The following is a 226,189-nucleotide window of genomic DNA, read 5'->3' on the forward strand; positions in this document are numbered from 1 at the left end:
TGCGATGTCGTCGGCGTGGATGCGGTTGAAGACCTGTCCGGGCTTGATGATGCGGCGGGCGGTGCCGGCGCGCAGCGTCATCAGCGCGTTGCGGCTGGGACCGTAGATGCCGGCAAGCCGCAGGATCGCGACATCGCCACGCGCCGTGTCGGTCCATGCCTGCTCCGCTGCGAGCCGGATGCGGGTGCGCTCGAAGACGGCCTGCGGCGGCGTGTTCTCGTCCACCCAGCTGCCTGCGTGATCGCCATACACCCCGATCGTGGACAGGTAGACGATCTTGCGCTGACGGCCCGTCGCCAGCACGTCCGCGAAGGCCGCGATTGCGGGATCGCCGCCGCTGCCGGGCGGGATCGAGATCAGAAGGACATCGGCGGCGCGGACCCGCTCGGCTGTCTCGCGGGCGGGATTGTTGCCGGAAAAGGCGTGCACCTCGATGTCCGCAAGGTCGTCCCGCTGCGCGGGATCCCGCACCGTGCCGGCGATATGCGAGAAGCTGCCGCCGAACTTGCCGACGAAGTGTCGGGCGCTATAGCCAAGGCCAAGGATAAAGAGCCGCATGCGTCTCTCGTGCAGAGTTCCCGTTCGCGCCAGCTGCGCGCCCCTGCTCATAAGAGATTTTTGGGTCCGGCAAAAGATATTGCGATTTTACTCGCCCGCCAGTGCGGGCAATGGTCGACTGTCATGAGGACGTCGATCATGCAGGCAGAAGCGCCCACCATAACGCCTTACGATGCCGCAGAGCTGATCCGCGGCGCCGCCGCGCTGATCTTCGATGTCGATGGCACTCTGGCTGAGACCGAGGAACTGCATCGACAGGCCTTCAACCATGCCTTCGCCCGCCACGGTCTCGACTGGCACTGGGACCGCGCCGTCTACAAGGACCTGCTGCGGGTGACGGGCGGCAAGGAGCGCATGCGCGCTTACCACGCAAGGTTGGGGATCGCGCCGCCCTTGCTGGATGCGGACATCGCTGAGCTTCACCGCGTCAAGACCGCACATTACGCCGGGCTGATCGAAACCGGCTGTTGCCCCTTACGGCCGGGCGTGGCGGAGCTGCTCGCTGCGGCGAAGGCGCGCGGCCAGCGGCTTGCCATCGCGACCACGACCTCGCACGGCAATGTCGACGCGCTGCTGTCGCAGGCGCTGGGAGCGCACTGGGCCGCTGATTTCGATGCGGTCGTTGCCGGCGACGATGTCGGGCGCAAGAAGCCGGCGCCGGATGTCTATCTCGATGTGCTGGCGCGGCTGAAGCTGAAGCCGTTGGCGTGTGTCGCGATCGAGGACTCTGCCAATGGGCTGATCGCCGCGTCGCGGGCGAACATTCCCGTCATCATCACCCGAAGCATGTTCTTCCGGGATGATGACTTCACGGACGCCCGGTTCGTGCTGGACGATTTGTCGGAACTCGGGGCCTCGGAATAAAATTGAAAAAACAACCCCATGCACAGTAGATCACGCCGGCGTGAGGGCCGTCGTCAGTGCACGCGGTGACTCGTTCTATCGTCTTCAGCCTGCTCGACAATCTGCGCGATCGGGCTCGACTGATGGTGCACCAGGCGCCAGTCGTCGCCGACGCGGCGAAAATGGTTGGCGGCAGCCAGAGCGGTGCCGTCCACGATCTCGATGCAGAGCACGCGCGCACTGTCGCCGTCGACGATGGCCTGCGGCTCGGCGCAGACGATCTGCGGCCTTTCAGGATTTTGCAGGATATCGCGCCAGCTTCCGATCACCGTGGCGCGGCCGACGATGGCCGGCCAGCCGGGATGGATGCAGGAAATGGCGTCGTCATCCGCCCACATCCGCTCCATTTCGGCGAAGTCGCCGGTCGAAAAGGCGGTGTAAAAGGCCGCATTCGCGGCGATGACCTTGTTGTCCTTTGCCATGCCTCTCGGGTGGGGCAATGGCGGGCAAAAATCAAGCGCGACTTCCGTTAGATTTGACCGCAGTGCAGCATTGCCCGCTTTATGATCACGCGGAGAAAAGCGTCTCCACCGCCCGCCGCGCGCCGGCCCTGTAGAGGTTGCCGAGCGCTGCGGTCACGGCCTCGCGCAGACGCGGCTCGGCACCCAAGGGCCCGAACACCTTCTGAACGCCCAGCAGTGCGGGCGCCAGCCGTTCGGCCACGGGGCCTGCCTCGCGCGCCAGCGCGGCGAACTCGGCGGCGAGGGGATCGCGCACGTCGATGGCGCGCCCCTGCTCGTCAAGCGCGGTGACGTAGCGCATCCAGCCGGCCACCGCGAGCGCATGCGTTGCGATCGGCAGATTTTTGCGCAAGCGGTCCTGCATCGCGCCGAGCAGGCGCTGCGGCAGCTTTTGCGAGCCGTCCATCGCGATCTGCCAGGTGCGGTGATGCAGCGCCGGGTTGGCGAAGCGCTTGAGCAGCGAGGCGCGATAGGCGGCAAGGTCAGTGCCAGCAGGCATCGTCAGCGTCACCGCGGCCTCTTCCATCACCTGTGCGGCGAGGCGCGCGAAATGCGGATCCTGCATGGTGTCGGCGATGGTCTCGTAGCCGGCGAGATAGCCGAGATAGGCGAGCGCGGAATGGCTGGCGTTGAGCAGCCGCAGCTTCATCAGCTCGAACGGCTTGACGTCGGTGACGAGCTCGACGCCTGCGGCGGCAAGGTCGGGCCGGCCCGCGGTGAAGCGGTCCTCGACCACCCATTGTGTGAACGGCTCGGTCATCACGGGCCAGGCGTCGCGAAAGCCGAGCGCGGATGACACCGCATCGCGGTCGGCATCCGTCGTCTCCGGCACGATGCGGTCGACCATGGTCGAGGGAAAGGCGGCGGTATCGGCGATCCACTTGCCGAGGTCCTTCGAGCGCAGCGCGGCGAACTGCGTCACGATCCGCTGCACGGTGTGGCCGTTGGCGGCAAGGTTGTCGCAGCACAGCACGGTGAAGGGCGCGGCGCCCAGAGCGCGCCGGCGCGCCAGCGCGGCCACGATGAAGCCGGGAGCCGAGCGCGGCGCGTCAAAATTGTTGAGATCGTGCACCACGTCCGGATGCCGCTCGTCGAGATCGCCGGTCTGCGGCGTGTGGCAATAGCCCTTCTCGGTGACGGTGAGCGAGACGATGCGAATGGCGGGGTCGGCCATCCGCTCGACCAGGGCCGCCGGCTTCTCGCGCGCGACGACGCTGTCGAGCAGCGCGCCGATCACGCGGTGCTCGGTGCCTTCGGCGGCGCGCACGGCGACGGTGTAGAGATGATCCTGCGGGGCGAGGGCGTCGCGCGTATCCGGGCTGCGCAGGCTCGCGCCGACGATGCCCCAGGACGAGCTGCCTGCGGCAAGGCAATCGTCGATGACGACGGCCTGGTGCGCGCGATGAAAGGCCCCGAGGCCGAGATGCACGATGCCGGCCGTGACGCGCGAACGGTCATAGGCCGGGCGGCGGATGGCGGGCGGCAGCCGGTCGAGATTGGCGCGGCCAAGGCGCACCGAATTAAGGCGCATGGACGTCTCCCCTTTGCTTTGCCGCTGCTTGACATGGCGCCGGTATCAGGTCAATGCTTCGGTCAATTGGTAAGGCCAATTATCCAAAATTGGCGGGCCGCGGGTCTGGTCGACCCGGCGCGACCCTTTCGGGGAGGACCAGCGTGCCGCTGGAAGCTGTGGAGGCGAGACGGCTCTATCGCCAGGTCGCCGATCAATTGCGAAGCCTGATCGACAGCGGCGAGTACGCGGTCGGCAGCCGCTTGCCGACCGAGCGTGAGCTCGCCGAGCAGCTGAAGATCTCGCGGCCGACCGTGCGCGAAGCCCTGATTGCGCTCGAGGTCGAAGGCCGTGTCCGCATCCGCGTCGGGTCCGGCATCTATGTGATCGACCCCGCGGACGCTGCACCCGCGCCGCCAGCCGCCGGCATCGAAGGTCCGTTCGAGCTCCTGCGCGCCCGCGAATTCCTGGAAAGTGCGATCGCCGAGCAGGCCGCGCGTGTCGCGACGAAGGACGATGTCGCCCGCATCGATGCGTCCCTTCTCGCGATGGAGAATGTCGAGCATCCCGGCGAAGCCTCGATGGTCCACGACCGCGCGTTCCACGTCGCGATCGCCGGAAGCCTCGGCAATGCCGTTCTGGTGCGTGTCGTCGGCGAGCTGTTCGACCAGCGCCTCAATCCCTATTTCGCGCAGCTTGCGCATTATTTCGAAAACCCGGGCACGTGGCGCACCGCGCTGGACGAGCATCGCGCCGTGCGCGACGCGATCGTCGCGCGCGATCCGGACTCCGCGCGCGAGGCGATGGGTAATCACCTGGCCCGCTCGCAGGAGCGCTTTGCGCAGAATTTTGGCGCCGAGACCGCGGCCGGATCGTCCTCGACGCGGTCTGCGGCAACGCCGGCAAAACCGGAACGGGCGCCTAGGACGAAGGCGAAAAGCGGTAGCGCGCGGCGGCGATGAGATTGGGCGGCCCGTATCCGCTCAGGGTTCGGGCGAACAAGAAGCAGACTTGAACGATGGAGGAAAAGTCAGTGTTGAAGAAGATGACGATGATGCTCGCGGTCTCGGCCGCGGCGATGTTCGCGACGACCCAGGCTGGTTTGGCGCAGACCAAGCTCAAATGGGCTCATGTCTACGAGACCTCGGAGCCGTTCCACACCGCTTCGGTCTGGGCTGCGCAGGAGATCGGCAAGCGCACCAACGGGCGCTATACGGTCGACGTCTATCCGGCGTCCCAGCTCGGCAAGGAAGCCGACATCAACCAGGGCCTCTCGCTCGGCTCGGTCGACATCATCATCTCCGGCTCGAGCTTTGCGGCCAAGAGCTTCCCGCCGATCGGCGTGACCTATTATCCCTACACTTTCCGCGATGCCGACCATCTCCTGGCCTACACCAAGAGCGACATCTTCAAGGAGCTCGCCAAGGGCTATGAGGACAAGAGTGGCCACCACATCGTCGCGGTGACCTATTACGGCGTGCGCCAGACCTCGTCGAACAAGCCGATCAAGAGCTGCGCAGACCTCAAGGGCCTGAAGATGCGCGTGCCCGACGTGCCGGCCTATCTGGCGATGCCGCGCGCCTGCGGCGCCAACACTGCGCCGATCGCGTTCGCCGAAGTCTATCTCGCGCTTCAGAACGGCACCGTCGAGGCGCAGGAGAATCCGCTGACCACGATCGAGGCCAAGAAGTTCTACGAAGTGCAGAAGCACATCGTGCTGACCGGCCATATCGTCGATCACCTCAACACCGTGATCGCCGGCGCGCTGTGGAAGAAGCTCTCTGACGAGGACAAGAAGATCTTCACCGACGTGGCCCAGGAAGCCGCCGCCAAGGCCACCGGCGAGATCAAGCAGAACGAGGCCAAGCTGGTCGCCTTCTTCAAGGAGAAGGGCCTGACCGTCACCGAGGTCGACAAGAACGAGTTCCGCGACACCGTGCTGAAGAACGTCGCGTTCGAGACGTTTGGCTATCGCAAGGCCGACTGGGAACGCATCCAGGCGGTGAAGTGACGAGGTCATCGTCATCCCGGGGCGGTCCGCAGGACTGACCCCAAGGTGCGTAATTGCGCACCTGAGATATCGAGTTTCAGGGTCTGGTGCTCGCGCGTGATGGGATCAAGTTTGATTGCTTCAACGGAGGTGCGCTCCCTCTCCCGCTTGCGGGAGAGGGTTGGGGAGAGGGTATCTCCGCAACGGGACAATCCCCTAGAGGACAAAGCCCTCACCCGGCGCTACGCGCCGACCTCTCCCGCAAGCGGGAGAGGTGAGCGAGCCGCGACAATCGGTTCAATCCCGCTCGAGTGCACCATCCCGGAACGACGATTTGGAGAGAGGTAACCCCCATGTCGACCGCCGAAATACACCGGCAGATCACCGCGGACGAGATCGCGCACACCTTCGAGGAAGAGGCGACGCCGAAGGTCGATCTCGGCATCTACGCTTTCGAGGACTGGCTGGCGCTGGCGATCTTCTGGGTGATGGCGCTCGCCGTTTTCCTCCAGTTCTTCACCCGCTACGTCCTCAACGACAGCTATGCCTGGACCGAGGAGATCGCGACCTACTGCCTGATCGGCGTGGTCTTCATCGGCGCGTCCATGTGCGTGCGGCTGTCGCGGCACATCCAGGTCGACCTGATCTACCGCTATCTGCCGCATCTCGTGGCGCGCGCACTGTCGACTGTTATCGACCTGATCCGGATCGTCTTCTTCGGCTACGCGATCAAGCTGGTCTGGATCTACATCCAGATCATCGGCGACGAGCAGATGACCACGATCAATCTTCCCAAGGACTACGTCTATTACGCCGTGCTGCTCGGCTTCGTGCTGATGTTCGCGCGCTCCGTGCAGGTGGCGGCACAGAACTGGCGGCAGGGCTACTCGATCCTCGAACGACCCGGTGCCTACGACGGATCGGAAGGATAAGATCATGTTGCTGCTGCTTGGTGGTTTTCTCATCCTGATGCTGCTCGGTGTTCCCGTGGCGATCGCCATGGCCGCGTCGTCGCTGCTTTACATCCTGGTCAGTGGCGTGACGCCCGACGTCACGCTGGCACAGCGCATGATCGCCGGCGTCGAGAGCTTTCCGCTGCTTGCGGTGCCGTTCTTCATCCTGGCCGGCAACCTCATGAACATCGCCGGCGTCACCGGCCGCATCTACAAGTTCGCAGTCGCTCTGGTCGGCTGGATGCGCGGTGGCCTCGGCCACGTCAACATCATCGGCTCGGTGATCTTTTCCGGCATGTCCGGCACCGCGATCGCGGACGCCGCCGGTCTCGGCACCATCGAGATCAAGGCGATGAAGGACCACGGCTACTCCACCGAGTTCTCGGTCGGCGTCACCGCGGCGTCCGCAACGCTCGGGCCGATCATCCCGCCTTCGCTGCCCTTCGTGATCTACGGCATGATGGCGAATGTCTCGATCGGCGCGCTGTTCCTGGGTGGTGTCATTCCCGGCGTCGTGCTGACGTTGTTCATGATGATCACCGTCACCTATTTCGCGCACAAGAACAAATGGGGCAGCGACACGCCGTTCTCCTGGCCGCAGCTCGGCTCGGCCGGACTCGAGATCGCCATCGTGCTCTCGTTCCCGCTCGCGATCTGGCTGATGGTCGTTGCCGGCATGTCGACCAACATGGCTGTCGTGATCGGCCTCGGTGTTCTGCTCGCGATCGACTGGTATTTCGACTTCTCGGCGGTGATGGCGCTGATGGCGCCGGTGATCCTGATCGGCGGCATGACGCTCGGCTGGTTCACGCCGACGGAAGCCGCAGTCGCCGCCGTGATCTGGTCGCTGTTCCTCGGCCTCGTGCGCTACCGCACCATGACCTTGAAGACCGTGGCAAAGGCGACCTTCGACACCATCGAGACCACGGCCTCGGTGCTGTTCATCGTCACCGCCGCCTCGATCTTCGCCTGGCTGCTGACGGTGTCGCAGGCGGCGCAAATGCTGTCGGACTGGATGCTCAGCATCACCCACAACAAATGGGTGTTCCTGGCGCTCGCCAACGTCCTGATCCTGTTCGTCGGCTGCTTCATCGACACCACGGCGGCGATCACCATCCTGGTGCCGATCCTCCTGCCGATCGTGCTCAAGCTCGGCATCGATCCCATTCATTTCGGCCTGATCATGACGCTGAACCTGATGATCGGCCTGTTGCATCCGCCGCTCGGCATGGTGCTGTTCGTGCTGGCCCGCGTGGCAAAACTCTCGGTCGAGCGCACGACGGTGGCGATCCTGCCCTGGCTGGTGCCGCTGATGCTCGCGCTGATCGCGATCACCTACATTCCCGAACTGACCCTCTGGCTGCCAAAATACATGGGACTTTCCAAATGACCTCGACTGCTCTCGCCGCAACCCTGTTCGGCCCCGAAGATCTGCGCATGGTCGAGCATCCGCTCGACAAGCTCGCATCAGGCATGGTGCGCGTCCGCTTCGGCGCCGGCGGCATTTGCGGCTCGGACATGCACTACTTCCGCCATGCCCGCACCGGCGATTTCGTGGTGAAGTCGCCGCTGGTGCTCGGTCACGAGATTTCGGGCGAGGTCGTGGAAATCTCCGGCTCCGCGGCGAACCTGAAGGTCGGCGACCGTGTCGCCGTCAACCCGTCGCGCTGGTGCGGCCATTGCGTCGCCTGCCGCGAGGGGCGACCGAACCTCTGCGAGAACATCTACTTCATGGGGTCGGCCTCGAAGACGCCGCACATGCAGGGCGGCTTTGCCAACTACTTTGACGCGATCCCCGCGCAATGCGTGAAGATTCCCGACCACGTCTCCTATCAGGCGGCAGCGCTCGCCGAGCCGCTCGCGGTCTGTCTCCACGCGGTCGCGCGCGCCGGCAACATCGAAGGCAAGCGCGGCATCATCTTCGGCGCCGGCCCGATCGGGCTCCTGACCATGCTCGCCGCGCACCGCGCCGGCATGGCCGACGTCACGGTGGCCGACATTGCGCCGGCGCCGCTGGCTTTCGCGAGCAAGCTTGGCGCATCGCATGTCGAGAACGTCTCCGCTGGCGAGGAGGGACTGAAGGCACAGGCGGCGTCGCGTCCCTATGATGTCGCATTTGAGGTCTCCGGCACGGCCGCCGGCCTTGCCAGCGCCATCGGCACCGTCAGGCGCGGCGGCGTTGTGGTGCAGATCGGCAATCTGCCGGGCGGCCAGATTCCGACGCCGTCGAATGCGGTGATGGCCAAGGAGATAGACCTGCGCGGCTCGTTCCGCTTCGGCTTCGAGTTCATGACGGCGGTGGAACTGATCGGTGCCGGCAGCGTCGATGTGTTGTCGCTGGTCACCGCCGAGCGGCCGCTCTCGACCGCGCCGGACGCGCTGCGGCTGGCGCTCGACCGCTCGCAGAGCGTCAAGGTCGTGCTGACCGCGAACTGATTGGAGAGTTTCATGATGCTCGAGGGATGGCGCTGGTACGGGCCGGATGATCCCGTGTCGCTCGACGATGTCAGGCAGGCCGGGGCGAGCGATATCGTCTCGGCGCTGCATCAGGTCCCGATCGGGGAGGCCTGGACACGCAAGGCGGTCGAGGAGCGCAAGAATTTCATCGAGAACGGCCAGCCGGGTCGCTCGCAACTGACCTGGTCGGTGGTGGAATCGATTCCGATCCCCGACGACGTCAAGCGCCTTGGAGGCAAGGCGACGAAATCGATCGAGGCGTGGATTGCCAGCCTCGAGGCGGTCGCCGCGTCCGGCATCAAGATCATCTGCTACAATTTCATGCCGGTGGTGGATTGGTGCCGCACCGATCTCGAATGGGAATTGCCGAATGGCGCCCGCGCCATGCGCTTCGACCAGGATCGCTTCGCCGCCTTCGAGCTGCATATCCTGAAGCGGCCCGCCGCTGCGCAGGAGTATTCGCCGGAGCAGCAGGCGCGCGCCAGGAAGCTGTTCGACCAGATGAGCCAGGCCGACATCGATTATCTCGTCATGGTCATCGCCAGTGCGCTGCCGGGCTCGACCACCGAGCCGATGACGATCCCGCAGTTCCGTGACCGGTTGGAGACCTACCGCGACATCTCGCCAAAGATCCTGCGGCAGCATCTCGCCGAATTCTTGGGACGTGTCGCGCCAGTGGCCGAACAACTCGGGGTCTCGCTGACGCTGCATCCGGATGATCCGCCGCGTCCGCTGTTTGGTCTGCCGCGAATTGCTTCCAGCGCCGACGACTACCAGGCGCTGTTCGACGCCGTGCCGTCGAAGGCCAACGGCATCTGCCTGTGCACGGGCTCGCTCGGCGTTCGCGCTGAGAATAATCTTCCTGCGATGGCCGAGCGCTTCGGGCCGCGCATCGCTTTTGCGCATCTGCGGGCGACCAAGCGCGAGGCCGACGGCCTGTCGTTCTACGAATCCGACCATCTCGACGGCGATGTCGACATGGTCGCGGTGCTGAAGGCGTTGTTGAGGGAGAATGCGCGGCGTTCGCCCGACAAGAGGATTGTGTTCCGTCCCGATCACGGCCACCGCATGCTGGACGATCTCGCCGCCACCAAACGCACCAATCCCGGCTACACTGCGATCGGCCGCCTGCGCGGCCTTGCCGAGCTCCGCGGCGCGATCCGGGCAATCGAGCATCGTTAAGGCGCGACGAGATGCCGATAGATCGTCATCGCGCTTTGAAGCATGACGAAATCGGGTTCGATTGGCAGTGCGCGGTTCACCTCTCCCTACGGGAGAGGTGATTCGAGTTCTGGGCTCGCCTCGCTTCAGCCAAAACCGCTTTAGAGCACCGCGTCGATCAGCTCGACCTCGGCAAGCAGCGCGCGAAGCGGCGCGGAGAGTGTGCGGCCGGCGCGGACCAGGACCTGTGCGCGGCTGTTCTCCAGCACCTTGCTCGCCGTCCGCCGGGCGACGAGCGTGCCATGGGCGAGCTCGCGCGCGATCATGCGCTCGGACAGGAAGGTCACGCCGAGGCCGGCGAGCGCGTAGCGGCGCAGCGTCGCGGCGCGGTCTGCCGTGAAGCTCGCGGAAATCGTCACGCCTTCTCTCACGGCGGCGGCCTGGACCAGCGCATGCAGACCGGCGCCGGGCATGGCAAGCGCGACGGCGTGGCTCGCAAGCGCCGAGAGCCGGACGGGCTCGCGCAGCGCGGCGATCGGGTGGCCGGCCTTGGCGACCAGTCGCAGCGGCCGCGGCCGCTCGCGAAAGATGCGCACCGAAGCGTGCGGCGGGGCCGAAAGCGTGAAGCCGATATGGCAATCGTCGTCGGCAATCGCCCGCACGATGTCCCTGGCGCTGCCGGCCCGCAGCGTCACGACGATACCCGGATAGCGTCGGCAAAACGCCGCGAGCAAACGGTCCATCACCGCCTCGGCGAAGCCGTCGCCGGCCATGACGTGCAGGGTGCCGCGCTTCAGGCCGCGCAATTCGTCAAGCCGGCTGCGTAGCGTGTCGTCGCCGGCTATCCTCTCCCGGCAATAGCCGAGCACGATCTGGGCTGCCTCGGTGGGAACGACGCCGCGTCCACGTCGCTCGAACAGCGCCACGCCGAGATCGGCCGCAAGCCTCGCAATGTGACGACTGACGACGGACGGCTCGACGTTGAGAGCGTCGGCCGCGGCCCGGATCGAGCCGGTCGCCATCACCTCTCGAAAGCAGTCCAGTTGCCGGCTGTCGGGGGCGGGACGCCCGGCGGCGCGTCGATTGTTGCTCATCTAGCAACGGATATCAGCATGTTTCATCATGGCAGGCAACAGAGCGGAGCCCGATAATCCGGGCCGCTATCTGGGAGAAGTGACCTTCGATGCGCGTTTTTTCCGCTGCCCTTGCCACCGAGACCAATACCTTTGCGCCGATGCCGACAGGTGTGTCGGCATTCCACGAGCGTGCCTATTATCCGGCCGGGCAACATCCCGACAGGATGCAGATGCACGGCGGCCCGCTTTGGGCCGCGCGCGAGGTTGGGCCTTCGCGTGGCTGGACGCTGATCGAGGGGCTGGTGGCGGCGGCCGTGCCGAACGGCATCGTGACGCGCGCGGCCTTTGAGCGCCTGCGCGACCAGCTCCTTGCGGACCTCGAGGCCGCTCTTCCCGTCGACATGGTCCTGCTGGGCATGCACGGCGCCATGGTCGCCGACGGCTATGATGATTGCGAAGGCGATCTGCTGGCGCGCGTCCGGCGGATCGTCGGACCAGATACCGTCATCGGCGGCACGCTCGACCCGCATACCCATCTCAGCGACGCGATGGTCGGGAATGCCGATCTTCTGATCTGCTGGAAGGAGTACCCGCACACGGACATTCTGGAGCGGGCGAGGGAACTCGTCGGGTTCTGCACGGCGCTGGCCGAGAAACGGCTCAAGCTCAACGTCGCGGTCGTCGACACCGGAATGATCGCGACGCTGCACACCACGCGCGAGCCGGGAAAGAGTTTTGTGAACCGCGTGCGCGCGCTCGAGGGCAAGGACGGCATCGTCTCCGTCTCGATCGTGCACGGCTTCTCCTGGGGCGACGTGCCTGACATGGGCACCAAGACGCTCGTCTACAGCGACGCCGCGGTGGATCCCGACGGCGCGCGGGGCAAAGAGGTGGCGCAACGCCTCGCGCGCGAGCTGTGCGACCTGCGCGATGCGCTCGTCGAGCCCCTCATCGGCGTCGATGCCGCGTTCGATGCGGCGGTGGCCACGAACGGCACGGTGGTGCTCGGTGACGGCAACGACAATCCCGGCGGCGGCGCGCCGGGCGATTCGACCTATATCCTGCGGCGCCTCATCGACCGCAACGTCGCGGGCGCCTGTCTCGGGCCGCTATGGGATCCGGGTGCGGTGCGGATCGCCTTCGATGCCGGTGTCGGCGCGCGCCTGGGCCTGCGCATCGGTGGCAAGATCGGGCCGCTGTCCGGTGATCCCGTCGATGCCGTCTGGGAGATCCGCGCGCTCAAGCCGGACATGGTCATGACGGGCCTTGCGGGAACGCCGGCGAGGCTTGGCGACTGCGCGCTCGTAGCGTGCAACGGCGTCGAGGTCGCGCTCTCGACCTTCCGCTGCCAGGCCTTCGGGGCCGATCTCTTCACTCAGCTCGGGGTCGATCCCGCGCAGCGCAAGATCGTCGTGGTCAAGTCATCCCAGCATTTCCGCGCCTCCTTCGAGCCGATCGCCGCGAAGGTCATGATGGTCGACGTGCCCGGCGTCGTGGCGCGCGACATCACCTCGTTGCCGTATCGCAAGATCAATCGTCCGAAATGGCCGTTGGATGCGAGCTGACGGCGCGGCTGGGCTTCAATAGCAGGCGGTCATCAACTTCAGCCCCGGATGGAGCTTGTCGATCGCCGCGATCTCGCTCTTCATCTGCGCGATGATCCAGTCGCGGATCTCGGTGGCGATCGGGCGCATCGGCCGGTTGCGCGGGGGGAGGAATTCGCAGATGCGGCGCGTGGTGGTGAGCCTGTCGGAGGCCGGCACCAGCGCGCCGGTCAACAACCAGTGCGAGGCCACCGTCAGCCAGCCGAGCGCGATGCCCTGGCCGAGCAGGGCGGCCTGCATCACGACGGCATAGTCGGTGAAGCTCAGCGCCTTGGCGGCGCCGCGTCGTCCGGTCAGCAGCGATTCATAATCCGCAGCCCAGTCGCCCGGCGTCTCGGCGAGGCGGATGATGGTGTTGCCTTCGGTGGGATCGGTCTCGCCGAGATAGGTGGGGCTGCACATCGGCAGCATCACTTCCTTCATCACCAGCGTGCCGCCCGATGACGGCTCGTCGCGGTCGCGAAAGCGCATGCCGAGATCGACATTGTCCACCGGCCCGCGCAGCGCGCCGGAGATCAGCTGGAAGCGCAGATCGACTTGCGGAAACTGCTTCTGGAGCTTGTCGATGCGCGGCATCAGCCAGTGTGTGGTGAAGGCGGAGGAGACCGACAGCGTCACCGTCTCGGTGCCCTTGCGCCGCCGTTCGATTTCCACGAGTCCGCTCTCGATGCTGCGAAAGCCTTCGAGCACGCGGCGATACAACAGCTCGCCTTCCTCGGTGAGCACCGCGCGCCCCGCCGTGCGATCGAACAGGCGGACGCCGAGATGCTCTTCGAACTGGCCGAGCATGCGGCTCACCGCGGGCTGCGTGACGTTCAATTCGGCGGCGGCAGCCGTGAAGCTGCCGTTGCGCGCCGCTGCGTCGAAGACGAACAGGGCGTTGCTGGACGGCAGCATGCGGCGAAGCTCAGGCATAACGCCATGTTATGAGCGAGGTGAGAATTTGGCAATTGCCGAGTTTTGCCAAGTCTGGTGTCATTGGCATGACAGCCTAAAGACAGGGGCTTCGAGAGAAGAATTTGGTGCGCTGCACGCTTCAGCCGTGAGCGCCCCAAATCCCTGTCTATAAAGCAGGCTTATGGCGCGCAGTGAGGCACGCCGGCTAGGGACATCGCGAGGTCGATCGTTGGACAAGCGAGCGGAAAGCGTCGAGATCAGGTCCGCCAGCAAGGCTTACGGCGCGGTTCGCGCCCTCGACGACGTGTCCCTCAATGTCGGCGCCGGTGAATTCGTCTCGCTGCTCGGCCCCTCCGGTTCCGGCAAGACCACGCTGCTCGGAATCCTCGGCGGCTTCATCCTGCCAACGAGCGGAACGATCCTGTTCGGAGGCCGCGACGTCACCTACATGCCGCCGCACAAGCGCGACATCGGCGTGGTGTTCCAGAACTACGCGCTGTTTCCGCATATGAGCGTCGGCGAGAACGTCGCCTTTCCGCTGCGCGCGCGCCGCCTGCCGAAAGCGGGCTGGCCCGACAAGGTGCGCGCGGCGCTCGCCATGGTCGGCCTTGGCGGCTACGAGGAGCGCGGCATCGCGCAGCTCTCCGGCGGCCAGCGCCAGCGCGTGGCGCTGGCACGCGCCATGATCTTCGAGCCGCGCCTGATCCTGATGGACGAGCCGCTCTCCGCGCTCGACAAGCAGCTGCGCGAATCCATGCAGATCGAGCTGCGCGCGCTGCACAAGCGCATCCAGGCCACCATCATCTACGTCACCCATGACCAGCGCGAGGCGCTGACCATGAGCGACCGCGTCGCCGTGATGAAGGACGGAAGGCTGATCCAGATCGACGAGCCGGCGCGCCTGCACGACCACCCCGCCGATTCCTTCGTTGCAAGCTTCATCGGCGAGGCGACGATGTTGCCGGTGCGCCGCGTCGATGCCTCCAGCGTCGCGCTCGGCAATGCCCTGCTGCGCAGCGCCCGCGCCATCCCCGACGGCGATGCCCTGATGCTCGCGGTGCACAGCGAGAAGCTGCTGATCGACGACGGCGCGCAGGATGCCGCCTGCAACCGGCTCAGCGGCACCGTCACCGACATCGTCTACCAGGGCGAGAGCCTGCGCATTTTCCTGGCACTCGAAGGCGGCATCGCGCTCAGCCTGCGGCAGGCGAGCTACCACCAGGCCTACAGCCGCATCCCGCCGCTCGGCGGCAACCTCACCGTCACCCTCCACCCCGAGGACACCATCGTCGTGCCCAGGGTGGATTGAACTCAAGCCCTATCCAACCGAGAGAAGAAACTGACATGTCGACCCAAGCCGCCTTCAGCAATTTCAAGGTCCTCACCTTCGACGTCGTCGGCACCTTGATCGATTTCGAGACCGGCGTGCTCTCCGCGGTGCGCAGGATCTCGGGCAAGACACCGGCCGAGCTCAGCGACGACAAGATCTTCGAATCCTACAAGCGCGGCCGCGACAAGCACTATGAGCGCTCCAGCGAGGTGATGTTCGACGTTTATCGCTATCTCGCCACCGAGCTCGGGCTGCCGGCTGACGATGCCTCCTGCGACGTGTTTCAGCTCGCCGTGCTGCGCTGGGGGCCGTTCTCCGATTCCGTCGAAGCGCTCAAGCGCCTGCGCACGAAGTTCCGCCTGGTGGCGATGACCAATGCCGACCGCGTCGCGCTGTCCTGCTATGCGCACGCGCTCGGCAATCCCTTCGACGATACGGTGTGTGCCGACGACACCGGCGTTGCCAAGCCGAACCCGGAATTCTTCGCCTACAACAAGGGCCGCCAGTCCGCTTTTGGCTACAAGCAGTCCGACATTCTGCACGTCGCGCAGAGCCAGTATCACGACATCGGAATCGCGCGGAAGCTCGGCTACAAGGTGTGCTGGATCGAGCGCCGCCAGGGCATCGCCGGCTTCGGCGGCACGCCGGCGGTGGAGACGCTGACCAAGCCCGACTTCCATTTCCCGACGCTGAAGGCGCTCGCCGACGCGGCGATCGGCCCTGCGGCGTAATCCGTGAGCGCGGGCATGACACGGGACTGGCGCGCGCTGCCATCGGCCAACTCGCTGTGGGAAGCCACGGCGGAGCCGGCGCGCGACTTTCCCGTGCTGTCCGGCGAGCAACAGGCGGATGTGGTGATCATCGGTGCGGGCTATACCGGCCTGTCCGCTGCGCACCACATCGCCAGGAGCGGCCTCTCGCCGATCGTGCTCGAGGCCAACCGTCCCGGCTGGGGCGCGAGCGGGCGCAATGGCGGCGTGATCACCGCAAAGTTCCGTCTTTCGTTCCGCGAGATCGACGCTGTGCACGGCCGCGCCATGGCGCGGCGCATGTACGGGATCGCGCATGAATCGACCGACATCGTCGAGGAGCTGGTGTCCGAGTTCGGCATCACCAGCGCAAACCTGACCCGTACCGGCCAGGTCAAGGCTGCGCACAACGAGACGACGCTGAAGGCTGCGATCGACGAAGCCAATTGGATGACGCGCGAAATGGGCTCCGCCGAGGTCCGCATTCTCGACAAGCGCGGGGTGCGCGAGGAGACCGGCTCGGACATCTTCGTCGGCGGCGTGCTCAATCCCGGCTCCGGCGGCATTCATCCACTGAACTATCTGCGCGGACTTGCCGATGGCGTGGCACGCCGCGGCGTTCCCGTTTTCCAGGAATCGCCGGTCGTAAAACTCCGGCGCGAGGACGGCGGCATCGTCGCCGAAACGTCGCAAGGCGCGGTGCGGGCCAGGCAGGCCATCATCGCGACCAACAGCTATTCGGACCTGACCGGCGCGACCGCGCATCTGCAGCGCACGCTGATCCCGTTCCGCAGCGCCATCATCGCGACCGACAGGCTGCCGCGCAATCTCGCCGGCAAGCTGATGCCGACCGGGCGCACCTACACCGAGACCAAGCGCATGATGCGCTGGTTCCGCATGGTCGACAATCGCGTGATCTTTGGAGGCCGCGGCGCTTTCGGCAAGCAGGACTCCCAAGCCGCGTTCGATGCCTTGCGCAAGGCGATGGTCGGCATCTTCCCCGATCTGGCTGAGGTGCCGCTTGCCTACAAATGGTCGGGCCTCGTCGCCATGACGATGGACTCGGTGCCGCATATCGGCCGGCTCGACGACCGTACGCTGTTCGCGATGGGCTACAACGGCGCGGGCGTGGCGATGTCGAGCCTGATGGGCCGCTATCTTGCCGCCTTCGTGCGCGGCGAGACGCCGGAGGTCGGGCTGCTCGACGCAAAGCGCATGAAGACCATTCCATTCTATCCGCTGCGCGAGCCTGCCGTGCGCATGGTCGCCGGCTGGTACCAGTTTCTCGATGCGATCGGTCAGTGAGATCACTTTGGCGATGGAGGAGGCGAGGATGAATACGAAACGGACTATTGGACTTGGCTACGCGTTGGTTGGCGCGTTCGCGCTGGGGAGCACCGCGGCTGATGCCGCCGAGCAGATCACCTTCGTCTCACAGGGCGGCGCTTATCAGCAGGCGCAGACGGTGGCGATCCTCGATCCCTCCGCCAAGAAGCTCGGCATCACCATCAACCAGGACTCCATCCCCGACGCATGGCCCGCGATCAAGACGCAGGTCGGCAGCGGCAAGCCGATCTGGGATGTGGTGGACACCCCGACCGGCAACTGCCTGCGCGGCGGCGAGCAGGGGCTGATGGAGAAGCTCGATTTTTCGAAGATTCCAAACGGCGCGGCGATGCCAGAGGCCTATCGCAGTCCGTATTCGGTGTCCTACGAGTTCTATTCCAGCGTGCTGTCCTACAGCCAGAAGACCTTCCCGAAGGACGCGCCGAACAGCTGGGCCGATTTCTGGGACGTCAAGAAATTTCCCGGCCGCCGGGCGCTGCGCAACCACCCGTTCGCGACGCTCGAGGCCGCGCTGATGGCCGACGGCGTCGCGCCCGACAAGCTCTATCCGCTCGACGTCGACCGCGCCTTCAAGAAGCTGGAAGAGATCAAGCCGCACATCACGGTGTGGTGGACCTCAGGCGCGCAGTCGGCGCAGCTGCTCAATGACGGCGAGGTCGACATGGAGATGGCCTGGAACGGCCGCGTCAGCGCGGTTGCGAAGGAGGGCGCCAAGGTCGCCTTCACCTACAACCAGGGTATCCTCCAGAGCACCTCGCTGTGCATCCTCAAGGGCGCGCCGAATCTTGGCACCGCGGTGAAATTCCTCAACGAGGCCGTCGATCCCGTGCATCAGGCCAATCTGCCGCTGCATATCGACTATGGTCCCGGCAATCCCAAGGCGTTCGAGACCAACGTGATCAAGCCGGAGCGCGCCGCGCAATTGCCGAGCGAGCCGGCGAACGCAGCCAAGCAGGCTCTGATGTCCTATGCGTGGTGGTCCTCGCCCGCGGGCGAGGCCGCCGAGAAGCGCTGGGCGTCGTTCATGCAGAAGTAAGCCATGATGAGCGCAAGTCGTGCCAGAGCCGACGCTGCGCTTCCTCCCCCGCTTGCGGGGGAGGGTTGGGGAGAGGGCATCTCCGCGAGAAAGATTCCCCAAGAGGATGAAGCCCTCACCCGGATCGCTTTCGCGATCCGACCTCTTCCGCAAGCGGGAGAGGTGCAGCACCCGAGATGAGCGAGGCAGCGTTGACGACATCAGTGCCAGATCCCTCCCACAAGCATCAGCGCCGTGAGAACGGCCTGATGCTGGCATTGGTGTCGCCGGCGCTGCTGGTGATCCTGGCTCTGATCGTGCTGCCGGTCGGCTGGCTGGCCTGGCAGTCGATCTATCACGACGGCTTCACGCTGGAGAACTATCGCCGGGTCTTCACCGAGGACATCTACTGGCGCAGCTTCGCGCTGACCTTCGAGATCAGCCTCGCGGTCACGGTGATCGCGCTGCTGCTCGGCTATCCCGTGGCCTACCTTGCCAACTCTGTCCCGAAAGGATGGAGCATCCTGATCCTCTCGCTGGTCGTGCTGCCGTTCTGGACCAGCGTGCTGGTCCGCGCCTATGCATGGCTCGCGCTGCTCCAGCGCACCGGCGTGATCAACCAGTTCCTGCGTTATATCGATGTGATCTCCGAGCCGCTGGCGCTGGTCCACAACACGTTCGGCACGGTGGTCGCGACCGTGCACATCCTTCTCCCCTTCATGGTGCTGCCGCTCTATGCGACCATGCAGAAGATTCCCGGTGATCTGATGCAGGCCGGCGCCAGCCTGGGTGCGAGTCCGTCGTTGACGTTCATGCGCGTCTTCCTGCCGCTGTCACTGCCGGGCGTGCTCGCCGGCTGCACCATGGTGTTCGTGCTGTGTCTCGGCTTCTACATCACGCCGGAACTGCTCGGCGGCGGCCGGACCGTGATGGTGTCGATGCTGGTGAGCCGCAATGTCGAGCTCTACAACCAGTTCGGCGCGGCGAGCGCGGTCGCGGTGGTGCTGCTCCTCAGCGTGCTGCTGATCTTCTTCGCCGTCAGCCGCTTCATCTCGCTCGATCGCATCTTGGGGCAGAAATGACGCGATTGTCCCCCGCCAGGATCGTCCTCTATGTGATCAGCGCGCTGGTGCTGGTCTATCTGATCCTGCCGGTGCTGATCATCGCGCCGATCTCCTTCTCCAGCGCGCGCTTCCTGACCTTCCCGCCGCCGTCGTTCTCGGTGCGCTGGTATCAGCAATATTTCGGCAATCCCGCGTGGATGCAGGCGACGCGGGTGACGCTGACGGTCGCGCTTTTCACCGTGGTGATCGCGACGCCGCTCGGGGTCGCCGCCGCCTATGCCATCAGCCAGTCGAAGCTGCGCATCATGCGGCTGATCCACATGATGCTGCTGTTGCCGCTGGTGGTGCCGATCATCATCACCGCGGTCGGCATCTTCTTCGTCTATGCCAAGGTCGGTTTGGTTGCGACCCTTCCGGGCCTCGTGCTCGCCAACGTGATGCTGGGATTGCCCTATGTCGTCATCTCGGTGCTGGCGGGCCTGCAAAGCTTCGACCCCGCGCAGGAGATGGTGGCGCGCAGCCTCGGCATGAACCGCCTGCGCAGCTTCTTTGCGGTGACGCTGCCGCAGATCAAGTCGAGCGTGGTCGCGGGCGGCATCTTCGCCTTCATCTCGGCGATGGACGAGACCATCGTCGCGCTGTTCATCTCCGGCGGCCAGTACCAGCCACTGACCAAGCGCATGTTCACCGCGCTCCGCGACGAGATCGACCCGACGATTGCCGCGATCTCGACGCTGATGACGGCGGCCTCCTTCATGCTGGTGCTCGCAGCGAGCGCGCGGCAGAAGAAGGGCGGGTGAAAGATCTCTCATGGAGACGTGGCGTAGCAAGCGCCAATCCATCCCCGTCACCCTGAGGTGCGCGCTCGGCGGCGCGGTAGCGCTGGCGAGCAAGCCTCGAAGGGCGACGGCCCCGCTGTACCAGCGCGGCCGTGCATCCTTCGAGGCTCCGCATGCGCTGCTTCGCACCGCACGCCCCGCGCCTCAGGCTGACGGAACTGCTACGACGTCATTGCGAGGAGCCCTTGCGACGAAGCAATCCAGAATCTTTCCACGGTGGCATTCTGGATTGCTTCGCTGCGCTCGCAATGACGACGCGGGCGCGATCCTCGCAACCTCACCCCTTCGCCCCCAGCCACGCCAAGATCATCTCCACGATTTGCGTCCGGCTCTTCGTCAGCACCCCGGGTTCGCTGAGGTCGCGGTCGAACAGCGCGCCGAACGTATGGCGGTTGGCGACGCGGAAGAAGCAGTAGGAGCTGATGGCGAGGTGCAGGTCGATGGCGTCGACGTCCTCGCGGAAGACGCCTTCGCTGCGGCCGCGCGCGAGGATGCCGTCGAGCGTTGCGATCACGCTGGCGTTGAGCTGGCGCAACTGCAGGTTCTGCTTCAGGTGCTTGCCGTGATGGATGTTCTCGATTGAGACGAGACGGATGAAGTTCGGGTTGCGCTCGTCATGGTCGAAGGTCGCTTCGATCAGCCGCCGCAAGCCCTCGCGCGCATCGCAGCTTTCGATGTCGAGCTGGTCCTCCAGCGCGCGGATGCTGCGATAGGCCTCCTCCAGCACCGCGAGATAGAGCTGCTCCTTGCCGCCGAAATAGTAGTAGATCATCCGCTTCGACGTGCGCGTCCGCGCCGCGATCGCATCGACGCGGGCGCCGGAATAGCCCTCCGAGGCGAATTCGGCCATCGCCACTTCGAGGATGTCGCGCTTGGTGCGCTCGGGGTCGTTGGTGCGCTTCGATGGGGGCGGCATGCGCTCGAGCATCACTGTTTCTCCCGCCAGTTTCCACGGATCACCTTGAAGGTGAAGGCAAATTTCGTCCCTTCGGGCATCGATCCAACGCGTATTGCATAAACGTACTAGTTCGTACATTATGGCTTCAAACCAAGGTTGCGGCAACAAGAACCAGAAAACGCGCGCGTGGCCACCGCCCGACGCGAGTCGCACCAGACACATGGGGAGGAGAATTCAATGACGTTGACGTCAACTGCACCGCTGCACGCATCAACCAGTGCCGAGGCGACACCGAACAAATTGCCCAAGCGTGCCGCGCTCGTCAGTTTCGTCGGCAGCATGCTCGAATACTACGACTTCTTCATCTACGGCACGGCGGCCGCGCTGATCTTTCCAAAAGTGTTCTTCGCCAATGTCGATCCCGCGACCGGAACGCTGCTCGCGCTCCTGAGCTTCGGCATCGGCTACATCGCGCGTCCCGTCGGCGCCGTCATTCTTGGTCATTTCGGTGACCGCATCGGGCGCAAGACGGTGCTGCTCTTCACGCTGGTCCTGATGGGGGGCTCGACGCTCGCGATCGGCCTGTTGCCCGATGCCAAGGCGATCGGCAATGCCGCGCCCGTCATCCTGACGCTGCTTCGCCTGTTGCAGGGACTGTCGGCCGCCGGCGAGCAGAGCGGGGCGAACTCGCTGACCTTGGAGCATTCCGCCAACTCCAACCGCGCCTTCTTCACGAGCTGGACGCTGAGCGGCACCCAGGCGGGCGCGATCCTGGCGACGCTGGTGTTCATTCCGGTGTCGAGCCTGCCGGAAGACCAGCTTCTGAGCTGGGGCTGGCGCATTCCGTTCCTGCTGTCGTTCTTCGTGCTGATCGTCGCCTATCTGGTGCGGCGGACCATGCCGGAAACGCCCGTGTTCGAAGACATCAAGGACAAGGCGAAAGTGGCGCGCTTCCCCGTGGTGGCGTTGCTGCGCGACTATTGGCCGGACGTGCTGCGCGTGATCGTCTGCGCGCTGATCGCCACCGTGAGCACGATGACCGCCGTGTTCGCGCTCGGCTATGCGACGTCCAAGTTCGGCGTAGCGCGTCCCACCATGCTGTGGGCGGGCGTGCTCGGCAACGTCACGGCGCTGATTACCCAGCCGCTGTGGGCGTTGCTCGCCGACAAGATCGGCCGCAAGCCGGTGTTCATCGGCGGCGTGCTCGGTTGCGCCGTGCTGCTGTTCCCGTACTTCATGCTGGTGACCTCAGGCAACACGATCGCGATCTTCGCTGCCGCGATGATCCTGTCCGGCGTTGTCTATGCCGCGCCGAACGCGATCTGGCCGTCGTTTTATGCCGAAATGTTCGAGGCGCGGGTGCGCTATTCCGGCACCGCGATCGGCACCCAGCTCGGCTTCCTCGCCGCCGGCTTCACGCCGCTGGTGAGTGCAAGCCTGGTCGGCGACGGTCCGAACGGCTGGATTCCCGTTGCGATCTTCGTCGCCAGCTGCTGCGTGATCTCGGCAGCGGCAGCGGCGACCGCACGCGAAACCCACACCGTCGACATCGCCAATCTCGGCAAGCGGCGCGCTTGAGGAAGACAGGATGACGCCCGTATGCTGACAAACGCAGTTCCAACCAAGCGCGGGCCGGTCGTCGGCACCGAGCAGGGCGCGGTACGTGCCTTCAAGGGCGTGCCGTTCGCGATCGCGCAGCGCTTCGCCAGGGCAATGCCGCCTCTGGCATGGACGGAGCCGCGCCGCTGTACGGACTACGGCGCCTATGCGCCGCAGCCCGGCCACCTCGATCATGCGGACGAGACTGCCTGTCTCAGCCTCAACATCTGGACACCGGCAGAGGCCGATCGCCCGCTGCCGGTGCTGCTCTTCATCCATGGCGGCGCCTTCGTCACCGGCGGTGGCGCCGACTATGATGGCGCATTCCTCGCTGCGCACGGGCCTGCCGTCATCGTCACCGTCAACTACCGGCTCGGCCCACTCGGCTTCCTGCAACTGCATCGCCATGGGCTCGGCGAGGCGAACAACCTCGCGATGTCGGATGCACTCGCCGCGCTCGACTGGGTGCGCGCAAACATCGCGAATTTCGGCGGAGATCCAGCCGCGATCACGCTGTCCGGCCAGTCGGCCGGCGCTGCCATGGTGATCGCGCTGGCAACCCTGCCGCAGGCCAGAGGCAAGTTCATTCGCGCGCTCGCGCTGAGCGCGCCCGGGCGGAACATCATGAGCGCCGATCATGCCGACGACGTCGCACGGCGTGTGCTCGACGAGCTCGAGCTGGCGCGCGACCCCGGCGCGATCACCTCCGTGCCGCTGCCAAAACTCTTCGCGGCCGTAGAGCGCGTTGGCCGCAGGCTCGCCGATGAAGCCGAACAGGGCACCGTGTTCGGCCCGGTGCTCGACGGCACCGTGATCCCGCGCGAACCGCGCGACGTCTTCGCCGACGGGACTTTGCGTGACATTCCGCTGTGGCTCGGCTCCTGCCGCGACGAGATGGCGATGTTCCTGAAGAGCACGCCGCCGGCCGCGATGATCCGCACCAGCGAACGGCAAGTGCGCGCCGCCTTCGGCGATGCCGGCTGGGAGCGCCTTCTGGCCTACTACCGCGGGACAGCGCGCCTCGACGAGGATCCCTACGAGGCGCTGCTGTCGGATGCATTCTGGCACCGCCCCATGGCCGATCTCGCGCGGCTTCATGCTGCGGCGGGCGGCGCGGTGTGGCTGAGCCGGTTCGACCATCGCCCGGCACTCGAGCCGTTCCTGTCGCAAGGGCCCACCCATGGCGCCGACAATGCCTGCCTCTGGGCGCATCTGCCAGATTTCATCGATCGCCCGATCCTGCGGCGCAAGGGCGGGCCGATGACGCCCGATGACATCGATGTCGCCGCGCGGCTTCAGGCAGAGGTGTTGCGGTTTGTCACGACGGGCGCGCCCGATATTGCCCAGGCCTGGCCGAGGTTTGGTGCGAGCAAGGAGGCCCTTGCGATTTTCGCTCAGCCGTTCCACGTCTGTCCGCTCAACGAGGGCGCGCGCTTCCGTGTCTGGGCAGAGCTTCTGGCACAAGCAGACGCGACGCAAGGTACGGTCGCAATGCGGAGCGAGAGTGTCCGCGCGTGAGAGCTGACTGCTCTCGACCTCGTCGTTGCGGCGTGCGCCATCAGTTTGGACAGGGTTGCCCGGCGGCGCCCCACATGGCCATGTCCTTGATGTGATCCTCAAACGTGCCGGGCGGCGTCGTACGACCCGCCCCGGGCGCCCATCCGCGCGGGATGAAGCCGTTCAGCGATGCATCGTGCCTGAGATGCTCGAGGAGACCCGCGGCGTCGCGACCGCCGTTGCGCTTGGGATCTTTCAGCTGCGCACAGATCTCGGCGCCGCTCTTGCCGAACCAGATGAACTCGACCGGGGCGAGCTGCCAGTCGATGCCTGCGCGTGGCGGCGATGGTGCCGGCTCGTTGGCCTGGGTCGAGGTCATGTGACAGGTCGAGCAGGCGATCTTCTCGGCGCCGATGCGGCTGTCGCCGCCGTGGATGTTCATGCCATGGATGCGCGGCTTGGTTTCGCCTGCCGGCGTCCAGATCGGAATGGCTCTGGCATCGACGTGGCAGTTGGCGCAGCGCGGATGCGTCACCACCGCTTCGATCCGCTTCCAGGCTTCCAACCCCTCGGCGCGGCTGACGCTGCCCGGCGGCAAAACATCCTTTTTGGCTTCGTCCTTTGCTGCGACAATTCCGGTGAGGGCCGCAATGGCCGAAGCGGCGAGGGCGAGCGCAATCAGGGATCTGTTCATGACCCGCCTCACACGAAATCGATGAACTTGTTGAAGGGCATTTCGCGGATGCGCAGCCCGGTCGCCGCGAAGATCGCATTGGCAAGCGCAGGCGCGGCAGGCGGGACGGGCGGCTCTCCAACGCCTCTTACCTTCGGGTCGTTCTCGAGCCCGCGCACCTCGATGACGGGACATTGGTAGATCCGCATCGCCTCGTGATGATTGTAATTGGTCTGCTGCACCGCGCCTTTGGCGTAAGTGAGCTCGCAATTGATCGCGTGGCCGAGACCCCAGATGACGCCGCCCTGCACCTGGTTCTCGAAATTGACGGGATCGACGACCTTGCCGACATCGACGGCGACCCAGACCTTGTCGATCCTGATACCTCGCTCCGTCTTGGTGATCTCGACGACTTCTGCTGCAGGCGTGCCGAATGATTCCACGAACGCGACGCCGCGGCCTCTGCCGTTGCCGAGCGGTCCCTTCCAGTCCGACATTTCCGCGACTGTTTCGAGCACCTTGCGATAGTGCGGCACGGTGCACATCGCGATGCGGGCCTTCATGGGATCGAGCCCTGCGGCATGGATCAGCTCGTCGATGAAGCTCTCGGTGAAGAAGCCAGATGTCGAGGCGCCGACCGACCGCCACGTGGTGCTCGGCGACAGCCCTTGCGCCTCAAAGCTCGTGGCTCGGAAATTGGGGATGTCGTAATAGACGTTCCACAGACCGGCGGCCAATTGCCCGTCGGGATCCTTCGAGGGGGTGCCCGAGCGCTCGAGCAGCCCCTTGAGCGGGGTCGTCGAGGCCAGTTGCAGGTCGGCTGCGACGATCTTGCTCTTGTCGACGCTGCCGCGGTGCCGGGCGATCGCAATCTGCCGCGGAATGTCCTGGAGGAAATCCTCCTCGCGCGAGAACACCAGCTTGATCGGCGTTCCCTTCATCTGGTTGGCGATCTCGGCGAGAACGCGCACGTTCTCGTATTCGAGACGGTGGCCGAAACTTCCACCAGCCCACTGATTGTGGAAGGTGACCTGTTCCGGCTTGAGGCCGATCGCCGTTGCCGCGACAGATTGCACAAAGCGGGGGCTCTGATGGCTGACCCAGATCTCCATCCCCTTGTCGGTGACGAGGCCGATCCCGTTGAGCGGTTCGAGCGGCTGATGCGCCACATAGGGCGCGCGATACTCGGCCTCGACGAGCTTGCCCGTCTTCAGGCCGGCTTCGATATCGCCGATCTTCCGCCACTCCTTGCCGAGGAATTCAGGTTTGAACGAGGATTCCAGCACCTTCCAGTGGTCGGCCTGCTCGGCGGGATAGGCCGAGGGTGCCCACTCGCACATGATGGCGTCGACCGCCTTCATGGCGTACCAGCTGTTGGTGGCGATCACGGCGACGCCATTCTTGATTTCGAGGATATTCTTGACCCCCGGCATCGCGCGCGCCTTGCTGGCGTCGTATGACTTCAGCGGCTGGCCCTTGCCGGGGTTCAGCTTGACGGCGGCATACAGCATGCCGTCCATTTTCAGGTCGATGCCGAACTTCAGCTCGCCCATCACCTTCTCGCGAATGTCGAGGCGCGTCATCGGCTTGCCCAGCATGCGCCATTTCGACGGATCACGCGGCTTGGCATCGAGCACCGGCGGAATTTTTGCGGCATCCGCGGAAAGATCGACATAGGCGATCTTGGTCCCGTTGGGCAGGATCACATGGCCTGATTGGGTGCGCAGGTCAGCCACGGCGACGCCTGACCGCTTGGCAGCAGCGGCCTTCAGCGTCTCGCGCGCGACCGCACCGGCAACGCGCAGCTTTTCATAAGTGTCCGGCAGCGTGCTCGACCCGCCGGTCATCTGCAGGCCGGACTGTCTGAGCCATTCGAGCGTCTTGGCGCGCGCTTCCTCGGCAGCCGGACTCTGGTCCGCGGCCACGAACGGCGCGAACTCGTCCGCAAAGCCGGTATTGAAATAGGCGGGGCTCGGGCCGGCGAAGCGGATTTCGAATTGGCCGGGATCGAGGTCCATCTCTTCGGCGATCATGATCGGCTGTATCGAGCCGACTCCCTGGCCGATGTCGGCATGCTGCGCGATCAGCGTGATTTTCTCCGGGCTGATCTCGACCCAGGGATTGAAGCTTGCGGAATTCGGTCCGAGTCCGGCGGACAAGGGATTGTCACTGGCAGTCGTGGCTTGCGCAGCGTCGCCGTAGGAGCCGAATGCGATGCCGCCGGCCACCGCGGCGGAGCCGAAAACGAAGGCGCGGCGGGACAGCCTCTGCAACTCGCCCATCTCACTTCTCCGCCATCTTCTTCGCGGCCGCGGCGTGGATCGCCGCCCGAATGCGTGGATAGGTTCCGCAACGGCAGAGATTGCCGGACATCACCTCGTTGATGTCCTCGTCGGTCGGCTGGGAGATCAGATCGAGAAGCGAGATGGCCTGCATGATCTGGCCGGTCTGGCAGTAGCCGCATTGTGGAACCTGATGTTCGATCCAGGCCTGCACAACCGGGTGCTGGTCCCGCTTTTCCAGCCCTTCGAGCGTAACGACCGACTTGCCTGCGATCTCGCCGATATGCGCCTGACATGACCGGACCGCCATTCCGTCGATCCGAACGGTACAGGCGCCGCATTGCGCGACCCCGCAGCCGTATTTGGGACTGGTGATGCCGAGCTCGTCGCGGAGCACCCAGAGCAGGGGCATCTCCGGAACAACATCGACCTGGCGCTTGATCCCGTTGACCGTGAGCTCGATCATGTCGGTGTCCTTTCGCGCGCCCTCGCGGGACGTGGGTCGAACGAGTACGCTCCAACGAGCGTCGTCGAATTGTTGGACTGGCATATGCAGCGTGTCGCTGATGCGGCCATGTTGTCAAACCGTGCCGCCGCGGTACTTGCAAATTCGCACGACGACGACGGTGTGCGATTTTGCCGCGCCCTTCAGGGCGATCGAAATCGATTCAATTGTTCTTGATCGTCCGGAAGGTGATCAGCGCAGGAACGGCACCGGATTGGCCGCGCGGTAGAACAGATTGATCAACGTGTTGATGTCGAACACCGGAAGGCCCGAGATCTCGGCCACGTCCTTCGCGAACGGGCACATGTTGGTGCACTCGAACAGGATCGCGCCGGGATTCTTGCACGACGCCATGAAGGCTTGCGTCATCTCGATCATCTCGGCGCGCAGCACGTCGGTGTCGAGCTCCTCGCGGCCGAGAATGTAGGTTGCGGGAAACTGCGCATCGGGCTTCATGCCCTGGATCTGAACGAGAATGTCGTCCGGCGACCAGCCGACGCCGCGGAAATGCCCCTCGTTCATGTGGTGGCCGCGCTCGGTGAAGATGCCGATCACCTTGCCCGGCGGCAGCATGGCGTGGATCAGCGGCGCCTGGATCAGGCTCGAGGTGAAGACCGGGATGTTCACGGCGGCCGCGAGCTGCTTCTGGAACGGTGCGAGGAAGCCGCAGCTCGTCGTGATCGCCTTGACGCCGTCGGCTTCCAGTTCACGGGCCGCGGCGATGAACGGCTCGAGCAGGGCCGGATCGGGCTGATCGCCCATGATCCTCGTGGCGTGCGCGCCGCGCACGATCTTGTAACGCACCGGAAAGTCGTAGGAGAGCGCGTTGCCGATGTCGCCGCGTGGACGCGGGAAGCGGGTATCGAGCATCAGGATGCCGATCGTCTCGCCGTAATTCGTGAAGCCGCCGCGGAGTTTCATGCGTCCCCCTACCGATTTGGGAAGGTCGTGAGATCCGTCGTCTGGCGCGCCCGCAGCGGCACCGAGGCCCGGCACGGTGCCGTCTTGCGCAAAAGACCGACGATCGGCCCGATCGCGAGGCCCCCGGCGGCCACGGCGATCTAGAACTGCACTTCGCCCGGAATGTCGTCGGCGCTGAGGCCAACGGTTTCATACGCCTTCAGCAGCCATTCGCGGGTCTGGCCCAGCGAACGATTGTAGTCGGCCCAGGCGGTGAGGAAATCCTTGTACCGCCGATCGGGTTCGGCGCGGATGCCGAGATTGGTCGGCAGGGTCAGGATCGGCCGCGGGATCGCGAGTTCGCCGAGCGTCGGATTCTTCTTCAGCGTGAAGATCGACAGCACTGCCAGCGAGACGTTGCAATCGGCGCGCCCGGTCGACACTGCGAGGATCGCCTCGTCGCGCGTCTTGAAGCCGAGGATGGTCGCCTTCGGGCAGTAACGGCGCGCGATGGTCTCGTGGGTCGAGCCGATGTCGACGGCGATCTTGACCTCGGGCTTGTTGAGCTCGGACCAGGTCTGCGGCTTGGCAAAGCCCTTCTTGGTGATGACGGTGAAGGAGTGCACCAGGATCGGGGCCGAGAAGTCGATGACGAGCGAACGTTCCGGCGTCGGATTCACGGCGAAGGCAAGGTCGATCTTGTCGGCCTGCAGATCCAGGATCTGGTTGCCCCAGGTCGATTCCAGCGTCTCGACCTTGGCGCCGAGCTTGCCCGCGATATCGTTCGCCATGTCGATACAGGCGCCCGACCATTGATTGGTGGTGAGGTCCTTGTGGAAGTAGGGATCCTGGCCGGCGATCACGGCGATCCGCAGCACGCCGCTCTTCTTGATCCGTTCGAGCGTCGAGCCCGGCGCGGTGTCGGCCCTGGCCGAACCGGTTGCGGCGATCGCGGCTCCGGCGAGGGCGACAGTGGTGAGTGCGTCCCTGCGATTCATGGCTATTCTCCTGGGCAGTCGCTTCTGGACATTCGAACCCGGCGGCTGGACTATTTCTGTATTCAGTTTAAAATGCAATACGGTATTTTGAACTGAACAGGAAAGACAGGCCCGTGCGCGCTCTCTTCGTCGATGCCAATGACACCCTTGCCGCGGTGACCGAGAAACTGCTGCGCGGGGACAGCCTTCCGATCGGCATCAACCGCAACGCCGCGATCTCGCCCGACGACCTGCCGCGCCTTCTTGACGGCGTGGAGATCATGATCGTCGACCACACCGCGGTGCCGACGGCGATTGCCGCAAAATGTCCTGCCTTGAAGCACGTCGTCTTCCTCGGCACCGGCGCGCGCAGCTACATGAATCCGGAGGAGCTGGCTGAGCGCGGCATCTCCGTTCACACCATCAAGGGCTATGGCGACACGGCGGTGGCCGAATGCGCGATCGCGCTGATGTGGGCGTCCGCCAGGAGCTTTGGCGAGATGGACCGCGGCATGCGCGAGGGCAACTGGCTGCGCCGCGACGCGGTGCAGCTCACCGGCAAGACGCTCGGCCTGATCGGCTTCGGCGGCATCGCGGCGGAAGCCGCGCGCATGGCGGCGGGCTGCGGCATGAAGGTGATCGCCTGGAACAGATCGCCGAAGACGCATGCCGGCGTCGAATTCGTGTCGCTGGAGAAGCTGCTGGCGGACAGCCACGTCGTCTCGCTGCATCTGCTGCTCAACGACGAGACCAAGGGGTTTCTGTCGCGCGAGCGCATCGCGATGATGCGCAAGGGCAGCATCCTGATCAACACCGCGCGCGGTGCCGTGGTCGACGAGGACGCGATGTGTGACGCGCTGCGTTCGGGCCATATCGCCCATGCCGGCCTCGACGTCTTCACCGTCGAGCCGCTGCCTCCGGGCCATCAGCTGACGAAACTGCCGAACGTGACGCTGTCGGCGCATTCGGCGTTCCGCACGCCGGAGGCCAGCGACAACCTGATCGGCGCGGCGCTCGATCATTGCCGCCGCATCATGGCGAATGGGCGGTAGTGCAAACAGCAGGGGCGGGCATGACGCCTGCGCAGGGAGCGAGAAGCCTTTCGATCTTGCACCTCCTGTTGGCCTGTCCTACGCCACTTTCGAACGACATTTTCGCGAGGCGCTCGCGCGCATCGCCAAAGCCTGCAGGGAGCCGTCATGACCATTCGCAACACCCGCACCGGGGGCCAGATCCTGATCGATCAGCTCGTCGCCCAAGGCGTCGATCGCGTCACCTGCGTGCCGGGCGAGAGCTATCTCGCGGCGCTGGACGCGCTGCATGACAGCCCGATCGACGTCATGATCTGCCGTGCCGAGGGCGGCGCCGCGATGATGGCGGAGGCCTATGGCAAGCTCACCGGGCGCCCCGGAATCTGCTTCGTCACCCGCGGCCCCGGCGCGACCAATGCCAGCCATGGTATCCACATCGCGATGCAGGATTCGACGCCGATGATCCTGTTCGTCGGCCAGGTCGATACCGGCATGCTCGAGCGCGAGGCGTTCCAGGAGCTCGACTACAAGGCGGTGTTCGGCACCATGGCGAAATGGGTGGTCGAGATCGATCGTCCCGACCGCATTCCGGAGCTGGTCGCACGCGCCTTCCGCGTCGCGATGCAGGGCCGTCCGGGCCCCGTGGTGATCTCGCTGCCGGAGAACATGCTGACCGAGACCGCCGCTGTCGCCGACGCCATGCGGATCGAGCCGGCCGTGAGCTGGCCGGCGCCATCGGATCTCGAGCGCGTCAGCGCCATGCTGGCCGGCGCCAAGGCGCCGCTCGTCATCCTCGGCGGCTCGCGCTGGACCGATGACGCCACCAAGAGCATCGCGCGCTTTGCCGAACGCTTCGACCTGCCGGTTGCAACCTCGTTCCGCCGGGCCTCGCTGATCGACGCCGACCATTCGCACTATGCCGGCGACCTCGGCATCGGGCCGAGCCCGGGCCTGAAGGCGCGCATCGACAACGCCGATGTCGTTCTTCTCATCGGCGGCCGCATGTCGGAGATGCCGTCCTCGTCCTATACGTTGCTCGACATTCCCACCCCGCGGCAGAAGCTGATCCATGTGCATCCGGGCTCCGAAGAGCTCGGCCGCGTCTATCAGCCTGAGCTCGCGATCCAAGCGACGCCGGCTGCGTTCGCCGCCGCCGTCGAGACGCTGAAGCCTTCAGGCGCGGTCGCCTGGAAGGGCGAGGCGGCCAAGGCACATGCCGATTATCTCGCCTGGACCGAGAAGGCGCGCGAGCTGCCGGGCACGTTCCAGTATGGCCAGGTCATGACCTGGCTGCGCGACCGCCTGCCGAAGGACGCGATCGTCTGCAACGGCGCCGGCAATTATGCCGGCTGGATCCATCGCCATCATCGCTTTCACAGCTTTGCGTCCCAGCTCGCGCCGACCTCGGGCTCGATGGGCTATGGCGTTCCGGCAGCGGTGCTGGCGAAACGGCAGTATCCGGATCGGACCGTCGTTGCGTTTGCCGGCGACGGCTGCTTCCTGATGAACGGCCAGGAATTCGCGACCGCCGTGCAGTATGACGCGCCGCTGGTCGTCATCGTCGTCGACAATTCGCAATACGGCACCATCCGCATGCATCAGGAGCGCGACTATCCCGGCCGCGTCGTCGGCACCCAGCTCAAGAATCCCGATTTCGCGATGTATGCGAAAGCGTTCGGCGGCCACGGCGAGCGCGTCGAGCGGACCGAAGACTTTGCGCCGGCGTTCGAGCGTGCGCTCGCCTCCGGCAAGCCTGCGATCCTCCACTGCATCATCGATCCCCGCGCGATCTCGGTCGGCAAGGATTTTACGCCCGCGGTGAAGGCGTAAGCGATGCCCGAAGGCCGCCACGTCGCCATCATCGGAGCCGGCGCGGTCGGCGTGATCAGCGCCATCGAGGCGCTGCGCGAGGGTCATCGCGTCACGCTGATCGATCCCGGCGAGCCCGGTGGCGAACAGGCGGCGAGCTATGGCAATGCCGGCTGGCTGTCGTCACATTCGGTGATCCCGCCGGCCGAGCCGGGTGTCTGGAAGAAGGTGCCGGGCTATCTGATGGACCCGCTGGGTCCGCTCGCGATCCGCTGGTCTTACTTGCCGAAGGCGCTGCCCTGGCTGATCAAGTATCTGCTCTCGGGCTGGACCGAGGCGCGCGTGGAGAAGACGGCGTTTGCGCTGCGCGATCTCCTGAAGGATGCGCCGTTGCTGCACCGGACGCTGGCGGAAGAAGCGGGCGTCCCTGACCTGGTCGAGCGCAACGGCGTGATGCATGTGTTCCCGTCGCGCGGCAATTTCGACAACGATCTCGGCTGGCGCCTGCGCAGGAAGGTCGGCGTCGAATGGATGGAGCTCAACGCCGACGAGATGCGTCAGCGCGAGCCGGACCTGCATCCGCGCTACACTTTTGGCGTGGTGGTGGAAGAGGCCGGCCGCTGCCGCGATCCCGGCGCTTATGTCGCCGCGCTCGCCAATCATGCACTGGCGAGCGGGGCCGTGCACGTGCGCGCCAAGGCGACGGGGCTGAAGCTTTCCGGTGACAAGCTCGTGGCTGTTCTCACCGAGACCGGCGAGATTGCCTGCGATGCCGTCGTCGTCGCCGCCGGTGCCCGATCGAAACAGCTCACCGCGTCCGTCGGCGATTCCCTGCCGCTCGAGACCGAGCGCGGCTATCACGTCATGATCGAAAATCCCGGGTCGGGGCCGCGCAGCTCGATGATGGCGTCCGACGCCAAGATGGTGGTGAACTGGACCAACAAGGGCCTGCGCGCCGCCGGCACGGTCGAGATCGCGGGCCTCGAGGCTGCGCCGAACTGGAAGCGCGCCGAGATCCTGCGCGACCATCTCTTCAGCATGTTCCCGAAACTGCCGAAGGACATTCCGGCCTCGCGCATCAAGACCTGGTTCGGTCATCGGCCGAGCATGCCGGATGGGCTGCCCTGCATCGGCCATGCGCGCGCCTCGCGCGACATCATCTACGCCTTCGGCCATGGCCATGTCGGCCTGGTCGGCTCGGCCCGCACCGGCCGTCTCGTCGCGCAGCTTTTGAGCGACAAGCCGCCTGAAATTCCGCTCGCGCCGTTTTCGCCCACTCGCTTCCTCTGAGATCGCACCATGACTGCTTCAGCCAACTCGTCCTCTCGCATCGCCCGCGGTGGCAAGGCCATCTATGGCGCGCCGCTCGGCATCCTGATGCTGGAAGCGCGCTTTCCCCGCATCCCCGGCGACATGGGCAACGGCACGACCTGGCCGTTCCCCGTGCTCTATCGCGTGGTGAGCGGCGCCTCGCCGGAGAAGGTGGTGCTGAAGGGCGCGGCGGGCCTGCTGCCTGACTTCATCGATGCGGCGAAGGATCTGGTGCGGCTTGGCGCGGAAGCCATCACCACCAATTGCGGCTTCCTCTCGCTGTTCCAGAAGGAGATCGCTGCGGCCGTCGGCGTGCCGGTCGCGACCTCGTCGCTGATGCAGGTGCCGTGGGTGCAGGCGACCTTGCCGCCGGGCAAGCGCGTCGGCCTCGTCACGGTGTCGGGCTCGACCCTGACGCCGGCGCATCTCGAAGGCGCCGGTGTGCCGCTCGATACACCGCTGGTAGGCACCGAGAACGGCAAGGAATTCTTCCGCGTCCTGATCAAGGCCGAGAAGGACGATATGGATGTAGCGCAGGCCGAGCGCGACGTGGTCGAGGCGGGCAAGCAGCTTGTCGCAAAGAATCCCGACGTCGGGGCGATCGTGCTCGAATGCACCAACATGCCACCTTATGCGGCAGCCTTGCAGGCCGAGGTCGGGCTGCCGGTCTATGATATCTATTCCATGATCACCTGGTTTCATGCTGGACTGCGCCCGCGCGTCTTTGTCTGATTCCAGGTCCCGCAAAGCTCTGAACAAAGGCTGCCAAGCTGTCCTTTGCATTGCAATCATCTGCATAGCCCCAGTATATTGGGCTGTGTTCGGGCATGAATGCACTGATGATGAGCAACGTGGAACTGGCTTCCGATAGTATCGTCGATCGCGTCTATGAACAGCTCAAGGCGATGGCCGTGAGCTACGAGTTCAAGCCGGGCGAACGACTCAACGAAGGCGAGCTGGCAAAACGTCTCGGCGTCAGCCGCACGCCGCTGCGCGAGGCGCTCAACCGTCTCAACACCGAAGGCTTCCTGCGCTTCACGCCGGGCAAGGGTTTCTTCTGCCGCGAGCTCGACGCGCACGAGATCTTCGATCTCTACGAGCTGCGCAAGTCGATCGAGGTCGCCTCGGTACGCCTTGCCATCAAGCGCGCCAAGGATGAAGACATCGACGCGCTGCTGAAATTCCTCGAAGCGACCGGTCCCGATCCCGGCGAGCGCTCCTCGGTGGAGCTGGTCGAGCTCGACGAGACCTTTCACGAGCGGTTGATGGGGATGTCGAACAATGCGGAGATGCTGCGCGTGCTGCGCAACGTCAACGCCCGCATCCGCTTCGTGCGCTGGATCGACATGGACCGCGCCAACCGCTCCAACACCCAGGCCGAGCATCGCGCCGTCGTCGAAGGATTGAAGGCGCGCAATGAGGAGGCCTGCGTCTCCGTGCTGGAGAAGCACATCGACCGCCGCCTCGATCGCATCACGTCTGCGATCAAGGAAGGTTACGCGCAGATCTACATGCCGGCGACGGCGAGGTCGGCGGCGAATTGAGACTCATCTTCCTGCTCCCCTTGTGGGAGAAGGTGGCGCGAAGCGCCGGATGAGGGGGATCTCTCCGCGACAGCAAACTCGTAGGGTGGGCAAAGCGAAGCGTGCCCACCACTTAATCGTGGGTACGGCGCAAGTGCGCGTTTGCCCACCCTGCGATTTCGGACTCGGGGAGAAATACCCCTCACTCAAGCGAGTGCGTATCGACCTTTGGCGATGCCCTCTCCCACAAGGGGAGAGCGCGCAGCAATGCGCATCGCGTTCGCGCTGAATGTATTGGCAGCTATACAATCCCTCGATATCTGGTCGTGCCAGACGGTCTGAGCTTTTGCACGGAATAGTCGCTAGCGTGCCGCTCGAATCTCACGGAGACCGCGCGGTGCACAGCCCTCAACCCAATCCCGAGACGCGCTCAAGCGACGACTGGCCGTCGGAGCTCTATCGCGTCCTCAAGGCCGCCGACGTCCGGCAGATGTCCTACGTCCCGGATGCCGGCCACAGCCAGCTCATCCGCCTGTTTTCGGGCGACCCTGACGTCACCACCAACGTGCTGACGACGGAAGAGGAGGGCATCGCGATTGCCGCGGGCGCCTGGCTCGGCGGCCAGCGCAGCGTGCTACTGATGCAGTCGAGCGGGGTCGGCAATTGCATCAACATGCTCTCGCTCTCGGCGATCGGCCGCTTTCCGCTGTTGATGCTGGTGACGATGCGCGGCGAATGGGCCGAGTTCAATCCCTGGCAGGTGCCGATGAGCCGGGCGACGCAGCCCTCGCTGGAAGCGATCGGCCTGAAGGTGATGCGTGCGGAGACGCCGGCGGATCTGGTTGAAACCGTCGAAGCCGCCGCAGCGCTCGCCTATGACTCCGATCAGCAGATTGCGGTGCTGATCGGGCAGCGCCTGATCGGCAAGAAGAAGTGGTGATGTGGATGTCCAAGATCTCTCAACTCGATCGCCGTGCCGCCGTCGCTGCGCTTCTAAAGAACCGCAAGGACACGCTGGTCGTCTCCGGCCTCGGCTCCCCCACCTATGACCTTCATTCCGTCGGCGACCACGACGGCAATTTCTATCTCTGGGGCGCCATGGGTGGCGCGGCGCTGATCGGGCTGGGATTGGCGCAGGCGCAGCCCGGAAAGCGCATCCTCGCCTTGACCGGTGACGGCGAGCAATTGATGGGGCTTGGCGGCATAGCCACCATCGGCGTCGCCCGTCCGTGCAACCTCGACATCGTCGTGATCGACAACCAGCATTTCGGCGAGACCGGGATGCAGGCGAGCCATACCGGGCGCGGCGTCGATCTTACCGCGATTGCGATGGCCTGCGGCTTTGCCGCCACCGCGACCGTGTGGACGCTCGAGGAAGTGGAGCGCCTTGCCGCGCAAATCGCCGAGCCGGCCGAGGGCCCGCGACTCTTCGTCATCAAGGTTGTGGCGGAAAATCCGCCGCGCTCGCTGCCCTCGCGCGATGCCGTCTTTATCAAGAACCGGTTCCGTGCTCATCTCGGCTTTGCGGCGGCTTGAACGGGAATCCTCTCCGGGATAGCTCGCTGCTCAAGCAGCTATCCTGGAGTGAGACTATGAAACTATCCGGCAAGGTCGCCGCCATCACCGGCGCGGCGCGCGGCATCGGCAAGGCCTGCGCGAAGAGATTCCTGGACGACGGCGTCAAGGTCGTCATCTCGGACGTCGATGCCGAGGGCCTCGCCGCGACGGCCGCCGAGCTTGGGCGGCCGGACGCGCTGCGCACCGTGGTCGGCAATGTCGCCAAGCGCACTGACGTGGATCAGCTTGTCGCAACCGCCGTGAAGGAATTCGGCCGGCTCGACATCATGGTCAACAATGCCGGCGTCGCCCGCAATCGGGACATCCTCGAGATTTCCGAAGCGGAGTTCGACGAAGTCATCGGCATCAATCTGAAAGGCGCGTTCTTCGGCGTGCAGGCGGCAGCCAAGCAGATGATCGCGCAAGGTGGCGGCGGGGTCATCATCAACATGTCGTCGGTGAACGCGCTGCTGGCAATCCCGGCGCTTGCGACCTACGCGATGTCCAAGGGCGGCATGAAGCAGCTGACGTCGGTCGCCGCCGTCGCGCTCGCTCCGCACAGCATCCGCGTCGTCGCGGTTGGGCCTGGCACGATCCTGACCGACATGGTGGCGTCCTCGATCTACACCTCGGAGGATGCCCGCAAGACCGTGATGTCGCGCACGCCAGCGGGCCGCGGCGGCGAACCGAGCGAGGTCGCCTCCGTCGTGGCGTTCCTTGCCAGCGACGATGCGTCCTACATCACGGGACAGACCATCTATCCGGACGGCGGCCGGCTGATCCTGAACTACACGGTGCCGGTGAAGGAGAGGTAGCTGCAGAAAAGGCAAGCTCGCGCCCAACCCTCAGTCGTCATGGCCGGGACAAGCCCGGCCATGACGGCAGAACCGTCCTCACTCCGCCGCGATCGTCATGCCGTAGCCGAGCCGCTTCGAAATGCCGCCGGCGCAGTCGCGCAAGGCGTGCGCGATCGGGCTGTCCCAGCGCGCATCGAACGTGCCTTCCGGTCCCATCGCGGTGATGACCAGCGCGACATGGCCGGAATGATCGAACACCGGTGCCGAGAAAGCATTGACGCCGGGCAGGGGATCGCCGAGCGCGCGGGCGAGGCCGTGCTTGCGGACTTCAGCGAGCATGTCGGCGACCTTCGCGCCTTTCACCGCCCGCTTCGGATTGTAACCGACGCCGTGACGGTCGAGACCGCTTTCGAGCGCGGCATTGATCGTCTTCTCCGGCAGGAAGGCGGCAAACGCGCGGCCGGTGGCGGTCTCCAGCAGCGCCATCACCGAGCCGGCGCGCATCACGATGTGCACCGGCTGGCCGGGCTCCTCCAACTGCACCACGGTCGGACCATGCGTGCCCCAGACGGCCAGCGAGACCGCATGGCCGATCTGGCTTGCAAGCGCCGCGATCTTCGGTCCGGCGATGCGCACGCCGGAGAGCCGGCGCAGGCTGATGAGGCCGAGCTCCAGTGCCAGCGCGCCGATCTCGTAGCGGCCGGTGGTTTCGTCCTGCTCGATCAGCCCGATACGCGAGAAACTGGCGAGATAGGGATGCGCCTTGGCCGGCGTCATGCCGGCCTCGCGCGCGAGATCGCGCAGCATCATCGGCTCGCCGCTGCGGGCAAGCGCCCGGAGCAATTCTCCGCCGACCTCGATCGACTGGATGCCGCGGCTTTCTCTCTTCATGCGCCTCCTGGCGGATGCTTACGCCGCGTCGCGCTTGGCGGCGCTGTCGGCGAGATGACGGCCGGCAATGTAGCCGAAGGTCAGCGCCGGCCCAAGCGTGATGCCGGCGCCAGGATAGTTGCCGCCCATGATGCTCGCCATGTCGTTGCCGGCGGCATAGAGGCCGGGGATGACCCGGCCTTCGGCGTCCAGCGCCCGTGCGTTCTCGTCGGTGACGATGCCGGCATAGGTGCCGAGATCGCCGATCACCATCTTGATGGCGTAGAACGGGCCGTTCTCGATCGGGGCCACGCAAGGATTGGGGCCGTGCATGGCGTCGCCCTGATATCGGTTATAAGCCTTCGAGCCCTTGCCGAAGGCAGCGTCATGGCCCAGCGGCGCGGTCGCATTGAATTGCTTGACCGTCTCGGCGAACGCCTTCGCGTCGATGCCGGCCTTCGCCGCCAGCGCCTCCAGCGTGTCGCCACGCATGAGATAGCCGGTATTGAGGTGATGACCCAGCGGCATCGGGAACGGCGGCACGCAGCCGAGGCCATATTTGCGCAGCGTTGGATGATCGCAGACCAGGTACGCCGCGATCTCCTCGCCGGGTTTTGCGGCCTTGATCATGGCCTGGACGAAGTCGTGATAGGAATTGCCTTCATTGGCAAAGCGCTTGCCGTCGCGCATCACTGCGATCACGCCTGGCTTGGCGCGGTCGATGAAGTGCGGCATCACGCCCTTCGAGCCGTCCTTGCGCGTGGTCAGCGACACCGGCACCCAGGCCGCCGCATTCGGCAGGCGGCCCTCGACATGTCCGCCGGCACTTTCGGCAAGGCGCAGGCCGTCGCCGGTGTTGCCGGTGGGACCTGGTGAAAAATGCTCATGGCCGGTCGGCGCATGCGGAAACATCTTCTTGCGGCGCTCGACGTCATGCGGGAAGCCACCGCAGGCGAGCACGACGCCCTGCCGTGCGCGGATGCGCACCTCCTGTCCCTCGCGCGATACGATCGCGCCGGTCACCGCACCGTTCTCGACCGTCAGCTCACGCACCGGCGAGGACAGCCACATCGGAATCTTCAGGTCCTGCGCGGATTTCGCGAGGCGGCCGGCCAGCGCATTGCCGTTGGTCAACGTCATGCCGCGGCCGTAACGCAGGACATCCATCAAATGGCGAGACAGGCGCTTTGCGACATAGATCGCCGAGGTCAGCGACTTCGTCACGCGCATGAAATGGATGATCTCCTTGCCGGAACCCAGCATCATGCCGAACACGGTCAGCTCCGGCAGCGGCATGCCGAGCGTCTTGATCTGCTCGCCGAGCTCGCGGCCGTCGAACGGGCGCGTGACCATCGAGCGGCCGCCCTGCGCGCCGCCGGGCGCTTCGGCGTGATAGTCCGGAAACACCAGCGGCATATCGAAGCGCAGCGCGGTCTTGCTTGTGAAGAAGTCGACAGCTTCAGGGCCGGCGCTCAGGAACGCATCGACGCGCGCGGCATCGAAATTGTTGCCGGCTTCGTGGCGCAGGTAGGTGCGGGCCTGCTCCGGGGTCTCCTCGATGCCATAGGCCTTCGCCAGCGAGGTGCCGGGGATCCAGAGCCAGCCGCCGGAGCGGGCGGTGGTGCCACCGAAACGCGGCTCCTTCTCGACGATCAGCACGTCGAGGCCGCGATGGCGCGCGGTGATCGCGGCCGACATGCCGGAGCAGCCCGATCCGGCCACGAGCACGTCGCACTCGTAAGTCTCAATTGCGCCATGCTCGTCGCTGGTCATCGCTAGCCTCATTTCTTCAGCAGCGGACATTTGGATTCGGAGACCGGACGAAAGGCGTCCTCGCCCTTCACCGTCTTGATGATCTCCAGATAATCCCAGGGTTCCTTGGACTGCTCGGGCGACTTCACCTTGGCGAGATACATGTCGCGGATGACGCGGCCGTCCTCGCGCAACTTGCCGCCATGGACGAAGATATCCTCGATCGGCAGCTCGCGCATCTTGGCCATCACCTTGGCGGGATCGTCGGTGCCGGCGGCCTTGATGCCTTTCAGGTAATGCAGCACCGAGCCGTAGACGCCGGTGTGGATCATGGTCGGCATCACCTTGGTGCGCTCGTAGAATTTTTTGGACCAGGCGCGGGTGGCCTCGTCCATGTTCCAGTACGCAGCCGTGGTCATGTAGGTGCCCTGCGCGGCCTTCAGCCCGATTGCATGCACGTCGGTGTCGAACATCAGGAGGCCGACCAGCTTCTGGCCGCCCTGGACCAGGCCGAACTCGCCGGACTGCTTGATGGCGTTGTCGGTGTCCTGCCCGGCATTGGCGAAGGCGACGACGTCGGATTTCGAGCTCTGTGCCTGGAGTGCGAAGGAGGAGAAGTCGGCTGTGTTGGTCGGGTGCTTCACGCCGCCAAGCACCTTGCCGCCCATCTCGTTGATGAAGCGCGTGGCGTCCTTCTCGAGCTGCTGGCCGAAGGCGTAGTCGGCGGTGATGAAGTACCAGGACTTTCCGCCTTCCTTGATCACGGCGGACGCGGTCACCTTCGACAGCGCGTAGGTGTCATAGGTGAAATGCACCGTGTTCGGGCTGCACAGCTCGTCCGTCAGCGAGCTCGCGCCGGGACCGGAGAGCAGGGCGATCTTGTTGCGTTCGCGCACCATGTTGTGCACGGCGATCGCGATGCCGGAATTGGGGATGTCGACGACGGCATCGACCTTGCCGTTGTCGAACCAGCCGCGCACGATCTGCACGCCGACGTCGGTCTTCATCTGATGGTCGGCGCTGATGATCTCGATCGGCTTGCCGAGCACGGTCGGCCCGAATTCCTCGACCGCCATTTTCGCGGCCTCGACCGAGCCCGGCCCGCTGTTGTCGCGGCCCCAGCTCGACAGGTCCGTCAGTACGCCGATCCGCACGGCGTCGTCGGAGACTTGCGCGGTTGCGACCGTGGTCATGGCAGCCGAAGTCATGGCCGCGAGCATGGCGCAGGCCAAATAGCCTCTCATTGTCGTTCCCTCTCGTTATGGGGCCGCTTGGCGCGGCCGGTTGTTCTGGCGGTAAATTAGATATTAGCAAACTAGTTTGTCAATGGCGAATAAGGATCGGATCGGTTCCATAGCCGTCGGGAATACGTTGCCGAAACTTGCGCGCAACTGCTTCAACACCCCGTCATTGCGAGGAGCCCTTGCGACGAAGCAATCCAGACTGCTTCCGCGGAGAAAATCTGGATTGCTTCGCTGCGCTCGCAATGACGGGTGTTGAAGCAGCGGCGGGCAAATCTCGCGTCGATATCCTGTGAGAGACAACACCTCCACAGATTGCAACCGTCGTCGCGATTGGCCATGATGTCCTTTGGAATCTTTGGGGCATGGCATGGCGGCAGCAACGGGGGTCTCCGCAGCGACGGAGAGATCGACGACGGCGCATGTGGTGTGGGCGAGCGCGCTCGGCACCGCGATCGAGTGGTACGACTTCCTGATCTACGGCACCGCGGCCGCACTGGTGCTGAACAAGCTGTTCTTTCCGAGCTTCGATCCCTTCGTCGGCACGCTCGCGGCATTCTCGACCTATGCGGTCGGTTTCGTGGCGCGGCCGATCGGCGGCGCGATCATCGGGCATTACGGTGACCGGCTCGGCCGCAAGACCATGCTGGTCGCGACCATGATCGCGATGGGACTCGGCACCTTCCTGATCGGCTGCCTGCCGACCTACAGCCAGATCGGTGTGTGGGCCCCGATCCTGCTCATCATCCTGCGCTTCGTCCAGGGTATCGGTCTCGGCGGCGAATGGAGCGGGGCGGTGGTGATGGTGATCGAGCACTCCGGCAACCGCCGCGGTTTCTACGGCAGCCTGGTGCAGATCGGCTTTCCCGTCGGCGTTGCCGCCTCCACCGGCATCTTCGGCCTGATGACGCAGTTGCCCGAGGCGGACTTCCTGAGCTGGGGCTGGCGCGTGCCATTCCTGATCAGCATCCTGCTCGTTGGCATCGGTTTCATCGTGCGGCTCAAGCTTGCGGAGACGCCGCACTTCAAGGAGGTGGTCGAACGCAAGGAGGTGCTGGCGCAGCCGGTGTGGGAGGTGCTGCGGCGCGACTGGCGCAGCTTTCTGCTCGCGATCGGCATCACGGTCTCGGAGGTCGGGCTCGCCTACCTCCTCACCGTCTTCACCGTGGTCTATGCCACGACGAAGCTCGGCCTGCCGCGCCAGGTCATCCTGAATGCCGTGGTCTATGCCGCGATTGTCGAGTTCGCGACGCTGCCGCTTGCGGGCTGGCTCTCCGATATCTTCGGACGCAAGGCGCTGTATCTCGCCGGCGGCGTGTTCTCAGTGGCGCTGGCGTTTCCGCTGTTCTGGTTCCTCGACACCAGGGAGCCGGCCATGATCACGTTCGCGCTCGTCGTCACGATGACACTGACGCATGCGCTGCTGTTCGGGCCCAAGGCCGCGTTCATGCCGGAACTGTTTCGCACTCAGGTGCGCTACAGCGGTGCGTCGCTGGGCGCCAATGTCGCGGCCGCGCTCAGCGGCGGCTTCTCGCCGCTGATTGCGACCGCGTTGCTCGCATGGGCCGGCTCTTACTGGGCGGTCTCGGTCTATATCGTCGCGCTGTCGATCGTCACGATCGTCGCAACGCTGATGGCGCCGGAGACGGCACGGGATTCGCTCAGATCCTGAGCGCGGTCATCGGCACGCCGGGTTCGCAGCGCCGGGGACGACGAGGAAGGTGATGGTCCCAGGCGCGAGGCGAACCGCACCGGCTGCCGTCGCTCGCCCGGCGAGGTGCGGCAGCTCATCACTGCCGGTCAGCGCGAGCGGCGTGCCGTTCAGTCGCACCGTCGCATCTTGCTGCCGTCTTGCCTGCAAGGTGTAGCGCTCGGCGGGACGCCGCAACGCGATCGTGTGCGATGCGCCGTGCGAGATGTTGATCGCGAGCATGGTCACGGCGCCGGGCTTCGCGGGGTGACAGTGCGCGTAGACGTGAAGGTCGGACGCCGCCGCCGTGCTTGCGTCGAGTACCGTCGTCCCCATCAGCCGATGCCAGAGCAGCGCGCCCCAATAGTTCGGTCGGGGACGGAACGTCTTCGTGTCGAGCAGCCCGTAGTCGCTCGCCGCCAGCGTGTTGTGCATCACCACCTGGACCCCGGCGCGTGCCAGGCGTCCGAGCTGGTCGAGATAGCGGAAGCTGTCGAGAAACGTCTTGTCCCAGCGGTTGCCGCCGCAAGCGGCATCGGCGGTTTCCGTCAGCCAGATCGGCTTGCCCGGCGCGAATTCATCGCGCAGACCGCGGTAGATCGACAGCGTCGCATCGGTGCGGGCGAGCCATTCTTCGGACAGCGCGCGTGCCGGCGCGTCGCGGCCGCTGCAGCGTGGCGAGATCGTGTTGTAGTGATGGTACGAGAAGCGATCGACGTCGGTTCCGGAATTGGCGAGCAAATCGCGGGTGCGAATATCTGACGCAGAAGGGGACGTGGAATCGCCGACCGAGCCCGGGCCGACGATCAGTGTTTCCGGCGCCGCGCGCCGTATCCAGTCGCGAAAGATGTCGACATCGCGGACATAGGCTTTCGCGTCATATCCCCGCGGCGCTCCGCTCGTCGTCGCGAGCGTCGGCTCGTTCATGAATTCGGCGGCAGCGATGTGGCCGCTCAGCGAGCGCGTGTACTCGATCAGCCGTTGCGCCTGATCCGGCCTCCAAAGGCCATCCGCATTGCGGCTGCCCGGGCTGATGGCAAAGGAGGTGACGATCTCCGCATCGACTGTGCGCGCGAAGTCGACGACGCCGCGCCACTGCGCGCGGCTTAGCACCGCGTCGAATCCAGGTGGCGACGCAGCCGGCGCACCCTCGGTGTCCGCGAAGAACGTCGCATTGGCCCAGGTGCCGCTCACGCGCAGATACGCCGGCGACAACGCCCCCGCGAGCTTGCGCAGACGCGTGTTGCCAAGATCGATCGGAGGCCTGTAGCTGTAGCGGTCCTTGCCGGCCGGCGCGCGCATCGTCGGCGGATAAGGCTTCCAGAAACGCCCGCCGGTCACTTCCACCATCTCGATGTTGTAGGACTGAAAGCGGGGATCGATGGTACCGATCGCTTGCAGCTCCGCAGGTGCGATCGACACGGCGCCGGCGTTCGCCGTGCACGATGTTCCGGCAGCGAGCAGCGCAAGCCTTGTCACACGTGCTGCGTGAAAAAGACCGCCGCGTCGAATTCGCCGTCTTGTATGCACGTCCTGACGCCTTCTTATGCGTGCTGCCAAAAGCAAATGCAGCCGCTCCAACCATTAGCCCCCCTTATATCGCAAATTTTTACTTCCAATTTTACTTCGCAAAATCCCGCCCCTAGCCTCACGCGCAACTGATCACATCGCAGCCGGTCAATGGCGATCGGTGCGGGCGTTTATCGTAACCAACGAGGGTTGCCATGCTTGACAGGGATAAGCGGACATCCACTTCCGTTTCAACGGGAACGGAAACCGAAGCGGACGTCGGATCGACGAAAAAGCTGAGCCGGCGCACGCTGTTGAAGGGGGCGGCCGCTGTTGCGGGTGCTGCCGCCGGGTCGGATGCGATCCGCGGCTTCCCGACCATCTGGGCGCAGGAGATCAAGGACATCGAGCTGCGCCATGTCGGCGTCTCCTATTCGGTGGTGAAGGCGATCGGCGACCAGGCCGCCAAGGATCTCGGCTTCAAGGTGACGATGCAGAACCTCGACACCTCCGCCGCCATCAACCGCTTCATAAGCCAGCCTAATACGGTCGATATCGCCGATCTGGAGGGTTGGCAGGCCAAGCTCGCCGCCAAGCGCGCCGTGATCCAGGGCATCGAAGTCAAGAAGATCAAGGAGTTCGACAACATCCTGCCGATCTTCACCAAGGGCGAGATCGACGGCCACAAGATCCCGCGCCAGGGCATCTCGCCCTACGAGGCCATGTACATCTCCAAGCCCGACTCGACCGACCTGCACGACGGCGTCACCGAATGGGCGACCTTCCTGCCGCAGGTCTACAACGCGGACTCCATCGGCTACCGCCCCGATCTCGTCGGGCATGAAGTGACCGAGTGGAAGGACCTGATCGATCCGAAATTCAAGGGCAAGGCTGCGATCCTCGACGTGCCCGCGATCGGCATCATGGACGCCGCACTCTGCTTCGAAAGCGCGGGCCTGATCAAGTACGGCAACAAGGGCAACATGACCAAGGAGGAGATCGACTTCACCTGCAACAAGCTGATCGAGCTGAAGAAGCAGGGCCAGTTCCGCGCGACCTGGACCACCTTCGACCAGTCGGTGCAGCTGATGGCGGCGGGCGAGGTGGTGATCCAGTCGATGTGGTCGCCGGCGGTCGCCGCAGTCCGCGTCAAGGAAATTCCCTGCGTCTACGCGCCTGTCAACGTCAAGAACGGCAAGGAAGGCTATCGCGGCTGGTGCAACGGCATGGGCCTGATGAAGCATCTCTCCGGCAAGAAGCTCGACGCGGCCTACGAATATCTCAACTGGTATCTGTCGGGCTGGCAGGGCGGCTTCGTCGGACGCTACGGCTATTACAGCCCGGTGCCGTCGACCGCGAAGAAATTCCTGACCGCGGCCGAATGGGACTTCTGGTACGACGGCAAGCCGGCGCCTGCAGTGATCAACGATCCCTACGGCGTGCCGATGGAGAAGGCCGGCACCAAGCGCGACGGCGGCTCGTTCCTCGATCGCGTCAAGAACATCTCGTGCTGGAACACGCTGATGGACGAGGCCGCCTACATGAACAAGCGCTGGAACGACTTCAAGGTGGCCTGAAACCTGCTTTCCCTGACGTAACGAAGCGCCGGCGCGGTGACGCGCCGGCTACCGAGATCGACTTCAAGGCGTTTGCCGACATGCAACCCAGTCAAACTCCACCACGCGCAAATCTGGCCGGCTGGCTCTATGTCTCGCCGCTGGTTCTGGTGCTGGTGCCGTTCTTCGTGGCGCCGATCCTGGTCGTGCTGGCGGCGAGCTTCTTCGCGACCGACGGTTTTGGCGGACTGACGCCGGGCTTCACGCTCGCAAGCTATGTCGAGGTGCTGCATTCGGCACTGACGTTGAAACTGTATCTGGCGACCATCAAGTTCACGGTGCTGACCTGGATCTTCACGCTCATCATCGGTTTCTTCGTCGCGTATTTCCTGGTGTTCCACGTCCGTAACCAGTTGCTGGCGATCGGCCTGTTCCTGCTCTGCACGGTGCCGTTCTGGACCTCGAACATCATCCGGATGATCTCGTGGATTCCGCTGCTCGGCAAGGAAGGCCTGATCAACCAGGCGCTGCTGGCGCTCGGCGTGATCCGCCAGCCGCTGGAAGTGCTGCTGTTCTCCGACCTTGCGGTGGTCATCGCCTATGTCCACCAGCTCACGATCTTCATGATCGTGCCGATCTTCAATTCGATGGCGCGGATCGACAAGAAGCTGATCGAGGCCGCAATCGACGCCGGCGCCAGCCGCTTCGACATCATGCGCCTGATCGTGGTGCCGATGTCCAAGAGCGGCATCGCGCTCGGCACCATCTTCGTGGTCTCGATCGTGATGGGCGATTTCTTCGTGGTCAAGGTGATGTCCGGCGGCGGCTCGGCCTCGGTCGTGAGCGCGTTCTACGAGGACGTCGGCGTGCTGCAATATCCGACCGCGGCTGCGAGCGCCGTGCTGCTGACGCTGGTGCTGGTCGCGATCGTTTCGCTGATCCTGCGCACCGTCGACATCCGGCAGGAGATCACGCGATGAGCGCCGTGGCTGCCCGGATGCCCAAGACTGAATCGTCCAAAACGGCGCCGGCGGCGACCAAGGCGATCGCGCCGAGCAGCGGGCAACGTCCCTGGACGTTCTACGTGCTGGCGGCGCTGTTCACTTCCTACGTGATCGCGCTCTACGGCCCGATGTTCTGCATCTACATCCTGTCGTTCCAGGATATCCGCGGCGGCCTCGTCTTCCCGATGAAGGGCCAGTCGCTGCACTGGTTCGTCGACCTCTTCACGCAGGTGCGGACCGGCGACGTCCAAGGCTCGTTCGACCGCTCGATCAAGCTCGCGATCATCGTCACCGTCGTCACGGTGGTAGTCTCCTTCCTCGCCGGCCTCGGCTTTCGCAAGCGATTTCGCGGCGACACGGTCGTCTTCTACATGATGATCGGCAGCCTGGTCGCGCCGGGCCTCGTGCTCGGCCTCGGCACGGGGCTCCTGTTTCAGGCGCTCGGGCTGAATGCGAGCTGGTACACCTCGGCGCTCGGTGCGCAGCTGTCCTGGACGTTGCCGTTCGGCGTGCTCGTGATGTTCGCGGTGATGTCGCGCTTCAACCACGTCTGGGAGGAGGCGGCCTACGACTTAGGGGCCAGCCGCTGGCAGTCGATCCGGCTGGTGATGATCCCGGTGCTGGCGCCTGGCCTCGTCGCGGTCGCGCTGTTCGGCTTCACGCTGTCCTACGACGAGTTCGCGCGCAGCCTCCAGACCGCCGGTTCACTGAATACGCTGCCGCTGGAAATCTGGAGCATGACGCTGAACGTTACCTCGCCCTCGCTTTACGCGCTCGGCACGGTGACGACCATCGTCTCGTTCATCGTCATCGGCGCAAGCCTCGGCAGCATCGTGCTGATCCAGAAGAAGCGCGGCAGCCGGGTAAAGGGTTGAGCTTGGAATGAAGAAAGATCGCGGCGATATCGAACTGGCGGGTGTCTGCAAGAGCTTTGACGGCGCGACCTACGTGGTCGACGGCGTCAACCTCAAGATTGCCGACGGCGCCTATTGCTGCTTCATCGGTCCCTCCGGTTGCGGCAAGACCACGATCTTGCGGATGATCGCCGGGCATGAAGACCCGACCGCGGGCGAGATCGTGATAGGTGGACAGAATGTCGTCGGTCTCGCGCCGGTGCAGCGGCGTACCGCGATGATGTTCCAATCCTACGCGCTTTTCCCGCACCTCACGGTACGCGAGAACATCGCCTTTGCGCTGCGTGTGCGCGGCATGTCCAAGGGCGATCGCCTGCGGGCAGCCGATGCCATGATCGAGAAGGTGCGCCTGACGAGTTTCGCCGACCGCCTGCCGGCCCAGCTTTCCGGTGGCCAGCAGCAGCGCGTGGCGCTGGCGCGGGCGGCGATCACCGAGCCGCGCGTGCTGCTGCTCGACGAGCCGCTGTCCGCGCTGGACGAGCAGCTTCGCGTGCAGATGCGTCAGGAGCTCAGGCGGATGCAGCGGGAGCTCGGCATCACCTTCATTCACGTCACCCACACCCAGCTCGAGGCGATCGCGCTTGCCGACCTCGTGGTGGTGATGGAGCAGGGCAAGATCAAGCAGGCGGGCGCAGCGCGCGACGTCTACGCCCATCCGCACGACCGCTACGTCGCCGAGTTCATGGGCGGGCAGAACGTGCTGTCGGGGCGGGTCGAAAAGGTTAACGGCGCGAGCTTCACGCTGGCGCAGACCGCGCCTGATGGCATCGAGGTGCCGCTCCAGGCCCGTCCGACCGTCAGCGTCGGGGACAAGGTCGATATCGCCGTGCGCCGCGACGATGTCGCGCTGGTCCGGCCGGGCAGGGAGTTGCCGCCCGGCTGCACCACGTCGCTGCCGAGCCGGGTGCTCGCGATCGAATACCAGGGCTATTTCGTCAAGGTCATGCTCGACACCGTGCCGGACGACGAGTTCGTGGCTTACGTGCCGGAAAAGACCTTCTTCGCAGATCCCTTCACCGTCGGCGATGTCGTGATGGCCACATGGGTCACCGGCAGCGCACTGCCACTCGCCTAAAGACCCGTCGCGCACAGGAGTATGACCGTGCAGATATCCTTTACACTCAACAGCCGGCCCACCACTGTCGAAGTCGAGCCGGCGACGCTCGTCGCCGAGCTGCTGCGCGAGCAGCTCCATCTCACGGGCACCCATATCGGCTGCGACACCAGCCAATGCGGCGCCTGCGTGGTGCATCTCAACGGCTTGCCCGTGAAAAGCTGCACGCTGCTGGCACCCGCGCTCGACGGCGCGACCTTGCTCACCATCGAAGGCCTGCAGGGCGCGCCCGGCTCGAACCAGATGCATCCGATGCAGGAGGCGTTCCGCGAGCATCACGGCCTGCAATGCGGCTTCTGTACGCCGGGCATGCTGATGACCGCGGTCGCACTGGCCACCGAGAAGCCGGACCTGACGGAAGCCGACGTTCGCCACGGTCTCGAAGGCAATATCTGCCGCTGCACCGGCTACCAGAACATCGTCGTCTCGGTGATGGCTGGTGCTGCCGCCATGAACGCCGCCAAGGGAGAGTGACCATGGGCAACGTGATCGGGATCGGCGCCTCACCGAAGCGCAAAGAGGACCAGCGCTTTCTCACCGGACGCGGCAATTACGTCTCCGACATCAAGCGCCCCGGCATGACGGCGGGCGTATTCGTGCGCTCGCCGCACGGCCATGCCGCGTTGCGCGGCATCGACAAGGGGGCGGCGCTGGCCTCGCCCGGCGTCATCGCGGTGCTGACCGGCGAGGATGTTGCGGCCGACAAGCTCGGCTCGCTGCCTTGCGGTTGGGGCATCACCGACGCCAAGGGCGTGCCGATGAAGGAGCCGCCATTCCCGATGCTGGCGCAGGGCAAGGTGCGCTTCGTCGGCGACATGGTGGCCTTCGTCATTGCCGAGACGCCGGAGCAAGCCAATGCTGCGGCCGAGCTCTTGACCATCGATTACGAGGTGCTGCCCTCGGTGGTCGGCGTGCTCGAGGCTGTCAGGCCCGGCGCACCGCAATTGTTCGACGACGTGCCGAACAACATCTGCTGCGACTGGGAGCTCGGCGACAAGGCTGCGGTCGAGACCGCATTCCGCAGAGCCGCGCATGTCGCAAAGCTGAGCCTCGTCAACAACCGCCTGATCGGCAACCCCATGGAGCCGCGCGCGGCGATCGCGGAATACGAGCCCGGCACGGACCGTTTCACGCTGTGGACCACCAGCCAGTTCCCGCATGTCGTGCGCTTTCTGATGGGCGCGCTGGTGCTCAACATTCCCCAGCACAAGCTGCGCGTGGTGGCACCCGACGTCGGCGGCGGCTTTGGCGTCAAGCAGTTCCACTACGGCGAGGAGGCCGTGATCACCTGGGCCGCCAAGCGCGTCAAGCGGCCGATCAAATGGGTGGCGAGCCGCTCGGAGGGCTACGTCTCCGACCGTCACGGCCGCGATCACGTCACCGAGGCCGAACTGGCGCTCGACGAGACCGGAAAATTCCTCGCCTTCCGCGTCAACACGCTCGCCAATATGGGCGGCTATCTCTCGACCTTCGGGCCGAACATCCCGACCAATCTTTATGGGCCGCTGCTCGGCGGCGTCTACACCACGCCCGCGATCTACTGCAACGTGAAGGTCGTCTTCACCAACACCGTGCCGGTCGACGCCTATCGTGGCGCGGGCCGCCCCGAAGCGACCTTCGTGCTGGAACGCATCGTCGACGTCGCCGCCAGCGAGATGGGCATCGACCGTGTCGAAATCCGCCGCCGCAACATGATTCCCAAGGAAGCCTATCCGTATCAGACGCCCGTCCTCGTGCAGTACGATTCCGGCGATCCGATGGGCTGCCTGGACGGTGCGCTGCTCGCCGCCGACGTCAAGAACTTTGGTATCCGCAAGTCGGAATCGGCGCGCAAGGGCAAGTTCCGCGGGCTCGGCTACTCCACCTATGTCGAGGCCTGCGGCCTCGCACCGTCGCGCTTCGCGGGGCGGCTGGGCGCGCGCGGCGGTCTTTACGAGAGCGCCACGGTGCGCGTGCATCCGACCGGCCAGGTGACGGTCATGATCGGCACGCACAATCACGGCCAGGGTCATGAGACGACCTTCGCGCAGATCGTCTCGGACAAGCTCGGCGTCGCCTTCGAGAATGTCGACATCGTGTTCGGCGATACCGACCGCGTGCAGTTCGGCATGGGCACCTACGGCTCGCGTTCCCTCGTCGTCGGCGGCGCGGCGCTGTCGAAAGCGACGGACAAGGTGGTCGCAAAGGGCAAGAAGATCGCCGCGCATCTGCTCGAGGCTGCCGAAGTGGATATCCAGTTCGAAGCCGGAAAATTCTCGGTCGCGGGCACGGATCGCACCAAGACGTTCGAGGAGATCGCGGGCGCGGCTTACGTGCCGCATAATTATCCGCTCGAAGTGCTGGAGCCGGGGCTGGAGGAGCAGGCCTATTACGATCCCGTCAATTTCACCTATCCCGGCGGCTGCCACATCGCCGAGGTCGAGGTCGATCCGGAAACCGGCACGGTGACTCTCGTGAACTACACCGCGGTCGACGATGTCGGCACAGTCATCAATCCGATGATCGTCGAAGGCCAGCTGCACGGCGGCATCGTGCAGGGCGTCGGCCAGGCGCTGTTCGAGAACGCGGTCTACGACGAAGGCTCGGGTCAGCTTCTGTCGGGTTCGTTGATGGACTACTGCATGCCGCGGGCCGATCATCTGCCGATGATGAAGGTCGCGACCCACTCCACGCTCTGCACGCACACGCCGATGGGCGTGAAGGGCTGCGGCGAAGTCGGTACCATCGGCTCGCCGGCTGCGGTCATCAATGCGGTGGTCGATGCGCTGTCGCATCTCGGCGTCACCCATGTCGACATGCCGGCGACACCGAACCGGATCTGGCGCCTGCTCCAGAACGCGTCGCTGCCGGTCGCTGCGGAATAGGGAGGACAACCATGAAATCGTTTGCCTATCATCAGCCCGACCAGATTCCCGAGGCGGCAAAACTGTTGACCGCGATCGAGGATAGCAAGCTCGTTGCCGGCGGTATGACGCTGATCCCGACGCTGAAGCAGCGGCTGGCCAGTCCTGCTGCGCTGGTCGATCTTTCGAAGCTTGGAGACCTCAAGGGCATCACCGATGATGGCGCCACCATCACCATCGGCGCGATGATGCCGCATGCGGTGGTGGCTGCATCGAAACTGGTGCAGACGAAAATCCCCGGTCTTGCTGCATTGGCTTCCATGATCGGTGATCCCGCCGTGCGCAGCCGCGGCACGATCGGCGGTTCGGTCGCGAACAACGATCCGGCGGCCGATTATCCGGCCGGCGTGCTCGGTCTCGGTGCCACCATTCTCACCAGCACGCGCGAGATCGCCGCGGACAAGTTCTTCCTCGGTCTGTTCGAGACCGCGCTCGAACCCGCCGAGATCATCACGGCGATCCGCTTCCCGGTGCCGATCAAGGCCGGCTACGCAAAGTTCAAGGCGCCGGCGTCGCGTTATGCGCTGGTCGGCGTGTTCGTCGCGAAATTCGCCGATGGTGTCCGCGTCGCCGTCACCGGCGCGGGTCCCGGCGTTTTCCGCGTGCCGCCGATGGAAGCGGCATTGTCGGAGAATTTCGATCCGTCCGCGGTCGCGGCGATCAGGATCGATACCGACGGTCTCACCTCCGACATCCATGCCGAAGCCGATTACCGGGCGCATCTCGTCACGGTCATGGCCAAGCGCGCCGTCGACGCGGCGCTCAGCTAGCTTTCAGGGTTCATGATGACTGATGGTTCCGGCCGAACGGCCTTCCCGCCGGCGCCGACTGGCCTCGGCGCGCTTTCTGCAACCGAGATCATGGCCGGTTACCGCCGCAAGGCGTTCACCCCGCGCGATGTCATCGACGACGCCATCGCTGCGCTCGAGGCGACGCATGAGGCCTGCAACGCGGTGGTAACGCCGATGTACGAGCAGGCGAGGGCGGACGCCGACCGTGTCACCAAGGAGATGCGTACGGGCGAGGCCAAGGGGCCGCTCGCCGGCGTGCCCGTCACGATCAAGGATCTCGTCTTCGTCGCAGGCGTGCCGGCCTATGCCGGCTCGCCGATGAACGAGAGCTTTGTGCCCGAGGCGGATGCCGCCGTGGTGTCGGCGCTGAAGGCATCAGGGGCGATCATCACCTGCAAGACCACGACCTGCGAGTCCGGCTACAAGCTCACGGCCGACAGTCCGGTCACCGGCATCACGCGCAATCCCTGGAATCCCGGCCGCACCAGCGGCGGATCGAGCGGCGGCGCGGCCGCCGGTGTGGCCGCCGGCTGCGGCCCGATCGCGATCGGCACCGACGGCGTCGGCTCGATCCGCGTGCCCTCGTCGTTCTGCGGCGTGTTTGGGCTGAAGCCAACCTTTGGCCTCGTGCCGCGCTCGCCCGGCTTCTCGCCGCCGTCCTGGGCCTCGCTTGCGCACACCGGACCGATCACGCGGACGGTCGCGGATGCCGCGCTGACACTGGAGATCATCGCGGGCTACGATCTGCGCGATGCCGCAAGCCTTCCCGTGTCCGCGCGTCGCTTCAATACGGACGCAGGGCGCCTGGACGGTATTCGTATCGGCGCCAGCGCCGATCTCGGCTATGCCGCCGTCAGCCCTGACGTGTGCGCGGCCTTTGGCAAGGCACTCGCCATTCTCGATTCCTGCGGCGCGCAGGTCACCATGGACGGCCCGGGCCTCGATCCCGGCATTCTGGAGCACACGCTGAAGCCGATCGCGTTCACCGAGCAGGCGGCGGCGGTCGCGACCAAGACCACGGCCGATCTGGCCAGCTCCGAAGCCGACTATCGCGATGTCGTCAGTGCCGGCCGTCGCTACAGCGGCACGGACTATATCGAGGCGAGCTATCGCCGCGGTCAGGCGCGCAGTGCCTTCGTCAAACTGTTCGAGCGCGTGGATGTGCTGGTGACGCCAACCGTCGCGGTGACTGCATTCGCGGCCGGCAGGATTGGCGTCGACACGATCGACGGCAGCGAGGTCGATCCGCATCTCGGCTGGTCCCCCTTCACCTGGCCGATCAATCTCGCCGGCCTTCCGGCCGCGACGCTGCCCTGTGGCTTCGATCGCGACGGAATGCCGATCGGCCTCCAGATCGTCGCGCCCTGGCTCGATGAACCCACGATCTTCCGCATCGCCGCGGCGTTCGAAGCGGCGCAGCCCTGGGCAAAATTCTGGCCGCAATTGGCGCTGCGCCAGAAAGCGTAAGCTACGACAGCTCGATCGGCGCGCCGCGGCCGCTGAGCTCTTCGTCGAGGCGCAGATAGTGCGCGAGGTAGTCGTGCAGCGCCGTGGCCGCCTTCGAGGTGGCGCCGCTCGATTTGTAGAGCAGCAGCTCGATCTTCGGCAGCGGTGGCAAGCCCTCGTTCGGGCCGATCTCGCGCATCGCCGGCACCAGCGCGCTGCGGCCGAGCACGGTCACGGCCATGCCGGCGAAGGCCGCGGCCTGCAGGCCGCCGACGCTTTCGCTGACGCAGGCGATGCGCCAGCGCAAATTCGCGCGCTCCAGCGTGTCGATGGCGTAGTCGCGATAGATGTTGCCGGGCGGCAATAGCGCCAGCGGGATCGGGCGTTCCTGGTGCGCAGCGGACTGCTCGCCGGTCATCCAGACCAGTTGCTCACGCCGCACCACCTGGCCGCCGGTGAAATCGTTCATGCGGGTGACGAGCGCGATATCGACGTCGCCGCGCTTGACCAGGCCGACGAGCGGCGTCGAGAGCGCGCAGTTGAGCTCGACCTGCACGCGCGGAAAGGATTTTCGGAACACGCTGAGGATCGAGGGCAGCATGAACGCGGCATAGAGATCGGGCGTGCCGAGCACGACCTGGCCCTCGATTTCCTGGGAGTCCAGTTGCGAAATCAGCTCGTCATGCAACCGCAGGATGGATTTGGCGTAGGTGAGAACCGTGGTCCCGTCGTCGGTCAGCGTCAACCGTCGGCCGGCATGCTCGAACAATTGCTTGCCGGTGAGCTCCTCCAGCCGCTGCAATTGCAGGGTGATCGCCGGCTGGGTGCGGCCCAGCCGGCGTGCGGTCTCGGTGATGCTGCCGGTCTCGACCACCGAGATCAGCGACCGGAGCATGCGGATGTCGAGACTGATGAGGTTCATGCGGCGTCCATGTCGCCCAGAATTTATGCAAGTTCCATGCTAGGGGTCGCAGTCCCCGGTCGCTTCCTACCTCGATCGAGGCGCTGGCGCGGCCGATTTCCCGGCCGGCCGGCCCTTGCGCACCGAATTCCAGAAATTCTCAGCCGCCCGCGTCATGCGGGCCCGCGCGCGAAACAGCGAGACGCTGATCGGGATGTCCCATTCGGCGCCGCCGGCACGCAGCAGGCGGCCGCTGTCGAGGTCGGCGCGAACGAGGCTCATCGGCGCCCAAGTCACGCCGCGGCCTTCGCGCGCCATGTCGATCAGCAGCATGACCGGTGCAGCGAAGCCGGGGACGAGCCAGGCTGCCGGATCCTTCGTCGCCAGGAACGATGTGACCAATCGGCCCACGCCCGAACCCGGGTGGTAGGCGAGATAGGGCAGCGGCGCTCCGGATGCGCCGGGCAGGGCGTAGCGGGGCTGTGCCTTCTTGCCGCTACGTCCAGCCCGGCCTGGCTTTGCAGCCGGCGCACTGATCGGGATTAAAACGTCGGTGGCGAGATCGATGCGCTGGAAGCGGTCCATGTCGAGGCGGCTCACCAGCGACGGATGATAGTGCGCGAGCATGAAATGAGCCTGTGCGTCCAGCAGCAGCTTCTCGCAGCCGGCGAAATTCGAGGCGACAAGCTGGACGGCTGTGCCGGCCCGCGCGCCGTCAGAGTTGCGGATCCATTCCGGAAAGAAGGTCTGCGACAGTGAATGCGTAGCGGCGAAGGTGATGGTCTCGGCTTTCAGCCGCGCCACTTCGAGCGCTTCCTCCCGTCCGACCAGGACCCGGCGCAGCACGTCCTCGGCGACGGGACGAAAGCTTTCGCCGGCTGCGGTGAGGGTGATCGTATGGGTCGAACGTTCGAACAGCGGCGTTCCCAGCCACTCCTCGAGCGATTTGATGCGGCGGCTCAGCGCTGGCTGGGTCACGTGCCGTCGCTCGGCGGCGCGGGAGAACCCGCCCTCGTCGGCGATGGCAAGGAAGTCCTCCAGCCAGACCAGGTCCATAATAACGTTTTGTCCTCAAATCATACCGATACGGCATTAGCGCCTGACACACCGCTGGTCCAATGTAAACGGCATCGTAAGACAAGAACAAAGCGCCACCTTCGCATGGCGCACCGATGCCGTTGGAGGAACGTAAATTGCAGATCGCCGCAACGCCGCTGTCTGAGCCCATCTCGAGGCCGGTTTCCGAAGGTCGCCGCAAGCCGCTCTGGCGTGAGCAATATGTCCTGGTGGTTGCCGGTGCTGCGCTCGGCGCGTTGTTCGGTTTCCTGCTCCCGACCGTCGCGGTTGAATTCAAGCCGCTCGGCGATGCCTTCATCTCGCTGATCAAGATGACGATCGCGCCGCTGATCTTCCTGGTCGTGGTCACCGGCATCGCGCAGGTCGGCGACATGAAGGCGGTGGGCCGCATCGGCCTCAAGGCCTTCGTCTATTTCGAGGCGGTGACGACCTTGTGCCTGCTGTTCAGCTTCGTCGTGGTGCGCTGGGTTCAGCCCGGTGCGGGCGTGGCGCATGCAACCGCTCAGCAGGCCGAGACGGTCGCGCGTTATCAGCAAGCTCATGTCGGCTCGCTGTCGGCCTACATCCAGCACATGATCCCCGAAAGCTTCGTCGGTGCGTTCGCAGCTGGCGACGTGCTCCAGGTGCTCGTGCTCGCGCTGCTGTGCGGCATCGGCCTGTTGCTGCTCGGCGAGAAAGCCGGACCGCTGCGGACGGGCCTGGAGCGGGTGACCGAGCTTGTCTTCAGCGTCGTGCATGTCGTCGTGGCGCTTGCCCCGATCGGCGCCTTCGGCGCCATGGCCTTCACGGTCGCGAAGTTCGGCGCCGCCACGCTCTATGCGCTGGCGCTGCTGGTCGGCACGGCTTGGGCGATGATGGCGTTCTTCATCTTCGTTGTCCTCGGCACGATCTGCCGCCTGGCCGGCATTCGCCTGATGGATCTGTTGCGCCTCCTGCGCACCGAACTGCTGGTCGTGCTCGGCACCTCCTCGTCGGAGACGGCGATCCCCGGCATGATGGAGAAGCTGCCGAAGGCGGGCGTCGGGCGCGCCGTCGCAGGCCTCGTCATTCCCTCCGGCTATTCCTTCAATCTCGACGGCGTCGCGCTGACGCTGCCGCTCTCGACGATGTTCGTCGCCCAGGTCTACGGCATCGAGCTTAGCGCGGCGCAGCAGCTCAGCCTGTTCGTGGTGATGCTGTTCACCAGCAAGGGGGCGGCCGGCGTCACCGGCGGTGCGTTCGCCGCGCTCGCCGCGACCGTGATTGCTGCAGGGTTGCCGGCGGAAGGCCTGGCGCTGCTGCTCGGCATTGACCGCTTCATGTCGCTGGCGCGTGCCATCACCAACACCATCGGCAATGCGGTTGCCGCCATCGTGGTCGCGAAATGGGATGGGGAATTCAACCGCGAGGACTGGGTTCAGTCCGCCGCTCAAATCCAAGCAGCGAAGTAAGGATCCAAGGTTTCCAGTATGGCTACCAACACCAATGAACTGCCCGTCATCGTGCTGACTCCTGGCGATTGCACCGGGATCGGCCCCGAACAGGTCGCGCGCATCCTATCGGACGACCGCCTCGCCGATGTCGCCCGCCTCGTCGTGGTCGGCGATGCCCGCGTGCTCGAGATGGGCATGGCGCATGCCGGCGTGAAGCTGAAGGTCGAGCGGATCGCCTCCCCCAAGGCGGCCAATTGGGGCCGAGGCGCGGTGCAGCTGGTCGATCTCGGCAACACCGATCCCGCCAAATTCCCGCTCGGCAAGGCCAGCGCCGAATCCGGCCGGCTGACCGGCGAGACGCTGTCGCGCGCGATCGATTTCTCCAAGGACGGCGAGGTTGACGCCATCACGTTTGCGCCGCTCAACAAGCGCGCGATGTTCGACGGCGGCTGGAAGTTCCCCGACGAGCACAAGATGTTCGCAAGCCTGCTCGGCCACAAGACCTATTTCTCCGAGATGAACGTGCTCGACGGGCAGTGGATGTCGCGCGTCACCGGGCATCAGTCGCTGCGCGACGCGCTCGACGGCATCAACCCCGAGAGCATCACCGACTCGATCGAGCTGGTTGACCGCATGATGCGGAAAGCAGGCGTTGCCAAACCGCGCATCGCGGTGGCGGCCCTCAATCCGCATGCCGGCGAGGGCGGCTTGTTCGGCCGTGACGAGATCGAGATGATCCGCCCGACCGTGGAAGCCGCCGCGAAGACCGGGATCGCCTGCACCGGGCCTTATCCCGCCGACACCGTCTATGTGCGGGCCTTTGCGGGTGAGTTCGACAGCGTGGTCGCAATGTATCACGACCAGGGCCAGATCGCGACCAAGCTGCGCGGCTTCAATCGTGGCGTCACCGTCACCGCCGGGCTTGAGACCGTCTTCACCACGCCGTCGCATGGCACCGCGTTCGACATCGTGGGCACGGGCGTCGCCAAGACCGGCGCACTCGAAAGCGCGGTCCGCCTTGCGGCGCAACTGGTATCGATCAAGGTCAAGGAGGCCGTCTATGCACACTGATCGCAGGACCCTGCTCCAGGCGGCGGCCGCGCTTCCGCTCGCCACCGTCGGCACCAGCACAGCGTTTGCGCAAGCTCCGGCCGCAGCCCCCGCGGCCGCGCCGCCCAAGGAGGTTACGCGCGCGCTGGCGCACTATCTCGTCACCGCGAGCTATGACGATTTGCCGGCCAATGTCCGGAAAGAGGGCGTCCGCACGCTGCTGAACTGGGTCGGCGTCGCCATCGGCGGATCGCATACCGAGACGGTCGATATCGCAGTCTCAGCGCTCGGCCCGTTCTCGGGTCCGCAGCAGGCCTCGTTGTTCGGGCGGCGCGAGCGGTTCGATATCATGAACGCCGCCTTCATCAACGGCGTGTCGAGCCACATCTTCGACTATGACGACACCCATCTGAAGACCATCATCCATCCCGCGGGCCCGGTGGCCTCGGCCATCCTCGCGCTGTCGGAAATGCAGCCGGTCTCCGGCAAGGACTTCCTGAACGCGCTGGTGCTCGGCGTCGAGACCGAGTGCCGGATCGGTAACTCCGTCTATCCGAACCACTACGATGTCGGTTGGCACATCACCGGCACCGCCGGCGTGTTCGGCTCGGTTGCCGCCGTCGGCAAGCTGTTGAAGCTGAACGAGCAGCAGATGACATGGGCGCTTGGGCTGGCCGCATCGCAGCCGGTGGGCCTGCGCGAATCCTTCGGCTCGATGAACAAGAGCTTTAATCCGGGCCGCGCCGCCTCCAGCGGCATCTTCGCGGCGATCCTGGCCTCGAAGAACTTTACCTCGTCCGACGCGATGATCGAGGCCAAGCGCGGCTGGGCCAATACGATCAGCACCAAGCAGGACTACAACGAGATCCTGGGTGACCTCGGCAAGCGGTATGAGGCGGCGCTGAACACCTACAAGCCGTTTGCCTGCGGCATCGTCATACATCCGGCGATCGATGCGGCGATCCAGCTCCGCAACGAGAACAAGCTGACCGCGGACCAGATCGAGCGGGTCGATCTCAAGATCCATCCGCTGGTGCTGGAGCTGACCGGCAAGAAGACCCCTAAGCTAGGGCTCGAAGGCAAGTTCAGCATTTACCATTCGGTTGCGGTCGCGATCGTCGAAGGCGCCGGCGGCGAAAAGCAGTTCAGTGATCGTGCAGTTAACGATCCGACCATCGTTGCGCTGCGCGGCAAGGTCAATCCGGTCATCACGCCGGGCATCAAGCCGGAGCAGGTCGATCTCACCATCGTGCTCAAGGACGGCCGCAAGCTCAACCGCTACATCGAGCATGCGATCGGTAGCGTTGAGGTGCCGATGACCGACAAGCAGCTCGAGACCAAGTTCTCCGACCTCGCGGACGGCATCATTCCCACAGCGATGATCCGCCGTGTCATGGACGCATGCTGGAACGTCGAAGGTCTGGTCAGCGCGGCGGAAATCGCCAAGATGTCGGTCTCGTCCTGATTCTGGAGTCAATTGGAATGCCCTCACGCCGTCGTTTCCTCCAATCCGCGGGCTCGATCGCCGCTCTGGCTGCCACCGGGGGCCGCACGGCCCACGCTGCCGGCCCTGGCGTCACCGAACGGCTTGCCCGCTACATGGTCGCCGCCCGCGACCAGGAGCTGCCGGAAAAGGTGCTGCTCGAATGCAAGCACCGCATCCTCGACACGCTTGGTGCGATGGTATCGGGCGCGCGCATGAGGCCGGGCGAGATGGCGCTGAAATATGTCCGTACGCTCGGCGGCGACGCGCAGGCGTCCGTCGTCGGCTCCAACTTCCGCACCACGGCGGTGAACGCGGCGCTGGCCAATGCGATGTGCGCGCATGCCGACGAGACCGACGATTTCGAGCCGGTCACCAAGGCGCATCCCGGATGCTCCGTGGTCCCCGCAGCGTTGGCGTTCGGCGAGCGGGAGCACCGCAGCGGACAGGACGTCATTCGGGCCGTCGCGCTCGGCTATGACCTGACCTGCCGCCTGTTGATGGCGCTGGGCCCGGATCTCGTCCGCGGCACGCATCGCAGTGCCGAGGGAACGTCCTCGACCTTCGGCGCGCTTGGCGCCGCGGCGTCATTGGCACGGCTCGACGAGAAGGGGATGCGTTATGCGATCTCCTATTCGTCGCAGCAGGTTTCCGGCCTCTGGAGCTGGGTGAAGGACCACGACCATATCGAGAAGGCGTTCGACTTCGCGGGCATGGGCGCCCGCAACGGCGTGATGGCGGTCGACATGGTCAAGAACGGCCTGACCGGCGTCGACGACGTGCTCGACGGCACGCATAATCTCTTCATCGCGCTCTCGACCGACCCGAAGCCGGAAGAGATGGTGAAGGATCTCGGCAGCCGCTTCTACGTCACCGAGACCGCGATCAAGACCTTTTCGGTCGGCTATCCCATCCAGTCGCCGCTGGATGCGACGCTGACGCTGCGCAAGCAGCACAGCCTCACGCCAGATAACGTCCGTAGCATCCTGGTCAAGCTGCCGACCGATGCGATGGGGATTGTGGGCGAGAGCGCGATGCCTGACGTCAATTGCCAGCACCTCGTGGCGGTCGCGCTGGTCAAGGGCGCCGTCTCCTTCAACGACAGCCACGATGTCGCGCTGATGCACGATCCAAAAATCCTGGAACAGCGCGCCAAGGTGACGCTGGCCGGCGACAAGGCGCTGATGGACCCGGCTGCGCCGCGCGGCGCCGTCGTCGAGGTGACATTGATCGATGGCAAGAAGGTGGAGCACTTCACCAAATATCCGCCGGGCACCAAGGAGAATCCGCTGAATTCGGACGCAGTGGCGGCGAAGACCCGCGACCTGATCGCGCCGGTGCTGGGCGCCGAGAAGTCGGAAAAGCTGATCGAGCAGATCCGCAATCTCGAGAGGATCGACGATATCGGCAAGCTGACGCCGTTGATGACCACCTGAATTTCAGGCGATCAACAATAAATAAAAAGGGAGGAAACGCCTGATGTACCGCTACTGCCGCCGCTGGGTCCTTGCCGCCTGCGGCGCGATCCTGCTGTCCGGTCCAGCGTTCGCGCAGGACTACCCGTCCCGCCCCGTCAAGATCATCGTGCCGTTCCCGGCCGGCGGCTCCAACGACATCATCGCGCGCATCGTCGCCCAGAAGCTGACCGAACGGAACGGCCAGACTTTCCTCGTGGAAAACCGCGGCGGTGCCGGCGGCAATATCGGCGCCGAGACAGTCGCCAGCGCAGAGGCCGACGGCTATACGCTGCTTTTGACTGCACCGCCTCCGCTCACGATCAATGGCTCCCTCTACAAGAAGCTGCCGTTCGATCCCGCCAAGGCCTTTGCCCCGGTGGCGCTGATCGCCTCGGTCCCGATCGTGCTGGTCGTCAATCCGTCGGTGCAGGCGAAGAACGTCGGCGAGCTGATCGCGCTGGCCAAGGCCAAGCCCGGCACGCTGAATTTCGGCTCGTCCGGCATGGGTTCGACCAATCATCTCGCCGGCGAACTGCTCAAGAGCATGGCCGGCATCGACATCGTCCACGTGCCCTATCGTGGCGCGGCGCCGGCGATGAACGATCTGCTCGCCGGGCAAATCCCGTTCATGTTCGACAACATGCCCGCAGTGCTGCCACAGGTGCAGGGCAAGGCCATCAATGCGATCGCAGTTGCCGGCGCCAAGCGCGCCGATGCGCTGCCCGACGTGCCGACGGTGGCCGAGACCATTCCGGGCTTCGAAGCCTCATCCTGGTTCGGACTGGTGGCGCCGGCGAAGACGCCTGCTCCCGCGCTTGCCAAGCTGAGCGGCGAACTCGAGACCATTTTGAAGATGCCGGACGTGAAGAAGCGCCTCGCCGAGCTTGGGGCTGAGCCGGGTACGGTTTTCGGCGACGCATTCGGGCAGTTCATGACGGGCGAAACCGCAAAGTGGGGCAAGCTCGTCAAGGCCTCGGGCGCCACCGTGGATTAAGGGAGCGTCATGGATCTCAATCTGGGCGGCAAGGTTGCCGTCGTCACCGGCGGCAGTATCGGCATCGGCCGCGCCATCGCCGCCGAGCTTGCGCGCGAGCAGGCGCATGTCGTCATCGTCGCGAGGGACGCAGAACGTCTTGCCGCGGCTGCCACGGAGATGTCACGGGATACCGGCCGGCGCGTGATCGCCTGCGCCGGCGACATGACCAGACCCGACGACATCGCCCGTGCGATGGCGACCGCGCGCGACGCCTTCGGCCGCATCGACATCCTCGTCAACAATGCCGGTGCTTCGCCGATGGGCCGGATCGCGGAGACGCCGGACGCGATTTGGGCCAAGTCGATCGAGCTGAAGCTGCTCGGCTACATGCGCTGCGCCCGCGACGTCCTGCCGGAGATGCGCGACCGGCGCTGGGGCCGCGTCATCAACATCATCGGCCGCAGCGGCCACCAGCCGCGCGCGGCCTATATGGCGGGCGGCGCCGTCAATGCGGCGCTGTTGAACTTCACGCTGGCGCTGGCAGAGGAATGCGCGCCCGACAATGTGCTGGTGACAGGCGTCAATCCCGGACCGGTGCAGACCGATCGCTGGGACAGCCTGATCTCGCAGGGCGCGGCGATTGCGGGGCAGGATCAGGGCGCGACCAATGCCGCGGCGATTGCCTCGGTGCCGCTCGGCCGCGTCGGGCAGCCGCACGAGGTGTCTGGCCTCGTCGCGTTCCTCTGTTCAGACCGCGCATCCTTCATTACTGGTACCTGCATCAATGTCGATGGCGGTGGAACGAGGTGTATCTGATGGCTAGCGAACTGCGGAAGATCGGTGTCAGCGACGATTGCGGGCTTGCGGTTCGCATCGACGATTATCTGCTGCCATGGGACACCAAGCCGCCGGTCGTGATGCTGCATGGTCTCGCCGAAAGCGGCGAGGCGTTCCGGCGCTGGGTGCCGTATTTCGCCACGCATCATCTGGTGGTGCGGCCCGATCTGCGCGGCTACGGTGATTCGACGCCGATGCAGGGCGACTATGTCTATCGTTTCGCGGGCCTCGGCGACGACATCATTCGGATGCTCGATGCGCTGAAGCTCGACCGTATCTTCCTGGTCGGCGGCAAGATTGGCGGCACGCTGGCGATGCACCTCACAGCCAAGCACCCGGATCGCGTGATCGCAGTTGCCGCGGTCGGTGCGCCGGCCTCTCTCACCTCGTTCAACGAGCGGGCGCCGACCTGGCGCAAGCAGATCCGCGAGCACGGCGTTGAGCCCTGGGTGCGCGAGACAACCGCCGGCCGTCTCGGCTCCTCGCTGCCGCCGGCGGCGCTGGATTGGTGGATCGCTCTGATGTCGAAGACCAAGGCTTCGACGCTGGAGGCGTTCCTTCAGATGGTGCCGACGGTCGACGTCACCGGCGAGCTTCCGTCCATCAAGCGCCCGGCGCTGGTGATCACCACCACCGGCTCGGGGCTCGGCGACGTCGCCTCCGTGAAGGCATGGCAGGAGACGATTCCAGGCTCGAAGCTGGAAGTGCTGCCGGGCGATTCCTATCACGTTGCCGCCACGGACCCGGACGTCTGCGCGCGAAAAGTTCGGGAGTTTTTCGATCGACTGAAGACGTGAGAAACGAGTCCGATTAGGCCCATCAAGAGGCTCGGACGAAACATAAACGAACGGGGAGGAACGATGAGCTTAGGGCGAATGCTGGCTGGCTGTCTCGGCGCGATCGCGCTGTGGCACGCCGGCGCCGCGATGGCGGCGACTGTCGAGATATCCGCCAACGATATCGGCGGACAAGTGATCAGCGACAAGGGCGCGGAGGCCGGGGTCTGGGTGATTGCCGAGACGAAGGACCTGCCGACCAAATACGCCAAGGTGGTGGTGACCGACGATCAGGGTCGGTTCGTCATCCCCGATCTTCCCGCAGCCAGTTACAAGGTCTGGGTGCGCGGCTATGGCTTGCAGGACACCCCGCAGCAGGACATTCGTCCCGGCAAGGTGGTGGATTTCAGGGCCGCTACCGCCTCACCGAAAGAGGACGCACAGAACTACCCGGGCATGTACTGGTATTCGATGCTCGACATCCCCAGGCCGGAGGAATTTCCAGGCACCGGCGACAAGGGCAACAAGATGCCCGAGACCATGAAGTCGCAGGCGCAATGGGTCGATACGGTCAAGAACATGTGCCAGTCCTGCCATGCGCTCGGGACACGGGGCATTCGCGAAGTTCCGAAGGTGTTCACCGACGGCTACGACTCCCACACCGCCTGGGCAGTCCGCACCCAGGCCGGGCAAGCCCAGGAATACATGGCGACGGTGCTCGCCAGCATGGGGCCGGAGAAGGTCTATGACCTCTTCTCGAAATGGACCGACCGGATCGCGACCGGCGAATTGCCGTTCTCCAAGCCGGAACGGCCCAAGGGCATCGAACGCAACGTCGTTTTCACGATGTGGGACTGGGCGGCGCCGACGCGCTATCAGCACGACGCGATCTCGACCGACAAGCGCAACCCGCGTGTCAACGCCAACGGCTTGATCTATGGGTCGTCGGAAGAGAGCTCGGACCTCGTGCCGACGCTCGATCCCGTGAAGAACGTCGCCGGTACCATCAAGCATCCCTATCTCGATCCGAACACGCCATCGTCGACCGATGCGCCGCGTGGACCGTCGGCCTATTGGGGCGATGAGCCGATCTGGGATGGCCACACCAGTATTCACAACGTCATGATGGACGAGCAGGGCAAGGTCTGGTTCACGGCCCGCCTGCGCCCGCCCGCCAATCCTGATTACTGCAAGCAGGGCTCGGATCTTGCCTCGGCGAAGGTGGCGCCGCAGGCGACGTCCTTGCGTCAATTGTCGCGCTTCGATCCCGCGACCGGAAAATGGGATCTGATCAACACCTGCTTCACGACCCATCACCTCTATTTCGACGATGACGCCAACCAGACGCTATGGACCAGCTCCGGCGGTCCCGGGCTCGGCGGCGGTCTGGTCGGCTGGCTCAACACCAAGCAGTATCGCGAAACCCTGGACGACGTGAAATCGCAGGGCTGGACGCCGCTGATCATCGACACCAATGGCAATGGCAAGCGCGATGCCTATGTCGAGCACAAGGACCCGGTCGATCCGGCCAAGGACAAGCGCATCGCCGCATCGTTCTACGGCATCATGCCGAGCCCGGTTGATGATGCGATCTGGGGCCAGGCGATGGATCGCGGCTTCTCCCGCATCGATCAGCCCGGCTACATCGTCCGCGTGATGCCCGGGCCTGATCCCGCCAACACTGCGCTGTCCGAAGTGTATCAACCGCCGGAAGGCACGTTCGGTCCGCGCGGGCTCGACATCGGGCTGGACGGCGTGGTGTGGACGGTGCTGTCCAGCGGACACCTCGCGAGCTTCGATCGCAAGCTCTGCAAGGGGCCGCTGAACGGACCGGCGACAGCCGATGGCAAGCAATGTCCGGAAGGCTGGAAAACCTGGCGCATGCCGGGACCACAGTTCAGGGGACTGAACGCCAACGGCAGTGCCAACCACGCCTATTACGTCTGGGTCGACCGCTACAACACGTTCGGTCTCGGCGCTAATGTGCCGATCGCAAGTGCCAATGGCAGCGAGTCGCTGCTCGCGCTGGTCAATGGCGAACTGGTGAACCTGCGCAATCCGTATCCGCTCGGCTTCTTCACCAAGAATGTCGACGGCCGGATCGACGACCCCAATACCGGCTGGAAAGGCCGCGGCCTGTGGAGCACGACGGGAACGCGCGCGAGCTTCCACGGCGAGGGCGGCAAGGAGGCTTCGCCTAAAGTCTACAAGGTGCAGATGCGGCCAGATCCATTGGCGCATTGAGTGTTTCGCCCTAAGAATAGCCACACAGGAAACGAGTGCCCAAGCCAGGGAACAAGATCATGAGAAAGACCTCTCGACGTGACGTGCTTACGGCCGCAGCCGCGATGACCGCGGCGGGCCTCACCGAGGTGGCGCCGGCCTCGGCGCAGGCCGCACCAAAGCCGATCTTCCCGGTGCCGATGATCGTGATCCCGATCGTCGGCGAGAGCCAGGTGTTCCAGGTCCGCCGAATCTACTGCATCGGGCGCAACTATGCGGCGCATGCGATCGAGCGCGGCTCGGATCCGAATCGCGAGCCGCCGTTCTTCTTCCAGAAGCCGACCGACGCGATCCAGAACGTCGCGGTCGGCGAGGTCGCCGACCATCCCTATCCGTCGTTGACCAAGAACTATCATCACGAGGTCGAGCTGGTCGCCGCGTTGAAATCCGGCGGCACCAACATCCCGGCGGACAAGGCGCTCGAGCACGTCTATGGCTACGCGCTCGGCCTCGACATGACCCGGCGCGACCTCCAGAACGGCATGGCCGCGGAGAAGAAGCCCTGGGAGATCGGCAAGAGCTTTGACCACGCCGCGGTGATCGGCCCGATCCACCCGGCCAGCAAGACCGGCCATTTCGAGAAGGGCGCGATCTCGCTCGCGATCAACGGCACGGTCAAGCAAAGCTCGGATCTCAGCAAGATGATCTGGAGCGTCGCCGAGCAGATCGCGAAGCTCTCGGAAGCCTTCGAGTTGAAGGCCGGCGACATCATCTATTCCGGCACGCCCGAGAATGTCGGCCCGGTGGTCAAGGGCGATGTGCTGCTGTGCAAGCTCGATGGCTTGCCGGATATGTCGATCAAGATCGTCTGATCGATCCCAGAGTAGTTCTGTGCTCGGAGGTGCAACATGTTGCGGCATGCCGTGATCGCCACGTTGAGCCTTGCGTTTGCCATCGCCGGCGCAATGGCCGAAGGCCCGAGCGATATCGCGCCTTCGGGCACCTTGCGCGTGGCGGTCGCCGTCGGCCCCGCCGCTTCGGCGTTCTGGACGACGCGCGATCCCTCGACTGGAAAACCGCGCGGCGTCACCGTCGAACTCGCCAGGGCTGCCGCGGACAAGCTGCATGTTCCGCTTCAACTCGTCGAGTACCAGAGCTCCGACGAGATCGCGGCCGCCAGCGGCAAGGACGTCTGGGATCTCTCTTTCATGCCGGCGGACGTCAAGCGCGAGGCGTTCGTGGACCAGGGCCCGGCTTACGTCGCCTATATGAGCGGCTATCTCATCCGCGCCGGATCGGACATCCGTTCCGTCGCGGATGTCGATCGCACCGGCATGCGGGTCGGTTGCATCGAGGGGACATCGACGTCGCGCACGGTCGAGAAATCGCTGAAGCAGGCCAGGCTGACGAAATTCGTGAAGCCGGAAGAGGCGGCCGAGCTGATCGGCAGGGGCGAGCTGGATGCGCTCGCGATGGGCATGGGCGCGCTTGAGGATCTGTCGCGCAAACTGCCGGGGACGAAGATGCTGGACGAGGTGATCCAGTCGACCGGTGTGGTCGTGGTCGTCCCCAAGGGCAAGGCTGCAGCAAAGGTCTGGGCCGCGCATTTCCTCGATGAGGCCAAGGCAGACGGCACGGTTCGCCGCGCGCTGGATGGCAATGGATTTACCAGCGACAAAGTCGCGCCGTAGTTTCGCGTCAGGCGGCGGCCTTCGGGCGCAATCGATCGACCGTCCGGGCGATCAGCGTGGCCACCTCGGCCACCTTCGGCCCAATGCGGAACTCCGGCCCCGCCACAACGACGGACAGCCTGCGGTCGCCGATCGGCAGCGGGATCGCAGCGCCCGCGAGATCGCGGCTGTAGTCGCCAAAGCTCTGGCAGTAGCCGCGCGCGATCGAGTTGCGCAGCTCGGTCTCGACCGCCTCGATGCTGATCGGCGTCGAGGGGCCGTATTGCTTGAACTCGATCTTGCGATAGACGGAGTCGCGCTCCTCCTGCGAATATTGCAGCAGCAGCGCGCGGCCGCTGGCGGTGGCGTGGATCGGCACGCGATGGCCGATGGTCGCGAAATAGCGGATCGGCGCCTGGGACTCGACGACGTCGATGAACACCGCCATCACGCCGGCCGGCGCCACGATCGATGCGGTCTCGCCGGTCTCGGCGGAGAGATCGGCGATCAGCGTGTGCGTCCATGGCGGCAGCGGCTCGACCTCAGAGATCATCCGCGCCATCGCCAGCCAGCGCGGCGTCGGATAAAAGCCGGCGCGCGGCCGCGGCTCATAGAGGTAGCCCTTCTCCGAGAGCGTCGCGAGCAGGTTGAAGGTCGACGAGCGCGGCCAGCCGAAATGATCGGCGATCTCCGCAAGCGTCGCCGGCTTCCTCGCCTGGGCGAAGAATTCCATGATCTCCAGGACGTTTGCGGCTTGGCGAACGATCATGATCCGATCCCGTCTGTCGCGACGCGTTGCCCTCGATCTACGGCTGGCCGAGGATCTTCTTCGCGGCGCGAAGATGCGGCTTGTCGATCATCTGGCCGTCGAGCCGCAGCGTGCCGGAATTTGGATTGCTCGCGAACGCCGCGATCACCTTCTCCGCCCATGTGCGCTCGGCTTCCGTCGGCTCGAACGCCGCGTTGACGACATCGACATGTTTTGGATGGATCAGCGCCTTCGCCGAAAACCCGTCGCGACGCGCGGCGCGCGTTTCCTGCTCGAGGCCCGCGAGATTATCGATGTCGGTATAGACGGTGTCGATCGGCGCCACTTCCGCTGCGGCCGCCGCCATCAGGCAGAGATCGCGCGCGAGACGATACGGGCTGTGGAACACGCCGCCCGATGCCTTCTCGGTCGCGCCGAGCGACGCCGAGAGATCCTCCGCGCCCCACATCAATCCGGCGAGGCGGGGGGTGCAGCCCTTGTAGCTGCCGAGCCCGAAGATCGAGCTGGCGGTCTCCGTCGCGACGCAGACGATGCGCGTTGCGCCGACCGTGATGCCGGCCGCCGCCTCAAGTGCTTCGAGCCAGGTCGCGACCTGCCGCACATCGTCGCCGCCTTGCGATTTCGGCAGCACGATGCCGTCCGGCCTGCCCGGCATCACCGCGGCAAGATCAGTCAGTGTCATGCCGGTGTCGAGCGCGTTGACGCGGACATAGAGCTGGTGCGGGCCGCGAGAGCCCTTCAGCATCGCCAGAGTCAACCCGCGCGCCTCCGGCTTCTTCTCGGTGACGACGGAATCCTCGAGATCGATGATCAACGCGTCGGCGTTGCCCTCGCTCGCCTTCTCGAATTTGCGCGGGGAATCGCCCGGCACGAACAGCATCGAACGCATCAGACCGGCCTCTTGTGCATCATCGCCATGCGGCGGCATTTACCGACGATCTCGTCGTTCTGGTTCAGGGCGTGGTGTTCGAACTCGACGATGCCCGCTCTGGGGCGCGATTTGGATTCCCGTAACGACAGCACCTTGGTCGTCGCCCGCAAGGTGTCGCCATGGAAGACCGGTTTTGGAAAGGTGACGTCGGTCATGCCGAGATTGGCGACGGTGGTGCCCATGGTCGTATCATAGACCGTCATGCCGATCATGATGCCGAGGGTGTAAAGGCTGTTGAAAATGCGCTGGCCGAACTCGGTCTTTTCGGCGAAATGCGCGTCGATGTGCAGCGGCTGCGGATTGAGAGTCAGCAGGCTGAACATGGTGTTGTCCATCTCCGTCACGGTCCGGGTCAGCGGATGCCTGAACTCCTGGCCGACGGAAAAGTCCTCGAAATAAAGTCCGGCCATCGCGGTTTCCTCCCTGTCGTTGCGATTCTGGCCCGCATCCGCGCCTAAGGCGGTGCTGCCAGGTGAACTGCTTCCTGCTGCACGAGCGCTTCGATCTCGGCGGTCGAGAAGCCGGCCTCGTTCAAAATGTCGCGGCCGTGCTGGCCGAGCGTCGGTGCGGGCCCGGCGGGTTCCGGCTGGGTTACGCTCCAGGTCGAGGGGACGCGCATTTGACGGATGCGGCCCTCCACGGGATGGTCGACCGTCCTGAAGAAGTCGATCGCCTGGAGATGCGGATCGTCCAGAATCGTCTCCAGGGTGTGCATCGGCATCACCGGAATGTCCGCACGCTCCAGCAGCTCGCGCCAGTCTGCAGTGGTGCGTGTGAGGAAGATGTGGCCGATCTCCTCATAGATCTCGTCGATATGTTTCGTGCGTGACGCGTGGTTGGCGAAGCGCGGCTGCTGCAGGAATTCCGGCCGGCCGATCGCCTCGAAGAAGCTGCGCCAGTGCTTGTCGTTGTAGATGAGGACGCAGAGATAGCCGTCGCTGGTCTTGTAGGGTTTTCGGTAGCGTGAGAGCAGGCGGACATAGCCGCCATGGTCGAGCGGCGGATCGTAGGTAAGTCCGCCCAAATGATCGACCAGCACGAACTCGGTCATCGATTCGAACATCGGCACATCGATGCGCTGACCTTGGCCGGTGCGCTGCTGGTGCATCAGCCCGCCCATGATGGCGTTGACCATCATCAGCCCGACGATGCGGTCGGCGATGGTCACTGGGACATAGCGCGGCGTGCCGTCGCCGGCGGCCGCGAGCAGCGTCGGAATGGTGGCCGCGCCCTGGATCAGGTCGTCATAGGCGGGCTTTGCGGCGTAGGGGCCGGACTGGCCGTAGCCGAACGCGCCGACATAGACGAGGGCGGGATTGATCGCGGCCAGCGTCTCGTAGTCGAGGCCGAGCCGCGCCATCGCCTGCGGGCGCACATTATAGACGAGCGCATTGGCGCACTTGGCGAGCCGCAGCAGCGTGTCGCGGCCTTCCGTCTTCTTGAGGTCGAGGACGATGCTGCGCTTGCCGCGATTGGCGTTGAGAAACATCCCGCCCATGCCGGGCGTGCGGCCGGGACCGATCTGGCGAACGATGTCGCCCTCGGGGCTTTCGACCTTGATGATGTCAGCGCCCATGTCCGCCAGCACCTGGGTGCCATAGGGCCCCATCAGCACGGAGGTCAGGTCGAGAATGGTGAAGCCGGCAAGCGGTCCCATGGGGCCTCAGGGGATGAATTCATATAGGTGGAGTTAGAGTTCAGAAATCGCGCCTGTCAATTCGAGGCAGCGGTCATCGGTTGCATGGCGCCATGCATAGTTCATATACTTGACAGATAAATTCACATATATGTACATTTTCCTCAAGCAAGAATTGGAGTGAGGCCGGACGGTGTCGCAGCAATGGGCTGCCGCCTTCGGCGTGGGACGCGTCAAGGAGAAGCAGATGAAGAAGAACACGGTCTGGGCTGCCGCGGCGCTCGCGCTCTCGCTGCCGGTTTCGACGCTGTCGGCGCGGGCGCTGGAGCTGAAGGTCGCCGATAGCTTCCCTGCCGATCACTATCTCGTTCGTCTGATGCTCAAGCCCTGGATGGACGATGTCACCAAGCGGACCAACGGCGCGGTGACCTTCACCCATTATCCGAACCAGCAGATCGGCAAGGCCGCCGACATGCTGCGGCTGACCCAGTCGGGCGTGGTCGACATCGGCTACATCGGGCCGTCCTACGTCTCCGACAAGATGCCGCTCTCCGAGGTCGCGCAACTGCCGGGAGCGTTCCAGACGAGTTGCCAGGGCACGCTCGCCTATTGGAAGACCGCCCGGGAAGGCATCCTGGCCAAGCAGGAATATGCGCCCAACAAGATCAGGCTGCTGATGGCCGTGGCGCTGCCGCCCTATCAGGTGTGGACCGCCAAGCAAAAGGTCGAGACGATCAAGGACATGCAGGGATTGAAACTGCGCACCACCGGCGGCGCGCAGGATCTGACGGTGCGCACGCTCGGCGCGGTACCGGTGCGCATGGCCGCGCCGGATGCCTATGAGTCGCTGTCGCGCGGCACCATGGACGGGCTGCTGTTCCCGATGGACAGCGTCGTGGCCTATGGTCTGGACAAGCTGGTCAAGCACGCGACCGAAGGCGTCAGCTTCGGCAGCTTCATCGTCGCCTACTCGATCAATCAATCGGTCTGGGACAAGCTGCCCGAGGACGTGAAGAAGGTGATGGACGGGGCGTCGGAAGCGATCACTCCGAAGGCGTGTGCCGACGTTGACAGGGAGCAGGACCTCACGCGGCAGAAGATGAAGGACGAGGGCATCGGCTTCACGGCTCTTCCGGATGCCACGCGCGCGGAAATGAAGGAAAAGCTCAAGAGTGTCGCGCAGGAATGGGCGGCCGGGCTGGATGGCCGCGGCAAGCAGGCCTCCGCGACGCTCAAGGAGTTCGAGGGCTTGCTTGCCGGCGGCGCGAAGTAGCGCTGCACGATCGCAGCGGAAAGGGAGACGCCGAGATGATCAAGCGGGTAACGGATGTGCTCGGCGCGTTGGAGCGTGCGCTGACGGTGGTCGCGGCGGTCTCTCTCTTTGCGATCATGATGCTGGTGGTGGCCGACGTGTTCATGCGTTACGTCCTGAACAGCCCGTTCTCCTTTACCTACGACCTGATCGGGCTCTATCTCCTGGCCGGCGTGTTCTTCCTGACACTGTCGGATACCTTGCGCGTGCATGCGCATGTTGGCGTGGACATCCTGGTGTCGCGCCTCCCGCCGGCGGGCCGGCGGCTTTCAGAGGTGGTCACCGCGCTCACCGGACTCTTCGTCTTCGTCCTGATCTGCAAGGTCGGGTTCGAACGCGCGCTGGAGAATTACGAGCAGCACGACGTGCTCGCCGGTGCCATCCCGTGGCCGACCTGGATTTCGGCCGCGCTGGTGCCGTTCGGTTGCGGCGTGCTCGTGCTGCGGCTGGCGCTGCAACTCCTCGGTAATGTGCTCAGCCTCATCTCCGGGCGCGATCTCTTTCCCTTGCCGCCTGTGAACGAGACCGGCGAATCCCACTCCTTCGAATAACGGCGGCGTCGATGACGGTCATCCTTGTACTTGGACTGCTTTTTCTCCTGCTGGCCATCGGCACGCCGGTCGGCTTCGCCATGGGATTCGCCGGCTCGATCGGCCTCCTGATGGTGGGCGGCACCGGCACGCTGTTCGGCATTCTCCAGACGGCGCCGCTTTCGACGGTTTCGTCCTACGAATTGATCACCATCCCCATGTTCCTGCTGATGGCGGATCTCGTGCTTCTGTCAGGCGTCGCCGACGATATGTTCAAGGCAACGTCGGCATGGGTTGGCCGGATTCCCGGTGGGCTCGGCATGGCGACGGCGCTCGCCGGCGCGGGCTTTGGTGCGATCTGCGGCACCTCGACGGCGTCCGCCGCGACGCTATCCTCGACGAGCCTGCCGGCGATGATCCGACAGGGCTATGAGCCCAAGATGGCGGCGGGTGTCGTCGCAATCTCGGGAACGCTGGCCATGCTGATCCCGCCCAGCGTGGCGCTGGTGATCTTCGGCCTGCTCGCCGAAGTGAACATCGGGAAATTGCTGATCGGCGGCATCATCCCGGCCGTGCTCGTGACGGCAACGATCATGGCGACGATCTATTTCCTGGTCTGGCAGGATCCGTCGCGGGCGCCCCGGGTCGAGCCTGTGCCGTGGCGGGAGCGGTTCGCGCTGCTGCGGCAGGTCGGGCCGATGGTTTTGCTGTTCGCGCTCGTCACGGGCACCATCTATCTCGGCATCGCGACGCCGACGGAAGCTTCGGCTCTCGGCGCCGCGGGTGCGCTGGTGCTGGCCCTTGCCAAAGGCAAGGTCACGCCCTCATCGCTCTACAAGGCGCTGCTGAGCGCCTGCCATGGCACCTGCATGATCGTGACGATCCTCGTCGGCGCCTCGATCTTCGGCTACTTCTTCACGCTGACCCACGTCACGCAAGACCTCGTCGCCTGGATCGGCAGTCTGCCGACCTCGCGCTGGGTGATCATCACGCTGATCCTGTGCGGCTACATCGTGCTCGGCTCCTTCATGGACCAGATCGCGATCCTGGTGCTGACCGTGCCGATCGTGCTGCCGCTGATCAAGACGCTCGGATTCGATCCGATCTGGTTCGGCGTCATCAAGATCGTCACCGCCGAGGTCGGCATGATCACGCCGCCGGTCGGGCTCAACTGCTTCATCGTCGCCCGCTATGCCAAGCGGCCGGTGACGGAAGTCTTCCACGGCACCTTCCCGCACTTCATCGCGCACCTGATCGCGATCGCGATTTTGGTGGCGTTTCCGTCTATCATCCTCTGGCTGCCCTCGCAGATGGGGCGCTAGGATCGGAGCTTGCGGCTCCCAAGAAGGAGATCGAAGAACATGGATTTCGCGCTCACCGATCAGCAGGAAGCCATTCGCGCCGCCGTCGCAAAAGTCTGCGAGGACTTTCCCGACGCCTACTGGCTGAAGAAGGACCACGACGGCGGCTTCCCGCACGACTTTCACAAGGCAATGGCCGACGCCGGCTGGCTCGGTATCTGCGTGCCGGAGGAATATGGCGGCTCCGGCCTCGGCATCACCGAAGCCGCGATCATGATGCGCGCCATCGCCGAATCCGGCGCCGGCATGTCCGGCGCCTCAGCGGTCCACATCAACGTGTTCGGCCTCAACCCCGTCGTCGTGTTCGGCACCGAGGAGCAGCGCAAGCGCATGCTGCCGCCGATGGTCGAGGGCCGCGAGAAGGCATGCTTTGCCGTCACCGAGCCCAACACCGGTCTCAACACAACCCAGCTCAAGACCCGCGCGGTCGCCAAGAACGACCGCTACATCGTCAACGGCCAGAAGGTGTGGATCTCCACCGCCCAGGTCGCGCACAAGATCCTGCTGCTGGCGCGCACGACGCCGCTGGAAGAGGTGCGCTCGCCGACCCATGGCCTCAGCCTGTTCTACACCGATTTCGACCGCAACAAGATCAAGGTCCACGAGATCGAGAAGATGGGCCGCAAGATCGTCGATTCCAACGAGCTGTTCTTCGAGGACTTTGAGATTCCGATGGAGGACCGCATCGGCGAAGAGGGCAAGGGCTTTCAGTACATCCTCGAGGGCATGAACCCCGAGCGCATTCTCATCGCGGCGGAAGCCGTCGGCCTCGGCAAGCTCGCGCTGGCGCGCGCGACCGAATACGCCAAGACGCGTGTCGTCTTCAATCGCCCGATCGGCAAAAACCAGGGCATCCAGCACCCGCTCGCGGTGAACTGGGTCGAGCTCGAGGCAGCCTGGCTGATGGTGATGCAGGCGGCCTGGCAGTACGACAAGGGCTTGCCGTGCGGCGCTGGCGCGAACGCCGCGAAATATTTCGCGGGCGAAGCCGGATACCATGCGTGCGAACAGGCGGTCATGACCCACGGCGGCTTCGGCTATGCCAAGGAGTTCCACGTCGAGCGTTATCTGCGCGAAGTGCTGATCCCGCGCATCGCGCCCGTCAGCCCGCAGCTTGCGCTCAGCTTCATCGCGGAAAAGGTGCTGGGCCTCGCCAAGTCGTACTAAGCTGACGCGCGGATAGTTCGGCGGGATCTGCGATGTCCGGGAACGCCCCGACGATCGATTATTTCGGCCTGATCCGGGAGGGCGATCTCGTGGTGTGCGGGCAGGCGACGGCGGAGCCGTTGACCTTGACCGAAGCGTTGATGGCGCAGGCCGAGCATCTGCCTGCGTTTCGTATGACAGTCGGGCCGGTCTTCTCGGAGACGTTCTCCGCGGCCTGCGCGCCCAACGTCTCTTTTCAGAGCTATGGCGTGATCGGCAATTCGCGGCGGCTTGCGAAAGCGGGACGGCTCGACGTGATCCCGAGCAATTACAGCGCCTTCTGTGCCGACTTCGCCGCGCGCCGCCACAGGGCCGATGTCGTTCTGGTTCAGCTCGCGGAGCTGGAAGGACGCCTCGGCGCCAGCCTCTCCAACGACTACGTCATCGATGCCGCGCGCGGCGCACGCCTCGTCATCGCCGAGATCAATCCGGATGCGCCCTTTACGTTCGGCGCCGAATGGCCGCAGGACGTGCCGATCCATGTTCGCGTGGCGGCCCGCAGGCCGCCGGTTGAATTGGCCGGGACGCCGCTCGATGATGTCTCGCGGCGCATCGCCGCTCATGCGGCGGGCCTGATCGCCGACGGCAGCACGCTCCAGTTCGGCGTCGGACGCATTCCGGATGCGATCCTGCCCTCGCTCTCCCATGCGCGCCATCTCGGCATCCATTCCGGCCTGATCAACGACGCCGTCGTCGACCTGATCGAGCGCGGCGTGGTGACGAATGCGGAGAAGGGCATCGATGCCGGGATCACCGTCACCAACCAGGTGATCGGGACCCAGCGGCTCTATCGCTTCGTGCACGAGAACAAGGCGGTCGCGGTGCGGCCGACGTCCTATACGCACGGCCAGAACGTGCTGGCGCGGATCAACCGGCTGGTCGCGATCAATTCGGCGCTTCAGGTCGGGCTCGACGGCAGCGTCAATTCCGAGACGCTGAATGGTGTCGCGATCGGTGCAATCGGTGGGCAGCTCGATTTCGTGCGTGGCGCCAACGCATCTCCGGGCGGAAGGGCAATCATCGCCCTGCCGGCGACGGCGTCCGACGGGGCCAGCCGGATCGTCGCTGACGTCGAGACGGTGACGACACCCCGGTCCGATGTCGATGCCATCGTGACCGAATGGGGCGTTGCGGAGCTGCGCGGCTGCGGCCTTGGCGAGCGGGCGCGCCGCATGATCGCGATCGCGGCGCCCGAACACCGTGATGCGCTTGCGGCGCAGCTCCGCAGGCCCGCGCGCTAGCTCAGTTCATCATTGCGAGCGTCGGGCGCTGGCTCTCGCTGGATCCGATGATCCCGGGGAGATCCGTCGCCTCGCCGGCGATCATGCCCGACATCTGCCAGAACAGGTGCGCAAGGCGGGAGAACACCAGCCGCTCGCGCTCGGCAGGAACGGTGCCGTCCGGGATGGTCACGGTTTCGAGGCCGACCACCTTCTTGAAGTCGGGCCAGATCGTCATCGACTGTGCGATCACGGAGTAGCAGCGCGGATCGTCATCGCTCTCGTCGGGCGCCGGCGGCAGGCCCGGATATTGCGTCGGCGAGGCATAGAACCTGTAGGCGCCATAGCCGAGCCGGAGCAGGAATTTTTCGGGCACGGCGACGTCGGCGGCAAAGGACACCAGCCGTGCTTCGCTCAGCACGTCCGGCTCGATCGCGCCGAGATCCGATGCGCGCAGCGCCGAGCAGAAGGCGAGGTCGCGGTTGTGCTCGCGGAGCAGATTGGCCAGCGGCTGCTGCTGTTGCACGGTGTCGGTGAGCAGGATGATGGTTTTGAGCATGATGTATCGTCCGTCAGGGGAAGAGGTGGCGCGCGGTCATGACCGCATCATCGGAGGCATGGGCGGCGAAGAAATCGTTGGCGATGCGCTGTCCCGGTGCAATTTCCAGGATGCGGTAGCGGGCCTGTGCTGCGGCCTCCCGCGCGGCGCCGACGTCGTCCTGCCAGGCGCAGAGCGATAGCTCGAGCCGGCCGTAGCCGCCGCTATCGGCGGCATAGGCGCCGGTCACGGCCTCGACGGTGGCGGCAACCGCGCCCGCGTCACTGGCCGAAATGTCGCGCAGGATCACGGCGATGCCATTGCCGGCCTCGGCTTTCGAGGTCATCACCATGAAGGCGTCGCGAGCGCCGGTGCGGCCGGCGCGGCGGGCCGCGCGCACGATGCCTGCAAAGCCGGGATCGGGGCCGAGCTCCAGCGTGGTGGTCTGCTGGTCATGCAGGATCGTGGCGCGCATCGCGCCGAGATCGCCCTTCAGCGCATGATAGGACCGCGGCAGCCATACGGTGTCGAGTGGCACCTGCGACGAGGTCAGGCTCCAGGCCTGGTCGAGCAGATAGCCCTCCCAGATCGCAGGATAGGACGCGGCGAGTTGCTGCCAGATTTCCAGCAGCATCTCTGCCCCCTTGGTACGGCCGAGATAGAGCGTGCGTGCCGACATCTCCCAGCGATTCCATTTGTGCAGGGCGACGTCGCAGCCGAGGAACGACGGCAGCAACGGTGCCTCGCGCAGCACGGCGTCGGCCTCGACGAACAGCAGCGGCTCGCGATATTTGTTCCACATCCGCATCATGAACTCCGCCTTCTCGAAGCAGAGGATGCGATCGCTGAGCTGGGTCTCGATCGGTTCGATATGGCAATCGAGCCGCAGGCGTTCGAGCGATTGACGCAGGCGGAGGGGCGCGGCCTCGTCGCCACCGCGCGGATGGCAGGAGACGATCCGCGGGCGGAGGGGGGAGGCATCGGCGGCAGTGAGGAATTTCGACCAGCCGATGCCGCCCCACCACATCTCGTGCGGACCGTCCGCGCCGCAGGGGCCGACGGTGCCGAATTCGGTCAGCTTGGATTTCAGGAAATCGAAGCCGGGATTTTCGCTTGTTGGAATGACGACAGCGCAGCCGGGAGTGAGCGAGCGGTAGAACAGCTCGGCCACTGCCCCGCTCGGCGGCTCCTTGAGGATGATGACGCCGTTCCGCCGGCCCGCGCTGATGATGTCGTCGAGCATCGGGGCACCGTACTGGTTGACCAGCCAGCCCAGGCGGTCGCGCTGGGCCCGGCCGAGCCTCACGCCGCCGGTTTGCAACAGCCGATCAAGGTTCGCGTGCGTCTCGTCCGTCAATTTCGTGCCCCACACGTCGCCAGCCCCTGGACTTCAACGTCCCGAGGGGCGCGATCAGGCGCACTATTTGAGGCCGGAGCCGAGCGGTGTGATCGCGACGGAGTAGACCGCGACATCGTCCGTCATCGGACCGACCGGGATCAGCAGGCAGCCGTCCTCGCTCTCGGCGCGATAGTGATCGCCGCTCTGCCGTATCCCGGCATAGACCAGGCTCTTGGCCGCGATGCCGATGACGTCCTGGCTTTCGGCGGCATCGCGTACGTCATCGCCCTGCTGCACGGTGACGCCGTGCAAAAGGCCCTCGGGCGCGAATTTCGCCAGCGGCAGCGCGATCGTGGCGATGCCCATGCTACGCGACAGGGGGATGCGCAGGCGCAGTTCGCCCAGACCAGTGCGATGGACGGTCACGCTCTCCAGCGCCGCATCGCCCCCCGCGCGGAACAGACCGACCTGAATCGGGCCGCAGGGCCGTTCCTCAAAGACGTCAGCCGGCAGCCGGTTGGCGCCGAACAGCACATAGAGATAGCCGTAGGAGGGAGACAGGCCGGCAAAGCTGCCGGCGAGCCACATCGGCGGTGCCGCCGAAGCGCAGGCGGCCGAGAGGCCGCGGGCGGTGATCTGGTCGCGCACGAACCGTTCGTCGAGCAGCGGCGCGAGCGCGTGGCTGCCGAGATTGACGTCGTGCTTCAACGTCCCGAGCAGCGCCAGCTCGTCATCGTCGGGCAGCAGCAGAAGCCGCGCCAGCGTTGCAGCGCACCAGCGCGCGGCGACGTCAGGCTCGGCATAGGGATCAAGGCCATGGTCGAGCGCGACATCACCCGCGCTCAGCGCGAAGGCATGCGCGCCGGCCTGGATATCGGCGGCAAGCGCCATTTGTTCGGCGGGACGCGGATTGACCTCGCGCAGCACCACGTGGCCGTCGTAATCGCGAACCGAGCCATCGACGGAGCAGCAGGCCTGCTCCAGCAATGCCACGTTGCGGATCAGCATGCGCTTGACATGCGGTGTGACTACGAGGTCGGAGACAAAGCCTACCGCGCTGTCCTCGTCGGCGAGGTCGTCGAAGGCATCGTCGAGGGACATCAGATAGGCGCCGTGGAGGCGGATATCGATGCCTTCCAGGTCGAAGATCCGGCGCAGCGCCTTCTGCACGCTGCCGGAATAGCCGAGGTCGGCGAGCACGAGGTCGGTGCAGTCGTCGAAGCCGGGGACGGCGTGACGGAGATAGACGAGCAGCCGGGCCCGCAAGCCTGCGGCGAGCGCGACGATTTCAGCCGCATCCATCAGTCCGGGAAGCGCTTCGGCGAGCTCTTCGCCGGAGGCGATGCCGCCGGGACAGCCGGCAAAGAAGGCCGCGACCTTCGGCGGCATGAGCTTCACCATGTCGCGGAAGGTCGGTGCGTCGATCTTGAAGACCTTGCTGAGGAGATCGACGAGTGGCTGGGTGGTATCGGCCGAGGCGATCAGGCTGACGCGGCGGTTGACCTCGACATAGGCCGACGACAATCCGTGCAGGTCTTGCCAGATCCGGTGCGACAGGAAGCCGTCGCGGCCGAGGAAGGCGAGAGCAACCCGCCGGCCCGGACCTGCGACCTGTTCGCAGCGCCTTGCGATGAAGGCGTCGAATGCCGTCAGCACCGGGCCGAGCACCGTGACACCCAGATGGAAGGCCGGCGACCTCTCGGCGCTGCGCGCGGCGACCACGCGCCGCAGAGTGCGCGCGCCGCGGTCGAGCCGCGACGGCGCGCCGTGACACAGCAGCTCGAACAGCGCGGTCTCGCGCTGAAACTTCGATGCAAGTTGGGCCGTGGCCTGCGGATAGTAATGTGGGCGAATGCCGTGACGCTTGGCACCCTTGATGTCGGCCCTGTCGTTGTCGCCGACATGAAAGGAGGCGCCGGCGTCGATGCCCTCGTTCGCGAGGTATCTGGCGAACAGCGCCTCGCTCTTGCTGCTGCCGTGGTCGCAGGAGGCGTAGAGAAAGTCCCAAGTCAATCCGGGGCGGCAGGCCCGCAGCAGTCGCGCCAGCCGGTCGGAATCCCAATAGGTGTCGGAGATGAATCCGACGCGGTGGCCGGCGTGCTTCATGTCCATATATTGCTGAAGCATGTCCGGATTGGGGCGGCAGAGCTCGAGCTCCGCGGCGAACTCCGATTCGACCAGGAAGCTCAGATCGCGGCGCGCGAGACCGAACAGGTTGAACGGAAAACAGGAATAGACTTCGTCGATGTGAACTTCGCTTGTGCCGCGCTGGTCCTTTGCACTCCTGCGCGCCCGCGCTTCGGCCTGAATGCGATGCTGAACGAAACTCACGGAAACATTCGGACATGTTCTTGAAATGCCGGATAGCTCGTAAGTCCTTTCAAATACGCCATCTGGCGTCGTGCAGGCACGAAGCAGAAATGTATCGAAAACATCGAATGACCAAGCAGAAACAATTTGCGCGCGGCGCTCTGCGCCGGCCGTTGCGATCGTCATGCCAAGATTCCCCGTCAATCAGAGCGATTAACGTGCGCATGCGCGAGGTCAGGCGCCACACGTGCGAAAAAAGTTCATGCGCGATTCAAAATCGCACTCGGCGCGACTGACAGATTCAAAAAAATCGCTAGGTTCGAAAAAGGTGATTCGGAAAAAATTGCCGGGTGCGGAAGTCGTCCCGCGTTCATTCACACTCGGAAACAATCGCTTCTCGATGCGCTGCGCGCGTGTCGCGCTTGATCACCTAGTGCCGCGTAATGTCAGCGTTTTCTCTCAACGACATCTGTTCGGGATGGATGATCCGTCATGGCGCGAGACGATGTGATGATTGCAGGCCTGGCGCGCGCGAGTTGCGCGCAGTCGGCAATTATTGCCCGACACTCGGCAAAAGATACCGGCTAACATCTTGAAAAATAACAAAAATTATCCGCCTGGATTGTTTTCGCCCCGCGTTCAACGCCTGGAAGCCGTGTGGCATGTGCGCCGCCGGCATTGCGGGTTGGAGGTTGCGGGATGAGTTACGCTGCTGATGTCTGGGCTCCCGCCGAGGCCGAGATCACGACGCCGGCGCCGATCGATGCGATCGTGCCGGTGATGCCGTCGGGGCCGCTCGCGCCGGACAGCACGCCTGAAACCACCGATATCGTCTACGACGAGGACAGCGAACTCCTGGACAGGCTCGCGACCGGCGACGAAGTCGCGTTCCGCATGCTGGTCGAGCGTCACATCGACCGCGGCTACGCCATTGCGTTGCGCATCGTCGGCAACGCAGCGGACGCCGAGGACGTGGTGCAGGACACCATGCTCAAGATCTGGAGCCACCGCGGGCGCTGGCAGCACGGCCGCGCCAAATTCTCGACCTGGCTCTATCGCGTCATCTCCAACCGCTGCATCGACCTGCGCCGCAAGCCGCGCAACGAGAACGTCGAGACGGTGCCGGAAGTGGCCGACGGTCAACCCGGCGCCGTCGAGATCATCGAGCGCAACGAGCTCAACGGCATGCTGGAGCTCGCGATGCAGCGCCTGCCCGAGCAGCAGCGCATCGCGGTGATCCTCTCCTACCACGAGAGCATGAGCAACGGCGAGATCGCCCAGGTGATGGACACCACGGTGGCGGCGGTGGAGTCGCTGCTCAAGCGCGGCCGCCAGCAGCTTCGCCAGCTGCTGCGCAAGCACGAGCGCGACATCCGCACCGCGTTTACCGATTGCTAACCATAAAAATCGCCTCACGAAAATTTTCGCGCCTGATCTGCTTGCGTTCCGCCGTTTGAGCGAACGGACGGGGCTGCGGTCTGCGTCGTCAATCGTCTTCAACGATGCGGCACGCTTGCCCATCAGCACAGGAGCTTCCAATGCCTGCAATCAATACCAACAGCGCCGCCAACGCAGCGGTCCGCTATCTCAACATCAACTCCGCGCAGGAGAGCAGCTCGCTCTCGAAGCTGTCGAGCGGCTCGCGCATCACCTCGGCATCCGACGACGCCGCCGGCCTCGCGATCTCCACCCGCATCTCCTCGGACGTCACCACGCTCCAGCAGGCCGCGACCAACGCCTCGCAGGCCACCGCGATCCTCCAGACCGCCGACGGCGGCGCCTCGAACATCTCCGACATTCTCGCGCGCATGAAGTCGCTGGCCTCCGAGTCCGCTTCGGGCACCACGACCGACTCCAGCCGCGCCTATATCCAGTCGGAATTCTCGCAGCTCAACTCCGAAATCGATTCGATCGCGACCGGCACCCGCTACTCCAGCCAGAGCCTGCTCGACGGATCCAGCGTGTTCTCGTCCGGCGTGTCCGTGCTGGTCGGCTCGGACGGCTCCGACACGATCACCATCACGCTGACCAGCCTGACGGCGTCCTCGCTCGCCGTCACCTCGCTCGACGTCAGCACCCAGTCCGGCGCGACGTCGGCGCTCGACGCCCTCGATACTGCGATCGACACGGTCTCGGCCGCGCGCGCCTCGATCGGCGCCCAGGAATCGCGGTTCAACTTCTCGTCGGATTCGATCTCGACCCAGACGCAGAATCTCCAGTCGGCGAACTCCGCGATCAAGGACGTGGATATCGCGGCCGAGCAGTCCAAGCTGTCGTCGGCCGAGGTGAAGACCCAGGCTGCCGTGTCGGCGCTGGCTGCCGCCAATCAGATGCCGCAGTACCTGCTCAAGCTGCTGGGCTGATGATCAACTGACCGGGCCGGCATGATGCCGGCCCGGTCCTCTCTGTCAGGGACGGCCGAGCAAAGTGACCAGCGTCAGTTCGAGCACCAGCAGCACAAGCACGACGAGCTCCTCGGGCGTGTCGGTCACGACGAGCGGAACGACCAATTCGAGCAGCATCGATTGGACGGCGCTGATTCAATCCGCCGTCGACGCGAAGACCGCGCAGGCGGACACGATCTCGACCACGATTACCAACAACGAGGCCAAGATCTCGGCCTATCAAACGCTCCAGAGCGATTTGAAGACCCTGTATTCGGGGCTGGCGTCGCTTTCGACCGCGGTGGTCAACTCGCTGTCCACCAGCGCATTCGCGACGCGCGCGGCGAGTATCAGCTCCACCGGAGACGTAAGCGCCTCGTCGGCGCTCTCCATGACGCTCAAGAGCGGGGCCGCGACCGGCGACCACACGCTGACGATCAGTCAGCTGGCCGCCGCCCAAAAGGTTTCCGGCACCGCGCAATCGAGCCAGACCGACGAGCTCGGATATTCCGGCACGTTTTCCATCGGTCTGGAGGGCGGCAGCACCTCCGATATCACCATCACCAGCACGATGTCGCTTCAGGACATCGCCGATACCATCAATGCCCAGAGCTCGACGACCAACGTCCAGGCCTCGATCGTGCAGGTCTCCAGCACTTCATTCCAGCTGGTGCTGACGGGCACGGAGGATGCCGCCGACATCACCTATTCGAGCACGTCCGGCGACGATATCCTGAACAAGCTCGGTGTGACCGACAGTTCGGGGAGCTTTGCCGACGTGCTCCAGGAGGCGCAGGCCGCCGAGTTCACGCTCGACGGCATTGCGATGACCCGCGATACCAACGACATCTCGGACGTCCTGAGCGGGGTCACCTTCAGCCTGCTGCAGGAGACGCCGGACGGAGCGACGCTGAACATCAGTATCGAGACCGACACCAGCCAGATCGAATCGACGCTGGAGACCTTCGTCACCAACTACAACGCCTTTCGTGACGAGGTGATCGCCCAGCAGGCGACCGCAACCGACGGCACTGCGGATTCGAGTGCCGTGCTGTTCGGCGACGGAACCATGCGCAACATCATGGATGCGCTCCAGAATGCCCTGAACACGACCGTGGGCGGCATGACCATGGCCGATCTCGGCCTGTCCTTCAACGAGAGCAACGAACTCGAGCTGGATACCAGCACGCTGTCGGACATCCTGAGCACGAATCTGAGCGGCGTCACCAAGCTGTTGTCGGCGCAGACCACGACCTCGTCGAGCCAGCTCAGTGTGGTCAATACCGGAACGTCGCCGCAGTCCTTCACCCTGGATCTGGCAGTCGATTCCGACGGCAACCTCACCTCGGCGTCGGTCGGCGGCGACTCGTCGCTGTTCACGATCAGCGGCACCACGATCATCGGCGCGTCCGGCTCGATCTATGCCGGCATGGCCTTCACCTATAGCGGCTCGACCGCGCAGTCGATCACGGTGACGTCGACCTCGGGCATCGCAACGCAGCTCTATCAGATCGCGAAGGACTACTCGTCCTCGACCGGCGCGCTGCAAACGCAGATTACCAGCCTGACGACCCGCGACGACGAGCTCCAGCAGAAGGTCGACGACATCAACAGCGCGGCGTCGACCCTGCAGGCGCAGCTCGAGGCGCAATATGCGAAATACCAGGCGGCGATCGAGAGCGCCAACAGCACGCTCGACTATCTCAAGGCCCTGCTCAATTCCAGCTCGAGTGATTGATGATGAATAATCCGATGGCGTACATGGCCAACCAGGCCTATCGGGGAACGGCAACGCGCGTGCCGCCACTCAAGGCGGTCTCGATGCTGCTTGGCGGCACGATCACCTTCCTCCAGAAGTCGCTGAACGCCCAGGAGGGACGGCGCTTCGAGGAGGGCCACGAGCACCTGATGAAGGCGACCGCGATCTTGCGCGGGCTGAGCCACAATCTCGATTTCACCAAGGGCGGCGCGGTGGCGGAACAGATGTTCCAGACATACAACGCCTTGATCCTGGCGAGCCTCAAGGCTTACGGCCGGCCGCATGCCCGCGAGAGTTTTCGGCGGATCATCGCCGGGCTGACCGAGCTGCGCGAGGCCTGGGAATCCGTCGATGCCACGTTGCGGAGCAACAAGGCCGGGTCGCCCGATTCGGCCCGCACGGGCTGAAGCGGCCTGTTCCTCCACATTGCGGGGAGGGCGTCGGGGCCGTTGTCGTGACCGACTTCCGTAGTGCTGCGGGCGCTTTTGGCGCCCGAAGCCGCTGAAATCCAGTTTCCGCCTCGCCCGCAATGCTTTATGACGGCCTGACCGAGGCGGGACCGGCGGGCGATGGACGTCACCGAGTTTGAGGAACTGATCGACCGGCTGGGCGAGGATCTCTCCCTCTGGCCCGACGATCGGCGCTTGCCCGCCGAAGAGCTGCTGGCGCGATCGCCGGCTGCACAAGCCCTGCTGGACGAGGCGCGCACCTTGCGCCTCGCGCTTGCCGCACCTGCGGCCCGCGCGCCCGCGGGCCTCGCCGACCGCATCGTCGCTGCGGCCATGAAGACGAAGAGCGACACCGCCGAGCCGCGCACCGAAGGCGAGACGGCGGAGAGCTGAAGAGCTTCCTTTTCAATCCTCGCATATTCCGATCGCGCTTGGGGCGATGAAGCCTCCACATCGTCATGGCCGGGCTTGTCCCGGCCATCCACGTCTTGCTTCGCGCTACAAAGAACGTGGATGCCCCGGGGGATGCCGACGTCTCGAAGCGAGGCTCGATCACCGCAGCAAATCAACTTGAGACCATCGCATCATTAGTGCGCGCACGGCAGATTTTGCCGTGTCGAAAGCCGTTTTCGCGCGCGTGAATCCCCGCCTGAATCCGCGCGCCCACCCGTTTCATCAGCACACAGATTTCAAGCGCCGCCGACCGATATCGCATCGTCGGCGGCGCGGGAAAGCCGGAGCTTCTGATGACCGTTTCCGCAACGAGTTCTGCGTCGACCGCCACCACGACGACATCGTCGTCGTCGAGCTCGTCGTCCAATTCGACGCTGACGTCCAGCGATTTCCTGACGCTGCTCGTCAGCGAGCTGCAGAACCAGAATCCGCTGGATGCCACCTCGACCACCGACCTCGTCAATCAGCTCACCTCCTACGCGAATTTCACCTCCCAGCAGTCGATCAACTCCAATCTCACGTCGCTTGCGAGTTCGTTCTCGAGCCTCGTGACGCTCAACTCGGTCAACTACATCGGCCACACCGTCGAGGCCAAGACCGACACATCGACCCTGAGCAACGGCTCGGCGACGTTCGGCTACTCGCTGTCCTCGGCCGCCTCCGACGTCTCGATCAGCATTCAGGATTCCTCGGGCAACACCGTGTGGACCGGCACCGGGACCGGCAACGCCGGCTCGAACAGCTTCACCTGGGACGGCAAGGACTCCAGCGGCAACCAGCTCTCCGATGGCGGCCAGTACACGATCTCCGTGACCGCGACGAATTCCACCGGCAACTCGGTCCTCAACTACACGACCGTCACCGGGACGGTGACCGGCATCGACACCTCGACCTCGACACCCTCGCTGACGGTGAACGGCATTTCCGTCAGCGCCGCCAACATCATCGGCGTCACATCCTGATTTCTTCCGGAGCTTTACCATGAGTCTCAGTGGTGCATTATCCTCGGCGATCTCGGCGCTCAGTGCGCAGAGCCAGTCTCTGTCGATGATCAGCGACAACATCGCCAATTCCGACACGACCGCCTACAAGACGACGACCGGAATGTTTGACGCGCTCGTGACCGCATCGAGCAACACGACCTCTTATGCCTCGGGCGGCGTCACCATCTCGGGCCGCGCCAACATCACCCAGCAGGGCCTGCTGGCTGCGACTTCCAACGCGACCGACGTCGCGATCCAGGGCTCCGGCTTCTTCGTTGTGACCGACGCCAAGTCGGGCGGCACCACCGCCTACACCCGCAACGGCGCCTTCACCACCGACAATGCCGGCTATCTCCAGAACAACGGCTACTATCTCGAGGGTTGGCGCACCGACGCGGACGGCAATGTCGTCGGCAACGAATCCGCGAGCAATCTCGAGGCCATCAACACGCAAGTCGCCTCGACCAGCGGCAGCGCCACGACCAAGACCACGGTCGCCGCCAATTTGCCGTCGGACGCCGCGACCGGCGACACCTATACGAGCTCGATGACCGTCTACGATTCGCTTGGCGCCGCGAATTCGATGCAGATCACCTGGGCCAAGACCGGCACCAACACCTGGAGCGCGAGCTTCGCCAACCCGACCTCGGCCTCGGACACCACGACCGCGACCGGCACGGCCTCGGGCACGATCGACATCACCTTCAACAGCGACGGCTCGCTCGCCAGCACCAACCCGGACCCGGCAACGGTCTCGATCACCGGCTGGACCGACGGCGCGGCCGACAGCACCATCACCATGGATCTCGGCACCGCCGGCAAGACCGACGGTCTGACGCAGTACGCGTCCGGCGAAACCACGCCGTCGGTCAACGTCACCAGCATCGACTCGGATGGATTGTCCTATGGCAAGCTGTCCAGCATCTCGATCGGCGACGACGGCGTGGTCGACGCGACCTATTCCAACGGTCAGACCATCGCGATCTACAAGATCGCGGTCGCGACCTTCGCCGATCCCAACGGGCTCGCCGCCTCCAGCGACGGGATCTATTCGGCGACCGTGACGTCGGGCAACGCCGCGCTGCAGGCCTCCGGCGAGAACGGCGCGGGCACGATCTACGGCAGCGAGCTGGAATCCTCGACCACCGATACCTCCAGCCAGTTCTCGAGCATGATCTCGGCGCAGCAGGCCTATTCGGCGGCGTCCCAGGTCATCTCGACCGTCAACAAGATGTACGACACCCTGATCTCGGCGATGAGGTGAGTGGTGCGCAGTGAAGAGTCCAAGACCGTCGGAGAGGCGCTGCTGCGTCGGCTGCGACGGCTGGTGGCGCGGGCCGCAACCGTCAGGGGCCGCGACCGCAAGCAACTGCTCGCACTGATCGACGACGTCGAGACGGCCCGTCTCGGCCTGATGCGGGAATGCGCGGAGGTCGAGGGTGAAATGAGGCAGGCAACCGTCAGGACGACTGCGATCGCCGCTTACCTGCGCAACGCGCAGGCGAGCCGCGGCAAACGGCATAACTAGAAGAAGGCGATGACCATGAATGTAGCCCAAGCCACGAGGACGAGTGCCGCAAGCGGCGACACGCGGATCAAGTCTCTGATCGCGCTCATCGACGTCCTGACCGTACTGGTCGCCGAGGAGAATGTGGAGCTCGCCAGGGGCCTGCCGGCGTCGCGTCTGAAGCAGGTCGACGAGAAGAACCGTTTGGCGGAGATGTTCGAACGGACCGTTGCCGAGTGCGCAGCGGGCACGACCAGCCTGAACGTACCGGACCGGATCCTGCGTGAGCAGCTGATGGAGCGGATCCTGAAGCTGCGCGCGGCGATGGACGAGAATCTGGTGCGCCTGCGCGCGGCGATCGAAGCCAGCAATCGCCGGATCGAGGCCGTCATGCAGGCGATCCGCGAGCAGATCGCGGCGGTGTCGCCCTATGGCGCCTCCGGCCGGGTCGCCGCGCGCCCCGTCTCCAGCGGCACCAGCCGCAGCGCCTGACGAGCAGAGGGTCCCCGCCGTGTCACTCAATATCGCGCGATCGATTGCCTTCAGCGGGCTGTCGGCCACGTCGGTGCAGATCAGCGTGACGTCGTCGAACATCTCGAACGCCGACACGACGGGTTACACCGCGAAGACCGCGAACCAGTCGAGCAGCGTCACCAACGGTGTCGGCACCGGCGTCACCGTGACCGGCATCACCTCGACGGTCGACAAGCTGCTGTTGAAGTCGCTGGTCGGGGCAACCTCCGACCTCGGATCGGCCGACACGACGAATTCCTACCTGACATCGCTTGAAAAGCTCTACGGCTCGACCAGCAGCAGCGACGGCAGCTCCACGGGAACCTCGCTCGCGAACAGCATCGCCTCGCTGGAATCGGCGCTGTCGTCGCTGGCGAGTACGCCGAGCAGCGCCTCGCTGCAATCCAACGTCGTCAGCGCGCTCGACGACGTCGCGAGCCAGTTGCGGGAGACATCGAGCGGCATCCAGAAGCTGCGCAGTGATGCCGACCAGGATATCTCGTCCTCGATCGACGAAGTGAATGCGGATCTGGAGCAGATCGCGGATCTCAACGCCGCGATCAAGCAGACGGCGGCGGCCGGCCAATCGACCGCGGACCTGGAGGACCAGCGCAACACCGCTCTCCAGGACGTCGCCTCCAAGATGAACATCAGCTATTTCACGGCATCGAACGGCGATCTCCAGATCTATACGACGTCCGGCCAGGCGCTGGTCGACAGTTCCGCGCACACGATCAGCTATACCGCCGCGGCCAACGTGACCGCGGCGACGACTTACACCGCCGGCTCGTCGTCGAGCGGCTTCAGCGCGATCACGGTGAACGGCGTCGATATCACCTCCCAGATATCAGGCGGCGACATCGGCGCGCTCATCACGCTGCGCGACAAGACCCTGCCGGCGGCGCAGTCCCAGCTCGACCAGCTCGCTCAGCAGCTCGCCTCGGCGATGAACAGCGTTTCGAATAGCGCCTCCTCGGTGCCGGCGCCGACGAGCCTGACCGGTACCACTGCCGTCGCCAGCAGCACGGCGCTCTCCGCCACCGGCACGGTGCGCATCGCCGCCACCGACCAGAGCGGCAATCTGGTCTCCTACGGCGATCTCGACCTCTCGTCCTACTCGACGGTCGGCGATCTCGTCAGCGCGATCAACGGCATCTCCGGGCTCTCCGCATCGGTCGATTCGGACGGCCATCTCTCGATCACGGCGACCGGCTCCGGCAACGGCGTCGCCATCAACGAGATGACGAGCTCGGTGGGAAGCTCCGGCGAAGGGTTTTCGGAGTATTTCGGTCTCAACGATCTGGTGACGGGGACGAGCGCGTCGGATATCGCGGTCAACAGCAAGATCCTGTCCGGAACCAACGAGCTTCAGCTCGCGACCCTGGATTCCTCGTCGAGCCTGACGGTCGGCAGCACGGTGCTGTCGTCGGGGTCTGCCACCGTCGTCAATGCCTTCTACGATGCCCTGACGGAGTCCCGGACATTTTCCTCCACCGGCGGGCTCGCCGCCACCACCGGCTCCTTCGCCGACTACGCCTCGGCCATCGTGTCCGACGTCGCGAGCAAGTCATCGCAGGCCTCCACCAACTACACCGCCAAGGAGACCGCGCAGTCGACCTATGCGAACTCGCTGTCGTCGCAGTCGGGCGTCAACCTGGACGAGGAATCGGCGAAGCTCAGCACGCTCCAGAACAAATATTCGGCGGCGTCCGCGCTGATCCAGGCCATCAACTCCATGTATTCGGCGCTGCTCTCCGCCGTGCAGTCGACGTAGGAGGGCAACAGGGCATGGTGGCGATGCGGGTGGCGACCTTCGCGCAGTCGAGCAAGATGATCTCCGACGCGCTGCGCGTGCAGGCGGTCATGGCCGAGAAGCAGGTCCAGGAATCGTCGGGCATCATCTCGAGCGATATCGGCGGCTACGGTTCGGACGCCCAGCACGTCGTCAACCTCCAGGTCTCGGTGACGCGCGCACAATCCTATATCGATGCCGCGACGCTCGCCGACAGCAAGGTGCAGGTGATGTATTCGGCGGTCGGCTCCATGACCGACATCATCACTCAACTGCGTTCCCAGCTCAGCGCTGCCTCGACCGGAAGCTCGACCGAGACGAATTCGGTGATCAGCTCCGCCCAGCAGATGCTGGAGGAGATGGGGTCGATCATGAACACGCAGTATGACGGCCAATACGTCTTTGCCGGCGGCAAGACGGACACGGCCCCGGTCGATCTCACGAGCTTTTCGTCGGGGACCGGGTCCCTCACCACGGCGGACGCCAGCTACTACGATGGCGACAATGAGATCGCCTCGGTCCGCGTCGCCGCCGGCGAAACCGTCGCCTATGGTGTCACCGCCGACAATTCGGCGTTCGAGGAAGTGATGCGTGTGCTGAAATTCGTGGCCAACAGCACCTCGCTGTCGTCTGCGGACATCTCCAGCGCGCTCGACCTTGCCAACACGGCGCTCGACGACACGGCGGCCGTGCAGGCGAAGCTTTCCAGCGCAGCGTCCTCGATCGAGACGGCGAGCGCCCGCCAGAGCGACTACAAGAGCTATGCCGAGACTTTGTCGAGCGACCTCACCAGCGTCGACGTCGCCGCCATTACGGCGGAACTCTCGACCTACGAGTCGCAACTCACCGCGTCCTATTCGGCGCTCGGCAAGATCCTGAGCCTGAATCTTGCGAGCTATCTGAAATAGGGCGGCTCATTCGGCCGCGATGCGCTCCATCGCCATGGCCCGCAGCCGGGCGCGCTGGATCTTGACGCCGTTGGCGCTGTCGGTGACGGGGAAGGCCTTCACGACATAGATCCGCGCCGGGACCTTGTAGCCGGCAAGCCGCTCGCGCAGGCGCGCGATCAACGCTTGCTGCTGCAGCGGCTCTCCGGCGGGAATCACGAAGGCGACGCAGCGGGCATTTCCCTTCAGATCGACCGCGACGACCTGGGCGTCGGCAACACCGGCGCACAACTTGAGCTCGTCCTCGATCTCGCCAGGCGCGACAAGGAAGCCGCCGAGCCGCATCGCGTCGCCGGCGCGGGTCTCGTAGACGAAGGAGCCGTCGCCGCGCAGCCGGCCGATGTCGCCGGTGCGGAAGAAGCCGTCGGCGGTGATCGCATCGCGCGTCGCGTCCGGATTGTTGAAGTAGCCGAGGAAGCGCGACGGCGCACTGATCTCGATCTCGCCGGAGACACCGGGAGCCGCGAGCTCGCCGGTCTCGGTGTCGCGCACGCGGACCTTGGCCTCCGGTGACATCGGCCAGCCACCGCCCTCGATCCGGTCGGCGAAGGCGTCGCTGGCGCGGGCGACCGAGAACAGGGCCTGCACCTCGCTCGAGCCGTAGAGGCCGTAGAGCGGCATGCCGCGCGCCTCGGCCTCTGCGGCAAGCTCGCGCCAGCCGGGCTGGAACGCGGCGAAGCCGCAAATTTCGAGATGTGAAAACCGCGGCGGTGCATCGGTGAGTGCGAGGATGCGGCGGAACATCTCGTCCGAGCCAAATGAGTGCGTGATCCTCTTGTCTTCGAGGATCTTCAGCGCCGGCGCGGCTTCGAAGGCGTCGAGCACATGGATGGTTGCGCCCGCCGCGACGAAGCCGAGCAGGCTGGTCATGCCGAAGGTGCCGCAGAACGGCAGCAGGGCCAGCAGCGAATGACGCTGCGGCGAGAGTTTTAGCGCCGTGGCGACGGAGGCGGCATGCGTGGCCAGCGTCCGCTGCGAATGCGCGACGAGCTTCGGCCCCTTGGTCGTACCTGAGGTGGTGTAGAGCAGCACGGGCAGGTCGACGTCATCTAGGGCGGGCGGGGCCGGCGGATAGGGCTCGTCGAACGCATCGAACCGCACGCAAGGCCAGTGCGCCGAGATCGCATCCGCGCCGACCACTGCGAGCTGTCGCAGTGCAGGCACCTCGTCCTTGGCGATATCGGCGAGGATGGCGGCAAAGTCGATCGAGCGGAACGCGGCCTCGACCACCATCAGCCTGGCGCCGGACAAGCGAAGCAGATGGGCGACCTCCGCGCTACGGTAGCGCGTATTGACGGCGGCGACGATCGCGCCGAGGCGGGCGGCGGCAAACAGCAGCGCGACCCATTCGATCCGGTTGACCAGCCAGACCGCGACGACGTCGCCCTTGCCAATGCCCTGCGCGGCAAGCCAGGCCGCAGTCTGGTCGATCTTTCCCGGGAATTCCGCGCGCGAGACCGGCGTGCCGTCGAACACGAAAGCGGGATCGGCGCCAGGCTCAGTGCCGATCAGCGATTGCAGCGAAAACTCATTAGGGCTCATGCAATCGCAGTAACCCGATCGCGCAAACCTGTCTACTTGGTGCCGAACATCCGGTCGCCGGCATCGCCGAGGCCCGGCACGATGTAGCCGTGGTCGTTGAGCCGTTCGTCGATCGCGGCGGTCCAGACCGGCACGTCGGGATGTTCGCTCTGGAATTGCGCGATGCCCTCGGGCGCAGCGAGGAGGCAGACGAAACGGATGTCGCGGGCGCCGCGCGCCTTGAGCAGGGACGCGCCCGCGCAGGCCGAGTTGCCGGTCGCCAGCATCGGGTCCATCAGGATCACGGTGCGGTCGGACAGGTCCTGCGGCGCCTTGAAGTAATATTCCACGGCCTGCAATGTCTCGGGGTCGCGGTAGAGCCCGATATGAGCGATGCGCGCCGAGGGCATCAGCGCCAGCATGCCGTCGAGGAAGCCGACGCCGGCGCGCAGGATCGGCGCCAGCGTGAGCTTCTTGCCGGCGATCTTCGGCGCCTGCATTGCGGCGATCGGCGTTTCGATCTCGACCAGCTCCAGCGGCAGGTCGCGCGTCACCTCGTAGCCGAGCAGCATCCCGATCTCGTTCAGGATCTCGCGAAAACTCTTGGTCGAACGATCCTTCTCCCGCATCAGCGAGAGCTTGTGCTGGACCAGGGGGTGGGCGACGACATTGACGTTGCTGGTGCTCATGAAACCGCTCTACACGGTTCCGTGAGATTTCGCCAGATCGGCCGCGCCTTTTCCGCGGGATATGGGACTTCAAGCGGGCAGCGCGACCGCGCTGCGCGCCCGGCTGCTTGCCTCGTAGGCAGCCATGGTCAATTCGCGGTCGATCGCCGCACGCATGGCGTCCATGGCCGGCTGGCGCAGACGCTTCTTTGCGGTCGCATGCGACGGCTTATGGATCTTGCGCAAGGCCGCGATGATCTCCGCGAGCGTGTCGTCGATGGCCTCAGGCGTAACCACGCGGTCGAGGAAACCTGCCGTTAGTGCCTCCTCGGGCTCGTACATCTCGCCCAGCGTTGCGGTGCGGCTGAGCCAGGCCGGATGCAGGCGGCTGCGCGCCAGCTCGATCGCAAAGCTCGGCGGTGCAATGCCGATCGCGACCTCGTTCAGCCCCATGCGGTGCGGCCCGCGCGCGCCCAGCCTGACGTCGCAGGCAAGCAGCAGGAACGTCCCCATCGGAAAGGCATGGCCCTCCATCACGCCGATGGTCGGATGCGGGAACGACATCAGCCGCAGCGCGAGCTCGGCGCCGGCCCGGACCATCTCGAGGCTTCCGGCGGCATCGCCCGAGGCGAACACCTTCAGGTCGAAGCCGGCAGAGAAGATGCCCGGGCGCGCGGAGCGCAGCACCACGATCCCGGCCTCCGTCTCGGCGCGGTCGAAAGCGGCACCGATCTCGCCCAGCATCGTGGTCGACATCACGTTGACCTTGCCGTCGTCGAGCCTGATCCGCGCGACGCCGTCCTCCAGCTCGTAGCTCACTCCCTTTGGCATCTGCCTCTCCCGGTCGTTGTCATGGCTCGACTGTCGGAGGCTGATGTAGACCGATCAATATAATTTCTGACCGAAGGCGGGCGCCATGCCGGCCGTGCCCAGACACCGCCAGCCCACCGTCAATGCCGCAGTGACTCTGTTCCGCCGCCAGGGCTTCGCCCGCACGCCCGCTGGCGAGAGGTGAACCGCGGACAGCCGATCGAGCCTGGTGTCATCATGCTCTAGACGCCGAGCCCGCGCGCCACGAGCGTGATCACGATCGTCAGGATCGCGCCCCAGACCAGGCTCAGTGTCATGGTCAGGATGGTCGTGGTGACCGCGTGCTCGAGATTTCCCTTGAGGAGCTGCACGCTACTTGTCCGGAGTGGGCGCAGCACTGAAGTGCATGCCCAGCAGCAATGCACCCATCAACGCAACCAGGATGGCGATCTTGAACTCGATCATGCCCGCCGCCTTGCCATCATGCGCGCCAGAAGCCGCCAGGCTCCCTCCGCCAGCACGATCAGCGGATTGCCGTGATTCTCGATGTCGAGCTCGAAAGCCTCGGTCGGAAACACCAGCGCACAGCGCGCCGGCGCGCTCTGTCGGTGGGCGAAATCGATCGCGGAGCTCCTGAACAGGAACAGGCCGCCGGCATGCCCATTGGCTTGGCGCGCGACCCAGAGGCCGGCACCGTTGCGGCCGATGAAAAAGGCGGGAATGGCAGTGCTGACGACATCTGGGTCGATCGGCCCAAGCGCCGCCGCCTGCTTGGCCTCAGGCCGGCGATGGGCGGCCTGAAGGGCGATCGCGGCCATGGCGGCCTCTTCACACATTTGCAAGGTCATGATGGTCTCCCATGCCGGTCAGGCGTGGAGATGCCAGACATAAATGGCGGTCTTCAACGCAATCAGCGCGGTGAGCACAGTACCCATCGAGAGCAAGGCCAGCCCCTGAAGCGCGATGCGCTTGAGCTGCGCCTTGCGCGCCTCGGAGATACGCGCCGGGCGATCGACCCCATCGAAGGGTCGGTCAAAGCCATGTGTCAGGATCGACATTTTGGAAGTCCTTGTCCCTCGGGCGGCGAGTCGGCCGCTCCGATCTGTCTCCTATGATGTCCATCGTTGCGTAGGATTGCGAGATGAGCGCTGGGCTACCCGTATAGGAATGTCATAAGGACGCCGACCGGCGCGATGGCAGTCCCCTGAAGAGGTCGGGGTTCCGCTTCGGCCGGGCGGCCTGAGACGGCTCAGGATCCGAATGCGCTCGCCCAATCGCTGCGGCAAAGGCCAGTCGCAGCCGTGGTTCCTCGATCTGCTTGCAGAAACAGTCCAGGACTGCATCCGCGCCCTGTAGCTGCCCGCTGATGGCCGCGCAGAGTTGCGAGCTGGTCCGCCGGAAGAAGTGGAGCGAGTCGTCGGGGTCACGCTGGTCGCCGGGACGATCGAGCTCCGCTGCGAGCGCCGCGACATTGAGCCTGTCGGACTCATCCAGCGTCACGGCAAAGCGCAGCAGCGCCAATTGCCAGGCGCGGAGCAGCCTGTGAGCTTCTCTGACTGCTTGCATCATGAGATAGCCGGATGCCCCGCGACCCGTCAGGCTCCGACGCTGTCGATCAGCTCCTCGTCGGCGATCGCGGCGAAGGCGCGTACCACCTCCCTCTGCGCGGCCGCGTCCAGCGGCACGATCGGCAGCCGTGTGGCCGGCGACATCAGGCCCAGCACGCTCAGGGCGCTCTTGAGCGCTGCCGGGCTGTCCTTGGAGAGGCAGGCGATGAGCGGCATCAGGCGCTTGTGCAGGTAGCGGGCGGATTGCAGGCGGCCTTGCCTGACCTGCGAAAAGATCGTGCGGCAGAGATCGGGGGCGATGTTGGAGACCTCCGAGATCGCGCCGTCGCCGCCGCCTGCGATGTAGCCGAAGGCGGTAGCGTCGTCGCCGGAGAGCAGGCGAAAGCTGGCCGGGAGGTGCCGGGCGAGGCGCATCGGTCGGGTGATATCCCCGCTCGCGTCGCGCAGGCCCACGAACTGACGGGATTCGACGAGACGCAGCAGCGTCTCGTCGGCGAGTGGGCGCAGCGTGCGGGAGGGAACGTCGTGCAGGATCACCGGCAGGCCGGTGGCGCCGGCGATGGCGCGGAAATGCGCGAGCATTCCCACCTGCATCGGCTTGTTGTAGGCCGGCACCACCGCCATGACGGCATCGGCGCCGGCCGCTTCCGCCCGCCGCGCAAGCTCGATGACCTGGCTGGTGGCATTCGACAGCGCGCCGGCGATGATCCGCACGCGGCCGCGGGCGACATCGACCGCGGCGCGGATGACGAGCTCCTGCTCGGCCGCCGAGAGCGTCGGTGCTTCGCCGGCGGTCTCGCAGACCACGATCGCAGGGACACCCGCCGCGATCTGGCGTTCGCAGAGCGCGGCGAACGCCTTGAGATCGATGGCGTCAGCCGCGTCGAACGGTGTCGGCAGGTCCGGAATGAAGCCGGTGAACCAGGCAGAGGGAGGAATGAACATGGCTGTCCCGCGGAAAAGTGCCGGCTCAGGCGGCGCGCCGCGAGACGATGGCGTTGGGGTTCTTGCCCATGTCGAGCTCGATCTCGCGCGGCAGTTCGACGATGGTCTCCGGATGCTGTCCGTTCTCGAACAACGCATATTTGACGGCCTGGGCCCGGCTGACGAACAGGCCGCCATAGAGGCCGTTCTGCTCCTGCGCGACCCATTGTCCCCGGTGATTCCGGCCGATGAAGACGATGGTGGAGGGCGAGCTGCACGAGGGAGGTTCGACGAGTTTCACGGATGTATTCCTTCTGGACGACGCCGGCGCGGGATGCATGTCCCTGCCTGCGCTCTCAATATCCTGTCTTGCGAATATGATTTCGAGGGCGGGCGCGCGGCGATCTCATAGGAAGGTCATAAAGCCGGCCGCTCAGGCCACGTCATTGGCAATGTGAACCAGCGCGAACAGTGCGCCGAAGGCGGCAGCTTCGTCCCAATGATTGAGGGCAGGGCCGAACGGCGGTTCGCGCCTGACGAGACCGGCGAGCGCACACAGGATGATCGACATCCAGAGCAGGCCGGCGAGGCTTCGGCCAAAGCCGACGCTGCCGAATGCGGCAAAGACAACGAGCAGCACGACGCGGACGGCGAAGCGTGCGATCACGCGCGCCGGGCTCAGCGTGTGCGACATGTCCGGAGCTTGTGGCAAAGCGTGAGTCCGTCAGGCTGCCCTAGCCGAAATTCTCGCAGGCGAGCGGCTCGTAGATCGAGTCCGGCGCAGGCCGAACGGAAGGGACGCTCGGGCGTGTCGCTTCCGCGGCGAGCGCCTGGACCTCGACGAAGGCCGACAGCAGGGCAATCGCAAGGTCGCCATGGCAGCCTTCGACCGCGGCGTCGAGCCAATCCGGCAATTCGCGTTCGCGCGAGAGCGCGCAGTGCCATTCGCCCTCATCATAGGCGATGCGGCGGACCTGCCACATCGGCAGCTCGAGCTCCATCAATGCCAGCGCCGCATCGGCCCAGGCCTCCGCATCGATCAGGCGCTTGAGACGCGCCGAGCGCTCGCTCTGGCCAAGCGAGGGGAAGCGCCGGCAGGCCTTGCTGATGATCTCAAGCATCAACGGTTGCGTCATCACCTGCGTATTGCGCAAGCGATCGCCGAGTGACGGCGGATCGAAGTGTCGGAGAGCGGCGGTGGTCATGTCAGGCCTCCTGGAAGTGGCGTCGGTCAGTCGGCCGGCCTCTCCAAGATGGCCAAAACGGCATTTGAAAACGAGACGAGGAAGGGGCGGGAGATATAAGGATTTCATAAGTGCGGGGCGGGGTGGGGCGGTGGTACGCCATCCTCCGCCTTCGCCGGGACGGCGATGTGATGTGCCTCGCGAGCGTTGTCCGACCGCGCCGCCAGCCCCGGCCCTTTATGAGATTCCTATAACTTCGCCATAGCCCTCATCTCGAAAACCTATGCCCGTGGTGGCACTTCAGCACGGTCAAAAATCCCGGCCGGCGCCGCCGGAAATGCGCTGCGTTTCCCGTTCCAGGTGCCTGCCGGAATCCCGAGAAGCAGTTGCGTCAGACGTCGCGGCGCAACGAGGAGCAACTCCATGATGGACTTTCTGATGCTGGCGCTGGGCTTCGCCTTCTTCGCTCTTGCGATCGGCTACACCTACGCCTGCGAACGGCTGTGAGGGAGTGGACCATGATCTTCGATTATGCGCTCGCCGGCACCGTCTCGTTCGGCCTCCTGATCTACCTCACCTACGCGCTGCTGCGGCCCGAGCGGTTCTGACCCGTGCTGCTGCTTCTCGAATTGCTGCTGGCCGACGCCGTGCTCGTCGCCGGCCTGCTTGCGCTGCTCCTGCCGCTCCTGCGCCGGACACAAAGCCTGAAGGGTTAATACCATGACTGTGATCGGTTGGTTCCAGATCATTCTTTTCTGCGCGATCATCGTCGCGCTGACCAAGCCGCTCGGTTGGTACATGACGCGCGTCTTCAACGGCGAACGGACGTTCCTGTCGCCGGTGCTGCGCCCGATCGAGGCGGGCATCTATTGGTTCTCCGGCGTCGACGAAAGGCGCGAGCAGCATTGGCTGACCTATACGGTCTCCATGCTGCTGTTCCATGTCGGCGGCTTCCTCATCATCTACGGTGTGATGCGATTGCAGGCGATCCTGCCCTTCAATCCGGCAGGCCAGGGCGCGGTTGCCGAAGACCTCTCCTTCAACACCGCGATCTCCTTCATCACCAACACCAACTGGCAGAACTACGGCGGCGAGAGCACGATTTCCTATCTCGTGCAGATGCTCGGCCTGACGCACCAGAACTTCCTGTCTGCTGCAACCGGCATCGCGCTCGCGGTGGCGCTGATCCGCGGCTTCTCGCGTGCCTCGGCGCGGACCGTCGGAAATTTCTGGGTCGATGTCACCCGCTGCACGCTCTATGTGCTGCTGCCGATCTGCGTCGTTTACACGTTGTTCCTGGTCTCGCAAGGGATGCCGCAGACATTGGGCGACTATGTCGAGGCGACCACGCTCGAAGGCGCCAAGCAGACCATTGCGGTCGGCCCGGTCGCCTCGCAGGTCGCGATCAAGATGCTCGGCACCAATGGCGGCGGCTTCTTCAATGCTAACGCCGCGCATCCCTTCGAGAACCCGACCGCATTGTCGAACTTCATCCAGATGCTGTCGATCTTCACGCTGGGTGCCGCGCTGACCAACGTGTTCGGCCGCATGGTCGGCAACCAGCGCCAGGGCTGGGCGATCCTCGCCGTGATGGGCGTGCTGTTCGTCGCCGGCGTCGCCGTCACCTATTGGGCGGAAGCCAATGGCACCTCGACGCTTCAGGCGCTCGGCCTGACCGGCGGCAACATGGAGGGCAAGGAGGTCCGCTTCGGCATCGTCGCGTCCTCGCTGTTTGCGGTGATCACGACGGCCGCCTCCTGTGGTGCCGTCAACGCCATGCATGACAGCTTTACCGCGCTCGGCGGCATGATCCCGCTGATCAACATGCAGCTCGGCGAGATCATCATCGGTGGCGTCGGCGCCGGCCTCTACGGCATGCTGCTGTTCGTCGTGCTCGCGATCTTCGTGGCGGGCCTGATGGTCGGCCGCACGCCGGAATATGTCGGCAAGAAGATCGAGGCGCGGGAGGTCAAGATGGCGATGCTCGCGATCCTGGTGCTGCCGCTGATGTATCTCGGCTGGACCGCGGTCGGCGTGGTCTATCCTGCGGCGGTCGCCTCGATGGCGAATGCTGGCCCGCACGGCTTCACCGAGGTGCTCTACGCCTTCACCTCGGCGACCGGCAACAACGGCTCGGCCTTCGCAGGCCTCACCGGCAACACCTTCTTCTACAATCTCACGCTCGCCAGCGCGATGTTCGTCGGCCGCTTCTTCATGATCGTTCCGGCGATGGCAATTGCCGGCTCGCTGGCCGCCAAGAAATCGATCCCGCCGTCGGCGGGCACCTTCCCGACCACGGGCGGGCTGTTCGTCGGCCTCGTCGTCGGCGTGATCCTGATCATCGGCGGCCTCACCTTCTTCCCGGCACTCGCACTCGGCCCGATCGTCGAGCATCTCGCGATGAACGCCGGCCAAGTGTTCTGATCGGAGTGACCTCCATGGATACGATGAAACTGCAAAAACGTGCGCCGATGTCGGCAATGCTCGATCCGAAGATCGTGCTGCCCGCGATCCGCGCGTCCTTCACCAAGCTCGACCCGCGGCTGATGGTGAAGAACCCCGTGATGTTCGTGGTCGAGATCGTGGCCGCGCTCACCACCGTGATCTTCCTGCGCGACCTCGTCACCGGCGGTGCAAATCTCGGCTTCACCTTCCAGATCATCCTCTGGCTCTGGTTCACGGTGCTGTTCGCCAACTTCGCCGAAGCGGTCGCCGAAGGCCGCGGCAAGGCGCAGGCCGAGTCGCTGCGCAAGACCCGCACCGAGAGCCAGGCCAAGCTGCTCACGGGCGCTGGCGAGGCCTTCAAGCTGGTTCCGGGCACCAGCCTCAAGGTCGGTGACATCGTTCTGGTCGAAGCGGGCGACACCATCCCCTCCGACGGCGAAGTGATCGAGGGCGTCGCCTCCGTCAACGAAGCTGCCATCACCGGCGAATCCGCCCCCGTCATTCGCGAATCCGGCGGCGACCGCTCCGCGGTGACTGGCGGCACGCAGGTGTTGTCCGACTGGATCCGGGTTCGCATCACCGCGGCGCAGGGCTCGACCTTCATCGATCGCATGATCAAGCTGGTCGAGGGTGCCGAGCGGCAGAAGACGCCGAACGAGATCGCGCTCAACATCCTGCTCGCCGGCCTCACCATCATCTTCGTGTTTGCCACCGTCACCATTCCGAGCTACGCGGCTTATGCCGGCGGCTCGATCTCGGTGATCGTGCTGGTCGCGCTGTTCGTGACGCTGATCCCGACCACGATCGGCGCGCTGCTCTCGGCGATCGGCATCGCCGGCATGGACCGCCTGGTGCGCTTCAACGTGCTGGCGATGTCCGGCCGCGCCGTCGAAGCCGCCGGCGACGTCGATACGCTGCTGCTCGACAAGACCGGCACGATCACGCTTGGTAACCGCCAGGCGACGTCGTTCCGCCCGGTGCGCGGCGTGACCGAACAGGAGCTCGCAGACGCAGCCCAGCTCGCCTCGCTCGCCGACGAGACGCCGGAGGGCCGTTCCATCGTCGTGCTGGCGAAGGAGAAGTATGGCATTCGCGGCCGCGACATGGCCGAGCTTGGCGCCACTTTCATCCCATTCACGGCGCAGACCCGCATGAGCGGCGTCGATGCCGGCGGCTCGTCGGTGCGCAAGGGCGCGGTCGATGCCATGCTCAATTATGTCGGCGGCAGTGCGCCGCTGGCGGTTGCCTCCGGCAACGCCGCCCGCGCCGTCCAGCCGATGGCACTGTCGGACGTCGGTCGCGAGATCCAGACCATTGCCGACGAGATCGCCAAGGCCGGTGGCACGCCGCTTGCGGTCGCCAGGGACGGCAAGCTGCTCGGCGTCATCCAGCTCAAGGATATCGTCAAGGGCGGCATCCGCGAGCGTTTTGCCGAGCTGCGCCGCATGGGCATCCGGACCATCATGATCACCGGCGACAATCCGATGACCGCGGCGGCGATCGCGGCGGAAGCCGGCGTCGACGACTTCCTGGCGCAGGCAACCCCCGAGGACAAGCTCAAGCTGATCCGCGACGAGCAGGCCAAGGGCAAGCTGGTCGCCATGTGCGGCGACGGCACCAACGACGCGCCCGCGCTCGCCCAGGCCGACGTCGGTGTCGCCATGAACACCGGCACCCAGGCTGCCCGCGAGGCCGGCAACATGGTGGACCTCGACTCCAACCCGACCAAGCTGATCGAAGTGGTCGAGATCGGCAAGCAGCTGCTGATGACGCGCGGTGCGCTGACGACCTTCTCGATCGCCAACGACGTCGCAAAGTACTTCGCGATCATCCCGGCGATGTTCCTGGCGTTCTACCCGCAGCTCAACGTGCTCAACGTCATGAACCTGTCGAGCCCGCAGAGTGCCATCCTGTCGGCGATCATCTTCAACGCGCTGATCATCATCGCGCTGATCCCGCTCGCGCTGAAGGGCGTCGCCTATCGCGCGGTCGGCGCCGGCGCGCTGCTCCGCCGCAACCTGCTGATCTACGGGCTTGGCGGCATCGTCATTCCCTTCATCGGCATCAAGGCGATCGACCTCGTCGTCGTCGCCCTGCACTTGGCCTAAAGGAGGCCCATCATGCTCAGAGAAATTCGCCCCGCCATCGTCCTCCTGCTGGTGCTCACCGCCATCACGGGACTGGCCTACCCGCTCGCGATGACCGGGATCGCCGGCGCGATCTTCCCCGCAAAGGCACAGGGCAGCCTGATCGAGCGCGACGGCAAGGTGGTCGGCTCCGCCCTGATCGGGCAGGAGTTCAAGGACGACAAATATTTCCACGGCCGTCCCTCGGCAACGCTGGCGCCGGATCCGAATGATTCGACCAAGACGGTTTCGGCGCCCTACAACGCCGCCAATTCGGGCGGCTCCAACCTTGGCCCGACCAGCAAGGCGCTGGCCGACCGGCTGAAGGAGGATGTGGAGAAGCTGAAAGCGGAAAATCCGAGCGCCGCCGTCCCGGTCGATCTGGTCACCACCTCGGCCAGCGGCCTCGACCCGGACATCTCCCCGGAAGCCGCGCAATTCCAGATCCCGCGCGTGGCCAAGGCCCGGAATATGCCGGAAGACGCGGTGAAGCAGCTTGTGGCCTCCAATGTCCAGGGCCGTCTGCTCGGCCTGCTGGGCGAACCGCGCGTTAACGTATTGGCGTTGAACCTCGCGCTCGACCGCACCGCCGCGAAGTAGCGGACTAGGCTCGCGGCGCTCCCATGATTATATTGGCCTGATGGTCCGAGAGCGCCGCGATCCCGAACAACGTCCGTCTCCCGAGGCGCTGCTCGAAGCCGCGCGCCGGGAGGACAGCGTCAGCGGCAAGCTGAAAATCTTCGTCGGCGCCGCTCCCGGCGTCGGCAAGACCTACGAGATGCTGCAAAGCGCCCACGCCAAGCGCAAGGCCGGCATCGATGTCGTGGTCGGCTTCGTCGAGACCCATGGCCGCGCCGAAACCGAGGCGCTGGTGCGGGGGCTGGAAGTGGTCCCGCGCAAGCAGCTCGATTACCGCGGCCAGATCGTCGAGGAGATGGACCTCGACGCCGTGATCGCGCGTCGGCCAAAAATTGCGCTGGTCGACGAGCTCGCTCACACCAACGCCGCGGGCAGCCGGCATCCCAAGCGCTATCTCGACGTCGAGGAGCTGCTCTCCCACGGCATCGACGTCTATACCGCGGTCAACATCCAGCACATCGAAAGCCTGAACGACGTCGTCGCCCAGATCACCCATGTGCGGGTGCGCGAGACGGTGCCGGATTCGATCTTCGACCGCGCCGATGCAATCGAGCTGATCGACCTCACGCCCGACGATCTGATCCAGCGGCTGAAGGAGGGCAAGGTCTACGTCCCGAAGCAGGCCGAGCGGGCGCTGGAACACTATTTCTCGCCGGGCAATCTCACCGCGCTGCGCGAACTCGCGCTGCGGCGCACGGCCGAGCGGGTCGACGAGCAGCTCCTCACCCACATGCAGGCCAACGCCATCGCCGGCCCTTGGGCTGCGGGCGAGCGTATTCTCGTCTGCGTCAGCGAGGACCCGCGCGCCGCCGGGCTGGTGCGGTACACCAAGCGGCTCGCCGACCGGCTGCATGCGCCGTTCACCGCGATCTCGATCGAGACGCGGCGCTCGCTCCAATTGTCCGACGAGGAACGCGATCGGCTGGCCGATACGCTGCGGCTCGCGGAGTCGCTGGGTGGCGAAGCCTTGACCATTCCCGCCATCGGCCGCCGTATCGCCGACGACGTCATCAACTTCGCGCAAGGCAACAACGTCACCCAGATCGTGATCGGCAAGTCGACCCGCTCGCGCTGGTTCGAGTTGACGCGCGGCTCGGTCGTGCATGATCTGGTCCGCCGTGCCGGCAATATCAGCGTTCACGTCATTCCGGGCGACGAGCTCTCCGGAGAGGCGGCGTCCAAGGCGGCGGTGCAGACCGCCGCGCGATCCGAATCGTTCAATCCGCTGCCCTATCTGAAATCGCTCGGCATCGTGCTGGTCGGTCTCGGCGCCGCCGAGCTGATCCAGCCCCGGTTCGGCATCGAGAACGTGGACCTCGTGCTGCTCACGGCCGTGGTGGCGGTCGCGGTCCGCTATGGCCTGTGGCCGTCGCTGCTGGCCACCGTCGCGGCTTCGCTGTCCTATAACTTCTTCTTCCTGCCGCCGATCTACACCTTCACGATCACCGATCCGACCAACGTCGCCGCCTTCGTGCTGTTCATGGCGGTGGCGATGATCGTCTCCAACGTCGCCGCACGCGTGCGCACGCAGGCCGACGCCGCGATCGGCCGCATCAGGACCACCGAGCAGCTCTATGCCTTCAGCCGCAAGCTCGCCGGCACGGCCACGCTCGACGACGTCTTGTGGGCGACCGCCTATCAGATCGCGCTGATGCTGAAGGTCCGGGTGGTGCTGTTGCTGCCGGAGGACGGGCTGCTCACGGTGAAGTCCGGCTATCCGCCGGAGGACCAGCTCGATCAGGCCGATCTCGCCGCCGCCAACTGGGCCTGGAGCAACGATCGCCCGGCCGGCCGCGGCTCGGACACGCTGCCGGGTGCAAAACGGCTGTTCCTGCCGATGCGCACCGGCCGCGGCCCGATCGGTGTCATCGGCATCGACAACGACCGAACCGGCCCGCTGCTGACGCCGGATCAGCGCCGGCTGCTGGATGCGCTGGTCGATCAGGGCGCGCTCGCCATCGAGCGCGTGCTGCTGGTCGAGGACATGGACCGGGTCAAGCGGACCGTCGAATCCGAGCGGCTGCGCTCGGCGCTGCTCACCTCGATCTCGCATGATCTGAAGACGCCGCTCGCCTCCGTGCTGGGGGCCGCCTCCACCATGCGAGATCTCGCAGGCGCGCTGTCCGACACCGAGAAACGCGACCTGCTGGCGACTGTGATCGACGAATCCGAACGGCTCAACCGTTTCATCGCCAATCTGCTCGACATGACCAAGCTCGAATCTGGCGCCATCGTGCCCAATACGGCGCTGCACGATCTCGGCGAGATCGTCGGCAGCGCGCTGCGGCGCGCGAGCAAGATCCTGACCGCCCACAAGGTCGAGCTGGTTCTGGCGGCGGATCTGCCGATGCTCCAGCTGGATGCCGTGCTGTTCGAGCAGATGCTGTTCAACCTGCTCGACAACGCCGCGAAGTATTCGCCGGCAGAGACCACGATCTCCATCAAGAGCCAGCGCGAGCGAGATCAAGTGGTGCTCCAAATCGCCGACGAGGGTAGCGGCATTCCGCCGGACGAGGTCGAGAGCGTGTTCGACAAGTTCTATCGCGTGCAGAAGGGCGATCACGTCCGTCCCGGCACCGGGCTCGGGCTCGCCATCTCCCGCGGCTTCGTCGAGGCGATGCGGGGCACGATCTCGGCGGCCAACCGCGGCGACCGAAGCGGCGCGATCCTCACCATCCGCCTGCCCGTCCCGGCACAGACCAAAGCATTGGATACCGCCGCATGAGTGCTGCCCCGATCAAGGTTCTGGTCATCGACGACGAGCCGCCGATCCGCAAATTGCTGCGGATGGGGCTGACGACGCAGGGCTATGAGATCCTGGAAGCGTCGAACGGCAAGATGGCGCTGGAAAAACTCACCGAGGAGCCGGCACTGATCATCCTCGATCTCGGCCTGCCCGACATCCAGGGGCACGAGCTGCTCCGCACCATCCGCGCCCGCAACGAGGCCGTCCCGATCGTGGTGCTGTCGAGCCGGGGCGACGAGGCCGGCAAGGTGCAGGCGCTCGATCTCGGCGCGGACGATTATTTGACGAAACCGTTCGGCATGGACGAACTGCTGGCGCGCCTGCGCGCCGCGCTGCGCCACCAGCTCCAGGTTCAGGGCGAGCGTCCGATATTCCGCACCGGCGATCTCTCGGTCGATCTCGTCCGCCGCATCGTCAAGGTCGGTGAGCGCGAGGTGAAACTGTCGCCGAAGGAGTACGACCTGCTGCGCGTGCTGGTCCAGCACGCCGGCAAGGTGCTGACCCATCGTTTCCTGCTCAAGGAGCTCTGGGACGAGCTGACCGATGCGCAATATCTGCGCGTCTATGTCCGCCAGCTCCGCCAGAAGATCGAAGCCGATCCGGAGCGGCCGCAATATGTGCTGACGGAGACGGGGATCGGCTATCGGCTGAAATCGGGGGATTAGTTGTCGACGTCAAACGACCCGTCATGGCCGGGCTTGTCCCGGCCATCCACGCCTTGACGCGCGGCACGAAGAACGTGGATGCCCGGGACAAGCCCGGGCATGACGACAGAAATTGTAGCGTGGAGATGTATCCACATCGTCATTGCGAGCGAAGCGAAGCAATCCAGAGCCCCTCTGCGGAAAGATTCTGGATTGCTTCGCCTCGCTCGCAATTGACAGCGCAATCAGCTCGCCTTCCTGTGCCGTACCGACGACCGATGCGTCTTCTTCGCCGCTCGCTGTCGTCCGGTCGCACGCCGCGCAAGCGACTTCGCCGCCGTCTTCTTTCCGCCGCGCCCCTTCAGGCTCTGCTTCAACGCATCCATCAGACTGACCACGTTGCTCGGCCGCTCCTCCGGCTCCGGCAGCTCGATTGTCCTGCCGCTCGCCTTGCGCTTCAGCAGCGCCTTCAGCGCGGTCTCGTAGTCATCCCTGAACTTGCTCGGGTCGAAATGCGCGGCCTTGGTGTGCAGGATATGGCTGGCGAGCTCGACCATGTCCTTGGTGATCTTCGGGCTCTTGATATCGTCGAAGAACTCGTCCTCGTCGCGCAGCTCGTAGGGGTAGCGCAGCGTGGTGCCGAGCAGGCCCTTGCCGAGCGGCTCGATCGCCATGACATGCTCGCGGTTGGTGAGCACGATTTTTGCGAGCGCGACGCGATCCTGGTCCTTCATGGCGTCGCGGATCACGGCAAAGGCGTCGACCGCGGCCTTGCCGTCGGGCGCGATGTAATAGGGGTGGTTGAGATAACGCTGGTCGATCTCCTCGCTCGGCACGAAGCTTTCGATGTCGATGGTGTGGTTGCTCTCGATCTGCACGGCCTCGAGCTCGTCCGGCTCGATCTCGACATATTTGCCCTTGCGCAGCTCGTAGCCGCGGCCCTTATCCTCGCTCTCGACGATATCGCCGGTCTCGGAATCGACCATCTGCTGCTTCAGCCGGTTGCCGGTCTCGCGGTTGATCATGTGAAACCGCGTCTTCTCGGCCGACGTCGTGGCGGGATAGAGCACGACCGGACAGCTCACGAGGGACAGTTTGAGCGTCCCTTTCCAATAGGCGCGGGGAGCCATTGCATCCTCCAGTGATTTCAGGGCTTTTCAGGAACTCCAACCGGGCTGCGGGGTTTTGGTTCCGGGCGGGACTTTTGCCGTGATAGGCTCAAACGTCGAAGACAAAAACGGGTTCGACTGTGCTGAGAAAGCTCTCCACCTATCGACAGAAACGCGATTTCGAACAGACGCCGGAGCCTTCCGGCGAGACCGCGGTCACACCGTCGAAGCAGCGGCGCTTTGTCATCCAGAAGCATGACGCGACGCGGTTGCACTACGACTTCCGCCTCGAATTCGATGGCGTCTTCAAGTCCTGGGCGGTGACGAAGGGCCCATCGCTCGATCCGCACGACAAGCGGCTGGCGGTCGAGGTCGAGGACCATCCGCTCGATTATGGCGATTTCGAAGGCACGATTCCGGAAGGCCAGTATGGTGGCGGCACGGTCATGTTGTGGGATCGCGGCACGTGGGAATCGGATGATCCGGAGCGTGGTTTCAAGAAGGGTGATCTGAAGTTCACCCTTCATGGCGAGAAGCTGCATGGAAGCTGGGTTCTGGTACGCATGCGCAACGATCGCAGCGGCGGAAAGCGCACCAACTGGCTGCTGATCAAGCATCGCGACGAATATGCCAGCGAGGGCGAAGACATCCTTGGCGAGGACAAGTCGGTCGCCTCCGGCCGCGCGATGGCGCAGATCGCCGAAGGCAAGGGCCGCGCGCCAAAGCCGTTCATGCTGGCGAAGGGTGCCAAGAGCAAGGCCGATGCGGTCTGGCAGTCCAATCGCCCTGAAGAGGCGAAAGGACGGACCGTTAAAGCTGCGCCTCGCACGGCATTGAAGGCAGGCAAGACGGCAAGAAAAAGGGCCACGACGGCGACGACTGCCAAAGAGGTCTCGGAGATGCCGGATTTCGTCGCGCCGCAGCTCTGCACGTCGGTCGAGCGCCCGCCTTCCGGCGACGGCTGGTGTCACGAGATCAAGTTCGACGGCTACCGCGTGCAGCTTCGGGTCGAGGACGGCAAGGCGACGCTGAAGACCCGCAAGGGTCTCGACTGGACCGACAAGTTCGCCTCCATCGCGAAGGAGGCGAATTCGCTGCCGGACGTCATGATCGACGGCGAGATCGTCGCGCTCGACCACAATGGCGCGCCGAACTTTTCCTCGCTCCAGGCTGCCCTGTCGGATGGCAAGACTGGGGACCTCATCTTCTTTGCCTTCGACCTCCTGTTCGCCGAAGACCGCGACTATCGCCGGCTGCCACTCGGGGAGCGCAAGGCGGGGCTCAAGGAGCTGCTGGAGGCCCGCAAGCGGAAATCGAACCAGATCCGCTATGTCGAGCATTTCGAGAGGGGCGGTAATGCCGTGCTGCAATCGGCCTGCAAGCTCGAGCTCGAAGGCGTGGTGTCGAAGAAGCTCGATGCACCCTATCGCTCCGGCCGCACCGAGAGCTGGACCAAGGCCAAATGCCGTGCCGGCCATGAGGTGGTGATCGGCGGCTGGAAGACCACGGCCGGCAAATTCCGTTCGCTGATGGCCGGCGTCTATCGCGGCGATCATCTCGCCTATGTCGGCATCGTCGGCACCGGTTTCGGCGCCGACAAGGTCAAGCGCATCATGCCGCTCCTGAAAGAGGCCGCGTCGAGCGAGAACCCCTTCGGCGGCAAGAACGCGCCCAAGAAGACGCGCGACGTCCACTGGGTCAAACCCGAGCTCGTCGCGGAGATCGAGTTCGCCGGCTTCACCGCCGACGGCAACATCCGCCAGGCCGCCTTCAAGGGGCTGCGACAGGACAAGCCGGCGGATGAGGTCGAGGCGGAAACGCCCGTCGATACCGAGCTTGCCAAGCCTTCTGCAAGAAAGCGCGCTCCGGCGAAGCCCGGAAAGAAGAAGGACGCTGGCACTGCCGAGGTGATGGGCGTCGTGATCTCGAAGCCGGACAAGGAGCTGTGGCCGGATGGCGGCGACGGGGAGGGCGTGACAAAGCTCGATCTCGCGCGCTATTTCGAGGCAGTCGGCGGCTGGATGATCGCGCATCTGAAGGGGCGCCCTTGCTCGATCCTGCGCGCGCCCGACGGCATCGGCGGCGAGACATTCTTCCAGCGCCATGCCATGCAGGGCAGCTCGAACCTGCTCGAACTCGCCAAGGTTTCCGGTGACCGCAAGCCGTATCTGCAGATTGACCGCGTCGAAGGTCTTGCGGCGGTCGCGCAGATTGGCGGCCTCGAATTGCATCCCTGGAATTGCGCGCCTGATGAATACGATACGCCGGGACGGCTGGTGTTCGATCTCGATCCCGCACCGGACGTCGGGTTTGCCGATGTCGTGGAGGCGGCCAAGGAGATGCGGCAGCGCCTCACTGACGTCGGCATGGAGAGCTTTTGCAAGACCACCGGCGGCAAGGGTCTTCATGTAGTGGTGCCGCTGCTCAATGGGGCGCGCGACAAGGTGAGCTGGAAGCAGGCCAAGGCGTTCGCACAAGGCGTCTGCCAGTGGATGGCGGATGACGATCCCGAGCGCTATCTGCTCAACATGTCCAAGAAGCTGCGCAACGGAAAGATCTTTCTGGACTATCTGCGCAACGATCGCCTGTCGACGGCGGTGGCGCCGCTGTCGCCCCGCGCGCGCGACGGTGCGACGGTGTCGATGCCTGTCACCTGGGTGCAGGTGAAGAGCGATCTCGATCCGAAGAAATTTACGGTGAGAACCGTGCCCGGCCTGCTGACGCGTTCGAAGGCGTGGGAAGGCTATGACGATGCGGCCGCGTCGATCAAGGCCGCGATGAAGAAGCTGGCCGGGAAGAGGAAGTAGTCGCTCCTGTAAACGTCATTCCGGGCTGCGCGAAGCGCAGACCCGGAATCCAGAGGTTTGCGGCGCGAGATTCCGGGTTCGCGCTTGCGCGCGCCCCGGAATGACCGACTTGGCTAGATCCGTCCCAGCAGCAGCAGGATCAGCAGGATGACGATGACGAGCCCGAGGCCGCCGCCGCCGTAATAGCCGGTGCCGTAGAACGGGCCGCCGCCGATGCCGCTGAAGCCGCCGAACAGGGCGATGACCAAAATGATCAGAATGATCGTACCGATAGACATGCTAGTCTCCTCCAGCCCTTTGTTGAAAGGGTCGTTTGCACCTGTCCCGTGGTGCGGGGGCAACTTGCCGCAGGTTTTAAAGTTCCGGTTTTGAAACGGGGCGACAGGTGCAAGTTGCATGGAACCTTTGCCGCTGCGGCCGGCATGATGAAGTGAGAGTCAATCAGCGCAGGGCCGCGTCATGTCAGCACCGCTTGTCGTTTCCATTCCGCATCGTCTCGGCCGCGAGGAGGCGGTGCGCCGGCTGAAGACCGGGCTCAGCCGCGCGGCGGCGAGCATTCCGGTGATACAGGTCGAGGAGGAGCGCTGGAGCGGCGACAGCATGAGTTTTCGTATCCGTGCGCTCGGGCAGATTGCCAGCGGTCAGATCGACGTCGCCGACGACCAGGTCAAGGTGCAAGTGGTGCTTCCCTGGCTGTTGCAGCGCTTTGCCGAGATGGCGCAGGCGACCATCCGCAAGCGCGGGCAGTTGCTGCTGACCAAGGACGAGGGAAAGTGAGTTTCAGGCGCGCACGCGCTGTCGCGCAGGCCTGATGGCGCCCGCTATGTGGGCCTCGATGACGGCAGCAGGAAAATCGCGGAAAGCCTGCAGGACGGGCAGTTCGTTGCCCGCGAGTCCTGGTGCGATGTAGCCGGTAATGTCGATAGTCGCGTCGAGACCCTCGAGCGCGGGCCATTCCCGGCCGCCTTGCGTGAATGGCGCGAACAGCCGTCCGACCACCACGATTGCAGCCGTGCGGTCGTGGCGACGGGCGAACGCGATGACATGATCGGCGTGCGCGCCATGGACCTCCAGCGGCTGGTAGTCGCCTTGCGCAAAGACGCCGGCGAGCTCGTTGCGCAGCTTGAGCAGTTGCCGGGTCCAGGCGAGCTTGAGCTGACCGTCCGGCCAGGTCTTGCTCAGGCCGCTCCAATCGGGCGCGTCCAGTGACGACAGCGTCGTGCTGCATGCCGCAAAATCCACCGGGCGGCGGTTGTCGGGATCGACCAGCGACAGGTCCCAGAATTCGGTGCCCTGGTAGAAGTCGGGCACCCCCGGCAAAGTCGCCTTGAGGGTGAGCTGGCTCAGCGAGTTCAGCGCGCCGAGCAGGGCGACGCGGCGGGCCAGGGTCTGCAGCGCCTCCAGGAATTCGGCGGACAGCGCGGGATCCAGAATCTTGTCGATGAAGCTCCGTATGCCGCTTTCATACGCCTCGTGCGGATTGAGCCAGCTCGTCTCCTCCTTGCCCTCGCGTGCGGCCTTCAGCGCGTAGGCCTGGATACGCTCGACGAAGCCGGTCTCGATCGGCCACTGGAGCGGCCAGGCGCCGAGCAGGGTCTGGTAGAGCATGTATTCGAACGTCGCCGACGGCGCGCGCAGGTTGCCGTGGAGCGCGAGGTGCGGCGCGTTCAGCACCTTCCAGCGTGAAACCGCGCTGGTCCATTCGCCGGGAATTTCGCTGAGCGCGGCGATCCGCGCGCGGGCGTCCTCGCCGCGCTTGGTATCGTGGGTGGCGGTTGCCGTCATCCCCTGCGGCCACTCCCTGGCGCGTGCGCGCATGGCCTCGTGGAAGGCGGGAATGGCGAGGCCATTGCTCGCGGGATCGCCGCCGACCTCGTTCAGCGCGAGCAGCCGGTGAAACTGGTAGAACGCGGTGTCCTCCAGCGATTTCGCCATCACCGGCCCGGTGAACTGCTGCACCTTCAGCGCAAAGCGGCGCACGCGTGGGGCGCTGTGCGGCGGACGGCCGGGCTTGAGCAGGTCCATGGTCAGGGCATCGCGCAGGAAGTCGAAAATGCCTTCGTCGGCCGCGAACCATTCTGCACGGGCACGCACGATCGTGTCGTCGATCAGCTTGCGATCGTGCGCGGCTGGCGCGCTGGTCGTGAGGTAGGTGCGATAGACCGGGAAATGCAGCACGTAGAGTTCGAGCGCCTGCCGCAGGCTGTCGGCGGAGAAGTCGCGGGTCGAGTAATGCCCGTTGGCGATGCGCGCGAGCAGGCGCGTCAGGACGGTGAATTCGCTGGTGAGCAGGGTCTCCAGCACGCGTCTTTTGGCGTCTTTCACGTAAGGTGCGAGTCGCGGCGGCCGGTTGCTGATCTGCCGCCAGGTTTCGTCCAGAGCCTCCAGCCCCCTGGCGTCGACCAGCACCTGCGTGATGACGTTCATCCACTCATAGCCGGTGGTGCCCTGAACACCGGCGAAGTGCGGCAGGCGCTCGTGCTCGCACAGGATCTTCTCGATCACGGTGTAGAACGGCTTGGTGTTGCCTTGCGCGTCGCGCACCAGCCGGCGCAGGCGCTGGCAGTACTGGGCAGGATCGCGCAGGCCGTCGATGTGATCGAGACGGATGCCGTGCAGCTTGCCGTCGGCAATCAGCTGCTTCACCAGCCGGTGCGTGGCGGCGAACGTGCCGGGGTCCTCGACGCGCAGGCCGGCGAGCCCGTTGACGTCGAAGAAGCGGCGGTAGTTGATGTCGCTGGAGGCGAGCCGCCAATGGCCGAGCTTGTAGTGCTGGCGCTCGAGCAGATGATGCAGCGCCAGCGTCTGCGCCGGACGGTCCTTGGCGGCACGATAGGCCGCGACGCCTTGTGCGATGATGTCAGCAGCGCCCGCGATCTCCTTCAGCTCCGCCTTGAAGCCAGGGGCTTCCTTGCGGTTGGGGCGGCGCAGGCCGGTGTAGCGTGCCGCGAGCGCAAGCAGGCGCTTGCCGGCCTCCGTTTCGGCGGCATCGGCTTCCTTCACGAACATCCGCAGCATTTCGCCATAGCGCTCCGGGGCGATCGGCAGGCGATGCTCGAAATACCAGGCGGAAAGGCTGCCCTCGCCGGCATCGTAGCGTAGCTCGATGTCGCCGCGCTCCAGCGCCTCGCCATAGGACGAGCCGAGGATCGGCAGCAGCACGCCGCCGCGGGCGCGATGGGGCAGCAGATCCCAGTCGATATCGAAGGCGACCGCGTGCGGCGAGGTCGGTCCCCATTCCAGCACGTCCAGCCACCAGGGATTGTCGGCAAAATGCACGCCGACATGGTTGGGCACGAAGTCGATGATGAGGCCGAGGTCGTTCTTGCTCAGCGCCTCGCTCAGCCGCGCAAAGCCGGCTTCGCCGCCGAGCTCGGGATTGAACTGGCTGTGATCGACGGTGTCGTAGCCGTGCGTCGAGCCCTTGCGCGCCTTCATCACCGGCGAGGCGTAGAGGTGCGTGATGCCGAGCGACTTGAGATAGGGCGCCACTGCGGCAGCCTTGTCGAAGTCGAAATCGGCGGTGAGCTGAAGCCGGTAGGTCGCGAGAGGAATGGCCGAAGGCATGTCAACCTCCGAGGCGCCAGACCACCGACCAGGGCGGAAGCCGGTCGCCGGCCGCGCCGCCCCAGATCGGCGTGCCCGCGCTGTCAGTGGACATGATCTCGTGATCCGAGAGATTGGCGAGGAGGCGCAACGTGGTGCCGTCGCCCATCCGCCAATGCGCACTGAGCAGGCCGCTATCGGCCGCCTCGGCGTCGCCGAAGCTCGCGCCTTTCAGCCGCGGCGTGATCTCCTTGCGGCGGAGCGCGAGCAGGTCGCGCACCAGCGCAAGCCGCGCATCCTGCTCAGGCGTTCGGTCGTCCCAATCGAGCACGGCCGACAATGGTGTTGCCGGATCGAGCGGATCGGGCACTTCGTCGCCGTATTTCTCATAGGCCCAGGCATATTCCTGCCTGCGCCCCTTGCGCACGGCGTCGGCCAGTCCGCCCTGGAAATCGCAAAAGAACGGGAAGGGGAGCTTGGAGCCCCATTCCTCGCCCTGAAACAGCATCGGCACCATCGGCGCCAGCAGGGTGACTGCGAGCGCGGCTTCGATCTGCCGCGGCGCTGCCAGGCTCTCGAGCCGGTCGCCGAGCGGGCGGTTGCCGATCTGGTCGTGGTTTTGCAGGAAGTTGACGAAGGTCGCCGGCGGCAGCTCGCGGCTCGGCTCGCCGCGCGGCTTCTTGCCCCAGAACTCCGAGATCTCGCCCTGGTAGACGAAACCGGAGGCGAGCGCGCGGGCGAGATCCATGCGCGGCGTCTGGTAGTCGGCGTAGTAGCCGGCGAGCTCCCCGGTCAGCATCACATGCCAGACGTGATGATAGTCGTCGTTCCACTGCGCGCGATATTTGCCGTTCGGCGGCTCCTGCGCGGCGTCGAGCAGGCTGGCGCGATTGTCGCCGTTTTCCAGCACGAGATGGATGTGCCGTCCCGTGGCCTTGGCAAGCTCGCCGACGGCAACGCTGAGCTCATGCAGCATCGACTGCTCGCCGGGCGATGCCATGATGTGGTTGGCGGCATCGAGCCGCAAGCCGTCGAAGCGATAGTCGCTGAGCCAGGACAGCGCATTCTCGACCGCAAAGGCCCGCACCTGCGGCACGCGATAGTCGATCGCGCTGCCCCAGGGCGTGTGCGCGTCGGTGAAGAAGGTCGGCGCGTAGCGGCCGAGGTAATTCCCTTCGGGGCCGAAATGATTGTAGACGACGTCGAGAAACACCATCAGCCCGCGCAGATGCGCCTCGTCGATCAGCGTCTTCAGGTCTTCGGGGCGGCCATAGGCGCCGTCGGGCGCGTACCACAGCACGCCGTCATAGCCCCAGCCACGGCGGCCGGCGAAATCGGCCAGCGGCATCAGCTCCAGCGCCGTGATCCCGGTAGAGACGAGATGATCGAGCCTGTCGATCATGGCGCGGTAGGTGCCCTCGGCCGTGAAGGTGCCGACATGGCTCTCGATCAGCACCGTCTCTTCCCAGGGACGGCCGCGCCACTCGCGCGCGCGCCAGGCGAAGGCGTCGTGATCGACCACCTCGCTCGGGCCGAACACATCCTCGGGCTGGAAGGCAGAGGCCGGATCGGGCACGTCGATCTCGTCGTCGATCCTGAACTTGTAGGGACTGCCGGTGGTGAGGCGGGCAATGTCGGCGACATACCAGCCGTCCTGCCGGCGCTGCATCGCGTGTCTGCGGTCGAGCAGCAGATCGACGCGCCGCGCGCCGGGCGCCCACAGGCGGAACGACACGCCGTCCTTCGTCGGCCTCGCGCCGAAGGATGGCCTCATAGCGCCCCCGCGAAGGCGAGCACGGAGCGCGGCGGCGCCTTGCTGTCGCTTCCGGGCAGGAAGTCGATCGTGTTCAGCTTGGCATCGGTCGTGTTGAGGATCTGCTGCCAGCTCTTGTATTCGGTCATTTTGGGCAATTTGAATGCGATCTCTTCGGGGGCGGCGTTCAGAACGATAAAGATCGCAGCCCCACCCGGTTCCATCGGCCCCATCACATAGGAGAGGAACCGCCCTTCCGGAAACTTCCAGTCGCTCTCCGTCATCTCATCGCCGGCCGGCGTCAGCCATAGCGCGCCGTAGGAGAGGCCGTCCTTGGGGCGGCCGTCGAGCCAGCGATGGCTGCGAAGCTGCGAGAAGCGGCGGCGGATATCGGCGAGATCGGCGACGAAATCGATCATGTCGTCGCCGTCCTTGCCGAGGTTGCCCCAGCCGATCCAGCCGACCTCGTTGTCCTGGCAATAGGCGTTGTTGTTGCCGGATTGCGAATTGCCGACCTCGTCGCCGGCGAGAAGCAGGGGAACGCCCTGCGCCAGCATCAGGCAGGCCAGCACGTTCTTGCGAAGCTGCCGGCGCAAGCCGAGAATCCCGGGATCGTCGGTCGGCCCTTCGACGCCGCAATTGTTGCTGTGGTTGTCGTTGGAGCCGTCGCGGTTGTCCTCGCCGTTGGCCTCGTTGTGCTTCTCGTTGTAGCTGAAGAGGTCGGCGAGCGTGAAACCGTCATGCACGGTGATGTGATTGATGCTGGCGCGCGGCCGCCGTCCGTCGTGGTTGAACAGGTCTGATGATGCCGTCATGCGGCTGGAGACGTCGCCGATCAGGCTGCCTTCGCCGCTCCAGTAGCGGCGCATGGCGCTGCGATAGCGGTCGTTCCACTCCGACCATTGCGAGGGGAATGCGCCGACCTGGTAGCCGCCGAGGCCGAGATCCCAGGGCTCGGCGACGAGCTTGACGGCCGCCAGCACCGGGTCCTGCCGGATCGCGGTCAGGAACGAGATGCCGCGGTCATAGCCGTTCGGCCCGCGTGCGAGCGTGGTGGCGAGGTCGAAGCGGAAGCCGTCGACATGACAGACCTCGACCCAATAGCGCAAGGAATCCATCACCATCTGAAGCACGCGCGGATGGGTGAGGTTCACCGACGAGCCGCAGCCGGTGAAATCGTCGTAATAGCGCGGGTTCTCGCGGTTCAGCCAGTAATAGGAGGCATTGTCGATGCCGCGGTAGCACAGCGTCGGGCCGAGGTGATTGCCCTCGGCGGTGTGGTTGTAGACGACGTCGAGCATCACCTCGATGCCGGCATCGTGCAGCCGTGCGACGGTGGTGCGGAAGGAATCGAGCGCGTTGTCCTGGGCGTAGCGCTGTTCCGGCGCGAAGAAGGACAGCGTGTTGTAGCCCCAGTAATTGGCGAGCTTCTTTTCCACCAGCACGCGGTCGTCGACGAAGCTGTGGATCGGCAGCAGCTCGACCGTGGTGACACCGAGCTTCTTCAGGTGCTCGATCATCGCCGGTGAGGACAGGCCGCCATAGGTGCCGCGCAAATTCGGCGGGACGTCGTCGCGCTTCTGCGTCAGGCCCTTGACGTGGGCCTCGTAGATGATCGTGTCTTCCCAGGCGATGTTGGGGCGGATCTCGCGCCGGCCCCAGTTGAAGGTCTCGTCGACCACGACGGCCTTGGGCATGCCGCGCGCATTGTCGCGCCGGTCGAACGACAGATCCTCGCGCGGGCTGCCAGTCCGGTAGGCAAAATGCGCATCGCTCCAGACGAGCCGCCCCGAGAGCCGCTTGGCATAGGGATCGAGCAGCAGCTTGTTGGCGTTGAAGCGATGGCCGTGCTCGGGCTCGTAGGGGCCGTGCACGCGATAGCCATAGAGCTGGCCCGGCGAGACGTCGTTGAGATAGCCGTGCCAGACGTCTTCGGTTCGTTCAGGCAATTCGATGCGCTCGAGCTCGCGACGGCCTTGCGTGTCGAACAGGCATAGCTCGACCTTCTGCGCGTTGGCCGAGAACAGCGCGAAGTTGGTGCCGCGTCCGTCCCAGCTTGCACCGAGGCGTGCGGGCGATCCGGTAGTCAGGCGCATATGTCAGCTTTCCGGAACGAGGAAGATCGCGGCGAGCGGCGGAATGGTGAGGCGGAGCTCCGGCGTCTTGCCGTCAACGGCATGAACCTCGCCGATGTTCCCGACATTGCTGCCGCCATAATGGGCGGAGTCCGAATTGAACACCTCTTTCCACTTGCCGGCAAAGGGCACGCGAACGCGATAGTTGCGATAGACGTTGGGCGAGAAGTTGATGATCACCAGACACCGCGCGTGCTCGTCTATCCCCTTGCGCAGCCAGGCGAAGACGTTGCGGTTGGCATCGTCGGTAATGAGCCATTCGAAACCGGCCGGGTCGCAGTCCATCTGATGCAGCGCCGGCACGGCGCGATAGAGCCGGTTGAGGTCGCGGATCAGCGCCTGGATGCCGGAGTGATATTTGTATTCCAGCAGGTGCCAGTCGAGCGACTGGTCGTGATTCCATTCGCGGCTCTGCCCGATTTCGGCGCCCATGAACAACAGCTTCTTGCCGGGATGGCCGAACATGAAGCTGTAATAGGCGCGCAAATTCGCAAAGCGCTGCCACTCGTCGCCGGGCATGCGGCCCAGGATCGAGCGCTTGCCGTGCACGACCTCGTCATGCGACAGCGGCAGGATGAAGTTCTCGGAGAAGGCATAGTGCAGGCCGAACAGGATCTCGCCGTGATGATGCTTGCGGTGGATGGGATCCTTGCTGATGTAGTTCAGCGTGTCGTGCATCCAGCCCATGTTCCATTTGTAGCCGAAGCCGAGCCCGCCGAATTCCACCGGGCGCGAGACCTGCGGCCACGCGGTGGATTCCTCCGCCGCGGTGGTTGCCTGCGGGAATCGTGCGAACAGTTCGGTGTTGAAGCGGCGCAGGAAGTTGATCGCCTCGATGTTCTCGCGGCCGCCATATTGGTTCGGAATCCAGGCGCCGGGCGGGCGGCTGTAGTCGAGATAGAGCATGGAGGCGACCGCGTCGACACGCAGGCCGTCGATCGCGTAGCGCTCCAGCCAGAACAGCGCGTTCGACACCAGGAAGTTCGTCACTTCGGTGCGGCCGTAATTGTAGATCAGCGTGCCCCAGTCGAGGTGGCGGCCCTGCAGCGGGTTGGCGTGCTCGTAGAGCGAGGTGCCGTCGAAGCTGCCGAGCCCGTGCGGATCGTCCGGGAAGTGACCGGGCACCCAGTCCAGCAGCACGCCGACGCCTTCGCGGTGGCAGGCGTCGACCAGTGCCGCAAAATCCTCCGGCGTGCCGAAGCGGCTGGTCGGTGCATAGAGGCCGGTCGGCTGATAGCCCCAGGAGCCGTCGAACGGGTGCTCGCTCACGGGCAGGAATTCGAGATGGGTGAAGCCCATGTCGCGGGCATAGGCCGGCAGCTGTTCGGCGAGCTCGCGGTAGGTGAGCCATTGATTGTCGCTCTTGCGCCGCCACGAGCCGAGATGGACCTCGTAGATCGACATCGGCGCCGACAGCGCATTGATGCCGTCGGGCGCGGGGCGCGGCCGCGCCAGATGCGCCTCGTCGAACACGATGGAGGCCGTCTTCGGACGGACCTCGCTCGCAAACGCCATCGGATCGGATTTCAGCGGCAGCAGATGGCCGTGCGGGCCGATGATCTCGAACTTGTAGTGATCGCCGTTCTTCGCATGCGGGATGAACAATTCCCAGTAGCCGGCACCGCGCACCCGCATGGGATGGCGTCGACCGTCCCAGAAATTGAAGTCGCCGACCACCGACACGCGACGCGCATTCGGCGCCAGCACGACGAAGCCGATGCCGTCGGTGCCGTCGAGCCGCATCGGGTGCGCGCCGAGCTTGTCGTAGAGGCGCTGATGGGTGCCTTCGCCCAGCAGATAGAGGTCGAAATCGGTCAGGATCGGAGGGAAACGGTAGGCGTCCTCGAACTCGACGACGCTTTCGCCGAATTTGGCGCGCAGCTGGTAGTGCTTCGAGCCGTTGGGCAGCGCGCCGACGAACAGGCCTGAATCGTGGACGCGGTCGAGCTTCGCCACCTCGCCGTGCTCGCCGACCGCCTCGACATTGGAGGCCTCGGGCAGAAACGCGCGCACCACGCTCTTGCCGCCCTCGGGATGCAGCCCGAGATAGTGGAAGGGATCGGAGTGGCGGCCCTCGATGATCGCGTAGGCCTCGGCTGGTAGTTTATGCATGGGCTTCGCTCTCGGCATTGGACAGAATGCGAAGCAGTCCGGTCAGCGGCGCATGGAGCCCCTCAGGCCGGCGGGACAGCTCGTACTCTACTTCGTCGAACGCGTGATCAAGCAGGAAAAACCTTAACAGGCCTTCCGCGGAGCGCGGGTCTTCCGGCCACAAACGCCGATCGGTCATGGCCTCGCGATAGGCGGACAGGAAGGTTGCGGTGGCGCGCTCGCGCCATTCGCCGAGCGCGGCTGAAAGCCGGCTCTGCTCATCGATGCCGCCTGAAAGGGCTCGGCCAAGCGCGGCGTTAACCGAAAGATCAATCGAGCGGATCAGGCCGGCGACGTCGCGCGCGGCCGGGGCCTTGCGCCGCTTGGCTGACAAAGGCAGGCGCGGATCGCCGTCGAAGTCGATGATGAAGATATCGTCCTTCACGATCAGAGTTTGCCCGAGACGGAAGTCGCCATGATGACGGATGTTCAACCCGCCGATCCCGGAAGGCAAGAGCGCATTCAGGTGATCCGGCAGGCGCGTGCGCACTGTTGTGAGCTGATCGATCAGTGGCCGGTCCGCCTCCCGCAGGCCGTCGCGGCTGTCGGCCAGTCGCTCGAAAACCCGCTCCGCGCGGGCCTTGAGATCGGAGACCCAATGTTTGACGTGGGCCGAGCCGATCGGCTCCGGAGCCAGGTCATCAGGCGTTGCCGCGGCCAGCGCGACATGCAGCCCGGCAAGGCGTCGGCCGATCTGCGCGATGAAGTGCAGGTAGGGCGCCTGCTCCTGGGTCTCGCGCAGCGTTTCGCCCGCCGACAAGACGCGCTGCTCGTCGATATAGCGGTCGAGATAGCCCGTGGTCACCGCCCAGCCGTCGCCCTGGTTCTCGACGAAGGCGTGCAGCACGCCGAGCGCGCTACGCTGACCGCCCTCGACGAGCTCGACGCTGCCGAGCAGCGCCGGCGTATTGGCGAAGCGGGCGATTTCGGTGAGGTAGTGGCCGATCTCGATCTCGGGACTGGTGCCTTCCTCGAGCTGGCGATAGATCTTGGCGACGTATTGATTGTCGACGAGGGCGGTGCTGTTCGACTGCTCGATCGCGCGGATGCGTTCGGGCTCCTTGATGGTGTAGTCGGCGAACCGGCTGGTCGCCTTGAACTCGAGCCGGAGATTGTTCTCTTCCACCACCAGGTTCTGCGACAGGTTGCGCAGGAACAGGCCGATGAAGATCTGGTCGGTCGCGACGTCCAGCAGCGTGCCTTCGCGCGCACCCTGGCGCACGGCGGCGAGCGCCTTCGGATTGAAGCGCTCGCGGTCGAAGCGCACCCACTCGATCTGCAGCGGCATCACGTAGCGTGTCGCCGCATCGCCCTGCGCGGTCTCGAAGAACGCGATCCAGGGCCGGTTGTCGCCGATGTCACAGAACGGCACCGCCGAGGTCAGCGCGGTCTTGATGTGCTTGGGATTGTGCTCTGGATACCACCGCGTCCGCGACAGGAAGCCCGGCAGCACGTCGCGCTCGAATACGCCGCGCTCGCGGGCGAGCGAAACCCAGTTCGAGTTCACCGGCACCACCAGCGTTTCGAACTCCGGCACCGCGCGCGGCACCACCGGCTCGGACTTGTCACGCTCCTGGAGCTGGAACCAGTAGAAGCCGTACGGCCCCAGCGTGATCATGTAGGGCAGCTCGCCGATCGGCGGGAAGCGGGTGCGGCCGAGCATCTCCTGCGGGATGCGGTCCTTCCACGGCGACAGGTCGAGCTCGGTGGCTTGAGCTGCGCGCGACAGGTTGGCGACGCACAGGATCACCTCGTCGCGGTATTGCCGGACATAGGCGAGCACGGCGCGGTTTGCCGGGCGGATGAAGGTCATGGTGCCGCGACCGAAGGCGAACGTCGACTTGCGCACCGAGATCAGGCGCTTGGTGGCGCTGAGCAGCGAGGACAGGCTGCGCGACTGCGCCTCCACGTTCACCGATTCATAGCCGTAGACGGGATCCATGATCAGCGGCGCATAGAGGCGGGCCGGGTCGCAGCGCGAGAAGCCGCCGTTGCGGTCCGGGCTCCACTGCATCGGCGTGCGCACGCCGTTGCGATCGCCGAGATAGATGTTGTCGCCCATGCCGATCTCGTCGCCGTAGTAGATGATCGGCGTGCCCGGGAAGGACAGCAGCAGCGAATTCATCAGCTCGATCTTGCGCCGGTCATTGTCCATCAGCGGCGCGAGGCGCCGGCGGATGCCGACGTTGATGCGGGCGCGCGGATCATTGGCGTAGGTGGTCCAGAGATAGTCGCGCTCGACGTCGGTGACCATTTCCAACGTCAGCTCGTCGTGGTTGCGCAGGAACAGCGCCCATTGGCAGCTCGCCGGAATGTCCGGCGTCTGGCGCAAGATGTCGGTGATCGGGAAGCGGTCCTCCTGCGCGATCGCCATGTAGATGCGCGGCATCAGCGGGAAGTGGTAGGCCATGTGGCACTCGTCGCCGCGGCCGAAATATTCCTGCACGTCCTCCGGCCATTGATTGGCCTCGGCCAGCAGCAGCTTGCCCTTGGAGTAGGAGTCCAGCTCCTGGCGCAGACGCTTGATGATCGCATGCGTCTCCGGGAGGTTCTCGTTCGAGGTGCCCTCGCGCTCGCAGAGATAGGGAATCGCATCCAGCCGGAAGCCGTCGACGCCGGCGTCGAGCCAGCGCTTCATCACCTGAATGAGGGCGCTGACCACGCGCGGATTGTCGAAATTGAGATCCGGCTGGTGCGAGAAGAAGCGGTGCCAGTAGAACGCGCCGGCCTCGTGATCCCAGGTCCAGTTCGACTTCTCCGTGTCGGTGAAGATGATGCGCGTGCCCTGGTATTTCTGGTCGGTGTCGCTCCAGACATACCAGTTGCGGGCGCTCGAGCCCGGATGGCTGCGGCGCGCACGCTTGAACCATTTGTGCTGGTCCGAGGTGTGGTTGACGACGAGCTCGGTGATGACGCGCAAGCCGCGCTTCTGCGCCTCCTGGATGAACCGCTTGAAGTCCTTCATCGTCCCGAAATCGGGGTTGACCGAGCCGTAGTCTGCGATGTCGTAGCCGTCGTCGCGCCCGGGCGAGGGATAGAAGGGCAGCAGCCACAGCGCGGTGACGCCGAGCTCCTGGAGATAGGGCAGCTTCTCGGTCAGGCCGGCGAAGTCGCCGATGCCGTCATGGTTGCTGTCCGCAAACGCCTTGACGTGCAGCTGGTAGATGATGGCGTCCTTGTACCAGAGCTCATCCACGACCTCGGCAGCCTCGGCCTTCTTGGTGTCGACGGAAGACAGAACATTCATGGCGTCAAGCCTTTACGCCAGGCAGCGGAACAGCAGCGCCGGATCGCGGTCGGGATCGATACGCAACTTGATCCCGCCCCATTCGATGCGGGACTGTTCGCCGGTGAGGAGATTTTCGAGTGCGGTGACGCGGCGGCGCTCGCCGCCGACGTCGATGGTGAGGTCGCCGAGCGGCAACCAGAACTCGCGCTCGTGGCGCGAGAGTGCGACGGCGACGACGACGGTGTTGGCGGGATCGGCCGCTGCCTTGACGAAGGCGATCGTCTCGCCGTCCTCGATGCCGAGAAACCGCAAATTCGCCGCCTGCTGGAGCGCCGCATTGTCGTTGCGGATGCGGTTGAGCCCGGTGATGTAGGGCTTGATGTTGCCGGGTCTGTCCCAGTCGCGCTGCTTGATCTGGTATTTCTCGGAATCGCGATATTCCTCGCGGCCGGGGATGGCCTCGTGTTCGAGCAATTCGAATCCGCCAAAGATGCCGAAATTGCCCGACAGCGTCGCGGCCAGCGCGAGCCGCGACTTGAAGGCCCAGGCTTCGCCGCCCTGGAGATGATAGGGTAGCAGGTCCGGCGTGTTCACGAACAGGTTCGGGCGATAGAAGTCGCGCTCGGGATGACGCGTCAGCTCGCCGAGATATTGCTCCAGCTCCCATTTTTCCGTGCGCCAGGGGAAATAGGTGAAGGATTGCGCGAAGCCGAGCTTGGCGAGGCCCTTCATCAGCTTCGGCCGCGCAAACGTCTTTGAGAACAGGATCACATCGGGATGCCTGCGGCGGATGTCGGTGATCAGCCACTCCCAGAAGGCAAGCGGCGCGGTGTCGTGATTGTCGATGGCGAAGATGGTCACGCCATGGTCGATCCAGAACAGCATGGCGTCGCGGAACGCGTTCCACAGCCCGGCCCGGTCGACCGAGCCGAAATCGGGGATGACGATGTCCGAATAGGGGCCATCCGCCGTTCGCACCGAGCGGTCCGGCCGCCATTTGAACCATTCCGGATGCTGCGTCAGCCAGGGATGGTCCGGCGAGCATTGCACGGCGAAGTCGAGTGCGATCTCGAGGCCGTATTCGAGGCAGGTCGCGACCAGCGCGCGGAAATCCTCGATGGTGCCGAGCTCGGGATGCAGGGCGTCGTGTCCGCCCTCGGCTGTGCCGATCGCATAGGGCGAACCGGGATCGCCTTCACGCGCCACCGGCGCATTGTTGCGGCCCTTGCGTCTGGTATGGCCGATCGGGTGGACCGGCGTGAAGTAGAGCACGTCAAAGCCCATCGCGGCGATATCGGGGACGCGCGCGATGCAGTCGCGCAGCGTGCCGTGCCGGCCGGGGATCGGGCTCTGGCTGCGCGGCATCATCTGATACCAGGCGCCAAAGCGCGCTCTGTCGCGGTCGGCGATCAGCGGAAAGAGCGGCGAGCGGGTGAGGTCGGGCCGCGACTGGCTCTCGGCCATGGCATCGCCGAGCTCGGTTGAGAGCAGCGGGGCGACATCGCCGGTCTGAAGATAGTCCTCGCATTGTCTGACGATCACCGCCGCGGCGTCTTGCCGCGCACCATGTGCCTTGGTCAGCAGCCCGGCGCCCTCGACGGCGTCGAGGCTGACATCGGCGCCGGACAGCTGCTTGCGCGCGACCGCGTGGGACCAGGTCGCGAACTCGTCGGTCCAGGCCTCGATTGCGTAGAGATATTGGCCGGGCTCGGTGGGCGTGAATGCGCCCGACCAGCGGTCATTGCCGTGATGGATCATCGGCTCACTCCGCCATTCCCGGTCCTGCTCGCGGCGCCAGATCAGCGCGGCGCCGATCACGGCCTCGCCGTCGCGGTAGATGTCGGCCCACACGTCGACGCGCTCGCCCGCGATCCGCTTCACGGCGAAGCGGCCGCCGTCGATCAAGGGATAGACGTCTTCGATGAGGAAAGCGCTGCCGGCTGCGGCACTCTCGACAGTTTGAATTGTCTTGTTCACGGTGATGCCATTGACAAGAAAGCAGGGCCCGTTTCCCTTGTCGGGAACCTACGCTTGGTACCTATATAGAAAGCCGCTTGTGTGTCATTAGTTCCCCCTGGGAACGGCAGGCCCGGTTTGTGAGTTAACCCTGACTAACGTCTTCCGCCACCTCGTTAAAATCGATGCCCCCGGCCAAACGATGGCCTGCAAGCTGCGTGCCGAATGGATCTTTTAGCTCAAGCCCAGATCAAGGGTGTTCAGTCCGAATTCGTCGACGCCCTCGGAAAGCTGCGGGTCACCGATCCCGCGGCCCTCAAATCCATCCTCGACGCCCTGCCGGAGAAGCGGGTCTATCGCTTCGTCAGCGGGCCCGTGGTGGTTCGCGCCCTGGGGCATCCGCGGACGGAATTGGTGACAGCCGGCGCGCCGCCGCTCAAATGGACAATCGCCGGCAACGGCAATGTGATCGCGCAAGGCGAGACGCGCGAGCCGGTCATCGCCTGGCCCGCCGGCCTGCCGCTCGGCTATCACCGCCTGACACTGACCGATGCCGAAGGCGTGACCGAAGAGGTGCCGATGATCGTGGCGCCCGAGCGCGCCTTCGGCGGCGATTTCGATCGCGGCTGGCTGCTCGCCGTGCAGCTCTACAGCGTCCGCTCGGACCGCAACTGGGGCATCGGCGATTTCACGGATCTGGCCGATCTCGTTCGGCTCGCAAAACAGCTGGGGGCCGACGGCGTCGGCCTCAATCCGCTGCACGTGTTGTTCGACGACCACCCGGCCGATTGCAGCCCCTATTCGCCGAACAGCCGGCTGTTTCTCAACCCGCTCTATATCGACGTCGAGGCCATCCCGGAATTTTCCGCGGACCTCGTCCCCGACGCTGCCGCGACCGCCGCGCGGCTGCGCGAAGGCGATCGTGTGCCATATGCGGATATGGCGGCGCTGAAATGGCTGGCCCTGCGCGCTGCCTTCAACAGCTTCGTGACCAGCGCGAGCGGTGTCCGCCGCAACCAGTTCGACGCCTTCCGCGCGGATCGCGCGCCGCTATTGTCCCGTTTTGCCTGCTTCGAGGTGCTGCGGCATCGCTTCACCGGACCGTGGTGGGAATGGCCGTCGGAATGGCAGCGGCCGGACGAGGCGAAATGCGCCGGGCTGCGCAACGGTCCTGACAAGCGCGAGATCGAGTTCGTCGAATTCGTGCAATGGACGGCCGATAGCCAATTGCATGCCGCCAAGGAACTGGCCAGCCAGCTCGGCATGCGCGTCGGTCTCTATCTCGACGTTGCCGTCGGGGTACAGTCCAACGGCTTCGATGCCTGGAACGAGCAGGCGGCAATCTCCCGCCATCTCGCCGTCGGCGCACCGCCCGACGTGCTCAACACGGTCGGCCAGGACTGGGGCCTCGCCGGCTTCAACGCCGGCGGCCTCGAAGCGCAGTCCTTCGTGCCGTTCGCCGACATGCTGGCCGCATCGATGCGCCATGCCGGCGCCATCCGGATCGATCACGTGTTGGGGCTGAAGCGGCTCTATCTCGTGCCACGCGGCTTCAAGCCCGACAACGGCGCCTATGTGCAGATGCCGTTCGAGGCGCTGCTCGGCGCCATCGCGCGCGAGAGCACGGCGCATAAATGCATCGTGATCGGCGAGGATCTCGGCACGGTGCCCGAAGGTTTCCGCGAGACCATGCAGGATTTCGGCATCTGGTCCTATCTCGTCATGATGTTCGAGCGCGACGATGCCGGCCACTTCCGCAACATCGACTTCTATCGGCCGAACGCGCTGGTGACGCTGAACACGCACGACCTCTGCACCTATGCGGGCTGGCGCACCTTCAGCGACCTCAAGGTCAAGCTCTCGCTCGGGCTCGATCCCGGCGAGGACGACAAGGCCCGCTGGCATGCGCTCGGCATGCTCGACGAGATCCTGCGCCAGAACGGCATCAACGCCAACGATCTCTATTCGGTGCTCGCCTTCCTGTCGCGTACGCCATCGCGCTTGCTTGCGGTCTCGATGGAGGATCTGCTCGGTGTGCTCGACCAGCCCAACATTCCCGGGACGATCGACGAGCACCCGAACTGGCGCCAGCGGCTTCCCGTTGCGCTCGACAAGATCGCATCAAAGGTCGATCTCGCGGCCTTGAAGGCCGCGACGCGGGAACGTTCGTTGCTCGGCGGGAGTTGAGGAGCCGGCATTTTTCAAGGCTCGACGACATTGTCTCAGAAGATCGAGGACTATGCGCTGATCGGCGACTGCGAGACCGCGGCGCTGGTCGGGCGCAACGGCTCGATCGACTGGCTGTGCTGGCCCGCCTTCGATTCCGACGCCTGCTTTGCCGCGATCCTCGGCACGCACAGGAACGGCCGCTGGCTGATCGCGCCGACCGAGGACGTCACTGGCACCTCGCGCCGCTATCTCGGTCATACCCTCATCCTCGAAACGCGTTTTGAGACGAAGAGCGGCGCCGTCGCCTTGATCGACTTCATGCCGCCGCGCGGCAAGGCCTCCGACATCGTGCGGCTGGTGCGCGGCGTCAGCGGCACGGTGAAGCTGCGAATGGAGCTCGTGATCCGCTTCGGCTTCGGCAGCGACATCCCCTGGGTGCGCCGCTGCAAGGACGGCTCGCTGCTGGCGGTCGCCGGCCAGGACATGACGGTGCTGCGCACCCCGGTCGAGACCCGCGGCGAGGACCTGACGACCGTTGCCGAATTCGAGGTGAAGGCCGGCGAGACCGTGCCGTTCGTGCTGACCTACGGCCCCTCGCATCTCAACCCGCCAGAGCCGATCGACCCGGAGATCGCGCTCCGGGAGACCGAAGAATTCTGGAAGGACTGGTGCAGCCGCAGCACACGGGACGGTGCGTATCACGACCTCATCATGCGTTCGCTGATCACGCTGAAGGCGCTGACCTTTGGCCCGACCGGCGGCATCGTCGCCGCACCGACGACGTCATTGCCGGAGAAGCTCGGCGGCAGCCGGAACTGGGACTATCGCTTCTGCTGGCTGCGCGATGCCACCTTCACGCTGCTGGCGCTGATGAACTCGGGCTATACCGAGGAAGCCTTGGCCTGGCACAATTGGCTCCTGCGCGCCGCCGCCGGTTCGCCCGCGAACATGCAGATCATGTACGGCATCTGGGGCCAGCGCCGGCTCTTGGAATGGGAGGCGGGCTGGCTCGACGGCTATGAGGGTGCCCGGCCGGTCCGCGTCGGCAATGCCGCCCATGCCCAGCTCCAGCTCGACGTCTATGGCGAGCTGATCGACGCCTTCCACCAGTCGCGCATGGCCAGGCTCGAGCTCGATGACGAAACGACCTGGGCGCTGGAATGTAACGTGCTCAGCCATCTCGCCGAGGTCTGGGACCAACCCGATCACGGCATCTGGGAGCGTCGCGGACAGCCGAAGCATTACGTCTTCTCCAAGGTGATGACCTGGGTCGCCTTCGACCGCGGCATCAAGAGCGCCGAAACGTTTGGCTTCAAGGCGCCGCTGCTGCATTGGCGCGCGCTGCGCGAGGCGATTCATCGCGACGTCTGCAACAAGGGCTTTGACGCCAAAGAGGACGCCTTTGTCGAATCCTACGGCTCAAAGCTGCTCGACGCCAGCGTGCTGCTGCTGCCGGCGGTCGGCTTCCTGCCGGCGGAGGATCCGCGCATCCGCGGCACCATCGCGGCCGTCGAAAAGCACATCATGCGCGACGGCTTCGTGATGCGGCACGATCCGCGCGAAATGTCCGGGGAGCAGCAGCCGATCGAGGGCGCTTTCCTGGCCTGCAGCCTGTGGCTGGCCGACGCCTACGTGCTGTCGGGCGATCTCGACAAGGCGCAGGCGCTGTTCGATCGTGTGGCCGGCCTTGCCAACGACGTCGGCCTTCTGGCCGAGGAATACGACGCCGTGGCGCGCCGCCAGACCGGCAATTTCCCGCAGGCGCTGACCCACATCGCGCTGATCAACACCGCGCATAATCTTTCGGCGGCAAGGCAGCAAAGCGAGAAGCCGGCGGTGCAGCGGTCGAAGCAGTGACGCCCGGCTCCGTACGGTCTGCGCTCTAGATTCCCAGCCATTCCAGGCCGCCGGGCAGCTCCCCGACGGAAAAATCCACTTGCAGGACGCGGCGATGCATCGGGACGGTCGCGGCGTCCGATGCATGGAGAATGGGCGTCGCATACAGCCAGATGTCGCCAGGGTCAGCCAGGCATGCAACCGTGCCGCAACGCCTGACGACGTCCCGTACGTCTTCCTCGCGAATCCGTCCAAGTCTGTGGGAACCAGGAGCGATCAGGAGCGGCGCGTTGCTTGCCGGCACCGGATCGATATGAACTCGCAGGGTCGCCATGCCGGACAACAATGCAAAGGGCGGTTCAACATGCAGCATGCCGCTCTTGACGCTCCAGGTCTCAAAACCATCGACGGAGACACGCTCCTTCACGGCGATGGTGCGATCCTGATGCCAGCCCAGAGTCCAGTTCGTTGCGGCCGTCTTGTCGAACAGAATGGCTCTGACGGGGCGACAGCCATGGCCGAGCACTGACGCAGCGCAGCGACCCACATGTCCACTTGAAGCGAGGAGCGGCGCGAGACCTTTGACACCCCTCAGCCGGAGTCCGGCTTGATCGGGTGGCAGATGAGACAAGGTTGCTTCAAGCTGATGTAGCTGATCGGACGTCAGCGCCTGCCGGAACAGCTGCGCGCCGTCATCCTGAAAGGTCGGGTGTTCAGTCGTCAATGTCGCGCACCGATGGAGGAGTCGATCGCTCAGCCCACCCCATTCCGCTTCAAGATCATCTCCATCGCCTCGGCAAAACCATCCTGCTCGTTGGTGGCGGTAACGTGCGTCGCCTGGTCCTTGACGCTGTCGGTGGCGTTGCCCATGGCGATCGAGGTGCCGCTGACGCGGAACATGGCGAGGTCGTTCTGCATGTCGCCGATGGTGGCGACCGCGTCGGTCGAGATGCCGAGGCGCTTGGCCATCGCCTGAACGAACGTGCCCTTGTCGAAGCCCGGCGGGGTGATGTCGAGATAATAGGTCTGCGAACGCACCGCGGTCGCCTGGCTGCCAAGCGCCTCCTGCATCGCCTTCTCGCAACGCTCGAGCCCGGGGGCGTCCGCGCTGGCGCCGACGATCTTGCAGGCGCTGGCAAGATACGGAGAGAAATCCGTCACGATGGTCGGATCGGAGCGGATCGTGTGCTGCTCATGGGCGACGTATTTGCCGCTGGGATTATCGATCAGCCATTCGTCGGTGGTGAACAGCCAGATATCGGCACCGAACTCCCGGAGGATCTGCAGGGACCGCTCGGCGGCGCTCGCCGGGATCAGATGCTGTTCGACCGGATTCATCTCGGGGTCGACGATCGAGGAGCCGTTGAACGGGCCGACCGGCAGCCACAGCGCCAGCGGCTCGATCAGGAAGCGCATGCCGATCGCGGGCCGGCTCGAGGTGATGGTGAAGCCGATGCCGGCCTGGTGCAGCCGCTGCACCGCGGACCTCGCACGTTCCGTCAGCGTCTTGTCCTTGGTCAGCAACGTGCCGTCGACGTCGGAGACCACGAGTGAGATTTGCGTCATGGCAGAACCTTGGGTATTGCACCGCCCAGTTTCAATTGCCGCACGATGCCGTCCACGATCGCCTCGACGGTTTCGTCGATCGAGACGGTGATGACGTGCTCGCTCGCCTCCGGCGGCTCCAGCGTGTTGAACTGGCTGGTCAGCAGCCCCGGCGGCATGAAGTGGCCCTTGCGGTGCGCGAGCCGTTCGGCGATGAGCTCCTTCGTGCCCGTCAGGAAGACGAAGCGGACGTCGTCGCGTCCGCGCAGCAGCACGTCGCGATAGGTGTGCTTCAGCGCCGAGCAGGCAATGATGACGTGCTTGCCGCTCTCGCAGACCCGTTCGATCTCGTCGGCAATGGCGTTGAGCCAGGGCCAGCGGTCTTCATCCGTGAGCGGATGGCCGGCCCGCATCTTCTCGACGTTGCTGGCGGGATGGAAACTGTCGCCGTCCTCGAACCGCCAGCCGAGCCGCTCGCCCAGCGCCTCCGCAACCGTGCTCTTGCCCGAGCCCGACACGCCCATCACGATCAACGCACAAGGTGCTTCAACGCGGCCCACGTATTTCCTCCGGAAGCGCGGCCTGGTCGACCAGCCAGACGGTCTCACCATTCGAGCGCGCGCGCAATGCCGGCAGAGTCTCGCCATTGACGAGGCGCGTCAAGATCGGCCGCTTGTCATGCCCCGCAATCTCGAACAGCATTTCGCGGCAGGAGGCCAAAGCGGGCAGGGTGAGCGAGACCCGCGGCACGAACGGCGCCACATTGGCCTTGGGGACACCAACGACCCAGCGTTGGGTCTCCTCGATTTCAGGGTAGCCGGGAAACAGCGAGGCGGTGTGGCCGTCCGGGCCCGCGCCCATCAGGACCATGTCGAACAGCGGCCGCGACGGATCGAGGCTGTCTGAACCATAGAAGGCCTGCAGCTCGCGCGCATAGGCGACGGCGCCTTGATCAGGGTTTTCGGCCGTGGTGGGGATCGGGTGGATGTGGCCGGACGGCGCGTTGCGGTCGAGAAAGGTCGCGCGCGCGACCGCCATGTTGTTGAGCGGATCGCTTTCAGGCACGAAGCGCTCGTCGCCGATGAACCAGTGCACGCGATCCCACGGAATCCTGCCGCGCCAGGCGTCGCTGCCGAGCAGCTGATAGAGCTTCTTCGGGCTCGATCCACCGGTGAGGCAGATGGCGATTCGTCCGGAATTGGCTGATATCCGCGCCATCATCCGCTCGGCGGCCGCAAAAGCGAGCGACTCGGCGTCGGCCTCGACGATGAGCTTCGGCTGATCGGCCACGGCCATCAGGAGAACTTCCGCCAGCTTCGCCCGTCGCGCCGGAGCAACTCATCGGCGCAGGCCGGGCCGTCGCTGCCGGCTTCATAGGTCTCGATGCCGTTGATGCCTTCACTCTTCCAGGCATCCAGGAACGGCTGCACCGCCTGCCATCCGGCCTCGACGCCGTCGGCACGCTGGAACAGGATGTTGTCGCCGATCATGCAGTCGTAGATCAGCGTCTCGTAGCCGGTCGAGGGGTCGGCGCGGAAATAGTCGCCGTAGCGGAATTTCATCTCGACGCCGTCGATGGTGATGCTCGGTCCCGGGATCTTGGCGTTGAACTGCAGCTCGATGGTCTCGGTTGGCGCGATGCCGATGGTGAGGAAGTTTTGCGACAGGCGGTCGACGTCCGTGCCCGAAAACATCGACAGCGGTGCCTGCTTGAACTTGATCGCCACTTCCGTCCGCTTGTGGCCCAGCGCCTTGCCGGTGCGCAGGTAAAAGGGCACGCCGGCCCAGCGCCAATTGTCGATCATCAGCTTCAGCGCGACAAAGGTCTCTGTGGTGCTGCCGGGCTTGACGTCCTCGGTCTTGCGATAGTCCGTGATCTCGTCGTCGCCGATGCGGCCCGCCAGATATTGCGCGCGCACCGAATTCTTCAGCGCCTCGTCCCGGCTTGGCTGCTGGATCGAGGTGAGCACGTCGGCCTTCTCGGAGCGCACGGAATGCGCGTCGAACCGTGCAGGAGGCTCCATCGCGACCAGCGACATCAGCTGGAACAGATGGTTCGGCACCATGTCGCGCAGCGCGCCGGTGGCGTCGTAGAAACCGCCGCGATGGCCGACGCCGAGCCTTTCCTCCACAGTGATCTGGATGTGGTCGATGTGGTTGCGATTCCAGATCGGCTCGAACATGCCGTTGGCAAAGCGCAGCACCAGGATGTTCTGCACCGTCTCCTTGCCGAGGTAATGATCGATCCGGTAGATCTGGTGCTCGTCCATGATCTTGAGCAGCTCGGCGTTCAGCGCACGCGCCGAAGCGAGGTCGGTGCCGAACGGCTTTTCGATCACGAGCCGCCGCCAAGCGCCGTTCTCTTTCATCATGCCGGTGCGGCCGAGCTCGCGCGCGGTCGGCGCGAACGCGGCGGGCGGCGTTGCCAGATAGAACAGCCGGTTGCCGCCGGTGTCCTGCGCGCATTCCAGCGAATCCAGATGCTCGCGCAGGCGGTCGAAGGACGGTGGGTCTTTTGGATCAGCCTCGACGAAGGTCACGCATTGCAGCAGCCTCGTGGCGATATCGTTGTCCACGGGACGGGTCGCGAACTGGCGCAGGCCCTTCAGCAGGCTGTCGCGCAGCTGGTCATCCGACTGGCCCTTGCGGGCCACGCCGACGACGCAGAATTTTTCCGGCAACAGATGCTCGGCCGCCAGATTGTAGAGCGAGGGCATCACCAGGCGATGAGTGAGGTCGCCGGTGACGCCAAAGATGACGAAGGCGCAATTTTCGGGCTTGCGCTTGGCTTGCGGGTCTTTTGTCACGAACTGTCGGCCTTCGCTCTGTTACGTGTTGCTTCGGCTTTTCATTTCGGCTTCGAAGCGCCCGGCTGCTTCGGCTCCTTGTGGCCGCCGAAACCCGCACGCATCGCCGAGAGAATTTTTTCGGCGAAGGTGTGTTCCTTGCGGGAACGGAAACGTGTGTAGAGCGCCGCGGTCAGGACTTCGGCCGGCACCGCCTCGTCGATCGCCGCATTCACGGTCCAGCGGCCTTCGCCGGAATCCTCCACGAAGCCGGAATATTCGGCCAATGCCGGGCTGTCGGCGAGCGCGGTCGAGGTGAGGTCGAGCAGCCAGGACGGGATCACCGAGCCGCGCCGCCAGACTTCGGCGATGTCGGCGAGGTCGAAATCGTAGCGATGATCCGCCGGCAAGGCCTCGATGTTGGCGTTCTTGAGGATGTCGAAACCTTCCGCATAGGCCTGCATCAGGCCGTATTCGATGCCGTTATGGATCATCTTGACGAAGTGGCCGGCGCCGACGGGGCCGGCGTGGATGTAGCCCTGCTCGATGCGGGGATCGCGCCCCTCGCGTCCCTCGGTGCGCGGAATGTCACCGGCGCCGGGCGCGAGCGCGGCGAAGATCGGATCCAGCCGGTCGACCACCTGCTTCTCGCCGCCGATCATCATGCAATAGCCGCGGTCGAGCCCCCAGACGCCGCCTGACGTGCCGACGTCGACATAATGGATGCCGCGCTCCTTCAGCGCCTTGCCGCGGCGGACGTCGTCCTGCCAGAAGGTGTTGCCGCCGTCGATGATGACGTCGCCCTCCTGCATCACGGCCGCGATCGTGTCGATCGTCGTCTCGGTGATGCGTCCCGCCGGCAGCATCACCCAGGCGGTGCGCGGCCGTTCCAGTCTTGCGATGAACTCCTCTAGCGTCGCGGAGCCCGTTGCGCCGTCGGCGGCAAGGCCGGCGACGGCCTTGGCGTCCTTGTCATAGACCACGGTCGAATGTCCCTGGCGCATCAGCCGGCGAACGATGTTGCCGCCCATCCGGCCGAGGCCGATCATGCCGAGTTGCATCTGAGAGATTCCCCTAGTTCAGCGCGTCGGTGAGAGCGGCGTTGAGCGCCGCGAGACCCTTCTTGAGCGGACCCTTCAGGTGCACCCGAAGCGCGCGCCGGCCGCGCTCGGTGAGCACGTCGAAATCGCCGCGCGCCTGCGCCGCCTTGATCACGCCAAAGCTTGCCTTCTGGCCGGGCACGGCCAGGTCCTTGGCATCGTCGGCCGTGATCTGGAGGAACACGCCGCTGTCGGGCCCGCCCTTGTAGGCTTGTCCCGTCGAGTGCAGGAAGCGCGGACCGAACTCGGCGGCAGTCGCCAGATGTCGCTTCTGGAGCACGGCGCGCCGCATCTCCTGAAGCGCCTCGATCGTGGCCTTGTCGCGCGCGATGTAGCCGAGCAGGGCAAAATAGTCGCCGCGCCGCGAGCGCGTGATATGCGCCCTGAGCCAGGAGGTGAGGTCGCCATTGGCTCCCATCGTGCGCAACGCGGCAGCGTTGGTGTCGTTGGTGTAGAGGTCGACCTCGGCGGTGCTGACCACGGGCTCCTCGGCCGGCAGCGCGCCGGTTTTTTCGTATGCTGACGTCAGCTCGCGGGTCTTGATCTTGGCGGCCTCGACGTCCGGCTGGTCGAACGGGTTGATGCCGAGGACGCTGCCCGCCACCGCTGTCGCCATCTCGAAGCGGAAGAATTCCTGGCCGAGATGGTCGATCGATTTCATGACGATGCGCACCACGGGATGGCCGGCCGCTTCGATCGCGGCAAGCCTCTCGTCATGGTCGGCGTCGGCTTCGCCTTCGGTGCGGATGTCGATGAAGAAGCGGTCGTTGCCGTAAAGCGATGGCTCGCCCAGCGGCTCGCCGTCGATCGGGATCAGGCCCTTGCCTTCCTTGCCGGTCGATTCCGCGATCAGCTGTTCGGCCCAGGCGCCGAAATCGGCGATCTTCTTCGACGACAGGATCGTCACCTTGTCGCGGCCATCGAGGCCGGCGAGGCCCATGGCGAGACCGAGCTGCACGCCCGGGTTCTCACTCGGCGGCACGTCCGGTCCGCAGGAGCGGGCCATCGCGAGCGCATGCTTGATGAAGGTCTTGACGTCGATGCCCGCGGTTGCCGCCGGCACGAGGCCGAACGGCGAGAGCACGGAATAGCGGCCCCCGATCGAGGGCTCGCCATGGAAGATGCGGGCGTAGTTCAGGCTCTTGGCCGCCTTCTCCAGCGACGAGCCGGGGTCGGTCACCGCGATGAAGCGGAAGCCGGTCTTCACCTTCGGCCCGACCGCCTGCGCGACGCGCTCGTGGAAATAGTCCTTCATCGCATTCGGCTCGGTGGTGCCGCCGGACTTGCTGGAGACGATGAACACGGTGTTGGCGATGTCGATCTTGGCTTCCATCGCCCGCACCTGCGCGGGATCGGTGGAATCGAGCACGTGCAGCTTCGGGAAGCCGGGCTTTTTCCCGAACGTCTCGGCCAGCACCTCGGGCCCGAGGCTGGATCCGCCCATGCCGAGCACGACGGCGTCGGAGAATTTCTGGCCCTTCACGCGGCTCGCATAGTCTTCGTAGTCGGCAACGTCCGCCTTGGCGGCGCTGTCGAGCCAGCCGAGCCATTTGTCCTCGTCGGTGCCGGTCCAGACCGACTTGTCGCGCTGCCAGAGCCTGCGGATCTTGGCCGATGCCCGCCATTCCTCGGTGCTCTTGGCAACGGCCTTGCCGAGTCCCTCGCCGAGCGAGAGCTGCTGGCGGTCGATCGCGGGCCCGAGCACGGTGGCGCGCTTGTGGGCGACGGCGCCGTAGAGCTTGTCGGCGGCATCCGCGAACTGCTTGACGCCGTCCTTGACCAGCTCCTCGGTGATGGCGTCCAGCGAGACGCCGGAGCGCTCCAGCTCTTCCAGCACGCGATAGGCGTCCTCGACGTTCTCCTCCAGGCTGTCGCGCGGCTTGCCGTGGTCGCGGAACGCATCCAGCGTTGCCGGCGGCACGGTGTTGATGGTGTCGGGGCCGATCAGCTCCTCGACATAGAGGACGTCGCTGTAGTCCTTGTTCTTGGTGCCGGTCGAGGCCCACAGCATGCGCTGCGGCTTGGCGCCCTTGGCGGCAAGCCTCTCCCAGCGCGCACCCGAGAACAGCCTCTTGTAATCCTGGTAGGCGACCTTGGCGTTGGCGATGGCGACCTTGCCCTTCAGCGCGGCGAGCCGCTCCTTTTCGCTGGGGTCGTTGGCGCGCGCGATCTTCTCGTCCAGCTGCTTGTCGACCACCGAATCGATGCGGCTGACGAAGAAGCTCGCCACGCTCGCGACATGCGAGGGGTCGCCGCCGCCCGCGACGTACTTCTCGAGACCGGCGAGATAGGCCTCCGCGACCTGGAGGTAGACCGCCTTCGAGAACAGCAGCGTGATGTTGATGCTGATGCCGTCGCCGATCAGCGTCTCGATCGCCGGCAGGCCCTCCGGCGTCGCCGGCACCTTCACCATCAGGTTCTTGCGGTTGACGTCCTTCCAGAGCCGCCGTGCCTCGGCGACCGTGCCTGATGTGTCCATCGCGAGATAGGGCGAGACCTCCAGGCTGACATAGCCGTCGCCGCCCTCGAGGCGGTCATAGACCGGGCGGAGCACGTCGGCGGCGTTCTGGATGTCCTCGACCGCGACGGCTTCGAACAGGTCGGCCACGGTCCGGTCGCCGCGCTTCAGCGCCTTGCCGATCGGGGCGTCGTATTCGTCCGAACTGCCGATCGCCTTCTCGAAGATCGAGGGGTTGGAGGTGACGCCCTTGACGCCGTCGGTATCGATCAGCCGCTTCAGGTCGCCCTTGGCGATGAAGCCACGGGCCAGGAAGTCCAGCCAGACGGCTTGTCCGTGCTTTTCCAGTTCTTTGACGGGATTCATGATGCTTATTTATCTCCAAGCCTGCGGGCGAGGGGTTTCCGCGCCGGTCCTGACGCGCTATCCTGTAGCCCACATGCTCCCGGGAGGGAACCAATCAAGGGTATAGGCGTCATACTCTCAGTGTAACTCCGTCGCGATCATGACGATCCAGGCGACAGTGGCTGTGTTGCGTAAAAAGTCGTTGGCCGGGACAGTTCGGCCGAGGTCTCGTTGCGTAGCGTTTGCTGGCCGCTGCACGGAGGTGTCAGCGGATTGCGATCCGCCTGATACGTCTCGCCTGATACGTGATGGCTCGGTCGCGAATGGCCATGCTGGGGGAAAGCATGCACGTACATCCGGACGGCCCTACGCTCGCCGTCGCCGAAAGTCCGAAATCGGTCGCCGCGGTCGTCGGCATCGATGCGGCTCACGATCTCGAAATCAACCCATGCGCGACACACCTGCGGCTGCTGGTCGCGGCGGGCTTTGCGATGACCCTGCTCAGCGCCAGCCTGGCCTTCGACGTGTGGGACGGCCTGGGCAGTTACGATACGACGCTCGGCTATGCCGGCGTCGCATTGTTCGGTCTGGCGACCAGCCGATTGATCTGGATGCTTCCGGCCGAACGGGGGCCGGTGGTGGTCGTCACCGCCTTCGGCATCCGCGATCTCCGCATCGGCAATGAATTCCTGCTGTGGGAGTCGATTGCGGAGGTTTCGACCGCGGAGTGGCGCGGCCAAAGGATGATCGTGCTGACGCCGACGCCGGCCTTGCAGCGCCAGCTCTCCTGGATCCGCGCCAAGGACCGCGCGGCGTCGCGCGGCGTGCAGGACGGTCGCGTCATCATTCGCCCCGATGGACTGGCGACCGATTTTGACACATTGCTGCGCGCCTGCCGTGACTGTCATGCTGCGAGCGATTCACGCACTGCATTGCGGCGAGACCGCGATCAGGGCGCGCAGGACTCGTGTGCGCAAGGCTCGTGTGTACAAGGCTCGTGTGTACAAGGCTCGGCCTCACAAAGCTTGGCCGTACAAGCGTCATAAAGCTGCCGCCGGCCGACGGCTATGCTGCACCGCCGGAAAGGCTGATCCCCGGTAACGCCCGGATGTTGCGGCCGAGTGACATTTGCTGGAAATGAGCGAAGATAGACATAGATTCGCATAAATAACAGGCAGGTGCCTGTTCGTAACTCACCCGGTTGCCTACGTTGTGCGTTGCGTCGAGTCGGCCCCCGGGTGTCCAATGATCGTCATGTGCTCACGCTGATTCGAAACGGCCTGAGGAACGGTCCGGTAACGCTTTCGTTTCAGCTTGTGTAGCGGAACTCACGCGGAGAGGGATCATGTACAACGATTCTCTATTCAACGCTTTCGCTCGGTCGTTCGAGGCGAGAAGCCAGCACGACATGTCGATGGCGGAATACCTGGAATCGTGTCGAAGCGATCCCATGAAATACGCGAATGCGGCCGAACGATTGCTAGCGGCGATCGGTGAACCCCAGACGATTGACACGGCCAAGGACCCACGCCTTGGCCGTATTTTTTTGAACCGCACCATCCGTACCTATCCGGCCTTCGCCGGCTTCTACGGCATGGAAGAAACCATCGAGCGCATCGTCGGTTTCTTCCGCCACGCGGCGCAGGGCCTGGAGGAGCGCAAGCAGATCCTCTATCTGCTCGGTCCGGTCGGCGGCGGCAAATCCTCGCTCGCCGAGCGGCTGAAGTCGCTGATGGAAGTGCATCCGATCTACGTGCTCAAGGCCGGCGACGAACTCTCGCCGGTGTTCGAAAGCCCGCTCAGCCTGTTCGATCCCGATCAGCTCGGCCCGATGCTGGAGGAGAAATACGGCATTCCGCGCCGGCGCCTCACCGGTCTGATGAGCCCGTGGTGCTACAAGCGGCTGGAAGCCTTTGGCGGCGACATCTCCCAATTCCGTGTCGCCAAGATCCAGCCGTCGCGGCTGCGCCAGATCGGTATCGCCAAGACCGAGCCCGGTGACGAGAACAACCAGGACATCTCCTCGCTGGTCGGCAAGGTCGATATCCGAAAGCTCGAGACCTACGCGCAGAACGATCCCGACGCCTACAGCTATTCGGGCGGCCTCAACCGCGCCAACCAGGGCGTGCTCGAGTTCGTCGAAATGTTCAAGGCGCCGATCAAGATGCTGCACCCGCTGCTCACCGCGACGCAGGAGGGCAACTACATCGGCACCGAGAACATCGGCGCGATCCCGTTCACCGGTGTCATCCTCGCGCACTCCAACGAAGCCGAGTGGGCGAGCTTCAAGTCCAACAAGAACAACGAGGCGTTCATCGACCGCATCTGCGTGATCAAGGTGCCCTATTGCCTGCGGATCACGGAAGAGCAGAAGATCTACGAGAAGCTGATCCAGGGCTCGGAGCTCGCGGCCGCACCGTGCGCGCCCTCGACGCTGGAGACGCTGGCGCGGTTCTCGGTGATGTCGCGGCTGCGCAAGCACGAGAACTCCACGGTGTTCGCCAAGATGCGGGTTTACGACGGCGAAAGCCTGAAGGAATCCGATCCGAAGGCGCGCAGCGTCCAGGAGTACCGCGATGCCGCCGGCGTCGACGAGGGCATGGACGGCGTCTCCACGCGCTTTGCCTTCAAGATCCTGGCTGCAACCTTCAACCACGATCCGCAGGAGGTCGCCGCCGACGCCGTGCACCTGATGTACGCGCTGGAGCAGTCGATCAAGCGCGAGCAGCTGCCCGAGGAAGTCGAGAAGCGCTACCTCGAATTCATCAAGGCGGATCTCGCCCCGCGCTACGCCGAGTTCATCGGAAACGAGATCCAGAAGGCTTATCTCGAATCCTACTCGGATTACGGCCAGAACCTGTTCGACCGCTACGTCGACTATGCCGACGCCTGGATCGAGGATCAGGACTTCAAGGATCCCGACACCGGCCAGCTGCTGGATCGCGAGCTTTTGAACCAGGAACTGACGAAAATCGAGAAGCCGGCGGGAATCGCCAACCCCAAGGACTTCCGCAACGAGGTCGTCAAATTCTCGTTACGGTCGCGGGCCCAGAACGGCGGCAAGAATCCGACCTGGACCTCCTACGAGAAGATTCGCGATGTGATCGAAAAGCGGATATTCTCTCAGGTCGAGGACCTGCTTCCGGTCATCTCCTTCGGGTCGAAGAAGGACGGCGAGACGGAGAAGAAGCACGGCGAGTTCGTCGCACGCATGGTGGAGCGCGGCTACACCGAGCGTCAGGTTCGCCGGCTCGTCGAATGGTACATGCGCGTGAAGCAGGCCGGTTGAGGCGGATGGGAAAGTGGCCATTCACATTATTGACAGGCGCCTGAATCCAGGCGGCAAGAGTCTTGAGAACCGGCAGCGGTTCTTGCGTCGGGCCAAATCCCTGGTGCAGGGCGCCGTCAAGAAGACCTCGCAGGAACGCGACATCAAGGACGTCCTGGAGGGTGGTGAGGTCACGATCCCCCTCGACGGGATGCACGAGCCGCGCTTCCGCCGTGAAGGCGGAACGCGCGACATGGTGTTGCCCGGGAACAAGAAGTTCGTCGAGGGCGACTACCTCCAGCGTTCCGGCCAGGGCAGCGCCAAGGATTCCGGTCCCGGCGAAGGCGACAGCGAAGACGCTTTCCGCTTCGTGCTGAGCCGCGACGAATTCGTCGATCTGTTCCTCGACGACCTCGAGCTGCCGGATCTTGCCAAGCGCAAGATCGCGCAGACCGAGAGCGAGGGCATCCAGCGCGCCGGCTACACCACGTCGGGTTCGCCCGCCAACATCTCGGTGAGCCGGACGGTGCGGCTCGCGCTGGCGCGCCGCATCGCGCTCAAGCGTCCCCGCAAGGACGAGATCGAGGAGCTGGAAGCCGCGATCGCCGCCTGCACCGACGAGGACGAGCGTGTGGAGCTTCTCGCCCAGCTCGATAGGCTGAAGGCGAAGACGAAGCGGATTCCGTTCATCGATCCTCTCGACATCCGCTACCGCCGCTTCGAGACGATGCCGAAGCCGGTCGCGCAGGCCGTGATGTTCTGCCTGATGGACGTCTCCGGCTCGATGTCCGAGCACATGAAGGATCTCGCCAAGCGCTTCTACATGCTGCTCTACGTGTTCCTGAAGCGCCGCTACAAGCATGTCGAGATCGTCTTCATCCGCCACACTGACCGCGCCGAGGAGGTCGACGAGCAGACCTTCTTCTACGGTCCGGCCTCCGGCGGCACGCTGGTCTCCAGCGCGCTCCAGGCGATGCACGAGATCGTGCGCGAGCGCTTCAATCCGTCGGACTGGAACATCTACGCCGCGCAAGCCTCCGACGGCGACAATTCCTATTCCGACGGCGAGCTCACGGGCATGCTGCTGACCGACAAGATCCTGCCGGCCTGCCAGTTCTTCGCCTATCTCGAGGTCGGGGAATCCGGCGGCAGCGCCTTCGATCTCTCCGATTCCTCACTCTGGACCCTCTACGAGCGCCTGCGCAACAGCGGCGCACCGCTCTCGATGCGCAAGGTCAGCGAGCGCAGCGAGATCTTCCCGGTGTTCCACGACCTGTTCCAGCGCCGCGAAAATTCTCAGGAGAAAGCCGCTCCATGACGGAACGATTGTTCGAAGGCGCGGATTGGGACTTCCACACCTTGCAGCGCATCACCGATGCCTGCGAGGAGATAGCGAAGAACGATCTCGGGCTCGACGTCTATCCGAACCAGATCGAAGTCATCACCGCCGAACAGATGCTGGATGCCTACTCGTCGGTCGGCATGCCCTTGTTCTACAAGCACTGGTCGTTCGGTAAGCAGTTCGCCTATCACGAGGCCTCCTACCGCAAGGGCCTGATGGGCCTCGCCTACGAGATCGTGATCAACTCCTCGCCCTGCATCTCCTACCTGATGGAGGAGAACACGGCGACGATGCAGACGCTGGTGATCGCGCACGCCGCTTTCGGCCATAATCACTTCTTCAAGAACAACTATCTGTTCAGGCAGTGGACCGACGCGGACGGCATTCTGGATTATCTCGACTTTGCCAAGAACTACGTGATGCAATGCGAGGAGCGCTACGGCCGCACCGAGGTCGAGCGCACGCTGGACGCGGCGCATGCGCTGATGTCGCACGGTATTGACCGCTATCCCGGCAAGAAGAAGCTGGATTTGCGCGAGGAAGAGAAGCGTGCCGGCCGTCGCCGCCAGCACGAAGAGGAGGTCTTCAACGATCTCTGGCGTACAGTGCCCAAGGGGGCGTCGAAGACCCGGTCCGCGATCTCCCTCGAACGCCGCCGCAAGCTGCTCGGCCTGCCGCAGGAAAACCTGCTCTATTTCCTGGAGAAGAGCGCGCCGCGGCTGGCGCCCTGGCAGCGCGAGCTGCTGCGCATCGTCCGCCACATCGCGCAATATTTCTATCCGCAGAGCCAGACCAAGGTGATGAACGAGGGGACGGCGACCTACGTCCACTATCGCATCATGACCAAGCTGCACCAGCAGGGCCGGCTCACCGACGGCAACTTCCTCGAATTCCTGGGATCGCACACCAATGTGGTGTTCCAGCCCGAATTCGACGATCCGCGCTTCTCCGGCTTCAATCCCTACGCGCTCGGCTTCGCCATGATGCAGGACATCGAGCGCATCGTCACCAGCCCGTCAGACGAGGACCGCGAATGGTTCCCCGACATCGCCGGCAAGAACGACGTGATGGGCGTGCTGCGCGACGTCTGGGCCAATTACCGCGACGAGAGCTTCATCGGCCAGTTCCTGAGCCCGAAGCTGATGCGGCAACTCCGCATGTTCCACCTGCACGACGATCCCGAGGAGCGTGCCGGCATCCGGGTCGACGCCATCCATGACGAGCGCGGCTTCCGCCGCGTGCGGCGCGAGCTGGCGCGGCAGCACGATGTCGGCTACATCGACGCCAATATCGAGGTGGTCGACGTCGATCTCTCCGGCGATCGCCGGTTGATCCTGCATCACCACGTCATCAAGGGCGCGCAGCTCAACGAGACCGACGCCAAACGCGTGCTCCAGCATCTGGCGGACCTCTGGACCTACGACGTCGCGCTGATCGAGGTCGATGGCAACGACAAGGTGCTGCGCGAATATGTCGTGAGCCCGCGCCCGATCCCGGCGGCGGCCTGAGGCCGCCGACAACTCCTGGAGCATCGACGAGATTAGCTTGTGGCTGCCGCGAGGGAGATGCGCTCCCTCCCCCGCTTGCGGGGGAGGGTTGGGGAGAGGGTGTCTCCGCAGTGGGACTCCCCTAGAGGCGAGAGCCCTCACCCGGCGCTACGCGCCGACCTCTCCCGCAAGCGGGAGAGGTTAGAGGCAGTCCGCGGCTGCTGAAGCGATCAACGCGAGGCCGGGAAGTTCTAAGCCGATCGCTTCTTGGCGGGCTTCTTCTTGGACCCATTCAATTCCACCGCCGCCCGGATCAGCGCCTTCAACGCCTTCTCGTTGATCTTTTCGCCTTCGCGAATGTCGATCGCGCGCCGAACATTGCCGTCGAGGCTGGAATTGAACAGGCCGGCCGGATCATCCAGCGCCGCGCCCCTGGCAAAGGTCAGCTTCACGACGGCCTTGTAGGTCTCGCCGGTGCAGATGATGCCGTCGTGCTCCCACACGGGAACGCCGCGCCACTTCCATTCCTCGATGACCTCAGGGTCGGCGTCCTTGATCAGCGCGCGAATCCGCCCGAGCATCTCGCCGCGCCAGTCGCCGAGCTCCTTGATCCTGCCGTCGATCAGTTTTGACGGTGACGCTGACGCTCCGCTCGCGCCCTTCGTGCTGCTCGTCGTCACGGCGAGGGCCTTCTTCATGACCCGGCCTCGCGCTGCATGCCGCTGCGCCGGTCAAGATAGGGCAGCGCAAACAAATACAGCCCGGTCGCCAGCAGCGGGAGCAGCGGGACGAGCGCCAGGAAGCCGATCCACGCGGCCTGGATCTGCATGGTCATCGCGACGATGTTGGCGACGACGGCGAGCGTGAAGGCGATCGACAGCCAGCGATGGATCTGGCGAACCCACATATTCCCGGTCAACAAAACCTCCTCTTGAGACGACCGAACGATGGTCGGCGCCGGACTAGTCAGCCCGTGCCAGCACCTCGTCCAGCCTGGCGAAAAACTGCTTCCAGCCGGCATGCGCGCCGCCATAGGCCTGTTTCTGCGTCGGGCTGAAGCCCGCCTGCTCGACGCGCAGATGCGTGCCTGCACTTGTCGGCGTCAGCGTGAAGGTGACGACGCTTTTGAGGTCGAACGCGGCGTCCTCATGCGCGAAATTCCAGGTGTAGGCGAGCGTCTTCTGCGGCTCGATGGTGAGCACCTCGCAGTCCAGCACGCCGCCCCATTCGCCGCGAAGATTGAAGCGATGACCGACCGACGGCTTGAAGTCGTTCTTCATCAGCCATTCCTCGATCAGATGCGGCTGCGTCAGCGCGCGCCAGATCCGCTCGGCCGGAAAGGCGAATTCGCGCTCGATGACGACGGAGCGCGTCTCAGCCGTGGATTCGTTCATTGGTCCATCCTCTTCAGGAGATCGTCGAGCGCATCGAGCCGGTTCTGCCAGAAGCCGGCCATCTGGCTGGTCCAGTCGCGCAGCGGATCGAGCGCGGCGGGCTGCGCGCTGTAGTGTGTCTGACGTCCCTCATGGCGGTCACGCACGAGGCCGGCCTGCTTCAGCGCGCCGAGATGTTTCGAGACCGCCGGCTGGGAAACGCCTGACCGCGCCGTCAGTGCCCCGACCGTCTGCTCCCCGTCGCGGCACAGCCGCTCGAAGATCGCCCGCCGGGTCGGATCGGCCAGCATCCTGAACAGGAGATCGTGAGCGGTGGACATGCGAATCCATAACCAGGGAGTTATGGATTAATTCATAACCGCGGGGTTATGGGTAAGTCAAGCGCGATGGAAGGATTGGATTTCGGTGCCGGCCGCTGGCTCTGCTGCACCTCTCCCGCTTGCGGGAGAGGTCGGCGCGAAGCGTCGGGTGAGGGCTTTCTCCTCTTGGGGGCTCCTCATTGCGGAGACACCCTCTCCCCAACCCTCCCCAGCAAGCGGGGGAGGGAGCACACCGATTTCCCGGCGGCTACGGCCGCAAGTAAAGGTACCCCTGCGACTGCAGCTCGGCGAGGCGAACGACGCCGCCTTTTTCCGCGCTGACGAATCCCGGCAGCAGATCCGTCAGCGTGACGTTCTGCGCCTTCATGGTGTTGCCGCAGGCAGTGAGCTCGACGCCGTCCTTGGAGAAATCGCCGACGCGCTTGCTGACATCGGGGTTGGCCTGTGCCGAGTGAAACGCCTTCAGCGCCGGCCCGTGGATGACCAGCGCGATCGTGACGCGATCGGCGCCGCCGACGCCGTCGATGTGGTTCTGGATGTTGCCGAGCACGAAATTGACCTTCTCGGCGTCACTGAGGTGATAGACGACCTTGAGCTTGTTCGATGCAGGCGCCTCGGTCGCAGCTTTCGCGCTGGAGGCGCCAAGCGCCGCACCCAAGGCCGAAACGGCGCTCCACAGGATGTTGCGGCGATTCATGACCATCTCCCTCGAAGCACGATCCGGAAAAGTGTGAAGCGGTTTTCCGGAAAGATCATGCGTAAAACAACAACTACGCCTGACTTTGCCGAAGGCATATCACTTGTGGCGCAGCGCCGCGAGTTCCTTGCGATCGGTCACCAGCGAGGCGCACTCGGCATTGTCGGTGCGGTCGAGCCGAAAAATCCCGTCGTCGGCGCCTGCGACCAGCGATTGCTCGGCATCGTCATCCGGTTTGTTGTTCTGCCAGACCCTGACCCGCGCCAGCCGCACGATGGCCGACTTGTCGTCCTTGGAGAGGGCGACGCCGATGCCGCCGCCTTCGCAGTCGACGCCGCAGCCGAGGCGAATCTCGGTGCCGTCCCTGGTGAACACCGCGTGATTGCAGGAGCCGCTGGAATCGAAATCGCCGCTGCGATGGCGATATCTGAAGCCGAGCCGGAAGGAGTTGTGCAACTGCTTGTCTTCCGTGTCGACTTCCGCGGAGATCAGCAGCTTCATCGACGCGACCTTCTGCTTCGGATGCCGCGCCAGATGCCCGGCATCGTAGCGGCGGACGAAGCAGGCATAGGCCTTGTTGCCGGGTGCGCCCGCATACATGCGCGTGTTGAAGGTCTCGGCTTCGGCCTTGGTGGCCTCGCGGATGTCGTCGGCTTCCTCGGCCCGGGCGGCGCCGACGAGCGCGGCAAGAGCAAGCGGAAGAACGAGGGCAAGCTTCATGGTCGCACCGCACGCGTGAGCCGTTGACGGCCCGCCTGGGGAAGGGGAGGGCCAACTGGCGGTTAGTCGCGGACGGAGCACCGCGCGTTCAACTGCTCCTGCCTCGCAATCCCGTGGGCAGCCTCGCGCAAGGTTCCAGTCCTAACCCTCTGGGAGGAGGGTCTTGGTAGGCCCCCGGTTGCAGATGACTGGTGGCGCTCAAAATGTCCGAAAGTCAGAACTTGCCCAACCTTGCGATCGGCTATTCCCTGCCGCGGCTGTTCAAGCTCCTGGCGGCCGGCCTGCTGCTGACGCTGCTCTGTGCCGCGCTCGCATTCAGCTGGCACTACGCCAGGGACGTCACCACGTTCCAGATCGCGCTCGGCTATTTCGGCGTGGTGTTTTTCGGCTTGGCCACCTGCAAGGTGCTCTGGACGCTGATCTCCTCCGGGGAGCCGGTCGTCTTCATCACCCGCGTCGGCATTCGCGACACCCGCATCGCCGACGACACCATCTCCTGGCGATCGGTGCGGGACATGTCGATCTTTCGGTATCGCAGCCAAAGGATCGTGGTGCTCCAGCTCGATCCTCTTCTCGCCGAGCGGTTCGAAGGGGGCCTTCTGAAGCGCATCTTGTCGCTGCTGAACAAGCCGATCGGCGCGGACGGCGTGCTCGTCAATGCGGGCGGCCTGACCATGGACGGCGAAACGCTGTTCGAGACCTGCAAGCAATACTGGACGGCCGGCCGATTGGCCTATTCGGGCCGCGCCGCAGCCGAGCCCGAACCCGTCCATTAGAGCGCGATGTGTTGTCGCTGGACCGGTGCAGGCCCGAACCCTAGACCGCCTCTCCTCGTCGAGAGGTGGCTGCCGCGCAAGGCGCGTATCACCGCAGGCTGCCGTTGATCCTGTCCAGCACCGCCGAGCCCGGGCACAGCGTGTCCGCTTCCAGCGCGTCGTGATCGATGCTCCGGGGGGCCTTAGTCGCAGGCCGGGCCAGGAAGGTTCACGCAATGTAAGCCCTCGGTTCGCCGGAACTCGATCTCGGCTGATCCTTCGACATTGTCCCGATTCGTCAGTGTGACAGCCTTCACAGACAAATGCTTCTCGAAGTCGTACGGTGGGGCTGCCTCTTGCAAGTTGGTGGAGTGCCCCGCAATGGGCGAAATTCGCAACTTCAGATCCGGAAATCAGGATGGGCCGCCGCCACACGGCCCAATGCCGCGTCGTCTCGCGGCCATCATCGTTGGTGACATCGCCTCCTACAGTCGCCTGATGCAGGCCGACGAGGAGGGCACGCATGTTCGCGTCAAACGGATCGAGCGGGATCTCATTCAGCCTAGCATCGTCGAGCATCATGGAGCACTGGTGAAGACGACGGGCGATGGCTTCATCGCGATTTTCGACAGTCCCGTCGAGGCCGTTCGGTGCAGCATCGTCATCCAGCAGAATCTCGTCGGCCGCAACGCTTCGCTTCCAAAGGACACCCGGATCGAATACCGGATCGGCGTCAATCTCGGCGACGTCATCGTGGAGCCGGACGACGTCTACGGCGACGGTGTCAATATCGCCACGCGCATCGAGGGTATCGCCGAGCCCGGTCAGGTCTACATCTCCGGCGCGATCTACGAGCAGATCAAGCACAAGGTGGTGTGCGGCTATGAATCGCTCGGCGATCGCAAGGTCAAGAACATCACCGACCCCGTGCGCATCTATCGCGTGCTGCCGGATGCAGATGCCGCCGGCAGGACGCGAGGCCGGCGCGAGAATACCCTGATCTTTCTCCTCGGCATCACGCTGCTCGTGATTGCCACTGGCGCACTCTGGTATCTGCTGACGCAGCTGCCGGGCAAGGTGGGCGAGCAGGCTGCGGCACCGGCTGCTCCTCCGGCCGCATCACCGAGCCCGCAACCCTCGCCGCGCGAAGCGGCGACGCAAGCGCCGCAGCCGACTCCCTCGCTGGCGTCATCACCGCCTCCGGCTGCGCCGGCGCCAAATCCATCGCCGACGCCCGCCAGCGAACCGGAAATGATCGCCATTCGCGGCGGCAACTTCGCGATGGGAAGCAATGATGATCCGACCGAACGCCCTGTTCATCAGGTCGCGATCAAACCATTCGCGATCGGCAAATACCCGGTGACGGTGCAGCAGTGGAACGAATGCGCAGCCGCAAAGGCGTGCGCCTTCACTGCCGTCGGCAAGGACGATGCGCCGATCGCCAATGTGAGTTGGACCGACGCACGGGAATATGCTGCGTTTCTCGCGCAGGCGACGAAGAAGTCGTACCGGCTTCCAAGCGAAGCCGAATGGGAATATGCGGCGCGGGGTGGAACGCAGACCAAATTTTGGTGGGGCGACAAGCTCCAGACGGGCATGGCCGGGTGCAAGGACTGCGGCGACGCCGCGGCCGAGCAGCCGGCGAAAGTCGGCAGCTTCAAGCCCAATCCTTTTGGTCTCTACGACATGGGCGGCGGGGTCGATCAATGGGTCGAGGATTGCTGGCACAAGACCTATCAGGGCGCGCCCAATGACGGCTCGGCATGGAGTGGGGGGGACTGCAGCTCGCACGTACTACGCTCGGGCTCCTGGAAGAACGACTCGCGATACGTGCGACCGTCCAACCGCGATGGTTACGATACCAACGTTCGTTACCCGACGCATGGATTCCGCGTCGCTCTCAGTCCCTAGGTGCTGGAGTAAATCTGATGCAAATCCTTCGCTGCGTTGTGCTGTCGGCGGCGCTCGCATTGATTCCGGGCATCGCCTATTCGCAGGGCAAGACTGCTCCCAAGGACGCAAAGCTTTATTTCATCACCCCGTATGACGGGCAGAAGGTGCGTGGCGGATTCCTGGTTCGGTTCGGCCTGCGCAACATGGGCGTGACGCATGCCGGCGACGACTACCAGAACGCCGGCCATCATCATTTGCTGGTCGACGTCAGCGACCCCGTCGATCCGAAGGAGCCGATCCTGCAGGACAAGTCGCATCTGCATTTCGGGGCAGGGCAGACCGAAACATTTCTCGAGCTTCCGCCCGGGACCCATACCCTTCAGCTGGTGCTGGGCGACGCGAAACACTATCCGTTCGAGCCGCCTGTCGTGTCGGAGAAGATCACCGTGCGCGTCAGGCCGCCGCTTCAACGCGGCAAATGATCAGCGCAGGCTGGCGTTGAACTTGTCCAGCGCCGCCGAGCCCGGGCACAGCGTGTCCGCCTCCAGCGTGTTGAGCGGCGTCTCGACCGTGTTGAGATGGCTGTGCAGATCTTCCGCATCGGGATCGACGTAGAGAAGACCGGTGACGATCTGGCCCTTGGCGGCGTGCTTCGCGAGGAAGGTCTGGGCCCCGAGCCGGTCGTGCGGATCGTAATCGGCGTCGATCTTGCGCAGCGCGATCTTGCTGCCGTCATGCTGCTCGACCACCTGCACCGTGCCCGGCGCGTAATCGACCGCGATCGGGTCGCGGCCGACCAGCACGTCGAGCCGGTTCACGGCGTCATTGTGCTCGCGGACATAGTCGAAGCTCTTGGTCGAGCCGGCGTGGTTGTTGAAGGCGATGCAGGGGCTGATGACGTCGATGAAGGACGCGCCCTTGTGGCCGATCGCGGCCGCGATCAGCGGCACCAGCTGGGTCTTGTCGCCGGAGAACGAGCGCGCGACGAAGGTGGCCCCTAGCTGGAGCGCGATCGCGACGAGGTCGATGGCGTTGTCGGTATTGGTGACGCCCTTCTTGCTCTTCGAGCCGCGGTCGGCGGTCGCCGAGAACTGGCCCTTGGTCAGGCCGTAGACGCCGTTGTTCTCGACGATATAGGTCATGTTGACGCCGCGCCGGATCGAATGGGCGAACTGGCCGAAACCGATCGAGGCGGAATCGCCGTCGCCGGAGACGCCGAGATAGATCAGGTCGCGGTTGGCGAGGTTGGCGCCGGTCAGCACCGAGGGCATGCGGCCGTGCACGGAGTTGAAGCCGTGCGAATTGCCGAGGAAGTAGTCCGGCGTCTTGGACGAGCAGCCGATGCCGGAAATCTTCGCCACCCGGTGCGGCTCGATCGAGAGCTCATAGCAGGCCTCGATGATCGAGGCCGTGATCGAATCATGGCCACAGCCGGCGCACAGCGTCGAGATCTTGCCCTCGTAGTCGCGATGCGTGTAGCCGAGCTCGTTCTTCTTCAGCCCGGGATGATGGAATTTCGGTTTTGCGATGTAGGTCATGAGAGCACCTGAAGCTTCCGCGGCGTCATGGCCGGGCTTGTCCCGGCCATCCACGTCTTGGCGGCACGGAAGAAAGGCGTGGATGCCCGGGCATAGGCGAGCGGAAGCGACGCCGTCCTTCGGACGGCTATGCCCGCGCATGACGGAGAGAGCAAAGAAGCGGTCATCATGACACGGCCTTGCGGAGCGGGGTCACCTTGAGGTGATCCTGGTGGTCGCCAATGGCTTTTGCGATGTAACGGGCGGTGATCGGGGTGCCGTCATAATGCACGATCGGCACGAGACGCACCGGGTCGATGCCGTTTTCGTTGACGATGAGCTGGCGCAGCTGGCTGTCGCGGTTCTGCTCGACGACGTAGACGAAGTCGTGCTCGGCGAGGAAGCTCGCCACGCTCGAATGGAACGGGAAGGCGCGGATGCGCAGCCGGTCGAGCTGATGCCCGCGTGCTTCCAAAAGTCCGATCGCCTCGTCCATCGCCGGTGAAGTCGAGCCGAAATAGATCACGCCATATTTGGTCGGCCGTTCCGCATTGGCCTGCAGCGGGCGCGGCACGAGATCCTGCGCGGTCTCGAACTTGCGCACCAGGCGCTGCATGTTGTCGGCGTAGACCGAGCCTTCCTCGGAGTAGCGCGCGTAACGGTCACGCGAGGTTCCGCGGGTGAAGTAGGAGCCCTTGGTCGGATGCGTGCCGGGATAGGTGCGGTAGGGGATGCCGTCGCCGTCGACGTCGAGATAGCGGCCGAAGTCGCGGCCTTCCTCCAGCATCTCCGCGGTCATGATCTTGCCGCGGTCATACTGCTTGGCGTCGTCCCACTTCAGCGGGCGGCAGAGCCGGTGGTTCATGCCGATGTCGAGGTCGAGCATCAGGAAGATCGTGGTCTGGAGCCGCTCGGCGAGATCGAAGGCCGCCGCCGCGAACTCGAACGCCTCCGCCGGATCCTCCGGGAACAGCAGCACGTGCTTGGTATCGCCGTGCGAGGCATAGGCGCAGGCGATGATGTCGCATTGCTGGGTGCGGGTCGGCATGCCCGTGGAAGGGCCGGCGCGCTGGATGTTCATGATCACGGCCGGGATCTCGGCAAAGTATGAGAGGCCGATGAACTCGGTCATCAGGGAGATGCCGGGACCTGATGTCGCGGTGAAGGCGCGGGCACCGTTCCAGGACGCGCCGATCACGATGCCGATCGAGGCCAGCTCGTCCTCGCCCTGCACGATGGCGTATTTCGCCTTGCCGGTCTCCGGATCGTGCCGGTACTTCTTGCAATGGGCGGTGAAGGCTTCCGCCACCGACGAGGACGGCGTGATCGGATACCACGCGCACACCGTGGCGCCGCCATAGACGGCGCCGAGCGCGGCGGCGCTGTTGCCCTCGATGAAGATGCGGTCGCCGACCTTGTCGGACTTCTTCACCCGCAGCCCGATCGGACATTTCAGGTTCTGCAGCGCCCAGTCGCGGCCGAGATGCAGCGCGTGGACGTTGGAGGAGAGCAGCTTCTCCTTGCCCTTGTACTGCTCGCCGATCAGCTGCTCGATCAGCTTCGGGTCCATGTCGAGCAGCGCCGAGAGGCTGCCTAGATAGATGATGTTCTTGAACAGCTGGCGCTGGCGCGGATCGGTGTAGGTCGAGTTGGTGATCGCGGTGAGCGGCACGCCGATCACGGTGATGTCGTCGCGGAATTTCGTGGACGGCATCGGCTTGGTGGAATCGTAGAACAGATAGCCGCCGGGCTCGATGCCGGCGACGTCCTTGTCCCAGGTCTGCGGGTTCATCGCCACCATCATGTCGACGCCGCCGCGGGCGCCGAGATGGCCGGCTTCCGTCACCCGCACCTCGTACCAGGTCGGCAGCCCCTGGATGTTGGAGGGGAAAATGTTGCGCGGGGAGACCGGGACGCCATGGCGCAGGATCGCGCGCGCGAACATCTCGTTGGCGCTGGCCGAACCCGAGCCGTTGACGTTGGCGAAACGGACGACGAAGTCGTTTACGCTGCTGATCGGCTTTTTGTCGGACATGTCGAACCCGCTTGAGTCATTTCGATCAAATATTTCTGCATGTCCCAGGCGCCGGTGGGACAACGCTCGGCGCACAGCCCGCAATGCAGGCAGACATCCTCGTCCTTCACCATCACGCGCCCGGTCTTGAGGTCGCTGGACACATAGAGGTCCTGGTCCGGATGCGGTGAGGGCGCCTTCAGGCGCTGGCGGAGGTCGCTCTCCTCGCCATTCTCAGTGAAGGTGATGCAATCCATCGGGCAGATGTCGACGCAGGCGTCGCACTCAATGCAGAGCGAGGTCGAGAACACCGTCTGGACGTCGCAGTTCAGGCAGCGATGGGCCTCGCCGAGCGCGAGCTTGACGTCGTAGCCGAGCTCGACCTCGGTGCGGATGTCCTTCAGCGCGATCACCTTGTCGCGATGCGGCACCTTGAAGCGCTTGTCGACGGAGATGTCGTTGTCATAGCTCCATTCGTGGATGCCCATCTTCTGCGAGGAGACATGCACCTCCGGCAGCGGCCGCTCGGTGATGTCCTCGCCCGAGAGCAGCTTGTGGATCGACAGCGCGGCGTCATGGCCCTGCGCGACCGCCCAGATGATGTTCTTGGGCCCGAACGCGGCGTCGCCGCCGAAGAAGACCTTCGGGTTGGTCGAGACGAAGGTCTTCGGATCGACCTTCGGCATGTGCCATTTGTCGAACTCGATGCCGCAATCCGGCTCGATCCAGGGGAAGGCGTTCTCCTGGCCGACCGCGACCAGCACGTCGTCGCACTCGAAAGTCTGGTCCGGCTCGCCCGAGGGCACCAGGTTGCGGCGGCCCCTGGCGTCGTATTCGGCCTTCACCTTCTGGACGGTGACGCCGGTGAGCTTGCCGTTGTCGTGGATGAAGGCGACGGGAACGAGGAAATTGAGGATCGGAATGTCCTCGTGGATCGCGTCCTCCTTCTCCCAGGGCGAGGCCTTCATCTCCTCGAAGCCGGAGCGCACGATCACCTTGACGTCTTCGCCGCCGAGCCGGCGCGCCGTGCGGCAGCAATCCATCGCGGTGTTGCCGCCGCCGAGCACGATCACGCGCTTGCCGATCTTGTCGGTGTGGCCGAACGACACCGAGGACAGCCAGTCGATGCCGATATGAACGTGGGCGGCAGCTTCTTTCCTGCCGGGAATGTCGAGCTCACGGCCGCGCGGCGCGCCGGAGCCGACGAAGATCGCGTCGTATTTCTCCGCGAGCAGCGCCTTCATGCTCTCGATGCGGTGGCCGCCTTTGAAGTCGACGCCGAGACCCAGGATGTAGCCGGTCTCCTCGTCGATGACGGAATTGGGCAGGCGGAATTTCGGGATCTGCGTGCGCATCATGCCGCCGGCTTCGGGATCGCCGTCGAACACGGTGCAGTGATAGCCGAGTGGTGCGAGATCGCGCGCCACGGTCAGCGAGGCCGGCCCGCCGCCGACGAATGCAACGCGCTTGCCGTTTTTCGCTGCGGGCTTCGGCAGGCGCTGCGTGATGTCGTCCTTGAAATCGGCGGCGACACGCTTGAGGCGGCAGATCGCAACCGGCGTTTCCTCGACGCGCCCGCGGCGGCACGCCGGCTCGCATGGACGATCGCAGGTGCGTCCCAGGATTCCGGGAAACACGTTCGATTTCCAATTGATCATGTAGGCGTCGCTGTAGCGGCCTTGTGCGATCAGTCGGATGTATTCGGGAACCGGAGTGTGCGCAGGACAGGCCCATTGGCAATCGACCACTTTGTGAAAGTAGTCGGGGGCCGCGATATCGGTCGGTTTCATTCCTACCCTGTCCGCGCAGGCTCAAAGACCCGGCGGCCTCTTCTTGAGCTTGGCGAACGCTTAACGCGCGTCGATCTGGTTTCTGAATGACGTCATTGGGTTAGCTTATTAGAACCGTTCCGAAGTACAACGGCAATTTTGCGCGCTTCCCCTCTTTCATGGGAGCTACGCGCGCACAGCATTAACGCCGCATGCGATGTGCGTGCGGTGCAATATGTTGCGCATGCGAAACGTCGTGATCGTATATGGTCTTCCGATGTTGCTTTGGAGCAAGGCAAGGGGGTGCGATGGGACGATCGGTATCAACTGAGTTTGAGATTGATCACGGTCTAAGCATCGCCGTCACTGAAGCTGGCGCCTGGATCGTGCGGGCCGACGATCGGGAGTTTCGTCTTGAGGACATCAACGATTTCTATCGCGCCTGGCTGCTGCTGGAGCGCCCCTTCCCTGACGTGCGGGATGCGCTCGACCAGATCGCTTGCAACGTAAGCGCGGCAACGTCTTTTCCGTTCGCGATACTCATCGGGTCCGTCCTAAAGGCTAAATCAAGTCAATGGAGCGAACGCGCAATGGTTTGGGTCCCGTTCCTTTCGGTGGCGGAGAAAGTGACCCTGAAAGGCCTGCTTTCGGACGTCAGAGACTCAAAATGGGCCACCCAGAAGACAAGGCAGTTAGCTCGGAAATACGTGAATGACATCGAGCGAGGCGATCAAAACACTTGAGTGAGCTGAGCCTCGCCCACGATTGCGCGAGGTCAGCCGCGCGCGATGTCGCTCTTCGCCAGATCCCACATCAGGCTGTAGGTGCCGACGGAGACGGGCAGCGGGAAGGGCGCCGCAGCGGGGCCGGTGAAGCGTTCGGCGATGACGGCTGAGACGGCGCCGACATGCGTGCCGTCGATCAGCACGAACCAGTCGCGCGCGCCTTCGTTGCGCACTGCCGGAATATCGGCCGTTGCGCCCGACAATTCCGGTTCGCTCTCGAGCAGATGCATCGAGATGATGCCATCGCGCTTCTCCGGCGCCAGCTTTTCTTGCAGTGCATCACGCCATGGCGCGGCATTGTCGGCTGTGGGGCGCAGCCGCACGAGGCCGAGCGCGGCGCCGCGACCAGTGCCCTTGCTGATGGTGATGCGCGCGACGACGCGCAGCATGTTCTTGAAATGCGCCATGGTCCGCCGCGACCATTCGGTCTGGTTGGCGAGCCGCGCCCGGTAGGCGGGACTGTCGAGCACGTCGAGCGTCTCGGTCGAATACAGCGAGAGATATTTGGGAGTGGCGGCGTGCGCGACATAGCGCCGCGCCTCCAGAAATCCCTCGATCGCGACGCGCTCTTCCAGATGCTCGTGATCGTACCAGCGGTTGAAATCGGCTTCATCTGAAACGTCGATATTCATCGACGTCAGCAGCATGCCTTTCCCGGCGAGCGGCATTTTCTTGTTGTCCCGTTATTGCGCGCTAGCGCGCGGCTTTCGAAGCAAGGTCCGCGATCGACTTCATCACCGCATCCCTGACGCCGGCATCATAGAGCGAATGCCCGGCTTCTTCCACGATTCGAATCTCGGAACCCGGCCAGACTTTTGCAAGCGCATGCGATGTCTCGGGCGGGCACAACAGATCGTAGCGGCCCTGGACGATGATGCCGGGAATGCCGGCAAGCCTGCCCGCGTTCCGCAGCAGCTGGTTTGCGGTCATGAAGCTGTCGTTGACGAAGTAGTGCGCTTCCATGAAAGGCGTCGCCGGCAATGTGCGCCAGACGTTCAACGAGGCGAGGTCGAGCCGCGTCCTTGCGGGCTTGTGTTCCGACAAGGCGCGTTCGGTGTCGTGCCAGGCGCGCGCCGCCGGACCGTGCACGGCCGGATCGGCACCGAGGATGCGTCGATAGTAAGCATCCACCGGGTGCGCGCGCTCTTCCGGCGGCAGCACGCTCAGGAAATCCTCGTAGAGCGCGGGATAGAACTGCGACAGGCGCACGGTGAAGCCGGTCTCGACTTCCGCCCGCGTGCCCAGGAAGGTCGCCCGCAGCGCGATGCCGGAGACGCGCGCGGGATGCGCCTCTGCATAAGCCAGCGCCAGCGTCGCGCCCCAGGAGCCGCCGACCACCATCCAGCGGTCGAAGCCGAATTTCTCGCGGATTGTCTCCATGTCCGCGATCAGATGCGCCGTCGTGTTGTGCGCGCGCGATCCCTTCGGACGGCTGCGGCCGCAGCCGCGCTGGTCGAACAGCACGGCATGGAAACGATCGGGGTCGAACAGCCGGCGATGGTCAGGCTGGCAGCCGCTGCCGGGTCCGCCATGCAGATAGACCGCGGGAATGCCGTCGGCCCGGCCGACGCTCTCGACATAGAGCTCATGGCCGTCGCCGACGTCGAGCATGTCGGAGGTCAGCGGCGCGAAGGGATCGGCGCGCTTGACCGAACTGGCCGCGTCGGCGTCAGGCGCCATTCTCGGATTCCAGGGTGCCACCGGCAAAGTTGCGGTAGAGGAAGCGGTTGGTCTCGCCTTCGGCCTCGCGCTCGGCCTGCTTGAAGATGGTCTCGTGCAGCGGCGACAGCGCGCAGGCGGGATCGGTGTTGGCGGCATCGCCGGTCAGTGCGAAGGCCTGGCAGCGGCAGCCGCCGAAATCGATCTCGCGGAATTCGCAGGACTTGCACGGCTCCTTCATCCAGCCGGTGCCGCGATAGCGGTTGAAGGCTTCCGAGTTCTGCCAGATCCAGGCGATCGAATGGTTGGAGCGCACGGACAGGAAGTCGAGCCCGGTGATGCTCTCGGCGGCGTGGCAGGGCAGCACCTTGCCGGCGGGCGAGATGTTGAAGAACTGCCGGCCCCAGCCGCCCATGCACTTCTTCGGCCGCAGCGCGTAATAGTCCGGCACGACGTAGTCGATCGAAAGCCGGCCCTTCAGCCGCTCGCGTGCCTCCTCGACGATGTCAGTGCACTCGTCGAGCTGCGCCACGGTCGGCATCAGCGCGGCGCGGTTCTTCAGCGCCCAGCCGTAATATTGCACGTTGGCGACCTCGAGCCGGTCGGCATCGAGATCGACAGACATCTGGATGATGTCGGGGAGCTGGTGCAAATTCTGCCGGTGCATCACCGCGTTCACGGTGAGCGGCAGATCCAGCTCGCGCGTCCACTTCGCGACTTCGAGCTTCTTGCGGTGGCCGTTTTTGTAACCGGCGACGCGATCGGCGAGGCCTTCTTCGACGCCCTGGAAGCTGATCTGCACGTGACAGAGCCCGGCATCGGCAAGCTCGCTCAGCCGCTCGCGCGTCAGCAGCACGGCGGAGGTGATGAGGTTGGTGTAGAGGCCGACGTCGCTGGCGTGCTTGACCAGCTCGACGAGATCCTTCCGCGCCGTCGGCTCGCCGCCGGAGAAATGCACCTGGAGCACGCCGATCTCGGCGAGCTCGCTCAGCACCTTCTTCCATTCCTCGGTCGTCAGTTCCTTGCCCGAGCGATCGAGCTCGACCGGGTTGGAGCAATAGGGGCATTGCAGCGGGCAGCGATGGGTGATCTCGAGCAGCACGGCGAGCGGAATGCCGAAGGTCTCCGCCGTCGAACGCTGCTTCTCCAGCACCGCGAGGCTGTCGTTTGTCTCGGGCGGGATGGTCGGGAGCACATCGCTCATGGCGTCTTCTCCCTGATCTCGGTGAGGAAGCCCTTGTCGGCGAGATCCTGCAGCATGGCGATGACGTCGGTCAGGATCGCCTCGCGCGGCGCGGCGTATTTCGCCGCCAGCTGGTCGGAGACGTCGCCGACGCTACGCTCGCCGTTACAGAGCTGCAAGACTTCGACGGCGATCTCGTCCGGTGCCAGCACGCGCTCCGGCGCCAGGATCACCCAGACCTTGCGCGTCTCGTCGTATTTCAGCTTGGCATGCCGCGGCAGCACGGGACGGCTTGCCTCGCTGACACTGATATGACGCGGCCCGGCCATGACAGTTCCTCGTCAGCTCGCTTTGGGCATGAACGCGCCTGGCGGAATGTTGCCCTCGACATAGGCGTGCTGGAGCGCATCCAGCTGCACCCACAGCACGTTGGTCTTGAAGATCAGCGCATTGCAGACGGAGGCGCGCTCTTCCGGCGTCCGCGCGTGCGTCCTGACATAGTCGAGCGCGAAATTGGCATCGCGCGGCGCCTGCGTGAGGCGCCGCTTGAAGTAGCTCATGATGTCGGGGTTGACGAAGTCGTAATGCTCCAGCATGCCGGCAATGCGCTCTTCATGCAGGTTCGGCGCGAACAGCTCGGTGAGCGAGGAGGCGATCGCCTCCAGCGGGCTCTTCTCGCGGCAGTAGTGGACGTAGGCTTCCACCGCGAAGCGCGTGGCGGGGAGAATGCCTTCGGTGGATTCCACATAAGCGGTGTCGAGGCCGAGGCCTTCGGTCAGCTTCAGCCAGCGCTCGATGCCGCCTTCGGAGCCGACATCGCCGTCATGGTCCTCGATGCGGTGGCGCCATTCCAGGCGCGTGGCGCGGTCGCGGAAGCGCGAGATCACCACCGCGTCCTTGATCGGGATCGTGCTCTGGTAATAGTAGCGGTTCAGCGCCCAGGCCTGCACCTGGCCCTTGTTCAGCTTGCCGCCGTGCAGCAGCTTATGGAACGGATGCAGGCTGTGATAGCGCGTCGCGCCGATATGGCGCAGCGCCGCTTCCAGCTCCTCGGCGCTCGTGAGCTTGATGTCCTTGCCGATCGAGAGCGCGGTCATTCCAGTCAGTGACGCGGCATTCACAGCACGATCTCCGTTCCATCTGCGGGTATCTGCCAGCCCGCCTGTTCAATGGCCTTGCGCTCGGGTGAAGCGGGCAGCAGCGCCGGATTCGAGTTATTGATATGCAGAAACAGCTTCCTGTCGATATTGAGATCAGAAAGTCGCGCGATCGCGCCATCGTGACCGGACATCGCGACATGTCCCATGCTCTTGCCGGTCTTGTGGCCGAGCCCGGCCCTGATCATCTCGTCGTCCTGCCAGACCGTGCCGTCGAAGAACACCAGCGCGGCGCCATCGATCTCGGCCTTGAGCGCGTCGGTCACCTCGGCGCAGGCGGCAATGAAATAGAAGCACCTGCCGGTCGTCTTGTCGGTGATCTTGAGGCCCAGCGTGTCGCCGTCGCCGGTCTCGCCGCCCGGATGCGCCTTGCCTTCCAGATACCAGGCCGCCTTGCCTGGAACCGCGAAGGGCAGCACCTCGATGCCTGACCGTGCCCCGTCAGGCAGGCGCGGCTCGAACGGTTCGCTGATGGCGATCGGCTGGCGCCGCACGTTCTTCTCGTTCAGCACGTTGAAGATGCTGTTGCTCTTCAGGATCGCCAGCACCTTCTCATGCGCATAGATCGTGAAGGGCGAGCCCTCGCGCATCGACAGCAGCCCCGCCACCGCATCCACTTCGCCATTGGTCAGGATCACGCCCGCGACAGGCGTATGGCGCAGCGCGCCCGCCCTGGGGTGCAGCTGCGGCGTGGCATGCAATTGCTGGCGGAGATCGGGAGAGGCGTTGATCAGGAACCAATGCTCGCCGTCGCCGCTGAAGGCGACAGAGGCCTGGGTTCGCACGAGTTCATCGCCGAGGGCACGGGCCGCGCGGCAGCCTTCGCAGCCGCAATTCCATTGCGGCACTCCGCCGCCGGCCCCGGCGCCCAGGACGACGACGCGAAGCATGATCCGTCTCCTGGAAGCAACGTCGCGAGGTGGATCTCAGGTCGACACAAAATCTATCTTCCGGAAATGCATCGTGACCGGAAGACGTCGTATCCGACAGTGCTCGACCGAAAGAGTGCTCGACCGAAAGAACCACCTGCGCAGAACGCAAACCCACCAACCGCTTACTTGCGGGTGGCGCTCACATACATGTTGATTTCCATGCCACAGGGCACTTCGACGATCTTCGGGGTTTTCCAGGCCATTTGGCTCTCCATTTTTGCGAATTCGGACGTATCCGCCCACGAGCTAAGTTACTGCGGGGGGAAAAGTTCGCCAGTGAAATTTTCCCGACCTAGGTAGTAGGCCGGCCGAATTGGTGCACTGCGAAAAGAGCGTATTGCGGCCGCAAAGATGAGCGAATGATAATGCGAAATAGTCGATAGGTCGTGATCCCTGTCGGGATAAACCAGTTGTGAGTATGGAACGGCTTCCAATCGGCTACAGGCGACCCCATTGGATCAGGCATGCCCAGATATTTCTTCAACACCCGTATCGGCGATGAATTGATCGTGGATCCCGAAGGCGAGGACCTGCGCAATCCCGATCGCGCCTGGGAGGTCGCCCGCCAGATGATCCTGGAGGTCCTGAAATCGGAGGGGACCCAGCCGGCGCTGCTGGAGGCGGTCATCGAGGTCACCGACGTCGATGGCGAGGTCGTGCTGGAGTTTCCCTTCACCGAGGCACTGCTGGACATGCCGGTTCAGTCCGCGACGAGGCACTAGAGGCGCGCGAGATGCGCTCCCTCCCCCGCTTGCGGGGGAGGGCGGGGGAGAGGGGGCTTCCGCGAGCGAGAACCCCCAAGAGGAGAGAGCCCTCACCCGGCACTTCGTGCCGACCTCTCCCGCAAGCGGGAGAGGTTGCCGTGTGCTCGCGGTGAGACCGAGACAACATGACATCGCACTTTCGCCCCTGCGAAATCCGCATGGCTTTGCCGCGTTCCCGGCGCTAAAAGACGCCGGTCATACGGAGCTAGCCATGCAAGATCTCTGGCGCCTGTCGGCCGCCGACCTCGCCACCCTCGTCAAGTCCAGGAAAGTGTCCGCCAGGGAGGCGGCCAAGGCCGGCCTTGGCCGCCTCGACGCCGTCAATCCCCGGCTCAATGCCGTGATCGACCACCGGCCGGAGGACGTGCTCAAGCAGGCCGACGCCGTGGATGCCGCCATCGCCAGGGGCGAGGACCCCGGCGTGCTGGCCGGCGTGCCCGTCACCATCAAGGCCAATGTCGATCAGGAGAGCTTTGCCACCACCAACGGCTTAAAACTCCAGCGCGACCTGATCGCGCGCGAGGACAACCCGGTGGTCGCCAATTTCCGCAAGGCTGGCGCCGTCCTGCTCGGCCGCACCAATTGCCCGGCCTTCTCCTATCGCTGGTTCACCACCAACCTGGTCCATGGCGACACCAAGAACCCCCGCGATGCCTCGCTGACGCCGGGCGGCTCGTCAGGCGGCGCCGGCTCGGCGGTCGCGGCCGGCATCGGCCATATCGCCCATGGCACCGACATCGCCGGCTCGATCCGCTATCCCGCCTATGCCTGCGGCGTGCATGGCCTGCGCCCGACGCTCGGCCGCATCCCCGCCTTCAATGCGGCGCTGCCGGAGCGTCCGATCGGCCCGCAGATCATGGCGGTGTCAGGACCGCTGGCACGCACCGTCAACGACATCAGGATTTCGCTCGCGGCCATGTCGGCCCGCGACATCCGCGACCCCTGGTATGTGCCGGCGCCGCTGGAAGGTCCCGCGCGGCCGAAGCGCGCCGCGCTCTGCGTCAACCCGGACGGCCTTGCGACCACGCCGGAGGTGAAGGCGGCCGTGATTGACGCCGGCAAGCGCCTCGAGCGCGCGGGCTGGACCGTCGAGACGATCGAGAACACCCCGCCGATGCGCGAGGCCGTCGAGTGGCAGGTCAAGCTCTGGCTCGGCGACGGCTATGAGGCGCAGCTCGAAATGGCCGAGCGTGAAGGCGATCCCGGTGCGCTGGCCTGCCTGCGCGGCAACCGCAGCAGGGTCACGCCCATGGACCAGGCGAATTACGCGAAGGCGCTGACCCGCCGCGCCACGCTGACCCGCGACTGGATGCTGTTCTTCGAAAAATATGCGGTGCTGCTGACGCCGGTGTCCGGCGAATTGCCGTTCCCCGATCATCTCGACCGCAAGGATGACGAATCCTTCAAGCGCGTCTGGGAGGCCCAGCTGCCGCAGATCGCGATCCCGTTCATGGGCCTGCCGGGCCTCGTCGTCTCCACCGGTCTCGTCGGCAAGGCGCCGGTCGGCGTGCATATCGTGTCGGGCCGCTATCGCGAGGATCTCTGTCTGCTCGCCGGCGAAGCGATCGAAGCGGGCGGCGTGCCGCCGTCGCCGATCGATCCCGTGGGTTAGCGATGTCGGCGATTTACGACTTCAAGGCCAACTCGCTTGCCGGCGAGGAGGTCGCCCTGCGCCGCTTCGAGGGGCAGGTGCTGCTGATCGTCAACACCGCGAGCAAATGCGGCTTCACGCCGCAATATCGCGGGCTGGAGGATCTCCATCGCGACCTGTCGCCGCGCGGCTTCTCGGTGCTGGGCTTTCCCTGCAACCAGTTCGGCGCGCAGGAGCCGGGACAGGCGAGCGAGATCCAGGAATTCTGCTCGACCAATTACGACGTCACCTTCCCCCTGTTCGAGAAGATCGACGTCAACGGCGCCCATGCGCACCCCTTGTATGAGTACCTGAAACGCCAGCAATCCGGCCTGCTGGGCGCCTCCATCAAGTGGAATTTCACCAAATTCCTGGTGGACCGTGCCGGCCAGGTCATCGCGCGCTACGCGCCGACCGCGCGGCCCGAAGGATTGCGGCAGCAAATCGAGACCCTGTTATGAGCGAGACAATCATGAGCGACGAATTTCCCGACCGCCTGTCGGTCGATCCGAACAGCCCCTATTACAACGCGGACATCCTGGCGCGCGACGTCGGCATCCGCTTCAAGGGCATCGAGAAGACCAATGTCGAGGAGTACTGCATCAGCGAAGGCTGGGTCCGCGTCACCGCCGGCAACGCCAAGGACCGCCACGGCAACCCGCTGACCATCAAGGTACACGGTCCGGTCGAGCCGTATTTCAGGGATAAGAAATAGCTATCGCGCGTCGGGCGCACCACACCCTCCGTCGTCATGCCCGGGCTTGACCCGGGCATCCACGTCTTCGAACTTGCTCCATGGCAAAGACGTGGGTGGCCGGGTCAAGCCCGGCCATGACGAGCGGCGAGAGCTAGCAAGGAAGAGAGAACAAATGTCCGTCCGCATCGTCGACGTCCGCGAGATCACCAAGCCGATCTCGTCCCCGATCCGCAACGCCTATATCGACTTCACCAGGATGACGACGAGCCTCGTTGCCGTCGTCACCGACGTCGTTCGCGACGGCAAACGCGTCGTCGGCTACGGCTTCAATTCCAACGGCCGTTACGGGCAGGGCGGCCTGATCCGCGAGCGTTTTGCCGCGCGCATCACGGAGGCTGATCCGAAGTCGCTGCTGGATGCGGCCGGCGACAATCTCGACCCGGACAAGGTCTGGGCCGCGATGATGACCAACGAGAAGCCGGGCGGCCATGGCGAGCGCTCGGTCGCGGTCGGCACCATCGACATGGCGGTGTGGGACGCGGTGGCGAAGATCGCGGGCAAGCCGCTGTTCCGCCTGCTCGCCGAACGCCACGGCGTGAAAGCCAACCCGCGCGTGTTCGTCTACGCCGCCGGCGGCTATTACTATCCCGGCAAGGATCTCTCGATGCTGCGCGGCGAGATGCGCGGCTATCTCGATCGCGGCTACAACGTCGTCAAGATGAAGATCGGCGGCGCTGAGATCGAGGAGGACCGGACCCGCATCGAGGCGGTGCTCAAGGAGATCGGCAAGGACGCGCAGCTCGCCGTCGACGCCAACGGCCGCTTCAATCTGGAAACCGGCATCGCCTATGCCAAGATGCTGCGGGATTATCCGCTGTTCTGGTACGAGGAGGTCGGCGATCCCCTCGACTACGCGCTGCAGGCTGCGCTTGCCGAATTCTATCCGGGCCCGATGGCGACGGGCGAAAACCTGTTCAGCCACCAGGATGCCCGCAACCTGATCCGCTATGGCGGCATGCGCCCCGACCGCGACTGGCTGCAATTCGACTGCGCGCTGTCCTATGGCCTGTGCGAATACCAGCGCACGCTGGAGGTCCTGAAGACCCATGGCTGGTCGCCCAGCCGCTGCATTCCGCATGGCGGCCACCAGATGTCGCTCAACATCGCTGCCGGCCTCGGCCTCGGCGGCAATGAGAGCTATCCCGACCTGTTCCAGCCCTACGGCGGCTTCCCCGACGGTATCAGCGTCGAGAACGGCCACATCACCATGCCCGATCTCCCGGGCATCGGCTTCGAAGGCAAGTCCGATCTCTACAAGGAGATGAAGGCGCTGGCGGAGTAGCGGGGGCGCTGGGGCGGTTGGGGTGCGACGGCCGCGCCACACACTCCGTCATCGCGAGCGCAGCGAAGCAATCCAGAGTCTTTCCGCAGCGGCAGTCTGGATTGCTTCGTCGCAAGAGCTCCTCGCAATGACGGTGGAGAGGGCAGTGTCGCTTGCCGGCGGCCTCGCCCTCGGCGGACGGTAGGTCTGGTCTGCTGAGACGCCACCACGCACTCCGTCATTGCGAGCGCAGCGAAGCAATCCAGAATCTTTCCGCGAAGGCAGTTTGGATTGCCTCGTCGCAAGAGCTCCTCGCGATGACGTGTAGCGAGAGTATTTTTATCACGCTGATCGAGGCCGTTGCTCGCAATCATCCCTTGGTTGTGATAATCCTAAAGCTCTCTCAAAATGAGGGTGATCATGAAGCAACCTTGCGTGTACATGTTCGCCAATCGCCACAACGGGACGATCTACACAGGCGTCACCTCCAATCCGCCGCGCCGCGCTTTCGAGCATCGCGAGGGCTTGGTGAAAGGCTTCTCCTCGAAGTACGGCTGCAAGCTCCTCGTCTGGTACGAGCTACACGCCACCATGACCGACGCGATTACGCGGGAGAAGCAGATCAAGGCTGGTAGTCGGGCAAAGAAGCTTGCTCTGATAGAGAGCATCAATCCGGATTGGACGGATTTGTACGAGACGCTGATCTGACCTCGAGCCCGGGTGCCCGCCACACACTCCGTCATTGCGAGCGGAGCGCAGCAATCCAGAATCTTTCCGCGGAGGCAGTCTGGATTGCTTCGCTCCGCTCGCAATGACGATGTGGCGAAAGCCAGGACGACGGCACCCTACGACAGCCGCATGTCCAGCAGCCTGCGTCCTTCGCCCTTCAGCAGCTTCCTCACCGCGCTGGACGCCACGACTTCGCCGTCATTGGCATAGGCTTCGTGGTTCTTCTCGATGTCGTCGAGGCGGTAGAGATAGTTCACCATCACGCCAGCGGACTCGCGCACGCCCTTCGGCGAGAGGTCGCCGAGCCAGTTGATGCGCTCGAGGCGTGCGCCGTTGCCGAGATGGAAGCGGGCGACGGAGTCGATCAGCCGGCCCTTCGGCGTGCGCGCTTTCAGGAAATAATGCGCGGCGAGCGGCTCGATCACGCCGCGCAGCAGCGTCGTCGTCTCGGGGTTCTCGAACCATTTGGGATCGTCGAGGCGCTTCAAGAGCTCGCGATCGTCGTCCGACAGCGGCAGGTCCTTGTCCTGCTTGATCCACTGCATGAAGCCCGGCACCGGCGACAGCGTCACGAAATTGTCGAGCTTCGGCAGCTCGCGGCGCAGCTCCTCGACCACCTGCTTGATCAGGAAACTGCCGAAGGAGATGCCGCCCAGGCCCCGCTGGGTGTTCGAGATCGAGTAGAACACGGCGGTACGCGCGCGCTCGATCGGCAGATGCTGGCGGTCGACCGCGAGCAGCGGCGCGATCGCGCCGGGGATCGTCTCGGTCAGCGCCACCTCGACGAAGATCAGCGGCTCGTCCACCATCGCGGGATGGAAGAAGGCGTAGCAGCGGCGGTCGACCGGATCGATGCGGCGGCGAAGATCGTCCCAGTCGCTGATCTCGTGCACGGCCTCGTAGCGAATGATCTTTTCGAGGATGTTGGCCGGGGTCGACCAGTCGATCCTGCGCAGCACGAGAAACCCCCTGTTGAACCACGAAGAGAGCAGATGCGAGACGTCGCGATCGAGCGCGGCGAGATCGGTGTGTCCGTTCATCATGCCGAGCAGATCGGCGCGCATGTTCACGAGATCGCCGGTGCCGCCTGGCGCGCGGTTGAGGCGGCGGATCAGCTCCTGCCGGCGCGGCTCCGATGCAAAATGCAGCGCGCTGGCATCCTCGTCGGCCGGCTGGGCGCGCCATTTTTCGATTGCCTTGGACAGGCGTTCCCGGTCAGGGCCGAAGTCGCGCACCAGTGCCTCGAAGAAGGCGCGGCGTCCTGCCGCATCCAGATCCTGGTAGAGATCGAGCACCTCGCGCGCCATGGCTGTGCCGGAGGCTTCGCCCCGGCCCGACAGCAGCGCACCGCAGAGCTCGATCAGCCCGTCGGCATCCTGTTTGGTGTCCATGCCGTCGCCGCGGCGAAGCAGCGTGCGGCCGCGCTCGGAGATCGTGGCGAGCAGGTCGGAGAAGAAGGCGTTAGCCATCTGGGCCTTTCGAAACCGGGTTGTGCGGTGCGGGAAGCTTACATGGGATTTAGGCGGAAGCCGATCACAATCAAGCAGGTGAATTTGGCAAGTTTAGCTGGGGCGTGCGTTTCGAGAATGCTGTCATGCCCCGCGGAGGCGGTGCATCTGGCACGCCGCGCTCCGTCGCGAATGGCCGCCAGTGCGTCCATGATCCGGTCCCCCGACGCCAGCGCCAGGAGAAGTCTACTCAATTGCCGGATCTCCTGAATTGGACCAGGCTGAACGAGCCGATACCGGACGTCTGGACGAAAGCGAAGCCGGCCGAGTCCGCCAGCCTGCGATACGCGGCTTCCGTCCGCTCGCAGCCGCCCGGTCCTCGCAGCATGTTGAGGTCGCTCATGACGCAGGAGCGATCCTCGGGTTTCGTCGTGGCAAGCTCCGGCATGATCCGCTCGATCACGATCAGCGTCCCGTCCGGCGGCAGTGCGTCCCCGCAATTGCGCAGGATGATCCGGCAACGGTCGTCATCCCAATTATGGAGAATGCTCTTCATCACGATCGTGTCGGCGCCGCTCGGGACTTTTTCAAAGAAGCTCCCGGCGACGAACCGACAGCGGCCGGCGATACCGAGCCGATCGAAATGCGCCCGCGCATCTGCCTCGCAACGCGCCAGATCAAGGGCGACGCCCTCAAGATGAGAATTGTGCTGAAGCACGGCGCCGATCAGTTCGCCTGTGCCGCCGCCGACATCCATGACGAGGCGCGCGGCTGCGAAGTCGTGGGCCGCAACGATCCTTGGAACGATGGACCGCGTGAGGCTGACCATCGCAGCGTTGAACCGTCGGTTGGCTTCCGGCGCATTGCCTGAGGCGGCATAGCGGTCATCGCCTTCTCCGCGCAACTGGGTCGAGGTCTTTCCGGTACGAACCGAATCGACCAGCCCGCTCCAGGATTGCGCGAGCATCTCGCCCTCAAAGAGAACCCAGTCCTTGAAGGATGGGTCGGCCGTCTCGCCGAGTTGCCGGCCGAGATCCGTCATGGCGAACCGGTCCCGCTCCGGCTGCCTGCACAGGCCAATTGTCGTCAAGCCGATGAGCAGTCTACGCAACGCGCTTTCGTCGGCGGACACCAGCCGGGCCAGCTCGGCCACGGATTTCGCGTCGTCGCCAATGGCCTCGGCGAGATTGAGCTTCGCCGCAGCATAGATCACCGCGGTGATGCGATGCGACTGCACGAGATCATGCACGGATGCCGGCCCGTTCATGTGTTGCCTCCTGTCGATGCCGCGCTCAATCGGTCGGGACGAACCCCGTTTGCTGCACGATCGCCTTCCACCGGTCGGATTCGGATGCGATCAGCCGGGCGAAATCTTCCATCGCGATCGCATCGGGCTCGACGGCCAGCTTTGCCATGCCGGCCCTGACCTCGTCGGTGCGCACGGCCGCCTGTATCGCGGCATTGAGCTTATCGACAATCGGCGCCGGCGTCTTCGCCGGAACGAAGAACGCAAACCATGTGAGGTCCTCTAGCGACGGGTATCCGGCTTCCCGCACCGTCGGCACCTCCGGAACGAACGGGGAACGGCGCAGTCCGGTGGTCGCCAGCGCACGAAGATCTCCAGATTGGACAAGCCCGAGCGAACTGCCGATCGGCATGACGGTCGCCGCAATCACGCCCTTGACCAGATCTTGGATCGCGCCAGCGCCCTGATAGGGCACGTGAAGAAAATCGAAGCCCGCGCTGCGGCCCAGCATTGTACCGAGAAAATGCAGTGTGGTTCCGGCGCCCGGCGTGCCAAAGGTGGCGAGCTTCGGATTGGCGCGGCACCAGGCAATGAAGTCCGCCAGCGTCTTGACGTCGGCCGGGACCTTCGGGCCGATCGTCAGCAATGTCGGGGTCGAGGCGACGGTCGATACCGGCGTGAAATCACGCGGCTGGTATCTCAGCGTCCTGTAGACGTGCGGAAAGAACATCATGAAGCCGAGCGGCGAGAACAGCATGGCCGATCCGTCGGCATCGGCGTTCTTCACCGCTTCGACCGCGATGCGACCGCCCGCGCCCGGGCGGTTCTCGACCACGATGGTTTCCGCATAGCCGCTCATCTGCCCGGCCACGAGCCGCGCCATGGCGTCCTGGAACCCGGGCGAGAAGCCTGTCAGAATGTGCACGGTTTTTGAGAGCGGCTGCGCGAACGCGCGCGGCGCAGGATACGTGGCGGCGAACGCGGCAGCGGCTGTCGACAACACATCACGACGCGTGATCATCGCCTTCTCCCTGACCAGGCCCAACGTTTCCGCGCGGGCTCTACTTTTGGATGTATCACGCCGGAGGCCGACGGGCTTGGTCGCCGGCTTACATTTTCCTTACCGGCAGCTTATTCTTGAATGGAAAGATTTCAGCGATCGACCGCGACTGCAGGGAAATGGCTTGCGCTATCTCTTTGGAAATTTTTCTCTCGACACTGAGCGACGCGAACTGCGGCGCGGAATGGACGTGATCGCCATCGCGCCACAGGTATTCGACCTGCTCGGCTATCTGATCGGCAACCGCGAGCGCGTCGTCAGCAAGGATGACCTGATCCGTACCATTTGGCATGGTCGCGCCGTCTCCGACGTCGCCCTGACCACGCGACTTAATGTCGCGCGCAAGGCGATCGGCGATTCCGGAGACGCGCAGCGCCTGATCAAGACCTTTCCGCGCAAGGGCGTCCGCTTCGTCGCGGAGGTGCGCGAAGTGCCGACGACTGCAACTGTCGCCGGCTTGCCGAGGCCCGCCGCAGCCAAGCCGTCGCTCGTGGTTCTGCCGTTTACCAATCTAAGCCCCGATTCCGCGCAGGAATATTTTGTCGACGGCGTGACCGAGAGCCTGACCACGGATCTGTCACGAATGGCCGGCATCTTCGTGATCGGCCGTAACACCGCCTTCACCTACAAGGGTGCGTATGTCGATCTGAAGCAGCTCGGCCGCGAACTGGGCGTTCGCTACGTGCTCGAGGGCTCGGTGCAGCGGGCGGGAAGCCGGACGCGCATCAACGTCCAGCTCATCGATGCCGAGACCGGCAATCATTTGTGGGGCGACCGTTTCGACAAGCAGGTCGCCGATCTCTTCGACATGCAGGACGAGATCGGTGCCCGTCTTGCCAATCAACTCGGGACCGAGTTGGTCATGGTGGAGGCGCGGCGCGCGGCGCGGGCGCCCCATCCGGATTCGATGGACCTGTATTTCCAGGGCATGGCGTATATGAATCGCGGAACGGATCCCGCAAGCTTGTCGCAGGCGCGCCCGTTCTTCGAACAGGCGCTCCGCCTGGACGCAGCGAATGTCGAGGCGATGGTGGGCATAGCCTCTGTCGATGCAATGCGGGCTACCTCCATGCTGATTGACAGGACGGCGCCTCTGCAAGTGGTCGAAGCGTCCTTGACGAGGATACTTGCCCAGACCCCCAATCACGCGAGGGCGCATTGCCTGATGGGCGTCGTCCAGATTTTCACAAAACGCGCCACCCTGGGCATCGCCGAATGTGAGCGGGCGTTGATGCTGGACCGGAATTTGGCCACGGCCCATGCGTGGATTGGGCTCGGTAAAAACAATCTCGGTCGGGCCGAAGAGACCGAAGCCCACGTTATGGAAGCATTCCGGCTCTCTCCCCGCGACAGCAAGGCCTTTTCCTGGATGAATACGGCAGGCGTCGCGCAATCATATCTCGGCGCCGATGAGGCTGCCGTTCACTGGTTCAAGCGATCGATCGAGGCCAACCGGAATATTGCGCCGTTTGTCTATTTCTACCTCGCCGCCGGGCAGGCGCATCTTGGTCAGATTGAGGAAGCGCGGGCCTATGTGCAGGCGGGGCTCACGCTCGCTCCGAACTTCAGCATCGCCCAATTTCACGCCAGTTCGCCAACGGATCATCCGACCTGTCTTGTGCAGCGAGCTCGCATTGCCGAGGGCTTACGCAAGGCAGGACTGCCTGAAGAGTCAATGTTGAGAAGGTAGGCCGCCCGCATTTGCGGCTACCCCTTCCCCGCAAACTCCGTCGGCGTCCGCCCCGTCACCTGCCGGAACGCGGCGGAGAAAGCCGGCACGCTGGCATAGCCGAGCTGGGTGGCGAGCTGCTTCACCGACACGCTGGCGTCAGTTGACAGTCGCTGGATCGCCGCGGCGATGCGTGCGCGCTGGCACCAGCTCTTGAAGCTCAGCTGCGTCTCGGTCGAGAACAGCCGCGACAGCGTGCGCGCGGAGGTTCCGACCTCGCGCGCCAGCGTATCGATGTCGTGCAGGCCGGTCGGGTCGTCGAGCACGATCATCGCGGCGCGCCGGCAGCGCGGCTCGCGCGGCAGTGGCACGAACGTCGCGGAATCCTCGGCCTGGTGCAATTCCAGCATGACGAGGCGAACCAGCAGCTCGGTGCGCTCTTCCGTATTGCGCGCGTCGAACAGCGCCAGGATCGCCTGGTTCAGCAGCGGCGAGACCCGCACCACGAATTCCTTGGTCAGTCCCTCATGGCGCTGCTCGCGCTTCAGCCAGGGCAGGTCGAAATACAGCGTGCGCATCTCGATGTCGGCGAGCAGATCAAGCGCATGCTCGAGCCCGGCCGGGACCCAGACCGCGCGGTCCGGCGGCACCAGCCAGCGTCCCCCGGGTGTCGTCACCTGCATCGTGCCCTTGGCGGCATAGATCAGCTGCGCCTCGCGGTGCAGGTGCGGATCGATCCGCATGCCCTTGGGATAGTCGCGCGCGACCAGATGCACGCCCGCGGGCGAGCGATGGTTGCTCCGGACCTCCCGGAGGATTGGCGTTTCCAAGATTGGCGTTTCCAAGACAGTCATTGGCAGCATCCCGTCATGACCAGGACATATAACTCATTTTCGAGCAGGAGAGGATTCGTATGAACAGCCCCAGCCGGGTCATCAGTTTCGTCAACGCAGGCCATTTCATCGACCATTATGCGATGCTGATCTTCGCCGCCGCCGTGATCATCATGGGGCCGGCGCTCGGGATGGCCTATTCGGAACTTCTGCCTTACGCGACGCCGGGCTTCATCGCCTTCGGCGCGGGCTCGCTGCTCACCGGCTGGCTCGGGGACCGCTGGAGCCGCCGGCACATGATGCTGATCTTCTTCGTCGGCATCGGCCTGTCCATGATCTCGGTCGGCTTCGTACAGACCCCGGCGCAGCTCGGCGCGGCGCTGTTTGCGATCGGCATCTTCGCCTCGATCTACCACCCCGTCGGCACCGCGATGATCGTGTCCTATGCCGACAGGCTCGGCCGCGAGATGGGGATCAATGGCGTCTGGGGCAATCTCGGCGTGGCCTCCTCGGCGCTGGTCACCGGCGTGATCGGCCAATATCTCGGCTGGCGCTTTGCCTTCATCGTCCCCGGCGTGGTGACGATCCTGATCGGCATCGCGTTTGCGATGAGCGTGGTGCACGAGGACCGCAAGGGCTCGAAGCAGGCCGCGGCGCAGGCGCGTGTCGCCAAGCAGGACATGTGGCGCGTCATCCTCGCGCTCCTCATCGTCGTGATCGCGATCTCGACGACCTTCAATGCCGTTACCGTCGCACTGCCAAAGCTGTTCGCGGAACGGCTCGCGGATCTGACGAACAGTCCGGCGCTGCTTGGCGTCATCGCGGCCTGCGTCTACGTGTTCGGCGCGATGACGCAGTACACGATTGGCCGGCTGCTCGACCGCTATTCGTTGAAGACGGTGGCGCTGCCGCTGTCCTTCATGCTGGCGCCGTTCTTGTATCTCGCCGCGAGCCTGTCCAACCTGCCGCTGATCCTGGTCTCGATCGGCATCGTCATGGGAGCGTTCGGGCAGGTCACGGTCAACGACGCCATGGTCGGCAAATACACCACCGAAGAGTGGCGCTCGCGCGCCTATGCGGTGCGCTATTTCGTCGGCTTCACCGCGGCGGGCGCGTCCGTGGGTCTGGTGGCCTGGCTCTACGAGCAGGGCGGCTTCGTCACCATGCTGCACGCCTTCGCCGCGCTCTGCCTGCTCGCGATCGCAGCCGCGCTGATCCTGCCGCGCGAGATCCGGACGCCGCAGGCGGTGTGAGGCAGCGGTCTCGTGTCCCGGACGCGCTGCAGCGCGCAACGCTGCTGCGCAGAGCCGGGACCCAGAGGCTGCAAATTCCCGTGCTGCATGGCCCCGGCTCTGCAGCGCACTGCCGAGGTGGCGCTGCGCTGCGTCCGGGGCACGAGCTGGCTAAAGGCCGGCACTCTCTCCACTCGTCATTGCGAGCGCAGCGAAGCAATCCAGAATCTGTCCGCGGAGGGACTCTGGATTGCTTCGCTGCGCTCGCAATGACGGGAGACGGGGGCGCGGCATGTCACGCACACCACCCATGATGCCATTATGCAGGTGTTTTGCCCGACGGAGCAAGTCATTTCGGCAAGGCCGAAATTTCTGAAATCTTTTCAACCCCATCTCTACTGTGCATGGGGTTGTTTTCGACTTTTTATCGGAGCTAAGGCTTCACCTCCGCCACCGGCTGCGCCTTCGGCGCCTTCTTCGATGCGCGCCAGTTCTCGAACCGCTGCACCACCACGAAGAAGGCCGGCACGAACAGCACCGCGAGGCAAGTCGAGGCCAGCATGCCCGAGAACACGGTGATGCCGATCGACTTGCGGGCGCTGGCGCCGGCGCCGGTGGCGATCACCAGCGGCACCACGCCGAGGATGAAGGCGAACGACGTCATCAGGATCGGACGGAAGCGGGCACGCGCCGCCTCGATGGCGGATTCCAGCACCGGCTTGCCGTCGCGGCCGTGCAGCTCGAGCCCGACCTCGACGATCAGGATGGCGTTCTTGGCCGACAGCGCGATCAGGAGGATCAGGCCGATCTGGCAATAGAGGTTGTTGTCGATCTTGAGGGCATTGAGGATCAGCGTCGGTCCGATCAGCGACAACGGCACCGCCAGGATCACCGAGATCGGCGCATACCAGCTCTCGTACTGGCCGGCGAGCACGAGATAGACCAGCAGCATGGCGAGCCCGAACACCCAGTAGATCTGGTTGGAGACCGCCTTCTCCTGATAGGACATCGCGGTCCATTCATACCCCGTGCCCTGTGGCAGCGTCTTGTCGGCGATCTCCTCCATCAGCTTCAGCGACTGGCCGGACGAATAGCCCTGTGCCGGCAGACCGATCACGGTCGAGGAGGGATAGAGATTGTAGAGGCTGATCAGCGACGGGCCGGTGGCCGGGGTGATGGTGGCGACCGTGCCGATCGGGATCATGTCGCCGTTCGAGTTGCGTACCTGCATGTTGGCGATGTCGCGCTCGGTGACGCGGAACGCGGGATCGGCTTGCGTATAGACCTGGAACACGCGGCCGAACTTGTTGAACTGGTTGACGTAGGACGAGCCGAGATAGGTCGACAGGGCCGCGAACACCTGATCGGTGGTGACGTGCAGCGTCTGGGTCTTGACGCGGTCGATCTCGACGTTGAACTGCGGCACCGACGAGCGGAACGAGGACTGGACGCGCTGCAGCGCGCTCTGGCTCTGGCCGTTACTGACCATCGCGCCGGTGATCGCCTGCAGCTTGGCGAAATCGCTGTTGCCGTCGCGCAGCTCGACCTGCATCGAGAAGCCGGCCGCGTTGCCGATGCCCTGGATCGGCGGTGGCGGCAGCACGATGGTGCGCGCCTCCATGATGACGGCGAGCTTGTCGTTCAGCCCGTACACCAGCGATCGCAGATCCTCGCCGGGGCCTTTGCGCGCCTCCCAGTCCTTCAGGATGATGTAGGCGACGCCGGCATTGGCAAGGCTGGCGCTGCTGTCGAGCGCCGAGATGCCGGCGATGGTGATGACCTGCTGGACGCCGGGCGTCTCCTTGATGATCTCGCTGGCCTTGTCGAGCACCTTCTGGGTCCGCTCCAGCGCGGCGCCGTCGGGCAGCTGGATGGCGGCGATCAGATAGCCCTGGTCTTCGATCGGAAGGAAGCCGGTCGGCACCCGCGACAGGCCGTAGCCGCCGATCACGATCAGCACCAGCGCGACCGCGACCGACACGGTGGCGTGCCCGCACAGGAAGCTGATCAGCCGCGTATAGCCGCGCTCGATACGGTTGTAGACGTTGTTGAAGCCGCGATAGAAAAAGTTGCGCTGCTCCGGCGGCACCGCCGGCCGCAGCCACAGCGCGCATTGCGTCGGCTTCAGGGTCGCCGCGTTGATGGCGGAGAGCAGCGCGGTCGCCGCGATCACCAGCGCGAATTGCGAATAGATGCGGCCCGTGAGGCCGGCGAGGAACGAGGCCGGCAAGAACACCGAGATCAGCACCAGCGTGATGCCGACGATCGGCGCGAACAGCTGGTCCATCGCCTTGATCGCGGCATCGTGGCCGTTCATGCCCTGCTCGATGTTGTGCGCGGCGCCTTCGACCACCACGATGGCGTCGTCGACGACGATGCCGATCGCGAGCACGATCGCGAACAGGGTCGACATGTTGATGGTGAAGCCGAGCGCCGCCATCGCGGCGAAGGCGCCGATGATCGTCACGGGCACGGTGGTCGCCGGCACCAGCATGGCGCGCCAGTCCTGCAGGAACACCAGGATCACGACCAGCACGAGCAGGCCGGCCTCGATCAGCGTCATGTAGACTTCGTGCACCGAGGCCTCGACGAATTTGGTGGTGTCGAACGGCGTGTCGTATTTGATGCCTTCCGGGAATCGCTTGGCGAGCTCGGTCATCTTCTTCTCGACGGCCTGCTCGACCTGGAGCGCGTTGGCGCCGGGCGACTGGAACACGCCGATGCCGACGGCGGGCTGCTTGTTGAGCGAGAAGATCTGGCTGTAGGTCTGCGCGCCGAGTTCGACCCAGCCGACGTCGCGCACCCGCGTGACGTCGCCGCTGCTGCCTGACTTGACGATGATGTTCTCGAATTGGCCCGTGTCGTCGAGCCTTCCGTTGACGTTGAGCGTGTATTGGAACGCCTGGCCCGGCGGCGTCGGCGGCGCGCCGACCTGGCCGGCGGAGACCTGCTGGCTCTGCTGCTGGATCGCCTGGATCACGTCCTGCGGCACGAGGCCACGCACTTGCAGCTTGTTCGGGTCGAGCCAGACCCGCATCGAATACTGCCCGGCACCGAACACCGTGACGTTGCCGACGCCGGGCAGCCGCGAGAGCTCGTCGCGGATGTTGATGGTGGCGTAGTTGCTCAGGTAAAGGCTGTCATACCTGGAATCCGGCGAGGTCAGGGTCACGAACAGCAGGATCGAGGTCGACCGCTTCTGCACGGTGACGCCCTGGTTCTGCACGGACGTCGGCAGTTGCGACAGCGCGCTGGAGACGCGGTTCTGCACCAGCACCTGCGCGAAGTTGAGATCGGTGCCGATCTTGAAGGTCACGGTCAGCGTGTAGGTGCCGTCGGAGCCGCTGTAGGACTGCATGTAGAGCATGTCCTCGACGCCGTTGACCTGTTGCTCGATCGGCAAGGCAACCGTGTCGATCACGGTCTTGGCGCTGGCGCCGGGATAGCGCGTGGTGACCTGTACCGTCGGCGGCACCACATCGGGGTATTGCGCGATCGCGAGGTTGAACAGCGCGACGCCGCCGATCAGGATCATCAAGAGTGCGATGACGTTCGAGAGGACCGGCCGCTCGATGAAGAATTTTGAGATCATGGCAGGCAGCTCCCTACTTGGCAGACGCCTGCGGCTGTCCGATCTTCGTCACCTGCGGGTCGATCTTCTGGCCCGGGATCACGCGCAAGAGACCTGCGGTCACGACGCGGTCGTCCGGCTTCAACCCGCTCTCGATCACGCGCAATCCGTTGTCGACGGGTCCGATCTGCACCTTGCGCTGCTCGACGAAATTGTCGCCGTTGACCACCAGCAGATAGCGGCCGCCCTGGTCGCTGCCGAGCGCGGTGTCGGGAACGAGGAGCGCGTCCTTCTCCTGGTCGAAAGGCACGCGGACGCGGACGAAATAGCCGGGCAGCAGTACCCGCTTGTCGTTGGGCACGAGACCCCGAACGGCAAGCGTGCCGGTCGACTGGTTGATGGTCGGCGAGACGTAGTCGAGCTTGCCCTCATGCGGATAGCCGGTCTCGGTCTGGAGACCCACTTGAATCGGAAACTGCTTGAGGTCGGTGGGCGTCAATCCCCGGCGGGCCGCTTCGGCGCGGATGCGCAGCACGTCCTGCTCGTTGACGGTGAAGTTCACATAGATCGGGTCCATCGCGACGATGGTCGCGAGCTGGGTCGGGGAGGAGACGCCGACGAGCTCGCCGATCGAGACCATGTGCGCGCTGACGATGCCGTCGAACGGTGCGGTCACCCTGGTGTAGCCGTAGTTGACCTCGGCAAGCTTGGTGTTGGCCTGGGCCTGCTGGAGATTGGCCTGGGCGTTGTCTCGGGTGGACGTCGAGTTGTCGAGCGTGGCCTGCGAGACCGCCTGGCGCTGCACGAGCTCGGCTTGCCGCTTGTAGTCGGCTTCCGCCTGCCGGACCGAGGCTTGCGCGCCGGCTTCGGCCGCCTGCGCCTGGTCGAGCTTGAGCTTGTAGGTCTCGGGCTCGATCGTGAAGAGCTGGGTGCCCTGCTTGACGAAGGTGCCGTCCTGATAGTCGATCGATTGCAGAAAACCCTGCACGCGCGCGACCAGGTCGACGTTCTTGATGGGAGCGGTGTTGCCGGTGGCTTCGATATAGCGCGTCACCGGGCGCTGCACCGGCGTTGCGACATCCACCTTGGGCGGCGGCGGCGCGACGAAGGTGTTCTTGTCCTCGCAACCGGCGAGGGCGGCCACGGTCGCGATGGCGGCCACAGCCTGCCCGATGCGTCTCCCCGCCCAAATGCGCTGTGCGGGAGATGCGGGATTCGCGCGCGTCATTCGGTGCCCCCGATTGCTGTCTGTCGGTGCGGCAGGCTACCAACAAATATCCGGCCGTGGAACACCATAGCCATGGCAGTCGCGGACCTTGCACTGCAAACGGCGGTGTGGCCTTTGACAGATTTGTCATGACAAACCGCTTTTCATCGCGCGCACGATCGACCAGAATTGTGTCAAAGGCCGTGCGACGTGAAGCGATCGGGACGAACAGAAGAAGCCAAGCAGAAGCGAAGAAGCCAAGAAAAAAAGTGAGGAGAACATGACATGCCCACGTCCTTCCAATCGGCCCTTGCCGGCCTTCTCCTTGCAGCGGTGGTTGCCATGCCCGCTTTAGCCGATGGCCTGAAGGACGAGATCGCGCCGACCGGCAAGCTGCGGGTCGCGATCGCGATCAGTCCAGCGGGCGGCGCGTTCTGGTCGACCAAGACGGAAGCAGGTTTCGCCGGCGTGCCGGTTGACCTCGGCAAGGCGATGGCTGCGCAGCTCGGTGTTCCCGTCGAATATGTCGTGCACCAGAACTCCGGACAGATCACCGACGCGGCCGGGAAGGGCACCTGGGATGTCACCTGGCTGCCCAAGGACCCCGAGCGCGAGACCAAGATGCTGTTCGGCCCGGTCTATGAGGTCGCGGACGCCACCTATATCGTCAAGCCCGGCTCCGGTGTCACCGACTTCGCGACGCTCGACCAGCCCGGCATCAAGGTCGCGGCCGTCAACGCCACCACCACGATGCGCGGCGCGATCGCGCATCTGAAGAATGCGAAAGTCACGGGCTATCAGACCTATGACGAGATCTTCGGCCTGCTGAAGAGCGGCGAGATCGACGCCTTCGCGCTGTCGCGCGACCAGCTCAACAAGATGGCGCAGAAAATTCCCGGCACGAAGGTGCTGGACGAGACGTTCAAGAAGACGGTGACGGCGGTTGCCGTGCCGCTCGGCCACAGCCAGTCGCTCGCGTTCGTCACCAGGTTCATGAACGAAGCCGTGACGAACGGCACCTTGCGCAAGGCCTATGACAACAATGGCCTGAAGGACTCGCCGATCCGGACTGAGTAGAGCAGGCGGCGCAGGCGCCGGCATGAAAAATTGCACCTCAACCACTGCGCCAAGTGTCTCGTGCGTCAAACTGACACAGCTCTGTCACCCACGATGTTTAGATTATTTCTGATCGTAAACATCCTCATTTTCGGGGCGTCATAAAAATGAAATCGAGACTACTGACGACGGCCGCGATTTTCGCGGCCGCGAGCGCGCTCGCGTGCACTCTTCCCGTCCTCGCGGACGATTTTGGCCGGGACCGCGATCACGGCAACGATCGCGATCATCGCCGTCATCCGCATGACATCCACACCGAGACGCCGATCAAGCATCTCGTGATCATTTTCAACGAGAACCGCTCGTTCGACCACTACTTCGCAACCTATCCGAACGCGGCCAACCCGTCCGGCTCCATCCCCTTCGTGCCGAAGCCGCATACGCCGAAGGTCAACAACCTCGTCACGGCGAACCTGCTGGTCAACAACCCCAACAACAGCCCGGCCAACGGCACCGGCGCGACGGATCCGTTCCGGCTCGATCGCACCCAGGCCAACACGCGGTCGCAGAACCATGCCTACACGCCCGAGCAACAGGCGGTGGACAACGGCAAGGAGGATTTGTTCCCGAAATTCACCGGCCGCGGCACCGCCGGCGGCGCCGGCGCGTTCGGCACCAACGGTCAGGTGATGGGCTATTTCGACGGCAACACCGTCACCGCGTTCTGGAACTACGCCCAGCACTTCGCCATGAGCGACAATCACTGGACCGACACGTTTGGTCCGTCCACGCCCGGCATGCTGGAAGTGGTCTCCGGCCAGACCAATGGCGCGCAGAACATCGTCGGCACCTCGTCCTCGATCGCCGACGGCCAGGGCGGCCTGACGCTGATCGGCGACACCGATCCCGCCTATGATTCCTGCTCGAGCACCACCAGCACCGTGCTCATGACGAGCAAGAACATCGGCGATCTGCTCGACGACGAGCATATCAGCTGGGGCAGCTTCATGGGCGGCTTCGACCTGACCCTCAAGAACGCCAACGGCACCACCGGCTGTGCCCGCAGCACGTTCTCGAGCAACGTCAACGGCACCATCGTGGACTACAGTCCGCACCACGCCTTCTTCCAGTACTTCAAGTCGACTGCGAACCCGACCCATGCGCGGCCGAGTTCGGTCCAGGCGATCGGCCATACCCACGATCTCAACGGCAAGATCGATCCGGCCAACCACAATTACGATCTCGAGGACTTCTACGCCGCGGTGAAGGCCGGCAATTTTCCGGCTGTCTCCTACATCAAGATGCCGGCCTTCCAGGACGGTCATGCCGGCAATTCGGATCCGCTCGACGAGCAGGTCGGCAATGTCGAGCTGATCAACTTCCTCCAGAAACAGCCGGAGTGGCGCGAGACCGCAATCATCATCACCTATGACGACTCCGACGGCTGGTACGACCATCAGTATGTTGCCCCGAAGAGCGCCTCCTACGATCCGACCGCCGATCAGGTCAACGGTCCGGGCCTGTGCGGCCCCGGCCCGCAGAAGCAGCCGGCACCGAAGGGCCTCTCCGGTCAGCCGGTGAACGGTCGCTGCGGTCCGGGCACCCGCGTGCCCTTCATCGTGGTCTCACCCTACGCCAGGACCAACTTCGTCAGCCACGCCTACATCTCGCAGGCCTCGGTGGTGCGGTTCATCGAGGACAATTGGCTGCGCGGCCAGCGTCTGGGCGGCGGTGCGTTCGACGCCAGCGCGGGCTCGATCATGGACCTGTTCGACTTCGACCAGGATCATCGCCACGATCTGCGGGTGGACGCGCTGTTCCTCGATCCGACCTCCGGCACTGTCATCACCAGCCCGCCGGACGAGCATCACCACCACTAGTCCTTCAGGACCTCACATGCACAGCCGCACTGTGTGGCTTCTCGGCGCCGGCCTGCTTTGTCTGGCCGGCGCCGTCATGGCTGCCGGGACGCAAGGATTTGCAGAGACGAATCTGGCGGGCGCGAATCCGAACCCGGTCCGCCTCATGCGTCCGCCGGTTGCGCCGCTCTCGGCGATGGCGCAGCTTGGCAAGGCGATTTTCTACGACGCCGCGCTGTCGTCCTCAGGCGCGCTGTCTTGCGCATCGTGCCACAGCCCGGATCACGCCTACGGGCCGCCCAATGACGGGCCGGTCATGCTCGGCGGCGCTAACCTCTTGCGGCAAGGTGCCCGCGCGGTGCCGTCGCTGACCTATCTCGACCGCCACCCGAATTTCAGTATCGGCCCCGACAAGGGTGACGACGACAATGTCATCGATCTCGCGCAGATGGCCGCGGTCGGCCAGCAGGCCGCGCGCACGACCAAGACTGCGGGCGGCAGTGGAGCGTCGGCGAACATCGTGCCGCAGGGTGGCCTGTTCTGGGACGGCCGCGCCGACACGCTACAGGACCAGGCGCTGTTTCCGCTGCTCGATCCCAACGAGATGGACGGCGGCAGCGCCGAGATCGTAGCGGACAAGCTGCGCCGCGCGTCTTATGTCAACCGTTTCGTCGAGCTGTTCGGCGCCGGCGTGCTGAGAAACCAGCGGCTCCTCATTGCGGAAGCGATGTTCGCGGTGGCGCGCTATCAGGTGGAGGAGCCGAGCTTCCATTCCTACACCAGCAAGTACGATTACTGGCTCGAGGGCAGGGCGCGGCTTTCGGAAGCTGAGCTGCGTGGGCTGCAAGCGTTCAACGACCCTGAAAAGGCCAATTGTGCTGGCTGCCATACTTCGGCGCCGACCCGCGATGGCCTGCCGCCGCTGTTCACCGACCACCAATACGAGGCACTCGGCGCGCCGCGCAATGCCGCGCTGGCCAACAATCGCGACCCCGGTTATTTCGACCTCGGCGTCTGCGGCCCGCACCGCACCGACATCCCCGAGCAGACGCAATATTGCGGCATGTTCCTGACGCCGACGTTGCGCAACACGGCGACGCGCCACGCCTTCTTCCACAACGGTGTCTTCAGCAGCCTCGAGCAGGTGCTCGACTTCTACAATTTCCGCGACACCAATCCGGAAAAGGTGTTTCCGCGTGCCGCCGACGGCACGGTGCAGAAATACGACGACCTGCCGGAAAAATATCACGCCAATGTCGATGTCAGCGATCCGCCCTTCGATCGTCATCTCGGCGACAAGCCGGCGATGACGGAGCAGGACGAGGCCGACATCATCGCCTTCCTGAAGACGCTGACGGACGGCAACAAGCCGGAGAATTGACCGCGAATTCGCGGGCGTGTACCAACGATAAGGTGCACGCAGGCCGGGCTGGGTTGATCCGGGCTGGTGGTGCTGCCTGGTGGAGAAATTGATGAGCGCGCCCGGGATGCCGGTGGATCGGTTCTGGGAGATCGTCGGGCGCGCCGCGCAGTTCGGCGCTGATCCGGCGGCCCATATCGGCGCCCCTGCAAACAGCGCTGCACAAACTAACTCTCGATGACATCAAGTCGTTCGAGATCGCTTTTCGCCGCTGTCTCAACGACGCTTACACCTGGGACCTTTGGGGGGCTGCCTACGTGATCCACGGCGGCTGCTCCGACGATAGTTTCGAGTATTTCCGGCGTTGGCTGGTATCGAAGGGACGCGAGGTCTACGAGCCGGCGTTGGCCGATCCCGACTCCATGGCGCAGCTGGATGTGGCCGCAGGTCCCCATGGGATGTGGGAGTTCGAGGAGATCTACTACGTCGCGAACCGAGTCTTCCGGGAGACGGGCGGACAGGGCGATGTGCGTGACTATTCCGAGCCGGAGGCCGGACTGGGAGGGGCCGAACCTTCCGGCGAGCCTTTCGAGGAAGATGAGGAGCACCTGGCCCGGCGCTATCCAAATCTCTGGCGGCGTTTTGGAACCAAACCGCTGGGGTAACGAACGAGAGCCCACGACATCCAGTAGCGTTGTAACCGCTCCCTCAGCGCGGCTTGATCTCCGCGTACTTCGCCATCGCCTTCTCGAACTTCCGGTTGAACAACCACATCGCACCGAGAATCTCGCGGAAGCTCGCCGAGGTTCTGGCACGGTCGGCCTGTCCGAACGCAAAAATGCTGTTGTTGCGCAAGTGCTTCATGATCGTCGGACTGGATACCCGGTAGTTCAGGAGATCGCCCGATTTGAGCGCGGACCGCGTCGGGGTCGGAACGATCTGGATCAGCTCGAACAGCTTCATCTGGTCGATCGGGTCGGGAAGCGTCTTCACGATCGCGGGGATTTCCCGGAAGACCTCCGCATGCGCGTTCATCAGGCCGTCGCGCACATTGGTCCAATGGTTGAAACGGTGATCGGTGCCGCTGGCGCGCGCCTCTTCCTTGTCGTCACGCGCATTCAATTCGGGATCGATGGCCGCGATCTCTCCCTTGATCGCCTCCCATTTCCTGCGGCCGTTGCGGTCTTCTGACGGGCCGGTCTGGAAGCTGCCCATATAGGTGTTCGAGCGCCCGTTGCGGACATTCTGCTTGCCGTTGGTCTCGGCGTAGAACAGCCCCAGGCTGATGCGCCCCGCAGCTTTCGCGTGAGGTGGCGCAAGTCCCTTGGCGCGCGCGATCGCAGCCGCGAGATCGACGACGTCCTTGAACGGCGTCGCCGAGTTCTGTGCCCTGGCCGGCGGCGCCTCCATGATGTCGAACAGCTTTCCGTATTCGTCAATCAGCGGCTCGATGTCGGCGTCGAAATAGGCCGGCGGTATCTCGAACTTGTTGGGCCGGCCGATCCGCGACGGAATGGCGTCGGTGAGATCCTTGTAAGAACTGATGACCGCGACGCGCGCCAGATACAGCGCCTGTCCCGGAAGGTTCGGCAGCGGTTGTTTGGCATCGATCTGCTTGCGCCGCTCGGCGAGGATCGCCTTGAACTCGCCGAGCGCGTGCTCGTAGGTCGCGACCGCCTCCGACTGCCTCGCCGTGAGCGTTTGCGCATGGCTCACGGCGAATGTCGTCAGGATCAGCCCAAGCCCCGCAATGGTCGCGATGACATGACGTCGTCCAAGCATGGCTGGTTCCCCAACGATTCGTCGTCAGGAGATCGTAGCCTAGTCGTTCGCCTCGGGCGGCAGGAAGTCGACCTCGTGCAGGGCCGAGATGCGTACGACTTCGGCGGGGTCGGTGAGGTTGTGAAGCTGGTTGAACAGCGCCTCCAGCTTCTGCATCGGCGAGACCCAGAACAGCGCGCGTGCCGGTTTGTCGGATTTATTGAAATAGCCGTGCGGGATGCCGCGCGGCAGGCGCACGAGGTCGCCGGCATGGGCCTTGACCCATTGGCCGTCGAGCTTGAGGTCGAGCGTGCCTTCCTGCACCAGGATGAACTCGTCCTGGGTCGGATGGATGTGCACCGGCACGAACTGGCCGGGATCACTGTTGGTCTCGAACGCGAAGGTGGAATCGGTGACGGCCTTGGGGAAATAGACCTGGCCGAGGATGTTCCAGCTCTTGCCGCTATAGCCCGTGCCGCTTGCGGTAATGCCCTTCTCGAGTGCAGTCATGGCTCGCCTCCAATGAATTCCGACTGTGGTGGAGTTTTGCGCAGGCCGCCGGCGGAGTCCATCCGCCACGCTCGCGCTAACGACCGTCACGCTCGGACCTGCGTAGGAATCCCTCGACTTCCGCCTGCACCGAATAGGGCGTCGGGATCGCATCGCCCACGGAATCGACGGCGGTGTCGAGGGAGCGGCGCAGCATGCGCGCGAGCTCGGCCTTGCGGTAGGGCTTTCTCAGAAGCGGCGCGCCCATCGTGGCGCGTCCCTGCGCATGCAGGGAATCGTAGGCGTAGCCGGAGGTGAACAGGACCCGCAAGGACGGCCGCGCGGCGACCATCTGCTCGGCGAGCTCCCGTCCGTTCATGCCGCCGGCCATCACGATGTCGGTGAACAGCAGGTCGAACGCCTTGCCCTCCGCGGCGATGGCGAGGGCTTCGGTCGCATTGGCGGCAGGGATGACCTTGTAGCCGAGGCTCTCGAGCTGGACCGTGACGTAGTTGCGGACGTCGTGGTCGTCCTCGACGCAAAGGATGGTCTCCCGCCCGCCCACGACCTTGCGATCGTCAAAGCCGGTCGGGCGAAGCGTGCTCGCCTCCGCCTTCGGCAGGTAGATCGTGAAGACCGTGCCGCTTCCTTCTTGCGACGCGACCTTGATGCCGCCGCCGGACTGCTTGGCGAAGCCGAACACCATGCTGAGCCCGAGCCCGGTGCCCTTGCCGACCTCCTTGGTCGAGAAGAAGGGATCGAAGATCCGCTCCAGGATGGCCTGCGGAATGCCCGTGCCGGTGTCGGCAATCTCGATCTCGACATAATCGCCGGCATAGCCGGCGCCGACCGCCAGGGCCTCGCGCACGCCGAACACCACGCTGCGTGTCGTCAGCGTCAGCCTGCCGCCGTCCAGCATCGCGTCACGGGCGTTGATGGCAAGATTGAGCAGCGCCGAGCTCAATTGGCCGCGGTCGGCGAAGGCGAGCCAGACCTTGCCATCGAGCTTCGTCACGATCTCGATCTTCTTGTCGAACGTCGCCAGCAGCAGTTTCGCAAGCTCTTCGAGCAGCTCGTTGACGTCGATCTCCGTCGGCTGCAGCGCCTGCTTCCTGGCAAAGGACAGCAGGCTCGATGTCAGCGCGGCGCCACGATCGGCGGCCTCGCTGATCAGCTTGGTGATGGTCGCAAGCGGCGGATTGTCCTTCACGGCGTCGGCGAGGATCTCGATCGTGCCGGTGATCACGGTGAGCATGTTGTTGAATTCGTGCGCGATGCCGCCGGTGAGTTGCCCGACCGCCTCCATCTTCTGGGCCTGGATCAGCTGCTCCTCGGCGGCGCGTTTCTGGGTAATGTTCTTGACGAAATTGTTGATGATGGTGCGCCCGCCGAGCAGGAGCGCCGTGCTCGAAGCCTCGACCAGGATCGCCTCGCCGTTCCTGTGCAGCAGGCTCACTTCGAAGCGGATGCCGATCGGCGTATCCGACAGTTCGGGCAACAGCCGCATCATGCGCTGCCTGAAGCCGGCGCGGAACGGCCCGGCGACGAGGAGGTCGACGACGTCGGCGCCGAGCGCCTCCTGCCGCGACCATCCGGTCAGGGCTTCGGCCTGCAAGCTCCACTCCAGGACGATGCCGCGTTCGTCGGTCTGGATGAAGGCGTCGAGCGCGGTCTTGATGACGGCTTGGGTCATCTGGGCGCTCGCCGCGATCGCCTTCGTCTGATCGGCCAGTTGCGCGGCCGCCCGTTCGGCCTGCGACGTCTCGATCGCACGTGTGCAGAGATGGGCGAGCAGCACCGCAACGACGGCGCTCGCCATCAGAGCGACGAGCTGGGGCATGCCGAACCCGGGCGGGCCGGCGGTGCCGGTCACGGCATAGGAGGCGAGAAGGAGTGCGGCGGTCACGATGACCTGGGCGGCCATCGCAAATGTCACAAGCCCCCTGAGTTTCATGGTCTCACACCAAAGAGCCAGCCGCGGACCGCCCCGGCCCCGCCCTGTCGAGGGGGCCAGCTTCATGTGAGCTACAGATTCCCTGCGTTTCCGTCGAGGGTCAATTTCCGGCGCCGCGGGCGGCCGGCGGTCCGGGAGCCGAGGCCCGGCCGGCCTTGCGCTTCAACCCGCCGGTGAATCGGTCTGGCGCAGCGTCGTCACCCAGATCACGCGCGCCACCTGCTGGGTCGGGTTGTCGAACATGTGCGGCACGATGCTCGGGAAACGAAAACTGTCGCCGGCCTCGAGCACATGGGCCTGGTTGTCGAGCCACAGCCGCAGGCTGCCGGACAGGATGTAGCCGGCCTTCTCGCCGGTGTGCTGCAGGAAGTCGGTGCCTGAGGAGGCGCCGGGATTGAGCGTCAGCTCATAGAGCTCGAGCTGGCCCTGGCCATCGGGGGTGAGGGCCTCCTTGACGACGCCGCTGGCGGTGAGGCGCAGCAGGCGACGGCTGTTCTTGCGCACGATGTAGCGCTGTACGTCGCCGGGATCGGTGGTCTCGAAGAAATAGGAGATGGGCACGTCGAGCGCGATGCTGAGCAGGCGCAGCGTGCGGATCGACGGCATGGCGCGCGCGCGTTCGAGCTGGCTGATCATGCCGTTGGACAGGCCGGTCCTGGTGGCGACGTCCTGGATCGAGAGGCCGGCACGCTGACGCAGCAGCCGCACGGTTTCGCCGAGGCGCTGGTCGACCGCATCGTCGGCCTCGATCGCCGGGGCGTCCTTCGGACCGGTGGTATCGCCGCGACCATCCATGTCGCTCTCCCATGCATCGTCTTGGCCTCGGACCGCATCGGTCCGAGGCTTCAGTCGGAGTGAAAAGGTCGCGCATCCTAGCAATGTGATTGACAGCTGTATTTAGTCATGATGAACTTTTGATAGAAAAATTTAGAAGCACTAAAGCCCACTCCTGTCCCTCAGCCGGGGTTTCGGGGGCGCGGGAGACGGTGCCGTGTGCGGAAAACGGAGAGTGGTCATGGCAGGCGACACCGGCAAGCTCGGCGTTGGGGCAGTGCATCTCGGCATTCCGAATCGCCGTCAATTCTTCCAGCTCGGCGCCGGCGCCGCAGCGGGATGGAGCCTCGCAGGCAGCGCCTTCGCGCAGACCGAGCGCCCGACCAATCCGCCGGACAAGCCGCGCGGCCAGGTGATCGCGGCGCTGTCGCAGGAGCCGACCGTCTTCCATCCGCTGATGCCAGGCATCGAGGTCGATCAGGGCATCTGGTGGCAGGTGTTCTCGCCGCTCTGGTACATCGATCCCGACGGCAATTTCGTTCCCGACCTTGTCCGCGAAGTCCCGACCATTGAGAATGGCGGCCTGTCCGCCGACGGGTTGACCTGGAAGATCAAGCTCCGCAGCGACGTGAAGTGGCATGACGGCACGCCGTTCACGGCAGAGGACGTCAAATTCTCCATCGAGCTGATCAACAATCCCGGTTTCCGCGCGCGCAGCCGGGTCGGCCATAGCCTCGTCAAGGACATCACCGTCGTGGCGCCCGACGAGATCCATTGGCGGATGGAAGCGCCCTATTCGCCCTACATGTCGATCCTGGCGTCGTTCACCTTCATCGTGCCCAAGCACATCCTGGAGAAGGTGTCCGATCCGAACGCTTCGCCGTTCCACAACGCGCCGGTCGGTACCGGCCCGTTCCGCTGGGGCGAGCGCGTGCCCGGCGATCATATCCAGTTGAATGCCCACACCGGCTATCACGGCAAGGGGCCGTACGTCGAACGCGTGGTCTTCAAATACATCCCTGATCTCACCGTGCTCTACACGCAGTTCCGCACCGGACAGGTCGACTATACGGGCCTCGCCGGCATCCTGCCGAACTTCGTGCAGGAAGCGAAGACGCTGAAGGGCCGCAAGATCTTCGTCTCGTCGACGTCCTCGGTGGAGCATATCGCGCCCAACCTGGAATTCGGTCCCTTTGCCGACCGCGCCGTGCGCGAGGCGCTCTATCTCGGCATCAACAAGCAGGCGATCATCGATGCGCTCTATTACGGCCTGCCGACGCAGACCGAGAGCTTCGTGCCGCAGCAGGCCTGGTCGTTCCAGCAAGGGCTGCCGCAGCACAAATACGATCCTGCCAAGGCCAATGCGCTGCTCGACGCTGCCGGCTGGGTTCGCGGCTCAAGCGGCATTCGCGAGAAGGGCGGCGTCAAGCTCGAATTCACCAACTCGACGACGGCGGGCAGTGCCGTGCGCGAGCAGTGCCAGCAGCTCCTGATCCAGGACTGGCGGGCCATTGGCGCAACGATGCGTGTCAACAACATGCCGGCGGCCGTGATCTGGGGCGACTTCTGGCAGCAATCGAAGTTCAATTCGGTGATCGTCGGCGTGAACTTCATGCTGGGCAGCGACCCCGACGTGACGCCGCGCTTCGGCTCCGGTGCCATTCCCGCCAAGGGCGGCCGCGGCTACAACACTTATCAATATCAGAACGCGGAGGCCGACCGGCTGCTGTCTCAGGGCGCCAAGCAATTCGACCTGGCGCAGCGCAAGGCGACCTATGGCGAGCTGCAAAAGCTCATTCGCAACGACCTCGCGATCCTTCCGCTGTTTCAGAGCTTCATCGCCGAGGGCGTAAAGGAGGGGCTGCAAGGCTTCCGTCCCAACATCAACATGTCGATCAACAGCTGGAACATGCGCGAATGGTACTGGGCCTGATGCTTCAGGCCGGCTGGATCGCCTGAGATGGCCCGCTACATCGCCAATCGCCTGGCGCAGGCGATCATGCTGCTCGTGATCGTCTCGGCGATCGGCTTTGCCATTCTGCATCTGGCGCCTGGCGGTCCGCTCTCGCAATTTGCGGTCTCCGGGCAGATGACGCAGGAGGATCTCGACCGCGTCACGAGGCAACTCGGCCTCGACCGGCCGCTGCCGATCCAGTATCTCGACTGGTTCGGCCGCATGCTGAAGGGTGATTGGGGCAAGTCGTATCGCGACGGCGAGGCGGTGCTGTCGGTGATCTCCTCGCATCTCGGCGCCACGCTGGAGCTGATGGTGACGGCGACCATCATCGCGGTGCTGCTCGGCTGCTGGATCGGCATCCTGGGTGCGCTACGCCGCTATTCGCTGTTCGACACGCTCGCGACCGTCGGGGCCATGATCGCGCTGTCGATCCCGACCTTCTGGTTCGGCCTCGTCACCATCTATGTGTTCTCGGTGAAGCTCGGCTGGCTGCCGGCCGGCAATCGCCAGACCGTCGGCGACGGCTCCTTCCTCGACCTCTTGCATCACCTGATCGCGCCGGCCCTGGTGCTGGCGCTGGTCGAGACCGCGATGTGGGGCCGCTTCATGCGCTCCTCGATGCTCGAGGTCATCAACCAGGACTACATCCGCACCGCGCGCGCCAAGGGCATGCCGGAATGGCGCATCCTCACGGTGCACGCCTTGCGCAACGCGCTGCTGCCGATGATCACGGTGGCCGGCCTGCAGTTTCCGACGCTGCTCGGGGGCGCGCTGGTGGCCGAGACCGTGTTCACCTGGCCCGGCATGGGGCGCCTGTTCCTCGATTCCATCGGCTATCGCGACTATCCCGTGGTGATGGGCATCCTGATGTTCTCTGCGACCATGGTGCTGATCGGCTCGCTGCTCGCCGACATCTTCTATGCCGTCGTCGATCCGCGGATACGGGTGGGCTAGGCGATGACGACTGCGGTCCTCTCCACCGACCAGCTCGCGCCCGGCCAGGCCGCCTGGCGGCGCTTCCGCCGTCACCGGCTAGCGCTTGCGGGCGCCGTGATCATCCTGGTTCTCGTTCTCGGCTCGGTACTCGGTCCTTACCTGCTGCCGTTCGACGACACCTATATCGACATCATGAAGCGGTTCGCGCCGCCGCTCTCGGGCGCGCACATCCTCGGCACCGACGAGCTCGGCCGCGACGTGCTGGCGCGGCTGATGATGGGCGGACGGGTGTCGCTCTCGATCGGCATCGTCGCGATGGTGATCGCGATGGCGGTCGGCATCGCCGTCGGCGCCTTCGCCGGCTTCTATGGCGGCGTGGTCGGCGCGGTGCTGATGCGGCTCGTCGACGCCGTGCTGTGCTTTCCGACGATCTTCCTCCTGCTTGCGCTGGCCGCGCTTACCGAGCCCGGCCTCGTCACCACCACCGTGCTGATCGCGGCGACCGCCTGGATGAGCGTTGCCCGCGTCGTCGAGGCCCAGGTTCGTTCGCTAAGAGAGCGCGAGTTCGCGGTCGCCGCCGTCGCGTTTGGCTCGTCGAACCTGCGCGTCATGTTTCGCGAGCTCGTGCCCAACGCGATCGCGCCGATCGTGGTGGCGGCGACGCTGAACGTCGCCAAGTCGATCCTGCTCGAATCCTATGTCAGCTATCTCGGCTACGGCATCCAGCCGCCGGCCGCGAGCTGGGGCAACATGCTCAACAACGCGCAGATCTATCTCACCAGCGCGCCCTGGCTCGCGATCGCGCCGGGCCTCGCCATCACGCTCGCGGTGACGAGCTTCAACTTCCTCGGCGACGGCCTGCGCGACGCGCTCGACCCGCGAATGAACATCCCGTGATCTGCAAACTTATGACGAGCCGACGAGCTTCGATCGAACTGATTTCCAGGAGTGCCCCATGTCCCCGCCGCTCAATCGTATAAACAGCGACGAGCGCCTGCCTCAGCAGGTGGATGTCGTCGTCATCGGCGGTGGCGTCATCGGCGTCTCCGCGGCTTATCATCTGGCGAAGAAGGGCCTTTCCGTCGCCCTCGTCGAGAAGGGGCATGTCGGCGGCGAGCAGTCGAGCCGTAATTGGGGCTGGTGCCGCCAGCAGGGTCGCGCGCGTGAGGAAATTCCGCTGGCGCGCGAGGCGCTGCGACTGTGGGAGGACATGCAGAACGACGCCGGCGTCGATGCCGGCTTCCGCCGCACCGGCGTGCTGTTCCTGACCAAGAGCAAGGACGAGCTCGCCGGCTGGGAGCGCTGGGCGGCAATCGCGCGCGAGCAGCAGGTGCACTCCACCGTCCTGACGCCGGCCGAGGTCGCCGAGCGCCTGCCCGGCAATGCCGACAAATGGGTCGGCGGTCTGCACACGCCGAGCGACGGCCGTGCCGAGCCGTCGATGGCGGTGCCCGCGCTCGCCACCGCCGCGCGAAAACATGGCGTCACCATCCATCAGGGCTGCGCCGCGCGCGGGCTGGAGACATCAGGCGGGCGGGTCAGCGCCGTCGTCACCGAGAAGGGCACCATTCGCACGCAATCGGTGCTGCTGTCGGGCGGGGCGTGGTCGTCGCTGTTCTGCCGCCGCCACGGCATCGAGCTGCCGATCGGTCTCGTCAACGCCACCGCGTGCCGGACCACGCCGGGACCGGAGATCACCTCGGGCGCGCTCGGCACCGATTTCTACTGCATCCGCCGCCGCCTCGACGGCGGCTTTACGCTGGCGCTGCGCAATCGCGGCACGGTGGAGCTGTCGCCCGACCTGTTTCGCTATGCGCTCACCTTCTGGCCGACCTATCTGCATCGGCGCAATGGATTGAAGATGTCGTTCGGCAAGTCGTTCTTCGACCAGTTGATGCGCGGCACCAGCTGGAGCTTGGACAAGCCGTCGCCGTTCGAGACCGAGCGCGTGCGCGATCCCGCGCCCGACATGTCGCTGGTCAACGCGGCGCTCGCAGCGCTGATCAAGTCCAATCCCGAGCTGAAGGACATCGAGATCGCGGAAGCCTGGGGCGGCACGATCGACTGCACGCCCGACACCATTCCGGTGATCTCGCCGGTCGATGCGCTGCCGGGCTTCTTCCTCGCCACCGGCTTCTCCGGCCACGGTTTCGGCATCGGCCCCGCAGCCGGCAAGCTCGCCGCCGACATCGTGACCGGTTCGACGCCGCTGGTCGATCCGGCGCCCTACAGCCACAAGCGCATGATCGATGGCCGCCGGCTCGCGCCGGTCAGCCCGTTCTGAGAGTCTTCGGGGCATGACGGTTCTCTACAAGGCCAATCTGGTTCGCGGCGCCGAATGGGCGCGTCTCTTCGCGGAGCGCGCGCCCGATCTGCCGTTCCGACTCTGGTCCGATATCGGCGATCCCCAGGCGGTGCGCTATCTGGTGGCCTGGCAGCCGCCGGATGACATCGCGGCGACGTTCCCCAATCTCGAACTGGTCTTCTCGGTCGGCGCCGGCGTCGATCAGTTCGACATCACAAAACTTCCGCCGCATGTTCCGCTGGTCCGCATGCTCGAGCCCGGCATCACCGAGCGCATGGTCGAATATGCCTGCATGTCCGTGCTCGCACTGCATCGCGATCTCGTCCAGTTCGTCGCCCAGCAGCGCGAGCAGGTCTGGCGCGAGCTCCCCGCGACCTACACAGGCGAACGGCGTGTCGGTGTGATGGGGCTCGGCCTGCTCGGCCAGGCCGTGCTCGGGCGCCTCACATCGTTCGGCTTTCCGCTGGCGGGCTGGAACCGTTCGCCGCGCAGCATCGAAGGCGTCACCTGCTATGCAGGTGCGGACGCGCTACCCGAGTTCCTGGCCCAGACCGATATTCTGGTCTGCCTGCTGCCGCTGACGTCCGAGACGCGCGGCATCCTCAATGCTGATTTGTTCGCGCGGCTGCCCCGTGGTGCGCGGCTGCTCAATGTCGGGCGGGGCGGGCATCTGGTCGAAGCTGACCTCATCGCGGCACTCGACAGCGGCGTATTGTCGGCCGCCGTGCTCGATGTCGCCGAGCCCGAGCCCCTGCCTGCGGGCCATCCGTTCTGGAGCCACCCGCGCATTCTCCTGACGCCGCACATCGCCAGCACGACGAAGCCGGAGACGGCCGTCGACTACGTGCTCGACACCATCGCGCGCCACCGCCGCGGCGAGGCCTTGCCGGGGCGCGTCGATCGTGACCGCGGCTATTGAGGGCGAGTTCATAATGGTGACATCGGTGCAGCCACGGGCTCCTCTTACCTCGCCCTCTTGCGGGAGAGGTCGGCGCGCAGCGCCGGGTGAGGGTTCTCTCTTCTTGGGGGTCCTCGATTGTGGAAGCACCCTCTCCCCAACCCTCCCCCGCAAGCGGGGGAGGGGGCGCACCTTGGCTGGGGCATGCACTGAGGTCTTCGCATGAGCCATGGCGCAAGCAGACCCGACCAAGTCGTTGCCGAAGCCCAAGCTCCGGTGCTCTCGGTCGCAGGCCTGACCACGTCCTTCCTGCGCGAGCGGCAATGGATTCCCGTGGTCCGCAACGTGTCATTCGACATCGCTGCCAGGGAAACAGTCGCCATCGTCGGCGAGTCCGGCTCGGGCAAGAGCGTCACCGCGCTGTCGATCATGCGGCTCATCCCGAAGGAGAGCGGTCGCATCGAGGGACGCGTCACGCTGACCGGCCGCGATCTGCTGACGCTGCCCGAAGCTGATATGAAGGACATCCGCGGCAACGACGTCGCCATGATCTTCCAGGAGCCGATGACGAGCCTCAATCCGGTGCTCACCATCGGCTTCCAGATTGCGGAATCGCTGATCCAGCATCGCGGCCTGTCGCGCGCAGCAGCCGAGGCCGAGACCATCCGTTTGCTCGATCGCGTCCGCATTCCCGCTGCGAAAGCGCGCTTCCACGAGCATCCGCATCGCTTCTCCGGCGGCATGCGCCAGCGCGTGATGATCGCAATGGCGCTGGCCTGCAAACCAAAACTCCTGATCGCCGACGAGCCGACCACAGCGCTCGACGTCACCATCCAGGCCCAGATCCTGGAGCTGTTGAAGGAGCTCCAGCAGGAGGAGGGGATGTCGATCCTCTTCATCACCCACGACATGGGCGTGGTCGCCGAGATCGCGGATCGTACCGTGGTGATGTATGGCGGGGAGGCGGTGGAGACCGACGCCACGTCGAGCATCTTCGCTGCACCCTCGCATCCCTATACCCGCGCCCTGCTTGCGGCGGTGCCGCGTCTCGGTTCCATGGACGGACGGGCACGGCCGATGCGCTTTCCGATCGTCGACAAGGTGACCGGCACCTCGGACGAGCCGACGGAGACGCCGGATACGGTCTCGATCGCCGAGCGCCCGCTGCTCGAAGTCGCCAATCTCACCACGCGCTTTCCGATTCGCTCGGGATTGTTCGGCAAGATCTCGGGTCGCGTGCATGCGGTCGAGAACGTCTCGTTTACGTTACGTGCCGGCGAGACGTTGGCGCTGGTCGGCGAATCCGGCTGCGGCAAGTCGACCACAGGTCGCTCCATCCTCAAGCTGATCGAGCCGGACAACGGCACTGTTCTTATCGACGGCCAGGATGTGCTGGCGATGAACGGCCGCACCTTGCGCGACTTCCGCAAGCAGATGCAGATCGTGTTTCAGGATCCGTTCGCGAGCCTCAATCCGCGCATGTCGGTGGGCACGGCGATTGCGGCGCCGCTGCTGGCCAACGGGCTCGCCTCTGCGTCGCAGGCGCGCGACAAGGTCGCCGACCTGCTCGTTCGCGTCGGCCTGACCGCCGACATGGCCGCGCGCTTTCCGCACGAGTTCTCAGGCGGCCAGCGCCAGCGCATCTGTATTGCGCGCGCGCTCGCGCTCGGACCGAAACTGATCGTCGCGGACGAGGCGGTCTCGGCGCTCGACGTTTCCGTCAAGGCGCAGGTCGTCAATCTGATGCTCGACCTCCAGGCCAGCATGGGCCTTGCGTACCTCTTCATTTCCCACGACATCGCGGTGGTCGAGCGCATGAGCCACCGCGTCGCGGTGATGTATCTCGGTGAGATCGTCGAGATCGGCCCGCGCGTGGCCGTGTTCGGCAATCCGCAGCATCCTTATACAAGGAAGCTGATGGCTGCCGTGCCGGTGCCCGACCCCGCGCGCCGTGGCACGCGGCGCGAGGCCTCGAACGACGAGATCAGAAGCCCGGTGCGCGCGCCGGATTATCAGCCGCCGGTCCGGCAGTATCGCGAGGTCACGCCCGGGCATGTCGTCCAGCTGTGGGATGAAGATAGCTGGTCGTGAAAAAGCGACGCAAGGAGACGCGCGTCAATCAGCATGTATCCGAGACCTGGCTCAGGTCGCGCTCTCTGGACCGGTCAGCAGTTTGGCCAGCAGCCGGCCACTCGGTGGCAGCGGTCGATTGACCGCCGAGATCAGCGAGAACTGCGTCGTGTAGCGAAACGCCTCGGCGCCGGAGACTTCCTCCAATTGATGGATCGGCCGCAGCATCTCGACGTAATGCCTCGGAAGGAAGCCGACAAACCCGCCGCCGACCAGCATTGTCGCCACCGCTTCCAGTCCGAAGGCGACCGCGCGTTGCTTGATATGGAGCCGCCGGGCGAGGTTTTGCGTGCGTCGATCGTTTGTTCGCGTCACCAGAACCACGCCGCCGCTGCGCAAGGATTCGAGCGCCAGCGGCCTGGCTGCCGCCGTGTAGAGCCTGAACTCCTCGGCGAACAGCGAGACGTATTCGAGCTTGCCGTTGACGGCGGGCTGCCCGCTGATGGCCAGATGCAGGCGTCGCTCCAGCACGTCCTCGACGAGCGTCGTCGGCAGTCCGATCGCGATGTTCAGGGTGACATTGGGGGCGGCAGCGCGAAACCGGGCCAGCGTGTCCGCCAACCGGCATTGCGGGTTGGACAGGCAGTTGTCGGCGATGCCGATCTTCAGTTCGCCCGACAGGATGTTGCGGGCCAGGTTGAGCTCGTGATGCACGATCTCGAGCGCGTCACAGGCTGCGATGCTGGCCTGTAGGGCCTTGCGGCCGAAATCGGTCAGCTCGAACCCGGACGGACCGCGAAAGCAGAGCCGGCTGCCGAGGCGCGTTTCCAGCGCGAGCAGGTGCCGGCTGATGGTCGATCGCTCCATCCCGAGCTGGGCTTCCGCAGCCGTTAGCCCACCGGCCTCGGCGACGGCGCGAAAGATGCGCAGCAGCCTGAGATCGGTCTCCGTGAGCTGCGGAACGGGTGCCGGCGGGACGTGCTTCATGTTGCGGTTCCTACAAGCATGGTTTCGGGAAACGTCATTCCGCCTGCTGCCCGCGGCGCGTTAGCGTTGCTGAACATCCGGACGATGCGCGGTCCGGTCGCTCGGCGGCCAGATGCCGGTTTGTTCGGCAAGACCAACCTGCTGTGACCTGGAGGACCTATGGTTCTGCCCCTGACGGTGCCGCCTTCGCTCAAGCACCAGAGCCTGCTCTGGTCGCCAATTTGCACCGATCTCGACGCTCTCGACGCGCACATTGCCATCCTCGGCATTCCCTACGGCAGCGCCTACGATGCCGCCGCGATCACCAATGATCAGTCGAAGGCACCCGATGCTGTCCGTTCGGTCACCGATCGCATCTGTCGTGGCCTGGAGCGCTACGATTTCGATGTCGGTGGCCCGATCTACGGCGGACGTGCCTTGAAAGTGGTCGATGTCGGCAACGTGCCTGCCGACATGACCGATCTCCGCAGCCACTCCGTCCGCGCTGAACAAGCGGTAAGCAAGATCCTTGCCGCAGGCGCCATGCCCATCACCATCGGCGGCGACCACGGCATTCCGATCCCGATCCTGCGTGCCTTCAAGGGCCATGGTCCGATCACGCTGATCCAGGTCGATGCCCACATCGACTGGCGCGACGAGGTGAACGGCGTTCGCGATGGCCTCTCGAGCCCGATCCGGCGGGCCTCCGAGATGCCCCACATCGGCGAGATCTTCCAGATCGGTATCCGCTCATCGGGCAGCGCACGGACCGAGGAGGTCGAGGCGGCGGCGGCCTACGGCTCCAACATCATTCCGGCGTTCGAGGTGCACGACAAGGGCATCGAGTCGGTGCTCGACCGGATTCCGGAGGGCGGTCAGTACTACATCACGATCGACGCTGACGGCCTCGATCCGACCGTCATGCCTGCCGTCGAGGGCCCGGCACCGGGCGGTCTCACCTTTCATCAGGTTCGTAAGCTCATCCACGGCCTGGTGCGCAAGGGACGGGTGGTCGGCATGGACATCGTGGAGATCACGCCGGCCATCGACGTCAACATGATCACCTGCATCACCGCCGGACGCCTGATCGTGAACCTGATCGGCGCCGCGGTGAGGGCAAACTATTTCGACGCGCCGCCCGCCTGAGGCGGCGGCAATCTTTGCGAACATTGACAACAGAGGGATCAGCCATGCGGAAGACCAATCGCACGATATTCGGCGTCCTGGCCGGCAGCGCCTGCCTCGCGCTGGTCGCGAGCCAGCCTGCCTTCGCGGAGACGACGCTGGACAAGATCAAGCGGACCGGCGAGCTGACGGTCGGCACCGAAGCTGCCTTTCCCCCGTTCGAATTCGTCAAGGACGGCAAGATCGTCGGCTACGGCTCCGACATCCTGGCCGAAGTGGTCAAGGAGCTCGGCGTCAAGAAGCTGAACCAGCTCGACCTGCCCTGGCAGGGCATCCTGCCGGGTGTGTTGGCCGGCAAGTTCGATTTTGTCGCCACCACGGTCGGCATCAACGCGGAACGCGCCAAGCGTTATGCCTACACCATGCCGATTGCCGACGGTTTGCCTTACGCCATGAAGCGCAAGGGCGACAAGCTCGCCAAGGTGGAAGACCTCAACGGCAAGGTGGTCGCAACCCAGCTTGCCTCGTCGACTGAGCCGGTCGCGCGTGCGCTCGATGCCAAGCTGAAGGCCGCCGGCGGGACGGGCTTCAAAGAGCTGAAGCTCTTCACCGCATATCCCGAGAGCTACGTGGCGCTCGCAAATGGCGAGGTCGATGCCGTGCTCCAGCCGCTGCCGAGCCTTGCCGCCCTCGTCAAGGACAAGTCCGATGTGTTCGAACTGATGGCGCCGATACCTCAGGACGGCGTGCACCCCTATCTCGCCTGGGTGACGCGGCCTGATGACAAGGATCTGCGCGACGCCATTTCCGGGGTGATCCGCAAGATGCGCGACGATGGCCGCCTCGTGGCCCTTCAGAAGAAATGGTTCGGCTTCGAGATGACGATCCCGGATCAGGACTATCTGCCGCCCGGAGCCCTGTAGCCGTTCGGTGCGGCGGCCAAGAGGGAACGGCGGACCAGGCATCTTCCGACAGAAAGGCCCGTGCCATGGGCTTCAAGCTCGACTATCTGCTGTCGATCCTGCCTCGCCTGATCGGTGCGGCGGCCGTGAACATCCGGCTGGCCGTTATCATCATGCTGCTGGCGCTTGCGCTCGGCACCGCGCTGACGATCGTCCGCGCGCAGAAGATCGCTTTGGTCAATGCCTGCATCGCCGTCGTCATCAGCTTCGTGCGTGGCACGCCGCTCCTGATCCAGATCTTCATCGCCTATTACGTGCTTCCGGCGGTCGGTCTCGACCTCTCGCCGGAGGTCGCCGGCGTCTCGGCCATCGCCTTCAACAGCATGGTGTTCGTCAGCGAGAGCATGCGCGGCGGTCTCGCCACCATCGACACCGGTCAGATCGAGGCTTCGACGGCGCTCGGGCTCCCGCCGCATGCCATCTGGCTCAAGGTGGTGCTGCCCCAGCTGTTCCGGCGCATCGTGCCGGTCCTGATCAACGAGGCGACGATCGTGGTGAAAGGCACCGCGCTGCTGTCGGTCATCACCGTCGTCGACGTGCTGCGCACGGCGCAGCAGATCGCCAGCTCCAGCTACCGGCCGTTCGAGACCATGATCGGCTCGGCGCTCGTCTTCCTCGTCATCAATCTCGTCATCAGCCTGTCCGGCAGGGCGGCGGAGAGCCGCTTCGCCGCGGCGCGGGTCTAGGCGATGCATTTCGATCCCGCCGTCCTGGTCGACTACTGGCCGCTGCTCCTGCAAGGGGCTTGGCTGACGCTCCAGGTCTCGCTTGCGGCCCTCGTGATCGGCTATGTCGCGGGGATTGCGGTTGCCCTGATCGCGCTGATGCCGGGTTGGCTGCCGCGGTTCGTCACCGGGATCTATGTCGAGATCCTGCGCAACATTCCTTTCATCATCATTCTCTTCGTCGTCTATTACGGCTTGCCCTTCTGGGGCATCCGGCTGCCGGCGACCCTGGTCGGTACCGTCGCGCTGGCGCTGTTCGCCAGCGCTTACTACGCCGAGATCGTGCGCGCTGCGATTCTCGCATTGCCGCGCGGCCAGTTCGAAAGCGCGCGTGCCATCGGCATGTCGCCGGCGAGCGCGATGTGGCATGTGGTGGCGCCGCAGATCCTGCGCACGCTGGTGCCGCCGTCCACCAACATGACGCTGACCATGATGAAGGAGTCGGCCGTCCTGTCCTCCATCACGGTGCCGGAGCTCACCTATCAAAGCCTCGTGGTGCAGGGAAACACCTTCGCGCCCTTCGAGGTGTTCGCGGCCGTCGCCTCGATCTACTGGCTGATCGCCGCAATCATCGCGGAAGCATCCAGGCGGCTGGAACGCAATGTCGGCGCCGTTCAGGACGAGGCGACCAGCCGCAACCGGATCGCCGACCGCTATCTCTCGCTGGTTGCGAGGAGGTCGTGATGAGCGCGACACCCGTCCTCCGCGTTTCCAACCTGACCAAGCGCTTTCACGGCGTCACCGCGCTCGACCAGGTCTATCTCGACGTGCATGCCGGTGAGATCGTCGCGCTGATCGGCCCGAGCGGATGCGGCAAGAGCACCCTGTTGCGCTGCCTGACCTGGCTCGAACAGCCCGACGACGGCTTCATCGAAGTCGCGGGCAAGCCATTGGGGCGCGAGTTGATGCCGGGCGGCGTCGTGCGCCGCCAGAGCGGCCGGCAGATCGACGCCCTGCGTCCGCAAGTCGGCATCGTCTTTCAGCAATTTCATCTCTGGCCGCACATGACCGCACTCGAAAACGTCGTGCGGCCGCAGACCGTGGTGCTCGGCCGCTCGCGGGCCGAGGCGACGCGGCGCGGCACTGAGCTGCTGACTCGGCTCGGGCTCGCGGACCGGATCGACCGCCATCCGCACGCGCTCTCCGGAGGTCAGAAGCAGCGCGTGGCCATCGCCCGCGCGCTGGCGATGGATCCGGCCCTGATGCTGTTCGACGAGCCGACCTCGGCGCTCGACCCGGAGCTGGTGGGCGAGGTGCTCGCCGTGCTGCGTTCGCTCGCCGGCATCGGCATGACCATGCTGGTCGTCACCCACGAAATCGGCTTTGCGGCGAGCCTCGCCGACCGTATCGCGTTCATGGACCACGGCCGCATCCTGGAAGAGGGGCCGGCGCGCGACATCATGGCCGCGCCGAAGGAGCCGCGCCTGCGCAACTTTCTCGACCTGGTGCGGGCGGACCTTCGCATGACCAGGACAACATCCAACCCCACGGAGTAACGCCATGCCCCGCATCAACCGGCCCTATGTCGGGATCCCGTCCTTCCTGCGCGCGCGGATCTGCGAGGATCTGTCCGCGCTGGACGCTGCCATTGCCGTGCTCGGCGTGCCGTTCGACGAAGGCTCGCCGTTCATGCCGGGCAGCCGCCTTGCGCCGCGCGCGCTGCGCGAGCACTCGCTGCGCTTCTACGGCAGCGGCCAAGGCTATTACGATCCGGAGACGAGGCGCGAATATCTGGTCGAGGAGATGTCACAGGGCCTGATCGCCGATGTCGGAGATGTCGATATTCATCCGGCCAATGCGCCGCGCACCTTCGAGAACATCACCGCCATGGTGCGCGGCATCCTCGATCGCGGCGCGTTTCCCGTGGTGCTCGGCGGCGATCATTCGATCACCTATCCGGTGTTTCGCGCCTTCGAGGAGAAGCTGCACGTCATCCATTTCGACGCGCATACCGACTACGCGCCGTTCGAGAACGATCTCACCATCACCAACAGCCATGCCTTCCGCCATATCGCCGGCATGGACAACGCGCTCAGCCTGACGCAGGTCGGCATCCGCAGCCTGCGTCATTCGCCGGCGCAGGTCGAGGATGTCATCGCCGGAGGCAACCGGATCATCCCGATGGGCGAATTCCGGCGGATCGGTCCGGAGGGGATCGCTGCTCTGCTGCCCGCCAATTCCCGCGTCTATGTCAGCATCGACGTCGACGCCATGGACATGTCGCTGGTCCCCGGCTGCGTCTCGGCCGAGCCGAACGGGATGAGCTATGTCGAGCTGCGCGACAGCCTGAAGGCGATCGCCGAGCGGCACGACATCGCGGGCTTCGACTTCGTCGAGGTCAATCCGCCGCTCGATGTCGGCACCGGTGTCACCGCCTATCTCGGCGCGCTGACCGTGATCGAATTCCTCGGCCACATCTGCGCCCAGCCACGCTGGGCCGCCCGCCGCAGCGCGCGGCGCGCCGCTTGAGTCTCACGAATTGACGTGGACGAAATCCCGCAGCAGCGGGTAGATCTCGTTGTTCCAGCGCTTGCCGGAGAACACGCCGTAATGGCCGACGCCGGCCTGCATGTGGTGGACGCGGCGATAGGCGCGCACGCTGGTGCAGAGGTCTTGGGCTGCGAGCGTCTGGCCGATCGAGCAGATGTCGTCCTTCTCGCCCTCGACCGTCATCAGCCCCATGCGGCTGACGGCCTTGGTGTTCACGGGACGGCCTCGATGCATCAGCTTGCCCTGCGGCAGCAGGTGCTCCTGGAACACATCGCGCACGGTCTCGATGTAGAACTCCGCCGGCAGGTCCATCACCGCGAAATATTCGTCGTAGAAGGTCTTGATGGTCGCCGCCTTCTCGTTCTCGCCCTTGGCGATGTGGTTGGCGAGATCCATGTGCTGCTTGATGTGGCGCTCGAGATTCATCGAGACGAAGGCCGTGAGCTGCACGAAGCCGGGATAGACCTTGCGCAGCGCGCCGCGGCACTGCACCGGCACGTAGTTGATCAGGTTCTGCTCGAACCAGTCGATCGGCCGGCTCTTGGCGAACTCGTTGACCCTGGTCGGCTGGATCCGCGTGTCGATCGGTCCCGCCATCAGCGTCAGCGTCGCCGGGCGCGAGGGATGGTTGCCCTCGCACATCACGGCGGCGGCCGCGAGCGCCGAGACCGACGGCTGGCAGATCGCCACCATATGCGGGCGCGGGCCGAGCTGTCCCAGGAAGTCGATGAGATGATCGGTGTAGTCGTCGAGCCCGAAACGGCCCTCGCTGCGCGGAATGTCGCGCGGATTGTGCCAGTCGGTGATGTAGACGTCGTGGTCCTGCAGCAGCGTCTTCACGGTGCCGCGCAAGAGCGTCGCGAAATGGCCGGACATCGGCGCCACCAGCAGCATGCGCGGCTGCTCCGCCACGCCATGCTTCTTGAAATGCAGCAGCGAGCCGAACGGCGTCGCGTAGGCGATCTCCTCGGTGATGGCGACCTCGCGGTTGCCCACCATGACGCTGTCGATGCCGTAGGCCGGACGGTCATAGGTGAGGGTGGAGCGCGAGATCAGCTCCAGCGCCGCCGAGAGCCGGCCGACCACCTGGTCCGACACGCCCTGGGGCACCAGATGGAGGAATTTGAGCGCGGACGAGGCGCCCGCTCGAAACGGCGCCGTCAAATCCATTTGGTTCTGAAAGGCCTGATAATACATCGACATCATTCTGAAACGCCCACCTGTCCCGTGCTGCCATGCAATATCGAAGCCAGAGCGGAGTCAAATCGCCCGCAAAACTGGCACATCGCTTGCTCTTCAAGCGGGGTGTACACATGGGAAAGCACAGGGAGTGGGCACCTCCGCGGGCCGGGCGGGGTGCAAAATCCGTTGCGAGTCTCAGGCGTGAGGGAAGGGGCCAAATGGCGAAAGCGACACTGACCATCAGCAGCAAGAACTACTCGTCCTGGTCGCTGCGAGGCTGGCTGTTGACGAAATTTTCCGGGCTCGATTTCGAGGAGATCGTGACCGCGCCCGACGACGCCTCCGCGCGTGCCGAAATCCTGTTGCTGTCGTCGTCGATCCTGGTGCCGTGCCTGCGGCACGACGGCGCCACCGTCTGGGACACGCTGGCGATCGCCGAGTACCTCAACGAGGTGATGCCGGCCTCCGGCCTGTTGCCGGATGATCGCGTCCAGCGCGCCCATTGCCGCTCGATTTGCGGCGAAATCCATTCCGGCTTCACCACGCTGCGCGCCTCGCTGCCGGTCAATCTGAAGGGGCACTTCCCCGGCTTCAAGATCTGGTCGCGCGCGCAGGCCGACATCGACCGCGTCTGGGCGATCTGGCGCGACTGCCTGGAGAAGTCGGGCGGCCCGTTCCTGTTCGGCGAGCGGCGCACCATGGCGGACGCGATGTACGCGCCGGTGGTGACGCGCTTCGTGACCTATGACGTCAAGCTCGAGCCGAAGCTCAAGGCCTATGCCGATACCATCATGGCCATGCCCGAGTTGAAGGAATGGATCGCGGCGGCCAAGGAAGAGCCGGCCGAGATCGAGGAGCTCGAGGTCGAATATTAGGCAGGCCCGGCGCTGCCTGCCTGTTTCGGGGGCGGGCGCCGTCTGGGGCGGTCGCGAGAGCCATGCCTTTTCCGCCGTTAACCTTTGGCAGCGGCTCCAGGCCTGAGTCAGCCTGGCGGTCTCGCAGATCTTGTGTACGAGAACAGATCTGCATCGACATCTAGCCGTGAACAGGCGTGGACAGAGCGATTCGGCCGATTCGGACGCGATTCGTTCGAACCGCGTTCCGAAGGTTAAGCCGGAGCGTGGCCCCGTCGCATTTTGGAACAGAAGCCGCGCTCAGGCGACGCCCGTGTGCTTCACGCGCGGCAGGCGCCAGCCGATCACGGTCGCTTCCACCGCGATTCCGGCCTCGTGGTTCTGCCAGCGTCCTTCGACATAGCGGCAGGCGAACGGCAGTTGATACGTTCCGCTGTGATCCTCGCACAGCACTTCGACCGGCAGACCAGCTGGCGGTTCTCCGGCGCCATCGAATTCCGCCAGACGTCTATCGCGCGTTGCCATTCCAAAAATCTCCCCTAATCAAAGCCGCGGAAAGAGCGCCCACTTTTTCCGCGCGCGGTTCACTGCTCCCTGTCCCAAGGATCGTCCAAAGGGAACAAGCCAAGCTCAACGCGAGAATGCGGTACGAGTGTGGTAGCCTCCGGCGGCTGCGCCCAAAAAGCGCACATTGCCGTGATCGATTTGACGAGGAACCTGCATGCCGCTTCGAAGCGCCGGCGTTTGTGTCGTGATGTTGCTGCTCGCCGCGCTGGCGATCGCGCCGCTCCGCGCGCAGGACGTGCCCGGCATCGAGATCTGCACCGTCGAGAAGACCATGGAGCGGCGCACCAGCTGCCTCCAGAGCAATGTCGATTTCCTGCAGAAGACGATCACCAAGCTCAACCTCGATCACCAGCAGAAGCTGGATGCCGCCAACCGCCAGATCGACGCGCTGAAGACGACGGTGGCCGGTTTGCAGAAGACGCTCGGCGATCTCCAGGCCACGCAGGTGAAGTTGGTTGACGATCTGAAGAAGAAGCAGGACGCGCCGCCGGCCAAGGACGCAAAGTAAAATGCTGCCGTGTCCCGGACGCGGCGCGGCATGACATGACGCGGCGCAGAGCCGGGACCCAGGGCTATGTGTGACCGTGGTGAGATGGGCCCCGGCTCAGCATCGCACCACGCCGCGAAGTGGCGGCGCGTTGCGCTGTATCCGGGGCACGAGAGAGCAATACTGATAGGTCCGGTGCGGCGGTTGGCGCGCAACGCTGGCATACCATCCCGCTTGCTTGGCAAGGCGGACCTGTTTTGCCATAACCGCAGGCAAATCTTGCGTGTGGGGCCCGTGCCGGACATCCCGTGCAAGCCATAACAAGCAGCCGGGAGGGTCTCACATGTCCAACGTCCGCGTTCTCGCCACCGACCTCGAATTTCCCGAAGGGCCGGTCGTGATGCCGGACGGTTCGATCGTGCTGGTGGAGATCCGCGGCCAGCGTCTGACCCGCATTTATCCCGACGGCCGCAAGGAGATCGTGGCCAAGGTGCCGGGCGGCCCGAATGGCGCGGCGCTCGGCCCCGACGGCAAGATCTACATCTGCAACAATGGCGGCTTCTCCTGGATTCCGACCGGCAAGATGATCATGCCGGGCCCGCAGCCGGATGATTACCTCGGCGGCTCGATCCAGCGCGTCGATCTGCAATCCGGCAAGATCGAGACCGTCGTCACGAAGTGCGGCGAGCACGATCTGCGCGGACCGAACGATCTCGTGTTCGACAGGCACGGCGGCCTGTGGTTCTCCGATCTCGGCAAGCGCCGCCCGCGCGAGATGGATGTCGGCGGCATGTACTACCTCAAGCCCGGCATGAAGGAGATCGTCGAAATCGTGCACGGCGTGCTGCCGGCCAACGGCATCGGCCTGTCGCCGGACGAGAACATTGTCTACATCGCGGAGACGCCGACCGCGCGGCTCTGGGCCTACGAGCTCTCCGCGCCCGGCATCCTCAAGCCGCGCGAGGTGATCTATCGCGGCGAGCGCGGCAAGCCGATCTGCGGCCTCGGCGGCTACCAGATGTTCGACTCGCTCGCGGTCGAAGCTGGCGGCAATGTCTGCGTCGCCACCCTCGTCTCCGGCTGCATCTCGGTGATCGCGCCCGACGGGACCCTGGTCGAGCAGGTGCCGACCGGCGACCGCGTCACCACCAACATCGCCTTCGGCGGCCCCGAGCTGAAGACCGCCTACATCACGCTGTCGGGCAAGGGCGAGCTGATCGCCATGGACTGGCCGCGCGGCGGTTTGCCGTTGAACTTTTTGAACAAGTGAGCCAAGCCGTCACTGTACGGAAGGCGAGGCAACTCTCAGACCCTCACCCTGAGGAGCGCGCCCTTCGCGTGCGTCTCGAAGGGCGAGGCCACCGGCGGGGCCTTCATCCTTCGAGACGCGCGTTCCGCGCTCCTCAGGATGAGGGTCTGGCAGTCTGGATTGCTTCGCTTCGCTCGGAATGACAACGGAGAGAGACTTCAATGCCCTGGCCTGATCCCATCACCCTGCGTGGACAGCACGCCCGTCTCGAGCCGCTGTCGCATCAGCATCGCGAGGGCCTGACGGAGGCCGTCAAGGACGGCGAGCTCTCAAAGCTCTGGTACACCGCGATCCCGCTGCCGGAGAACATGGGCAAGGAGATCGACCGCCGTCTCGGCCTTCAGGCCACGGGCTCGATGCTGCCGTTCACGGTGTTCGACGCCGGCGGCAACATCGTGGGCATGACGACCTACATGAACATCGATGCCACCAATCGCCGCGTCGAGATCGGTTCGACCTGGTACGGCAAGGGCGCGCAGCGCGGCCCGCTCAACACGCAGTGCAAGCTCTTGCTGCTCCGACATGCCTTCGAGACGCTGAACTGCATCGCAGTCGAATTCCGCACGCATTTCTTCAACCACCAGAGCCGCCGCGCCATCGAGCGCCTGGGCGCCAAGCAGGACGGCATCCTGCGCAGCCATCAGATCGCGCCGAACGGCACGCTGCGCGACACCGTGGTTTACAGCATCACCGCCGCTGAATGGCCGACCGTGCAGGCGCATCTCGAATTTCAACTCAACGACAAGCCGCGCTAGTCATGATGTGCACCGATCTTGCCGCGAGTTCGATCACCTCTCCCGTCGGGAGAGGTCGCGCCGAAGGCGCGGGTGAGGGGACCGGTCTCTCGTGGGACCTGATCCCCCTCACCCGATTTGCACCGGACGATGCTGCGCATCGCCGGGAGCAAATCGACCTCCCCCCTACGGGGAGAGGTGTTGGTGCCCGCGGCTGCAATTCTCTCAATCTCACGACACGCTAAGGGCGGCCGAGGCACCATGGACAGATTTGATTATGTGATCGTCGGCGCGGGCTCCGCCGGCTGCGTGCTCACCAGCCGGCTGAGCGAAGATCCGAACACCAGCGTTTGCGTGCTGGAGGCGGGCCCTTCCGACTGGCATCCCTACATCCATCTGCCGGCGGGCTTCATCAAGACCTTCCACATGAAGAGCATCAACTGGGCCTACCAGCAGGAGGTCGGGCCCTGGACCGGCGGGCGCAGCATCTACGCGCCGCGCGGCAAGACGCTCGGCGGCTCGTCCTCGATCAACGGTCACATCTACAACCGCGGCCAGCGGATGGATTTCGACACCTGGGCGCAGATGGGCAATCGCGGCTGGGGCTATGCCGACGTGCTGCCCTACTTCAAGCGGCTGGAGAAGCGGGTCGGCGAAGGCGAGGACACCTATCGCGGACGCGACGGCAACCTCATCGTCACCACCATGAACTGGCGCGATCCGCTTTGCGAGGCCTTCATGGAGGGCGCGGTCTCGCTCGGCATCCCGCGCAATCCTGACTATAATGGCAAGACCCAGGAAGGCGTCTCCTACTGCCAGCGCACCATCAACAACGGCCTGCGCGTCTCCGGTTCGACCGCGTTCCTCAAGCCCGCGATGAAGCGGCCGAACGTGCATGTGCACACGCATGCGCACGCGACCGAGATCATCTTCGAGGGCAAGCGCGCCGTCGGCGTGCGCTACACCAAGGGCGGCCGCGGCGGGACGCCGGTGGAGGTGCGCGCCGACAAGGAAGTGATCCTCTCCGGCGGCACCTATAATTCGCCACAACTGCTGCAGCTCTCCGGGGTCGGCTCGCCCGATCTGTTGCAGCAGCACGGCATCGCGGTGCGCCACGCGCTACCGGTTGGCGAGGGTCTGCAGGACCACTACGCGCCGCGCACGGTGGCGCGCGTCAAAGACATCAAGACCATCAACGAGCTTCGCCGCGGCGTCTCGCTGTGGATCGAGGCGCTGAAATGGGCGACCGCGCGCAAGGGCCTGCTCTCGCTGTCGCCGACCATGGTCTATTGCTTCTGGCACTCCGGCGAGAGCGCGGACAGTTCGGACCTGCAACTCACCTTCACGCCGGCGTCCTACAAGGAAGGCGTGCAAGGCCAGCTCGAGGACGAGCCCGGCATGACGGTGGCGTCCTGGCAGCAGCGCCCGGAGAGCCGCGGCTATGTCCGCATCCGCTCCAGCGATCCCTTCGCGCCTCCGATCATCCAGACCAACTATCTCGATGCCGAACTCGACCGCCGCGTCATCGTCGGCGGCATGAAGCTCGCGCGGCGACTGCTGAAGAGCGCGCCGCTGTCGCCCTATTACGCCTACGAGGATTTCCCCGGCCCGAACATCAACACCGACGACGAGTTTTTGGCCGCCGCCACCGAACGCGGCACCACCACCTTCCACCCCGGCTGCACCTGCCGCATGGGCCCGGCGGATAGCACCTGGGCGGTGGTCGACGACGAGCTCCGCGTCCACGGGCTCGAGGGCCTGCGCGTGATCGACGCCTCGGTGATGCCGCGCATGATTTCGGCGAACTTGAACGCGTCGACTATGATGATCGCGGATCGCGCCTCGGACCTGATCCGCGGCAAGCAGCCGATGGAAGCCGCGCGCGTGCCGGATGTGGCGGTGGCGTGAGACGCTGCTGCGTAGGGGGAGCCCCGCGACTGCGCGAAGCGCAGCTCGCACGGCGTAAATTGAGCTGGATTCGAACCTCAGCCTCCATGGGGCGATCCTAAGGGAGTGAACTCGTGGGTGTCTCAGTCTTCGTTTTCGAAGAGCGCGCCGTGTCGGAATCATCGGATCAGCGCGACTGGATCAAGCGGGAGATCGAGGCCGCCTCAAAGGCCAGCCGGGACAAGCCCAAGTCGTCAGGGCCCCGGTTGCAAAAATGGTTTGAGAATATGCGTGGTTCGTTTCCATTGATTCAGGAGGCGCATCCCGACGATGCCACCGGTACGGAATACTGCTTCTATAAGAATGTGATCGACGTGACCTTTGCGAGCTCTGTCGGGGAACGAGGGGTCCTCAGGGCGTGGCAGCTTGCGGAGAAGTACGGCCTGCGTGTCTTGTTCTGGGATGACGTGCTGCCTCGGATCGCGCCGGCAGAGGAAGGCCTCGATCTTCCGGGTCTGAACGGCCGCCTGTCAGGCAAGCCAGGGGCGGCGAATCAAGTCTGCTTCGTTGTATTCGATCCTGACGTTACGGGAGTTGCCCCGCGCGAAGCGAGAGTATGGGTGCGGCAGCGGCTCGAAGCAGGACCATGCGGCAAAGATCGATCAATTTTGGTCAGCGATCGGTTGAGGCGGTGGATGGATCAATATGCAGCTCGCAAGCTGGGTGCATTGGTCTCGGAGACACGGTTTTGCGATGATCTTGTGTTCATTCGCGTGAGCAGAAAAAACAGCGCCTCGATGATCTCGCCAATTATGGAGCTGTCGCATGCGCTCGACCTTCCATTTGAGGTCTATACGGACATCGACTAGGCGATCGCTTACCCGTCGGGCAAAACACCCCGCGACCCCGTCAATCCCTCTGCGAAAAAATATTCCACTTTACCGAAATTCGGAATTGCGGCATACATCGACACAGCCCGGCCCACGAAGAGGGGCGGTTCGCGAGTCGTTCGAAACGCGGGCCGGGTTGCGGTGGACGCGGCAGCGTCGTGCGCGAGAGGCGTGGGCAGGGCGGGTGGTCCCTGTGAGCCCGAGGCTTCGTGCGGACGAGCGGCGCTGAAGTCCGGCGAAGCCTTTTGGCGAAGCCGGATGAGCTGCGTACGGCAAAACCGTGTGGTCCTGGCCGTCGTTGCTACGGTCAAGCCTGTCGCGGAGATGTGCGCGAGCCCAACCGGGCGGACGGCATCGTCAATTCGCGGGGCGAGGGAGGCCAGAAGGAAAGTTCGGCTCCCGGGAGAGCACGGCATAAGCCGTCCGACCACTGCGCAGGGAAGGCCGTGTGTTCGGTTTCACCTGTATGCCGCTGTGCAGTTTTTCTGCGTGTGCTTTCGCACAGCGGACCGTGGGTGCCAGCCGGCACCCGGTCTTCCCTGCGCCCTCTTTCTTTGGGGCGATAGAGAGAGCCAAGCTCGGGCGAAATGCGCCGCGAGAATGCGAAGGCGTGTCTGCGATTGAGATGCGGGTTGGAGAAATACGCCGTTGCCCCTTGCCCCGTCATTGCGAGCGCAGCGAAGCAATCCAGACTGTCACCGCGGAAGGATTCTGGATTGCTTCGCTGCGCTCGCAATGACGAGGTGGATGGAGGGGCACACTCTCGCTGTCATCGCCCGGCCAGTGCGCAATTGCGCACTGGGACCGGGCGATCCAGTATTCCAGAGGCGGTTATGATTGAGCCGAGACGCCGCGGCGTACTGGATTCCCCGCCTTCGCGGGGAATGACGCCGGTGATTGGAGCGCTATCGCAAGCGAGCCTCCGCCTACACTTCCCTTCTGCTCAAAAACGCCAGCCGCTCGAACAGGTGCACGTCCTGCTCGTTCTTGAGCAGCGCGCCGTGCAGCGGCGGGATCAGTTTTCGCGGGTCGCGTTCGCGCAGCTGCTCGACGCTCATGTCCTCGTTGAGCAGCAGCTTCAGCCAGTCCAGCAGCTCGGAGGTCGACGGCTTCTTCTTCAGGCCGGGCACCTCGCGGACCTCGAAGAAGATGCGCAGCGCTTCCTCGACCAGGCGCTTCTTGATGCCGGGAAAGTGGACGTCGACGATGCGGCCCATCGTGTCGGCGTCGGGGAACTTGATGTAGTGGAAGAAGCAGCGGCGGAGAAACGCATCCGGCAGCTCCTTCTCGTTGTTGGAGGTGATCATCATGATCGGGCGCTGCCTGGCCTTGATCGTCTCGCCGGTCTCGTAGACATGGAATTCCATGCGGTCGAGCTCGAGCAGGAGGTCGTTCGGGAATTCGATGTCGGCCTTGTCGATCTCGTCGATCAAGAGCACCGGGCGCTGCTCGGCGGTGAAGGCCTCCCACAGCTTGCCGCGCTTGATGTAGTTCTTGATGTCGGAGACGCGGGCGTCGCCGAGCTGGCTGTCGCGCAGGCGCGACACCGCGTCATATTCGTAGAGGCCCTGCTGCGCCTTGGTGGTGGACTTGATGTGCCAGGTCAAAAGCGGCGCGTTCAGCGCCTTCGCCACTTCCTCGGCGAGAACCGTCTTGCCGGTGCCGGGCTCGCCCTTGATGAGCAGCGGGCGCTCCAGCACGATCGAGGCGTTGACGGCAACCTTGAGATCGTCGGTCGCAACATAGTCCTTGGTGCCGGTAAATTTCATTGCGCGTCCTTGTTGGTCGTCGTCCCGGGTTTGGCCCTGGTCGCGACATGGGAACGGCCGCTCATGGCGGCCGTTCCTGGTTCGGTCAGGCTTTCAGACCCGTTTTATCAGCGAAAGGATGACGAGCACAATCACCGCGCCGATCGTGGCGTCCACGATGGCGCCGACCGTGCCGGTGGCCAGCTGGATGTGCAACTGAGGCAGCACCCAGCCTGCGACCAGCGCGCCGATGATGCCGACGACGATGTTGCCGAGCAGGCCAAATCCCGCCCCGTGGACAATCTTGCCGGCAAGCCAGCCCGCAATCGCGCCGATGATGAGTGCTGCGAGAATTCCCATTGCAAACGTCCCCAAAACAACCCTGTGACGGTCTCAATTCTAGAGCAAAAAGCCCTTGGGTCCACGTTGAATTGGCTCGTCGATGCCCGTGGTTCACCTCTCCCCAGCGGGGAGAGGTCGGATCGCGTGAGCGATCCGGGTGAGGGGGCGCTGATCCCACGAGACAGCGAAGCCCCTCTCCCGGCGCTACGCGCCGACCTCTCCCTCCGGGAGAGGTGGAGCGCGCCCCTTGACGTTCGCCCCCCGACGGGCAATCTGTCATCCATGTTCCTGCAATTCTTCACTTCTCTGCGCGATGCGCAGGTCCCCGTGACGCTGCGCGAATACCTCACGCTGATGGAGGCGCTCGACGCTGATCTCAGCGACTATTCGGTCGAGAATTTCTACTATCTGTCGCGCGCGTCCCTCGTGAAGGACGAACGCAACCTCGACAAGTTCGACCGCGTCTTCGGCACCGTGTTCAAGGGGCTGGAAAACCTGCTCGATGCCATGGAGAAGGCGGAGATCCCCGAAGAGTGGCTGAAGAAGCTCGCCGAAAAGTACCTCAGCGAGGAAGAGAAGAAGCAGATCGAGGCCATGGGCTGGGACAAGCTCATGGAGACGCTGAAGAAGCGGCTCGAGGAGCAGAAGGGCCGCCACCAGGGCGGCTCGAAATGGATAGGCACGGCGGGGACCTCGCCGTTCGGCGCCCACGGCTACAATCCCGAAGGCGTCCGCATCGGCCAGGAGAAGAACCGCAACAACCGCGCCGTGAAGGTGTGGGACAAGCGCGAGTTCAAAGACCTCGACGGCAATGTCGAGCTCGGCATCCGCAACATCAAGGTGGCGCTGCGCCGCCTGCGCAAATTCGCGCGCACCGGCGCGCCCGACGAGCTCGATCTCGACACCACCATTCGCGAGACCGCCAATCACGGCTATCTCGACGTGCACATGCGCCCCGAGCGGCGCAACGCGGTGAAGCTCTTGGTGTTCTTCGACATCGGCGGCTCCATGGATTCGCATATCGAGCAGGTCGAGGAGCTGTTCTCGGCGGCCAAGAGCGAGTTCAAGCACATGGAGTATTTCTACTTCCACAACTGCCTCTATGAAGGCGTGTGGAAGCAGAACAAGCGCCGCTTCACCGACCGCACGCCGACTTGGGATGTGCTGCATAAATATCCGCACGACTACAAGGTCGTGTTCGTCGGCGACGCCTCGATGTCGCCTTACGAGATCATGGTGCCGGGCGGCTCGGTCGAGCACGTCAACGAGGAGCCGGGCTCGGTCTGGCTCGACCGCATCATCCGCACCTATCCGCATTCGGTGTGGCTCAATCCGGTCGCGCAGAAGCACTGGGACTATTCGGAATCCACCACCATCATCAAACGCATCTTCGCCAATCGGATGTACCCGATCACGATCGAGGGGCTGGAAGGCGCGATGAAGGAATTGACGCACTGATGCACGATTAGGCCCGGCTCTGTCGGCGACGGGACTGCGCTCCCTCCCCCGCTTGCGGGGGAGGGTCGGGGAGAGGGTCTCTCCACCAGCGACGGCCCCCAAGAGGAGAGAGCCCTCACCCGCGTCGCTCCGGCGCGCAAGTGCGCTGCCGAGCTCCGCGACCTCTCCCGCAACCGGGAGAGGTGACCTCCACCTCCGGCAGTTCGCCCGGAACGTCGGCGTAACAAGAGGGAGAACCACATGCCCCAGACCATCACCCGCGGCATCAAGGCGCTGATCGACGAGGCCAATGCCGAGATCGAGACGCTCACCGCCAAGGATGCCATCGAGATCTCCAAGAACGGCGACGTCGTCATCGTCGACATCCGTGACCCCCGCGAGATCGAGCGCGACGGCCGCATCCCCGGCGCGTTCGCCTGCACGCGTGGCATGCTCGAATTCTGGATCGATCCGCAGAGCCCCTATGCCAAGCCGGTGTTCCAGGGGGACAAGAAGTTCGTGTTCCACTGCGCCGGTGGCCTGCGTTCCGCGCTCGCCGCCAAGACCGCGCAGGACATGGGCCTCAAGCCCGTCGCCCACATCGCCGGCGGCTACGCCGCCTGGCGCGATGCCGGCGGCCCGACGGAAGCGTGGGAGCCGAAGAAGAAGAGCTAACTTGGACGTACACAACCAGTCACAACGTCATGCCCGGGCTTGTCCCGGGCATCCACGTCTTTGCCGCGAGAAGAACGTGGATGGCCGGGACAAGCCCGGCCATGACGACTGAGAGAACTGCCGGAGCATGCAATGACCGCCACCGACCCCCTCGTCTCCACCGAATGGCTCGCCGCCCACATCAACGACGCCAACGTCAGGGTGCTCGACGCCAGCTTCAAGCTGCCGGGCGTGCTGCCGCTGCCGAAGGACGACTATCTCGCCGCGCACCTGCCCGGCGCGGTGTTCTTCGACGTCGATGCGGTGTCGGATCATTCCAATCCGCTGCCGCACATGTATCCGAGCGCCGAGCAGTTCGGCCGCGACGTCGGCAATCTCGGCATCGGAAATAGCGACACGGTCGTGATCTACGATGCCGGCGGCTGGGTTGCCGCGCCGCGCGCGTGGTGGATGTTGCTGGCCTTTGGCCACAGCAATGTGTGCATCCTCAATGGCGGCCTGAAGAAATGGCGCGCCGAAGGGCGCCCCGTCGAGGGCGGCGAAGTGAAGCCGAAGCCTGCGACCTTCAAGGCAAGCTACGATCCAAAACGCGTGCGCAGCATGCAGCAACTGATCGCCAACGTCGAAAGCCGCGCCGAGCAGGTGATCGACGCACGCGCCGCAGACCGCTTCGAGGGCCGCGCGCCCGAGCCGCGGCCGGGCATCCGCTCCGGCCACATCCCCGGCGCGCGCAACGTGCCCTACAATCTGCTGTTCGATGCTGCGACCGGCACGATGAAGCCGCTCGAGGAGCTGCGCGCCGCGTTCACCGGCGCTGGCGTCAAGCTCGATGCGCCGATCGTGACGAGCTGCGGCTCGGGCGTGTCGGCCGGCGTGCTGACGCTCGCGCTCTATCGCCTGGGCGTCACCGACACCGCGCTCTACGACGGCTCGTGGTCGGAATGGGGCCAGGAGAAAGGCCCGCCGATCGCGACCGGCCCGGCATGAAGCCACGACGACGGGGCGCTCCCTCGCCCCGTTCTCTTGTCCGCCGAAGCCCGCCTTCGGGCGAAGGCGGATGCGGGGAGAGGTGAAAAAAATGATCAGCGCGCCCGCGTGGTCGTCGTTGTGGCGAACGCCGGCTGCTGCGGCTGTCCAAACGGATCAAGCGACTGCTGCAGCTGCTGAGGGGGAGGGCGCCGCACCACGCGGTGCCGCTTCTTCGCCTTCGCCCGCGGCTTGGTCGCCTTGCTGTCCGGTGCGCTGCTGTCCGCCTTGACCTTGGCCGGCGGATCCTTCGAGGTCGTGGTCGCGGGATCGTTCAGCGCGGCGATCCTGGCCGAGGCGACATCGAGCGCCGAGGATGCGAGCGCCAGGCTGGGGTCAGCCGCTGCCGGTGCGCTGGCGGTGGGGGCAGGCCTGGCCTCGGGGATCGATGCCGTGGTGTCGGCGGGGGTGAGCGTGTCGGTGGGAGCCGGGGCTGCGGCGTCCGTTATCGTCTCAGCCTTGGCCGGTTCGGCGGCCGAGGCGTCAGCCACTGGTGCAACGACCGGGGGCTGAACGTCGGCTTCGATCGCTGCAGCAGCCATCTGCTCCGGCCCTTGGGCCGGCAGAGCGATGGTCGGCACCTGGTCGCGCAGCGTCGGCGCGGGATCGGCCGGCTCCGGCTCGGCACGCAAGGCCGCGAGCACCGGCTGGGCCGGCTCGGACGTCTGCGCAAACACCTGCTCCTGCGGGCCGTTTCGCCAGGAGGGGTTGCTGACATACTGCTCATGGCTCGCGCGCAGCAGCGCGGCGGCGCCCAAGCCGAACACCAGGATGGAGGTTGACAGCAGGATCGCGGCAAGCAGGAAACGAAAGCCGGGAAGCATCGAGGGATTGCGAATTTCCGCCCCGGCGGCGTGGGTAGCTGGGGCCCATGAGCCATCTGAACGCGGTGACGGTACTGGTTGCCGCGTTCGCCACGCGGAATCGGAGCTCGAAGCGGCGGCGAATCAGGCTGATTCGAACATATCGCAACGTCTCCGCGCCGTTCCCTTAAATTCGGGGGCGAGGAGTCCGGCAATCCACGGCGCGATGCGATTTCCGCCCCCGTGATGCAACGGAGCAACGGTAGTCTTGCGGATCACAAATCGGCAAATCCGGCGCAAATAAGCCTGCAATGTCTTGAATGTGCCGCTATCTTCGGTCATCTGGCCGTTAGCGGTCCGATAGGGCCTGGGGACTATACAAGAGCGATGATGATCAAACATTTTCTGACGATATGCGCTGCCGCAACAGTCGCTGCGGCGGGAACCTCGCTCGCACAGGCCCAGAGCTATCCGGTCCAGCAGGCGCCGAGCTATGGCGCTCCGGCCGAATATCGCCCCGGCGACCGCGCGCCGAATTTCGACGCGCTGGAAGACGACGACGACGCGCTGCCGCAGGCATCGTTGCCGCCGCCCGGTCCGATCTCGCCCAACGACCCGCGCTATGGCCGCCCCGTTGGTCCGCCGGTCTATTCGGCCGCCCCGCCGCAAGGGCCGGTGATGTCGCCGGATGATCCCCGTTATGGCCGTCCCGCCGGCGCCCCCGTCTACTCGGCTGCGCCACCGCAGGGTCCGGTGATGTCGCCCGACGATCCCCGCTACGGCCGCCCCGCCGGCCCGCCCGCGGTGATCTATGCCGACCGTCCGGCCCAAGGATCCGTCCAGGCACCCGGCAGCGACGGCCTGCGTCCGCCGGAGGCGGTCGGTGGTCCCGCCGCGACCGGCACGGTCCAGGCCGGGCAGCCGCCTGTTGGTGCCGACGGCCGGCCGATGGCGATCGCGTCGCTGCCGCCCGAGGAGCAACCTGACGCCGCTCCGGCGCAGCTGCCGCAGAACCTGCGCCGCCAGGAGGTCTCGCTGGCGACCAAGGAGCCGGCCGGAACGCTCATCGTCGATACCCCGAATACCTACCTCTACTACGTGCTCGGCAACGGCCGTGCGATCCGCTACGGCGTCCGCGTCGGCCGCGACGGCTTCACCTGGACCGGCGTGCAGAAGATCACCCGCAAGGCCGAGTGGCCGGATTGGCATCCGCCGACCGAGATGATCGAGCGCCAGCCCTATCTGCCGCGCTTCATGGCCGGCGGCCCCGGCAATCCGCTCGGCGCCCGCGCGATGTATCTCGGCTCGACCGTCTACCGCATCCACGGCACCAACCAGCCCTCGACGATCGGCAAGTTCGTGTCCTCCGGCTGCATCGGCATGCTGAACGAGGACGTCTCCGACCTGTTCGATCGCGTCAAGGTCGGCACCCGCGTGGTCGTGATGCCGGGTGGTCCGCCGCCGGGAACTGCGACCGCATCCGCCGCGCCGGTGCCTGGTGCTGCTGGTCCGGCTCCGATGGCCGCGCAGGCCGGCCCCGTCCCGGGCACTCAGCCGACCGTCGTGCCGCCGCTGCCTGCGCCGGTCACCGTGCGCTAGGCGCTCCGAAGCAAATGATTGCGAAGGGCGTGCCATCGGCGCGCCCTTCATCGTTTCAGGCCAGCTTCCGCGGCAACTCACCGCCCCTGGTCCAGGCGTCGATCGCCTCGACCATCTGGCCGTAATGGATACGCAGACCATCCTCCGTCGCGTAGCCGAGATGCGGCGTCAGCACGAGGTTGTCGAGCTTGCGGAAGGGATGGTCGACCGGCAGCGGCTCGACCGAGAAAACGTCGATGCCGGCGCCCGCGATCTTCCGCTGCTGCAAGGCCTCCAGCAAGGCCTGCTCGTCCACGATCGGCCCGCGCGCAGTGTTGACGAGGAAGGCCGTCGGCTTCATCCGCGCGAGATCCGCAGCGCCGACCAGTCCCCGCGAACGCTCGCTCAGCACGACATGGATGGTGACGATGTCGGCCTTGGCGAACAGCTCCTCCTTGCCGGCGTAGCCGACGCCGGCCGCCGCGCACTTCTCGGGCGTCAGGTTCGGGCTCCAGGCGATCACGTTCATGCCGAACGCCTTGGCAATGCCCGCCATCTTGCCGCCGAGCTTGCCGAGCCCGACGATGCCCAGCGTCAGCCCCTCGATCTCGACACCGGCAAAGCTCTGCCAGGGCTCGCCCGCATGCATGCGCGCATTCTCGCGGCCGATGCCCCGGGTCAGTTCCAGGATCAGGCCCATGGTCAGCGGGGCGGTCGGATCGCGGGAATATTGCGTGCCGCCGATGGCGACGCCTTGCGCCTTCGCGGCCTCCATGTCGATCGAGGCATTGCGCATGCCTGAGGTCAGCAGCAGCTTCAGCTTCGGCAACGCCGCGAAAAGGCTCTTGGGGAACGCGGTGCGCTCGCGCATCGCGCAGACGATCTCGAAATCGGCCAGCGCGGCGGCTGCGGCCTGCTCGGAGGCGAAGGGATGGCGGAACACGGTGACGTCGACGCGGTCGGACAGTTTCGGCCAGTCGGCGACGTTGAGGGCAAGGTCAAAATAGTCGTCGAGAATTGCACAGCGCAGCCGCGTCATCGGCGTTCATCCATGGCGAGAGGTGAGGGCGCTGGGCGAGGGCGCCATCGTCGGAACCGGGCCATGGTTGCGCGCAATCAGAGCTGCGCGCAAGCAGCTTGGGTCTTCAAAAATCCGATAGCGGGGATGGGCTCAGAGGTCGCGGGGCTTCAGGCGGAACGGTGCATCCATGCCGTGCTTGGCGCGCCAGGCGGGGCCGGGGCCGCGCATGTAGTGCAGCTCGGGCCGGTAGGGGTTGAAGGCGGTGGCGAAGAAGCGCTTCCAGAAGCCCTTGATCTCCGAGACGAGCGCGGAGGTGCCGCCGGCTTCTGCCGGAACAGGAAGAGAATGGGTCTCGATCAGAGCCATGATGGGCCTCGCTGTGCTCCCCGCGCATTCTGAGCGGGTGGCGCTGTTTTCCGCGCGAAGCCGAGCTTTGGCCTGATTTATTAAAAGATGGTTTCAATTGTCCGGATCTGGCTCCGGATGGTGTCCATCCCGTATTCATCCGTGGTGAACGGAGGGAAAACGTTGCCCTTTGGGGGCGGGATCGCTACATCGGCGGCAAGCAAATTTCCTCAAATCGAAGGTTTCACGGGACCGATGGCGCGCCAGTTCATCTATTTCATGCAGGGCCTGACCAAGAGCTACCCGACCCGGAAGGTGCTCGATAACATCCATCTGAGCTTCTACCCGGACGCCAAGATCGGCGTGCTCGGCGTCAACGGCTCGGGCAAGTCGACGCTGCTCAAGATCATGGCCGGCCTCGACAAGGAGTATAACGGCGAGGCCTGGGTCGCCCAGGGCGCCCGCGTCGGTTATCTGGAACAGGAACCGCAGCTCGATCCCAAGCTTTCCGTGCGCGAGAACGTCATGCTGGGCGTCGCCAAGCAGAAGGCCATCCTCGATCGCTACAACGAGCTGGCGATGAACTATTCCGAGGAAACTGCCGACGAGATGACCAAGCTGCAGGACGAGATCGAGGCCCAGGGCCTCTGGGATCTCGACAGCAAGGTCGACCAGGCCATGGACGCCTTGCGCTGCCCGCCCGACGACGCCGATGTGACGAAGCTCTCCGGCGGTGAGCGCCGCCGCGTCGCGCTGTGCAAGCTGCTGCTCGACCAGCCCGAGCTGCTGCTGCTCGACGAGCCGACCAACCATCTCGACGCCGAGTCCGTGTCCTGGCTCGAAGGCCATCTGCGCAACTATCCGGGCGCGATCCTGATCGTCACCCATGATCGCTACTTCCTCGACAACGTCACCAGCTGGATCCTCGAGCTCGATCGCGGCAAGGGCATTCCCTACGAGGGCAATTACTCGTCCTGGCTGGTGCAGAAGCAGAAGCGGCTGGAGCAGGAGGGACGCGAGGACGCCGCGCACCAGAAGACGATTGCGCGCGAGCAGGAATGGGTCGCTTCGTCGCCGAAGGCACGTCAGGCCAAGTCCAAGGCGCGCTACCAGCGCTATGAGGAACTGCTCAAGCAGGCGAGCGAGAAGCAGACCCAGACCGCGCAGATCATCATTCCCGTGGCCGAGCGGCTTGGCGCCAACGTGGTCGACTTCGAAGGCCTCAGCAAAGGCTATGGCGATCGCCTGCTGATCGACGATCTCACCTTCAAGCTGCCGCCCGGCGGCATCGTCGGCGTGATCGGCGCCAACGGCGCCGGCAAGACCACGCTGTTCAAGATGATCACCAAGCAGGAGACGCCGGACAAGGGCACGATCACGGTCGGCGAGACCGTGCATCTCGGCTATGTCGACCAGTCGCGCGACGCGCTCGACGGCAACAAGAACGTGTGGGAGGAAATCTCCGGCGGCAACGAGCTGATCCTGCTCGGCAAGAAGGAAGTGAACTCGCGCGGCTATTGCTCGTCGTTCAACTTCAAGGGAGCCGACCAGCAGAAGAAGGTCGGCGCGCTCTCCGGCGGTGAGCGCAACCGCGTGCATCTCGCCAAGATGCTGAAGTCCGGCGCCAACGTCCTGCTGCTCGACGAACCGACCAACGATCTCGACGTCGATACGCTGCGCGCGCTCGAAGAGGCGCTGGAGGATTTCGCCGGCTGCGCCGTCATCATCAGCCATGACCGCTGGTTCCTCGACCGCATCGCGACCCACATCCTGGCCTTCGAAGGCGACAGCCATGTCGAATGGTTCGAGGGCAACTTCCAGGATTACGAGAAGGACAAGATGCGCCGGCTCGGCCAGGACAGCATCATTCCGCACCGCGTGAAGTACAAGAAGCTGACGCGGTGAAGCCGCGGAGGGCTGGCGCAGGACGCCAGCCCGTCATCGCGTGTCGCGCGAGATCACGGAAGCCGGCCCGGCGAGCCTGCCGAGCCACTTGGGAAGTTGCGCTGTGCCGCGCGGGAGTCCTCTCGCGATCATCATGATGACGGCCGTCTGCCAGAGGGCGAACAGGATCAGCCAGCCCAGCCAGCTCGGTAGCGAGTAGAGCAAGCCGTAGACGCCGCCGGCGACGGTGGCGGCGATCCAGCACGTCACCACGTTGTCGAGCCGCCTGAATGGAACATTGATCAAGAGGACGCCGAGAATGGTGATGGCTCCTCCGACTGCGCCGCCGACGCACCCGATGACATAACCCGTGATCGGGTTGTTGCTCAGCGTCTCTCTCGCGGTCTCGCCGGGGGACGTGTCGGCGGCGATCGCGCCGCCGCTGTCGGTCACCACGGCTTTCGAATACTGCCCCAGCACCTTGAGCGTCACGAGGCTCGAATCCCATGCGGCAATCCAGGCCAGCGTCGTCACGACGACGACGAGGCCAAGCTGGAATCTGTCCCTGACGCCGAAGATGAAATTGCAGATCGCCACCGCCAGCCCGAAGATCAGGCCGGGGACGATCGTCACCCTTTCCGCGCCCGACATGATGAACGAATAGAGGAGCAGGTTGTTTGCATAGGTGATCGCGAGGCAGCAGCCGATGGCGGAGGTGAGAGAGAGCGCGGCAAGCGGCACGACAGGCAGATCCAGCGTCAGGTCCCTTGCCTGAATCATGCGCTCGACGGCAGCCCGCGTTTCGGCTGCGGCACTTCCCTCCGGCTCGAGAATGGTCACGGCCTTCAGATAGCTGGGGACCTTGTCGAGCGCGGTGGGCGCCATCATCACGGGGAGCACGCGATTGCTGGGATTTGGCCATTTGTTTCGGGCAAACGCCAGCTCGGTCAGGGTATATCGTCCTTTGGTCACAGCTTCCGGACTGACGAGGAACACCATACAATCGCTGCTTTGGATGGCTTGTTCCACCCGTGCATCGAAGCTGTCGCCGGGCGGGAGATCGTCATGCGAAAAGAACACGTCATAGTTGGAATTGCGGAGGGACTGAGCGATGTCGTCAGCCTTCGCTTCGAGCTCGGATGGAAATGACAAAAATATGCGCATGGCAAAATTTACCACCCGAAATTGAATTTTGACAATGATCGGCGGCGCTATGTCGTTTTGCAAGATTGAGATTGATCGATGAAATGGCGCGTGTCCATCGTCGCCCTCGGGGTGTTCCTGTCGGTCATGCCGCACAGCCCCACCCACGCGGCCGACGCCGCCTTCACGCAGTTCATGGCCTCGCTCTGGCCGGAGGCGCAGGCCGCCGGCGTGTCGCGCGCGACGTTCGATCGAGAAACGCGTGGGCTTGAACCCGACTACAAGCTGCCGGATCTGATCCTGCCGGGCCGGCCTGCGACCGGCGCGCCGTCGCAGGCCGAGTTCGTGCAGGTGCCGGCCGACTACGTCAGGGACGCCTCGATCGCGCGCCTTGCGGGCGAGGGACAGCGGCTGCTGCAGAAATATCGTCCGGCGCTGACCGAGATCGAGAAGAGCTCCGGTGTGCCGGCCACCGTCATGCTGGCGATCTGGGGACGCGAGACCGACTATGGCCGCTACACGCTGCCTTACGATCTCGTGCGCGTGCTGGCGACGCAGGCCTATGTCGGCCGCCGCAAGGACACCTATCGCAACGAGTTCATCCTCTCCCTGAAGATCCTCGACGAGGGCGTGGTGACGCGCAAGGACATGCGATCGTCCTGGGCCGGCGCCACCGGGCTCACGCAATTCCTGCCGTCCGAATATTACAAGCACGGTGTCGACTTCGACCGCGACGGCCGCATCGACATCTGGCATTCGGTGCCGGATGCGCTGGCCTCCGCCGCGCAGCAGCTCGTCAACAAGGGTTGGCAGAGCGGTGTGCGCTGGGCCTACGAGGTGCAGGCACCGGCGAGGGTCGATTGCACCACCGGCGTGCCAGAGGTGACGAAGCCGATCAGCCAATGGCTGCGCGAGGGCTTCGTGCCGGTGCGTGGACAAAAGCTCGGCGCCGCGGAGCAGGCGCAGCCGGCCTCGTTGTTGCAGCCGGAGGGAATCTACGGCCCCGCATTCCTGACCACGAAGAACTACTTCGTCATCAAGGAATACAATTTCTCCGATCTCTACGTGCTGTTCGTCGGTCATCTCAGCGACCGCATGACGAGCCCGCTACCCTTCGCAACGCCGTGGTCGGCCTCGAAGCAGCTGCGCACCAGGGACGTCGAGACCATGCAGCGCGGGCTCACCCGCGTCGGGCTTTACAAGGACAAGATCGACGGCAAGGCCGGCATGCAGACGCGTGCCGCGCTCGGCGCCTATCAGAAGTCGGCAGGCCTCAAGGTCGATTGCTGGCCGAGTGAAGAGGTGCTGCGTTCGATCCAGGCGGCGCGATAGTGTGTGGGCAAAGAAAAAGCCCGGCCGATGGTCTCGGCCGGGCTCTTGATCGCGGCGCGCATGCGCCGGGCGATCAGATCAGTAGCAAACGCGAACCGGGCGGCTGACCCAGCCGTAGCCGTCCCAATAGCGCTCGCGACGCCAGTAGCAGGGCGCGGGCGGCGGGGGCTCGGCGACGTAGACGGGGCCGCCATAGGCCGGACGGCTCGACGCGATCGCGCCGCCGACGATGGCGCCGCCGATCAGGCCGGCCGCGATGCCGGCGCCGACGCCGTCATGGGCCTTCGCGGACGGAGTGGCGGTCACCAGCGAACCGGCGACCGTCGCAACCGTGAGGGCGGCAACTAAAGTCTTCTTCATGCTCTTGGCTCTCCTGAGAGATGGACGTCCCTTGTTAGAAGCGTCCGGGGTTCAAAGGTTCACGCACACTCTGATGGAATTGGCCTTGCAGCTAGGAAGCGCGCAAATGGTCAATCCACGGTAAACGCACACTGAGCTGTGACGAGAAAAAGCGGTCTTTTTCGGGCCCCGAGATGAACGGCGCATCCGTAGTGAATCGGTTCTTGGCGCCTCAGCCACAGACTCTGACGCGGCGGATGCGCCAACCATAACCGTCCCAGAAGCGCTGCTTCTGCCAGACGCAGCCGCCGTAATAGTCATCGGCGGCATAACCCGGACCCGGCGCGTAGTAACGGGGCGGGTAGTAGCCAGGGCCATAACCCGGACCATAGGCATAGCCAGGGCCGGGTCCGTAATAATACGGAGAGGCGAGTGCGCCACCGACAATGGCGCCGCCGATGATCCCGGCCGCCACGCCGGCAGCGACACCGCGCTGCGCCTGGGCCGGCGTTCCGGCCGTCACGGCCATCGTGGCAATGGCAGCGACTGCCAGGAGCGACTTCTTCATTGTCTCGACCTTTCGCACAAGCACGCGGGAACTCTTTGGGGGTAAGGTTCCACACTTCGTTTGAACGATCAATGAACGGCCCCCAGGCGGGGTGCGACGAATTGGTATGGACCGCAGCTCCGCCAGGGAGGCGATGATGGGCAACGCGATGATCAATGCATTGATTGCTGCCGGGATCGTTTTCGCCATCGGATACGGCTGGATTACCCACCTCCAGAACCGCGGCCAGCGCCGCTCCCGCGCCGGGGCTGGCAGCGATGGCGGCAGTGGAGGTGGCGACAGCTATTCGGGGACGAATGACGGCTTGTCGCTGGGGAGCTGGTTTTCCAGCGGCAGTTCGGGGAACTCGACCGACGGCGGCAACTGTTCCAGCAGCGACAGCGGCGGAGGCGGGGATTGCGGCGGTGGCGGCGACGGTGGAGGAGGCGGGGGCGGCGACTGAATGCGCCGCACTCTTGATCCAGCGCAACACCCTATTTTAGAGCCGTTCTAGGCTGTTTCCAGGCCAGTTTGGAATAGCTTCAAATACCGGTTTTTCCTTTTGCATCCGGCCGGCCGCTTAAATATCGATGATGGCGCATCACCGAAGGGTCTGCCGTTTCCATGATCGTTTGTTCCTGTAACGTGCTGAGCGATGAGGACATCCGCGCCGCCGTCGCCGAGTCCGACGACGCCGTGCGCCATGCCAAGCAGGTCTATGGATGCCTCGGCTGCAGCGCCGAGTGTGGCCGCTGCGCGCGGACGATCAAGACCATCATCGACGAAGCTCTTGGCCCCTGCGCCAAGTCGTGCTGCTCCGGCTGTCCGCACAGCCACACCGTCGCCGCCAACGACGAGACGGCCGAACCCGCCCAGTTCGCGCTCGCGGCCTGCTGAAATCTTCCGCACCATCGGCTGAGCTTTTCCCCGGCTGTGCCCCGCAGCCGGTTGCCCCCGTGCGTAAAGTCATTTAGAAGCGTTCTAAACTTGGTTTAGGACCGATTTGGACTGCAAGAGCTGGAGTGAACCATGCAGGGCGACGCAAAAGTCATCGACTACCTCAACAAGGCGCTGCGTCACGAGCTGACTGCGATCAACCAGTACTGGCTGCACTACCGCTTCCTCGACAATTGGGGCCTGCTGGACATGGCCAAGGTCTGGCGCAAGGAATCCATCGAGGAGATGGAGCACGCCGACAAGCTCACCGCGCGCATCCTGTTCTTCGACGGTTTCCCGAACATGCAGGTGCTCGATCCCCTGCGCATCGGCCAGAACGTCAAGGAGATCATCGAGTGCGATCTCGCCGCCGAGATGAGCGCGCGGGCGCTCTACCAGGAAGCGGCGACCTACTGCCACGGCGTCAAGGACTACGTCACGCGTGACCTGTTCGAGAAGCTGATGAGCGACGAGGAGCATCACATCGACTTCCTCGAAACCCAACTCGACCTGATCGGCCGCATCGGCCTCGAACTCTATACCCAGAAGCACGTCGGCGGGCTCGAGGGCGAGGGGCATTAGGCTCCGGCCTCAGCCGCAGACTCTTGTGTCGTCCCGGCGAAGGCCGGGACCCATACTCCTAGACGGGAGTAGTGGCGCGAGACCGTTGCGGATCTTCGACAAGCTACCTTTTGTGGTTATGGGTCCCGGCCTTCGCCGGGACGACACCAATTGCGATAGCTACAGCTGCTCCCTGTAGCGCTCTTCCACGATCTCCTGACTCTCCGGTTCGCCCAAGCCCGTCTGGTCGTGGATGACCTCGACGATGCTCGGCATCACCGAGCGCTGCACCTTCTCCGGTGACCACAGTTTTGAGCGCATCAGCGCCTTGCCGCAGTGGAAATACACTTCGCTGACCGCGACGTTCAGCACCGCGCGCGGCGGCTTGCCGAACTCCACCATCGAGGCGAGCAGATCCGGATCGGCCGACAGCGTACCGCGTCCGCCGACGCGCAGCGTCTCGTCAATTCCGGGCACGAAGAACAACAGATGCACGAAGCCCGAGCCTTCGA

The 226,189-nt window shown here is 64.8% G+C and carries 204 protein-coding genes and 1 pseudogene (2 of these 205 cut by a window edge); 117 read left to right on the forward strand and 88 right to left on the reverse strand.

The genetic code is table 11. The annotated features are described in order from the left end of the window. A protein-coding gene (locus tag AC1RUR_RS01180) for an SDR family oxidoreductase (protein ID WP_492840518.1) crosses the window boundary here: on the reverse strand, window positions 1-558 show its 5' portion. The gene continues 294 nt to the left of window position 1, outside the view; only the first 558 of its 852 coding nucleotides appear in the window; the start codon lies at window positions 556-558; its stop codon lies beyond the left edge, outside the window. A 138-nt stretch (window positions 559-696) separates the two neighbouring features. Here AC1RUR_RS01180 and AC1RUR_RS01185 point away from each other — a divergent pair, with 138 nt between their 5' ends. Next, a complete protein-coding gene (locus AC1RUR_RS01185) occupies window positions 697-1,422 on the forward strand; it encodes an HAD family hydrolase (protein WP_492840520.1) in 726 nt (241 codons plus the stop codon). A 53-nt stretch (window positions 1,423-1,475) separates the two neighbouring features. On the opposite strand, the gene AC1RUR_RS01190 is transcribed toward AC1RUR_RS01185, so the two are convergent. Both AC1RUR_RS01190 and AC1RUR_RS01195 read right to left on the reverse strand, forming a co-directional pair. Then, entirely contained in the window at window positions 1,476-1,883 is a 408-nt protein-coding gene (locus tag AC1RUR_RS01190) for a nuclear transport factor 2 family protein (protein ID WP_492840522.1), read from the reverse strand. Between the two features lie 85 nt (window positions 1,884-1,968). Continuing rightward, a complete protein-coding gene (locus tag AC1RUR_RS01195) occupies window positions 1,969-3,453 on the reverse strand; it encodes a mannitol dehydrogenase family protein (RefSeq protein ID WP_492840524.1) in 1,485 nt (494 codons plus the stop codon). 143 nt (window positions 3,454-3,596) lie between these two features. Here AC1RUR_RS01195 and AC1RUR_RS01200 point away from each other — a divergent pair, with 143 nt between their 5' ends. The 6 genes from AC1RUR_RS01200 to uxuA all read left to right on the forward strand — a co-directional run bounded on the left by AC1RUR_RS01200 (window position 3,597) and on the right by uxuA (window position 10,014). Next, entirely contained in the window at window positions 3,597-4,394 is a 798-nt protein-coding gene (locus tag AC1RUR_RS01200; protein WP_492840526.1) for a FadR/GntR family transcriptional regulator, read from the forward strand. 89 nt (window positions 4,395-4,483) lie between these two features. Continuing rightward, entirely contained in the window at window positions 4,484-5,443 is a 960-nt protein-coding gene (locus AC1RUR_RS01205) for a sialic acid TRAP transporter substrate-binding protein SiaP (RefSeq protein WP_492841558.1), read from the forward strand. A 332-nt stretch (window positions 5,444-5,775) separates the two neighbouring features. Continuing rightward, window positions 5,776-6,354, forward strand: coding sequence for a TRAP transporter small permease (locus AC1RUR_RS01210; RefSeq protein WP_492840528.1), 579 nt, complete (start codon window positions 5,776-5,778; stop codon window positions 6,352-6,354). 4 nt (window positions 6,355-6,358) lie between these two features. Then, window positions 6,359-7,765 carry a TRAP transporter large permease gene (locus AC1RUR_RS01215; protein ID WP_492840530.1) on the forward strand — a complete coding sequence of 469 codons (1,407 nt, stop codon included), beginning with the start codon at window positions 6,359-6,361 and terminating at the stop codon, window positions 7,763-7,765. Continuing rightward, window positions 7,762-8,811, forward strand: coding sequence for an L-idonate 5-dehydrogenase (locus AC1RUR_RS01220; protein ID WP_492840532.1), 1,050 nt, complete (start codon window positions 7,762-7,764; stop codon window positions 8,809-8,811). Before AC1RUR_RS01215 ends, AC1RUR_RS01220 begins: the two co-directional genes overlap by 4 nt. Window positions 8,812-8,823: 12 nt before the next feature. Beyond that, window positions 8,824-10,014, forward strand: a complete 1,191-nt coding sequence (gene uxuA, locus AC1RUR_RS01225; protein WP_492840534.1) for a mannonate dehydratase — start codon at window positions 8,824-8,826, stop codon at window positions 10,012-10,014. A 140-nt stretch (window positions 10,015-10,154) separates the two neighbouring features. On the opposite strand, the gene AC1RUR_RS01230 is transcribed toward uxuA, so the two are convergent. Next, on the reverse strand, window positions 10,155-11,087 hold the full coding sequence (locus tag AC1RUR_RS01230; protein ID WP_492840536.1) for a LysR family transcriptional regulator: 933 nt from the start codon (window positions 11,085-11,087) through the stop codon (window positions 10,155-10,157). An 89-nt stretch (window positions 11,088-11,176) separates the two neighbouring features. Here AC1RUR_RS01230 and AC1RUR_RS01235 point away from each other — a divergent pair, with 89 nt between their 5' ends. Continuing rightward, the gene (locus AC1RUR_RS01235; protein WP_492840538.1) at window positions 11,177-12,634 is read left to right on the forward strand and encodes a M81 family metallopeptidase; all 1,458 of its coding nucleotides are present in this window, start codon (window positions 11,177-11,179) and stop codon (window positions 12,632-12,634) included. 15 nt (window positions 12,635-12,649) lie between these two features. On the opposite strand, the gene AC1RUR_RS01240 is transcribed toward AC1RUR_RS01235, so the two are convergent. After that, window positions 12,650-13,588 (reverse strand): LysR family transcriptional regulator, encoded by a 939-nt coding sequence (locus AC1RUR_RS01240; RefSeq protein ID WP_492840540.1) that lies wholly within the window; start codon window positions 13,586-13,588, stop codon window positions 12,650-12,652. Between the two features lie 211 nt (window positions 13,589-13,799). Here AC1RUR_RS01240 and AC1RUR_RS01245 point away from each other — a divergent pair, with 211 nt between their 5' ends. The 6 genes from AC1RUR_RS01245 to AC1RUR_RS01270 all read left to right on the forward strand — a co-directional run bounded on the left by AC1RUR_RS01245 (window position 13,800) and on the right by AC1RUR_RS01270 (window position 19,875). After that, window positions 13,800-14,879, forward strand: coding sequence for an ABC transporter ATP-binding protein (locus AC1RUR_RS01245; RefSeq protein ID WP_492840542.1), 1,080 nt, complete (start codon window positions 13,800-13,802; stop codon window positions 14,877-14,879). Between the two features lie 35 nt (window positions 14,880-14,914). Then, the gene (locus tag AC1RUR_RS01250) at window positions 14,915-15,631 is read left to right on the forward strand and encodes an HAD family hydrolase (RefSeq protein WP_492840544.1); all 717 of its coding nucleotides are present in this window, start codon (window positions 14,915-14,917) and stop codon (window positions 15,629-15,631) included. Between the two features lie 15 nt (window positions 15,632-15,646). Continuing rightward, window positions 15,647-16,954, forward strand: coding sequence for an NAD(P)/FAD-dependent oxidoreductase (locus tag AC1RUR_RS01255; protein ID WP_492840546.1), 1,308 nt, complete (start codon window positions 15,647-15,649; stop codon window positions 16,952-16,954). Between the two features lie 28 nt (window positions 16,955-16,982). Beyond that, the gene (locus AC1RUR_RS01260; protein ID WP_492840548.1) at window positions 16,983-18,032 is read left to right on the forward strand and encodes an ABC transporter substrate-binding protein; all 1,050 of its coding nucleotides are present in this window, start codon (window positions 16,983-16,985) and stop codon (window positions 18,030-18,032) included. 248 nt (window positions 18,033-18,280) lie between these two features. Beyond that, on the forward strand, window positions 18,281-19,093 hold the full coding sequence (locus tag AC1RUR_RS01265) for an ABC transporter permease (RefSeq protein ID WP_492841560.1): 813 nt from the start codon (window positions 18,281-18,283) through the stop codon (window positions 19,091-19,093). Beyond that, window positions 19,090-19,875, forward strand: coding sequence for an ABC transporter permease (locus tag AC1RUR_RS01270; protein WP_492840550.1), 786 nt, complete (start codon window positions 19,090-19,092; stop codon window positions 19,873-19,875). Before AC1RUR_RS01265 ends, AC1RUR_RS01270 begins: the two co-directional genes overlap by 4 nt. 316 nt (window positions 19,876-20,191) lie before the next feature. On the opposite strand, the gene AC1RUR_RS01275 is transcribed toward AC1RUR_RS01270, so the two are convergent. Then, entirely contained in the window at window positions 20,192-20,842 is a 651-nt protein-coding gene (locus AC1RUR_RS01275) for a TetR/AcrR family transcriptional regulator (protein ID WP_492840552.1), read from the reverse strand. Window positions 20,843-21,049: 207 nt separating this feature from the next. Between AC1RUR_RS01275 and AC1RUR_RS01280 the strand changes: the two genes are divergently transcribed. Both AC1RUR_RS01280 and AC1RUR_RS01285 read left to right on the forward strand, forming a co-directional pair. After that, window positions 21,050-22,390, forward strand: a complete 1,341-nt coding sequence (locus AC1RUR_RS01280) for an MFS transporter (RefSeq protein ID WP_492840554.1) — start codon at window positions 21,050-21,052, stop codon at window positions 22,388-22,390. 21 nt (window positions 22,391-22,411) lie between these two features. Further along, window positions 22,412-23,929, forward strand: coding sequence for a carboxylesterase family protein (locus AC1RUR_RS01285; protein ID WP_492840556.1), 1,518 nt, complete (start codon window positions 22,412-22,414; stop codon window positions 23,927-23,929). Window positions 23,930-23,969: 40 nt separating this feature from the next. Here the strand turns inward: AC1RUR_RS01285 and AC1RUR_RS01290 are convergent, their stop codons facing one another. The 5 genes from AC1RUR_RS01290 to AC1RUR_RS01310 all read right to left on the reverse strand — a co-directional run bounded on the left by AC1RUR_RS01290 (window position 23,970) and on the right by AC1RUR_RS01310 (window position 29,266). Then, window positions 23,970-24,602 carry a hypothetical protein gene (locus AC1RUR_RS01290; protein ID WP_492840557.1) on the reverse strand — a complete coding sequence of 211 codons (633 nt, stop codon included), beginning with the start codon at window positions 24,600-24,602 and terminating at the stop codon, window positions 23,970-23,972. An 8-nt stretch (window positions 24,603-24,610) separates the two neighbouring features. Beyond that, window positions 24,611-26,863: a xanthine dehydrogenase family protein molybdopterin-binding subunit gene (locus tag AC1RUR_RS01295; RefSeq protein WP_492840558.1), complete on the reverse strand. Its 2,253-nt coding sequence runs from the start codon at window positions 26,861-26,863 to the stop codon at window positions 24,611-24,613. A gap of 1 nt (window position 26,864) precedes the next feature. Continuing rightward, a complete protein-coding gene (locus AC1RUR_RS01300) occupies window positions 26,865-27,329 on the reverse strand; it encodes a (2Fe-2S)-binding protein (protein WP_492840559.1) in 465 nt (154 codons plus the stop codon). A 231-nt stretch (window positions 27,330-27,560) separates the two neighbouring features. Next, entirely contained in the window at window positions 27,561-28,289 is a 729-nt protein-coding gene (locus AC1RUR_RS01305) for an aspartate/glutamate racemase family protein (RefSeq protein WP_492840561.1), read from the reverse strand. A 140-nt stretch (window positions 28,290-28,429) separates the two neighbouring features. Continuing rightward, on the reverse strand, window positions 28,430-29,266 hold the full coding sequence (locus AC1RUR_RS01310) for a transporter substrate-binding domain-containing protein (protein WP_492840563.1): 837 nt from the start codon (window positions 29,264-29,266) through the stop codon (window positions 28,430-28,432). Window positions 29,267-29,379: 113 nt separating this feature from the next. Here AC1RUR_RS01310 and AC1RUR_RS01315 point away from each other — a divergent pair, with 113 nt between their 5' ends. The 8 genes from AC1RUR_RS01315 (at window position 29,380) to AC1RUR_RS01350 (ending at window position 37,291) form a co-directional block, all read left to right on the forward strand. After that, window positions 29,380-30,297, forward strand: coding sequence for an NAD(P)-dependent oxidoreductase (locus tag AC1RUR_RS01315; protein WP_492840564.1), 918 nt, complete (start codon window positions 29,380-29,382; stop codon window positions 30,295-30,297). 147 nt (window positions 30,298-30,444) lie between these two features. After that, entirely contained in the window at window positions 30,445-32,106 is a 1,662-nt protein-coding gene (locus tag AC1RUR_RS01320) for a thiamine pyrophosphate-binding protein (RefSeq protein ID WP_492840566.1), read from the forward strand. A 3-nt stretch (window positions 32,107-32,109) separates the two neighbouring features. Further along, window positions 32,110-33,375 carry an NAD(P)/FAD-dependent oxidoreductase gene (locus AC1RUR_RS01325; protein ID WP_492840568.1) on the forward strand — a complete coding sequence of 422 codons (1,266 nt, stop codon included), beginning with the start codon at window positions 32,110-32,112 and terminating at the stop codon, window positions 33,373-33,375. A 9-nt stretch (window positions 33,376-33,384) separates the two neighbouring features. After that, complete coding sequence (locus AC1RUR_RS01330; RefSeq protein ID WP_492840570.1) at window positions 33,385-34,128, forward strand: aspartate/glutamate racemase family protein; 744 nt, start codon at window positions 33,385-33,387, stop codon at window positions 34,126-34,128. A 107-nt stretch (window positions 34,129-34,235) separates the two neighbouring features. Beyond that, window positions 34,236-34,940 carry a GntR family transcriptional regulator gene (locus AC1RUR_RS01335; protein WP_492840572.1) on the forward strand — a complete coding sequence of 235 codons (705 nt, stop codon included), beginning with the start codon at window positions 34,236-34,238 and terminating at the stop codon, window positions 34,938-34,940. Window positions 34,941-35,316: 376 nt separating this feature from the next. Beyond that, window positions 35,317-35,859, forward strand: a complete 543-nt coding sequence (locus AC1RUR_RS01340; protein ID WP_492840573.1) for a phosphonopyruvate decarboxylase — start codon at window positions 35,317-35,319, stop codon at window positions 35,857-35,859. Window positions 35,860-35,864: 5 nt separating this feature from the next. Continuing rightward, window positions 35,865-36,455: a thiamine pyrophosphate-dependent enzyme gene (locus AC1RUR_RS01345; protein WP_492840575.1), complete on the forward strand. Its 591-nt coding sequence runs from the start codon at window positions 35,865-35,867 to the stop codon at window positions 36,453-36,455. A 56-nt stretch (window positions 36,456-36,511) separates the two neighbouring features. After that, window positions 36,512-37,291, forward strand: a complete 780-nt coding sequence (locus AC1RUR_RS01350) for an SDR family NAD(P)-dependent oxidoreductase (protein WP_492840577.1) — start codon at window positions 36,512-36,514, stop codon at window positions 37,289-37,291. Window positions 37,292-37,369: 78 nt separating this feature from the next. On the opposite strand, the gene AC1RUR_RS01355 is transcribed toward AC1RUR_RS01350, so the two are convergent. Genes AC1RUR_RS01355 through AC1RUR_RS01365 form a run of 3 tightly spaced genes read right to left on the reverse strand, consistent with a single transcriptional unit; the run spans window position 37,370 to window position 41,139 of the window. Then, window positions 37,370-38,164: an IclR family transcriptional regulator gene (locus AC1RUR_RS01355; protein ID WP_492840578.1), complete on the reverse strand. Its 795-nt coding sequence runs from the start codon at window positions 38,162-38,164 to the stop codon at window positions 37,370-37,372. 18 nt (window positions 38,165-38,182) lie between these two features. Beyond that, a complete protein-coding gene (locus AC1RUR_RS01360) occupies window positions 38,183-39,916 on the reverse strand; it encodes an FAD-dependent oxidoreductase (RefSeq protein WP_492840580.1) in 1,734 nt (577 codons plus the stop codon). Between the two features lie 8 nt (window positions 39,917-39,924). Continuing rightward, window positions 39,925-41,139 (reverse strand): ABC transporter substrate-binding protein, encoded by a 1,215-nt coding sequence (locus AC1RUR_RS01365; protein ID WP_492840582.1) that lies wholly within the window; start codon window positions 41,137-41,139, stop codon window positions 39,925-39,927. Between the two features lie 367 nt (window positions 41,140-41,506). Between AC1RUR_RS01365 and AC1RUR_RS01370 the strand changes: the two genes are divergently transcribed. Beyond that, window positions 41,507-42,808, forward strand: coding sequence for an MFS transporter (locus tag AC1RUR_RS01370; protein ID WP_492840584.1), 1,302 nt, complete (start codon window positions 41,507-41,509; stop codon window positions 42,806-42,808). Window positions 42,809-42,814: 6 nt separating this feature from the next. Here AC1RUR_RS01370 and AC1RUR_RS01375 read toward each other — a convergent pair whose 3' ends face one another. After that, window positions 42,815-44,407: a glycosyl hydrolase family 79 N-terminal domain-containing protein gene (locus AC1RUR_RS01375; protein WP_492840586.1), complete on the reverse strand. Its 1,593-nt coding sequence runs from the start codon at window positions 44,405-44,407 to the stop codon at window positions 42,815-42,817. 143 nt (window positions 44,408-44,550) lie between these two features. Here AC1RUR_RS01375 and AC1RUR_RS01380 point away from each other — a divergent pair, with 143 nt between their 5' ends. The 8 genes from AC1RUR_RS01380 (at window position 44,551) to AC1RUR_RS01415 (ending at window position 54,084) form a co-directional block, all read left to right on the forward strand. Beyond that, window positions 44,551-45,912, forward strand: a complete 1,362-nt coding sequence (locus AC1RUR_RS01380; RefSeq protein WP_492840588.1) for an ABC transporter substrate-binding protein — start codon at window positions 44,551-44,553, stop codon at window positions 45,910-45,912. Between the two features lie 80 nt (window positions 45,913-45,992). Continuing rightward, on the forward strand, window positions 45,993-46,871 hold the full coding sequence (locus AC1RUR_RS01385; protein WP_492840590.1) for an ABC transporter permease: 879 nt from the start codon (window positions 45,993-45,995) through the stop codon (window positions 46,869-46,871). Beyond that, entirely contained in the window at window positions 46,868-47,770 is a 903-nt protein-coding gene (locus tag AC1RUR_RS01390) for an ABC transporter permease (RefSeq protein ID WP_492840592.1), read from the forward strand. Before AC1RUR_RS01385 ends, AC1RUR_RS01390 begins: the two co-directional genes overlap by 4 nt. 7 nt (window positions 47,771-47,777) lie before the next feature. Then, the gene (locus tag AC1RUR_RS01395) at window positions 47,778-48,884 is read left to right on the forward strand and encodes an ABC transporter ATP-binding protein (protein WP_492840593.1); all 1,107 of its coding nucleotides are present in this window, start codon (window positions 47,778-47,780) and stop codon (window positions 48,882-48,884) included. A gap of 21 nt (window positions 48,885-48,905) precedes the next feature. Then, on the forward strand, window positions 48,906-49,397 hold the full coding sequence (locus AC1RUR_RS01400) for a (2Fe-2S)-binding protein (RefSeq protein ID WP_492840595.1): 492 nt from the start codon (window positions 48,906-48,908) through the stop codon (window positions 49,395-49,397). Window positions 49,398-49,399: 2 nt separating this feature from the next. After that, window positions 49,400-51,787, forward strand: coding sequence for a xanthine dehydrogenase family protein molybdopterin-binding subunit (locus tag AC1RUR_RS01405; protein WP_492840597.1), 2,388 nt, complete (start codon window positions 49,400-49,402; stop codon window positions 51,785-51,787). A gap of 11 nt (window positions 51,788-51,798) precedes the next feature. Then, complete coding sequence (locus AC1RUR_RS01410) at window positions 51,799-52,596, forward strand: FAD binding domain-containing protein (RefSeq protein ID WP_492840599.1); 798 nt, start codon at window positions 51,799-51,801, stop codon at window positions 52,594-52,596. A gap of 15 nt (window positions 52,597-52,611) precedes the next feature. Further along, window positions 52,612-54,084, forward strand: a complete 1,473-nt coding sequence (locus AC1RUR_RS01415; protein WP_492840601.1) for an amidase — start codon at window positions 52,612-52,614, stop codon at window positions 54,082-54,084. A gap of 1 nt (window position 54,085) precedes the next feature. Here the strand turns inward: AC1RUR_RS01415 and AC1RUR_RS01420 are convergent, their stop codons facing one another. Both AC1RUR_RS01420 and AC1RUR_RS01425 read right to left on the reverse strand, forming a co-directional pair. Then, window positions 54,086-54,985, reverse strand: a complete 900-nt coding sequence (locus tag AC1RUR_RS01420; protein ID WP_492829629.1) for a LysR substrate-binding domain-containing protein — start codon at window positions 54,983-54,985, stop codon at window positions 54,086-54,088. 66 nt (window positions 54,986-55,051) lie between these two features. Next, on the reverse strand, window positions 55,052-56,020 hold the full coding sequence (locus tag AC1RUR_RS01425) for a LysR family transcriptional regulator (protein WP_492840603.1): 969 nt from the start codon (window positions 56,018-56,020) through the stop codon (window positions 55,052-55,054). A gap of 137 nt (window positions 56,021-56,157) precedes the next feature. Between AC1RUR_RS01425 and AC1RUR_RS01430 the strand changes: the two genes are divergently transcribed. From AC1RUR_RS01430 to AC1RUR_RS01475, 10 genes are all read left to right on the forward strand, one after another. After that, window positions 56,158-57,471: a cation:dicarboxylate symporter family transporter gene (locus AC1RUR_RS01430; RefSeq protein WP_492829633.1), complete on the forward strand. Its 1,314-nt coding sequence runs from the start codon at window positions 56,158-56,160 to the stop codon at window positions 57,469-57,471. Window positions 57,472-57,489: 18 nt separating this feature from the next. Further along, window positions 57,490-58,524, forward strand: coding sequence for a PdxA family dehydrogenase (locus AC1RUR_RS01435; RefSeq protein WP_492840605.1), 1,035 nt, complete (start codon window positions 57,490-57,492; stop codon window positions 58,522-58,524). Further along, window positions 58,514-59,968, forward strand: a complete 1,455-nt coding sequence (locus tag AC1RUR_RS01440) for an MmgE/PrpD family protein (RefSeq protein ID WP_492840606.1) — start codon at window positions 58,514-58,516, stop codon at window positions 59,966-59,968. The genes AC1RUR_RS01435 and AC1RUR_RS01440 overlap by 11 nt, the downstream gene beginning before the upstream one ends. 17 nt (window positions 59,969-59,985) lie before the next feature. After that, window positions 59,986-61,422, forward strand: coding sequence for an MmgE/PrpD family protein (locus tag AC1RUR_RS01445; RefSeq protein ID WP_492840608.1), 1,437 nt, complete (start codon window positions 59,986-59,988; stop codon window positions 61,420-61,422). Window positions 61,423-61,465: 43 nt separating this feature from the next. Beyond that, a complete protein-coding gene (locus AC1RUR_RS01450) occupies window positions 61,466-62,437 on the forward strand; it encodes a Bug family tripartite tricarboxylate transporter substrate binding protein (protein WP_492840610.1) in 972 nt (323 codons plus the stop codon). A 9-nt stretch (window positions 62,438-62,446) separates the two neighbouring features. Continuing rightward, the gene (locus AC1RUR_RS01455) at window positions 62,447-63,235 is read left to right on the forward strand and encodes an SDR family NAD(P)-dependent oxidoreductase (RefSeq protein ID WP_492840612.1); all 789 of its coding nucleotides are present in this window, start codon (window positions 62,447-62,449) and stop codon (window positions 63,233-63,235) included. Beyond that, window positions 63,235-64,053, forward strand: coding sequence for an alpha/beta fold hydrolase (locus AC1RUR_RS01460; protein WP_492840613.1), 819 nt, complete (start codon window positions 63,235-63,237; stop codon window positions 64,051-64,053). The genes AC1RUR_RS01455 and AC1RUR_RS01460 overlap by 1 nt, the downstream gene beginning before the upstream one ends. 63 nt (window positions 64,054-64,116) lie before the next feature. Further along, the gene (locus AC1RUR_RS01465; RefSeq protein ID WP_492840615.1) at window positions 64,117-66,276 is read left to right on the forward strand and encodes a carboxypeptidase-like regulatory domain-containing protein; all 2,160 of its coding nucleotides are present in this window, start codon (window positions 64,117-64,119) and stop codon (window positions 66,274-66,276) included. Between the two features lie 59 nt (window positions 66,277-66,335). Beyond that, on the forward strand, window positions 66,336-67,127 hold the full coding sequence (locus AC1RUR_RS01470; protein ID WP_492840616.1) for a fumarylacetoacetate hydrolase family protein: 792 nt from the start codon (window positions 66,336-66,338) through the stop codon (window positions 67,125-67,127). Window positions 67,128-67,163: 36 nt separating this feature from the next. Further along, window positions 67,164-67,946, forward strand: a complete 783-nt coding sequence (locus tag AC1RUR_RS01475; protein ID WP_492840617.1) for a transporter substrate-binding domain-containing protein — start codon at window positions 67,164-67,166, stop codon at window positions 67,944-67,946. Between the two features lie 7 nt (window positions 67,947-67,953). Here the strand turns inward: AC1RUR_RS01475 and AC1RUR_RS01480 are convergent, their stop codons facing one another. The 4 genes and pseudogenes from AC1RUR_RS01480 to AC1RUR_RS01495 form a co-directional block, all read right to left on the reverse strand. Next, the gene (locus AC1RUR_RS01480) at window positions 67,954-68,694 is read right to left on the reverse strand and encodes an IclR family transcriptional regulator (RefSeq protein ID WP_492840619.1); all 741 of its coding nucleotides are present in this window, start codon (window positions 68,692-68,694) and stop codon (window positions 67,954-67,956) included. Window positions 68,695-68,731: 37 nt separating this feature from the next. Continuing rightward, a complete protein-coding gene (locus tag AC1RUR_RS01485; protein WP_492840621.1) occupies window positions 68,732-69,583 on the reverse strand; it encodes an HpcH/HpaI aldolase/citrate lyase family protein in 852 nt (283 codons plus the stop codon). Further along, window positions 69,583-70,050, reverse strand: a pseudogene (locus AC1RUR_RS01490) (MaoC family dehydratase); the annotation flags it as partial. The gene AC1RUR_RS01485 and the pseudogene AC1RUR_RS01490, both read right to left, overlap by 1 nt. A 29-nt stretch (window positions 70,051-70,079) precedes the next feature. Beyond that, a complete protein-coding gene (locus AC1RUR_RS01495) occupies window positions 70,080-71,282 on the reverse strand; it encodes a CaiB/BaiF CoA transferase family protein (protein WP_492840623.1) in 1,203 nt (400 codons plus the stop codon). 226 nt (window positions 71,283-71,508) lie between these two features. Here AC1RUR_RS01495 and AC1RUR_RS01500 point away from each other — a divergent pair, with 226 nt between their 5' ends. From AC1RUR_RS01500 to AC1RUR_RS01520, 5 genes are read left to right on the forward strand one after another with little or no spacing between them, the layout of a single operon-like run. Beyond that, window positions 71,509-72,534 carry a TRAP transporter substrate-binding protein gene (locus AC1RUR_RS01500; protein WP_492841562.1) on the forward strand — a complete coding sequence of 342 codons (1,026 nt, stop codon included), beginning with the start codon at window positions 71,509-71,511 and terminating at the stop codon, window positions 72,532-72,534. Window positions 72,535-72,569: 35 nt separating this feature from the next. Beyond that, the gene (locus tag AC1RUR_RS01505) at window positions 72,570-73,124 is read left to right on the forward strand and encodes a TRAP transporter small permease (protein WP_492840625.1); all 555 of its coding nucleotides are present in this window, start codon (window positions 72,570-72,572) and stop codon (window positions 73,122-73,124) included. Between the two features lie 11 nt (window positions 73,125-73,135). Further along, on the forward strand, window positions 73,136-74,425 hold the full coding sequence (locus AC1RUR_RS01510) for a TRAP transporter large permease (protein WP_492840627.1): 1,290 nt from the start codon (window positions 73,136-73,138) through the stop codon (window positions 74,423-74,425). Between the two features lie 39 nt (window positions 74,426-74,464). Next, window positions 74,465-75,631: an acyl-CoA dehydrogenase family protein gene (locus AC1RUR_RS01515; RefSeq protein WP_492840629.1), complete on the forward strand. Its 1,167-nt coding sequence runs from the start codon at window positions 74,465-74,467 to the stop codon at window positions 75,629-75,631. Between the two features lie 32 nt (window positions 75,632-75,663). Further along, window positions 75,664-76,911, forward strand: coding sequence for an acetyl-CoA hydrolase/transferase family protein (locus AC1RUR_RS01520; RefSeq protein ID WP_492840630.1), 1,248 nt, complete (start codon window positions 75,664-75,666; stop codon window positions 76,909-76,911). 1 nt (window position 76,912) lies between these two features. Here AC1RUR_RS01520 and AC1RUR_RS01525 read toward each other — a convergent pair whose 3' ends face one another. From AC1RUR_RS01525 to AC1RUR_RS01535, 3 genes are all read right to left on the reverse strand, one after another. Then, the gene (locus tag AC1RUR_RS01525; RefSeq protein WP_492840632.1) at window positions 76,913-77,449 is read right to left on the reverse strand and encodes a hypothetical protein; all 537 of its coding nucleotides are present in this window, start codon (window positions 77,447-77,449) and stop codon (window positions 76,913-76,915) included. A gap of 13 nt (window positions 77,450-77,462) precedes the next feature. Beyond that, window positions 77,463-78,785, reverse strand: a complete 1,323-nt coding sequence (locus tag AC1RUR_RS01530) for a hypothetical protein (protein WP_492840633.1) — start codon at window positions 78,783-78,785, stop codon at window positions 77,463-77,465. Window positions 78,786-78,848: 63 nt separating this feature from the next. Continuing rightward, window positions 78,849-81,263: a hypothetical protein gene (locus AC1RUR_RS01535; RefSeq protein ID WP_492840634.1), complete on the reverse strand. Its 2,415-nt coding sequence runs from the start codon at window positions 81,261-81,263 to the stop codon at window positions 78,849-78,851. 76 nt (window positions 81,264-81,339) lie between these two features. Between AC1RUR_RS01535 and AC1RUR_RS01540 the strand changes: the two genes are divergently transcribed. The 12 genes from AC1RUR_RS01540 (at window position 81,340) to AC1RUR_RS01595 (ending at window position 91,825) form a co-directional block, all read left to right on the forward strand. Continuing rightward, window positions 81,340-81,588, forward strand: a complete 249-nt coding sequence (locus tag AC1RUR_RS01540) for a hypothetical protein (protein ID WP_492840635.1) — start codon at window positions 81,340-81,342, stop codon at window positions 81,586-81,588. A 188-nt stretch (window positions 81,589-81,776) separates the two neighbouring features. After that, window positions 81,777-82,475 carry an RNA polymerase sigma factor gene (locus tag AC1RUR_RS01545; RefSeq protein ID WP_492840636.1) on the forward strand — a complete coding sequence of 233 codons (699 nt, stop codon included), beginning with the start codon at window positions 81,777-81,779 and terminating at the stop codon, window positions 82,473-82,475. 140 nt (window positions 82,476-82,615) lie between these two features. Beyond that, the gene (locus AC1RUR_RS01550) at window positions 82,616-83,440 is read left to right on the forward strand and encodes a flagellin (RefSeq protein WP_092184841.1); all 825 of its coding nucleotides are present in this window, start codon (window positions 82,616-82,618) and stop codon (window positions 83,438-83,440) included. Window positions 83,441-83,504: 64 nt separating this feature from the next. Further along, entirely contained in the window at window positions 83,505-85,199 is a 1,695-nt protein-coding gene (gene fliD / locus AC1RUR_RS01555; protein WP_492840639.1) for a flagellar filament capping protein FliD, read from the forward strand. Next, window positions 85,199-85,627: a flagellar export chaperone FliS gene (locus AC1RUR_RS01560; protein ID WP_492840640.1), complete on the forward strand. Its 429-nt coding sequence runs from the start codon at window positions 85,199-85,201 to the stop codon at window positions 85,625-85,627. Before fliD ends, AC1RUR_RS01560 begins: the two co-directional genes overlap by 1 nt. A 162-nt stretch (window positions 85,628-85,789) precedes the next feature. Then, window positions 85,790-86,062 carry a hypothetical protein gene (locus AC1RUR_RS01565; protein ID WP_492840642.1) on the forward strand — a complete coding sequence of 91 codons (273 nt, stop codon included), beginning with the start codon at window positions 85,790-85,792 and terminating at the stop codon, window positions 86,060-86,062. Between the two features lie 353 nt (window positions 86,063-86,415). Next, window positions 86,416-87,084, forward strand: coding sequence for a flagellar hook assembly protein FlgD (locus tag AC1RUR_RS01570; protein WP_492840644.1), 669 nt, complete (start codon window positions 86,416-86,418; stop codon window positions 87,082-87,084). A 19-nt stretch (window positions 87,085-87,103) separates the two neighbouring features. Continuing rightward, a complete protein-coding gene (gene flgE, locus AC1RUR_RS01575) occupies window positions 87,104-88,369 on the forward strand; it encodes a flagellar hook protein FlgE (RefSeq protein ID WP_492840646.1) in 1,266 nt (421 codons plus the stop codon). Window positions 88,370-88,372: 3 nt separating this feature from the next. Then, window positions 88,373-88,633: a hypothetical protein gene (locus AC1RUR_RS01580; protein ID WP_492840648.1), complete on the forward strand. Its 261-nt coding sequence runs from the start codon at window positions 88,373-88,375 to the stop codon at window positions 88,631-88,633. Window positions 88,634-88,648: 15 nt separating this feature from the next. Then, a complete protein-coding gene (locus tag AC1RUR_RS01585) occupies window positions 88,649-89,104 on the forward strand; it encodes a flagellar protein FlgN (protein ID WP_492841564.1) in 456 nt (151 codons plus the stop codon). A gap of 19 nt (window positions 89,105-89,123) precedes the next feature. Then, entirely contained in the window at window positions 89,124-90,899 is a 1,776-nt protein-coding gene (gene flgK, locus AC1RUR_RS01590; RefSeq protein WP_492840650.1) for a flagellar hook-associated protein FlgK, read from the forward strand. A 14-nt stretch (window positions 90,900-90,913) separates the two neighbouring features. Then, window positions 90,914-91,825, forward strand: a complete 912-nt coding sequence (locus AC1RUR_RS01595; RefSeq protein WP_492840652.1) for a flagellin — start codon at window positions 90,914-90,916, stop codon at window positions 91,823-91,825. 6 nt (window positions 91,826-91,831) lie between these two features. Here AC1RUR_RS01595 and AC1RUR_RS01600 read toward each other — a convergent pair whose 3' ends face one another. The 11 genes from AC1RUR_RS01600 to AC1RUR_RS01650 form a co-directional block, all read right to left on the reverse strand. Beyond that, on the reverse strand, window positions 91,832-93,406 hold the full coding sequence (locus tag AC1RUR_RS01600) for an AMP-binding protein (RefSeq protein ID WP_492840654.1): 1,575 nt from the start codon (window positions 93,404-93,406) through the stop codon (window positions 91,832-91,834). Between the two features lie 32 nt (window positions 93,407-93,438). Beyond that, window positions 93,439-94,074: a uracil phosphoribosyltransferase gene (upp, locus tag AC1RUR_RS01605; protein WP_492840656.1), complete on the reverse strand. Its 636-nt coding sequence runs from the start codon at window positions 94,072-94,074 to the stop codon at window positions 93,439-93,441. Between the two features lie 69 nt (window positions 94,075-94,143). Further along, the gene (locus AC1RUR_RS01610; protein WP_492840658.1) at window positions 94,144-94,884 is read right to left on the reverse strand and encodes a crotonase/enoyl-CoA hydratase family protein; all 741 of its coding nucleotides are present in this window, start codon (window positions 94,882-94,884) and stop codon (window positions 94,144-94,146) included. A gap of 221 nt (window positions 94,885-95,105) precedes the next feature. After that, on the reverse strand, window positions 95,106-95,234 hold the full coding sequence (locus AC1RUR_RS01615) for a hypothetical protein (RefSeq protein ID WP_256374891.1): 129 nt from the start codon (window positions 95,232-95,234) through the stop codon (window positions 95,106-95,108). A gap of 90 nt (window positions 95,235-95,324) precedes the next feature. Further along, window positions 95,325-95,711, reverse strand: a complete 387-nt coding sequence (locus AC1RUR_RS01620) for a hypothetical protein (RefSeq protein WP_492840660.1) — start codon at window positions 95,709-95,711, stop codon at window positions 95,325-95,327. Window positions 95,712-95,729: 18 nt separating this feature from the next. Further along, window positions 95,730-95,921: a hypothetical protein gene (locus AC1RUR_RS01625; RefSeq protein WP_492840662.1), complete on the reverse strand. Its 192-nt coding sequence runs from the start codon at window positions 95,919-95,921 to the stop codon at window positions 95,730-95,732. A 112-nt stretch (window positions 95,922-96,033) separates the two neighbouring features. Next, entirely contained in the window at window positions 96,034-96,432 is a 399-nt protein-coding gene (locus AC1RUR_RS01630; protein ID WP_492840664.1) for a hypothetical protein, read from the reverse strand. 26 nt (window positions 96,433-96,458) lie between these two features. Beyond that, the gene (gene dapA, locus AC1RUR_RS01635; RefSeq protein ID WP_492840666.1) at window positions 96,459-97,376 is read right to left on the reverse strand and encodes a 4-hydroxy-tetrahydrodipicolinate synthase; all 918 of its coding nucleotides are present in this window, start codon (window positions 97,374-97,376) and stop codon (window positions 96,459-96,461) included. 25 nt (window positions 97,377-97,401) lie between these two features. Then, window positions 97,402-97,656: a hypothetical protein gene (locus AC1RUR_RS01640; RefSeq protein ID WP_492840668.1), complete on the reverse strand. Its 255-nt coding sequence runs from the start codon at window positions 97,654-97,656 to the stop codon at window positions 97,402-97,404. A gap of 132 nt (window positions 97,657-97,788) precedes the next feature. Further along, complete coding sequence (locus AC1RUR_RS01645; RefSeq protein ID WP_492840670.1) at window positions 97,789-98,049, reverse strand: hypothetical protein; 261 nt, start codon at window positions 98,047-98,049, stop codon at window positions 97,789-97,791. Window positions 98,050-98,089: 40 nt separating this feature from the next. Next, window positions 98,090-98,560, reverse strand: a complete 471-nt coding sequence (locus tag AC1RUR_RS01650; RefSeq protein ID WP_492840672.1) for a hypothetical protein — start codon at window positions 98,558-98,560, stop codon at window positions 98,090-98,092. A 497-nt stretch (window positions 98,561-99,057) separates the two neighbouring features. Here AC1RUR_RS01650 and AC1RUR_RS01655 point away from each other — a divergent pair, with 497 nt between their 5' ends. The 6 genes from AC1RUR_RS01655 to AC1RUR_RS01680 all read left to right on the forward strand — a co-directional run bounded on the left by AC1RUR_RS01655 (window position 99,058) and on the right by AC1RUR_RS01680 (window position 107,160). Continuing rightward, entirely contained in the window at window positions 99,058-99,147 is a 90-nt protein-coding gene (locus tag AC1RUR_RS01655; RefSeq protein WP_008133410.1) for a K(+)-transporting ATPase subunit F, read from the forward strand. A 112-nt stretch (window positions 99,148-99,259) separates the two neighbouring features. Further along, window positions 99,260-100,963, forward strand: coding sequence for a potassium-transporting ATPase subunit KdpA (gene kdpA, locus AC1RUR_RS01660; protein WP_492840674.1), 1,704 nt, complete (start codon window positions 99,260-99,262; stop codon window positions 100,961-100,963). A gap of 14 nt (window positions 100,964-100,977) precedes the next feature. After that, on the forward strand, window positions 100,978-103,092 hold the full coding sequence (gene kdpB, locus AC1RUR_RS01665) for a potassium-transporting ATPase subunit KdpB (RefSeq protein ID WP_492840676.1): 2,115 nt from the start codon (window positions 100,978-100,980) through the stop codon (window positions 103,090-103,092). A gap of 12 nt (window positions 103,093-103,104) precedes the next feature. Continuing rightward, window positions 103,105-103,710 carry a K(+)-transporting ATPase subunit C gene (locus AC1RUR_RS01670; protein ID WP_492840678.1) on the forward strand — a complete coding sequence of 202 codons (606 nt, stop codon included), beginning with the start codon at window positions 103,105-103,107 and terminating at the stop codon, window positions 103,708-103,710. 40 nt (window positions 103,711-103,750) lie between these two features. Continuing rightward, the gene (locus AC1RUR_RS01675) at window positions 103,751-106,474 is read left to right on the forward strand and encodes a DUF4118 domain-containing protein (protein ID WP_492840680.1); all 2,724 of its coding nucleotides are present in this window, start codon (window positions 103,751-103,753) and stop codon (window positions 106,472-106,474) included. Further along, complete coding sequence (locus AC1RUR_RS01680) at window positions 106,471-107,160, forward strand: response regulator (protein ID WP_492840682.1); 690 nt, start codon at window positions 106,471-106,473, stop codon at window positions 107,158-107,160. Before AC1RUR_RS01675 ends, AC1RUR_RS01680 begins: the two co-directional genes overlap by 4 nt. A 224-nt stretch (window positions 107,161-107,384) precedes the next feature. On the opposite strand, the gene ku is transcribed toward AC1RUR_RS01680, so the two are convergent. Then, the gene (ku, locus tag AC1RUR_RS01685) at window positions 107,385-108,269 is read right to left on the reverse strand and encodes a non-homologous end joining protein Ku (RefSeq protein ID WP_492840684.1); all 885 of its coding nucleotides are present in this window, start codon (window positions 108,267-108,269) and stop codon (window positions 107,385-107,387) included. 119 nt (window positions 108,270-108,388) lie between these two features. Here ku and ligD point away from each other — a divergent pair, with 119 nt between their 5' ends. After that, complete coding sequence (gene ligD, locus AC1RUR_RS01690) at window positions 108,389-111,055, forward strand: DNA ligase D (RefSeq protein ID WP_492840686.1); 2,667 nt, start codon at window positions 108,389-108,391, stop codon at window positions 111,053-111,055. A 113-nt stretch (window positions 111,056-111,168) separates the two neighbouring features. Here the strand turns inward: ligD and AC1RUR_RS01695 are convergent, their stop codons facing one another. After that, window positions 111,169-111,333, reverse strand: a complete 165-nt coding sequence (locus tag AC1RUR_RS01695; RefSeq protein ID WP_492840688.1) for a DUF3309 family protein — start codon at window positions 111,331-111,333, stop codon at window positions 111,169-111,171. Window positions 111,334-111,514: 181 nt separating this feature from the next. Here AC1RUR_RS01695 and AC1RUR_RS01700 point away from each other — a divergent pair, with 181 nt between their 5' ends. After that, a complete protein-coding gene (locus AC1RUR_RS01700; protein WP_492840690.1) occupies window positions 111,515-111,832 on the forward strand; it encodes a polyhydroxyalkanoic acid system family protein in 318 nt (105 codons plus the stop codon). Between the two features lie 3 nt (window positions 111,833-111,835). On the opposite strand, the gene treY is transcribed toward AC1RUR_RS01700, so the two are convergent. The 6 genes from treY to AC1RUR_RS01730 are packed head-to-tail and all read right to left on the reverse strand — an operon-like array spanning window position 111,836 to window position 125,846. After that, window positions 111,836-114,622 carry a malto-oligosyltrehalose synthase gene (gene treY, locus AC1RUR_RS01705; protein WP_492840692.1) on the reverse strand — a complete coding sequence of 929 codons (2,787 nt, stop codon included), beginning with the start codon at window positions 114,620-114,622 and terminating at the stop codon, window positions 111,836-111,838. A 1-nt stretch (window position 114,623) separates the two neighbouring features. Then, complete coding sequence (gene treZ / locus AC1RUR_RS01710; RefSeq protein WP_492840694.1) at window positions 114,624-116,375, reverse strand: malto-oligosyltrehalose trehalohydrolase; 1,752 nt, start codon at window positions 116,373-116,375, stop codon at window positions 114,624-114,626. Next, the gene (glgX, locus tag AC1RUR_RS01715) at window positions 116,372-118,450 is read right to left on the reverse strand and encodes a glycogen debranching protein GlgX (protein WP_492840696.1); all 2,079 of its coding nucleotides are present in this window, start codon (window positions 118,448-118,450) and stop codon (window positions 116,372-116,374) included. Before glgX ends, treZ begins: the two co-directional genes overlap by 4 nt. A 3-nt stretch (window positions 118,451-118,453) precedes the next feature. Next, window positions 118,454-120,601, reverse strand: coding sequence for a 1,4-alpha-glucan branching protein GlgB (glgB, locus tag AC1RUR_RS01720; RefSeq protein WP_492840698.1), 2,148 nt, complete (start codon window positions 120,599-120,601; stop codon window positions 118,454-118,456). After that, on the reverse strand, window positions 120,594-123,887 hold the full coding sequence (treS, locus tag AC1RUR_RS01725) for a maltose alpha-D-glucosyltransferase (RefSeq protein WP_492840700.1): 3,294 nt from the start codon (window positions 123,885-123,887) through the stop codon (window positions 120,594-120,596). The genes glgB and treS overlap by 8 nt, the downstream gene beginning before the upstream one ends. A gap of 12 nt (window positions 123,888-123,899) precedes the next feature. Beyond that, window positions 123,900-125,846: a maltotransferase domain-containing protein gene (locus tag AC1RUR_RS01730; RefSeq protein WP_492840702.1), complete on the reverse strand. Its 1,947-nt coding sequence runs from the start codon at window positions 125,844-125,846 to the stop codon at window positions 123,900-123,902. Window positions 125,847-126,050: 204 nt separating this feature from the next. On the opposite strand from AC1RUR_RS01730, the gene malQ reads away from it, so the two are divergent. Together malQ and AC1RUR_RS01740 are read left to right on the forward strand one after the other, a co-directional pair. Further along, window positions 126,051-128,012 (forward strand): 4-alpha-glucanotransferase, encoded by a 1,962-nt coding sequence (malQ, locus tag AC1RUR_RS01735; protein WP_492840704.1) that lies wholly within the window; start codon window positions 126,051-126,053, stop codon window positions 128,010-128,012. A 30-nt stretch (window positions 128,013-128,042) separates the two neighbouring features. Beyond that, window positions 128,043-129,851 (forward strand): glycoside hydrolase family 15 protein, encoded by a 1,809-nt coding sequence (locus AC1RUR_RS01740; RefSeq protein WP_492840706.1) that lies wholly within the window; start codon window positions 128,043-128,045, stop codon window positions 129,849-129,851. Window positions 129,852-129,876: 25 nt separating this feature from the next. Here AC1RUR_RS01740 and AC1RUR_RS01745 read toward each other — a convergent pair whose 3' ends face one another. The 7 genes from AC1RUR_RS01745 to AC1RUR_RS01775 are packed head-to-tail and all read right to left on the reverse strand — an operon-like array spanning window position 129,877 to window position 138,085. Further along, window positions 129,877-130,554: a phytanoyl-CoA dioxygenase family protein gene (locus AC1RUR_RS01745; protein WP_492840708.1), complete on the reverse strand. Its 678-nt coding sequence runs from the start codon at window positions 130,552-130,554 to the stop codon at window positions 129,877-129,879. A gap of 29 nt (window positions 130,555-130,583) precedes the next feature. Further along, a complete protein-coding gene (locus AC1RUR_RS01750; RefSeq protein ID WP_492840710.1) occupies window positions 130,584-131,396 on the reverse strand; it encodes an HAD family hydrolase in 813 nt (270 codons plus the stop codon). Continuing rightward, a complete protein-coding gene (locus tag AC1RUR_RS01755) occupies window positions 131,393-131,935 on the reverse strand; it encodes a gluconokinase (RefSeq protein ID WP_492840712.1) in 543 nt (180 codons plus the stop codon). Before AC1RUR_RS01755 ends, AC1RUR_RS01750 begins: the two co-directional genes overlap by 4 nt. After that, on the reverse strand, window positions 131,922-132,671 hold the full coding sequence (gene pgl, locus AC1RUR_RS01760) for a 6-phosphogluconolactonase (RefSeq protein WP_492840714.1): 750 nt from the start codon (window positions 132,669-132,671) through the stop codon (window positions 131,922-131,924). The genes AC1RUR_RS01755 and pgl overlap by 14 nt, the downstream gene beginning before the upstream one ends. Further along, entirely contained in the window at window positions 132,671-134,182 is a 1,512-nt protein-coding gene (gene zwf, locus AC1RUR_RS01765) for a glucose-6-phosphate dehydrogenase (RefSeq protein WP_492840716.1), read from the reverse strand. Before zwf ends, pgl begins: the two co-directional genes overlap by 1 nt. Before the next feature lie 41 nt (window positions 134,183-134,223). Further along, window positions 134,224-135,222 carry a phosphogluconate dehydrogenase (NAD(+)-dependent, decarboxylating) gene (gene gnd, locus AC1RUR_RS01770; protein WP_492840718.1) on the reverse strand — a complete coding sequence of 333 codons (999 nt, stop codon included), beginning with the start codon at window positions 135,220-135,222 and terminating at the stop codon, window positions 134,224-134,226. Between the two features lie 13 nt (window positions 135,223-135,235). After that, complete coding sequence (locus tag AC1RUR_RS01775; protein WP_492840720.1) at window positions 135,236-138,085, reverse strand: bifunctional transaldolase/phosoglucose isomerase; 2,850 nt, start codon at window positions 138,083-138,085, stop codon at window positions 135,236-135,238. A 302-nt stretch (window positions 138,086-138,387) separates the two neighbouring features. Between AC1RUR_RS01775 and AC1RUR_RS01780 the strand changes: the two genes are divergently transcribed. The 4 genes from AC1RUR_RS01780 (at window position 138,388) to AC1RUR_RS01795 (ending at window position 144,182) form a co-directional block, all read left to right on the forward strand. Continuing rightward, the gene (locus AC1RUR_RS01780) at window positions 138,388-139,110 is read left to right on the forward strand and encodes an STM3941 family protein (RefSeq protein ID WP_492840722.1); all 723 of its coding nucleotides are present in this window, start codon (window positions 138,388-138,390) and stop codon (window positions 139,108-139,110) included. Window positions 139,111-139,409: 299 nt separating this feature from the next. Next, the gene (locus AC1RUR_RS01785) at window positions 139,410-141,353 is read left to right on the forward strand and encodes a PrkA family serine protein kinase (RefSeq protein ID WP_492840724.1); all 1,944 of its coding nucleotides are present in this window, start codon (window positions 139,410-139,412) and stop codon (window positions 141,351-141,353) included. Window positions 141,354-141,372: 19 nt separating this feature from the next. Continuing rightward, complete coding sequence (locus AC1RUR_RS01790; protein WP_492841566.1) at window positions 141,373-142,650, forward strand: YeaH/YhbH family protein; 1,278 nt, start codon at window positions 141,373-141,375, stop codon at window positions 142,648-142,650. Then, the gene (locus tag AC1RUR_RS01795; RefSeq protein ID WP_492840726.1) at window positions 142,647-144,182 is read left to right on the forward strand and encodes a SpoVR family protein; all 1,536 of its coding nucleotides are present in this window, start codon (window positions 142,647-142,649) and stop codon (window positions 144,180-144,182) included. The genes AC1RUR_RS01790 and AC1RUR_RS01795 overlap by 4 nt, the downstream gene beginning before the upstream one ends. Window positions 144,183-144,412: 230 nt before the next feature. On the opposite strand, the gene AC1RUR_RS01800 is transcribed toward AC1RUR_RS01795, so the two are convergent. The 6 genes from AC1RUR_RS01800 to AC1RUR_RS01825 all read right to left on the reverse strand — a co-directional run bounded on the left by AC1RUR_RS01800 (window position 144,413) and on the right by AC1RUR_RS01825 (window position 147,292). Then, on the reverse strand, window positions 144,413-144,859 hold the full coding sequence (locus AC1RUR_RS01800; protein WP_492840728.1) for a DUF1801 domain-containing protein: 447 nt from the start codon (window positions 144,857-144,859) through the stop codon (window positions 144,413-144,415). Further along, window positions 144,856-145,068 carry a hypothetical protein gene (locus tag AC1RUR_RS01805; protein WP_492841568.1) on the reverse strand — a complete coding sequence of 71 codons (213 nt, stop codon included), beginning with the start codon at window positions 145,066-145,068 and terminating at the stop codon, window positions 144,856-144,858. Before AC1RUR_RS01805 ends, AC1RUR_RS01800 begins: the two co-directional genes overlap by 4 nt. A 55-nt stretch (window positions 145,069-145,123) precedes the next feature. Next, window positions 145,124-145,555 (reverse strand): SRPBCC family protein, encoded by a 432-nt coding sequence (locus AC1RUR_RS01810; RefSeq protein WP_492840730.1) that lies wholly within the window; start codon window positions 145,553-145,555, stop codon window positions 145,124-145,126. Continuing rightward, window positions 145,552-145,875 carry an ArsR/SmtB family transcription factor gene (locus AC1RUR_RS01815; protein ID WP_492840732.1) on the reverse strand — a complete coding sequence of 108 codons (324 nt, stop codon included), beginning with the start codon at window positions 145,873-145,875 and terminating at the stop codon, window positions 145,552-145,554. Before AC1RUR_RS01815 ends, AC1RUR_RS01810 begins: the two co-directional genes overlap by 4 nt. A gap of 247 nt (window positions 145,876-146,122) precedes the next feature. Beyond that, window positions 146,123-146,572 (reverse strand): DsrE family protein, encoded by a 450-nt coding sequence (locus AC1RUR_RS01820; protein WP_492840734.1) that lies wholly within the window; start codon window positions 146,570-146,572, stop codon window positions 146,123-146,125. Between the two features lie 99 nt (window positions 146,573-146,671). Continuing rightward, window positions 146,672-147,292 carry a hypothetical protein gene (locus AC1RUR_RS01825; protein WP_492840736.1) on the reverse strand — a complete coding sequence of 207 codons (621 nt, stop codon included), beginning with the start codon at window positions 147,290-147,292 and terminating at the stop codon, window positions 146,672-146,674. Window positions 147,293-147,495: 203 nt separating this feature from the next. Between AC1RUR_RS01825 and AC1RUR_RS01830 the strand changes: the two genes are divergently transcribed. The 3 genes from AC1RUR_RS01830 (at window position 147,496) to AC1RUR_RS01840 (ending at window position 150,422) form a co-directional block, all read left to right on the forward strand. Next, window positions 147,496-148,068, forward strand: a complete 573-nt coding sequence (locus tag AC1RUR_RS01830) for an STM3941 family protein (protein WP_492840738.1) — start codon at window positions 147,496-147,498, stop codon at window positions 148,066-148,068. A gap of 360 nt (window positions 148,069-148,428) precedes the next feature. After that, a complete protein-coding gene (locus tag AC1RUR_RS01835) occupies window positions 148,429-149,958 on the forward strand; it encodes an SUMF1/EgtB/PvdO family nonheme iron enzyme (protein ID WP_492840740.1) in 1,530 nt (509 codons plus the stop codon). 17 nt (window positions 149,959-149,975) lie between these two features. Continuing rightward, window positions 149,976-150,422, forward strand: a complete 447-nt coding sequence (locus tag AC1RUR_RS01840) for a DUF4399 domain-containing protein (RefSeq protein ID WP_492840742.1) — start codon at window positions 149,976-149,978, stop codon at window positions 150,420-150,422. Here AC1RUR_RS01840 and AC1RUR_RS01845 read toward each other — a convergent pair whose 3' ends face one another. The 3 genes from AC1RUR_RS01845 to AC1RUR_RS01855 form a co-directional block, all read right to left on the reverse strand. Next, a complete protein-coding gene (locus AC1RUR_RS01845) occupies window positions 150,423-151,478 on the reverse strand; it encodes a 2-oxoacid:ferredoxin oxidoreductase subunit beta (RefSeq protein ID WP_492840744.1) in 1,056 nt (351 codons plus the stop codon). Between the two features lie 166 nt (window positions 151,479-151,644). Then, a complete protein-coding gene (locus AC1RUR_RS01850; protein WP_492840746.1) occupies window positions 151,645-153,492 on the reverse strand; it encodes a 2-oxoacid:acceptor oxidoreductase subunit alpha in 1,848 nt (615 codons plus the stop codon). Continuing rightward, window positions 153,462-155,261 (reverse strand): FAD-dependent oxidoreductase, encoded by a 1,800-nt coding sequence (locus tag AC1RUR_RS01855; protein ID WP_492840748.1) that lies wholly within the window; start codon window positions 155,259-155,261, stop codon window positions 153,462-153,464. Before AC1RUR_RS01855 ends, AC1RUR_RS01850 begins: the two co-directional genes overlap by 31 nt. 287 nt (window positions 155,262-155,548) lie before the next feature. On the opposite strand from AC1RUR_RS01855, the gene AC1RUR_RS01860 reads away from it, so the two are divergent. Further along, on the forward strand, window positions 155,549-155,983 hold the full coding sequence (locus AC1RUR_RS01860) for a hypothetical protein (RefSeq protein WP_492840750.1): 435 nt from the start codon (window positions 155,549-155,551) through the stop codon (window positions 155,981-155,983). A gap of 32 nt (window positions 155,984-156,015) precedes the next feature. Here the strand turns inward: AC1RUR_RS01860 and AC1RUR_RS01865 are convergent, their stop codons facing one another. From AC1RUR_RS01865 to pqqA, 7 genes are all read right to left on the reverse strand, one after another. Continuing rightward, window positions 156,016-156,693 (reverse strand): hypothetical protein, encoded by a 678-nt coding sequence (locus AC1RUR_RS01865; protein ID WP_492840752.1) that lies wholly within the window; start codon window positions 156,691-156,693, stop codon window positions 156,016-156,018. Between the two features lie 25 nt (window positions 156,694-156,718). Next, window positions 156,719-157,705: a prolyl aminopeptidase gene (gene pip, locus AC1RUR_RS01870; RefSeq protein ID WP_492840754.1), complete on the reverse strand. Its 987-nt coding sequence runs from the start codon at window positions 157,703-157,705 to the stop codon at window positions 156,719-156,721. Further along, window positions 157,695-158,888, reverse strand: a complete 1,194-nt coding sequence (pqqE, locus tag AC1RUR_RS01875; RefSeq protein ID WP_492840756.1) for a pyrroloquinoline quinone biosynthesis protein PqqE — start codon at window positions 158,886-158,888, stop codon at window positions 157,695-157,697. Before pqqE ends, pip begins: the two co-directional genes overlap by 11 nt. Then, entirely contained in the window at window positions 158,885-159,196 is a 312-nt protein-coding gene (pqqD, locus tag AC1RUR_RS01880) for a pyrroloquinoline quinone biosynthesis peptide chaperone PqqD (protein WP_492840758.1), read from the reverse strand. The genes pqqE and pqqD overlap by 4 nt, the downstream gene beginning before the upstream one ends. 12 nt (window positions 159,197-159,208) lie before the next feature. Beyond that, window positions 159,209-159,988 carry a pyrroloquinoline-quinone synthase PqqC gene (gene pqqC / locus AC1RUR_RS01885; RefSeq protein ID WP_492840760.1) on the reverse strand — a complete coding sequence of 260 codons (780 nt, stop codon included), beginning with the start codon at window positions 159,986-159,988 and terminating at the stop codon, window positions 159,209-159,211. Next, window positions 159,985-160,914, reverse strand: a complete 930-nt coding sequence (pqqB, locus tag AC1RUR_RS01890) for a pyrroloquinoline quinone biosynthesis protein PqqB (protein ID WP_492840762.1) — start codon at window positions 160,912-160,914, stop codon at window positions 159,985-159,987. The genes pqqC and pqqB overlap by 4 nt, the downstream gene beginning before the upstream one ends. 164 nt (window positions 160,915-161,078) lie before the next feature. Next, entirely contained in the window at window positions 161,079-161,159 is an 81-nt protein-coding gene (gene pqqA, locus AC1RUR_RS01895; RefSeq protein WP_045002119.1) for a pyrroloquinoline quinone precursor peptide PqqA, read from the reverse strand. Between the two features lie 261 nt (window positions 161,160-161,420). Between pqqA and AC1RUR_RS01900 the strand changes: the two genes are divergently transcribed. From AC1RUR_RS01900 to AC1RUR_RS01925, 6 genes are all read left to right on the forward strand, one after another. Further along, on the forward strand, window positions 161,421-161,678 hold the full coding sequence (locus AC1RUR_RS01900) for a DUF6894 family protein (RefSeq protein WP_246918807.1): 258 nt from the start codon (window positions 161,421-161,423) through the stop codon (window positions 161,676-161,678). 253 nt (window positions 161,679-161,931) lie between these two features. Next, on the forward strand, window positions 161,932-163,332 hold the full coding sequence (locus AC1RUR_RS01905; RefSeq protein ID WP_492840765.1) for an amidase family protein: 1,401 nt from the start codon (window positions 161,932-161,934) through the stop codon (window positions 163,330-163,332). Window positions 163,333-163,334: 2 nt separating this feature from the next. Continuing rightward, window positions 163,335-163,811: a glutathione peroxidase gene (locus tag AC1RUR_RS01910; protein ID WP_492840767.1), complete on the forward strand. Its 477-nt coding sequence runs from the start codon at window positions 163,335-163,337 to the stop codon at window positions 163,809-163,811. After that, a complete protein-coding gene (locus AC1RUR_RS01915) occupies window positions 163,808-164,065 on the forward strand; it encodes a DUF3297 family protein (RefSeq protein ID WP_011089470.1) in 258 nt (85 codons plus the stop codon). Before AC1RUR_RS01910 ends, AC1RUR_RS01915 begins: the two co-directional genes overlap by 4 nt. Before the next feature lie 154 nt (window positions 164,066-164,219). After that, entirely contained in the window at window positions 164,220-165,389 is a 1,170-nt protein-coding gene (gene tarD / locus AC1RUR_RS01920; protein ID WP_492840769.1) for a D(-)-tartrate dehydratase, read from the forward strand. 399 nt (window positions 165,390-165,788) lie between these two features. Next, window positions 165,789-166,076, forward strand: coding sequence for a GIY-YIG nuclease family protein (locus AC1RUR_RS01925; protein ID WP_492840771.1), 288 nt, complete (start codon window positions 165,789-165,791; stop codon window positions 166,074-166,076). A 137-nt stretch (window positions 166,077-166,213) separates the two neighbouring features. Here AC1RUR_RS01925 and AC1RUR_RS01930 read toward each other — a convergent pair whose 3' ends face one another. From AC1RUR_RS01930 to AC1RUR_RS01940, 3 genes are all read right to left on the reverse strand, one after another. Then, window positions 166,214-167,566, reverse strand: a complete 1,353-nt coding sequence (locus AC1RUR_RS01930) for a malonyl-CoA decarboxylase (protein WP_492840773.1) — start codon at window positions 167,564-167,566, stop codon at window positions 166,214-166,216. Between the two features lie 229 nt (window positions 167,567-167,795). Continuing rightward, a complete protein-coding gene (locus AC1RUR_RS01935) occupies window positions 167,796-168,812 on the reverse strand; it encodes a methyltransferase (RefSeq protein ID WP_492840775.1) in 1,017 nt (338 codons plus the stop codon). A 25-nt stretch (window positions 168,813-168,837) separates the two neighbouring features. After that, window positions 168,838-169,812, reverse strand: coding sequence for a Bug family tripartite tricarboxylate transporter substrate binding protein (locus AC1RUR_RS01940; RefSeq protein WP_492840777.1), 975 nt, complete (start codon window positions 169,810-169,812; stop codon window positions 168,838-168,840). Between the two features lie 163 nt (window positions 169,813-169,975). Here AC1RUR_RS01940 and AC1RUR_RS01945 point away from each other — a divergent pair, with 163 nt between their 5' ends. Then, a complete protein-coding gene (locus tag AC1RUR_RS01945; protein ID WP_492841570.1) occupies window positions 169,976-171,541 on the forward strand; it encodes a winged helix-turn-helix domain-containing protein in 1,566 nt (521 codons plus the stop codon). Window positions 171,542-171,558: 17 nt separating this feature from the next. Here AC1RUR_RS01945 and AC1RUR_RS01950 read toward each other — a convergent pair whose 3' ends face one another. Beyond that, the gene (locus AC1RUR_RS01950; RefSeq protein ID WP_492840779.1) at window positions 171,559-172,383 is read right to left on the reverse strand and encodes an AraC family transcriptional regulator; all 825 of its coding nucleotides are present in this window, start codon (window positions 172,381-172,383) and stop codon (window positions 171,559-171,561) included. A 50-nt stretch (window positions 172,384-172,433) separates the two neighbouring features. Here AC1RUR_RS01950 and AC1RUR_RS01955 point away from each other — a divergent pair, with 50 nt between their 5' ends. Further along, window positions 172,434-173,606, forward strand: a complete 1,173-nt coding sequence (locus AC1RUR_RS01955) for an MFS transporter (RefSeq protein WP_492840781.1) — start codon at window positions 172,434-172,436, stop codon at window positions 173,604-173,606. Window positions 173,607-174,018: 412 nt separating this feature from the next. On the opposite strand, the gene AC1RUR_RS01960 is transcribed toward AC1RUR_RS01955, so the two are convergent. Both AC1RUR_RS01960 and AC1RUR_RS01965 read right to left on the reverse strand, forming a co-directional pair. Continuing rightward, window positions 174,019-177,177 (reverse strand): efflux RND transporter permease subunit, encoded by a 3,159-nt coding sequence (locus AC1RUR_RS01960; RefSeq protein ID WP_492840783.1) that lies wholly within the window; start codon window positions 177,175-177,177, stop codon window positions 174,019-174,021. A gap of 13 nt (window positions 177,178-177,190) precedes the next feature. Beyond that, window positions 177,191-178,384, reverse strand: a complete 1,194-nt coding sequence (locus AC1RUR_RS01965; protein WP_492840785.1) for an efflux RND transporter periplasmic adaptor subunit — start codon at window positions 178,382-178,384, stop codon at window positions 177,191-177,193. 264 nt (window positions 178,385-178,648) lie between these two features. Between AC1RUR_RS01965 and AC1RUR_RS01970 the strand changes: the two genes are divergently transcribed. The 4 genes from AC1RUR_RS01970 to AC1RUR_RS01985 all read left to right on the forward strand — a co-directional run bounded on the left by AC1RUR_RS01970 (window position 178,649) and on the right by AC1RUR_RS01985 (window position 183,303). Then, window positions 178,649-179,440, forward strand: coding sequence for an ABC transporter substrate-binding protein (locus AC1RUR_RS01970; RefSeq protein ID WP_492840787.1), 792 nt, complete (start codon window positions 178,649-178,651; stop codon window positions 179,438-179,440). Between the two features lie 146 nt (window positions 179,441-179,586). Then, complete coding sequence (locus AC1RUR_RS01975; protein WP_492840789.1) at window positions 179,587-181,299, forward strand: phospholipase C; 1,713 nt, start codon at window positions 179,587-179,589, stop codon at window positions 181,297-181,299. 16 nt (window positions 181,300-181,315) lie between these two features. Then, window positions 181,316-182,659: a cytochrome-c peroxidase gene (locus AC1RUR_RS01980; protein WP_492840791.1), complete on the forward strand. Its 1,344-nt coding sequence runs from the start codon at window positions 181,316-181,318 to the stop codon at window positions 182,657-182,659. A 221-nt stretch (window positions 182,660-182,880) separates the two neighbouring features. After that, window positions 182,881-183,303 (forward strand): DUF4240 domain-containing protein, encoded by a 423-nt coding sequence (locus AC1RUR_RS01985; RefSeq protein ID WP_492841572.1) that lies wholly within the window; start codon window positions 182,881-182,883, stop codon window positions 183,301-183,303. 43 nt (window positions 183,304-183,346) lie between these two features. Here the strand turns inward: AC1RUR_RS01985 and AC1RUR_RS01990 are convergent, their stop codons facing one another. The 4 genes from AC1RUR_RS01990 to AC1RUR_RS02005 form a co-directional block, all read right to left on the reverse strand. Continuing rightward, window positions 183,347-184,420 carry a hypothetical protein gene (locus AC1RUR_RS01990; protein ID WP_492840793.1) on the reverse strand — a complete coding sequence of 358 codons (1,074 nt, stop codon included), beginning with the start codon at window positions 184,418-184,420 and terminating at the stop codon, window positions 183,347-183,349. 39 nt (window positions 184,421-184,459) lie between these two features. Continuing rightward, the gene (locus tag AC1RUR_RS01995) at window positions 184,460-184,909 is read right to left on the reverse strand and encodes a cupin domain-containing protein (RefSeq protein WP_492840795.1); all 450 of its coding nucleotides are present in this window, start codon (window positions 184,907-184,909) and stop codon (window positions 184,460-184,462) included. 76 nt (window positions 184,910-184,985) lie between these two features. Next, window positions 184,986-186,842: an ATP-binding protein gene (locus AC1RUR_RS02000; protein ID WP_492840796.1), complete on the reverse strand. Its 1,857-nt coding sequence runs from the start codon at window positions 186,840-186,842 to the stop codon at window positions 184,986-184,988. 162 nt (window positions 186,843-187,004) lie between these two features. Then, window positions 187,005-187,637, reverse strand: a complete 633-nt coding sequence (locus tag AC1RUR_RS02005) for a cupin domain-containing protein (protein WP_492840798.1) — start codon at window positions 187,635-187,637, stop codon at window positions 187,005-187,007. A gap of 220 nt (window positions 187,638-187,857) precedes the next feature. Between AC1RUR_RS02005 and AC1RUR_RS02010 the strand changes: the two genes are divergently transcribed. From AC1RUR_RS02010 to AC1RUR_RS02035, 6 genes are all read left to right on the forward strand, one after another. Further along, window positions 187,858-189,549 (forward strand): peptide ABC transporter substrate-binding protein, encoded by a 1,692-nt coding sequence (locus AC1RUR_RS02010; RefSeq protein WP_492840800.1) that lies wholly within the window; start codon window positions 187,858-187,860, stop codon window positions 189,547-189,549. 27 nt (window positions 189,550-189,576) lie between these two features. Then, window positions 189,577-190,527, forward strand: a complete 951-nt coding sequence (locus tag AC1RUR_RS02015) for an ABC transporter permease (protein WP_492840802.1) — start codon at window positions 189,577-189,579, stop codon at window positions 190,525-190,527. Between the two features lie 3 nt (window positions 190,528-190,530). Further along, window positions 190,531-191,406: an ABC transporter permease gene (locus AC1RUR_RS02020; RefSeq protein WP_492840804.1), complete on the forward strand. Its 876-nt coding sequence runs from the start codon at window positions 190,531-190,533 to the stop codon at window positions 191,404-191,406. 58 nt (window positions 191,407-191,464) lie between these two features. Further along, the gene (locus tag AC1RUR_RS02025; RefSeq protein WP_492840806.1) at window positions 191,465-192,793 is read left to right on the forward strand and encodes an NAD(P)/FAD-dependent oxidoreductase; all 1,329 of its coding nucleotides are present in this window, start codon (window positions 191,465-191,467) and stop codon (window positions 192,791-192,793) included. 13 nt (window positions 192,794-192,806) lie between these two features. Beyond that, window positions 192,807-193,733, forward strand: a complete 927-nt coding sequence (locus AC1RUR_RS02030; RefSeq protein ID WP_492840808.1) for a 2-hydroxyacid dehydrogenase — start codon at window positions 192,807-192,809, stop codon at window positions 193,731-193,733. Between the two features lie 201 nt (window positions 193,734-193,934). Further along, on the forward strand, window positions 193,935-195,803 hold the full coding sequence (locus AC1RUR_RS02035) for an ABC transporter ATP-binding protein (protein WP_492840810.1): 1,869 nt from the start codon (window positions 193,935-193,937) through the stop codon (window positions 195,801-195,803). A 51-nt stretch (window positions 195,804-195,854) separates the two neighbouring features. On the opposite strand, the gene AC1RUR_RS02040 is transcribed toward AC1RUR_RS02035, so the two are convergent. Continuing rightward, entirely contained in the window at window positions 195,855-196,769 is a 915-nt protein-coding gene (locus AC1RUR_RS02040; RefSeq protein ID WP_492840812.1) for a LysR family transcriptional regulator, read from the reverse strand. Between the two features lie 159 nt (window positions 196,770-196,928). On the opposite strand from AC1RUR_RS02040, the gene AC1RUR_RS02045 reads away from it, so the two are divergent. The 6 genes from AC1RUR_RS02045 to AC1RUR_RS02070 all read left to right on the forward strand — a co-directional run bounded on the left by AC1RUR_RS02045 (window position 196,929) and on the right by AC1RUR_RS02070 (window position 202,029). Further along, window positions 196,929-197,894, forward strand: a complete 966-nt coding sequence (locus AC1RUR_RS02045) for an agmatinase (protein WP_492840814.1) — start codon at window positions 196,929-196,931, stop codon at window positions 197,892-197,894. 44 nt (window positions 197,895-197,938) lie between these two features. Next, window positions 197,939-198,796: a transporter substrate-binding domain-containing protein gene (locus AC1RUR_RS02050; RefSeq protein ID WP_492840816.1), complete on the forward strand. Its 858-nt coding sequence runs from the start codon at window positions 197,939-197,941 to the stop codon at window positions 198,794-198,796. 65 nt (window positions 198,797-198,861) lie between these two features. Beyond that, window positions 198,862-199,521 (forward strand): amino acid ABC transporter permease, encoded by a 660-nt coding sequence (locus AC1RUR_RS02055; protein ID WP_492840818.1) that lies wholly within the window; start codon window positions 198,862-198,864, stop codon window positions 199,519-199,521. Between the two features lie 3 nt (window positions 199,522-199,524). Beyond that, window positions 199,525-200,244 (forward strand): amino acid ABC transporter permease, encoded by a 720-nt coding sequence (locus AC1RUR_RS02060; RefSeq protein WP_492840820.1) that lies wholly within the window; start codon window positions 199,525-199,527, stop codon window positions 200,242-200,244. Further along, window positions 200,244-201,056, forward strand: a complete 813-nt coding sequence (locus AC1RUR_RS02065; protein WP_492840822.1) for an amino acid ABC transporter ATP-binding protein — start codon at window positions 200,244-200,246, stop codon at window positions 201,054-201,056. The genes AC1RUR_RS02060 and AC1RUR_RS02065 overlap by 1 nt, the downstream gene beginning before the upstream one ends. Window positions 201,057-201,060: 4 nt before the next feature. Continuing rightward, window positions 201,061-202,029, forward strand: coding sequence for an arginase family protein (locus tag AC1RUR_RS02070; protein WP_492840824.1), 969 nt, complete (start codon window positions 201,061-201,063; stop codon window positions 202,027-202,029). Window positions 202,030-202,032: 3 nt separating this feature from the next. Here the strand turns inward: AC1RUR_RS02070 and AC1RUR_RS02075 are convergent, their stop codons facing one another. Further along, window positions 202,033-203,256, reverse strand: coding sequence for a polyhydroxyalkanoate depolymerase (locus AC1RUR_RS02075; protein ID WP_492840826.1), 1,224 nt, complete (start codon window positions 203,254-203,256; stop codon window positions 202,033-202,035). Window positions 203,257-203,450: 194 nt separating this feature from the next. Between AC1RUR_RS02075 and AC1RUR_RS02080 the strand changes: the two genes are divergently transcribed. Further along, window positions 203,451-204,107 carry a glutathione S-transferase family protein gene (locus AC1RUR_RS02080; RefSeq protein WP_492840828.1) on the forward strand — a complete coding sequence of 219 codons (657 nt, stop codon included), beginning with the start codon at window positions 203,451-203,453 and terminating at the stop codon, window positions 204,105-204,107. A gap of 279 nt (window positions 204,108-204,386) precedes the next feature. Here the strand turns inward: AC1RUR_RS02080 and AC1RUR_RS02085 are convergent, their stop codons facing one another. Beyond that, complete coding sequence (locus tag AC1RUR_RS02085; RefSeq protein ID WP_492840830.1) at window positions 204,387-204,611, reverse strand: hypothetical protein; 225 nt, start codon at window positions 204,609-204,611, stop codon at window positions 204,387-204,389. A 196-nt stretch (window positions 204,612-204,807) separates the two neighbouring features. Between AC1RUR_RS02085 and AC1RUR_RS02090 the strand changes: the two genes are divergently transcribed. From AC1RUR_RS02090 to AC1RUR_RS02110, 5 genes are all read left to right on the forward strand, one after another. Continuing rightward, complete coding sequence (locus tag AC1RUR_RS02090; protein WP_492840832.1) at window positions 204,808-205,161, forward strand: hypothetical protein; 354 nt, start codon at window positions 204,808-204,810, stop codon at window positions 205,159-205,161. A gap of 322 nt (window positions 205,162-205,483) precedes the next feature. After that, window positions 205,484-206,410, forward strand: coding sequence for an SMP-30/gluconolactonase/LRE family protein (locus AC1RUR_RS02095; RefSeq protein ID WP_492840834.1), 927 nt, complete (start codon window positions 205,484-205,486; stop codon window positions 206,408-206,410). Between the two features lie 200 nt (window positions 206,411-206,610). Then, window positions 206,611-207,204 (forward strand): GNAT family N-acetyltransferase, encoded by a 594-nt coding sequence (locus tag AC1RUR_RS02100; RefSeq protein ID WP_492840836.1) that lies wholly within the window; start codon window positions 206,611-206,613, stop codon window positions 207,202-207,204. 240 nt (window positions 207,205-207,444) lie between these two features. Then, window positions 207,445-209,091 (forward strand): GMC family oxidoreductase, encoded by a 1,647-nt coding sequence (locus tag AC1RUR_RS02105; RefSeq protein ID WP_492840838.1) that lies wholly within the window; start codon window positions 207,445-207,447, stop codon window positions 209,089-209,091. Between the two features lie 113 nt (window positions 209,092-209,204). Next, window positions 209,205-209,939 carry a hypothetical protein gene (locus AC1RUR_RS02110; protein ID WP_492840840.1) on the forward strand — a complete coding sequence of 245 codons (735 nt, stop codon included), beginning with the start codon at window positions 209,205-209,207 and terminating at the stop codon, window positions 209,937-209,939. A gap of 947 nt (window positions 209,940-210,886) precedes the next feature. Here AC1RUR_RS02110 and AC1RUR_RS02115 read toward each other — a convergent pair. Both AC1RUR_RS02115 and AC1RUR_RS02120 read right to left on the reverse strand, forming a co-directional pair. Further along, entirely contained in the window at window positions 210,887-211,729 is an 843-nt protein-coding gene (locus AC1RUR_RS02115) for an AAA family ATPase (RefSeq protein WP_492840842.1), read from the reverse strand. 93 nt (window positions 211,730-211,822) lie between these two features. Then, window positions 211,823-212,068 (reverse strand): GlsB/YeaQ/YmgE family stress response membrane protein, encoded by a 246-nt coding sequence (locus AC1RUR_RS02120; protein WP_492840844.1) that lies wholly within the window; start codon window positions 212,066-212,068, stop codon window positions 211,823-211,825. A 264-nt stretch (window positions 212,069-212,332) separates the two neighbouring features. Between AC1RUR_RS02120 and AC1RUR_RS02125 the strand changes: the two genes are divergently transcribed. The 3 genes from AC1RUR_RS02125 (at window position 212,333) to sseA (ending at window position 215,149) form a co-directional block, all read left to right on the forward strand. Further along, the gene (locus tag AC1RUR_RS02125; RefSeq protein WP_492840846.1) at window positions 212,333-213,508 is read left to right on the forward strand and encodes a vWA domain-containing protein; all 1,176 of its coding nucleotides are present in this window, start codon (window positions 212,333-212,335) and stop codon (window positions 213,506-213,508) included. Between the two features lie 240 nt (window positions 213,509-213,748). Beyond that, a complete protein-coding gene (locus AC1RUR_RS02130; RefSeq protein WP_492840848.1) occupies window positions 213,749-214,162 on the forward strand; it encodes a rhodanese-like domain-containing protein in 414 nt (137 codons plus the stop codon). 132 nt (window positions 214,163-214,294) lie between these two features. After that, on the forward strand, window positions 214,295-215,149 hold the full coding sequence (gene sseA, locus AC1RUR_RS02135) for a 3-mercaptopyruvate sulfurtransferase (protein WP_492840850.1): 855 nt from the start codon (window positions 214,295-214,297) through the stop codon (window positions 215,147-215,149). A 95-nt stretch (window positions 215,150-215,244) separates the two neighbouring features. On the opposite strand, the gene AC1RUR_RS02140 is transcribed toward sseA, so the two are convergent. Then, window positions 215,245-216,012 carry a hypothetical protein gene (locus AC1RUR_RS02140; RefSeq protein ID WP_492840852.1) on the reverse strand — a complete coding sequence of 256 codons (768 nt, stop codon included), beginning with the start codon at window positions 216,010-216,012 and terminating at the stop codon, window positions 215,245-215,247. 369 nt (window positions 216,013-216,381) lie between these two features. Between AC1RUR_RS02140 and AC1RUR_RS02145 the strand changes: the two genes are divergently transcribed. Next, entirely contained in the window at window positions 216,382-217,590 is a 1,209-nt protein-coding gene (locus AC1RUR_RS02145; RefSeq protein ID WP_492840854.1) for a L,D-transpeptidase, read from the forward strand. Between the two features lie 55 nt (window positions 217,591-217,645). On the opposite strand, the gene AC1RUR_RS02150 is transcribed toward AC1RUR_RS02145, so the two are convergent. Beyond that, window positions 217,646-218,608: a D-2-hydroxyacid dehydrogenase family protein gene (locus AC1RUR_RS02150; RefSeq protein WP_492840856.1), complete on the reverse strand. Its 963-nt coding sequence runs from the start codon at window positions 218,606-218,608 to the stop codon at window positions 217,646-217,648. Window positions 218,609-218,740: 132 nt separating this feature from the next. Continuing rightward, entirely contained in the window at window positions 218,741-218,956 is a 216-nt protein-coding gene (locus AC1RUR_RS02155) for a hypothetical protein (RefSeq protein WP_492840858.1), read from the reverse strand. A 234-nt stretch (window positions 218,957-219,190) separates the two neighbouring features. On the opposite strand from AC1RUR_RS02155, the gene ettA reads away from it, so the two are divergent. After that, window positions 219,191-220,840 (forward strand): energy-dependent translational throttle protein EttA, encoded by a 1,650-nt coding sequence (gene ettA, locus AC1RUR_RS02160; protein WP_492840860.1) that lies wholly within the window; start codon window positions 219,191-219,193, stop codon window positions 220,838-220,840. A 33-nt stretch (window positions 220,841-220,873) separates the two neighbouring features. Here the strand turns inward: ettA and AC1RUR_RS02165 are convergent, their stop codons facing one another. Beyond that, window positions 220,874-222,046 (reverse strand): TIR domain-containing protein, encoded by a 1,173-nt coding sequence (locus AC1RUR_RS02165; protein WP_492840862.1) that lies wholly within the window; start codon window positions 222,044-222,046, stop codon window positions 220,874-220,876. Window positions 222,047-222,061: 15 nt separating this feature from the next. Between AC1RUR_RS02165 and AC1RUR_RS02170 the strand changes: the two genes are divergently transcribed. Beyond that, window positions 222,062-223,294 (forward strand): lytic murein transglycosylase, encoded by a 1,233-nt coding sequence (locus AC1RUR_RS02170; protein ID WP_492840864.1) that lies wholly within the window; start codon window positions 222,062-222,064, stop codon window positions 223,292-223,294. A 78-nt stretch (window positions 223,295-223,372) separates the two neighbouring features. On the opposite strand, the gene AC1RUR_RS02175 is transcribed toward AC1RUR_RS02170, so the two are convergent. Both AC1RUR_RS02175 and AC1RUR_RS02180 read right to left on the reverse strand, forming a co-directional pair. Beyond that, a complete protein-coding gene (locus tag AC1RUR_RS02175) occupies window positions 223,373-223,654 on the reverse strand; it encodes a hypothetical protein (RefSeq protein WP_128927381.1) in 282 nt (93 codons plus the stop codon). Between the two features lie 211 nt (window positions 223,655-223,865). Continuing rightward, on the reverse strand, window positions 223,866-224,201 hold the full coding sequence (locus AC1RUR_RS02180; protein ID WP_492840866.1) for a hypothetical protein: 336 nt from the start codon (window positions 224,199-224,201) through the stop codon (window positions 223,866-223,868). 133 nt (window positions 224,202-224,334) lie between these two features. On the opposite strand from AC1RUR_RS02180, the gene AC1RUR_RS02185 reads away from it, so the two are divergent. The 3 genes from AC1RUR_RS02185 to bfr all read left to right on the forward strand — a co-directional run bounded on the left by AC1RUR_RS02185 (window position 224,335) and on the right by bfr (window position 225,698). Further along, a complete protein-coding gene (locus tag AC1RUR_RS02185) occupies window positions 224,335-224,643 on the forward strand; it encodes a hypothetical protein (protein WP_492841574.1) in 309 nt (102 codons plus the stop codon). A 161-nt stretch (window positions 224,644-224,804) separates the two neighbouring features. Beyond that, complete coding sequence (locus AC1RUR_RS02190) at window positions 224,805-225,077, forward strand: (2Fe-2S)-binding protein (RefSeq protein WP_492840868.1); 273 nt, start codon at window positions 224,805-224,807, stop codon at window positions 225,075-225,077. A 132-nt stretch (window positions 225,078-225,209) separates the two neighbouring features. Continuing rightward, window positions 225,210-225,698 carry a bacterioferritin gene (bfr, locus tag AC1RUR_RS02195; protein ID WP_011089420.1) on the forward strand — a complete coding sequence of 163 codons (489 nt, stop codon included), beginning with the start codon at window positions 225,210-225,212 and terminating at the stop codon, window positions 225,696-225,698. 159 nt (window positions 225,699-225,857) lie between these two features. Here the strand turns inward: bfr and AC1RUR_RS02200 are convergent, their stop codons facing one another. After that, window positions 225,858-226,189: the 3' portion of a pyridoxamine 5'-phosphate oxidase family protein gene (locus AC1RUR_RS02200; RefSeq protein WP_492840871.1), read on the reverse strand. The gene runs 271 nt beyond the window's last position; the window shows 332 of its 603 coding nt (coding positions 272-603); its start codon lies beyond the right edge, outside the window; its stop codon occupies window positions 225,858-225,860.

This window comes from Bradyrhizobium sp. GW821-FHT12B03, from assembly GCF_058807535.1.

What these genes read in the sequence shown, in the direction of transcription:
- AC1RUR_RS01185 (WP_492840520.1), top strand. Translation starts at nt 697, where the DNA reads ATGCAGGCAGAAGCGCCCACCATAACGCCTTACGATGCCGCAGAGCTG.
- AC1RUR_RS01190 (WP_492840522.1), bottom strand. Translation starts at nt 1,883, where the DNA reads ATGGCAAAGGACAACAAGGTCATCGCCGCGAATGCGGCCTTTTACACC.
- AC1RUR_RS01195 (WP_492840524.1), bottom strand. Translation starts at nt 3,453, where the DNA reads ATGCGCCTTAATTCGGTGCGCCTTGGCCGCGCCAATCTCGACCGGCTG.
- AC1RUR_RS01205 (WP_492841558.1), top strand. Translation starts at nt 4,484, where the DNA reads ATGATGCTCGCGGTCTCGGCCGCGGCGATGTTCGCGACGACCCAGGCT.
- AC1RUR_RS01210 (WP_492840528.1), top strand. Translation starts at nt 5,776, where the DNA reads ATGTCGACCGCCGAAATACACCGGCAGATCACCGCGGACGAGATCGCG.
- AC1RUR_RS01215 (WP_492840530.1), top strand. Translation starts at nt 6,359, where the DNA reads ATGTTGCTGCTGCTTGGTGGTTTTCTCATCCTGATGCTGCTCGGTGTT.
- AC1RUR_RS01220 (WP_492840532.1), top strand. Translation starts at nt 7,762, where the DNA reads ATGACCTCGACTGCTCTCGCCGCAACCCTGTTCGGCCCCGAAGATCTG.
- uxuA (WP_492840534.1), top strand. Translation starts at nt 8,824, where the DNA reads ATGATGCTCGAGGGATGGCGCTGGTACGGGCCGGATGATCCCGTGTCG.
- AC1RUR_RS01230 (WP_492840536.1), bottom strand. Translation starts at nt 11,087, where the DNA reads ATGAGCAACAATCGACGCGCCGCCGGGCGTCCCGCCCCCGACAGCCGG.
- AC1RUR_RS01235 (WP_492840538.1), top strand. Translation starts at nt 11,177, where the DNA reads ATGCGCGTTTTTTCCGCTGCCCTTGCCACCGAGACCAATACCTTTGCG.
- AC1RUR_RS01240 (WP_492840540.1), bottom strand. Translation starts at nt 13,588, where the DNA reads ATGCCTGAGCTTCGCCGCATGCTGCCGTCCAGCAACGCCCTGTTCGTC.
- AC1RUR_RS01250 (WP_492840544.1), top strand. Translation starts at nt 14,915, where the DNA reads ATGTCGACCCAAGCCGCCTTCAGCAATTTCAAGGTCCTCACCTTCGAC.
- AC1RUR_RS01255 (WP_492840546.1), top strand. Translation starts at nt 15,647, where the DNA reads ATGACACGGGACTGGCGCGCGCTGCCATCGGCCAACTCGCTGTGGGAA.
- AC1RUR_RS01260 (WP_492840548.1), top strand. Translation starts at nt 16,983, where the DNA reads ATGAATACGAAACGGACTATTGGACTTGGCTACGCGTTGGTTGGCGCG.
- AC1RUR_RS01265 (WP_492841560.1), top strand. Translation starts at nt 18,281, where the DNA reads ATGCTGGCATTGGTGTCGCCGGCGCTGCTGGTGATCCTGGCTCTGATC.
- AC1RUR_RS01270 (WP_492840550.1), top strand. Translation starts at nt 19,090, where the DNA reads ATGACGCGATTGTCCCCCGCCAGGATCGTCCTCTATGTGATCAGCGCG.
- AC1RUR_RS01275 (WP_492840552.1), bottom strand. Translation starts at nt 20,842, where the DNA reads ATGCTCGAGCGCATGCCGCCCCCATCGAAGCGCACCAACGACCCCGAG.
- AC1RUR_RS01280 (WP_492840554.1), top strand. Translation starts at nt 21,050, where the DNA reads ATGACGTTGACGTCAACTGCACCGCTGCACGCATCAACCAGTGCCGAG.
- AC1RUR_RS01285 (WP_492840556.1), top strand. Translation starts at nt 22,412, where the DNA reads ATGCTGACAAACGCAGTTCCAACCAAGCGCGGGCCGGTCGTCGGCACC.
- AC1RUR_RS01290 (WP_492840557.1), bottom strand. Translation starts at nt 24,602, where the DNA reads ATGAACAGATCCCTGATTGCGCTCGCCCTCGCCGCTTCGGCCATTGCG.
- AC1RUR_RS01295 (WP_492840558.1), bottom strand. Translation starts at nt 26,863, where the DNA reads ATGGGCGAGTTGCAGAGGCTGTCCCGCCGCGCCTTCGTTTTCGGCTCC.
- AC1RUR_RS01300 (WP_492840559.1), bottom strand. Translation starts at nt 27,329, where the DNA reads ATGATCGAGCTCACGGTCAACGGGATCAAGCGCCAGGTCGATGTTGTT.
- AC1RUR_RS01305 (WP_492840561.1), bottom strand. Translation starts at nt 28,289, where the DNA reads ATGAAACTCCGCGGCGGCTTCACGAATTACGGCGAGACGATCGGCATC.
- AC1RUR_RS01310 (WP_492840563.1), bottom strand. Translation starts at nt 29,266, where the DNA reads ATGAATCGCAGGGACGCACTCACCACTGTCGCCCTCGCCGGAGCCGCG.
- AC1RUR_RS01320 (WP_492840566.1), top strand. Translation starts at nt 30,445, where the DNA reads ATGACCATTCGCAACACCCGCACCGGGGGCCAGATCCTGATCGATCAG.
- AC1RUR_RS01325 (WP_492840568.1), top strand. Translation starts at nt 32,110, where the DNA reads ATGCCCGAAGGCCGCCACGTCGCCATCATCGGAGCCGGCGCGGTCGGC.
- AC1RUR_RS01330 (WP_492840570.1), top strand. Translation starts at nt 33,385, where the DNA reads ATGACTGCTTCAGCCAACTCGTCCTCTCGCATCGCCCGCGGTGGCAAG.
- AC1RUR_RS01335 (WP_492840572.1), top strand. Translation starts at nt 34,236, where the DNA reads ATGATGAGCAACGTGGAACTGGCTTCCGATAGTATCGTCGATCGCGTC.
- AC1RUR_RS01345 (WP_492840575.1), top strand. Translation starts at nt 35,865, where the DNA reads ATGTCCAAGATCTCTCAACTCGATCGCCGTGCCGCCGTCGCTGCGCTT.
- AC1RUR_RS01350 (WP_492840577.1), top strand. Translation starts at nt 36,512, where the DNA reads ATGAAACTATCCGGCAAGGTCGCCGCCATCACCGGCGCGGCGCGCGGC.
- AC1RUR_RS01355 (WP_492840578.1), bottom strand. Translation starts at nt 38,164, where the DNA reads ATGAAGAGAGAAAGCCGCGGCATCCAGTCGATCGAGGTCGGCGGAGAA.
- AC1RUR_RS01360 (WP_492840580.1), bottom strand. Translation starts at nt 39,916, where the DNA reads ATGACCAGCGACGAGCATGGCGCAATTGAGACTTACGAGTGCGACGTG.
- AC1RUR_RS01365 (WP_492840582.1), bottom strand. Translation starts at nt 41,139, where the DNA reads ATGAGAGGCTATTTGGCCTGCGCCATGCTCGCGGCCATGACTTCGGCT.
- AC1RUR_RS01370 (WP_492840584.1), top strand. Translation starts at nt 41,507, where the DNA reads ATGGCGGCAGCAACGGGGGTCTCCGCAGCGACGGAGAGATCGACGACG.
- AC1RUR_RS01380 (WP_492840588.1), top strand. Translation starts at nt 44,551, where the DNA reads ATGCTTGACAGGGATAAGCGGACATCCACTTCCGTTTCAACGGGAACG.
- AC1RUR_RS01385 (WP_492840590.1), top strand. Translation starts at nt 45,993, where the DNA reads ATGCAACCCAGTCAAACTCCACCACGCGCAAATCTGGCCGGCTGGCTC.
- AC1RUR_RS01390 (WP_492840592.1), top strand. Translation starts at nt 46,868, where the DNA reads ATGAGCGCCGTGGCTGCCCGGATGCCCAAGACTGAATCGTCCAAAACG.
- AC1RUR_RS01395 (WP_492840593.1), top strand. Translation starts at nt 47,778, where the DNA reads ATGAAGAAAGATCGCGGCGATATCGAACTGGCGGGTGTCTGCAAGAGC.
- AC1RUR_RS01400 (WP_492840595.1), top strand. Translation starts at nt 48,906, where the DNA reads ATGACCGTGCAGATATCCTTTACACTCAACAGCCGGCCCACCACTGTC.
- AC1RUR_RS01405 (WP_492840597.1), top strand. Translation starts at nt 49,400, where the DNA reads ATGGGCAACGTGATCGGGATCGGCGCCTCACCGAAGCGCAAAGAGGAC.
- AC1RUR_RS01410 (WP_492840599.1), top strand. Translation starts at nt 51,799, where the DNA reads ATGAAATCGTTTGCCTATCATCAGCCCGACCAGATTCCCGAGGCGGCA.
- AC1RUR_RS01415 (WP_492840601.1), top strand. Translation starts at nt 52,612, where the DNA reads ATGACTGATGGTTCCGGCCGAACGGCCTTCCCGCCGGCGCCGACTGGC.
- AC1RUR_RS01420 (WP_492829629.1), bottom strand. Translation starts at nt 54,985, where the DNA reads ATGAACCTCATCAGTCTCGACATCCGCATGCTCCGGTCGCTGATCTCG.
- AC1RUR_RS01425 (WP_492840603.1), bottom strand. Translation starts at nt 56,020, where the DNA reads ATGGACCTGGTCTGGCTGGAGGACTTCCTTGCCATCGCCGACGAGGGC.
- AC1RUR_RS01435 (WP_492840605.1), top strand. Translation starts at nt 57,490, where the DNA reads ATGGCTACCAACACCAATGAACTGCCCGTCATCGTGCTGACTCCTGGC.
- AC1RUR_RS01440 (WP_492840606.1), top strand. Translation starts at nt 58,514, where the DNA reads ATGCACACTGATCGCAGGACCCTGCTCCAGGCGGCGGCCGCGCTTCCG.
- AC1RUR_RS01445 (WP_492840608.1), top strand. Translation starts at nt 59,986, where the DNA reads ATGCCCTCACGCCGTCGTTTCCTCCAATCCGCGGGCTCGATCGCCGCT.
- AC1RUR_RS01450 (WP_492840610.1), top strand. Translation starts at nt 61,466, where the DNA reads ATGTACCGCTACTGCCGCCGCTGGGTCCTTGCCGCCTGCGGCGCGATC.
- AC1RUR_RS01455 (WP_492840612.1), top strand. Translation starts at nt 62,447, where the DNA reads ATGGATCTCAATCTGGGCGGCAAGGTTGCCGTCGTCACCGGCGGCAGT.
- AC1RUR_RS01460 (WP_492840613.1), top strand. Translation starts at nt 63,235, where the DNA reads ATGGCTAGCGAACTGCGGAAGATCGGTGTCAGCGACGATTGCGGGCTT.
- AC1RUR_RS01465 (WP_492840615.1), top strand. Translation starts at nt 64,117, where the DNA reads ATGAGCTTAGGGCGAATGCTGGCTGGCTGTCTCGGCGCGATCGCGCTG.
- AC1RUR_RS01470 (WP_492840616.1), top strand. Translation starts at nt 66,336, where the DNA reads ATGAGAAAGACCTCTCGACGTGACGTGCTTACGGCCGCAGCCGCGATG.
- AC1RUR_RS01475 (WP_492840617.1), top strand. Translation starts at nt 67,164, where the DNA reads ATGTTGCGGCATGCCGTGATCGCCACGTTGAGCCTTGCGTTTGCCATC.
- AC1RUR_RS01480 (WP_492840619.1), bottom strand. Translation starts at nt 68,694, where the DNA reads ATGATCGTTCGCCAAGCCGCAAACGTCCTGGAGATCATGGAATTCTTC.
- AC1RUR_RS01485 (WP_492840621.1), bottom strand. Translation starts at nt 69,583, where the DNA reads ATGCGTTCGATGCTGTTCGTGCCGGGCGATTCCCCGCGCAAATTCGAG.
- AC1RUR_RS01495 (WP_492840623.1), bottom strand. Translation starts at nt 71,282, where the DNA reads ATGGGACCGCTTGCCGGCTTCACCATTCTCGACCTGACCTCCGTGCTG.
- AC1RUR_RS01500 (WP_492841562.1), top strand. Translation starts at nt 71,509, where the DNA reads ATGAAGAAGAACACGGTCTGGGCTGCCGCGGCGCTCGCGCTCTCGCTG.
- AC1RUR_RS01505 (WP_492840625.1), top strand. Translation starts at nt 72,570, where the DNA reads ATGATCAAGCGGGTAACGGATGTGCTCGGCGCGTTGGAGCGTGCGCTG.
- AC1RUR_RS01510 (WP_492840627.1), top strand. Translation starts at nt 73,136, where the DNA reads ATGACGGTCATCCTTGTACTTGGACTGCTTTTTCTCCTGCTGGCCATC.
- AC1RUR_RS01515 (WP_492840629.1), top strand. Translation starts at nt 74,465, where the DNA reads ATGGATTTCGCGCTCACCGATCAGCAGGAAGCCATTCGCGCCGCCGTC.
- AC1RUR_RS01520 (WP_492840630.1), top strand. Translation starts at nt 75,664, where the DNA reads ATGTCCGGGAACGCCCCGACGATCGATTATTTCGGCCTGATCCGGGAG.
- AC1RUR_RS01525 (WP_492840632.1), bottom strand. Translation starts at nt 77,449, where the DNA reads ATGCTCAAAACCATCATCCTGCTCACCGACACCGTGCAACAGCAGCAG.
- AC1RUR_RS01535 (WP_492840634.1), bottom strand. Translation starts at nt 81,263, where the DNA reads ATGACGATCGCAACGGCCGGCGCAGAGCGCCGCGCGCAAATTGTTTCT.
- AC1RUR_RS01540 (WP_492840635.1), top strand. Translation starts at nt 81,340, where the DNA reads ATGCGCGATTCAAAATCGCACTCGGCGCGACTGACAGATTCAAAAAAA.
- AC1RUR_RS01545 (WP_492840636.1), top strand. Translation starts at nt 81,777, where the DNA reads ATGAGTTACGCTGCTGATGTCTGGGCTCCCGCCGAGGCCGAGATCACG.
- AC1RUR_RS01550 (WP_092184841.1), top strand. Translation starts at nt 82,616, where the DNA reads ATGCCTGCAATCAATACCAACAGCGCCGCCAACGCAGCGGTCCGCTAT.
- AC1RUR_RS01560 (WP_492840640.1), top strand. Translation starts at nt 85,199, where the DNA reads ATGATGAATAATCCGATGGCGTACATGGCCAACCAGGCCTATCGGGGA.
- AC1RUR_RS01565 (WP_492840642.1), top strand. Translation starts at nt 85,790, where the DNA reads ATGGACGTCACCGAGTTTGAGGAACTGATCGACCGGCTGGGCGAGGAT.
- AC1RUR_RS01570 (WP_492840644.1), top strand. Translation starts at nt 86,416, where the DNA reads ATGACCGTTTCCGCAACGAGTTCTGCGTCGACCGCCACCACGACGACA.
- flgE (WP_492840646.1), top strand. Translation starts at nt 87,104, where the DNA reads ATGAGTCTCAGTGGTGCATTATCCTCGGCGATCTCGGCGCTCAGTGCG.
- AC1RUR_RS01585 (WP_492841564.1), top strand. Translation starts at nt 88,649, where the DNA reads ATGAATGTAGCCCAAGCCACGAGGACGAGTGCCGCAAGCGGCGACACG.
- AC1RUR_RS01595 (WP_492840652.1), top strand. Translation starts at nt 90,914, where the DNA reads ATGGTGGCGATGCGGGTGGCGACCTTCGCGCAGTCGAGCAAGATGATC.
- AC1RUR_RS01600 (WP_492840654.1), bottom strand. Translation starts at nt 93,406, where the DNA reads ATGAGCCCTAATGAGTTTTCGCTGCAATCGCTGATCGGCACTGAGCCT.
- upp (WP_492840656.1), bottom strand. Translation starts at nt 94,074, where the DNA reads ATGAGCACCAGCAACGTCAATGTCGTCGCCCACCCCCTGGTCCAGCAC.
- AC1RUR_RS01610 (WP_492840658.1), bottom strand. Translation starts at nt 94,884, where the DNA reads ATGCCAAAGGGAGTGAGCTACGAGCTGGAGGACGGCGTCGCGCGGATC.
- AC1RUR_RS01620 (WP_492840660.1), bottom strand. Translation starts at nt 95,711, where the DNA reads ATGACCTTGCAAATGTGTGAAGAGGCCGCCATGGCCGCGATCGCCCTT.
- AC1RUR_RS01625 (WP_492840662.1), bottom strand. Translation starts at nt 95,921, where the DNA reads ATGTCGATCCTGACACATGGCTTTGACCGACCCTTCGATGGGGTCGAT.
- AC1RUR_RS01630 (WP_492840664.1), bottom strand. Translation starts at nt 96,432, where the DNA reads ATGATGCAAGCAGTCAGAGAAGCTCACAGGCTGCTCCGCGCCTGGCAA.
- dapA (WP_492840666.1), bottom strand. Translation starts at nt 97,376, where the DNA reads ATGTTCATTCCTCCCTCTGCCTGGTTCACCGGCTTCATTCCGGACCTG.
- AC1RUR_RS01645 (WP_492840670.1), bottom strand. Translation starts at nt 98,049, where the DNA reads ATGTCGCACACGCTGAGCCCGGCGCGCGTGATCGCACGCTTCGCCGTC.
- AC1RUR_RS01650 (WP_492840672.1), bottom strand. Translation starts at nt 98,560, where the DNA reads ATGACCACCGCCGCTCTCCGACACTTCGATCCGCCGTCACTCGGCGAT.
- AC1RUR_RS01655 (WP_008133410.1), top strand. Translation starts at nt 99,058, where the DNA reads ATGATCTTCGATTATGCGCTCGCCGGCACCGTCTCGTTCGGCCTCCTG.
- kdpA (WP_492840674.1), top strand. Translation starts at nt 99,260, where the DNA reads ATGACTGTGATCGGTTGGTTCCAGATCATTCTTTTCTGCGCGATCATC.
- kdpB (WP_492840676.1), top strand. Translation starts at nt 100,978, where the DNA reads ATGGATACGATGAAACTGCAAAAACGTGCGCCGATGTCGGCAATGCTC.
- AC1RUR_RS01670 (WP_492840678.1), top strand. Translation starts at nt 103,105, where the DNA reads ATGCTCAGAGAAATTCGCCCCGCCATCGTCCTCCTGCTGGTGCTCACC.
- AC1RUR_RS01675 (WP_492840680.1), top strand. Translation starts at nt 103,751, where the DNA reads ATGGTCCGAGAGCGCCGCGATCCCGAACAACGTCCGTCTCCCGAGGCG.
- AC1RUR_RS01680 (WP_492840682.1), top strand. Translation starts at nt 106,471, where the DNA reads ATGAGTGCTGCCCCGATCAAGGTTCTGGTCATCGACGACGAGCCGCCG.
- ku (WP_492840684.1), bottom strand. Translation starts at nt 108,269, where the DNA reads ATGGCTCCCCGCGCCTATTGGAAAGGGACGCTCAAACTGTCCCTCGTG.
- AC1RUR_RS01695 (WP_492840688.1), bottom strand. Translation starts at nt 111,333, where the DNA reads ATGTCTATCGGTACGATCATTCTGATCATTTTGGTCATCGCCCTGTTC.
- AC1RUR_RS01700 (WP_492840690.1), top strand. Translation starts at nt 111,515, where the DNA reads ATGTCAGCACCGCTTGTCGTTTCCATTCCGCATCGTCTCGGCCGCGAG.
- treY (WP_492840692.1), bottom strand. Translation starts at nt 114,622, where the DNA reads ATGCCTTCGGCCATTCCTCTCGCGACCTACCGGCTTCAGCTCACCGCC.
- treZ (WP_492840694.1), bottom strand. Translation starts at nt 116,375, where the DNA reads ATGAGGCCATCCTTCGGCGCGAGGCCGACGAAGGACGGCGTGTCGTTC.
- glgX (WP_492840696.1), bottom strand. Translation starts at nt 118,450, where the DNA reads ATGCGCCTGACTACCGGATCGCCCGCACGCCTCGGTGCAAGCTGGGAC.
- glgB (WP_492840698.1), bottom strand. Translation starts at nt 120,601, where the DNA reads ATGCATAAACTACCAGCCGAGGCCTACGCGATCATCGAGGGCCGCCAC.
- treS (WP_492840700.1), bottom strand. Translation starts at nt 123,887, where the DNA reads ATGAATGTTCTGTCTTCCGTCGACACCAAGAAGGCCGAGGCTGCCGAG.
- malQ (WP_492840704.1), top strand. Translation starts at nt 126,051, where the DNA reads ATGGATCTTTTAGCTCAAGCCCAGATCAAGGGTGTTCAGTCCGAATTC.
- AC1RUR_RS01750 (WP_492840710.1), bottom strand. Translation starts at nt 131,396, where the DNA reads ATGACGCAAATCTCACTCGTGGTCTCCGACGTCGACGGCACGTTGCTG.
- pgl (WP_492840714.1), bottom strand. Translation starts at nt 132,671, where the DNA reads ATGGCCGTGGCCGATCAGCCGAAGCTCATCGTCGAGGCCGACGCCGAG.
- gnd (WP_492840718.1), bottom strand. Translation starts at nt 135,222, where the DNA reads ATGCAACTCGGCATGATCGGCCTCGGCCGGATGGGCGGCAACATCGTT.
- AC1RUR_RS01775 (WP_492840720.1), bottom strand. Translation starts at nt 138,085, where the DNA reads ATGAATCCCGTCAAAGAACTGGAAAAGCACGGACAAGCCGTCTGGCTG.
- AC1RUR_RS01780 (WP_492840722.1), top strand. Translation starts at nt 138,388, where the DNA reads ATGGCCATGCTGGGGGAAAGCATGCACGTACATCCGGACGGCCCTACG.
- AC1RUR_RS01785 (WP_492840724.1), top strand. Translation starts at nt 139,410, where the DNA reads ATGTACAACGATTCTCTATTCAACGCTTTCGCTCGGTCGTTCGAGGCG.
- AC1RUR_RS01795 (WP_492840726.1), top strand. Translation starts at nt 142,647, where the DNA reads ATGACGGAACGATTGTTCGAAGGCGCGGATTGGGACTTCCACACCTTG.
- AC1RUR_RS01800 (WP_492840728.1), bottom strand. Translation starts at nt 144,859, where the DNA reads ATGAAGAAGGCCCTCGCCGTGACGACGAGCAGCACGAAGGGCGCGAGC.
- AC1RUR_RS01805 (WP_492841568.1), bottom strand. Translation starts at nt 145,068, where the DNA reads ATGTGGGTTCGCCAGATCCATCGCTGGCTGTCGATCGCCTTCACGCTC.
- AC1RUR_RS01810 (WP_492840730.1), bottom strand. Translation starts at nt 145,555, where the DNA reads ATGAACGAATCCACGGCTGAGACGCGCTCCGTCGTCATCGAGCGCGAA.
- AC1RUR_RS01815 (WP_492840732.1), bottom strand. Translation starts at nt 145,875, where the DNA reads ATGTCCACCGCTCACGATCTCCTGTTCAGGATGCTGGCCGATCCGACC.
- AC1RUR_RS01820 (WP_492840734.1), bottom strand. Translation starts at nt 146,572, where the DNA reads ATGAATCGCCGCAACATCCTGTGGAGCGCCGTTTCGGCCTTGGGTGCG.
- AC1RUR_RS01825 (WP_492840736.1), bottom strand. Translation starts at nt 147,292, where the DNA reads ATGAAGCTTGCCCTCGTTCTTCCGCTTGCTCTTGCCGCGCTCGTCGGC.
- AC1RUR_RS01830 (WP_492840738.1), top strand. Translation starts at nt 147,496, where the DNA reads ATGTCCGAAAGTCAGAACTTGCCCAACCTTGCGATCGGCTATTCCCTG.
- AC1RUR_RS01835 (WP_492840740.1), top strand. Translation starts at nt 148,429, where the DNA reads ATGGGCGAAATTCGCAACTTCAGATCCGGAAATCAGGATGGGCCGCCG.
- AC1RUR_RS01840 (WP_492840742.1), top strand. Translation starts at nt 149,976, where the DNA reads ATGCAAATCCTTCGCTGCGTTGTGCTGTCGGCGGCGCTCGCATTGATT.
- AC1RUR_RS01845 (WP_492840744.1), bottom strand. Translation starts at nt 151,478, where the DNA reads ATGACCTACATCGCAAAACCGAAATTCCATCATCCCGGGCTGAAGAAG.
- AC1RUR_RS01850 (WP_492840746.1), bottom strand. Translation starts at nt 153,492, where the DNA reads ATGTCCGACAAAAAGCCGATCAGCAGCGTAAACGACTTCGTCGTCCGT.
- AC1RUR_RS01855 (WP_492840748.1), bottom strand. Translation starts at nt 155,261, where the DNA reads ATGAAACCGACCGATATCGCGGCCCCCGACTACTTTCACAAAGTGGTC.
- AC1RUR_RS01860 (WP_492840750.1), top strand. Translation starts at nt 155,549, where the DNA reads ATGGGACGATCGGTATCAACTGAGTTTGAGATTGATCACGGTCTAAGC.
- AC1RUR_RS01865 (WP_492840752.1), bottom strand. Translation starts at nt 156,693, where the DNA reads ATGCCGCTCGCCGGGAAAGGCATGCTGCTGACGTCGATGAATATCGAC.
- pip (WP_492840754.1), bottom strand. Translation starts at nt 157,705, where the DNA reads ATGGCGCCTGACGCCGACGCGGCCAGTTCGGTCAAGCGCGCCGATCCC.
- pqqE (WP_492840756.1), bottom strand. Translation starts at nt 158,888, where the DNA reads ATGAGCGATGTGCTCCCGACCATCCCGCCCGAGACAAACGACAGCCTC.
- pqqD (WP_492840758.1), bottom strand. Translation starts at nt 159,196, where the DNA reads ATGGCCGGGCCGCGTCATATCAGTGTCAGCGAGGCAAGCCGTCCCGTG.
- pqqB (WP_492840762.1), bottom strand. Translation starts at nt 160,914, where the DNA reads ATGCTTCGCGTCGTCGTCCTGGGCGCCGGGGCCGGCGGCGGAGTGCCG.
- pqqA (WP_045002119.1), bottom strand. Translation starts at nt 161,159, where the DNA reads ATGGCCTGGAAAACCCCGAAGATCGTCGAAGTGCCCTGTGGCATGGAA.
- AC1RUR_RS01900 (WP_246918807.1), top strand. Translation starts at nt 161,421, where the DNA reads ATGCCCAGATATTTCTTCAACACCCGTATCGGCGATGAATTGATCGTG.
- AC1RUR_RS01905 (WP_492840765.1), top strand. Translation starts at nt 161,932, where the DNA reads ATGCAAGATCTCTGGCGCCTGTCGGCCGCCGACCTCGCCACCCTCGTC.
- AC1RUR_RS01910 (WP_492840767.1), top strand. Translation starts at nt 163,335, where the DNA reads ATGTCGGCGATTTACGACTTCAAGGCCAACTCGCTTGCCGGCGAGGAG.
- AC1RUR_RS01915 (WP_011089470.1), top strand. Translation starts at nt 163,808, where the DNA reads ATGAGCGAGACAATCATGAGCGACGAATTTCCCGACCGCCTGTCGGTC.
- tarD (WP_492840769.1), top strand. Translation starts at nt 164,220, where the DNA reads ATGTCCGTCCGCATCGTCGACGTCCGCGAGATCACCAAGCCGATCTCG.
- AC1RUR_RS01925 (WP_492840771.1), top strand. Translation starts at nt 165,789, where the DNA reads ATGAAGCAACCTTGCGTGTACATGTTCGCCAATCGCCACAACGGGACG.
- AC1RUR_RS01930 (WP_492840773.1), bottom strand. Translation starts at nt 167,566, where the DNA reads ATGGCTAACGCCTTCTTCTCCGACCTGCTCGCCACGATCTCCGAGCGC.
- AC1RUR_RS01935 (WP_492840775.1), bottom strand. Translation starts at nt 168,812, where the DNA reads ATGAACGGGCCGGCATCCGTGCATGATCTCGTGCAGTCGCATCGCATC.
- AC1RUR_RS01940 (WP_492840777.1), bottom strand. Translation starts at nt 169,812, where the DNA reads ATGATCACGCGTCGTGATGTGTTGTCGACAGCCGCTGCCGCGTTCGCC.
- AC1RUR_RS01950 (WP_492840779.1), bottom strand. Translation starts at nt 172,383, where the DNA reads ATGCTGCCAATGACTGTCTTGGAAACGCCAATCTTGGAAACGCCAATC.
- AC1RUR_RS01955 (WP_492840781.1), top strand. Translation starts at nt 172,434, where the DNA reads ATGAACAGCCCCAGCCGGGTCATCAGTTTCGTCAACGCAGGCCATTTC.
- AC1RUR_RS01960 (WP_492840783.1), bottom strand. Translation starts at nt 177,177, where the DNA reads ATGATCTCAAAATTCTTCATCGAGCGGCCGGTCCTCTCGAACGTCATC.
- AC1RUR_RS01965 (WP_492840785.1), bottom strand. Translation starts at nt 178,384, where the DNA reads ATGACGCGCGCGAATCCCGCATCTCCCGCACAGCGCATTTGGGCGGGG.
- AC1RUR_RS01970 (WP_492840787.1), top strand. Translation starts at nt 178,649, where the DNA reads ATGCCCACGTCCTTCCAATCGGCCCTTGCCGGCCTTCTCCTTGCAGCG.
- AC1RUR_RS01975 (WP_492840789.1), top strand. Translation starts at nt 179,587, where the DNA reads ATGAAATCGAGACTACTGACGACGGCCGCGATTTTCGCGGCCGCGAGC.
- AC1RUR_RS01980 (WP_492840791.1), top strand. Translation starts at nt 181,316, where the DNA reads ATGCACAGCCGCACTGTGTGGCTTCTCGGCGCCGGCCTGCTTTGTCTG.
- AC1RUR_RS01990 (WP_492840793.1), bottom strand. Translation starts at nt 184,420, where the DNA reads ATGCTTGGACGACGTCATGTCATCGCGACCATTGCGGGGCTTGGGCTG.
- AC1RUR_RS01995 (WP_492840795.1), bottom strand. Translation starts at nt 184,909, where the DNA reads ATGACTGCACTCGAGAAGGGCATTACCGCAAGCGGCACGGGCTATAGC.
- AC1RUR_RS02000 (WP_492840796.1), bottom strand. Translation starts at nt 186,842, where the DNA reads ATGAAACTCAGGGGGCTTGTGACATTTGCGATGGCCGCCCAGGTCATC.
- AC1RUR_RS02005 (WP_492840798.1), bottom strand. Translation starts at nt 187,637, where the DNA reads ATGGATGGTCGCGGCGATACCACCGGTCCGAAGGACGCCCCGGCGATC.
- AC1RUR_RS02010 (WP_492840800.1), top strand. Translation starts at nt 187,858, where the DNA reads ATGGCAGGCGACACCGGCAAGCTCGGCGTTGGGGCAGTGCATCTCGGC.
- AC1RUR_RS02015 (WP_492840802.1), top strand. Translation starts at nt 189,577, where the DNA reads ATGGCCCGCTACATCGCCAATCGCCTGGCGCAGGCGATCATGCTGCTC.
- AC1RUR_RS02020 (WP_492840804.1), top strand. Translation starts at nt 190,531, where the DNA reads ATGACGACTGCGGTCCTCTCCACCGACCAGCTCGCGCCCGGCCAGGCC.
- AC1RUR_RS02025 (WP_492840806.1), top strand. Translation starts at nt 191,465, where the DNA reads ATGTCCCCGCCGCTCAATCGTATAAACAGCGACGAGCGCCTGCCTCAG.
- AC1RUR_RS02030 (WP_492840808.1), top strand. Translation starts at nt 192,807, where the DNA reads ATGACGGTTCTCTACAAGGCCAATCTGGTTCGCGGCGCCGAATGGGCG.
- AC1RUR_RS02035 (WP_492840810.1), top strand. Translation starts at nt 193,935, where the DNA reads ATGAGCCATGGCGCAAGCAGACCCGACCAAGTCGTTGCCGAAGCCCAA.
- AC1RUR_RS02040 (WP_492840812.1), bottom strand. Translation starts at nt 196,769, where the DNA reads ATGAAGCACGTCCCGCCGGCACCCGTTCCGCAGCTCACGGAGACCGAT.
- AC1RUR_RS02045 (WP_492840814.1), top strand. Translation starts at nt 196,929, where the DNA reads ATGGTTCTGCCCCTGACGGTGCCGCCTTCGCTCAAGCACCAGAGCCTG.
- AC1RUR_RS02050 (WP_492840816.1), top strand. Translation starts at nt 197,939, where the DNA reads ATGCGGAAGACCAATCGCACGATATTCGGCGTCCTGGCCGGCAGCGCC.
- AC1RUR_RS02055 (WP_492840818.1), top strand. Translation starts at nt 198,862, where the DNA reads ATGGGCTTCAAGCTCGACTATCTGCTGTCGATCCTGCCTCGCCTGATC.
- AC1RUR_RS02060 (WP_492840820.1), top strand. Translation starts at nt 199,525, where the DNA reads ATGCATTTCGATCCCGCCGTCCTGGTCGACTACTGGCCGCTGCTCCTG.
- AC1RUR_RS02065 (WP_492840822.1), top strand. Translation starts at nt 200,244, where the DNA reads ATGAGCGCGACACCCGTCCTCCGCGTTTCCAACCTGACCAAGCGCTTT.
- AC1RUR_RS02070 (WP_492840824.1), top strand. Translation starts at nt 201,061, where the DNA reads ATGCCCCGCATCAACCGGCCCTATGTCGGGATCCCGTCCTTCCTGCGC.
- AC1RUR_RS02075 (WP_492840826.1), bottom strand. Translation starts at nt 203,256, where the DNA reads ATGATGTCGATGTATTATCAGGCCTTTCAGAACCAAATGGATTTGACG.
- AC1RUR_RS02080 (WP_492840828.1), top strand. Translation starts at nt 203,451, where the DNA reads ATGGCGAAAGCGACACTGACCATCAGCAGCAAGAACTACTCGTCCTGG.
- AC1RUR_RS02085 (WP_492840830.1), bottom strand. Translation starts at nt 204,611, where the DNA reads ATGGCAACGCGCGATAGACGTCTGGCGGAATTCGATGGCGCCGGAGAA.
- AC1RUR_RS02090 (WP_492840832.1), top strand. Translation starts at nt 204,808, where the DNA reads ATGCCGCTTCGAAGCGCCGGCGTTTGTGTCGTGATGTTGCTGCTCGCC.
- AC1RUR_RS02095 (WP_492840834.1), top strand. Translation starts at nt 205,484, where the DNA reads ATGTCCAACGTCCGCGTTCTCGCCACCGACCTCGAATTTCCCGAAGGG.
- AC1RUR_RS02100 (WP_492840836.1), top strand. Translation starts at nt 206,611, where the DNA reads ATGCCCTGGCCTGATCCCATCACCCTGCGTGGACAGCACGCCCGTCTC.
- AC1RUR_RS02105 (WP_492840838.1), top strand. Translation starts at nt 207,445, where the DNA reads ATGGACAGATTTGATTATGTGATCGTCGGCGCGGGCTCCGCCGGCTGC.
- AC1RUR_RS02115 (WP_492840842.1), bottom strand. Translation starts at nt 211,729, where the DNA reads ATGAAATTTACCGGCACCAAGGACTATGTTGCGACCGACGATCTCAAG.
- AC1RUR_RS02120 (WP_492840844.1), bottom strand. Translation starts at nt 212,068, where the DNA reads ATGGGAATTCTCGCAGCACTCATCATCGGCGCGATTGCGGGCTGGCTT.
- AC1RUR_RS02125 (WP_492840846.1), top strand. Translation starts at nt 212,333, where the DNA reads ATGTTCCTGCAATTCTTCACTTCTCTGCGCGATGCGCAGGTCCCCGTG.
- AC1RUR_RS02130 (WP_492840848.1), top strand. Translation starts at nt 213,749, where the DNA reads ATGCCCCAGACCATCACCCGCGGCATCAAGGCGCTGATCGACGAGGCC.
- sseA (WP_492840850.1), top strand. Translation starts at nt 214,295, where the DNA reads ATGACCGCCACCGACCCCCTCGTCTCCACCGAATGGCTCGCCGCCCAC.
- AC1RUR_RS02140 (WP_492840852.1), bottom strand. Translation starts at nt 216,012, where the DNA reads ATGCTTCCCGGCTTTCGTTTCCTGCTTGCCGCGATCCTGCTGTCAACC.
- AC1RUR_RS02145 (WP_492840854.1), top strand. Translation starts at nt 216,382, where the DNA reads ATGATCAAACATTTTCTGACGATATGCGCTGCCGCAACAGTCGCTGCG.
- AC1RUR_RS02150 (WP_492840856.1), bottom strand. Translation starts at nt 218,608, where the DNA reads ATGACGCGGCTGCGCTGTGCAATTCTCGACGACTATTTTGACCTTGCC.
- AC1RUR_RS02155 (WP_492840858.1), bottom strand. Translation starts at nt 218,956, where the DNA reads ATGGCTCTGATCGAGACCCATTCTCTTCCTGTTCCGGCAGAAGCCGGC.
- ettA (WP_492840860.1), top strand. Translation starts at nt 219,191, where the DNA reads ATGGCGCGCCAGTTCATCTATTTCATGCAGGGCCTGACCAAGAGCTAC.
- AC1RUR_RS02170 (WP_492840864.1), top strand. Translation starts at nt 222,062, where the DNA reads ATGAAATGGCGCGTGTCCATCGTCGCCCTCGGGGTGTTCCTGTCGGTC.
- AC1RUR_RS02175 (WP_128927381.1), bottom strand. Translation starts at nt 223,654, where the DNA reads ATGAAGAAGACTTTAGTTGCCGCCCTCACGGTTGCGACGGTCGCCGGT.
- AC1RUR_RS02180 (WP_492840866.1), bottom strand. Translation starts at nt 224,201, where the DNA reads ATGAAGAAGTCGCTCCTGGCAGTCGCTGCCATTGCCACGATGGCCGTG.
- AC1RUR_RS02185 (WP_492841574.1), top strand. Translation starts at nt 224,335, where the DNA reads ATGATGGGCAACGCGATGATCAATGCATTGATTGCTGCCGGGATCGTT.
- AC1RUR_RS02190 (WP_492840868.1), top strand. Translation starts at nt 224,805, where the DNA reads ATGATCGTTTGTTCCTGTAACGTGCTGAGCGATGAGGACATCCGCGCC.
- bfr (WP_011089420.1), top strand. Translation starts at nt 225,210, where the DNA reads ATGCAGGGCGACGCAAAAGTCATCGACTACCTCAACAAGGCGCTGCGT.